The following is a 224599-nucleotide window of genomic DNA, read 5'->3' as shown; positions in this document are numbered from 1 at the left end:
GCTCGGCGTCGCGAGCTACGTCGCCCCCGCCGCCTGCAAGGGCGAGGGCTACATGCCCGACCCGCTCACCTTCGACGAGGTGTTCCGCGAGTTCGACGAGGCCGGCGCGATCTTCGGCGTGCCCGAGCGGTCGGCCGAGCTCGTCGCATCGCAGCGCGCGGCGCTCGACGCGATCACGCCCTCGGAGGACGGGCTCACCGCGCTCTGGTACTCGTCGGGCGACGACCAGCCCTTCGTCGGCGCCGGCATCGGCGCACCGCAGATGATCATGGAGGCCGCGGGGCTCGACAACGTCGCCGCCGACGTGCACGACACCTGGACGGCGATGTCGTGGGAGGCCGTGGTCGAGGCGAACCCCGACGTGATCGTGCTGGTGGATGCCCCGTGGAACACCGCCGAGGCGAAAATCGCCGCGCTCTCGTCGAACCCCGCGACCGCCGCACTGCCCGCGGTGCAGGGCGAGCGCTACGTGATCGTCGACTTCCCGTCGACCGAGGCGGGCGTGCGCAACGTCGACGCCGTCGCCTCGATCGTCGAGCAGCTGGGCGCGCTGGAGGGCTGATGACCGGTCGAGGAGCGAGCGACACCGGCCCCGCCCCGGCCGGTCGAGTGGCGAGCGACGGCGTGCGTATCGAGACCTCTCCCGAGGGGTCGCTGCGCTCCGCCGTCGCCACTCGATCGCCGGGCGCGGCGCGCACCCTGCTCTGGGGCATCGGCCTCGCCGCGCTGCTCCTCGTCTCGATCGTGGTCGCCGTCACGATCGGCCCGGCCGCCCTCTCCCCCGCCGACGTGCTCGCGAGCGTCGCCGCTCACCTCGGGTTCGGCGAGGCGACGCTCTCGCCGCTCCGCGACGGCATCGTCTGGCAGCTGCGCATGCCACGGGTGCTCACCGCCGCCGCGGTCGGCGCGGGCCTCGCGCTCTGCGGTGCGGTGCTGCAGGCCGTCACCCGCAACCCGCTCGCCGACCCGTACCTGCTCGGCCTCTCGTCGGGCGCCTCGGTCGGGGCCGTCGTCGTGCTCGTGCTCGGATGGTCGCTCGTGCTGCCGCTCGCCGCCTTCACCGGGGCGATCGTCGCGCTGCTCGCCACCCTCGGGCTGGCGCTCGGCGCGGGCCGTGCGGGCGGCGCCGCGGGCGCGACCGGTGCCCGCCTCTCGCCGACGGCGACCGTGCTCGCCGGCATCGCCGTGTCGAGCGTGTTCGGCGCGATCACGAGCCTCGTCATCTTCTGGAGCGCGACGAACGACAGCTACCGGGAGATCCTGAACTGGCTGCTCGGCTCGCTCTCGGGCACCGACTGGGTTTCGGTCGCGATCGTGGGCGGCGCGTTCCTGGTCATCGGGATGCCGCTGCTCGCGAGCGCCCGCACCCTCGACGCCTTTGCGGTCGGCGAATCGGGGGCCGCGGCGCTCGGCGTGAACGTCGCCCGCAGTCGCGTGCTCCTGCTCGGCGGCACCGCGCTGCTCACCGGCGCACTCGTGTCGGTGAGCGGCTCGATCGGATTCGTCGGGCTCGTGCTGCCGCACGCCGTGCGTCTCGTGACGGGGCCCGGCCACCGGGCGCTGCTGCCGCTGTCGGCGCTCGCGGGCGCGATCTTCCTCGTCTGGGCCGACACGGGCGCCCGCACGCTGTTCGACCCGCGCGAGCTCCCCGTCGGCATCCTCACCGCCCTCATCGGCGGCCCGGTGTTCGCCTGGCTGCTGCTGCGCCGAAGGAGCCTCGCATGAGCCTCGATCTCTCGCGGGTGCGGTTCGACCGCGCCGGACGCACGATCATCGACGGAGTCGACGCGACCATGCCGGGCGGCGCCCTCACGGCGCTCGTCGGGCCGAACGGCGCCGGCAAGTCGACGCTGTTGCACCTGATCGCCGCGATCGAGCGGGCCGATGCGGGCGAGCTCGACCTCGACGGCCGCCCGATCGCGCGCATGCGGCGGCGGGATCGCGCCCGCCTCGTCGCCCTCGCCGAGCAGCAGGCCGAGGTCGACCCGCAGCTCAGCGTGCTCGCCGCGGTGCTCATCGGGCGCACCCCGCACCTCGGAGCGTTCGCCGCCGCCGGCGACCACGATCACGCGGTGGCCGAACGCTCGCTCGCCGCGGTCGGCGCACTCGAATTCGCACCGCGGCCCATCGGGTCGCTCTCGGGCGGCGAGCGCCAGCGGGTCACCCTCGCACGTGCCCTCGCGCAGGAGCCCGAGCTACTGCTCGTCGACGAACCCACGAACCACCTCGACCTCGCGGCCCAGCTGACCGCGCTCGAGCTGCTCGCCGGGCTCGCGCGCGAGGGCCTCACCGTCGTCGCCGCCCTGCACGACCTCTCGCACGCGGCGGCGTACGCCGACCACGTGATCGTGCTCGCGGGCGGCCGGGTCGTCGCCGCGGGCGACCCCCGCGAGGTGCTCACGGCGTCGCTCGTCGAGCAGGTCTACGGAGTGCGCGCCGAGGTGATCCCGCACCCGCTGACGGGCCGTCCGCTCATCGCGGTCGCAGCCCCGGCGGCCTCCACGCCCAGGCCGGCCCTCGCCGCCGAATCGGATCGGATCCCCGCCGGCCGACCCTGAGCATGGCCGTCGCGCGTCCATCGCGCCTGCCCCGGTTCCTCCGGGCTGGAATCCGGGTGGACACGCCGGCCGAGGAGGCCGGGAACGGCGAGTCACGACGAACATCAGCCCGGACCGACACGGCTCACGACGACCCAGCCCGGGCGTAGCCTCGAAGCATGAGTCCGATCCAGACCGGGCCGCAGCCGACGATCGAGTGGGTGGCCGAGGAGTTCCTGCACAACGCCCGCCGCGGGCGGCGTCTCGTGGCCGTCGACGGCGGCGACCCCGTGGCATCCGCTCGTGTCGCCGATGAGCTGGCGGCCGCGATCGCCGCGCGCACCGACGGGGCACCGGTGGTGCGTCCCAGCCTGGGGGCGATCGACGAGGCGCGCCTGCGCGCCGAACTCGTCGACCCGGTGCGGGCGGGCGCATTCGCCGGCGCGGAGGACCCCGACGCCGTGCTCGTCGTCGACGGGCAGCACCTGCTCGACGACGCCGTGCGCGGCGTCTGGCACCTCTCGGTGTGGGCCGTCGCGGGCGACGAGCTGCCCCACTCCGGGGCATCCGTGATCGTCGACGTGACCGACCCGGCGGCACCCACGCGCTACTACTACGACTTCTGCGCGATCCCGCCGAGCGTGAACCGGCCCGGCCTGCGCTGACCGCGCCGGCACAAGGGGTTGCCGCTCGCCTGCACCGGGTCTACGTTGAGCCCCAACGTGCGAATGTCACCACTTCGGGGGGTCTTCATGGTCAACGTCGATCGCGGCCGCTTCACCGTCGGCCGCAGCATCATCGCCATCGCCGCAGCCGTCTCGCTCGCGGCGTTCGCCGCTCCGGCGGCGTCGGCCGTCACCGTGACCGGGCGACCCGCGCCGCCGGCTCCGCCCACCTCGACCGGCTTCGGCGGGGCGGTCTCATCGGTGGATGCCTCGGCGAGCGCCGTCGGTCTCGAGGTGCTGCGCGACGGCGGGAACGCGGTCGACGCCGCGGTCGCCACCGCCGCGGCGCTCGGCGTGACCGAGCCGTACAGCGCCGGCATCGGCGGCGGCGGATACCTCGTGTACTTCGACGCCGGCACCGGCGAGGTGTCGACCATCGACGGCCGCGAGACCGCGCCCGCCGCGATGCCGAGCGACGCCTTCATCAACCCGGCGACCGGTGCGCCCTACGCGTTCGCGGACGCGGTGTCGTCGGGCCTGTCGGTCGGCACACCGGGCACCCTCGCGACGTGGGAGGCCGCGCTCGACGAGTTCGGCACCACGTCGCTGCGCGACGCACTGCAGCCGGCGATCCTGCTCGCGACGAAGGGATTCGTCGTCGACCAGACGTTCCGCGACCAGACGCTCGCGAACCAGGCGCGATTCGCTGCCTTCCCCGACACCGCCGAGCTCTTCCTGCCCGACGGCGACGCCCCGAAAGTGGGCACGGTCTTCAAGAACCTCGACCTCGCCCGCACCATGCGGAAGATCGCGCTCGGCGGCACCGACGTGTTCTACGAAGGCGAGCTCGCTGACGAGATCGCCGCGGTCGCGCAAGCGCCGATCGTCGATGCCGATGCGACGCTGCCGGCCTACCCCGGCCACCTCACCGCCGACGATCTCGCCGACTACGAGGTGCTCGACCAGGCGCCGACGCACGTCGAGTACCGAGGCCTCGACGTCTACGGCATGGCCCCGTCGTCATCGGGCGGCACGACCGTCGGCGAGTCGCTCAACATCCTCGAGAACTTCGACCTCGCCGGCGCAGACCCCGTGCAGGCACTGCACCTCTACCTCGAGGCCACCGCGCACGCCTTCGCCGACCGCAACGCCTACGTCGGCGACCCGGCGTTCGTCGACGTGCCGACCGCGACGCTGCTCAGCCAGGAGTTCGCCGACGCGCGCGCCTGCGTGATCGACCCGGACACCGCATCGGTGAAGCCCGTTCCGCCCGCACCGCTCTCCGCGTCCGGTTGCGAGACCGCCGCGCTCGACGAGCCCGCCGACACCGAGAACATCTCGACGACGCACCTCTCGGTCGTCGATCGGTGGGGCAACGCGGTGGCGTACACGCTCACGATCGAGCAGACCGGCGGCTCGGGCATGACGGTGCCGGGGCGCGGGTTCCTGCTCAACAACGAGCTCACCGACTTCAGCTTCGTGCCGAACCCGGCCGATCCGAACATCGTCGAACCCGGCAAGCGCCCGCGCTCGTCGATGTCGCCGACGATCGTGCTCGACGACGGCGCGGTGCGATTCGTGGTCGGCTCCCCCGGCGGCTCGATGATCATCACGACGGTGACGCAGGTCCTCGTGAACCGCATCGACCTGGGAATGACCCTGCCCGAGGCCGTCGCGGCTCCCCGCGCTTCGCAGCGCAACACCGCGGCGGTCGCGGCTGAGCCGGCGTTCCGGGCTGCGTACGAGAGCCCGCTCGCCGCATACGGGCACGCGTTCTCGACGTCGGCCGAGATCGGTGCCGTCGCCGCGATCGAGGTCGGCGCCGACGGGCTGATGACCGCGGTGGCCGAGCCGGTCCGCCGCGGCGGGGGGACCGGGCTGGTGGTCGAGCCGGCGGGGTAGCGCGCCCTACTCCGCGAGCGCACGCCGCCGCGAAGCGCCGCTGGGAGCGCCGCCGCACCTGACCGCCGGTCGGGGATGACCGGCATCCGACTCGACACGCCGATACGAGTCGCCTCGAGACGGCGTGTCGCGCCGGATGTCAGCCCAGAACGACGCGGGTCAGCCGCGCGCCCGCAGCCGCGGCGCCAGGTCGCGCTCGAACAGCTCGAGGAACCGGCGCTGGTCGTGGCCCGGTGCGTGGAACACGAGGTGGTTGAAGCCCCAGTCCATGTACTGCCCGATCTGCTCGACGACCGCGTCGGGGTCGGTGCCGACGATCCAGCGCTTCGCGATCTGCTCGATCGGCAGGGCGTCGGCGGCGCGCTCCATCTCGACGGGGTCGGTGATGTCGTGCTTCTGCTCCTTCGAGAGCGAGAGCGGCGACCAGAACCGGGTGTTGTCGAGCGCGGTGTCGAGGTCCTCCTCGTACGAGAGCTTGATCTCGATCATGCGGTCGTACTCGTCGAAGGTGCGGCCGTCTTCACGGGCGGCGAGCCCCTCCTTGACGGCCGGCATGAGCTGGTCGGCGTAGAGCTCGGCGCCCTTGCCCGAGGTGCAGATGAAGCCGTCGCCGGCACGGCCGGCGTACTTGGCCACCTGCGGGCCGCCGGCTGCGATGTAGACCGGCACCGCGACATGCGGGCGGTCGTAGATCGAGGCGTCGTGGGTCGAGTAGTACTCGCCGTCGAAGCTGACCTGGCCCTCGTCCTTCCAGAGGGCGCGCATGAGCCGCACCGACTCGCGCAGCCGCGCGTAGCGCTCGCGGAACTCGGGCCACTCCTGCTCGCCCGCGCCCTGGAAGCCCGTCGCGATCTCGTTGAGTGCCTCGCCCGAGCCGAAGCCGGCGATGATGCGCTCGGGGTAGAGCACGCCGAGCGAGGCGAACGCCTGCGCGAGCACCGCGGGGTTGTAGCGGAACGTCGGCGTCATCACGCTCGTGCCGATCTTCACGGTCGAGGTCCGCTCGCCGACCGCGGCCATCCAGGCGAGCGAGAACGGCGCGTGCCCGCCCGTGTGGCGCCAGGGCTGGAAGTGGTCGCTCGTGAACACCGACTGCATGCCGTGGCCTTCGGCGGTGACGGCGATCTCGACGAGCTCGCGCGGGTCGAACTGCTCGGCGCTGGCCTTGTATCCGAGGGTGAGGGTCATGCGTGGCTCCTTCTGTGGGGGTCGGTGGAATGAGTCGTGTCGGGCGTCGGGCCTGGCGCGATGTGCGGCAGCGCACCGTCGGCGAGAGCGGCGACGACTTCAGCGGTGTGCGGTCCGACACCGAGCCGCAGCGCGTGCTCGAGCGCTTCGACGGTGTCGACGTCGCGCCGGAGGGTCGCGAACGGGGCGCTACCGGCCAGGTCGGCGAAGCCGGCCTCGCGGTGCCGCGACGCCGACTGCTCACCGAAGGCGGGGCGCATGGTCGCACCTGCGCTCGCGGTCGCGAGGGTCGTGCCGGTGCCGTCGGCATCGGCGATGAAGGCGAGCGGATGCCGCGACGCGGCCTCGAGCGCGAACTCGAGCTCGCTCGTACGGAGCGAGGGCAGGTCGCCGAGCAGCACCGCGACGGGCACGAGATCCCCGGCGCGGGCGGCGCGGATGCCGTCGTCGATCGCGGCGGTGAGCCCGTTGGGAGCGCCACCGCCGACGGCCCCCGCGGCAACGCCGGCCTCCCGCACGAGCTCGACGCCCGCCGGAAGCGGCGACCCGAGATCGACCTCGCCGGTGACGACGATCACGCGCTCGACCCCGCGCGCGGCGCGTGCCGCGGTGATCGTGTCGAGGGCGAACGCGCGGGCGAGTGCGGCCCGCGCCTCAGCGGGCACGGCCGGCCCGAGGCGGGTCTTCGCCGCCGAGAACGCCTTCACCGGCACGACGAGCGTCCAGCCGGCGGGCACCGCGCCGGCCGTCATGCGCGCAGCCCCGGCAGCACCTCACGGCCGAAGACCTCGATCCACTCGGCCTGGTTGCGGCCGACGTTGTGGAGGTAGATGCGGTCGAAGCCGAGGTCGAGGTGCCGCTGGATCTCGGCGCGATGCCGGTCGGGGTCGGCCGAGACGACCATGCGCCCCTCGAAGTCCTCGGGTCGCACGGTGCGCGCGAGCTGCTCGAACTCGAACGGCGAGCGGATGTCGCTGCGCCCGAACCGCATGCCGGCGATGGGCCACTCGGTGAGCGCGTTGCGCATGGCCTCTTCGTCGGTCGCCGCCCACGAGAGGTGCAGCTGCAGGATCTTGGGCATGCGCCGCACGTCGCGGCCGCCGTCGCGAGCCCCGTCGGCGAAGCGGGCGAGCAGTGCGTCGAGGCGCTCGGCGGGCCCGCTCGTCGTGATGAGCCCGTCGGCGACCCGTCCGGCGCGGCGTGCGGTAACGGGGCCGGCGGTGGCGACGTAGACCTCGGGGGCGACGGGCGGCATCGTCCAGAGGCGGGTGGTCTCGAGCTTGAAGCTCGGGCCCGAATGGCGCACATCGCGCCCGGCGATCGAGGCGGCGAAGAGCTTCTTGATGAGTTCGACGGCCTCGAACATGCGGTTGATGCGGTCGGGCGCCTCGGGCCAGTACTGCCCGACGATGTGCTCGTTGACCGCTTCGCCCGAGCCGATGCCGAGCCAGTGGCGCCCGGGGTGCATCGACGCGAGCGTCGCGCTCGCCTGCGCGACGACGGCGGGGTGCGTGCGGAAGGTCGGCGTCGTCACGCCCGGGCCGAAGTCGCCGCGGGTGCGTTCGGCGAGGGCGCCGAGCACGCTCCAGACGTGCGAGGCCTGCCCCATGCGAGGCGTCCACGGCTGGAAGTGGTCGGTCGCCATGACCCCGGTGAAGCCGTGCTGTTCGGCGAGCGCGGCGAGCGCCACCGCCTCGGCGGGCGGGAACTGCTCGAGCATCGCGGCGTAACCGATGTGCACTGACACTCCTCCATCCTCCCTGCTCGGCGGGGCGCCGTCACCTCGACGTGGTCGAGCCTCGGTCGCGCCCGTTCATTATTTCGGATACTGGATCCAGAACGCAAGCGCCGCGCGAAGCCACAGGTCCCACGCCCGGATGCCGCGCGCCTCAGCCGCGCGAGGCCGACACCGTCGGCGCGCCCGCCTCGCCCTCGACGAGCAGCTCGAGCACCGCGTCGCGCACCCGCTCGAGGTGCGAGCGCAGCACGCCGCTCGCGTGCTCGACGTCGCCGCCCTCGACGGCGGCGACGAGCGCCTCGTGCGAGTGGCCGTGCTCGGCCCCGCCCACGAGACGCCAGCCCAGCACGTAGCGTCCGACCTTGAGGCGCAGCTGCTCGATCATCTCCCACAGCACCGGACGGTGGGTCGCGTCGTACAGCTCGGCGTAGAACTCGGTGCGGGCGTCGACGAAGTCGGCCCCCTCCTCCTCGATGTCGGCCGTGCGACCGAGTTCGCGGAGGCGGGCGATGCGCTCGGGGTTCATCTCGGCCATCGAGAGCCGCAGCGCCTCGACCTCGAGGAGCGTGCGGATGTCGTAGACCTCGCGGGCCTGGTCGGCCGAGAGCGACTTCACGACGGCGCCGCGACGCTCGTGGAACTCGACGAGCCCGTCGGCCTCGAGCTGGATGAGCGCCGAACGCACGGGTAGCCTCGAGACGCCGATCGACTCGGCGAGGGTCTCCTGGCGCAGCTTCTGCCCCGGCGGCAGCGTGCCGGTGAGGATGGCGTCCTTCAGGATGTCGTAGACCATCACGCCGACCGACCGGTACCCGGTCTGGTGCTTGCCCGCCAGCTGCTGCAGTGCGTCGGAGTTCAACCCGGATCCGACGGATGCACGGCGCGCGCCCTCGGCGATCTGTTCGCTCATGGCACCCGAATGTACCGGCAAACCCCGCTCAGGGCACGCATTCTGGATCCAAAAATCGGAGCGACTACTCGAAGTCGGGCGTCGCGCGCAGCGGGCCCTCGGCCTGCGCCTCGTCGAATCCGGCGCGGTACCCCTCGTCGTACGCCTCGTCGGCGCCCTGACGGAACAGGTCGCGCTCGCTCGGCCGCTGGATCGACCGCGCACCCGGCAGGTCGAGGTCGCCGACGTAGCGTCCGAGCCCGCGCACGATCGCGAGCGGCACCCCCGACGACTTGCCCTTCACGAGCTCGCCCGCCCCGGCGATCTCGTCGGCCACGCACGGCATCGTCACCGAGAGGGGCTTGCCCGAGGCATCCACCCCGCCGCGCAGGTCGTCGAAGACGTGCACGCCGGCGGCGCCGATCGCGATGTCGGTCTGCCCCTCGCGCCACGGGCGCCCGAGCGTGTCGGAGAGGATGACGCCGACCCGCGCACCGGTCAGGGCGCGCAGCCCCGTCGCGAGGTCGCGCGCCGAGGCGTCGGGGTCGACGGGCAGCAGCAGCACGGTGCCGTCTGGCGTGTTCGAGGCATCCACCCCGGCCGCCGCCCCGACGATGCCCTGCCGGTTCTCGACGATGCGGGTGACCCCGCCCTCGTACTCGCGCGTCGCGATGACGCGCACGGTCTCGTCGGTGATCGCCTGTTCGCGGTCGGCGGCCTGCACGACGCGCCCCTCGGCCTTCGAGACGATCTTCGAGGTCACGACGAGGATGTCGCCGTCGGCGAACTCCGCGGCGCCCGCGATGATCGCGGCGAGATCGTCTCCGGTCGAGATCTCGGGCAGGCCCTCGACGCCTTCGACACTGAATGCTGCGGCCATGATGCTCCCCTGTTGAACACGACGGGCTCCATTCTGACAGCAACGACGGTGCGCGGAGGGTGCGCACCGGGTGCGCGGCCGGTTCGCAAGCCCCCGAGGCGGCGCAGCGCCCGGCGGTACGATCGCGTATGGGCACCGACTCCGCCTCGCAGGCCGCGACCGCCGACGACGAAGACCGCGACGACCGCCGCGACGGCCGCGACGAGACCCGCGTCGAACGGCTCGACCGCAACTGGGGCGACATCCTGCAGGAGCTGCGCGCGGTGCAGACCGGCACGCAGATCATCACCGGGTTCCTGCTCGCCGCGGCGTTCCAGCCCCGCTTCGCCGAGCTCGACGACTACGAACTGACGCTCTACCTCGTGCTCGTCGCCCTCGCGGGCCTCGCGACCGTGCTCGGCTTCGCGCCGGTGATCCTGCACCGGCAGCTGTTCGGGCGGCAGCAGAAGGACCGCCTGGTGCGTGTCGGGAACCGCATGCTGTTCGGGCTGCTCGCCGTCGTCTCCCTGCTCTCCGCGGGAGTGACGAGCCTCATCTTCGACGTCGCCGTCGGCCGCGTCGCCGGCTACATCGCGCTCGGGGCGGCCATCGCGGTCGTCGTCGTCGTGTGGGTCGTCGTGCCCGCGATCGCGCGGCGCCGCCGCTGACGGCATCGATGGCGGATGCCTCGTGGGCGACCACGGGGCATCCGACCTCGCCGTGCTCGGGGTGTCGCCCGGCTGACCTACGCTGGAACCCATGCGCATCGCCACCTGGAACGTCAATTCGATCCGCACCCGCGTCGGCCGCGTCGTCGACTGGATGGTGCGCGAGGACGTCGACGTGCTGGCCATGCAGGAGATCAAGTGCAAGCCCGAGCAGTTCCCGCACGAGGCCTTCGAGGAGGCCGGGTACGAACTGGCGATCCACGGCCTGAACCAGTGGAACGGCGTGGCGATCGCGAGCCGGGCGCCGATCACCGACGTCGAGACCGAGTTCCCCGGCATGCCGGGGTTCCTGAAGGGGCATGACGGCCCCGACCTCCCGAAGGAGGCGCGCGCGATCGGCGCGACCGTCGACGGCGTGCGCGTGTGGAGCCTCTACGTGCCGAACGGCCGCTCCCTCGGCGACCCTCACCTCCACTACAAGCTCGACTTCTACGCCGCACTCACCGACTACGCGCGCGCCGAGACGACCGCCCACCTCGAGCGCCCGTTCGCGCTCATGGGCGACTTCAACGTCGCGCCGCTCGACATCGACAACGGCGACCCGACCGTGGTGGTCGGGCAGACGACCCACGTCTCCCCCGAAGAGCGCGCCGCCTTCTTCGCCCTCGAGAACGCGGGCGTCACCGACGTCGTTCGCGCGCGGGTGCCCGAGGGGCTGTACACCTACTGGGACTACAAGCAGCTGCGGTTCCCCCGCAACGAGGGCCTGCGCATCGACTTCATCCTCGGCTCGGCGACGTTCGCCGAAGCGGTGACCTCGGCGTCGATCCACCGCGACGAGCGCAAGGGCGACGCCCCGAGCGACCACGTACCGGTGCTCGTCGACCTCGCGCTCGGCGACGACGACGACGATCGGCCGATGATCTTCTGATTCCTGGCGACGACGCAACCCCCGGGTCGGTCCCAGCCCGGCGGACTACCCTCGGAGGGGTGACGAGCATCTCCGATCGCGACCGAACCGAGCCCACCACGGGCCGGATCTTCGGCGGCCGCTACCGCCTCGACGCGCTCATCGGGCGCGGCGGCATGGCGAGCGTGTATCGCGGCTTCGACCTGTCGCTCGGACGGCCGGTCGCGGTGAAGGTCTTCAGCGAGGCCGCCGAGGGCATCGACGACGCGGGCCGGCGAGCCTCCGAGATCGCCCTGCTCGCGAGCGTCGAGCATCGGGCGCTCGTACGCCTCTACGACGCGGCGCATGATGAGGGCAGCTCGCGCGAGTACCTCGTGATGGAGCTCGTGGAGGGGCACGACCTTCGTGCCGCGCTGCAACAGGGCCCGCTCGACGCCGCCGACGAGGCCGGCGTCCTCGCCGACCTCGGCGAGGCGCTCCACGTCATCCACTCGCGCGGCATCGTGCACCGCGACGTGAAGCCCGCGAACGTGCTGCTCGAACCCGCGCACCTGCCGAGCCGTCGGTGGAACGCGAAGCTCGCCGACTTCGGCATCGCCCGGCTCATCGACGATGCCCGCATCACCCGCACCGGCCTCCTCGTCGGCACGCCCGGCTACCTGAGCCCCGAGCAGGTGAGCGGCGTCGCCCCCGGAAGCGCTGCCGACGTCTACTCGCTCGGTCTGCTCGTGCTCGAGGCGCGCACCGGGCGACGCGCGTTCCCCGGCCCCGCGGCCGAGGCTGCGAGCGCCAGGCTGGTGCGCGACCCCGAGGTGCCGGGCGAGCTCGGCTCCGACTGGGTCGATCTGCTCACCCGTATGACGGCCCGCGAACCGGCCGCACGGCCTACTGCGCTCGAGGTCGCGGTCGCCGCGACGGCGCTCGCGCCGACGAGCCCGGGCCGTGCGTCGCAACCGGCCGACATCGAGTCGGAGTCGGAGACGTCCTCGCTCGCGCCGACGGTCGTGCTCGGCGCGACGGCACCCGCCGGCGCGCCGCAGACGGCCGAGCGCGGACCCGAGCCCGAGCCCGAGCCGACGGGGCCGACCCGAGTGCTCCCGGCGCAGCCGGGCGCACCGACCGTCCCGAGCGATCTCCACTCCCCCGCCGGCTCTGCCGGCGCGCGCACGGGCGGAGCCGGACGCCCGGCACGCACAAAGCCCTCCCGGCGTCGCCCGGTGCTCATCGTCGTCGTGCTCGCGATCGCGACGGTCGCGATCGTGCTGGCCGTCCACGCCGCGATCACGGCGGCGACCGGCGGCGGCCAGTCCGAGCCCACGCCCCTGCCGCCGATCCCGGCCGAGCTCGATCCGCTCGGCGAGCATCTGCAGCAACTCGACGAGGCGGTGCGAGGATGACCCGGCGCTCCGGACGGCGCCGCCTGCGGGCGGCGGCACTCGCCGCCACCGTCGCGATCGGGCTCGGACTTGCCGGCTGCGCGAGCGAGGCCGATGCCGGCGACGCCCTGCACGCGTCGGTCGTGCGCGTCGCCGAGCGTTCGGCCGACGAGGACTTCGCGGGGGCGCTCGCAGCGCTCCTCCTGCTCGAGCGGGATGTCGACGAGGCGGTCGCCGCCGACGAGGTCCCCGCTGCGCAGGAGGCCGAGATCCGCGAGGCGATCGAGCTCGTACGCGCCGATCTCGAGGCCGCCGAGGAGCGCGCCCGCCAGGCGTCAGAGCCGTCCCCGACACCCACGCCGACCGATGCCGACGACGACGATGACGACAACAGCGGCCCCGGCAACAGCGGGGGCAACCGCAAGGACGACAAGAAGGACAAGGGCAAGGACGAGGACTGACGGGCGTCGGAGCGACCGACGGTCATCGAGCCGGTCCCGGAGTGCGTAGTCTCGTGACGTGCCGCACCTCGACCTGCCCGGAGCCGAGCTCTCCTACGAGACGACCGGCCGCGCCTCGGCGCCGGCCCTGCTGCTGATCCCCGCGGGCATCGCGACCCTCCGCATGTGGGACGAGCACGTCGAGGCGCTCGCCGACGAGCATCTCGTCGTGCGCTACGACCCGCGCGCCTTCGGCGGCACGCGCCACGACGAGGCGGAGCCGTTCTGGAACCACCGCGACGCGATCTCGCTGCTCGACCACCTCGGCATCGCCCAGGCGACCGTCATCGGGGCGAGTCGCGGGGGTGCGATCGCGATCGATGTCGCGCTCCACGCGCCGGATCGCGTCGCCGGGCTCGTCGCCGTCTGCGCGCGCATCGGCGGCCACCCCGAGGTGCCGCTCGACGCGGCCACGCAGGCGCGGTTCGACGAGGTCGAGGCGATCGACCCCGCCGTCGATGCCGCGCGGATGCTGCGCCTCGAGACCGAGCTGTTCGCCACCGGCGTGGGGCGCGGCGCCGACGAGCTCGACCCGGCGTTCCTCGCCCGCGCGCACGAGCTCGCGGTGCCGAACATCGCGCACGCCCTCGACGACGGCGACATGCGGGCGCTCGAGCCCGCCGCGGCCGGGCGGCTCGACACGATCGCGGTGCCGTCGCTCGTGATGGTCGGCGAACACGACCTCGCACCGTTCCTCGCCCAGTTCGAGACCCTCGAAGCGACGCTGCCAGACGCGACCGCGCACCGGCTGCCCGGCACGGCGCACCTGCCGAGCGTCGAGCGGCCCGAGGAGTTCTCGCGGCTCCTGCTCGCGTGGCTCGACGAGCACGGGCTCTGAGGAACGCGCGCCGGGCCCGAGGCATCCCTTCGACGTTCGGGGCGCGCACTCAGGCTCCGGGGCTACGGTCGTCGCATGACCACGGAAATCTGGCTCTCGGCGCTCTGCTTCGCGGGCGTCGTCGGCCCCATCGCCCTCGGCCTGCTGGCGCAGCGTCGCCGGGCTCTGCAGCCCGTGCGAGTTCAGCGCCGCCCGGTGAACCGCTCCATCGAGCGGTAGACGCCGAAGCCGTCGCCGACGACGCGGTCGAACACGCGCGTCGGAAGCAGGGCGCGCAACACCCGCGACAGTCGGACGCTGCCGGGCAGCTCGACGAGCGGTCGCCCCGCGAGCATCGCTTCCCAGACACGGTCGACGACGAACGCGGCCTCGAGCACGGGCGCCAGCGCCGGGCCGCGGGCGCCCGCGAACATGCCCGTGGCGATGTAGCTCGGCGTGACGGTGGTCACCGTGACGTTGCGGTGGCCGGCCTGCTCGAGCTCGAGACGCAGCGAGTCGCTCCAGGCGATGAGCGCCGCCTTGGATGCCGCGTACACGGCCATGCGCGGATTGCCGATCGTGCCCGCCGCCGAGGAGAGGTTCACGATTCGCGCCGGGCGGAACGCGTTCGCGATCATGCCCGGGAGGAACTCGCGCGCGACGTACATCGGGGCGAGCGCGTTGACCTGCATGGTCGGCCGGGTGTCGTCGCCGTTGTCGGTCTGCCAGAAGTAGCCGTTGCCGCGGACGATGCCCGCGTTGTTGACGAGCACGTCGGGGTTGCCGAGTTCGCGCCGTACGCGCTGTGCGGTCTTCGCGATGGCGCCGAGGTCTCCGAGGTCGACGACGAACGACTGCACCCTGGTGCGACCGCGGGAGACGGCGCCGAGCTCGTCGACCGCCCGGGCGAGCGCGGCGGCGTCGACGTCCCAGAGGATCACCGAGGCGGCGCCCTCGGCGACCGCACGATCGGCGAACATGCGCCCCAGGCCGCCGGCCGCTCCTGTGATGAGCACCTTCGCGCCGCGCACCGTTCTCGTCATCGTCCAATCCTCCCCCACCGCGAGGGGCGCGGCCGCCTCACCGGGCGAGGCGGCTCACCGGAGGCCTGTGCCGAGGTTTACCAGGGTTCGTCGGCGGCGGGCAGGAGCGTGCGCACCTGCTCGACCGCCCCCGGGAAGCAGGAGTCGAGCACCTCGGTCGCCGAGACCTCGTCGCCGTAGTCGCCGGTGAGGCGCAGCCCGACCACGGCGTTGATGAGCATGCCGGTCGCGAAGAACTCGCGGGCGGTCTCCGGCGTGAAGCCGGCCTCCTCGCGGAGGAAGCGCCAGATGTCGCTGAACCCGCGGCGGGCCACCCGCCCGATCTCGGGTTCGCCGCCGAGCGACGTGGAGTGGGCGATGACGGGCAGCATGCCCCGCTCCGCGAGGAGGTCGGTGTACGCGGCGCCCATCCGGTCGATCCGAGTCTCGTCGGGACCCGGCATCACGCGTCGGAACTCGTCGATCACCCGGGCGTAGGCCCGCTCGACCACCGCGATGAAGAGCTTCTCCTTGGTGCCGAAGAGGCGCACGACGTACGGCTGGCTGACGCCGGCGGCCCGCGCGACCTCGTCGGTCGTGGTGCCGACGTAGCTCTTCGCACCGAACACGGCCGTCGCCGCGGCGAGGATGAGCTCGCGGCGATCGGCAGCCTTCATGCGAGGTGCGGTCGCGGGTGCGGGAATCTCTTCGGCCGACATGCTTGACATGTTATCAGTCGATTACTACATTACGAAGTAATCATCCGATTACAACCTCTGGAGTTCGCCATGTCGACCACACTCGCCGCATCGGGCGCTCCCGGCGCCACCGCGCGCCGACCGCGCCGCGTCCCGCCGCTCTGGCTCGTGCTCCTCGCGACCGCACTGCCGATGTTCATGGCCACCCTCGACAACCTCGTGATGACGAACGCGCTGCCGGTGCTGCACACGGAGTTCGGGGCATCCGTCGAAGAGCTGCAGTGGTTCATGAACGCCTACACCCTCGCCTTCGCGAGCACGATCCTGATGGCGGTCGCCCTCGGCGATCGCTTCGGCCGCCGCACCGTGTTCCTCGTCGGCATCGCCGTGTTCACCGCGAGCTCGGCCCTCGCCGCACTCGCGAGCGACCCGGGCCAGCTGATCGCCGCACGTGCCGCCCAGGGATTCGGCGCCGCCGCCATCATGCCGCTCTCGCTCACGCTGCTCGCGGGCGCCGTGCCCATCGCACGCCGCCCGCTGGCCATCGGCATCTGGGGCGGCGTCGCCGGGCTCGGCGTCGCAACCGGACCGCTCGTCGGCGGCGCGGTCATCGAGGGCTGGGCATGGCAGGCGATCTTCTGGATCAACATCCCGGTCGGCCTCGCGTCGATCGCGCTCGCGCTGGCCGTCCTCCGCAACGGCTTCGGGGCGCGCCTGCGCGCCGACGTCATCGGCCTGCTGCTCTCGGGCTTCGGCCTGCTGGCCCTCGTGTACGGGATCGTGCGCGGCAACGACGCCGGCTGGTCGAGCACCGAGGTGCTCGCCGGGCTCATCGGCGGCGGCGTGCTGCTCGTCGCCTTCGTCGTCTGGGAGTCGCGCACGAGCGCACCGCTGCTGCCGCTGCGGCTCTTCCGAGATCGCAGCTTCTCGATCGCGAACGTCGTCGGCTTCAGCTTCAGCTTCGGCGCCTTCGGCTCGATCTTCATCCTGATCCAGTTCCTGCAGCTGGTGCAGGGCGCGTCGCCCCTCGAGGCGGCGGTCCAGACGTCGCCGTGGACCCTCGCGCCGATGATCGTGGCGCCGCTCGCCGGCCTCCTCGCACCGCGCGTCGGCACTCGGGCGCTCATCGTCGCGGGGCTCCTCGCCCTCGGTTCGGCGCTCTTCTGGCTGACGCCCCTGCTCGACGCGGGCACCGAGTACTCGGCCTACCTCGCCCCGTTCATCCTCGCCGGAGTCGGCATGGGGCTCGTGTTCGCACCCTCCTCGACCGCGGTGCTCGCCCGTATGGCGCCCGACGACCACGCCAAGGCGAGCGGCACGAACTCGATGCTCCGCGAGGTCGGCGTCGCGCTCGGCATCGCCGTGTCGACCGCCGTCTTCACTGGCGCGGGCGGCACGCTCACGCCGACCGGCTACGTCGAGGGCGCGCAGCCGGCGGTGCTCGTCGGTGCGGCCGTGCTGATCGGGTCGGCGCTCGTCGCACTGCTGCTGCCCGCCGGTCGCGCCCCGCACGCCGTCGAGGCACCGCAGCCCGCCGAGGCACCGCAGCACGCCGAGGCACCGCAGCCTGCCGAGGCACGCGGATGACCCGCACCCTCGTGATCGTCGGGCATCCGCACCGCGGCAGCTTCACGCACGCGCTCGCCGAACGGTACGTCGCCGGGCTCCGGTCCGCGGGCGATTCCGCGGGCGACGCCGCGGCCGGCTCAGCGGGCAGCTCGTCCGACGGCACCGAGGTGCGGGTGATCGACCTCGCGGAACGCGAGTTCACGCTGATCCCCGACGATCGATCCGCGCTCCGCGCCCCGGGCGGCGACACCGGCCATCTCGAACCGAGCATCCGCGGCTTCGTCGACGACGTCGCCTGGGCCGAGCACCTCGTGTTCCTCTTCCCGCAGTGGTGGGGCACCTACCCGGCCGTGCTGAAGGCGTTCCTCGACCGGGTCATGCTCTCGGGCACGGCGTTCGCGTACGGTCGCGGTCATGTCTCGACGCGCCTGCTGAGCGGTCGCACCGCGCGCATCGTGATGACGATGGACTCGCCGCTCGCCTGGAACCGGCTCGTCTACCGCAACGCCGCCGAGACCTCGCTCGCGCGGGCGACGCTCGCGTACTGCGGGATCCGCACGATCGGCATCTCGCGGTTCACGCCGGTGCGGTTCTCGTCGGCCGAGCAGCGGGCCGCGTGGCTCGCCACGGCGCATCGCGTCGGCGAACGCGACGCCTCGCGACGCCCCCGCGGCCGACGGCCCGAGACGGCACGAGCGGCGGGCGGCGGCGGGCGCGCTCAGCGCATCGCGCGGTAGCGCGCCCGATCGGCCGGGTCGAAGTGCTCGGTCGCGTAGCTCAGCATGGTGCGCGGCATCCGCCCCGCGTGCTCGTCGAGGAACCCGGTGAGCACCGAGCGATCGACCCGCTTGCCGACCTCCCGCAGCATCCAGCCGACGGCCTTGTGCAGCAGCGGCTCGGGGTCGTCGAGCAGTTGCTCGGCCAGCGCGAGCGTCGGGCGCTGGTCGCCCGCCTTGATGGCGGCGAAGGTCGAGATGACCGCGACACGGCGCGGCCAGATCGAGTCGGATGCCACGAGCCCGGCCACGACCGGCGGTACGACCTCGGCGACCGGCGCCGCGGGGAACACCACCTCGCCGAGCAGGTACTCGGCCGTGGCGTCGACGAGATCCCAGTTGTCGACGTGCCCCGCGCGCACGGCGTCGAGGTAGCGCTCGTGCTCGGCCGCGCGCACGGCGTCATCGCGGGTGCGCACACGGCCGGCGCGGCGGATTCGCTCGACCATGACGAGCAGGCCCGCGAGCCGCTCCTCATGGATCGGGCTCGCGACGAGCTCGGCGACGTCGGCCGACGGGAGCACCGACGATCTCCGCACGATCGCGCGCGTCGCCGGCACCGTGACGCCGAGGAACACGTCGCGCTCGGCGTAGCCGCCCGGTCCGGTCTTGAAGAAGGCGGCCGCGCCGCTCGCCCTCGCCGGGTCGGACGCCGCGGCGAGCGCGGCCCGCACCGCGGCGGCGGTCTGCAGTTCGGGGTCGCCCATGGCGGCGAGACTACCCCGTCGGCGGTGGGCTGCGGGCACGCCGACCGGCATCAGGAATCGCCCGTGCGCCGGGGCGGGACATCCGCCAACATGGAGGGATGACCGACGACACCGCGACCGCGGAGACCGCGCGCGCCGACGAGCTCGCCTTCGTCCCGATCACAGGCGACGACCTCGTGATGTGGCTGCCTGAGTCGATGGCGTACTACCAGGCGTCGAGGCTGCGCGCCGGCGACACCCCCGAGCAGGCCGAGGCCGCCGTCGAGGCCTCGCGGCAGCGCTTCTTCACCGACGGGCAGCTGCACCCCGAGCACGTGCTGCTCGCGATCGTCGTCGACGGCGAGGACGCGGGGTGGCTGTGGCTCGGCCCCTGGGCCGAGGGCGGCGACGCGTGGTGGGTGTGGGACGTGCATGTGCGCGAACCGTTCCGCCGCCGGGGCCTCGGCCGGGCGGCGATGCGGCACGCCGAGCAGGTCGCCCGCGAACACGGCTCGCCGACGCTCGGCCTCAACGTGTTCGCCTACAACGTGCCGGCGATCGAGCTCTACGAGAGCCTCGGCTTCGAGGCGGCGTCGCTGCACATGGCGAAGTCTCTCTGAATCGTCGCGTCCGTCGGGTTCGGGCGCGCAGATCGAGAGCGGGGCCCGCCGGTCGGCGTGACCCCGCTCTCGCGTGGTGATCATCGGTTGCGCGGTGAGATCGGTCGGGGCTCGGGCGTCGGCGTGGGGACGCCGTCGTCCTGCGACTGGCCGAACTGCTCGGCGTACTCGGCGAGACGCTGGCCCTGCACCTCGGCGGCCGACTGGTCGACGGCCTCCGCCTGCTTGGTGGCGCGCACGGTCTCCTGGACCTGTGCCGAGTTCGAGCGAGCGGCGCGCTGCGCCGACTGCTCGGCCTGCTTGACGGCTCGCATCTGCTCCTGCGCCTTCGCAGAGCGTGCGGCCGACTCGACGCGCTCGGTGCGCTCGGCCTCGCGCAGGATGTCCTGCAGGGTGGTGCCCTGCGGCGCGAACTCCTGTGCGTGAGCCCGGCTGCGTTCCAGCGCGGCCTCACGACGGGCCGAGTCCTGCTGCGACTGCAGCGAGGTCACGCTCTGCGATCCGGATCCGCTCTCGAGCTGGGACTGCACACCGGCGCAGCCGCTGATCGTGACGAGGAGTACGACGGCACCGATCACTGCGGCGCCGGTCCTGTTGGTGTTCATGGCCCTCTCCTGTTCATGTGGGGGTTCGCGGGGATGTGAACAATCCTCAAGTTAGGGTCGGGCGAGACGCCCGTCATCGGGACCGCCCCCGGTGTTCTCCTCGGTGCCCGCGTCGCGTCGAGGCCGGGCAGGCGTGGAGCGGCATCCGGGTGAACGCTGAGGTGTTCTCGACTTCGATGCGAATCGCGGGCGTGCGCGGCATGCGCGATCTCCGGCGCCGTTTCGAAGGCGAACGCAAGATTCCCGCGTTGCAGTGCAATCAATCGCGAGCGGATGCCTCGTAGCCTTGAGCTGTACGGCGATTCCCGCCGCGCGCGGCACTGCCGAGACCCAGCATCTGACCCCTCACTGAGGAACGGAGGTTCACATGTCGAACATCACGATCGACCCCATCGTCGGCGAACCCGAGGTCCTCGAGGACGTCACGCCCGAGCAGATCGCCCTCGCCGACGGCGTCGAGACCGACCCCGCCTGGCTCCGCCTCAAGGAGTCGGCGACGAAGCTCCAGTCGCTCCAGGTGAAGGACGGCTCCGTCCCCGTCGAGGGTGACAAGGCCGAGGCATCCGCCCTCGTCGATGCCATCGTCGAGTCGGTCGCCGCCCTCGCGCCGCGCTTCCCGCACGAGGCCGCGTACCTCACCGCGCTGCAGGCCGACTTCCGCAAGTGGCAGGCCGCAGGCCTCGAGGTCCCCGACTTCCTCGACTCGCTCGTCGAGTTCCAGCCGCAGCGTCACCGCATCGACGGCATCCGCCACCTCGTCGTGTTCCCGATGTACACGCAGAACGGCTCGCTCGACCGCCACGTCGAGGCGCTCGTCGTCGAAACCATCTGGCCCGAGTTCATCGCCGCCCTCGAGGCCGGCGACTACGGCAACAAGCTCTTCGTGTCGCTCCGCCTCGTCGACTTCACGCCCGGCTACGACACGAACTCGGCCGTGCTCTTCCCCGAGACCGTCGCGATGCGCGAGATCCCGACGTTCACGTGGGGCGCGATCTTCCAGGACCGCGAGGCGGCCCGCTACCGCAAGGTGGTGCGCGCGGCGAGCGACATCACGAAGCTCGTGCTGCCCGACGACGCCGCCGAGATGCTCACCGACCAGGAGCTCACCGAGCGCACCTTCGTCATGTGGGACATCATCCACGACCGCACGCACATGCGCGGCGACCTGCCGTTCGACCCGTTCATGATCAAGCAGCGCATGCCGTTCTTCCTCTACTCGCTGGAGGAGCTGCGCTGCGACCTGACCGCATTCCGCGAGTCGGTCAAGATCCAGCGCGCGCTCGACGCCCGCCTCGCGAAGGGCGAAGAGCTCACCGACGTCGAGGAGCAGATGCGCTCGACCGGCAAGCTCGTGCAGTACGCCGTCATCTTCGACCGCATCTTCCGCTTCTCGATCACCGGCTCGCGCGTGCGCAACTACGACGGCCTCGGCGGCCAGCTGCTCTTCGCGTGGCTCCACAAGAAGCACGTGCTCGAGTGGCGCGACGTCGAGCTGAGCTTCGACTGGGACAAGGTGGCCGACGCGGTCGTCGAGCTCGGCGACGCGATCGACCTGCTCTACTGGGAGTCGATCGACCGCCCGAAGACGGTGCACTGGCTCAAGGCCTACGAGCTCGTCTCCTCGGTCGTCACGCCGAACCCCGCGTCGGTGTGGGCCGAGGGCCTGCCGCGCGAGGTGCTCGCGGGCCCGCCCAAGGGCTACACCGACCTCGTGATGGACGACGAGTTCCCGCTCTCGATGTTCTTCGAGGCGCTCGACAAGAAGATGAAGCCCGTCATCGAGTCGACGGTCGGCATCACCGGGCACACCGAGGTCTGACCCACCGTTTCAGGAAGACGTACGCTGCTCAGGACGGAATCGGCGATTTCGTCCTGGGCAGCTTTCGTTCTCCTGAATGACCGCCTGCTTCCACGAAGCTCGAAGAGGAGCCCACCATGACCGACCACCCCACCGGCGCCGCGGGGCGCACCGTGCTCATCGCGGGCGCGACGAGCGCCTCGGGCCGGGCCGTCGCCCGAGCCCTGCTCGAGGCGGGCGCCCGCGTCATCGCGGTGGGCAGCGACCGCGGCCGACTCGTCGAGCTCGCAGCCGAGCTGCCGGGCGTCATCGTCGAGCAGGCCGACCTCACCGACCAGATGCAGGTGTGGCCCCTCGCGATGCGCGTGCACGGCCGGGTCGGCGATGTCGACGGCATCATCCACCTCGTCGGCGGCTGGCGCGGCGGCGGCGGCATCCCCGGTCAGACCGAGGAGGACTATCGCGTGCTCGAACGCTCGTTCTCGGCACTGCGCCACGTCAGCCGCGCCCTCTGGGACGACCTCGTCGCCTCCCCCGCGGGCCGCATCGCGATCGTCTCCTCGACGGCGGTCGAGCGCCCGCTCGCGGGCGGTGCGAACTACGCCGCCGTGAAGGCCGCGAGCGAGGCGTGGATGCAGTCGCTCGCCAACGGCCTCGGCAAGGAGGGCGAGACCGGCGCCGCCGTCACCTTCCGCGTGAAGTCGCTCGCGGGCCTCGAGGAACGACTCGCGAACGAGGTCGTCGCGCTCTGGTCGACGGATGCCTCGGAGCTGAACGGGCGCGTCGAGACGCTCTCGGACTGAGCCGACGCGGCGGGATGCCGGGGCGTTCAGTCGTTCGCGCCGGCTGAACCCTCTGCGTCGGGGGCGATGGCGCCGGGCGCGAGGACTTCGGGTGTGGCCCCCTCGGTCGCGTCCTCGGGGCGCTGCACACCCCCGTCGCCGGGCGCCGGGGGCGCCGGCGGCTCGGGCGACGCCGAGGGCGGCGGAGCCGACTCCTCGCGGTCCTCTTCGGCGGCCTTGCCGAGACATCCCGTGCCGTCGAGACCGGGCCCCTCGAGCGCCGCATGCCATGCGGCCTGCTCGTCGGTGCCGAGCCCTTCGGGCATCGCCGGCGCGGTCGAGTTCGGGTTGCGCGGCTCGGTCGTCCACCACTCCCACTGCCGGTACTCGTACCCGGCGTCGGTCATGCACTCGCGCACCGCCTGCTGGAACGCGAGCCACGCCGCCTGCTCGGCAGCAGTGGGGATCGGATCGGCCGGGGGTGTCGACGGCGACGGCTCGGGCGTCGCGGGCGTCGGGGCGTCGCTCGGCGACGGAGCGACCGGCACCGGCGACGGCGACGGCGTGGGCTGCGGCACCGCATCGTCGCCGTCGTCGGCCCCGTCGGAGGTGCCGGGCGGCGTGGTCGATGCTCCCGCCTCGGCATCGAGTCGATCGTCGGCGGTGCTCGCGGGATGCGGCGAGCGCGCGTCGTAGAAGACCGGGGCGCCCGTGAGGGCCGCGGCGACGCCCAACGACAGCGAGCCGAGGAAGAGGACCGTCGCGGCGGCGACCAGGAGGAGGATCTTGCGCACGCGGCTCCTCCTCGTCTCCCGAGGGGGTCGCTCGGGCGTTCGTCGTGCGGGCGTCCGGCAATGCTACGTGACCCCCGAAGAGGGGGCAACCCCGTGAGCCGGTTGCACCCCGCCGGCGTTCTGACGCCGCGCCGCCCGCGCCGCCGCTCAATCGATCGGCGGCACCCCGTGGGCGTCGTCCGACTCCCGGCTCTCGTCGGCGACGCCCGTCGCCACGTCGGCCGGCGAGTGCTGCCGCCGGCTCAGCCAGAGGAACGGCACCGCGAGCACCTGGAACCCACTGCTCACGACGAGCGAACCCGGATACCCCCAGATGTCGGCCGATCGCCCGAGCACCGGCTGGATCACCGCACCGCCCGTGCTGCCCAGCAAGGAGTCGAACGAGAGCACCGTCGCCCGCTGCGCCGACGGGATCATGTCGTTGAGGTAGGCCTGCTGCACGGGGCCCGCCGCCGCGTCGACGAGGCCCCACAGCACGAGCAGCACGAGCGCGAGCCAGAAGCTGCGGTTGAACCCCAGGGCCAGGAGCACCGCGCTGCTCACCACGAGGCTGAGCAGGATCGTCGTCGTGCGGCGGCGGAACCGGCGGCGCACCCACGGCGCGCAGAGGCCGCCGACGACCTGCGAGCCCGAGAGGATCGCGGCGGCGAGCCCGGCGATCGAGTAGGCCTCGGCGTCGCCCCAGAGTTCGACGAGGTAGGGCTGCAGCGCGTAGAAGACGTAGAACCCGACGCCCGAGGTGAAGAACGACGCGAACATCACGTAGCGCACCGATGGTCGCCCCAGCCCGTACCGCAGCGACGCCTGGAACACCTGCTTCGTCGCCTGCAGGGGGTGCGCGCGTCCGGCGGGCGTGAAGCCGAGGTCGCGCATCAGCACCGCGGCGACGACGAACATGACGATGAGGATCGCAGCACGGACGAGGAACGGTACCCCAAGGTCGCTCGCCTGCGCGATCACGCCGCCCGCGATCGAGCCGATGAACATCGCGGCGCCCGAGAGCGCGAGCCCGCGCCCGAACACGCGCTCGAGGCTGCCCGTGTACCCGGTCGCCGTGAGCGCGTCGACGAGCCACGCCTCGGTCGCCCCCGAGAAGAAGGTGAAGCCGAGCCCGAGCAGCACCGAGACGACCGCCCACCCCCAGAACGGCGCCTCGATCACCCAGAGCCAGTAGTAGAGCAGCGTCGTGACGGCGAGCGTGACCGTGCCGAGGAGGTACGACATGCGGCGGCCGAGGGTGTCGGCGACGACGCCCGTCGGCACCTCGAAGATCACCATGCCCACGGAGAAGAAGGCGTTCGCGGCGAACGCCTCGAGATTCGAGAGCCCGGCGTCGAGCAGGAACAGCGTGTTCACGCCCCAGATGAACGATGCAGCGAGGGTGTTGCCGATGAGCAGCGTGAAGTACACGGACTGCACCCGTCGCGCCGCGTGATTCACCGTCGTCGGCTCGCTCACCCGCCCATCATCCTCCCGACCGGCTGCCGACGGAAGCGCTACGCTCACGCCATGGTGCGCTTCCTCATCCGTCTCGGCGTCTCCCTCGTGCTCGCCGCCCTCGCCCTCGCCGTCGCCGCGCTGCTCGTTCCGGGCATGCACCTGCACTGGTCGGGGTTCATCGTCGCGATCATCGTCTTCGCCGCCGTGCAGGCCCTCATCGAGTGGCTGGTCGAGACCCTGTTCCACCGCGGCGCTCCCGCCGTCGCCGGGGTCGCCGGCCTCATCTCGACCGCGGTCGCCCTGTTCGTCGCCTCGCTCGGCGACGGCATCACCTTCGACGGCATCGCGCCGTGGGTGCTCGCGGCCGTCATCGTCTGGATCATCACCGCCCTGGCCGCTTGGCTCTCGGGCAAGTACCTGCTGCCGCGCATCGCCCCCGAGAAGAAGGGCTGAGCGAACGGATGCCCCGGGGCCGACGCCGGCCCCGGGGCATCCGTCATGCGAGCACGACGTACCAGTTCAGGCAGCTCAGGCCGATCGCGGGGATCGAGAGCAGGACCGCCGTCACCGCACCCCGGCCCGCGTCGCCTCATCGGTCATGTCCGGCCTCCGCGCCGGTCCTCGCCATCGCCGCGGCATGAAGGACGATCACCGCATGTTGTCGCGGCCGGTGACGTGCGTCGCGTAGCCCGAGCACCCGGCGTCCTCCCAGCGGTACGCCGAGCCCGTGCCGGCGTCGCCGCCGAGCGCGAGGGTCCACTCCGCCTCCTGCTCGGGGGTCAGGTCATCGGGCATCGCGTCCTGCGGGTCGACGTCGAAGGGGTCGGGGGTGACGTAGTCGGGATTCCAGAACTCTGAATAGAGGTACTCGAGCCGCTTGTCGCCCATGCACTGACGGATGACGTCGTCGTAGGCGAGCCACTTCTCGCGCGGCGTCGGCAGGTCGGGGTCGTCGGGCGCGACCGACGCCGACAGCGGTGCGCCCGCGGCACGGGCCGCCTCGGCCGCGGTCCGGGCTTCCGTCGCGCACCCGCCTTCGAAGCTGTAGGGGTGGTCCTCGCCGAGCAACGCCTGCCCCCACAGGATCGAGGTCTCGAAGTCCTGGCCGACCGGCTGGGAATCCTCCTCCAGCCACCAGCGGGCGACCAGGTAGTCGAATCCGCGGTCGGCCATGCACCGACGCACGAGCTCCTGCTCGCCCAGGTACTCCGAGCGTTCCTCGGGCGACACGTACTCGGGGTCGCTCGGCTCGAGGTACGGATTGTAGCTCGCCGCCATCACCCCGGTGCCCGGCTTCGGCGGCCCCTTCGGCGGGGGCGCGGTCGGCACTCCGGGTTCCACCTCGGGCAGCGAGGCGAGATACGACGCCATCTCGTCCTCCGACTCACCGCCCTCCGTTCCGCTCGCCGGCTCGGCGATCGGCTCGGGCCCCGGCTGGCTCGCCGCGTACGCGGCGGCGCCCAGGGCGACGACCGACGCACCGCCGAGCACGGCGCCCGAGATCACGACGACCGCCGCGATGCGCTGCAGGTTCATGCGGTCACCTCCACGGCGGGCGCGACGTCGACGGGAGGGTCACTTCGTCGACGGCGCGCCCACAGCCCGCCCGTGGTCGGCACCCACCAGGCGGCCATCGCCACGAAGAACAGCACGCCCGCTGCGGCCATGACCCGGTTCACGAGCATCGCCTGCTCGATCGCCGAGGCGTAGAACGCGCCCAGCGTGGTGCTCGACGCGATGAGCGTGTACATGCCGAACCGGATGAGCAGGTAGCTCGCCGCGGCGAGCCAGAGGGCGCCGAGCCAGCGGAACCGCGGCACGGTCGTCAGCACGGCTCCGAACACCGCCATCGCCAGGCCGAAGACGCCCGCGGCCACGAGATCCCAGGCGCCCGACCAGGAACCGTCCGCCATCCCCGCGACGGTGCGCCACACGACGATCACGCCCCACGCGAGCAGCAGCGCGGTCACGAGGTGGGCGAGCGCGGGCATCGCGAGCGGGAAGGTGCCGCGCGGCGCGGTCAGGGCGAGCCGGCGCAGCTGAGCGCGCCGCCAGCTGAGATCGGCCGGCATGCCTCGGACGAGGCGCCCCACGAACGACCGGGATGCCACGGACTCGCCGAGCTCGGCCGCGAGCTCGCGCTGCTCGTACAGGTCGGAGACGAGCTCGGCCCGTCGAGCCGTCGCGACGGGCTCGGAGAGGTCGCGGGTGTACCAGCGGCACCAGCCGAGCACCAGGGCATCGACTCGGTCGGCGCCGGTTCGGCGTTCGACCACGTGCTCGACGAAGCCCTCGTCGAACGCGTCGTCGAGAGCGTGGCGCTCGAGCACGGGCGAGTCGGCCTCGGCTTGAGGCATCCCCTCGCCGCTCATGCGAACGCCGCCTTCGGCCGGGTCACGGGCGCGGGTTCGCGGGCGGCGAGCTCGGCGCGGTAGGCGAGCTCGCCGGCGCCGGTCACGCGGTAGAGGCGACGGCGTGGGCGGCCGACGGTCTCGGCGAGCGCGGCGTCCTCCCACTCCGACTCGAGCAGTCCCGCCTCGCTCATCCGCGCGAGCGCCTTGTAGAGCGTGCCGTACGCGGTGAGCGCCACCGCCTCGTTGCGCTCGGCGATCCGCTTCGCGAGGGCGAAGCCGTAGAAATCGCCGTCGACCCGCTGCAGCTCCATGCCCGCTGCGAGGATGTCGACCTCGAGGTCGAACAGTCGTCCTTCACGTCTCCGTGCCATGCGGGAAACAATAGGAACATATCTTCCTTTAAGCAAGGGCCATCCCGAAACCGAGTCGGATTCGGCGTCGGCGGGCGGCCGGGTTAGCATGCTCGCACCCCGAACCGGCGCGCGAGTCTCCCCCGGCTGGCCGCCCCCGCGCCCGAGCGAACCCGAGCTCGAGGCATCCGACCCGAAGGCCCCACCCATGCGCAAGCGCACCGTCGCGCTCATCGTCATCGCCGCCGTCCTCCTCGCCGTCGTCGGCGGGCTGTACTGGGCCGGCCGGCACCTCTTCTACGAGCCCACCGCGAAGGGGGTCGACTCGGTCGTCGGCGAGCTCGGCGGCACCCGCGTGCTCGGCGTGTTCGCCCACCCCGACGACGAGCAGACCGTCAACGGGCTGTTCTGGCACGCGCACGAGGACGGCGCCTACACGGCGATGATCACCGCCACGCAGGGCGAGGCCGGGCACCAGACCCCGGTCGTCGCCCGGCAGGAGGACCTCGGAGAGGTCCGCAGGGCCGAGGCGCTGAAGAACAGCTTCAACCTCGGCGTCGATCGCCACGTCGTCTGGGACTACCCCGACGGCGGCGTGCCCGACGCCGACGAGGACGAGCTCGTCGACCGCGTCGTCGACGAGCTGCAGCGCGTGAAGCCCGACGTCGTCGTCGCGTTCTGGCCCGAGTCGGGCGCGACCGGCCACAAGGACCACATGCAGATGGGCCGCGTGACCGAGCTCGCGATCGCGAAGCTCGAGGAGGAGGGCGGCGCCTACGCCGGGCCGAAGCACCTCGTCTACACGATCAGCCCGTCCGGCGCGCTCGCGGCGTTCGGCGGCGACACCGGCGCGTTCGTCGTCGCGAACCAGCCCAAGCCCGAGGTCGCGATGGATGCCGCGGTGCAGAAGAAGCACGAGGGATGGACGATCCACGCGTCGCAGGCGAACTTCATGCAGGAGTCGTACATCCTGCCGACGTGGCTCATCTACCTGCTCTGGGACCAGGAGTTCTACCACGTGCGCGACCTCGAGGCCGAGCCGCTGGCGTAGTCCGGCCGGTCGGGAACGAGCCGCGCGGCGACCGTGGCGGAACCGCGTGTAGCCTCCCCTGATGACCACCACCATCTCCGCCGCCGCGATCCTGCTCGACATGGACGGCACGCTCGTCGACTCGTCGGCCGTCGTCGAACGGGTGTGGACCGACTGGGCCGCGGAGCACGGGCTCGATCCGGCCGAGGTCATGCAGGTGATCCACGGCCGCCAGGGGCACGCGAGCATGGCGATCCTGCTGCCGGGGCGGCCCGTCGAGGAGAACCTCGCCGACAATCGCGCGATGCTCGAGCGCGAGACCGCCGAGACCGAGGGGGTCGTCGCCATCGCCGGCGCGGCCGAACTGCTGCGCTCGCTCGCCGGGGTGCCGCACGCGCTCGTGACCTCGGCGAGCCGCCCGCTCGCGAGCGCCCGCATGACCGCGGCGGGGCTGACGATGCCCCCGGTCGCAGTGACCGCCGAGAGCGTGTCGGCCAGCAAGCCCGACCCCGAGGGATTCCTCGCCGCCGCCGAGGCGCTCGGCGTCCCGTACGGCGACTGCGTGGTCTTCGAGGACTCCGAGGCCGGCATCACGGCGGCCCGCCGGGCCGGCATGCGCGTCGTCGGCGTCGGGCCGCTCGCCGAGCCGTTCCGTCCGGATCATCTGGTCCGCGACCTGTCGAGCGTGCGGGTCGCGGTCGACGGCACCGCCATGACGATCACGCTGGAGCCTAGGCTGACTGGCGGGCCCGAGCAGACTGGGGATGGCGCATGACCGAACCGAGACTCGCCGAGGTGCAGGCCGAGCTCGCCGCACTCGACGAACCGAAGACGCGCGAGGCCAACGAGCGGCGGGGCGACACGCACGGCGTGAACCTCGCGCAGGTGCGCGCCCTCGCGAAGCGGGTGAAGACGGACCACGAGCTCGCACTCGGGCTCTGGGCCACCGGCGACACCGCCTCGAGGCTGCTCGCGATCCTGATCTGCAAGCCGAAGGCGTTCAGCGCCGAGCAGCTCGATGCGATGGTCCGCGAGGAGCCGACGCCCAAGGGCCACGACTGGCTCGTCAACTACGTGGTGAAGAAGAGCCCCCATGCCGAGGAGCTGCGGCTCGCGTGGCTCGACGACGCCGACCCGCTCGCGGCGAGTGCCGCCTGGGCGCTCAACGCCGAACGGGTCTCGAAGCAGCCCGAGCGGCTCGCACCCGACGAGCTCCCCCGCATGCTCGACACGATCGAGGCCGAGATGCGGGGCGCCCCTGCCAAGGTGCAATGGGAGATGAACACCTCGCTCGCGATGATCGGCATCAACCACCCGGCCTTCCGCGCCCGCGCGATCGACATCGGCGAGCGCCTCGAGGTGCTGAAGGACTACCCGACGCCCCCGAACTGCACCTCGCCGTTCGCCCCCATCTGGATCGGCGAGATGGTGCGCCGGCAGGGCGCGAAGTAGCCGGCGCGATCTCAGCCACGCGGCGGATCCCCGCACCGCGCCCGGTCGCTAGCGTGGAGGGATGTCCGAGAACGTGACCACCGCCCCGCCCGTGCTGCCGGGCGTCGAGTGGGTCAGGCCGCGCCCCGGCCGCCGGGGGTACCGCAACGACCTCGTGCTCGCCCTCGTGCTCGCGGTCGGCACCGCCGCGAGCGTGGTGCTGTACCGCGCGACCGGGTGGGGCGAGGGCACCCCCTGGTGGGGCGCCGCGCTCTGGACGGCCGGGATGACCCTGCCCCTCGCCGCGCGGCGTCGCTGGCCCGAGGTCGTGGCGCTCGTGGCATCCGCCGTCTTCATCGTCGGCGCCGTCGTCGGCGTCGGCGAGGCGCTCTTCTCGAACATCGCGCTCTTCGTCGCGATCTACACCGTCGGCGCGTGGGGGCGCAGCCGCCGCGTCGCGACCATCGTGCGCGCCGCCATCGTGATCGTGATGTTCGGGTGGCTGTTCTGGGGGCTCATCTTCTTCTCGACGGTGCAGGATCACCTGCCCGAGCTCTCCCGCGAGGGCCTGCTCTCGCCGTACCTCGCGTACGGATTCATCAACGTGCTCACAAACCTGCTGTACTTCGGCGGTGCCTGGTACTTCGGCGACACCGCCTACCGGTCGGCGCGCGCCCGGGCCGAGCTCGAGCAGCGCACGGCCGAGCTCGCCGCCGAGCGCGAGCGCACGCGGGTGCAGGCGGTCGCGCTCGAGCGGCTGCGCATCGCGCGCGAGCTCCACGACGTCGTCGCCCACCACGTCTCGGTGATCGGGGTGCAGGCGGGTGCCGCGCGGCGAGTGCTCGCCAAGGACCCTGCGGCGGCGACCGCGTCGCTCTCGACGATCGAGTCGAGCGCGCGCGAGGCGGTCGACGAACTGCACGGGCTGCTCGGCACCCTCCGCGGCGACGCCGACACCGGACCGCTCGTGCTCGACGACGCCCCGGCGCCCGCCGCGGTGGAGGCGACCACGAGCACCTCGACCCGCGGGATCGCCCGGCTCGACGAACTCGTTCGCGAGTCGGCCGACGGCGGACTGCCCGTGACCCTCGCGATCGTCGGCGAGCCTCGGCCGGTCTCGCCCGTCGTCGACCTCAGCGCGTACCGCATCACCCAGGAGGCCCTCACGAACGTGCGGAAGCACGCCGGCGCGGCCGCGACCGCCGAGGTGCGCGTGCGGTGGACCGACACGGCCCTCGAGGTCGAGATCACCAACTCGGGCACCGCGACCTCGGTCGCGGGCACGGCGCGACGATCGGATGCCACGGGCGGGGGCCTCGGCCAGCTCGGCATGCGCGAGCGGGTCGCTGCGGCGGGCGGCACGATCGAGCTCCGCCCGCGCGCGAGGGGCGGCTACCTCGTGCGGGCGAGCTTCCCGCTCCGTCGGGAGGTGGACGCGTGAGCATCCGCGTGCTCGTCGTCGACGACCAGAGTCTCGTGCGTGCCGGCTTCCGCACCATCCTCGACTCGGAGGACGGGATCGAGGTCGTCGGCGAGGCGGCCGACGGCCAGGCGGCGATCGACCAGGTCGCGGCCCTCGCCCCCGACGTGGTCTGCATGGACGTGCAGATGCCCGGCATGGACGGGCTCGAGGCCACCCGCCGCATCACGGGCGACGCCGCGACGCAGGCCGCCGTGCTCGTGCTCACGACCTTCAATCGCGAGGACTACCTGTTCGCGGCGCTCGACGCCGGGGCGAGCGGGTTCCTGCTGAAGAACTCGAGCCCAGAACAGCTCATCGAGGCGGTGCAGGTGGTCGCCCGCGGCGACGCCCTGCTCTCACCGGATGTCACGCGCCGCGTCATCGAGGCCGTGGCGGGTCGCTCGGTGTCGAGCGCCGCCGGCGGGCACGGGGCATCCGTCGCCGCGACCGGACCGGCGGGGCCCCCGCCGCCCGCCGAACTCGCGACGCTCACCGAGCGCGAGCGCGAGGTGCTCGAACTGCTCGCGCTCGGCATCTCGAACGCCGAGATCGCCGTGCGGCTCTGGGTCGGCGAGGCCACGGTGAAGACGCACGTGTCGAAGGTGCTCATGAAGCTCGGCCTGCGCGACCGGGTGCACGCGGTCGTCTACGCGTACGAGCACGGGGTCGTGCGGCCGCGCGGCTGACGCCGCCCGTCTCCCCCACCCTGCCCCGCGCTCGTGACGAGTCGTCGGCATGCTCGTCCGACACGCCGTTTCTCTGCCCCGCGCGTGCGGCGTGCTTCCCGCCGACGCTGACGACTCGTCTGCTCCCGACCGTCCGAGCAGGGGGTTGACGCATCCCGGGACGCGACTTATGGTTAAGCAATTCATTAATTAAGGAGTTGCTTAATTTGGGTGGAGCGCAGGACGAGCTCAGCGCGGTGTTCCATGCGCTCGCCGATCCGACCCGCCGCGCGATGCTCTCGCGCCTTCGGGTCGGACCAGCGACCGTCGGCGAACTCGCCGAGCCCTTCGCCATGAGCCGCCCCGCGATCTCGCAGCACCTCGGGGTGCTCGAGCGGGCCGGACTCATCGAGCGCACGGCGACGGCGCAGTGGCGCACCTGCACGCTGCGCACCGAACCCCTCGACGAGGCATCCGCCTGGGTCGAGCTCCACCGCGGCGAGTGGAACGAACGCTTCGACCTGCTCGCCGAGCACCTCCGCACCATGAAGGAGGGTCCGAAATGACCGAGCACCAGACGGCATCGGCCGCGGGAACCGCCGCGGCGAGCCGAGCACCGCAGTTCACCATCACCCGCATCTTCGACGCCCCGCGCGAACTCGTCTGGCGGGCGTGGACCGAGCAGGCCGACGCCGCCGCATGGTGGCATCCGCGCGACATCGTGATCAAGCCCGGCAGCGTCGACCTCGACACGCGCGAGGGCGGGCGCTACCGCTACACGATGGTGGCGCCCGACGACACGGAGTACCCGACCGAGGGCACCTTCCGCGAGCTCCGCGAACCCGAGCGCCTCGTCATGACGTGGGGTTCGCCCGGCGACCCCGACGACCGCGTGCCGGTCATCACCATCACCCTCCGCGAACTCGACGGCGGGCGCACCGAGATGCTGTTCCACCTGCTCGGCGTCGACGGCGCCCCCGGCGACGAGGACGTCTACGACGGCTGGAACTCGGCGTTCGACATGCTCGACGAGCACCTGGCGGCGGCCGGCGCACCCGGCACGCGAGGCGAGACGCGCTGATGGGCCGGCTGATCGTCGAGCAGGTGGTCACCGCCGACGGCTACGCCGCCGACCCCGAGGGCGGCATCGACTTCTTCGAGGCGCTCGTGCGCCCCGACGAGCACGGCGTGGTCGACTTCAACGACGCCGAACAGCTCGACTACGTCTCGCAGGCCGACGCGATCCTGTTCGGCGCGACGACGTACCGGATGTTCGCCGACTACTGGCCGGGCGTCGACCCCGCGGTCGAGCACGTCGCCGAGCTCATCGACCGGGTGCCGAAGTTCGTGGTGTCGAACACGCTGACGGATGCCCCGTGGGGCGACCGGCACATCGAGATCCTCCGCGGCGACGGGGCCGAACATGCGGCCGCGCTGAAGGAGCGGTTCGGCACCGTCATCGTCTGGGGCAGCCTCGTGCTCACCGACGCGTTGTTCACGGCAGGACTCGTCGACGAGCTGCACCTGCGGATGGTGCCGACGCTGCTCGGCGACGGCCGCTCGTTCACCCCCGCACAGCTCGGCGAGGTCGGGCTCGAGCTCGACCGGGTCTCGGCGACGCCCGGCGGGGTCGTGAGCCTGCGGTACCGGGTGGGCTGATCGGCGCCGAGTCGCCCGGCCCCGACCGAGCGCCGATCGACACGGCCGGTCACCGCCGGAAGGTCACGTGGACGACGCCGCTCTCGGCCGTCTCGGTCGAGACCGCGTACTGCTGCTCCAGGCCGCGCAGCTCGTGCCAGAGGGGTTCACCGCGCCCGAGCAGGATCGGCGCGATCGCGACGTGGAGCCGGTCGACCAGCCCCGCCGCGAGGAACGACCGCACCGTGCGAACGCCACCGCCGATGCGCACGTCGGCGCCGCCCGCGGCGACCGTCGCCTCGGCGAGCGCCTCCTCGGGTGAGGCGTCGCGGAAGTGGAAGGTCGTTCCGCCGGCCATCTCGATCGACGGCCGAGGCGCGTGCGTGAGCACGAAGACCGGCACGTGGAACGGCGGCTCGTCGCCCCACCAGCCGCGCCAGTCGGGGTCGTCGGCGTTCTGGTGCAGCCCGAACATGCCGGCACCCATGATCTCGGCGCCGATGTTCTCGAAGTACGCCCGCGCATACGCGTCGTCGACGCCGATCGTGCCGGATCCCGAAGTGTCACCGAACACCCGCTCGCGGAACGTGCGCGTGGCCGAGTAGGAGCCGGTGAGGCGGAACCAGTCCTCGCCCATCGGGTTCTCGGCCGTCTGGTCGGTGGTCGAGGCGTAGCCGTCGAGGGAGATGTTGAGGTCGGCGCGAACGGCCACGGGCGGAGTCCTTCCGGTCATCGATCGCGACCCGCTCGGGCCGCGACGCCCACTCTTCCCGTGCTGGGGTCGACACCGAAGGGTTTCGACGGAGATCGAAACATCGGAGCTTCACGCTCAGTCGGTCGGCCGGCCGCCCTGCCCGCTCGACGCCGATTCGGCCACGGCGTCGTCAGCAGCATCGGGCCCGACGGACCCATCGCTCGCCGCAGGCACACCCTCCCGGAACTCGGTGGAGAGCATCCGGTACGAACGGGTCGTGAAGGCGGCGAGCGCGAGCGCCACCATGATGAGGCCGGAGAACAGGAACACGAGCGCGATGCCGCGCGCCACGCCGTCGCCGAGCGCCCAGCCCCACGTCGCCTGCCCGTCGGCCGACTCCATGTAGGGGATGATCCAGAACTCGGCGAGCGGCGCGATGAGGAACGCGGTGATCGGGGCCGCTGCCGCCTCGAACGCCTGCGCGAAGCCGAAGACGCGGCCCTGCGTCCGGAACGGCACGACCTTCTGGATCACCGTCTGCTCGGCCGCCTCGACGACGGGGATGAGGCACATGTACGCCCAGATGCCGAGCGCGTAGAGCAGCCACCAGTCGCGGATCGTGAAGAGCGCCCCGAGCAGGCCCATGACGATCACGACGAGCAGCATCGTGCGGATGGGGTTCTCGCCGAGGCCCCACTTGGCGATCACGAGACCGCCGATGATGAAGCCCGTCGCGGTGACGCCGAGCACGATGCCCCAGATCTCGACGGGGAACAGCTCGAGGCCGTACGGGTCCATGAGTGCCATGTACACGCCGCCGATGAGGTTGTTGAACGTCGAGAACAGGATGAGTGCGAAGAGCCCGGGGGCGGCGCGCACCGCCGCGACGCTGCCGCGGAGGTCGATCATCGGCGGCCGGTCGGCGTCGACGACGGGCTTCTCCTCGGGGATCTGCACGAAGAGCAGGTGCACGAGCGCGACGAGCGTCAGCACGATCGCGATGACCAGCGTCCACCCCATGCCGACGATCCCGATCGCGAGGCCGCTGAACACGCTCGTGACCATGAAGGCGAGGCCCTGCACCGTGCCGACCATGCCGTTGGCGTTGGCGTGGCGCTCGACGGGCACGAGCAGCGTGACCGTCGTCGAGAGGGCGATGTTGCGCATGTTCTCGACCACGGCACCGAAGAGGATGACGCCCGAGAACACCCAGAACCAGGGGCCGCCGAGATCGACGAGCGCCGCCTCGGGCTGCAGCAGGTAGAGCACCCCCGCGATGCTGAACGCCACCAGGGTCACGATGCTCGACAGCACCATCACCCGGTGCTTTCGGTGCCGGTCGACGAGGGTGCCGAACACCATGCCGAACAGGGCGATGAGCAGCATGTACGCCCCGCCGATGATGCCCGTCGCGAGCACCGAACGGGTCTCGAGGTACACCCAGAACGTGAGCGCGAACCACAGGAAGCTGGTGGTGACGTTCGCGATCATCGTGTTGACGAGCACATGGAGGAAGGTGCGCATGCCGTTCTCAGGGGGCACGACCGAGCCCGCCTGCGGCGCGTTCGCTTCCGCTGCCCCCGGCCCCGTCCGGTCGAGCCCCTCGCTCATGCTGCGAGGGTAACCGCGACCGCCGAGATCCATAACCCCCTTGGCGCAACCCGGCGCACCTCCCCCGCGAGGCGGAGCCGCGATCCCCGTCGCGAGGCGGATGACGCCCGCCGCGGGGCATCCGTACCGTGGGAGCATGCTCGAACTCAACGACGTGACCAAGCGCTACGGCGATCGTCTCGCACTCGACGCGGTCTCCTTCTCGGTCGGCGACGGCCGCCTCACCGGCTTCGTGGGCGGCAACGGCGCCGGCAAGACGACGACGATGCGCATCATCCTCGGCGTGCTCGCGGCCGACGGCGGCCGCGTCGCGCTCGACGGATCGCCCCTCACCGCCGCCGACCGCCGCCGCTTCGGCTACATGCCCGAGGAGCGCGGGCTCTACCCGAAGATGAAGGTGCTCGAGCAGGCGGTCTACCTCGCCCGCCTGCACGGCTGGGCCCCCGCCGCGGCGCGCCGCAACGCGAGCGAGCTGCTCGAGCGCCTCGGCCTCGGCGAGCGCCTCGACGACACCATCGAGTCGCTCTCGCTCGGCAACCAGCAGCGGGCGCAGATCGCCGCGGCGCTCGTCCATCACCCCGAGGTGCTCGTGCTCGACGAGCCGTTCTCCGGCCTCGACCCGATCGCGGTCGAGACCGTGCAAGGCGTGCTCGCCGACGCCGCAGCCGGCGGGGTGCCCGTGCTCTTCTCCTCGCACCAGCTCGACATCGTCGAACGCCTCTGCGACGACCTCGTCATCATCGCGGGCGGCCGCATCGCCGCCTCCGGCGCTCGCGACGCCCTCCGCGCCGAGCACGGCTCGGAGCGCTGGGAACTGCTGACCGACGGCGACACCGGCTGGCTGCGCGATCGCAAGGGCATCACGGTCGCCGAGTTCGACGGCGGCTGGGCGGTCTTCGAAGCCGAATCGGATGCCGCGCGGCAGGCGGTGCTCGCCGAGGCCGTCACCCGCGGCGAGGTCGTCAGCTTCACCCGCGAGCACACCACGCTCGCCCAGATCTTCAAGGAGGTCGTGCGATGAGCACGCAGTCCCAGCAGCGACCGGTCACGGCGACCCGACCGGGCGAGCCGAGCTTCGTCGACAGCGTCTCGCTCATCGCGGGTCGCGAGATCACGATGCGGCTGCGCAGCAAGGCCTTCCTCATCTCCACCGGCATCCTCATGCTCGCCGTGCTCGCCTCGGTCGTGCTCGGCAGCCTCTTCGGCGGCCAGTCCGACCCGGCGAAGGTCGCCGTCGTCGGGTCGGCTGCGACCGCCGTCGAGGGCAATCCGGCGCTCGACCCGGCGCCCGTCGACGACGAGGCCGCCGGCGAGCAGCTGCTGCGCGACGGCGAGGTCGAGGCGATCATCAGCCCCGCGCCATCCGACCCCCTCGGCATCACCGTCACCGGCCTCGACCAGACGCCGTCGGGCGTCGTGTCGGCGCTCGCGGTCCGCCCGACGGTCGAGCTGCTCGAGCCGGCGGCGGTCGACCCCGGCCTCGCGTACCTCGTCGCCTTCGGCTTCGGCATCGTGTTCTTCATGTCGGCCATCACCTTCGGCTCGACGATCGCGCAGTCGGTCGTCGAGGAGAAGCAGACCCGCGTCGTCGAGATCCTGCTCTCGACGGTGTCGGCCCGGGCGCTGCTCACGGGCAAGGTGATCGGCAACAGCGTGCTCGCGTTCGGGCAGATCCTCGCGATCGCGGTGCTCGCGATCGCCGGGCTGCTCGTCACCGGGCAGAAGGTGCTGCTCGGCGGGCTCGGCAGCTCGGTGATCTGGTTCGTCGTGTTCTTCGCGATCGGCTTCGTGATGCTCGCCGCGCTCTTCGCCGCGAGCGCCGCGATGGTGTCGCGCGCCGAGGACATGGGCTCGGTCACGACGCCCGTGACGATGCTCGTGATGATCCCGTACTTCCTCGTGATCTTCTTCTTCGACGACCCGACCGTGCTCGGCATCATGAGCTACGTGCCGTTCTCGGCCCCGGTCGGAATGCCGGTGCGCATCTTCCTCGGCCAGGCCGAGTGGTGGGAGCCGATCCTCTCGCTCGTGATCCTCATCGCGACGACGGCGCTCGCGGTCGTGATCGGCGAGCGGATCTACCGCAACACCCTCCTCAAGACGGGGTCGCGGGTGCCCCTCGCCGAGGCGCTGCGCGGATAGCGGCCTCGGGCGAGTCGAGCTGCGGGCGGATGCCACGGGGTGGGGGCCCCGGCATCCGCCCGCTTCGCGCGTCAGAACTGCGTGCGCGGCGCGAATACGGCGATTCCGTGCGCCCGCCGTCACGATGCCCGCCCGCCCGCGGATGCGAGGATGGTTCGGTGAACTCTCCGCTCCACGACACGACCTTCCGCGGCTTCGCCTCCGACAACTACTCGGGCGTGCACCCCGACGTGCTCGCCGCCATCGCGACCGCCAACGACGGCCACCAGGTCGCCTACGGCGAAGACGTCTACACCGAGCGCCTGCAGCAGGTGTTCGCCCACCACTTCGGCGAGGGCGTCGAGGCGTTCCCCGTGTTCAACGGCACCGGCGCGAACGTGACCGGCCTGCAGTCGATGCTGCCGCGCTGGGGTGCGGTCGTCTCGGCGAAGACGGCGCACATCAACTCCGACGAGGGCGGGGCGCCCGAGCGCGTCGGCGGCATCAAGCTGCTCACCGTCGCCGCGCCCGACGGCAAGCTCACCCCCGAGCTCATCGACGAGGAGGCGTGGGGCTGGGGCGACGAGCACCGTGCGCAGCCGCTCGTCGTGTCGATCACGCAGACGAGCGAGCTCGGCACCGCGTACACCGTCGACGAGGTGCGCGCGATCGCCGATCACGCCCACTCGCTCGGCATGAAGCTGCACATGGACGGCGCGCGCCTCTCGAACGCGGGCGCCTCGCTCGGCGTGCCGCTCCGCGCGTTCACCCGTGACGCGGGCGTCGATGTGCTGAGCGTCGGCGGCACCAAGAACGGATGCCTCGGCGCCGAGGCGATCGTGGTGCTGAACCCCGAGGCATCCGAGGGCCTGAAGTACCTGCGCAAGCTCAACATGCAGCTCGCCTCGAAGATGCGCTTCGTCTCGGCGCAGCTCATCGCGCTCTACGAGGGCGACCTGTGGCTCCGCAACGCGACGCACGCGAACGCGATGGCCTCGCGCCTGCGCGGCGCGCTCGACGCGGGCATCGCGGCGGGCGAGCTGCCGGGTCTCGGCTTCTCGCAGGAGACGCAGTCGAACGGCGTCTTCGCGACCCTGCCGCAGGGCGTCGCCGACAAGCTGCGCGACCGCGGCTTCCGCTTCTACGACTGGGACGCCGCCCGCGGCGAGGTCCGCTGGATGTGCGGATTCGACACGAGCGAAGCCGACATCGACGCGTTCGTCGCCGGCATCCGCGAGGAGCTCGCGGCGGCGTAAGCGGCCGGACACGATGAGGGTGCGGCATCCGTTCGGATGCCGCACCTTCGTCGTTTCTCAGCGACCGGCTCAGCGGGAATCGGCGAGGCTCTGAATCGGGATCGAGGCGCCGAGGATGCGCTCGGCCGCGCGGTGCCCCGAGAGGAGCGCCCCGTTCACGGTCGCCGGGCAGTCGCCCCAGGTCGCCTCGCCGGCGAGGTGCAGTACTCCGCCGACCGGCGTGGCGATCAGGTCGTGGTCGTCGTACGAGGCGCCGCGGGCGACGAAGGAGTACGAGCCGAGGGCGAACGGGTCGGAGCCCCAGCGGGTGATCCAGTGGCCGGTCGGCTCGGGCACGGCGTCGCCGTAGAGACGCTGAAGCCCTTCGAGCACCGAGGCGACGATCTCCTCGTCGGCCATCTGCTCGATCCGCCGCGCCCACTCGCCGCCCGCGAAGGTCAGCAGCATCGGGGTGCCGCTCACGGCCGACACGTCGTACCACGAGTGCCAGGGCACGCTGTCGGCGCCGAGCTGGCGGATCGCGTAGGCGCCGTCCTGCCAGAAGCGCTCGGGGAACTGCAGGAAGACCTTGTCGAACGTGCCCATGCCGACGCGGTCGATCGCCCCGGCCACCGACTCGGGCAGCGCGGGCTCGAAGTCGATCGACCCCGCCTTGAGCACGCCGAGCGGCACCGTGACCACCACCTCGCGGGCCTCGAACGCCTCCGATCCGGTCGTGACGCGCACGCCGGCGTCACCGTCAGACCCCGACCGCTCGACCGCGGTGACGACGTGCCCGAGACGCACGTCCACGCCCTCGGCGAGCGCCGTCGCGAGCGCGTCGTAGCCGCCCGGGAAGACGACCTCGTCGCCATCGATCGCGTCTTCGTCGAGCCCGTGGGCGTCGACGTCGGCGCTGTCGGCACCGCACTGCTCCTCGGTGCGGTGACGGTGGAACGCTCGTGCGCGAGCCGCGCGCTCCCCGCTCCAGCCGAGCTCCGCGATCACGTGCTCGACGACGTCGGCGTAGCTTTCGTCGGGCTCCGATGCGTCTGCCGCTGCCACGAGACGAGCGCCGACCGCCTCGGCATCGGCGAGCCACGCCTCGGTCTCCGCGGCGTCGAGTTCGCGGTGCGCCTCGTCGTAGTTCGCGATCGGGCGCCCGCCCGCTTGGAAGCTGCCGACGGTGAACTCGATGGTCGGCATGCCGAAGGCCTCGACGAGCTCGGTGAGGGGGTTGCCCTCGAGCCCGTGGATCCACGAGGCGCCCCGGTCGACGCTGAAGCCCGAGGAGCGGTCGGTCCAGGTCCGACCCCCGATGCGATCGCGGGCTTCGAGCACGACGACGCTGCGGCCGGCGGCCTGCAACAGACGGGCCGCGGTCAACCCGGCGACGCCGGCTCCGACGATGACGGTGTCGAACATGGGCTTCTCATCCATTCATTCGGGAAGGAGTTCAGGAGGGAGGGTGACGAGACGAGATGCCTCGAGGCATCCGTCATGGCTCATTCGGGCGCGAGCACCTCGGTGTCGCGGTTCAGCGAGCGCTTCTGGAAGTAGTCGCGCGAGCCCGGGAACAGCGCCCACACGAACATGAGCACGACGCCGAGCAGCAGCGAGCCGATGCCCACGATGAAGGCGCCGCCGACCCCCGCGAGCTGCGAGTAGCCGTAGTCGGGATTCAGCATGTCGATCGCCGACTGCACGAACGCCCACGTCATGAACAGCCCGCCGAGCAGCGGGAAGACGAGACGGTAGAACACGTTCCGGCGGCTGGCGAAGAGCGTCCGGCGGAAGTACCAGACGCACGCGAAGCTCGCGATGGCGTAGAAGAAGGCGATGGCGAGACCCATCGAGAGCAGCGAATCGGCGAGCACGTCGGTCGAGACGAGGTTCATTCCCGCGTAGTAGACGATCGCGATGACGCCGACGAGGGTCGTCGAGAAGGTCGGCGTCTTCGACGCCTCGTGCACCTTGGCGAAGCGGGCGGGCAGGGCCTGGTAGACGCCCATGGCGAAGGTGCCGCGCGCGGTCGGGAGGATGGTGGTCTGCGAGGAGGAGAGCGCCGAGATCGCGACGGCGATCACGAGGAACCAGCCCATCGGGCCCATCGCCATGCCGGCGAGCACCGAGAACACGTCGTCGGCGTTCGTCTCGTTCGCGAGGCCCGTGCCGGTGTCGCCGAGGCCGGCGAACATCATGGCGACGACGGTGATGCCGACGTAGGTGATCAGCAGGATGACGGTGGTGAGCGTGGCGGCGCGACCGGGAGTGCGACGCGGGTCCTTCGTCTCCTCGGTGAGGGCGAGGCAGGTGTCCCAGCCCCAGTAGATGAACAGCGCGAGCAGGATCGCCTGCACCATGCCGGTGCCGTCGGCGAGGAACGGGTTGAACCAGTCGAGTGAGACGGGCGTCGCGTCGGGGGCGTTGCCCGAGAAGTAGCCGACGAGGCATCCGATCACGAAGGCCGCCATCGCGAGGTACTGGATCGCGAGCAGCACCTGCTGCATGCGCTCGCCGATCTCGACGCCGCGCAGCGACACCCAGGTCATGGCGGCGATGATGAGGCATCCGAACGCAGTGACGAGCGCGCGGTCCTCGGCCAGCGAGCCGTCGCCGATGAGGCTGAGCAGGTAGACCGAGGCGATCTCGGCGAGGTTCGCCATGACGAGCACGCCCGCCACGGCGATGCTCCAGCCGGCCATCCAGCCGGTGCGCGGACCGAACGCCTTCGCCGCCCACGTGAACACCGTGCCGCAGTCGGGCACGTCGTTGTTGAGCTCGCGGTAGGCGAAGGCGGTGAACAGCATCGGCACGAACGCGAGGATGAACGCGACGGGCGCCTGCGCGCCGACGGCGATGATCACGTAGCCGAGCGTCGCGGCGAGCGAGAACAGCGGCGCGGTCGAGGCGATGCCGATGACGGTCGAGCCCCAGAGCCCGAGCTTGCCGATGGCGAGGCCCTTGGTGGGCGTTTCCGACCGGGATGCGGAGGTGGAGGGGGAAGCGGGGCTTGCCGCGCGGGTGGTGCTCACGGTACCTGCTCGTCGTCGAGGGGTGGGGGGACGTGAACAGCATACGTCACCGACCGACTAGTCGGTCTGTCTCCGGGGAGAGGCCCGCTCAGGCCCGCGCTCGGGGCGCCTGCATCGCCTCGAGCGTCGCGACGAGCTCCTCGACGATCGCCGGCGCGAGCACCTCGTCGCCCTCGGGCGGGCTCATCAGCGCGTTGTGGTTCATGCCATCGCCGGCGAAGAGGACCATCCGCGCGAGCGCCTCGTCGCCCGTCGCCGCGACGAGCGCCTCGAGCCAGTCGTCGCGGCAGGCTCGCAACGCCTCGATCGCCGCCTCGTCGCCCGTCTGCGCGACCCGGTACCCGGCGTCGATGAGCCGCTCGAGCTCGCTGTCGCGGTCGAGCGAGGACACGAGGTAGTACCGCACCGCCGCTTCGGGCGCGGAGCGCATCTCGTCGGCGTCGCGCGCGGCCTGCGCCCGCATCTCGACGAAGAGCGCGGCGCGCAACGCCCCCACCGACCCGAAGTGGTGCAGGGCGCCCGACTTCGACAGCCCCGCCCGGCTCGCGACCGCCTCGAGCGTCGCGCCGCGGATGCCCCTCTCGACCAGCAGGTCGGTGTACGCGGCGAGGACTCGGGCGGCCTGCCCATCGACGGTGATCATCTGCACATCGTACGAGGACGACGGCGAGACATCCGCTCATCGGACGACGAAGGGCGCGGCACCCGTTCGGTGAGAACGGATGCCGCGCCCGATGCCGCGCGTGCGCCGTCACCGGCGCCCGGCGTCGATCAGCGGCCGATGGCCGCCAGCGCGTTCACGATGCCCGAGCCGTAGAAGCCGTTGCTCTTCTTCGCGCTCTCGCACGTGTGGGTCGCCGTCGCGGTCGCCCCGCTCGGCAGGTGACGGGTGTACGTGAAGTCGGCCGGGACCGGGCACGCCTCGTCGACCGCCGTCTTCAGCAGCTTGCTCTCGACCGCGTTCGGGTTCATGCGCAGGCCGCCCTTCAGCGGGTCCTTCGCGCCGTACTGGCTCACGATGAGCGCCGCGACGCCCGCAGCGTGCGGCGAGGCCATCGAGGTGCCCTGGATGAACTGGTAGTACCCGCAGGTGCCCTCGTCGTCGCAGCTCTTCACGATGTTCGAGACGAGCGGGTCGCCGTTCTCGTCGATCTCGCCGTTCGCGATCGCGAGCGACTCGGGGTAGGCCGCGAGGATCGTCTTCGTGACGTCGCGCGTGCCGGCCGGGGTGTCGTACGAGTCGCCGCCGGGTGCCGCCACGTCGATGTACCCGTTGCCGTAGCTCGAGTAGTACGCCTTGCGCTCCGAGATGCCCGTGCTCGAGACCGAGATCACGCCGTCGCCTTCGGCCGGCATCGACACGCACGAGGCGGGGTCGAGCAGGTCGCGCACGTACGCGGCCTCACCGGGCACGCTCGCGAAGTCGGGGCTGCCCGCGTCGGTGACCGCCTTGGTGTAGTCGATCGCCTCGTTGCCGGCTGCGGCGACGAGCGTCACGCCGTGGCCGCGGGCGTAGTCGAGCGCGCGCTGCATCGCCTCGATGATGACGGCCTGCTCGGCCTGGTCCTCGGGCGAGTCGGCCGGGTGGCTCGTGCAGTTGAACAGCCACGGGTCGACGTAGTAGCTCATGTTGACGACGTCGATGCCGTTGTCGCCCGCGTAGGTGAGGGCGTCGATCGACGGCTGGAGGAAGAAGTAGCCCGAGTCCTGACCGGCGCGGAGGTTCACGAGGGTCACGTTCGGCGCGACGCCGGCCATGCCGAGACCGTTGATCGGCGAACCGATCGTCGAGGCGACGTGGGTGCCGTGGCCGTTCTCGTCGACGTCGGCCGCGTCCTCGCAGGAGCCGTCGGGGTCATCGGCGCACGCGCCGTCGACCTCGGCGCCGTTCGCGTCGACGGGGACGTCGACGGTGAAGTTGCGGCTCAGCGCCGCGTCGAAGTTCGGTGCGATGTCGAGGTGGCTGCCGTCGACGCCGGTGTCGATGATGCCGACGCGAACGCCTTTCGAGCCCTGCTGGCGGGCGTACGAGCCGTCGACGGTGGCGTCGATCTGCTCCATGTCCCACTGGAGCCCGGCGAGCGGCTCGGCAACGGGCGTGCCCGGCCGGTGCTTCTTGCCCTTGTCGGCCTTCGCGGCGCCCTTCGCGCTGCGCGGCCCATCGGCCAGCCCCGCCTCGCGGGTCTCCTGCTCGACGGCGTCGGCCTTGCGGGCCTCGCCGTTCGCGGCGCGCGACTCGGGCACGTCGCCGATCACCCGGTTCTCGGCGGTGCCCTCGATGGCCGCCTGCGCGTCGGCCGCGGCGGCGAAGCCGGCCCCGGCGGTGACGGTGGCGACGCCGACGGCCGTGTTCTCGGCGACGACGGTGCCGCCGGCGGCCTCGACCGCGGCGAGCGCATCGGCGCTCGAGACGCCCTCGGCGAAGAGCACGACGTACTCGTGGTCGCCGCTCGAATCCGCGCCGGTGACGGCGCCCGCGGGTGACGCGGCGAGCGCGGTCAACCCGAGCGCGAACACGGAAGCTGCTGCGATGGATCGCATCTTCAGCATGTAGTTTCCTTCCTCGTTGATGGAACTTGCCCGGCAATGCTGTCACAGCTGCTGCCCCTCGAACAGGGGGCGCGCTGAGCGCGCTCGCCGGCGAGTGAACGCGTTCAGCTCGCGCTCGGGGAATGCGGCGTAGCATCCATGCGTTTGCATTTTTCGGGACGACGGCGACCCGGCATATCACTCGATCCAGGAAGCACTGCTCATGACCCTCGTCACCGACCTCACCTCCCGCAAGGCCGACACCGCCGCTCCGCTCATCGACCCGCTCGCCGACCGCTGGAGCCCCCGCGCGTTCGACCCCGCGGCCGTCATCGAGACCGAGACCCTCCGCACGATCCTCGAGGCCGCCCGCTGGGCGCCGTCGGCGAACAACTCGCAGCCGTGGCGCTTCATCGTCGCCCGCCGCGGCACCGCCGCCTTCACGAAGCTGCACGACGCGATGGCCGGGTTCAACCAGGCCTGGGCCGACTCGGCCGCCGTGCTCATCGCGAACGTCGCCGAGACGGTCGACGCCGAGGGCCGCGAGCGCCCGTGGGCGCGCTACGACCTCGGCCAGGCCGTCGCGCACCTCACCGTGCAGGCGCAGCACGAGGGCCTGCACACCCACCAGATGGGCGGCTTCGACGCGAAGGCCATCCACCAGGCCTTCGGCCTCGACGACGCCCTCGAGGTCGTCTCGATCACCACGATCGGCGCGCTCGGCGACGTCGACCGTCTGCCCGAGGTGCTCCGCGAGCGCGAGGTCGCACCGCGTCAGCGCAAGACCCTCGACGAGTTCGTCACCGTCGGCGAGTAGTCGCCGGCTTCAGCACGACACGGATGCCCCGGGGTTCGCCCCGGGGCATCCGTGCATGTCCGCGCTATGCGCGCACGAGGTCGACCGGGGTGGTCGGCGGCTCCTCGCGCACGTTCGCGGGCTCGACCGGTGCGGCCGACTCGTCGACGGCGACCGCGACGGGCTCGCGCTCGAGCGCCTTCTTGATGCGCCACGCGGCGAACACGGCGAGCGCGCTCACGGCGACGTGCATGCCGAGGAAGACGTCGGTGAGTCCCGCGCCGAGCAGCACGCCCGCGACGAGCGGGCCGGCCGCCGAGAACGCCGTCTGCAGCGCGGCGATCGTGCCGAGCGTCTGGCCGACCATGCCCTTCGGCGCGAGCTGCGCGGTGAGGGGGTTCAGCACGGGGCTGTAGATCGTCTCGCCGACGGCGAAGATGCCGTAGGTCGTGACGAACAGCGCCGTGGCGATGCCGGGCGAGAACTGCGCTGCCGAGAGGATGAGCCAGGAGACCACCCAGATCGAGCCGACCGCCATGAGCAGGGCGGGGGCGCTGCGCTTCGCGGTGAGCTTCACCACGATGACCTGCAGCGCCACGATGACGAGGCAGTTGATCGCGGCGGCGAGGCCGATCGCCGAGGGGTCGACGTCGAGCACGGTGATGCCGTAGGCGGGCAGGCCCGACTCGAACTGGGCGTAGAAGCCGAGCGCGAGCGCGATCGTCACGACCGCCGTCCACCGCATGGCGGGCTGGGCGAAGATCACCCGGAGCGCGCCGCGCGAGCGTGCGGCGCCGTCGGCGTGCCCGTCGCCGTCGAGGTCGACCGCGGCGATCGCCCCGGTGGCCGCGTCGATCGCGCCGAACGAGCCGGTCGCGGTCGAGACGGAGGCAGGGCCGCCGACGGCAGCGGCGCGCGCACCGCCCGCGAGCCGGCCGGCGAAGCTCAGCCGCCCGGCGAGTGCGATGATCGCCGACGACAGCACGAAGCCGCCCGCAGCCATCATGAACCCGACATCGAGCCCGTCGGCCCGGTCGAGGTCGACGACGAGTCCCGCGAGGAATGCGCCCGCAGCCATGCCGAGCGCCTCGCCCGTGAACTTGTACGCGAACACCTTGCGGCGGTCGTCGCTCGACGACCAGTTGAGCGCGAGCACCTGCTTCGCCGGCACCGCGGCCGAGAGGCCGAGCCCGAAGACGAGCATGCCCGCGAGGAAGACGGCCGGCACATCGGCGAAGACGAGCGAGGCGACGCCCGCCGCGCCGAGCAGCTGGGCGATGACGGCGACGCGCACGGGGTCGAAGCGGTCGGCGAGACGGCCGGCGAGCGGCGCGGCGACGAGGGCCCCGATCGAGAACAGCGACGAAGCGCCCGCGGCGACGAGGGCACCCCAGTCACGGGTGTCGGCGGCGTAGGCGTACTGGTAGGGCAGCACCGCCCCCCAACCGAGCGAACCGATGGCACTGGCCAGGATGAGCAGTCGTGCGCGCATGATGGTGTCCTCCTCCCGAGGTCTCGACGAGCAGAGGGATGCCTCGCGGCCGGCGTCGGCCCCGAGGCATCCCTCACCCTTCGAATACGAAGTCTTCGATATCGAAATATTAGCAACCGAAAGATGCATGCGAGAATTCCCGTATGGCACAACGCACCCCGAGCGCCCAGGAGCTGCACCGGCGCGCCGTCGCGACCTACGTCAAGGCGGGCGGCGAGGAGTCGGTGCAGCGGGTCATCACCGCGGTGCAGAGCCTCACGAAGAAGCTCGACCAGTGGTACGCGCGCCAGCTCGTCGACCTCGAGGTCACGGCCGGCGAATGGGCCGTCGTCACCTCGCTCGCGAAGGCCGGCGAGGCGCTCACCCCGAGCCAGCTCGCCGAGCTCACGAACGTCGCCCCCTCGTCGATGACGCACCGCCTCGACAAGCTCGCCGAGCGCGGGCTCATCGAGCGCACGCCCGACGCCGAGAACCGCACGCGCATCTACGTGAGCCTCACCGACGCCGGGTGGCAGCTGTTCAGCGTCGCGATCCGCGGGTCCGACGTCGTCGAGTCCGACGTGCTGCAGGACTTGAGCGACGACGAGCGCGGCGAGCTCGCGCGTCTGCTCGAGGTCGTCATCGCGCGCCTCGACGACATCGACGCGTAGGCCGGGTCAGCGCGGGGTGATGACCACGTCGATCGTGTCGGGGTCGATCTCGAACGTGAGCACGCGCGTCGCGGCATCCCACTCGACGACCTCGCCGCCGGCGACCTCGCCGCCATTCGGGAACGCGCCCGACGGCAGGTACGCCTCGCTAACGCGTGCCGCGCCGGAGGAACCGGCTGCGTCGGCGGCGCGGGGCACGACCTCGATCGCGAGGCGCTCGGGCTCCGAGTCCCAGCCCACGAGGGTGCCTGCGATCGCACGCGGGTACGGCCGGTCGAGCGCCCCGATCAGGTTGCGCGGAGTGCCGTCGGCCTCGTACGGCCCCCAGCTGCCCGGGTCGCGCGACCAGTACGCCACGCCCATGCCCGAGGCGTCCGCCGTCTCGTAGACGAGATCGACGTAGTCGAGCGCGCCCGGGAGCGTGGTGTCGAGGCCGAACTCGCCGAGGATGATCGGCACCCCGCCGAGCTTCTCCGCCGTCCGCAGCACGTTCGACCGCCAGGCCGCGACGGTACCCTCGACCAGCTCGCGCGACGTGCCGCTGAAGCCGTCGCCGAGATCCATCGGGAGCGGGTAGAGGTGCGGGCAGAACGCGACGCGCGGGTCGCCCTCGCGCGGGTCGTCGACCGTGCCGAGCCCGCTCGGCAGCCCCCAGTTGAAGCCCATCGCCTGCGGCTCCAGGCAGACCCAGGTGTTCTCGTCGACCTCGCGGATCTCCTTCGTGACCTCCTGGTAGAGCGTCGTCAGCGGGCCAGCCTCGAAGGCGGGCCCCTGCAGGGTGCCGCCATACGGCTCGTTCATGAGGTCGTAGGCGACGACGGTCGGGTCGTCGGCGAAGCGCTCGGCGACGACGCGCCAGGCGCCGGCGTAGTGCTCGGCCAGTTCGGGGTGGGCGCCGGTCGTGTTCCAGAAGTTGTCGAAGGCGCGGATGACGCCGGGCTCGAGGTAGTAGAGCTCCCACATGTCGTGGTCGGCGACCGGCAGACCGTCCATGTACGTGGCCCACGCCGGTGCACCGTTGCCGCTCATGCCCGAGGGGGTGATCGCCGAACCCCACAGGTCTTGATGCATGTCGAGCATGACGTGGTAGCCGCGCTCGGCATACCAGTCGACGCGCTCCTGCACGCCGTCGAGGTACTCCTCGTCGTACACGCCCGGTTCGGGTTCGACCGCGCGCCACGAGATGAGGAACCGCACGAAGTCGGTGCCCATGTCGGAGTACTCGACCTCGAGCTCGTCCTCGGTGAACACCGGGAACCCGTCGGGCGTGGATTTCGCGCTCGACGCCGTCGAGAAGCCGTGCTGCACGAGCGCGCGCCCGTCGTCGTCGGTCATGAAGCCCGCGGCCGTCGCCGGCCCCGGCGTGCGCAGTGCGGCACCGACGCCGCCGGCGATCAGGACGAGGCCGAGTGCGGCCGCGAGACCGGTGCGGGCGGAGATCTTCATGGTCCTCCTTGACTCATGTGGTCGAGAGGCTAGCATCGATCCCATGTCGACTAGGACAGTTGACCCACTTTCGTTCCGACGGGTCCCCCTCACCGTGTTCGTGCTCCTCGTGCTCGCCGCCGTGCTCGCCGGAATCTGGCCGATCGCGGGTCTCCTGGCGACGTGGGTGCCCGCGCTCATCGTCCCCGAGGCCGCGGGGCTGCCCTCCCTCATCCCGCCGCTCCGGCTCTGGCCGCTCGGCGGGACCACGTGGGCGTTCTGGCTCTCCGACACCGTCGGCGCCCTGGTCATGCTCGCGATCGCGGCGGTGCAGCTGCGGGCCGCGACGACCAAGCGGCCCGACCCCGGCCCGGGTCGGGCGTTCGGCACCGCCGTCGGTGCCACAACCCTGGCGATCATCGGCGGCAACCTCGTACGCAGCGTCTTCCTCAGCTTCGCCGTGAACGCCGATCTCGGCACCTACCTCGGGCAGGTCGTCGCGGGCGTCGCGGTGTCGGCGCTCACGGGTGCACTGCTCGGATGCCTCGTCGGCGCCGTCGCGGCGGTCGTCGCCGCGGTGCGGCGCTCACCGGCGGCCGACGCGGCACCCGACGCGGCGCCGGCTCCGGCCGCCGTCCCTGTGATCGAGTAGCGACCTACCAGGCCCGAACGCGCTCCACCTCGACGCGCACCGGCACCGAGTACTCGGCGATGTAGCGCTCGGCCGTGTAGCCGATGCGCACGATCGCTGCGGCGTACTTCTCTGCGTACTGGGCCCACTCGGGCGCATCGCCGATCTCGCCGATGCGCGCGGAGCCCGTGAACACCGCGACGTCGTCGCCCTCGGCGTCGGTGTTGAAGTGCAGCGCGGTGCGCGGGTTGCGCGCGAGGTTCGCGAGCTTGGGGGTGTCGGGCTTCGAGAGCAGCATGAGCTCGCCGTCGTTCCACACGAACCAGACGGGGGTCGGCACGGGCGTGCCGTGCCGGTTCACCGTGGTGAGCCAGATGGTCTCCTCGGTCGCGAGCCGTTCGCGCACACGGTCGCTGAGCTGCAGTTCGATCGTCACGGATGCCTCTCCGATTCCCTCGTCCCGCCCTACGGGCGCAGCAGCACCTTGATCGCCCGGCGTTCGTCCATCGCCGCGTAGGCCTCCGCGGCCTCGGAGAGCGGGAGCTCGAGGTCGAACACGAGCCCCGGCTCGATCGCGCCAGAGAGCACGTCGGGCAGCAGCTCCTCGATGTAGCCGCGCACGGGCGCGACGCCGCCGTTCACGCCGACGTTCGTGTTGAAGAGCTGGCGCACGGGCAGTTCGGGGCCGCCGTTCGGCACGCCGACATAGCCGACCATGCCGCCGGGGCGGGCCGAGCGGATCGCCTGGTCCATCGACTCCTTTGTGCCGACGCACTCGAGCACCCGGTCGGCGCCGATGCCGCCGGTGAGCTCCCGCACCCGCGCGATGCCGTCGGGGCCGCGTTCGGCGACGACCTCGGTCGCCCCGAACCGGCGGGCGAGCGCCTGGCGCTCGGGGTGGCGGCTCATCGCGATGATCGTGCCGGCGCCGAGCCGCTTCGCGGCGATGATCGCGCAGAGGCCCACCGCCCCGTCGCCCACGACGGCGACGGTGTCGCCCGGGCCGACCCCGGCCGAGACGGCGGCGTGGTGGCCGGTGCCCATGACGTCGGAGAGCGTGAGGAGCCCGGGGACCTGCTCGTCGCGCACCGGCCCGGGCACGACGGCGAGCGTGCCGTCGGCGAGCGGCACGCGCACGCGCTCGCCCTGACCGGCATCGGCGAAGGCCCCCTTGCGGTCATCGCCGCCCCACCAGCCGCCGTTCAGGCACGAGGTCGAGACGCCGTTGCGGCAGTTCACGCAGGTGTTGTCGCACACGTAGAAGGGGGCGATCACGAAGTCGCCGACCTGCACCGAGACGACCTCGTCGCCGACGGCTTCGACGACGCCGATGAACTCGTGGCCGATGCGGTGCGGCTCGTGCGTCGGCGTGACGCCGCGGTACGGCCACAGGTCGGAGCCGCACACGCACGCGGCGACGACCTTCACGATGGCGTCGTCGCCCGTCGTGATGACGGGGTCGGGCACGGTCTCGACGCGGATGTCGCGGGCGGCGTGGATCACGGTGGCGAGCATGCCCCGAGCCTATTCCCCGTCGGCGTCGGGCCGGGCGGTGCCGGCCCCTTCCGGAGCTCCGCGCCCGCCGCGCTCCCCTCGCTCGAACAGGCGCGAGACCAGGGCGTGCAGCGGCGAGACGAGCACGAGCAGGAACATGGCCCAGTAGCCGATCACCGGCACGGTGATCGAGATGAGCAGGGCGAGCGAGAACAGCACGACCGAGATCGCATCGGCGAGGATGCCCCGGCGCAGGCGCACCGGCGACTCGCCGTGCAGCCCGGGGTGCCTGAGCAGGTACCAGCGGATCGCGAGCGAGACGAGGCTCGTCACGATGAGGCTGCCGACGTAGACGGCCTTCTGGGCGTCGTCCTCCTCCATCGAACCGAGCATCGCGGTGGGCACGGGCAACCAGACGATCGTGAACATCCACGCGACGCTGAGCCAGAGCAGCGCCGGCGTGGTGCGCTCGAGCCGTGCGAAGACGCGGTGGTTGGTCAGCCAGAACATCGCGATCAGCACGAAGCTGAGCGTGAAGCTCATGAGCTGCCCGCCGTGCCGGTCGAACCATTCGGCGACGCCGCCGCCCTCGCCGCCGAGGTCGGTCACGCTCTCCATGAGCGGCAGCACGAGCACGGTCATGGCGATCGCGACGACGGCGTCGGTGAAGGCCTTGAGTCGCTCGGCCGACGCCCTGACGGGAGCGCGTCCGTCGTCGGGCGCGGGTGCCGTCGAGGGGTGCGAGGTGGACATGCGTGGAAGGCTAGCGAATCGGCCGCCGGGGCCGCGAGGCTCTGAGCCGGCTCGACTCACACGTGCGGCACGAAGCGCTGCCACGCGATCCGGCGATCGCCGCGCGGGTCGGCCTCGATGCGGTCGCGGCCGTCGAGGATCAGGGTGAGCCGCCGCTCCTCGTCGTAGCGGGGCCAGGCGAGGCATCCGGCCGCCTCGGTGCGCGGTTCACCGTGCACGGCGAACCCGGCCCAGTGCGCCTGCATGCGACGCCCGACCGCACGGAACATCCGCCGCCCGCCGAGCACCGTGAGCCCGGCGCCGACCGGGGTGTCGAACTTCTCGAAGAGGGCGAAGAGCTCGAGGCCGTGGGTCGCGTCGAGGCCGAGCAGCCTCGCCATGCGGGGCGCCGCGTCGAAGCGGTAGCACCACGTCGGCGCGAACCGCGAGTGCCGTTCGGCGAGCTTCACGCTCGGGTACCAGAAGGTGAAGTCGCCGGCGAAGTCGGCCGCCGGCCGCCGCTCGGGCAGGCCCGGGTACTGCCGCTTGATCGCCTTGCGCGCGGGCTTGCGCGTGTTCGCGAAGATGGCGCGGATGCGCGGCTTCGTCGTCGGGAGGATGTCGATGCGCCCCTCGAAGAGCGAGCCCTCGCGGTCGTTCGTGCCGATGACGAGCGGCACCCGATGGGCCCGGCCCGCCTTGAACGCGTCGAGCGGCCGCTCGGGCAGGAACTCGCCGTCGATGACGGGGGCGAGGCTGATCGTGCCGGGGTTCTCGTCGGGCGTCCGCACCGCGAGCTCGGTGGTCGCCCTGGCGAGCAGCTCCGGGTCGGCCGTGCGCAGCATGACGGCGGCGTCCTGCGGCGCTTCGCTGTCGAGGTCGTCGTCGTCGACGATGCGGCTGAGCAGCCGCACGTACTCCCCCGCCCACGCCTGCGCCGTCTCGACCGAGTAGACCGCGTTCGCGGGCGACGACTGCGCGATCGCCCGGGCGAACAGCCCCTCGGCCGCGGGCACGGTGAGCAGCGTCGTCACCGAGTTGGCGCCCGCCGACTCGCCGAAGAGGGTCACCCGGTCGGGGTCGCCGCCGAAGGCGCGGATGTTGCGGCGCACCCACTCGAGCGCGGCGAGCTGGTCGTGCAGGCCGAGGTTCGATTCGATGGGATGCCCCGCGCTCGCGTAGCGGCGCAGGTCGAGCCAGCCGAGCGCGCCGAGCCGGTAGTTGCAGCTGACGTAGACCACCCCGTGCCGGCGCACGAGCCGCTCGCCCTGGCGCGGGTACTCGCCAGACGAGCCGACGCTGTAGGCGCCCCCGTGCAGGAACACCATGACGGGGCGCCCCGGCCCCGTGGCATCCGAGTCGTCGGGCGCGATGACGTTGAGGCTCAGGCAGTCCTCGCTGCGCGGCAGGTGCGGGGCCGCCCCGATGAACTGGCCGCGCCGCAGCTGCGGCGCGACGGGGCCGAAGTGTGCGGCGTCGCGGATCCCGTCCCAGCCGGGCGCGGGGCGCGGAGCGCGGAACCGGCCGGCGCCCGCGGTCGAGTCGGCGAACGGGATGCCCCGCCAACGGCGCACCCCGCTGCGGCGGACCCCGCGGACGGCACCGGTGTCGGTCGTGACGACGAGGTCGTCACGGAGGGCGGGCGTCGCACGCAACGTCATGCGCGCATCGTACGACCACCGGGTGAACGCCGCCGATGCTTGACGCCCACCCGCGCCCGGGCTACTCTGGCCGCAGCCATTGTGACAGCGCTGTCATTCCGAGAACCCCAATACGTGACTCCTGTCGATCCGCACGTGGCACCCCGAAGGCCCGCTGAATCCAGGAGACACCATGGCCCCCTCCGGCCCCACCACCGCTCGCTGCGCGAGCTCACCCCGACGGCGCCGCACCATCGCCCTCGCCATCGCGGCGGCCCTCGCCGCGCCGCTCGCCGGCCTCGCGCCGGCCGCCCTCGCACCCGCAGCCCAGGCATCCGCCGCCCCGTTCGCGAAGGCCGTCGCCTTCGGCGCTCCCGACGAGATCGCGGCCGACTACTACGCCGCCCTGCTGCGCCACACGCGCTGGGTGAACACGGTCTGGGATCCGGCGATCAACGCCTACCAGTTCAAGGACTTCAACTTCGCGGTCGTGCTCGGCAACGCCGTGATCGTCACGCACGGCGACTACGACCCCGAGGTCACCGGCATCTCGAAGGACCAGCTCACCCAGCGCACGATCGACACGATCCGCTACTACGCGGCGAAGAACCGCTTCGTCGACCCGAACGGCACCTGGGGCAAGAAGATGTTCTGGGACTCCACGTTCCAGTCGTATTTCCTCGACGCGGGGCGGGTGCTGTGGGATCAGCTCGACGCCACGACGCAGCAGAACCTCGAGACGATTGCCGTCGGGCAGTCGACCTACTCGTCCGACCTCGACCACGGCGACGACCCGCTCTCGGGCTCGTGGACGGCCGACTGGCCGACCGGCAAGCACGAGGGCGACACCGCGCAGGAGGAGGCCGGCGTGTACACGCAGGCGCTCGCGCCGGGTCTCGCCTGGGCACCCGACCACGCGGATGCCTCACGCTGGAACGAGCAGCTCGGCGACTGGGCGCGCAACGCCGCCGGACAGCCCACCGCCGACCTCAACAACCCGGCCGTCGTCGCCGGGAAGCCCGTGTCGACGAACACGCTGCAGACGATCTACGACACCTACCTCGTCGAGAACCACGGATCGTTCGGCCCGCACTACCAGTCCGACATCTGGCGCTCGGGCGGGCGCAACGCGATCCAGTTCATCCTGAACGACCAGCCGGTCCCCGAGTACCTGAAGCACCAGCCGAACTCGGCCGAACTCTGGCGCTCGATCGAGATGGTGATGTCGAACCAGGGCGAGCCGTTCATGCCGATGGTCAACGACCGCGAGTACCTCTACGGCCGCGACGTGATCCCGATGGCGTTCCTCGGGCAGGTGCTGCGCGACCCCGACGCCGTGCGCGCCGAGGCGAACATGGCCGCCTCGCTCGAGGCGTACCAGGCGTACAAGCCGGTCGACCGGCTCGCAAAGTTCTCGGGCGAGCCCAAGTACGAACCCGAGGCGCGCGCCGAGATCGCGATCTCCTACCTGCTGCACGTCGAGGCCGCCGAGTCGGCCGAAGGCGTCGTGCAGCCCACGCCGCAGGACGAGTTCTTCGCCGGGCTCGCGGGTGTGCGCGACTTCGGCGCCGGCCCCGGCCTCACGGTCCAGCAGTCCGCGAATGCGTGGGCGGCGGCATCCAGCAAGAAGGGCTTCCTGAAGTTCCCCTGGGCCCCGGGCCACGACTCGTGGCTGTTCGCACTCTCGGGCGCGACGCCCTACCTGTACCCGAACTCGGCGGCGACCGTCGACGAGCGACGCACGAGCACCTACACCGGGCCGCGCGACGGCTTCGAGGGCACGGCATCCGTCTTCCGCATCGGCGACGGCTACGCGGGCCAGGTGACGCTGCCGAGCGGTGCGGCCCTGTACGCCTCGACCGGCGCCGGCTGGCAGGACGGCACCGTCTCGGTGCGCAACCTCGACCTCGGCGGCTACAACGGCCTCGACGGTTCGCGCACCTACTCCACGGCCGAGGGGTCGGCCACCGACACCCTGCCCGTCGTGACGCCGCCGAACCCGGCCGACGCGAACGCCGCCCGCATCGACGACCTGTCGTTCGACCCGGTGTCGGCGCGTTTCGTACGCATCCAGGGCCAGCAGGGCAACGCCCGCTACGGCTACTCCCTGTACTCGCTGCACGCCTACGGGACGGATGCCGAGGCCACGACCGACCTCGCCGCCGGACGACCCGCGACCGCGTCGAGCGAAGACCCGGCCCGTCGGGCCTCGACGGTCACCGATGCCAATCCCGCCTCCCGCTGGGCCGTGGCCGTCGCCGAGCGCACGCGTGCGGACTCGTGGATCCAGGTCGACCTGGGCGCGGAGCGGACCGTCGGTTCGGTGCGTCTGGCCTGGGAGGCGAGCGCCGGGGAGCGCTATCTCGTGCAGACCTCGTCCGACGGTCAGACCTGGACCACACAGACCGCCTACACGGGCAGCGCCGACGCCAACGTCGCACGCCTCGACACCGTCGACCTGACCCCGGCGGGCTCAACCGACCCGGCTCCGGTCGAGGCGAGGTTCGTGCGCATGCAGGGCGTGCAGGGCGACCCCGCCTACGGCTACTCGCTCTACTCGATGCGCGCGCTGACGGCGACCGGTGTCGACGCCGCGGCGGGCAAGCCTGCGACGGCATCGAGCTCGGACTCGGGACGCGCCCCGTCGAGCGTGACCGACAGCGATCCCGCCTCGCGCTGGGCCGTGTCGCGCGCCGACCGCACCCGGGCCGACTCGTGGATCCAGGTCGACCTCGGCGCCCCCACCGCGATCGCGCAGGTGCAGTTGGGCTGGGAGGTCTCGGCTGGTCGCGAGTACCGCATCCAGGTCTCGGCCGACGGTGAGGCCTGGCAGGATGCCGCGAGCTTCCGCTACACGGGCGACCAGGTCACCACGACCGAGGGGTCGTGGATCAACGTCGAGGGCACGGCCGGCTACGTCGTGCGCGGGGGACAGGCCCCGATCACCGTGTCGAGCGAGAAGGAGGGGATCAACACCGTGCGCCTTGGCGGCGGAGACGACCCGATGCTCGTCGAGATGGTGCCTGGCGATGCCGACGCGACGGCCGCGCAGGACGCCGCGCCGCAGCCGAGCGCCGACGGACTGCTCGTGAGCTCGCTCGACGGCTACCTCACCGCCTTCAACCTCACCGGCGCCGACGTCACGACCGACGTCACGGTCCCCTACGTCGGCGACACCGTGGCGCTGTTCGCCGGCGACCAGGTGCTCGGATCGGATGCCTCGAACCTCACCGTCACGGTGCCCGCGGGCGACGCCGTCGTGCTCGCTCCCCGCGCCACGGTGCCGACCGTGGCCGCCGCCCGGGCGGCCGGCGTCTCGGTGTCGGTGCTCGACGGCCGCACGGTGCGCGTCGTGAGGCCGGACGGCGGGGACGCGGCAGCCGTCCCGCCGACGCTCGACGTGACGAACGTCGAGACCGGCGAGACACGGACGCTGCCCGTGCGAAAGCCGAAGGTCGCGGCCGCGACGTCCTTCTCGGGCGCCACCCCGTTCCCGGTGCCCGACCTGGCGCTGAGCACGCTCACGTTCCCGGCATCCGTGCTGCCCGAGGGCATGACCTCGCCGCAGGCCGCCGTCGACGGCGACACCCGCACCGCGTGGACCCCGGGGGCGGACGGCCGCATGGTCTCGGACCTCGGCTCGGCGCAGCCGATCGGCACCGTCACCACGCAGTGGGACGACGGGGGCGCCCCGGCGGCGACCGTATCGGTGAGCGACGACGGCATCACGTTCCGCGAGGTCGGATCGATCAAGGCCGGTGCGCCGCGCGGGTCAGCGGTCGTCGATGCGACGGCGCGGTACGTGGCGATCACCACCGGGTGGGCCGAGGGCGACCCTGGTCTGATCGCGCTGCGCGTGCTCCCCCCGGGGGTCGACCCGGGTCGCGGCAACCAGTCGGCTCAGTGAGCCGCCGGCGGCGGCGATCCGTCCGGGTGAGAACCTGGGCGGACCGTCACCGCTCGGGCGTCTCGCCCAGCATCGCGCGGAGGTGCTCGACGACGAGTTCGTGGTCGTCGAGCTGCGGGAGCCCCGAGACGCCGACCGCGCCGATCAGCGCGCCCGAGACGAGCCGCAGCGGCACGACCCCGCCGTGCGCGGCGTACTGCTGCGGATCGAGCCGCGCGTGGGTGTCGAAGTCCTCGCCCTTCGCGCGGAACTCCTCGCCGACCCGCAACGACGAGGTGCCGTAGCGCTCGACGACGTGGTGCTTGCGGTCGAGCCAGCCGTCGTTGTCGGCGCTCGCGCCGGGCAGCGCCGCGTGGAAGACGCGCTGCCGGCCGAACCAGATGGCGATCGCGATCGGCAGGCCGCGCTCCGCGGCGGTCGCACGCAGCCGGGTGCCGAGCACCCAGGCGTCGTCGAGGGTGAACGCGGCGAACCGCAACTCGTCGTCTTCGGCCTCGAGGCGGCCGAGCAGTGCGCTCATGCTCGAAGCGTACCGCCGCCCCGGTCCGCCGATGTCGGTGGTTTCCGCCAAGATGTCTGAGTGACCGGCATGAAGACGTTCTGGGCCGCCCTGCCGACCGAGGGGCGCTGGCTGCTGTCGACCGTCGCCATCCAGACGCTCGGGCGCGGTCTCACGCTGCCGTTCACGATCATCTACCTGCACGAGGTGCGTGGCTTCGAGCTCGGGCTGTCGGGCGCGCTCATGAGCCTGATCGCGATCACCGGGCTCGTCGTGACGGGCCCGGGCGGCACCCTCATCGATCGCTTCGGCGCCCGGATCGTGCTGCTCGTCGGCCTCACCGCGATGATCGTGGGCTGCGCGCTCCTCGCCTTCGCGACGACCCCCGCCGTCGCCGCCGTCGCGCTCGTGCTCATCGGCATCAACTTCGGCGTCTCGTGGCCGGGCTTCAACGCGCTCATCGCCTCGATCGTCGAGGGCGAGCTGCGCCAGCAGTACTTCGGCATCAACTTCGCCCTCGTCAACCTGGGCATCGGGGTCGGCGGCATCGTCGGCGGCTTCTTCATCGACGTCGACGACCCGGGCACGTTCACGACCATCTTCCTGGTCGACGCAGCCACGAGCCTCATCCCGATGGCGCTGCTCCTCGGCCCGCTGCGCCACGTGCGCACGCACGCCGAGCACGACGCAGACGCCCCGCCCGTCGGCGGCTACCGCGAGATCATCCGGCAGCCGGTCGTGCTGTGGCTGACGCTGCTCACCTTCATCGCGGTCTTCATCGGCTACGGCCAGATGGAGGCGGGATTCCCGGCCTTCGCGCGCCAGGTCGCCGAAGTCTCCACGCAGGTCATCGGCTTCGCGTTCGCCATCAACACCGCCGTCATCGTGCTGCTGCAGTTCGCCGTGCTGAAACTCATCAGCGGGCACCGCCGCACCCGCGTCATGCAGGTCATGGCGCTCGTGTGGGCCGTCTCCTGGCTGCTGCTCGGCGGCGCGGGCCTCCTGCCCGACACGCTCGCCGCCGCGATCGGCGTGCTCGCCTTCATGGGCGTCTTCGCCTTCGGCGAGACCATGCTGCAGCCGACGGTGCCGGCGGTCTACAACGACCTCGCCTCCGACCGCAATCGCGGGCGCTACAACGCGATCAACTCGGCGGCCTTCCAGGGAGGCGCGATCGCCGGGCCGGTCGCCGCGGGCGTGCTGCTCGAGCACGGCCTCGACGCCTGGTACATCGCGGTGATGGTGATCGGCTGCGTCGGCATCATGCTGCTCGCCCTCGCCGTCGAACGACGGATCCCCGCAGCGGCGAACGGCGTGCCCGAGGCTCAGGCGACGCCCGCGCCGCCCGAGCCCGTCTCCGACTGAGCGGCCGCTACGACGTCTTCGGCAGCGGCGGCACGAGTACGCGGATCGACCAGCCGAACAACAGGAACAGCACCCCGGCACCGGCGGCGAACAGCGCCACGCCGAACGCGACCACCGAGGTGAACAGCGAGGCACGCAGGAACGAGGCGTCCATGACCGTCGCCCGGACCGGGTCGTCCATGTCGAGCTCGGCGTACGTCTGGCCGTCGGCCATCTCGAGGGCGTGCGTGTTGATGACCTCCGCCTGCACGTAGGCGTCGATCGGCCCGTCGACGACCTTGCCGGCGAAGATCGGGGCGTCGTCGGAGATCACGATGTTCTCGGCCCGCAACTGCGCCGACACCGCGAACCAAGCGACGACCGCGACGACGACCAACAAGATGCCGCCGATGATGCCGGCGAGCCCCGTGAGTCGCACCACATTGACCTGGGTGCGGTTGAGCACCGCTCCACCCGTTTCGAACTGCTCCGACATGACTCCCCCTTCGAACCGTCGTTCAGGGCCAAACCTAGCGATTCGGGCGCCGCAGCGACACGGCCACGCGGCATCCGATGCAAAAACGGATGCCGCGTGGCCGCTCGGCGCGAACGCTCAGCCGCTGGTCGTCGCCAGCGAGGCGAGCGTGCCCTTCGCCTGCCGCAGCTGCTGCGGGGTCGAGGCGGGGTTCGTGCGCACCGTCTCGACGTCCAGCATCGCGTCGCCCCATGTCGTCGTCACGCCGCCGACCTTGACCGGCGTCGCGAGGTCGACCGAGCCGTTCGCGAAGTTCAGCCAGGCCGCCAGCAGGAACTGGTCGAACTGCTCGGCCGCGTCGTTCTTCGGCGGCGAGTGGAAGATCGCCACGGCGTCGTCGCGGTCGAGCGGGGTGTCGAACACGGTGCTGAAGAACACCGCGATGTCGAGGTAGCACTCGAGCTCGGCGGTCGTGAAGTCGTTGCCGTTCTTCACGCGCATCTGGTTCAGCCACCACCCGTGCTGCTTCGACTTCGTGCCGTCGCCGACGACCACGATCGCCGCCTCGTCGGCCGCCGAGCCGCCGTCGTCGTCGGTCACCTCGGTGACGAGGTCGTAGAGGCAGGCCTCGATGTAGACGTGATCGGCCGAGAGCTCGACGTCGCGCGGCTGCACGGTCGGCGACTTCGGCGGATCGAGCGCCGGCGGGTTCACGAGCGAGGTCTCGTCGCTCGTGGTGCCGTCGTCCCAGTCCCAGACGACGGTGAGGTCGTCGCTGCCCGGGTCGGTCGCCGTCACCGGGATCGTGACGCTGCCGCCCGCATCGAGCACGAACGCCTCGACCCCGTCGTAGCTCTGCGTGCCAGAGGTGTCGATCGTGATCGACGGGTCGACGTTGGCGACCGCGACGACGACCGACTCGCACACGGTGACGTCGTCGTCCGAGCCGCAGACCTCGACGTCGAACGCCCCGTCGTCACCGTAGTCGTGGCTCGTCTCGAAGGCGAGCGACGCGTCGGGCCGGGCGTTCTCCTCGACCCCCGTCAGCGGCTGCGGGCCGGCGCCGTCGTCGAAGTCGATCGTCGCCGACAGGTCGTCGAGCCAGCCGGGGTCGGTGATCAGGCCCGTGATCGTCGCGGTGCGCGTCGCCTCGTCGAGCGGCGCGACCGGGTCGATCGCCACGGTCGGCTCGACGTTCGCCACGTCGACCTCGGCCGTGTCGGTCGAGGTGTTGCCGTACAGGTCGGTGACCCGCAGCCCGATCGTGAACGTGCCGTCCTGCCCGACCCGGTCGAACGAGGGGTTGAAGCCGAAGGCGTCGTCGTACTGCCCGTCGCCGTCGAAGTCCCACTCCCACGCCGAGATCGCGCCGGCGCTCGGGTCGCTGCCCGCGCTCGAGCCGGAGCCCGACACGGCGACGTCCGTGCCCTCGTCGGTGGCATAGGGGCCACCCGCGTCGGCGGTCGGTGCGCAAGCGGCGGGCAGGGTGTTGTCGTTCACCTGCGCGGCATGGCCGTTCGTGCCCGCTGCGACCGCGCCCTCACCGAGTCCCCGCTGCGCGAACGCCGACCAGATGGCGCAGACGTTGTCGCCGCCGTTGGTCGCGATGTCGGCCGCGAGCAGGCCGTTGCGCGCGTCGACGAAGGTGGGCTTCGCGCCGCCCGCGGTGTTCTTCATGCCGTCGATGACGAGCTGCTCGGTGACGGGCACGCCGAGGAATGCGCGCACGGCGTAGACCATGGTCGCCCAGATCGTGCCGTTGCCGTGCGGCGAGGTGTTCGGCCCCGGCACGTACGCGTTGTAGTCCGAGTAGACGAGCGGCGAGGTGTCGTAGGCGACGTTGCGCACGCCGGTGGTCGCGTCGCCGGTGACGTACTCACCGACCACGGCGTCGTTCCACTTCAGGTACGAGACCACGTCGCTCCAGCCCTCGCCGAGGGCGCCGGTCTGGTCGTCGCCGTAGTCGAAGCTGCCGCCGCCGACGAGCCTCGTGGAGACGCCGTGACCGAACTCGTGCGCGATGACGTCGCCGTCGAGCGAGCCGTCGCGGAACGGCAGCGACCACATGTACATCTGCATGCGCGGGCTCGAGCCGTCACCCGGTGTGCCGAAGTTCGCGTTGTTCATGCAGCGGATCGGGTTCGACGCGTTGTCGACGCAGCCGAAGTCCCAGCCGTCCTGCGCCTCGGCGAGCACGGGGTCGCCGTCGCTGCCGCCGTTGCCGAAGTTGTCGACCTGGAAGTTGCGCCACGCCTCGGTGAAGCCGAGCTCGTAGGTGTAGTCGTGCATCACGTTCGTGTAGTAGAAGAGCTGCGTGATGATCGCGTCGAGGTCGGCGTCGAGACTCGCCTGGCTCGAGTCGGAATTCACCGCCCAGGCGTCGGTGAACGGGTAGTCGAAGACCTGGTAGCCGGGGTCGCCCGAGGCCGGGGTGTCCGGCTGGTACTCGTCGTTCGCGTCGTTGTCGTCGAGGTCGCGATACGCGTTCACGTTGTTGCCGCTCGTGGTCGTGTCGTCGACCCACGTGCCGTTGATGCCCGTGAACGGGTGCAGTTCGCGCGAGGCGCCCGCAGCCTCGGGATGCTCCTCGTCGAAGACGTCGCCCTCGGGGCCGACCTCGGCGTAGCGGCTCGATTCGGCGAGGACCTCGCCGGTGGCGGCGTCGACGACCGACTCGACCCACACCTCGCCCGAGACCTCGACGTCGGTGACCCAGGCGAGCCGCAGGCTGCGCCCGTCGTCGTCCATGTACCAGCGCTGCTCGGCCTTCAACGGCGTCGGATCGACGAGTCCCTCGACGGCGATCGAGTTCGGCACCTCGACGCTGTCGCGTTCGGTCGTCTGCGCGGCGTCCGGCAGGTCCTCGGCGACGACCTCGGCACCGGATGCCACGACCGCGGCCTCGGCGATCGCCTCCGCCGCGGTCACCTCGGCTGCAGCGGGAGTCGCCGGCGCGACGTCGGCGGTGGTGCCGCCGAGATGCACGAGCCTCCCGTCGACGTCGACGCTCGCGGTGATGACGGCCTGGTGCACCGGGATCCCGTCGACGGCCTGCCGCAGCTGCACGTAGCTGACGCCGTTCGGGTCGGTGATGACCTCGTCGACGGTGAGCGATTCGAGCCCGGCGCCGTCGAGCCCGAAGGCGTCGCGATGCTCGGCGAGATAGCCGAGCGCGATGTCCTCGGCGGCCGCGTCCGAGGGTTCGGTGAGCGGCCCGGTCGGGTTCAGCACCGAGCGCACGTCGCCGGCGCCGTCGTACGCCACGAGCGCGGTGCCGAACTCCTCGGCTGGATCGGGTGGCGCTTCCGCGCCGGGTGCCGCGAACGCGGCGACGGGCTGGGCGACGATGAGCGCGGATGCGGCGAGTGCGGCAACCACGGCAGATGAACGGGTCACGACGACCTCCGGAGGGACGCCGGGGATCCGCGGGACGTTCCCCCCGATCGCCCCGCGGCGCGGCCCTCGGACGAGCCGGCCGTCACGTTACCCACGGGGGACATCGACCACGCGGATCGGGGGACGTATGGCGCCCCACTCCCCCGGACTGGGGGCAACCCATCCGCCCGGACACGACGACGGGGCATCCGCCGCCATGCGATCGGATGCCCCGGAGCGAACTCAGTCGTCGAGCAGCTCGGCCTCGACGATCTCGTCGTCGAAGCCCGCGCCGTCGCCGTTCGCGTCGGCCGCCTCGTCCGCGCGAGTCACCGTGAGCGACTCCCCGTCGTCGGCGAGCCCGACCACGACCGTGTCGCCGTCGCGGATGCTGCCGTCGAGCAGCGCCCGGGCGAGCCGGTCGTCGATCTCGCGCTGCATGAGCCGACGCAGCGGCCGTGCCCCGTACAGCGGGTCGTAGCCGCGCTCGGCGAGCCAGGCGCGCGCGTCGGGGGTGACGCCGAGCGCGAGTCGCCGGTCGCGCAGCCGGGCGGTGAGCCGGTCGATGTAGAGGTTCACGATCTCGGCGAGGTCCTGCTCGCTGAGGGCCGAGAACACGACGAGGTCGTCGAGGCGGTTCACGAACTCGGGCTTGAACGACTGCCTGACCGTCTGCATGACGGCCTGCTCCTTCTCGCTCCAACTCAGCGAGGGGTCGATGAGGTAGTGCGAGCCGAGGTTCGAGGTGAGGATGAGGATCGTGTTGCGGAAGTCGACCGTGCGGCCCTGCCCGTCGGTGAGCCGGCCGTCGTCGAGCACCTGCAGCAGCACGTCGAACACCTCGGGGTGCGCCTTCTCGACCTCGTCGAAGAGGATCACCGAGTACGGACGCCGGCGCACGGCCTCGGTGAGCTGCCCGCCCTGGTCGTAGCCGACGTACCCCGGAGGGGCGCCGACGAGTCGCGAGACCGAGTGCTTCTCGCCGTACTCCGACATGTCGATGCGCACCATGGCGCGCTCGTCGTCGAAGAGGAACTCGGCGAGCGCCTTCGCGAGCTCGGTCTTGCCGACGCCGGTCGGGCCGAGGAAGAGGAAGGAGCCGGTCGGCCGGTTGGGGTCGTTGATGCCCGCGCGCGAGCGGCGCACCGCGTCGGCGACGGCCGCCACGGCCCGCTTCTGGCCGATGAGGCGCTTGCCGAGCTCGGCCTCGAGGTGCAGCAGCTTCTCGGTCTCGCCCTGCATGAGCCGCCCGACGGGGATGCCCGTCCATGCGGCGATCACGGCGGCGATGTCCTCATCGGTGACCTGCTCGTTGACCATGCGCGGCTCGCCCCCGGCGTTGCCTGCGGCATCGGCCTGCTCGGCGGCCTCGAGGTCGCGCTGCAGGTTCTTGATGGTCTCGTACTCGAGCTTCGACGCCTTCTGGTAGTCGCCGGCGCGCAGCGCGAGGTCGCGCTGGGTGACCGCCTCGTCGATGCGCTTCTTGAGCTCGCCGACGCGGTTGAGGCCCTGGCGCTCGCGCGCCCAGCGGGCTTCGAGCCCTGCGAGCTCGCGCTCCTGCTCGACGAGCGTCTCGCGCAGCTTCGCGAGGCGCTCCTTGGAGGCGTCGTCCTTCTCCTTCTTGAGGGCGAGCTCCTCGAGCTTCATGCGGTCGACCTGGCGCTTGAGCTGGTCGATCTCGACGGGCGACGAGTCGATCTCCATCTTGAGCCGCGACATGGCCTCGTCGATGAGGTCGATGGCCTTGTCGGGCAGCTGGCGCGCGGTGATGTACCGGTTCGACAGGGATGCCGCGGCCACGAGCGCGGCGTCGGAGATCGTCACCCCGTGGTGGGCCTCGTAGCGGCCCTTGAGACCGCGGAGGATCGCGATCGTGTCCTCGACGCTCGGCTCGCCGACGTACACCTGCTGGAAGCGTCGTTCGAGCGCGGCATCCTTCTCGATGTACTCGCGGTACTCGTCGAGCGTGGTGGCACCGATGAGGTGCAGCTCGCCGCGGGCGAGCATGGGCTTCAGCATGTTGGAGGCCGCGACCGAGCCTTCGCCGCCGCCCGCACCCATCAGCAGGTGGAGCTCGTCGACGAAGGTGATGATGCCGCCCTCGGCCTCGTTGATCTCCTTCAGCACGGCCTTCAGCCGCTCCTCGAACTGGCCACGGTACATCGCGCCCGCGACGAGGGCCGAGATGTCGAGCGAGACGAGCTGCTTGTGCTTCAGTGACTCGGCGACGTCGCCCGCGACGATGCGCTGGGCGAGGCCTTCGACGACGGCGGTCTTGCCGACGCCGGGCTCGCCGATGAGCACGGGGTTGTTCTTCGTGCGGCGCGTCAGCACCTGGCTCACACGCCGGATCTCGGCGTCACGGCCGATCACCGGGTCGAGCTTGCCGGCCTTCGCGAGGTCGGTCAGGTTGACGCCGAACTGTTCGAGCGCCGACTTCTGCTCTTCCTGCGTGTTCGGCGCGCCCTGCATGTTTGCCACTCATTGCTCCCTTCGTTCAAAACTTGAGTCTACTGAACTCAACTTTGCGAAGTGGGCCGGTATTCCGGATTCCGCCCGGAATCTCCCCCGCCTTCACGGTAGACGGATGCCACGGGGCGCGCCAGCGTCGTCGGCGTGGCGCCGGCGCCTCCACATCCCGCGATTCCGCCGCTCACCTGCCATATCTTCGGCATCTCACCTATGCTGACGTCATGGGGGGCAGACGAACGCGCGCTCGAACGACGGCCGGCATCGCCATCATCGCCGGAGCCCTGCTGTGCGGCGCCGCCGCCGGTGCGGTGCCCGCCTTCGCCGCCGCGTCCGGGCCGATCGTCGTCGACGAGGACTTCCGCGGGGCGACGACGATCGACGGCTTCCAGGCGTACGGCTCGGCCTGTCTGACGGGCGCGCCGACCGTGCTCGCGACCCCCGTCGGGCTGCACCCGGTGCTCGGCTGCCCGGCACCGGGCCCCGCGGCCCCGCCGAACGACGCCGCACCCGACGGCTTCCTCCGATTGACCGACCGCTTGAACGACCAAGCCGGCGCGGTGCTCTACGACGTGCCGATCCCCGCGACGCAGGGCGTCGAGATCACCTTCGAGCAATGGCAGTACGGGTCGAACACGATCGCCGCCGCCGACGGGATCGCCTTCTTCCTCGTCGACGGCGAGACCACGCTCGACGCCCCCGGCGCATTCGGCGGCAGCCTCGGCTACGCCCAGAAGGAACCCGGCTTCGAACCGAACCCGCCGTTCCTGCCCGGCGTCGAGGGCGGCTACCTCGGCATCGGCCTCGACGTGCTCGGCAACTTCTTCGGCGACTGGGAGCGGCGCGGCGACGGCTGCGAGGTGCGCTCCCCCTCCGGCGAGGCGTTCTACAACCCGGCGCCCGGCGAGAACATGGTGACCGTGCGCGGCCCGGGCGACGGCACCCAGGGCTACTGCTTCCTGACGGCGACCGCCGACCAGTTCACGACGACGGGTCCGTGGACCTCGACCCTCCCGGGCGAACTCCACGGACCGGCCCCCGACCTCACCGGGGCGACCCCGGCCGAGGCGGCGGCGCTCCTCGAGCCGACCCGCCGAACGGTGACGGTGCACATCTCGCCGGCTCCCGATCCGCAGGTCACCGTGTCGATCGACTTCAACGACGGCGCCGGCTCCGTCCAAGTCCTCGAGTTCGCCGCCCCGCAACCCGCGCCCGCGAGCTACAAGTTCGGCTTCAGCGCCTCGACCGGGCTGTTCAACGACGTGCACCTCATCCGGAACGTCGTCGTGCAGGCGGTCGATCCGCTCGTGCAGCTGCAGCTCACCAAGACGGTCGACGACTCGCGGAGCTACACCCCGGGCGAGGTCGCCGACTACACCTACGACGTCGCCAACCTCTCGACGATCCCGGTCGCCGACCTCGTCATCGACGACGACCGCATCTCCGGGATCGTCTGCGACGCACAGGAGCTCGCCCCGGCCGGAGAACCCGGCGACACCACCGTGTGCCGGGGCAGCTACACCGTCACCGAGGCCGACGCCGATGCCGGTTCGGTCACGAACGTCGCCACCGCGACCGCCCAGGCGCCCGGCGGACCGGTGATCTCCCCACCCGCGACCGCGACGATCACGGTGATCCCGGGCTCGACCCCGACCCCCACGCCGACACCGACTCCCACCTCGCCCGCCACGGTTCCGCCCGCACCTCCGGGCCCCGCGGGCCTTCCGGCCACGGGTCTCCCACTCGCTCCCGCACTCGCAGGCGGAATCGCCCTGCTCGTGATCGGGGCCGGCCTGCGACGCCGCCGGTCGCGAGCCTGAGGCGAGTCCCACGCGTCGACCGCCCGACCGCGCGTCGGCCGAGGCATCCATGCGTAGGAATAGACGTGCGCGGCACGGCGTTCCGGTTTCACGTGGAACGCTTCGGAACGCTCTCATTCGGACACTACGGACCCCTCGGCGGCGGGCGCGAGCTCTCCGCGGCCGACTCGATGCTGCAGGCGATCGACCTCGCCCAGGGCATGGATGAGCTGGGCGTCAACGGCGTCTACTTCCGCGTGCACCACTTCGCGCGCCAGCAGGCCTCGCCGATGCCGCTGCTCGCAGCGATCGCCGCACGCACCGAGCGCATCGAGATGGGCACCGGCGTCGTCGACATGCGGTACGAGAACCCGCTGCACCTCGCCGAGGACGCCGCGGCCGTCGACCTCATCTCGGGCGGGCGACTCGCCCTCGGCGTGAGCCGGGGATCACCCGAGTCGGTCGTGCGCGGCTACGAGGCATTCGGCTACACGGGCTCGCAGGACCCGCGCGGCGCCGACCTCGCGCGCGAGCACTTCGCCCGGTTCCTCGAGGCGATCGAGGGCAAGGGCATGGCCGAGCTGGATGCCTCCTCGCCGTTCGGCGGCCGCGGCATGCAGCGCATCGAGCCCTACTCGCCCGGCCTGCGCTCACGCATCTGGTGGGGCGCCGGCAACCGCGATTCGGCCGAGTGGGCCGGGCGCGCGGGCGTCAACCTCATGTCGTCGACGCTGCTCACCGAAGACCGGGGGTTGCCGTTCGACGAGCTGCAGGCGCAGCAGATCAGGGCCTTCCGCGACGCGTGGCGCGAGGCGGGGCATCCCGGCGAACCGCGCACCTCGGTGAGCCGTTCGATCTTCCCGATCACGACCGCCGAGGACGAGCTCTACTTCGGCGGACGGCAGGACGGCGATGGCGTCGGCATGATCGACGGCATCCGCTCGACGTTCGGCAAGACCTACGCCGGCACGCCCGACAAGCTCGTCGAGCAGCTGCTGCGCGACGCCGCGATCCGCGAGGCCGACACGCTCATGCTGACCATCCCGAGCCAGCTCGGCGTCGAGTTCAACCTGCGGCTCGTCGCCGCGTTCGCCGAGCACGTCGCGCCGAGCCTCGGTTGGCGGCCGACGGCTTCCATGCCGGTCGAGTAGGGGGCGGAGCGACCGTATCGAGACCCCGCACCCGGCCTCGCAATGCTCCGCTATCCGCCGGGCCGCGGCATGACCTCGATCGCGACGACGGTCGTGCGCACGACCCCTGACGGCATCGGGATCTCGTAGCGGACGGGCATGCCCGGGTGTGCGAGCGCGAACCAGAACCGAGAGACGTTCTGCCGGTTCTCCCCGTGCTCGACCTCGTACCGCACGCACTCGACGCGGCCGATCGGCAGTTCGAGCACCTCGGCGCCGCGCGTCGTGTGCTCGGCGGGGAACGCCGCGTGCTCCTGCAGCTCGAGCCACGTCACCCGCTCGCTCGTCACCGGCCCGTCGACGGCGCCGTCGCCGTCGAGGCGCCACTGCGACAGCGTGGCGCCTTCGTCGTCGAGCTCGGTGAAGCGGTTCACGCGCTCGAAGCGATCGCCGTCGGGAAGCTCGACCTCGAGGCGGATGGTCTTGCCCGAGCCGCTCGCCGCGTGGATCTCCGCGGCGGTGAAGGGCGTCGGCAGCAGGCCAGGCCCGAGAACGTGCGGATCGGGGCCGGGCGGATCGGACTCCCCCGTGGCGTCGCGCACGGACCCCGCCCCCGAAGCTTCATCGCTCATGGCGCCAGTCTGCGCCATCCGCCGTCATCTGTGAACCTTCGTCGGCGATTCAATGCGTTCTCATACGTTCGTGCGCCATGCTCGAACTCCGACGACCCCACGCCCCGAGCAGGAGCCGCATGCAGAAGCGCACGAAGATCATCACCGCCTCGATTCTCGCGGGGGCGCTCGCCCTCGGTGCGACCGCGGCGATCGCGGGCCCGATCATCTATCGCGACGTCATCGTCGGCGAGGCCGACGCCGCCCCGAGCGTCACCGTCTCCCCCACCGACTCGAGCGCGGCGGATGCCTCGGGCGCGACCGGCGACCTCAGCGGCGCCTGGGTCGTGGCCGACGGCTCCTTCGCGGGGTACCGCGTCGACGAGGTGCTGAACGGCACCGACGTGACGGTGACCGGCCGCACCGAGGAGGTCACTGGCGAGCTCACGGTGGACGGGCTCACGCTCACCGACGCCTCGTTCACCGTCGACGTGGCCTCGATCGCGACCGACTCGGGCAACCGCGACGACTACTTCCGTTCGACCGCGATGCGCGCCGACGAGTTCCCGACGGCGGGCTTCGTGCTCACCGAACCGATCACGGTGGCGACGGCCCCGACCGCCGGCGAGGTGCAGCAGGTCACGGCGACGGGCGAGCTCACCCTCGCGGGCGTGACGCGGGCCGTCACCGTGGTGCTCGAGGCGGTGCTGAACGGCGCCGGCGGCCAGGTGGCCGGGAGCATCCCGATCACCTTCGCCGATTTCGGGGTCGAGGCGCCCGACCTCGGCTTCGTCTCGGTCGAACCCGACGGGTTCGTCGAGTTCTCGCTCGAGCTCGAGCACGGCTGACCGGGCCGACGCCCGGTGAACGACGGATGCCTCCCCGCGGGTTCGCGGGGAGGCATCCGTCGTCGTTCGACGAGACTCAGCCGACGCCCTCGAGCGCGTCGGTCTCGGTGTTGCCGATCGCCGCGATGACCGCGGGGCGGTGCTTCGCGAGGTGCAGGTACCAGGCGAGCGCCGCGACCATCGTGATGAGGAACAGGTACGGGATGACGTTCAGCGGCCACGCCGGCACCGGCCAGACGTTCGCGAAGAACACGTAGGCCATCGCGCCGACCGACACGACCGCGCAGAACCAGACGAGGCCGTTGCGCATCTTCTCGCGGCGCGTGTAGGCGACGCAGGCGATCGCGACGAGCGCGTACGCGACCATGTAGCCGTAGGTGCCGTAGGTGTCGACCCACACGACGATGTCCATCGGGTTCACGCCGATGCCGAGGAGCACGAGGTCGAGCGCGATCGCGGCGGGGCCGGCGACGAGCAGCACGCGGTGCGGCGTGAGGTGACGATCGTGGGTGCGGCCGAAGCGCTCGGGCACGACGCCCTCCTTGCCCATCACGTAGACGATGCGGCCGACGACGTTGAGGGGGGCCACGACGACGGCGAAGAACGAGGCGCCGACGCCGAAGGTGAGGACGGGCGCGAACCAGGCCGGCATGCCGATCTGCGTCGCGATCGCCTCGAGCGGGCTCGCGACGGTCGCGAGGTCCTCGCCGAGGATCGCGATCTGCGTGTACGCGGAGAACACGTAGAGGATGCCGACCGTGACCGCGCTCCACATGATCGCTCGCGGGATCGCGGTGTACGGGTTCTTCGCCTCGCGGCCGAGCGCATCGGCCGAGGAGAAGCCGACGAAACCGAGGATGCCGAGCACCATTCCCGCGGCGACCCCCTGGAACGGCACGCCCTCGAGCGAGAACTGCGCCGGGTCCCATGCAGCCGGGCCGGCCCAGACGAGGGCGAGCACGAGCAGCACGAGGATGATCGTGACCGAGACGAGCTCGAGCACGAGCGAGACGCGCGCCGAGAGCCGGATGCCCCGGATGGTGAACAGCGTCGCGAGGCCGCCGAGCACCACGGCGAGCGCCATCGACCAGCCGACGCCCTCGGCCGGGATGCCGATGAGCACGAGGAACTGGTTCATGTACGAGACGGCGCCGCCGAGCGAGCCGGCCGCGATGCCCCAGCAGCCGACGAGCAGGGCGATGCCCGCGAGGTACGCGCCGAACGGGCCGAGGCCCTTCGCGACGTAGGTGTACAGCGAGCCCGCCGAGGCGTGGCGCTTCGCGAACACCGCGACGCAGTAGCCGACGGCGAGGATCACGAGGGTCGCGAGCACGAACGAGAGCATCGTGCCGTTGCCGGCGCCGAGGTAGATGCCGGCGGCCGTGAACGCGATGACGGCGCTCGGCGCGATGTTCGCGATGGCTTGCGCGGCCAGCTCGGGGCCGCTCATGACGCCGCGGCGCAGGCCCGCGTCGACGGGGGCCTGCGCGGGGGCGCCGGCCTGGGTGGGGACGGTCATGTCGAACTCTCCAATGAGTCGGTGGGTCGGTCGGGTGTGCCGGGGGCGGCGGGGATGGCGGGCTACGGGATGAGCAGCGTTCGCAGTGCTTCGCCCGATTCGAGGTCTTCGAACGCCTCGGCAGCCTCGGCGAGGGGCCGGCGGGCGGAGATGAGCGGGTCGAGCTTCAGCTGGCCGTCCATGTAGCGGTCGACGAGCGCGGGGATGTCGATCGAGGGGCGGACCGAACCGTAGTTCGAGCCGAGGATGCGCTGGTCGGCCTCGGCGAGCACGAGCGGCTCGAAGGAGGCCTTCGCACCGGTCGGCGGCAGCCCGACGATCACGGCGGCGCCGCCGAGGCCGAGCATGCGGATCGCCTGCTCGGTCGTCACGGTGCGGCCGATCGCGTCGAAGGCGTAGTCGACGCCGTCGGGGATGAGTTCGAACAGCTGCTCGACCGCGTCGCCCTGCGAGGCGTCGATGCGGTCGGTGGCGCCGAACTGGAGCGCGAGCTTCGTCTTCTCGGGCAGCACGTCGATCGCGACGATGCGCTCGGCGCCCGCGAGCTTGGCGCCCTGCACGACGTTCAGGCCGACACCGCCGCACCCGATCACGACGACCGTCGAACCCGGCTCGACGGCGGCGGTGTTGAGCACCGCGCCGACACCGGTGGCGACGGCGCAGCCGACGACCGCGATCACGTCGAGGGGGGCGTCGTCGCGCACCTTGACCGCGCCCGACGCGGGCACGACGACCTCTTCGGCGAACGACGAGACGCCGAGGTAGTGGTGCACCGGCTCGCCGTCCTGCTCGAGGCGCGAGGTGCCGTCGAAGAGCACGCCCTTCGGCGCGACGACCGTGGCGACCTTCTGGCAACGGGCCTCGTGGCCCGAGAGGCAGTAGCGGCACTCGCCGCACGGCGGCACCCAGCTGAGCACGACGTGGTCGCCGACGGCGAGCGACGTGACGCCCTCGCCGAGCTCGACGACCACGCCCGAGCCCTCATGACCCATGACGAGCGGTGCCGGGGCGTCCCACTCCCCTCGCTTCACGTGCAGGTCGGAGTGGCAGACGCCGGCCGCGGCGATCTTGACGCGCACTTCGCCGGCCTTGGGGGCGGCGAGGTCGACGTCGGCGACCTCGATCGGCGTCTCCGGCTGCCGGAAGACGATGGCTTTCATTGATGCTCCCTTGGATCTGTTGCTGGGCATGCCGATGCTAGGCAGACCGACGGCGGTTCGGCACTGCGAGAAAGTGTGGGTCGGGCCCTCATCCTTCGACATCTCTTACACTCGATTCATGGCCCGTCGACTCGATTCCCTGGCCTCGACGCTCGGCGCCGCGGTGCTGCCGGGTCGCGTCGAACCGTCGAGGCCCGTCGATTCGGTGGTGGCGCTCGACGACTTCTCGGTCGCGGTCCACCCGTCCTTCGCCACCCTCGTCATCGGCGAGCGCGACGAGCTGCTCGAGGCGCTCGCCGCCGGAGACGCCCGAGCCGAGGCCCTCGCAGATGCCGTGCTCGTGACCAGGGCCGACGACCCCGCGCTCCGCACCGCGCTGGCCGGCGCCGGCGTCACCGCCCTCGTCGGCGCGCCCGACCGCGGGTCCGCGATCCTCCCGACGCTCGTCGCCCTCCTCGCGGCCGATCAGGCCGCCGAGGACCGCCTCGTGACGAACGGCACGAAGGTGCTCACGCAGGTCGCCCGCCGCGGCGGCGCGAAGGCGGTCATCGCCGAACTCGCCCACCGCATCGACGGCTGGGCGGTGCTGCTCGACGCGTACGGCCAGGTCATCACGACCGCGGGCGCCGGCGGGCTGCACGTGCAGGACGCGGTCGCCGTCGCGTTCAACCGTCCGGTGCGCGTGCGGCACCCCGGACTTCAGGTGCATCCGGTCGGCCCCGGCGAAGACCTCACCGCCATCCTCGTGATCGCCTCGCGCGAGAGCTCGACGAGCCGGGCGCGCGACCTCGCCTCGCAGGCGGCCGCGCTCCTCGACCTCGTGCTGCGCACGCACGACCACACCGGCACCGAGCGCCTCGGCCGCGCGGTCATGGTCGACACCCTGCTCGCGGGCGGCGCCGAGGCATCCGCCCTGCTTCGCCGGTGGGGCGTGCGCGAACGCAGCCTCACCGCCTTCGCCCTTTCGAGCCGTTCGAAGGGCGTCGACCTCGAACGACTCGTCACGCGCTGGCTCGACGAGCTCGGCGCGGTGCACGTCGTGACCGAGGCGCACGACCGCGTGCTGGGGTTCCTGCGCGACGACCAGGTCGACGCCTTCGCGCGCAAGGCCATGGAGTTCGCGCTCGACGGGAGCGCGGTGCTCCGCCTCGGGCTGGGCTCCTCGGCGCCCGGCGACGCCCTCGCGCGCAGTGCGTCCGAGGCGCGTCAGGCGCACGAGTCCGCCGTCGCCGACGCCAGGACGGTCGTGCGGTACCGGGCGCTGCCGACGGTCGCCCTCGTGCTCGAACGGCTCGACGCCGACGCCACGGCGGGCATCGCCGATCTGCTCGACCCGCTGCGCGGCGCCGACGGCGCGCACGGCGAGCTCCTGCAGACCCTGCGCGTCTACCTCGTCGAGCACGGGGCGCTCGGCGCCACCGCGTCGGCCCTCGGCGTGCACCGGCAGACGCTCGCCTCGCGCCTCCACCGCGTCGAGGAGCTCACCGGACTCTCGATGTCGGACCCCGACGACCGCACCGCCGCGTGGCTCGCGCTCCGCGCGCTCGAACGCTGAGGCGCCGCCTTACCCCCACACGGTGAACACCACGTGCTGCCGCTCGGCCGCGGCCGACGCGAAGAACCCGCGCAGCCCGGCGAGCATCGCGAGCGCGTACGCCTCCTCGTCGTCGCCGAACTCGGGGTTGCGCAGCTCGGGCGGCATCCGCCGGTAGGCGTCGGCGAAGGCGCCGTCGTCGAGCGTCGCGAGGTACCCGGCGACCTCGGCGCACTCCGCCGGGTCGAGGTGCGTGACCCAGCACTCCTCGTCGTCCTCCTGCAGCGCACGGGCGCCGCCGATCACGCCGCGGGCCGGCCACTCGCCATCGTCGCCCTCGGGCGCGAGCGCGCACGCGATGGGATCCCAGGCCTTGTCCGTCTCGCACGCCCGCGCCCAGACCTCGTCGACGGCCTCGAGCTCTCCGATGACCTCGTGCAGCCGTTCGTCCTCGCCCGCCGCGTCGAGCACCCGCCGCGCCTCGTCGTCAGTCAGCCTGAAGTGCACTCCGAGTTCCATGGCCCCCTCGATCGTCGTCGCGATGCGCCGCAACGCACGTCGAACGATATCGCCGATGCGCGACCTGCCGGCGCGCACCGGCCGCTCACCGCCCATCCAGCACCTGTTCCACGAACTCCCGGGCCGCCGGCGGGTCGTCGAGCCACGGCAGGTGGCCGCCGTCGACCATCAGCAGCTCGGAGCCCGCGATCAGCGAGGTCAGCCGTCGGGCCGAACGCTCGCCCCCGAAGGTGTCGCCTCGGCCCCAGAAGAAGTGCATCGGGACGTCGGCGGAGGAGAGCTGCGCCGGGCGCAGCGCATCGCGGGGGCGGATGCGTGCGAACAGGCCCTGATCGTTCGCCCGGGTCGGCGTGAGCGTCATGAGCGCCGTGTACCAGCGGAGGAACGAGGCGAGCGCCGGACGGGACATCGCCTCGCGGTCGTGACCCATCACGGTGAAATTGCGCAGGCTCGAGTCCGCCGTCCACGTGCCGAGCCTGCGGAGCAGCGAGTTCACCCCGGGGATCATGGACGGCACGAACGCGGACGGCACCCGCGACCCGGGCGAGGGCGCCGGGCACCCGAAGTGCAGGTAGCGCGCCACGACACCGGGATGCGCGAGCTCGTGGGCGAGCGAGAGGTAGGAGCCGAACGAGCTCGCCACGACCGCGACCGGCGGTTCGGGCAGGGCGGCGAGCACCTCGGCGAGCAGCGCCGCCCCGTGCTCCCGCACGCCCAGGCGGCCCCGTGCAGGCTCGCTGAGCCCGCAGCCGGGCCGCTCGATCAGGACGCAGCGGAACCCGGGGAGCCGGCCGACGAGCGGCGCCCAGCACGACGCGCTGGTCGGACCGCCGTGCAGGAACAGCAGCGTCGGCCCCTCGCCGAGCTCGAGCAGTCGCACCCGGGTTCGGAGCGTCGGCAGCTCGACCCACCGCGTCTCGGGCTCGCGCCCTGCGTGATCGAGCCAGAGGCGGCGTTCGGCCTCGAGGTAGCGCGCGCGCGCCTGCTGCGCAGATGTCGCCGAGGTGGTCACGTCCACTCCGTTCCGATGCACTCAGCCCGATCCCGTGCGCTCAGGGTACTGCGCGCACGATGCCCGCCATCGCTTTTCCGATGACCTGCGCGGATGCCCCAGGGCGAGACTCGTGGGCGTCGAAAGGAACCCCATGCCCCGCATCCTCATGATCGTCACCGCCGCCGACTCGATCGAGCTCTCCGACGGCACCGTCCACCCCACCGGCTTCTGGGCGGAGGAGCTCGTCGTCGCGCACCGCGCGCTCTCGGCCGCCGGCGCCGAGATCACGCTCGCGACGCCGGGCGGCGCGCCGGCACCGGTCGACCCGGGCTCACTGTCGAGCGACGTCGTCGGCGACGCCGCGAGGGTCGACGAGTTCCGCGCCTACCTCGAGACACTCGCGACCGAGCTCGCCGCCCCGGCCGCGATCGCCGAGGTCGACGCGACGGGCTACGACGCGATCGTGCTCCCCGGCGGCCACGGGCCGATGGTCGACCTCGCGCAGGACCCCTCGGTCGGCGCCGCGCTCGTCGCGGCCGACGCCGCCGGCGTGCTCATCGCGCCGTTCTGCCACGGCCCCGCCGCCCTGCTCAGCGCCACCCGAGCCGATGGCGGGTTCGCGTTCGCCGGCCGCTCCCTGACGGTGTTCACCGACGAGGAGGAGCGTACGGGCGGGCTCGGCGCCGGCACGCCGTGGTTCGTGGCGGCGACGCTCGCCGAGCGCGGCGCCCGGGTCGAGGGCGGCCCTGCGTGGTCGAGCCACGTCGTGCGCGACGGCAACCTCATCACCGGCCAGAACCCGCAGTCGAGCGAGGCGGTTGCCGCAGCCCTGCTCGACGCGCTCGACGAGCGCGCAGCCTGAGCCGGCGGCGGCCGTCAGCGCGCGACGATCCCATGGAGCGCGGCGACGACCCGCCGCAGCGCCTCGCGGCGCTCGAGCTCGCCCGTGCGCGTCACGACGTAGAGCGTGTTGAGCGGCGCGACCTCGGGCTCGTGCAGCACGACGAGCTCGCCCGTCGCGAGCTCGCGCGACACGAGGTAGCCCGGCAGCACCGACATGCCCGCACCGCCGACGAGCGCCGCCCGGATCGCGCGCAGGTCGGGGAGCACGGCGCGCACCTCGAGCGCATCGGGGCGGCGCCCGAAGACCGTCCGCCAGTACCGGCGGACGATCGGCAGCTCGTCGCCGTACGCGAGCAGCGGGATCGCGGTGAGCGCGGACTCGTCGAGCGCCCGCTCGGCGGGGCGGAAGCCCGGCGCCGCCACGAGCACGAACTCCTCGTCGACGAGGGGGGCGGCACTGAGCCCGCGCCGGGTGGGCCGCAGCGAACTCACGACGATGTCGAGTCCGCCCGCGCGCAGTTCGTCGAGCAGCGGCTCGGCCAGGCCGAACCGCATCCGGACGCGAACCGCAGGATCGTACGTCAGGCGATCGATCCCCGGGGCGACCACCTCGCCGAGGAACTCGGCCGCACCGCCGAGCTCGATCGTCACGGTGTCACCTGTGGTCGGCGGCGCGAGCGCGTCGTCGAGCGCATCGAGATGACTCGCGATGGTCCGGCCGAGCGCGACCGCCCGCGGCGTGGCGACCACGCCGGCCGGGGTGCGTTCGAAGAGCGTCGCGCCGAGCTGCCGTTCGAGGGCCTGCACGTGCGCGCTCGCGCTCGCCTGCGACATGCCCAGCAGGCGCGCGCCTTCGCTCACCGACCCCGCCCGCAGCACGGTGAGGAAGGTGCGGAGATGCTCGAGATCGTGCGCCGCCATCGGCGCGATTCTGCCACACGGGAAGAACCCGGGCCCTCGTCGGGTTGAGGTGGACAGACGACCGTGAAGGAGACCACATGCCGCTCGAGGGCGAGTACGCACCCAGCACCTCCGACTGGGCCCGCAAGCAGGCCGAGAAGTACGAGGCATCCGACGGCGCCGCGGCGAACACGCTGCGCGGCCGCCCGATCATCGTGCTCACGACGCGGGGCGCGAAGAGCGGCAAGCTCCGCAAGACCGCGCTCATGCGGGTCGAGCACGGCGGCGAGTATGCGGTCGTCGCCTCGAAGGGCGGTTCGCCCGAGCAGCCCAAGTGGTACTGGAACCTCAAGGCGCACCCCGCGGTCGAGCTGCAGGACGGCGACGAGCGGCACGACTACGTCGCCCGCGAGGTCGACGGCGAGGAGCGCGAGGCGTGGTGGGCGCGGGCCAACGAGACCTGGCCCGACTACGCGAACTACCAGACGAAGACCGAGCGTCAGATCCCCGTCTTCGTGCTCACGCGCGTCGTGCTCTGAGGCCGGGCCTCACAGCCCGCGCATCGTGAACACCCCGGCGAGCATCGCTCGCATCGGGGGCACCGCGAGCAGGCGCACGGCGGCGTTCCGCAGGGCGAGGCGGATGCCGCGTGCCGGAGCCCCCATCGCCATGTTGAACCGCGCCCGGCGACAGGCCCGGATCGCCGCTCGGCGCCGCTGCCGCTCGTAGCGCGCCAGCGGCGCGGCGAGGTCTCCCCCGGCCGATGACGCGAGCGCGCCCGGCAACGCCTCGGCGAGCGCGAGCGCGTCGAGGAACCCCAGCGTCATGCCCTGCCCGCCGATCGGGCTCACCTCGTGGGCGGCGTCGCCGGCGAGTACGACCCGGCCGGCGACCAGGCGCCCGGCGACGTGCTGGCTCGCGAGGAACTCGCTCGGTTCGGGCACGCCTGCGAGGCGCACCCCGACCCGCTCGGCCACGATCGCGGTGAACCCGGCGGCGTCGAGCGCCTCGCCGGGGTCCCGGTCGGCGAGGTGCACCACCCAGCGCCGCCCATCGGGGAGGGGCAGCGCCTCGACCACCCCGCCCGCCTCGAAGTGCAGCCGGGCGATGCCGTCGCCCGGCCCGGTGAGATCGGCCATCGCGTATCGGGCGACCCCGGGCCGACGCCGCCACGCGATGCCGAGCCGCGTGCGCAGCCGGCTTCGGACACCGTCGGCGACGATCGCCGTGCGCGCGACGAGCTCACCGCCGTCGGCGAACCGCAGCCGCACCCCGTCGGGTCCCTGCGCGAGGTCGACGACCTCGATCCCGCGGCGGAGGGCCGTCGGCGCGAGCTCGCCGAGGCGTCGCTCGAGCGCGGCCTCGACCAGGTGCTGCGGCACCGACAGCACAGCGGACGCCTCGGCGAACCGCAACCGGCCGAGTCGGCGCCCCGCGACGCCGACCTCGCCGCCGGTGATGCGCGTGCCGGCCCGTTCGAGCTCGGCGAGCACCCCGGCCTCTCGAAGCGCCATCACGCCAGGCGCGTGCACGCCGATCGCCTTCGGCCGCGTCGACCGCTCGCGGCGGCGTTCGAGCACGACGACATCGACGCCGCCGTCGGCGAGGAGCACCGCGGAGAGGAGTCCGACCGGCCCGCCGCCGACCACGACGACCTCGTGCGTCACCCGCGGGCCCGCCCCGCGGCATCCGCCTGCCAGACCACTTCGAGCCGTGACGGCGCAGCCCGCCGCACGCGCCAGCCGGGCGGCAGCGCCGCCTCGAGCTCGGGCGCGGTGTGGCTGCGCCGGATCGACGCGAGCCCGTCGGCCCGGATGAACGACCCGGAGAGCAGGTTCGCCGCGAACGGCCAGGTGCCGGCCGCGAAGGCCGCGTAGGCGAGGCGGCTGCGCTCGATGTCGCCGTGCACCACCGTGCCGCCGAGTTCGGCGAGCCGTTCGGAGTCGGCGAGCAGCGCGCCGAACTCGCGGCCGTCGAGATGGTGCAGCACATGGTTCGACATGACGAGGTCGAAGTGACGATCGGCACGGGCCAGCTCGGAGGTCGTCGCGGCCGACAGCTCGAGCCCCGGGACCGGGTCGCGTTCGAGGGCGGCGCTCGCGGCGGTGAGCGCGCGGGGGTCGGGATCGATCGCCGTGACCTCGAGCCGCAGCCCCTCGGCGGCGGCGCGACGTAGCCATCGCCGCGGCAGGTCGGCCCCGCCCGTTCCGACGTCGAGCAGCCGGGTCGTCCACACCGGCGAGAGCCGCGGGCGGATCCACCGCCGGTACACCGAGCCCGCACCCGAGACGACGCCGTTGACCAGCCGGAACTGCTCGTAGGTGCGCGCGAGCGTCGCGGTGTCGCATGCGGGGTCGTCCATGAGCTCGCGCAGCGAGGCGTCGCGCGTGCCGAGCGAGCGCCAGACCCCCACGGATCAGCCCATCACCGTGAGCAGCGCCGACTCGACGGTGAGGCCCGGCCCGAACGCCATCGCCGCGACCCGATCGCCCGGCGCGGCGCTCCCGTCGAGGATCCGGCGCAGCACGAACAGCACGGTCGCGCTCGACATGTTGCCGTAGTCGCGCAGGGTGTCGCGGGCCGGCACGAGCTGCGCCTCGCTGAGGGCGAGGCGGGTCTCCACCTTGTCGAGGATGCTCCGCCCGCCCGGGTGGATCGCCCAGTGCTCGACGGCCCCGCTCGAGGCATCGGTGGCGAGCGCCTCGGCGAGGGCCGGGTCGTGGGCGAAGAGCGGTTCGAGCGCGCCGGTGATGTGCTCGTCGATGATCGCGGGCACCGCGTTCGACAGCACCATCTCGAAGCCGTGGTCGCCGATCTTCCACGCCATGTCGCCCTCGCCGGTCGGCGTGATGCGGGTGGCGAAGCGGTCGAGCGCGAACGCGCGCTCGCCGGGCTCGGGTGCGCGCGCGGTCACGACGGCGGCCCCGGCCCCGTCGGCGAAGAGCGACGACGCGACGATCGTGTCGGGGTCGTTCGACGAGCGGAGGTGCAGCGTGCACAGCTCGACCGAGACGACGAGCACGACCGCCGAGGCATCCGCCTCGCAGAGCTGGGCGGCCAGCCGCAGCGCGGGGATCGAGGCATAGCACCCCATGAAGCCGAGGTGGTAGCGCTGCACCCCCTCGTCGAGGCCGAGTTCGCGGGCGATCATGAAGTCGGGGCCCGGCGCGTAGAAGCCGGTGCAGCTCACGGTGATCACGTGCGTGACGTCGGCGGCCTCGATCCCGGGCGTCGCGGCGACCGCGGCGCGCCCCGCCTCGACGTAGAGTCCGGTCGCGTGCTCGGCGTAGAGCTCGTTGCGGGCCTTCGTGCCCGGCAGCAGCAACTCGCCGGAATCGATGTCGAAGAACACCGGGTCGTCGGGGTGGGCGTCGCGACTCAGCTCGTCGAGCACGGTGTACCGGGTCTCGATGCCCGAGACGTCGAAGCTCGTCTGGATGATGCGCTGGCCGAGCCGGCTCAGGCCGGGCTGGGACGCGAAGACGTCGCGCACCTCGGGCTGGACGAGCACGGTCGGCGGAACGACGGTCGAAAGTCCCCTGAGCGCGACGGTCATGCCCCATCGTAGGGTCGCGGGCGGCATCCGGGGCAAGGGGTTTCGTCGCGTTCCGCGCCGGCAGCGGCGATTGCGGCGCCCCACGCAGGGTCTACCCCGCCGGAGCCCGCAGCCGTATCATGCAGTCAGATTCGTCGCGGTCACCGAGGAGGCTGACGTGCTGATCCAGGAATTCGATCTCCCGTCCGATCCGCGGCTGCTGCCGAGGAAGGGCCGCGAGGAGCTCGGGAAGTCGGCCCGCTCGGCCAGGCCGCTCGAGGACCACGCCGCGCTCGGCCCGGGCGCGCGCGACCCGATCGACACACTCGAGCGTCAGGCGCTCTCACGGGTGCCGGGGCTCGTCGGCCTCCGCTACGCGCGCATGGCCGCCTCGCCCTTCGCCTTCTACCGCGGTGCGGCCGCGATCATGGCCGACGACCTGCGCGAACTGCCCGACTCCGGCGTGCAGACCCAGCTCTGCGGCGACGCGCACCTCTCGAACGTCGGCTTCTACGCCTCACCCGAACGCGCCCTGGTCGTCGACCTCAACGACTTCGACGAGACCGCCCCCGGCCCGTTCGAGTGGGACGTGAAGCGCATGGCCGCGAGCTTCGAGATCGCCGCTCGCGCCCGCGGCTTCGACGACCGCGAACGCATCGCGATCGTCGAGCGGGTCGGCCGCGCCTATGCCGCCGCGATGGACACGGCGGCGCGAACCCCCACGCTCGAGCTGTTCACCGCGCGACTCGACATCGACGCCGTCATGGCCGACATCGGCAGCGAGCTGCCCGAGAAGGTGTCCGAGCGCGCCGAGGAGGCCGTCACGAAGACCTACCGTCGCGACAGCCGCCAGGCTGCCGAGAAGCTCGCGGTGCGCGACGACGACGGAGTCCTGCGGTTCCGGTCCGATCCGCCGCTGCTCACCCCGCTCCGGGACCTGGCCGAGCGCGGCGGGTTGTCCTACGAAGCGGCACAGGCGCGGCTGTTCGGCGTCCTCGAGCAGTACCGCGCGTCGCTCGCGCCCGAGCGGCGACGCCTGCTCGAGCGCTACCGCATGGTCGACGCGGCGATGAAGGTGGTGGGCGTCGGCAGCGTCGGCACCCGGGCCTGGGTCGTGCTCCTCCAGGGCGACGCCAAGCGCGACGTCCTCGTGCTGCAGGCGAAGGAGGCGCAGCGCTCGGTCGTCGAGCCGCCCGATCGTCCGAGCGAGTACGAGCACCAGGGGCAGCGGGTGGTGCACGGCCAGCGCGTGATGCAGACGCTCAGCGACATCCTCCTCGGCTGGACGAGCGGCGAGGGTCTGGACGGCATCACGAGAGACGTGTACCTGCGCCAGTTCCGCGACTGGAAGGGCTCGGCCGAGCCCGAGCGCATGGAGCCCTCGACGATGCGCCTGTACGCGCAGTACTGCGGCATCGTGCTCGCCCGGGCGCACGCGCGGGGCGGCGACCCTGCGACGATCTCGGGATACCTCGGCGGCGGCAAGACCTTCGCCCGGGCACTCGTCGGGTTCGCGACCGCCTACGCCGATCGGACCGAGGCCGACCATGCCGCGCTCCTCGCGGCGATCGCGAGCGGCCGCCTGGAGGCCGCGACCCTGTGACCGCGGCGGTCGCGGCAGCCACGCGCCGCGGTCGCGCCGGCCGAGAACGACGGATGCCTCGGGCGAGAGCCGCCCGAGGCATCCGTGCTGTGCGTTTCGCGTGTCAGGCGAGCAGCTTGGCCTTCGCGGCCGCGAACTCCTCGGCCGAGAGGATGCCCTGCTGCTGCAGCGCCGCGAGCTTCTGCAGCTCGGCGACCACATCGACGCCGGCTGCCGGCGCAGCGGCCGGCTGGGCGGCCGCCTGCTGGGCCGCAGCCTGCTGGGCGAAGGCCTGCTGCTGCTCGTACTGCTGCTGCTGCTCGTACGCCTGCGCGTCGTACTTCTGCTGCGCGCGCTCGTTCTGACGACGAGCGACGTTGCCGGAGACCGCGGTCGCGGTGCCCGCGACGACGGCCGTGCGTGCGGCCATTCCGATGAGGCCGGGACGACCCATACGACCCAGAGGCATGATCAGTTCTCCTCACCGCTCGCGTCGGCGAGCAACTGGTTCACGACCGGCGCCGGAATGCGCTCGGTCGACAGCACCACACCGCCGCCGGCGGCGAAGCGCGATGCGAGCTTCTTGGCCCACAGCAGCTCGAAGGCCGCGAGCGCGGCCGAGGTGCCCGGCGGGATGAGCTCGGCGAAGTCGTCGACGTCCTCGGCGCCGACGAGCCCCGACTGCTCGAGTTCGAGCACGCCGAAGCCGTACGACTCACCCTCGTCCTCGATCTCGACGATGCGGACGGCACCGTCGGGCTCGCGCGACACGATCACGAGGTCGAGCAGGCGAACCTCGCCGCCCTCGACCAGTTCTTCGAGCGCCTCGACAGTGCCCGGGTCGAGCCGATCCCCCTCGAATCCCACCAGATACAGCTCCACCGGGCCGTATTCGAATTCCGCCATGATTCCCCTTGGCTCGAACGATGCCGATCGGCGGTCGCCGACCACACATCCGAAGACTAACCCCGCCCGTCCGTGCCGCGCCAGAGAGCGTCGCTCCGCTGCCCGCGAACTGGGGTCGCGTCGACAATCCCGGCCACGTGATCCTTCCGCCGTGGCCCTCGTCCCGATAGCGTCGGATGGGTGCGGGATGCACCGCAGCAGAGCACGAGGGGAAGCTCCACATGTCCAAGGAATTCACGGGGACGGTCAAGCTCGACGTCCGCGACTCGGTCGCCGACTGGGCGCCGTACGAGACACCGAAGGCGCCCGAGGGCGCACCCAACATCCTGGTGATCCTCTACGACGACACCGGCCAGGCCTCGTGGTCGCCCTACGGCGGCCGCATCGACATGCCGACGATGGACCGCCTCGCGCAGAACGGCCTCACCTACACGCAGTGGCACACGACCGCGCTGTGCTCGCCGACGCGCTCGACGTTCCTCACGGGGCGCAACCACCACGCGAACGGCATGGGCAACATCATGGAGGGCACGAACGGCTTCCCGGGTCTCTCGGGGCACATCCCCGCCGAGTGCGCCACGATCGGGCAGGTGCTGCAGCAGAACGGCTACTCGACGTTCTGGGTCGGCAAGAACCACAACGTCCCCGAAGAGGACGTCTCGGCGGGCGGCTCGAAGTCGCAGTGGCCGCTCGCGATGGGCTTCGACCGCTTCTACGGCTTCCTCGGCGGCGAGACGAACAACTGGTACCCCGACCTCACCGAGGACAACCGCTTCATCGAGCAGCCGTACTCGCCGGAGGAGGGCTACCACCTCTCGAAGGACCTCGCCGACCAGGCGATCCGCATGATCCGCGACCAGAAGGCGTCGAACCCCTCCAAGCCCTGGTACACCTGGTTCTGCCCGGGCGCGAACCACGCGCCGCACCACGCCCCGGCGGAGTACATCGCCAAGTACAAGGGCAAGTTCGACGACGGCTACGACGCCTACCGCACGTGGGTGCTCGAGCGCATGATCGAGCGCGGGGTGCTGCCGGCCGACACCGACCTCACGCCGTTCAACCCGCTGCCCGAGGACCAGGCGAACGCGGCCGACTACGTCAAGCCGTGGGACTCGCTCGCCGACGATGAAAAGCGTCTGTTCAGCCGCATGGCCGAGGTCTTCGCCGGCTTCAGCGAGTACACCGACGCCCAGATCGGTCGCATCGTCGACTACCTCGAGGCCTCGGGCCAGCTCGAGAACACGCTCATCTTCTACTGCGCCGACAACGGCGCATCGGGCGAGGGCTCGCCCGACGGCTCGGTCAACGAGAACAAGTTCTTCAACGGGTTCCCCGACGACCTCGCCGAGAACCTCGCGAAGATCGACGTGCTCGGCGGCCCCGAGACGTACAACCACTACCCCACCGGGTGGGCGGCCGCGTTCTCGACCCCGTACCAGATGTTCAAGCGCTACTCGCAGTTCGCCGGCGGCACCTGCGACCCGATGGTCATCCACTGGCCCGCAGGCATCTCGGCCAAGGGCGAGATCCGCAACCAGTACCACCACTCGACCGACATCGTCGCGACGATCCTCGACGTCATCGGCATCGAGTTCCCCGACGAGTTCCGGGGGGTGAAGCAGCGGCCCCTCGACGGCGTGTCGATGAGGTACTCCTTCGACGCCGCGCCCGACGGCCCGACCGAGAAGCAGGTGCAGTACTACGCGATGCTCGGTACGCGCGGCATCTGGAAGGACGGCTGGAAGGCCGCTGCCATCCACGCCCCGCTCACCGGCCACGGCCGCTTCGACGAGGACCGCTGGGAGCTCTACCACGTCGAGGTCGACCGTTCGGAGTCGAAGGACCTCGCGGCCGAGCACCCCGAGAAGCTCAAGGAGCTCGTCGACGCCTGGTTCGACGAGGCGGAGAAGAACAACGTGCTGCCGCTCGACGACCGCTCGGCCCGCGACCAGCTCACGATCGAGCGCCCGCAGTCGGAGCCGCCGCGCACCCGCTACGTGTACTACCCCGACACGGGCGCGGTGGCCGAGTCGGTCGCCGTCAACGTGCGCGGCCGCTCGTTCAAGATCATCGCCGACGTCGTGCTCGAGGAGGGCGCGCAGGGCGTCCTGTTCGCGCACGGCTCCCGCTTCGGCGGCCACTCGCTGTTCATCAAGGACGGCAGACTCAACTACGTCTACAACTTCCTCGGCATCCCGCCCGAGCAGTCGTACGCGTCGGAGGCGCTCACGCCCGGCAAGCACGCACTCGGCATGGAGTTCATCCGCGATGGCGCCGGCGAGCACGGCGAGTCGGTCGGCACCTGCAGGCTTTACGTCGACGACCAGATCGTCGCCGAGGGCCCGATGCGGGCGCAGATCGGCAAGTTCACCCTGTGCGGCGACGGCCTCTGCGTCGGCTACGACAGCGGCGACGCCGTGAGCAGCCAGTACGCCGACTCGTTCCCGTTCTCGGGCGGCAAGCTCCTGGGCGTCGCGGTCGACGTGAGCGAGGAGCAGTACCTCGACCTCGAGCTCGAGGCCCTCGCGGCGCTGGCACGCGAGTAGCGGTCGACTGCCGCGAACACGGATGCCCCGGTGGGAACCTCCCACCGGGGCATCCGCCGTCTCGGGCCGGTCAGTCGAGCTGGGTTGCGAGCTTGAGCCGCCTCGGACCGTTCACTCGCCGGTCGGTTCGTCGTCGGCGCGGGTTGCGGCCGGCGCGTGCTTCTTCTCCTCGCGGCGCTGCATGCGCACGAGCTTCGCCTCGGCGTCGAGTTGGGTCATCTCGCGCTTCGCGTCGTCGACCTCGCCGAGCGCCGGAAGCACCCACGCGACCGAGGGGTTGGAGTCGACGAGCAGCATGCGCACGAGCAGCGTGAGCGGCACGGCGAGGATCGCCCCCATCGGCCCGAGCACGACGGCCCACACGAGCACCGAGACGAAGGTGAGCGACTGGCTGAGCGAGACCGCGTTGCCGACGATCCTCGGCTGGATGATCGACTGGATCACGGCGTTGATGAGGCCGTAGACGACGATGACGGCGACGACCGTCGGCCAGCCGCCGACGAGCGCACCGAAGACGAGCGGCGGGATGAGCGCGATGAAGTACCCGATGTTCGGGATGAAGCTGCAGAGGAACGAGAGCATGCCCCAGAGGGCGGCGCCGGGGATGCCGAGCAGCGCGAGCGCGAACCAGTTGATGAGGCCCTGGGCGATTCCGAGTCCCGTCGTCGCCACCATGTAACGGCGCACACCGTCGGCGAACCGCAGGAGCCCCGTCGCGACCTCGGGGCGCTTGCGCCCGATCCCCACGACCACCGTGGGCACGTACGACGAGTCGAACGTGATCAGGATGAGCATCGTCAGGAGGATCACGGCGAAGGAGATGAAGCCCGCGGCGCCGCCCAGCAGGCTCGACACCACGCTGCCGATCGCCCCGACGATCTTGCCCGGGTCGAACGAGCTCATGAGCGCGTTGACCTGCTCCTGGCCGACGCCGAGGCTCTCGAGCCACTGCGCGGCAGTCGCCGCCCACGTCTCGAACTCCGGCGCGTACTCGGGCAGCAGGGTCGCGAACTGCGCGAACGAGATGACCAGGGCGAACACGAAGCCGCCGAGCAGCAGCACGACCGTGAGCAGCACGATGAGCGTGGAGATCCCGCGGGGCACGCCGCGCCGCTCGAGTCCGCGCCGCACGGGGTGCACGCAGATGACGAGCACGAGCGCCAGGAACGTCGACGAGAAGACGTCGCGCATCGCCGCGATGCCGAACAACGAGACCACCAGGCCGGCGAGCCCGAGCAGCAGGAAGGCGTTCCGGTGCGGGATCACCGCGCTCCGGGCCGGGTGCTCGGGCTTCGCCGGAGGCGGCGCATCGTCATGCTTCTTCTTCCACCACATCGCGGACCTCCCCGGTTGGGCTTCCAGTATCGGGGACCGGGTGGCCCCCGTCATCCTTCTTCTCGCGTGAATCGCGCGCCGGCAGGCTGCCCTCGCTCTCGCCGGTGAGGCGTCTGAGCGCGACCGCGCCCGGGTCGGGCTCGAGCAGCAGGGCTCGCACGAGCAGCGAGAGCGGCACCGACAGGATGGCGCCGATCGGCCCGATCACGAACGTCCAGAAGACGACGGAGAAGAAGGTGAGCGTGAGGCTCAGTCCGACCGCGTCGCTCACGAACTTGGGCTGCACGAGCACCTGGAGCACGACGTTGATGACGCAGTAGATCGCGATCACGGCGAGCATGAGCGGCCATCCGCCGACCACGAGCGCCAGGATCGCCGGCGGGATGAGCCCGATGATGAAGCCGATGTTCGGGATGAAGTTGGTGACGAACGCGAGGATGGCCCACACGATCGGGATCGGCACGCCGACGGCCCAGAGCAGCAGGCCGTCGAGCACGGCGACGATCGCGCCGAAGGTCGCGTTCACGACGTAGTAGCGACGCACCCCGGTGAAGTACCGGCGCGCGATGCCGTCGGCCGCCGGGCTGCCGAAGATCCGGGCGGATGCCCCGCCCGCGGCCGCGCGGAAGCGGGCGCCGTCGACCGTCATGAAGATCACGTAGGTGAGCACGAAGAAGAACGCGGTCGCGAAGCCGAGCACCTGGTCGGCGATGCCGAGCGCCGCCGATCCGATCGTCGCCGGGTCGAGCCATCCGGCCGCCGTCTCGGCCGAGGGCGCGGTGAAGCCGAGGCCCTGCAACCAGCCGATCACCCCGTCGGCCGTCGACCCCAGCTCCTCCGCGAGCTCGGGCAGCATGGCGACGAACTGGCCGACCGCGTAGACGAGGAGGAACGCGAGCACCGCGAGGATGAGGTAGGCGACCACGATCACGGCGGTCGAGGAGAGCCAGACGGGCCATCCCCGACGTTCGAGGGGGAACCGCACCGGGTACGCGATGATCACGACGACGGCGGCGAGCGCGGCCGTCGCGAGCAGGTCGCGGGCCAGCCACACGCCGCCGAAGAACACCACCGCCGCGGCGAGCGCGACGAGCATCCGACTGCCGTGCCGGTATGCCCGCCCCGACCCCTCGCGGTTCGCCGACGTGCCCTGTTCACTCAACTCAGAAGCTCCCGATCCCCTTGCCGACCATGACGACGCCGATCACGAGGAGCAGCACGGCCATCACGGTCGCGTTGTTGTGCACGAGCCAGCCGCGCAGCGATTCGAGCGGCGCCGCCATCCGCTTCGATGCGAGCAGGTAGCCGATCACGGGGATCGCGACGGAGCATCCGGCGATGACCGTGAACACCACGACGGCGACGGTGGTCTCGCCGGCGCTCAGCCCGGCCGTGCCGATCACCACGCCCGCGCCGGCCGCCATCAGCAGGTTCTTCGGGTTCACCGCGGAGAGCAGGAAGCCGAGCCCGGCCCCCTTGACCGCGTTCAACTGGTCGATCGCCGACATCCACTTCGGCAGCTCGGGCTCCTCGCCGGGCGCGGGCCGCGAACGCCACTGCTTCAGGGCGAGCAGCAGCAGCAGCGCGCCGAGGATGATCTTCACGGTGCCCGCGATCGGCTTGGACGCCTCGGGGTCCGCCGCGGGGATGATCGACGCGAGCAGCACGAACACGACGACCGCGACGACGATGCCGAGGAGCCAGCCGAGCAGGAAGCCGAGGCTCGTGCCCTTCGCCTTCGGCGAGAGCAGCATGAGGATGGCTGAGATGATCGGGATCGGGCTGATCGCGACCCCGAGTGCGAGGGGGAGGATGTCTCCGATGACGGGACCCATGCGCCCTCCCTATGCCTTCACGAGTTCGGGCAGCCGCCAGCTGCCGTCGAACCAGGGCTCGAGCGGGCCGTAGAGGCGCAGCATCGGGAACCAGCTCTTGCCGGGGATGGTGGGGATCCAGTTGGACTCCCGGCCTGCGGGCGCCTCGGGCGAGAACCACAGCACGTACGACCCGTCGGCCTCGGGCTGGACGGTGCCGGTGAGGCTCGAGAGCGCGGGGTAGGCCGTCGACTGCAGCAGCGAGCGGGTCTGGGTGTCGTAGACGTCGATCGACCAGAAGTTCTTCGCCGGCGGGTCGGCCGGGATCGTGAGCGAGTAGGTCGCCGCCCCGTCCAGCACCTCGCCCGAGGCATCCTCGGCGGTGTAGGCGTAGGCCGAGCCGGCCCCGATCTGCGCGTGCGCCATCGCGGGCGTGATCACGGTCGCGAAATAGTGGAACTGGGTGCGCGCATCGAGCAGGCGGGCCCCGTTCCTGAGGAACTCGTAGCTGCCGCCGATGAACGCGTTCTTCCACGAGACGCCCTCCCAGAAGAAGGCGCCGGGATCCCTCGGCTTGTAGACGAGCGCCCGCGAGATGACGGCGCCGAGCTTCGCGCCCTCGTCGAGCAGCCGCCTGCGACGCTCGTCGGGTTCGAAGGGTGCGCCGTGCACGATGCCGAGTGCGGCGAGCTGCCCGGCGCGCTCGACGTCGAGCGCCTCGACCGGCTCCTCCTGGACGAGTTCGTCGATCTCGTGGAAGAACGCGAGGTCGTTCGAGTGGACGGTGTTGATTCGGGCGTCCGCGATGTTGACGAACGTGTTCTCGCGCGGCGAGTCGGCCTCACTGAGGGGGTAGATGCGCGTCTGCTTCATCGCCGGCACGCCACCGAGCGCTCGCAGCACGACCCAGTTCGCGAAGGTCGGGCTCTCGTAGGTGAAGTAGCCCTCGGGCCGCTCGCCCTCGTAGCCCGGCGGCAGGAAGAGGTACTTCCCGCCCGCACCCTTGTCGGGACCGGCGATGCCCATGTCGGCGACGTAGCGGAACCAGAAGTCGTCGACGACGCACAGCGACTGCGGCGGCGCCTCGATGACCGTCGGGCCCCAGGCCTTGAGGTCGAGGAACGTGGTGCCGTAGGTCGTCTCCGTGTTCGGCGTCAGGAAGATCCCGCCCGAGTTCGCGCGCGGGTCGGTGAAGCCGATCACGTCGGGACTGCTCACCCCCGCGGCACGCAGGCCGTTGCGCATCGCGACCAGCGACGCACCCGGCATCGAGTTCAGGAACGCCTCGGCCGCCCGCATCAGGTCGAGCCCGTCGTAGATCGTCGGCACGCTCGCCTCGCGCGGCACCCCGTCGACGAGCTCGAGACGGCCGAACGGCGTCTCGACGACGTCGGGCGTCGAGATGCGGGCGATCTCCGCGGCGAGCTCCTCCGGGCTCAGGCCCCCGGTGGCGGGCGCGACCCCGGCCGTTCCCGTCCTCGATTCGGTCATGCGTCCCCCTTCACGAGTGCGGCGATCGCCGCACGATTGGTCTCGAACGTGGCATGTGCGCCCAGCAGCCCGAGCGCGATGAGCCGCTCGCGGGCATCGGGCCGCACCCGGCTGAACGAGAGGTCGATCTTCTCTCGCTCGAGCCAGACGAGCAACGCCTCGAACGCCTCGGCGCCGGTCACGTCGATGTCGGTGACCGCCTCCATGTCGATCACGAGCTGGCGCACCGGTCCGTTGCCCGCCTCGCTCGCGCGCCGCACCGCCTTCTTCACGGCGTCGGCGAACACCGAGCCGTTGGCGAAGAACAGCGGTGCCGCCAGGCGGATGACGATGACGCCGGGAGCGGTCACGTCTCCCTTCGGCGCACCCTCCAGCAGCGAATCGCCCGGCTCGCCGCTCGCCTCGAGCACGTCGATCGCCGGGTTCGCCGCCCGCTTCGCGAGGTTGATGAGGGCGAGCACGAACGCGACCACGATGCCGGGGATCGACCCGACGAACAGGGTCACGAGGAAGCACACCGCACCGACGGCGAACTCGAAGCGGTCGACCTTCCAGAGCGCCGCGAAGTCCTTGATGCCGAGCAGCGGCAGGATCGCGACGCCGACGATCGCGCCGATCGCCGGGGAGGGGATGTCGGCGAGGAGCGCCGTCCCGAAGAGGAGCAGGAGGAGGGTTCCGGCCGCGAGCACGAGGGAGGGCAGCTGGGTGCGCGAGCCCGCCTGGTCCATGGCGGCGGTGCGCGAGGTCGACGAACCGACGGCGAAGCTGCCGGAGGCGCCCGCGGCGATGTTGCCGAGGCCGAAGGCGAAGAGGTCGCGGTTGGGGCTCGTGGGGTACCCGTGCTTCTCGCCGTACGAACGGGAGACGAGCAGACCCTCGGCCGTGGTCACGAGGGTGAGCGCGATCGCCGACGGGATGAGCGCGAGCCACATGGTCCAGTCGATGACCGGCCAGGTGAGCGCGGGCGGGCCCGCCGGCACCTCGCCGAGCACGTCGACCCCGGCGTCGGCGAGCTGCGCCACGACGACGAGGACCGTCGCGGCCACGAGCACGACGAGCGCCCACGGAACCTGCCCGAGGAACCGCTTGCCGAGGAGCAGCACGGCGACCGAGCCGGCCGAGATGGCGATCGACCAGAGGTTCGCGGTGCCGAGTCCGGTCACGAGCCCGACGACCTTGTCGACGAACTCGCCGCCCGAGTCGATCTTCACTCCGAGCATCTTCGCGATCTGGCTGACGAGGATGTCGAGGGCGAGGCCGCCGACGAAGCCGACGAGGATCGGCTTCGAGAGGAAGTTCGCGAGGAAGCCCAGCTTGAACACCGCGAGCAGCAGGAACATGACGCCGCAGATGATCGCCTGCGCGAGCGCGAGCGTCGCGTAGTCGGCGCTGCCCGCCGCCGCGAGCCCGCCGATCGAGCTCGCGACGAGCGCGGCTGCGGCCGCGTCGGGCGAGGCGACGAGCTGCCGACTCGAGACGGCGAGCGCGTAGACGATCGTCGGCACGATGAGCGCGTAGAGGCCCGCGGTCGGCGGCAGCCCGGCGATCTGCGCGTACCCGATGTTCAGCGGGATCGCGATCGCGAGCAGCGTCACGCCCGCGGTGAGTTCGCGGACGAGGTTCTTGCGGGTCAGCCCGGCGAGCGGCTTCTGCATCTGCTTCCTTCGCGTCCTCGGTCGATCGCTCGGCGTCACGGCCGCGCCGGCCCGGACGGGGAGGCGGGCGCGGTGGGCTCGGCGGGTTCGGGGGCGGCGATCTCGAGCGCCGGGGCCCTGGTCACCATCAGCCAGATCGGCAGGATCACGACGCACATGACGGGCAGCACGAGGGGGTCGCCGACGACGATCGCGGCGACGAAGAGGGCGATCCACCCGTCGCGCGTGGAGACGAGCACGGTGCCGAGCACACCGCAGGCGACCGCCAGCGAGATCGGCATGCCCGGGATCACGGCGTACCCGACGAGTCCGATCGCGACGCCGATGAACACCATCGGGAAGATGCGGCCACCGCGGAACCCGGCGCTCGCGGCGACGAGCAGGGCGATGAGCTTGATCCCGGCGAACGCCGCGAGCTGCAGCGCCGTGTACTCGTCGGGGTCGGCGAGGAGCTCGCCCGTCTCCTCCAGGCCCTTGAACATCGTGATCGGCCCCCCGATCGCGCCGAGGATGCCGAGCACCAGGCCGCCGAGCGTGGTGAAGATGAGCGGATTCTTCATCGAGTGGAATGCGCGGTGCACGTAGGGGAACGCCCACGCGATCGCGATCGCGGCGAGCGCCGCGACTCCGGCGACGAGCGCGCCCGTGAGGAGGTCGATGCCACCGACCTCCGTCATCGGCTCGACCGAGAACGAGATCGTGGGTGCGCCGAGGAGGTGCATGGTGATCGCGCCCGCCCCCGCGGAGGCGAGCGGCAGGAACATGCGGTCCCAGAGCGAGCCGCCGCCCTTGATCGCGGCGAGCGTGCCGGTGAAGGCCAGGGCGGCGCCCACCGGGGTGCCGAAGAGCGCGCCGAGCGTGCCCGAGGCCGCGAGCAGCACGGCGAGGTTCGGCGGCACCGCCTTCGACATGCGGGCGAAGAGGGCGACCGTGAGTGCGCCGTTGATCGCCATGATCGGGTTCTCGGGGCCGAGGCTCACACCGCCGGCGAGGCCGAGCACGACCGCGATGAGGAGGCTCGGCAGCGCGACCAGCGGCGGCGGCGGGCCCTCGAGCCCCCCGACGGCCGAGTCGTTGCCGGCGTGCCCGGGCATGAGCCAGACGACGAGCCCGACGGCGGCGCCGATGACCGTCATCGTGAGGATGATCCACCATGGCGTCGAGCTCGTCGCGCCGACGAGGCCCGGGAGGGTCGTCCAGAGCTGGTCCTGCAGCCAGCCCGCCCCGACGTCGAGCAGCCACAGCACGAGCGCGGAGCCTGCTCCGACCGCGACGGCGGGGATCGAGAGGACGACGAGTTGCTTCACGGTGGGCCCGTCGGCGGTCAGAGGCATCCTGGTTCCTTCCTCAGAGTTCCAGCGCCGGTGTCAGCGGTGCGGACGGGAGGTCGCTCGTGACGACCGCCGCGATCCCGCGGGCGGCGAGCGTCGCCGACACCGCGTCGACGACCGCATCGGTCACGGCGATGCCGTGCATCGGGTGGTGCCAGAAGCGCACCCGGTAGACCGCGCGGTCGGCGGCGAGCGTGATCGGACGGAGTTGCACCGTCTCGCGACGGTGCACGCCCTCGGCGCCGTTCACGGCCTCGACGACGAGCGCCCGGACCGCGTCCTCACCGTCGCCTGTTCCGCCTGCCGCGACCCGCACCTCGACCTCGCTGCGCCGGGCGCCGTGGGTCGAGTTGTTGACGAGCCGCTCCTGCAGGAGCTGGGAGTTCGGGACGTGCACCGTGCGCCCGTCGACCGTGCGGATGACGACGGCCCGGCCGTTGAGCTCGGTGACGACCCCCACGAAGTCGCCGGATTCGATCTCGTCGCCGAGCGAGATGGGATGCCGCGTCTGCAGCACCACGCTCGCGGCGAAGTTGTCGGCGATGCCGCGGAGCACGAGCACGAGCACGACCGCGACGATGAGCGCGATCGCGAGCACCGGTTGCACGGAGGCGCCGAGGAAGCTCAGGGAGATGCCGATGCCGAGCAGCCAGATCGAGTAGACCGCGATGCGCTCGGCCAGCCGCTGCACGCCGACGGTGAGGTTCGGCAGGCGCGAGAGCCCGGCTCGCACGCCTTTGCGGGCGAGCGTGGCCAGCAGCCAGCTCGCGAGCAGCGTGACGACGATCCCCGCGATGCTCCAGCCGTTGATCTGCAACGACGCCCACAGCTCCGCCATGCGCACCTCCCCGTCGCGAGGCTATCGCGCCGCGGGGTGCGGGCGCCTGACCCGCACCGGGCGATTTCCGCGTCGTTCGCCGGATCGGTGCACGGAATGCCGCCGAATGGGCGCGCTCTCACGCTAGTGTCGTGCTCAGGACCGTCTTCGGTCGGGGGGCACGGGGAGACACACACAGTTCTCGCGACTCCTCAGCAGGGGGCGTCTCGGTGCAGCACTCCTGCGGCGCCCCCTCGTATCGAAGAAAGGCTCGTAATGAGTTTCTGGGAGAGTTTCTGGGACCTGATCTGGTGGTTCCTCTGGGCGTTCGCGTTCATCGCCTACCTCTTCGCCCTGTTCGCGATCATCGGCGACCTGTTCCGCGACCAGAAGCTGAACGGCTGGTGGAAGGCGGTGTGGATCATCTTCCTGATCTTCGTGCCGTTCCTCACCGCGCTGGTCTACCTGATCGCCCGCGGCAAGGGCATGGCCGAGCGCTCGGCCCGTGACGCCAAGGCAGCGCAGGCCGCGACCGACGCGTACATCCGTCAGACGGCCGGCGCTGCGGCGAGCCCGTCCGACGAGATCGCGAAGGCCAAGGCACTCCTCGACTCCGGCTCGATCAACCAGCAGGAGTACGAGGCGCTGAAGGCGAAGGCGCTCGCGCACAGCGCCTGATCCCCGCTTCACACGAAGGGCCGGATGCCAGTGGCATCCGGCCCTTCGTCGTCGGTGGGCTATTCGGCGTCGGGAGCCGACCGCTCGACCGCGACGGCGTCCGCCTCGGTCACCCCGGAGGCGCTCGCCGTCCGGAGGAACACGATGATCCAGCTGAAGATGAGGCACGCGGCGACGAGCTCGACCGCGGTGAGGTTGTAGTAGCCGGTGGCGAAGAAGATCGCCACCACGATGATCACCACGACGTACAGGTAGCCGAGGCCGACGAACACCTTCGGCACGCTGCGGATGAACCAGGGCAGCCCGATCACGATCACGGCGAAGCAGACGGCCATGCCGGTCGCGACGGTGTTGTGCACGGCGAAGAACTCGTCGACCGGGAAGATGCCGACGCAGGCGAGGAAGATGCCGATCAGCACGAGGCCGATGCGCACGATGTCGCGCCCGCGCCGATCGGGCGGGGTGCCGACCGGCAGGGTCGCCGTCGCGTAGCGCGCGACGATCGTGACGATCGCGCCGGCGACGATCAGTGTGACGTTGAAGGCCATCGCCGAGATGTCGTTCGTCATGCCGAGCGCCGAGAGGTTCTCCTTCCACCAGTGCGGATCGCTCGCCGAGAGCATGCTCGTGAGCGCGCCGACCACAAGGAAGACCGCGAGCACCAGCGAGAGCAGCATCGGAGTCATCCGCGCCGAGGAGAGGAAGGCGACGTAGCCGGTGAGCGCGATCGCGACGCCCGCAAGGGCGGTCGCGGGCAACGTGAACACGACGGCGTCGCGGAAGCTCTGCTCGAGCACCGTCGACAGCGCCACCCAGCCGAGGAGGGCGATGACGGCGTGCGCGATGGCGAGCGCGGCGACGTCGAACCAGTGCAGCCGCGCACCCGGCACCGAGAGGCCCTGGCCGATCTCGCGTCGCAGCGCCGCGTTCTCGGTGCGCCGAGCGAGCACGCGGCCGAGCACGAAGGCGAGCAAGGCCGTCACGGCCGAGGCGATGGCGACGAACTCGCCGAGCGACCCCTGGCCAGAGATGGGCAGATCGCGTCCCCAGAACGCGATGCCGCTCACGAGGCCGCCGACCACGAAGAACGCGGCGCCGACGAGCAGCGCCGCCGACTCGAGCGATTCGACGTTCTCGGCGGGGTGCCGCAGCGCTGCACCGACGGTGGTGGTGCGCGGTTCGGCGGCTGCGGGCGGCTGGGCCTCGGTACGGGTCTGCGTCACGGTGGCACTCCGATCTCTCTCTCGGGCACCACTCTAGGGGCGTGGTTCACCCATCGGTGGGATCGAGCACCTCGAGCATCGAGCCCTGCACGAACCCCGCCCATTCATAGGCGGCGCGGAGATAGTCGTCGCGGGTCTCGGCGTCGACGTCGGGCTCGTCGTCGACGTCCTCGACGCCGACCCGTTCGGCGAGGATGAGCCTGAGGTCGGTGAGGAAGGTGAGCCAGCCCCAGGCCTCGGACTGGTCGAGCTCGATCTCGACGAGCCCGCTGTCGGACCGCGCGGCAGTCGCGTCGCGCACCCGCTGGGCCGCCTGCCGCTTGCCGTCGACGAGGCTCTCGCGGGTGTAGCGGGCGTACTCGGCGGAGGCCTCGGCGTCGTCGGGATACGCGCTCGGGAGCAACCGCCCGAGCGCGGGATCGTCGGGTTCGCCGAGCAGCAGCACCGAATCGACCTGGTCGGCGAGTTCCGAGAGGAGCATCGCCTCCTCGGTCTCGAGCACGAGGCGCACCCCCTCGCCTCCACCGCCGCGGCCCGCGACGATCACGCCTCGCCCCTCACGACCGTCGCCTGCAGTCCGTACCCGTGCATCGCCTGCACGTGCCGCTCCATCGCCTCGCGGTGGCCCGAGGCGACGACCGCCCGCCCCTCGTTGTGGACGAGCAGCATGAGCCGTTCGGCCTCGTCCCGCGGGTACCCGAAGTAGCTGCGGAAGACGTAGCTGACATAGCTCATCAGGTTGACCGGGTCGTCCCACACGATCGCCTCCCACGGCACCTCGACCGCGGCGCGCAGGGCGTCGTCGGTGTCGGGTCGTTCGAGGGTCGTCGTCATTCCTCCAGCCTGACACGATGTCCGCCCGCCCGCATCCCGCGGGCCCGCATCCCGCTCACGCCGCGCGACGCGACGCCGTGACCGTGAACTTCGCGTTCCGCGCGATCTGCCGGGTCGACCCCACGACGCGCTCGAGGAGCGGCCGGTAGCGGAGGTGCGAGTTCCACACGCACCACAACTCGCCGCCGGGTGCGAGCACGCGCGCGGCGTCGGCGAACAGGTGGGCGGCGATGCCGGTCGAGATCGCCGCGTCGCTGTGGAACGGCGGGTTGAGGACGATCAGCCGTTCGCTCGCGTCGGCGAGCTCCTCCAGTCCGTCGGCTCGGGTCACGTGCACCCGGTCGGCGACGCCGTTCGCCTCGGCGGTCAGCCGGGCGGATGCCGCGGCCGCCGCCGAGCGGTCGGTCGCCGTCACCCGCACTCCGGGCCGCGCCCGGGCGAGCCACGAGGCCACGACGCCCGAGCCGCACGCGAGGTCGACGGCGGTCGCAGCATCGGGGACGGCGTCGGCGAGCTGGGCGAGCAGGAACCGGGTGCCGATGTCGACCCCCGTGCCGGCGAACACGCCGCCGTGCGCGACGACCGTGAGCGACAGCTCCCCGTGGTGCGCGCGGCGGGGCCAGTCGGCGTCGGCCGCGGTCGCGGACGCCGCGCCGCGCGGCTCGCGCGCGATGAGCACGCGGGACTTCTGCCGTGCGTGGCTCACGTCGAGGCGGGCGAAGCGACGGCCGAGCACCTCGTTCATCGCGTGCGACATGTGCTTGATGCGGCCCCCGCCGACGACGACGACCTCGGTATGCGCATGCGCGGCGACGAGCCCGGCCACCTCGTCGAGCCGGTCGAGCGAGCGAGGGAGGCGCAGCAGCACGAGTCGGGCGCCCGCGAAGAGCTCGGGTGCGAGCGGTACGGAGGCGACAGCGTCGGCGAGTCCGAGTCGTGCCGCGTTCCCGGCGAGCGCCCGCTCGCCCGTGACGAGGTCCTGATGCGCTCGGATGCCGCGCGCCCCGGCGTCGGCCGCGGCGAGCGCGAGCGCCCCGTAGGTGTCGTCGACGACCACGAGCTCGCCCGGCGCGGCCGCGTCGATGAGGGCCGCGGCTTCGTCGAGGATCAGCCGGTCCGCGGCATCCGATGCCTCGAGCCCCGGCCCCTCGACGTCGGGGCTGCGCCGCAGGGCGCCGAAGTCGAAGGGCATTCACCCAGCGTACGACGCGTCGTACAGATGTCGACGGCCTCTCCCGCTCGCGGCATCCTCCCGGCTAGCCTGTCGAATGTCGACACGACTTCTGGGGGTTATCAGTGACCATCGAAGCTCAGCACAGCACCGACGACGTCCACGGCGTCGAATGGTGGGCCCTCGCCCCCGATGACGTGATCGCGGAGGCGAAGACCGAGGCGACGCGCGGACTCACCGCGGCCGAGGCCGAACGGCGACTCGCCGAGGCCGGGCCGAACGCCCTGCAGAGCGCCCCGCCGCCGAGCGTGTGGCGCATCGCGCTGAGCCAGGTGCTCGAGCTCATGACCCTGATGCTCATCGCGGTGACAATCGTGTCGCTCCTCATCGGGCAGGTCACGACGGCGATCATCGTGGCGATCCTGGTGCTCTTCAACGTCATCACGGGCACGCAGCAGGAAGTGAAGGCCCGTCGCAGCGTCGACGCGCTCGCCAAGCTGCAGACGCCCAAGGCACGGGTGATCCGCGATGGGACGCTGCTCCAGATCGAGGCGACCGGGCTCGTCCCCGGTGACATCGTCGAGCTGGAGTCGGGCGACCTCGTGCCCGCCGACGGACGGATCCTCCGCTCGGCGAACCTCGAGACGCAGGAGGCCTCGCTCACCGGCGAGTCGCTGCCGATCCCGAAGGGCCCTGCCGAGAACTCGGCGGACACGGCGCTCGCCGACCGCACGTCGATGGTGTTCCAGAACACCTCCGTCACCCGCGGCACCGCCCGCATCGCCGTCGTCGAGACCGGCATGCGCACGCAGATGGGCCGGATCGCCTCGCTGCTCACGCAGGTCGGCGACAAGAAGTCCCCGCTGCAGCTCGAACTCGACGGACTGACGAAGGTGCTCGGCATCATCGCCTGGAGCGCCGTGCTCGTCATCGTCATCATCGGCTTCGTGCGCGGCCAGAGCCTCGACGAGCTGCTGTTCCTCGCCACGGCCGTCGCGATCTCCGCGATCCCGACGGGCCTGCCCGTGTTCGTGCAGAGCCTCCTCGCCTGGGGTGCGTCGAAGCTCGCGAAGGAACGCGCGATCGTCGCGTCGCTGAACGACGTCGAGACGCTCGGCGCGACGAGCGCCATCTGCTCGGACAAGACGGGCACGCTCACCCTCAACAAAATGACGGTGCGCACCGCCTGGTTCGGCGGCAACACCTACCGCGTCACCGGCGAGGGCTACTCGTTCGACGGCAAGGTGCTCGGCACCTCCGACGAGCCGCTCGACGCTCCGACGCTCGGGCTCGCGGTCAGCCTCCCGAACGACGCGACCGTCACAGCCGAGGGCGAGGTGGTGGGCGACCCGACGGAGGCCGCGCTCGTGGTGCTCGGTGCGCGGCTCGGCATCGACGCCGACCAGGCCCGCAAGGACTACCCGCGCCTCGCGGAGGTGCCCTTCGACTCCGACTACAAGTTCATGGCCACCCTGCAGCGGGTTCCGGTGCGCGGCGAGCAGCGGCTCGTGCTCCTCGTGAAGGGCGCGCCCGACGTCGTGCTCGGGCGATGCGCGACGATGCTCGGCGAGTCGAGGGACGTGGAGCCCCTCGCCGCCGGTTCGGCGACCGCCGAGCTCGAGCGCATGTCGGCCACCGGCCTCCGCACGCTCGCGATCGCCGCCAGATTCCTCGACGACGGCGACGAGGGATCGGTGGCCGCGGACCCGATGTCGTGGGTCTCCGAGCTCGTGCTCATCGGCATCGTCGGCATCGTCGACCCGCTGCGCCCCGAGGCGAAGGCCGCGGTCGACATCGCCCACCGCGCCGGCATCGACGTGCGCATGATCACCGGCGACCACGCCGTCACCGCGGGGGCCATCGGCGCCGAGCTCGGGCTGGGCTCGGGGGCCGTGAGCGGAGCCGACCTCAAGCAGATGAACGACGAGGAGCTCCTGCGGCGACTGCCCGACCTGCACGTGTTCGGCCGGGTCACCCCCGACGACAAGCTCCGACTCGTCGGGCTCCTGCAGTCGGAGGGCGCCATCGTGGCCATGACCGGCGATGCCGTCAACGACGCCGCGGCGATCAAGCAGGCGAACATCGGCGTCGCGATGGGCTCGGGCTCCGAGGTGACGAAGCAGGCGGCGAAGCTGGTGCTCACCGACGACAACTTCGCCACGCTCGTGCACGCCGTGGAGCTCGGCCGCATCGTCTACTCGAAGATCACCGCCTACCTGCGCTTCCAGATGACGCAGCTGCTCAGCCTCATCATGCTGTTCCTCGCCGCGAGCGCGTTCTCGATCGCCGAGGGCGTCGCGCTCTTCCCGGCGCAGGTGCTCTTCATCAACTTCTTCGTGGCGCTGTTCGCGGTGATCGCGATCGCCGCCGACGCGAACCCGCCCGGAATCATGAACCACCCGCCGCGCGATCCGAAGGTCGGCGTCGTCAACCGCGTCTCGCTCGTCGAGTGGCTCGTCTACGGCGCGGTCATCTTCCTCATCGCCCTCGTGCCGCTCGTGTGGGGGCCCGATGAGCCGAGCCCGGTGGAGCCGACGGCGTCGATGACCATGGCGTACGTCGTGCTCGGACTCGCCACCGTGCTGAGCGCCCTGCTCATGCGGCGCACGCCCGAGTCGGGCCTGCTGCCCCCCATCGCCGCAGTCGCGAAGATCCTGGTCTGGCCCGTCGTGCTCATCGTGGCGTCGACCGAGCTCGGGCTGTTCCAGCGGATGCTCGGCACGGTGTCGCTGACGGGCTGGCAGTGGCTGCAGTGCATCGGGCTGACCCTGATCCTCCTGGTCGTCGTCGAGGGCGACAAGTGGCTGCGCCGACGCCGGATCGCAAGCCGTCCGGCCGCGGCCCCGGTGGCCGCCGCCGGCGTCCGCTGAGTCCCGACCGCACGCGCGATTCGCCGACCACCGAGCTCGCTGGGTGCGGCTCCCGGCCGCGTTTGCTACCCTCGGTGCCGCATGCAGGACGCACGAACCGGGGGATGGCGGGCGGCGCGGCAGAAGGTCGCGACGCCCGTGACGCGTCCCCAGCGTGACGCGGCGACCCGATCGCGCATGCCCCGGCGATCGCTCAGCGCGGCCGCCGTGGTCTCCGTCTTCGGGCTCCTCGCCGGCCTCGCGCTGGCACCGCTGCCGCAGCCGGGCGGCTCGCTGCCGACCGCCGCGGCGGATGCCGCCCTGCAGGGGGACGGGCAGGCGGTACGGGTCGGTGCCGAGGTCGCGGCTCCGGCCGTCTCGCGCGAGTCCTACGTCGCCACGACCGGCTCGCAGACGCTCGTCGCCGGCGGCACGAACGTCGATTGGGCCAAGCTCGTGCTCGTCGAGGGCGGCTGGCCGCTCAGCGACGAGAACGTGACGTTCATGATGCGGTGGATGCGGCAGGAGAACGGCGCCGACAACTGGTGGAACCGCAACAACCCCCTGAACAACGGACAGGGATCCGGTGGCGGTTCGGGCCTCGGCAGCTACCCCACCCTCGTCGAGGCGGCCTACTTCGCGGCGGAGAACCTGCAGTCGGGTCGCTACCCCGAGGTCGACGCGGCGCTCGCACGCGGCGATTCGGCCGATGCGACCGCGCAGGCGATCTGGGCATCGGCCTGGGCGTCGAGCCACTACGGCTACGGCACCCACTGGAGCTCGCGACCCTACGAGGTCATCGAGGCGCCGCCCTCGGCCTGGGGCCGCTGAGTCGGGCTACCCGCGCTCGAGCGGCCGCCACACGACGACCGCGTTCTCGCGGCGCACCCGCGTGCCGGCCTTGAGGCTGATGACCTCGCCCGCCGAGCCCGCCGCGAAGACGCGGCGACCGGGCCGGTTCAGCATCTCGTCGGCGAGCGCACCCTCGAGTTCGCGCACGCGGGCGCGGAGGATCGCCACCTCTTCTTCGAGGCCGAGCACCCGCCGGATGCCCTCGAGGCTCACCCCCTCGCTCGAGAGCTGGGCGATCTCGCGCAGCTGCGCGACGTCGTGCATCGAGTAGCGACGCGACTTGCCCGCGGTGCGCGTCGGCGAGACCAGCCCGAGCCGGTCGTACTGGCGCAGCGTCTGGGGGTGCATCCCCGCGAGCTCGGCCGCGACGGAGATCACGAAGAGCGGGCTCCGCTCGTGCACCTCCATCACCTAGCCCTTCGCCTTCGCAAGCAGCTCGTCGCGCGGGTTCTCGTCGGGCAGCGCTGCGGCGAGGGCCTCGACGGCGGCCTGCGCGTCCTTCGAGAGGTGCGAGGGCACCGCGATCTGGACCACCGCGAGCAGGTCGCCGGTGCCCTTCTTCGTCTCGACGCCGCGACCCTTCACGCGCAGCACGCGACCGCTCGGCGTGCCGGGGGCGACGCGGAGCTTCACGGGATCGCCGCCGAGGGTGGGCACCTGGATGGTCGCCCCGAGCGCCGCCTCCGCGAAGGTCACCGGCACGGTGACGCGGAGGTTCAGGCCGTCGCGCTCGAAGACGGGGTGTTTGCGAACGTTGACGGTGAGGATGAGATCGCCGGCCTCGCCGCCGTCGGGCGAGGGATGGCCCTTGCCGCGCAGGCGGATCTTCTGGCCGTCCGAGACCCCGGCGGGGATGCGCACCGTGAGCGGCTTGCCCTCGGCCGTCTGCAGGGTGACCTGGTCGCCCTTGGTCGCGGTGATGAAGTCGAGGGTCGTCGTCGCGGTGACGTCGCGGCCGGGGGTCGGCCCGCCGTAGCCGCGGTAGCCGCCCGAGGGCTGGCCGAAGCGGCCCCCGCCGAAGAGCCCGCCGAGCAGGTCGTCGTAGTCGCCGCCCTGCTGGAAGGTGTACGACTGGCTGCGCCCGCCGCCCTGGCCGAACATGCCGCCGAAGACGTCGTCGAATCCGCCGTTGGCGCCGCCGGCGCCCGGCGCGGTGAATCGCGCACCGCCGCCCATCGCGCGGATCGCGTCGTACTCCTTGCGCTGCTCGGGATCGGAGAGCACCGAGTTCGCCTCGCTGATCTCCTTGAACTTCGTCTCGGCTGCGGCGTCGCCCGGGTTCTGGTCGGGGTGGTACTTGCGTGCGAGTTTGCGGTAGACCTTCTTGATCTCCGCGTCGCTCGCGTCTTTGGAGACGCCGAGCACCTGGTAGAAGTCCTTGTCGAACCAGTCCTGACTGGCCATCGGCACCTCCTTCCTCTGAGTCTGTCCGAATGTGGAACGCCGGTCGAGTAGCGGAGCGCATCGAGACCGCTGACGGGTCTCGATCCGCTCCGTCGTCGCTACTCGACCGGCGGTGGGTGACGGCTACGCCGCCGGTGTCTTGACGACGACCTTCGCGACGCGCAGCTGCACGCCGCCGAGGGTGTAGCCGGTCTCGACGACGTCGGCGACGGTGTCGATCTCGACCTCGTCGCTCGGCTGCTGGAAGATCGCCTCGTGGCGCTGCGGGTCGAACGGCTCGCCGACCTCGCCGAACGCGGCGAGCCCGAGCTTCTCGACGGCGCCGCGGAGCTTCGCGGCGATCGTCGCGAACGCGGTGTCGCCCTCGAGGTCGCCGTGCTTCTCGGCCCGGTCGAGGTCGTCGAGCACGGGCAGCAGCACGGCGACGGCCGCGCCGACCGCGCGCTCCCGCTCGACCTCGCGGTTCGCCTCGGTGCGCTTGCGGTAGTTCGCGTACTCGGCGGTGACCCGCTTGAGGTCGGCGAGGTGCTCGTCGCTCGGCTCCTGCACCTCGGCGTTGGCCGCGTTCAGGATGTCGTCGACCGTGAGCTCGGCCTCGTCGTCGAACGAGTCGGATGCCTCGGCCCCCGAGCCGTTCGAACCGCCCGCCTCGGGGGCGCCCTCTTCGGGCGCCCCGTCGGCTGCCGGCTGCCGAACCGCACCGGTCTCGGGGTCGATGCGACGCTTGTCGCGGATCACCGGCTCCTCGTGGTTCTGGTTCTGCTCGTCGGTCATGATTACTTCTTCTCGTCCTCGTCGTCCACGACCTCGGCGTCGACCACGTCCTCGTCCGACGCGGCGTCACCGGCCTGGCCGGTCGCCGAGGCGTCCTCGCCGGCCGCGGCGGAGGCATCCGCCTGCGACTGGGCGTAGATCGCCTCGCCGAGCTTGGTCTGCGACTGCGACAGCTTCTCGAACGCGGTCTTGACCGCGTCGTCGTCGTCGCCCGCGAGGGCCGACTTCAGCGCGTCGACGTCGCCCTGCACCTCGGACTTGACGTCGTCGGGGAGCTTGTCGTCGTTGTCCTTGATGAGCTTCTCGACCGAGTAGGCGAGCTGCTCGGCGGAGTTGCGGGTCTCGGCCGACTCGCGACGCGCCTTGTCTTCCGCGGCGTGCTCCTCGGCTTCGCGGACCATGCGGTCGATGTCGTCCTTCGGGAGGCTCGAGCCGCCCGAGATCGTCATCGACTGCTCCTTGCCGGTGCCCTTGTCCTTCGCGGACACGTGCACGATGCCGTTGGCGTCGATGTCGAAGGTGACCTCGATCTGCGGGATGCCGCGGGGCGCGGGCGCGATGCCGGTCAGCTCGAAGGTGCCGAGCGCCTTGTTGTCGCGCGTGAAGTCGCGCTCGCCCTGGAAGACCTGGATCGCGACCGACGGCTGGTTGTCGTCGGCGGTCGTGAAGGTCTCGCTGCGCTTGGTCGGGATGGCCGTGTTGCGCTCGATGAGCTTCGTCATGATGCCGCCCTTGGTCTCGATGCCGAGGCTGAGGGGGGTGACGTCGATGAGCAGCACGTCCTTGCGCTCGCCCTTGAGGACGCCCGCCTGGAGGGCCGCGCCGACGGCGACGACCTCATCGGGGTTGACGCCCTTGTTGGGCTCCTGGCCGGTCTCCTTCTTGACGAGCTCGGACACCGCGGGCATGCGGGTCGATCCGCCGACGAGCACGACGTGCGCGACGTCGCTCAGCTTGATGCCGGCCTCGCGGATCACGTCTTCGAAGGGCTTCTTCGTGCGGTCGAGCAGGTCGCTCGTCATGTTCTCGAACTCGGCGCGCGTGAGCGTCTCGTCGAGGTTCGCGGGGCCGTTCTCGGTGAGCGAGAGGTAGGGCAGCTGGATGGAGGTCTTTAGGTTCGAGGACAGCTCCTTCTTGGCCTGCTCCGCCGCCTCCTTCAGTCGCTGCTTCGCGATCTTGTCGTTCGCGACGTCGACGCCGGTCGAGTCCTTGAACTTCTTGATGAGCCAGTCGACGATGCGCTGGTCCCAGTCGTCGCCGCCGAGGCGGTTGTCGCCCGAGGTCGCACGGACCTGGATGGTCGAGAAGTCGTCGTCCTTGCCCACTTCGAGGAGCGAGACGTCGAAGGTGCCGCCACCGAGGTCGAAGACGAGGATGAGCTCGTCCTCCTTGCCCTTGTCGAGGCCGTACGCGAGTGCGGCGGCGGTGGGCTCGTTGATGATGCGGAGGACGTTGAGGCCCGCGATCTCGCCGGCCTCCTTCGTGGCCTGGCGCTCGGCGTCGTTGAAGTACGCGGGCACGGTGATGACCGCGTCGGTGACCGTGTCGCCGAGGTACTGCTCGGCGTCGCGCTTGAGCTTCTGCAGGATGCGGGCCGAGATCTCCTGCGGCGTGTACTTCTTGCCGTCGATCTCGTCGGTCTTCCAGTCGGTGCCCATGTGGCGCTTGACCGAGGCGATGGTGCGGTCGACGTTGGTGACGGCCTGGCGCTTCGCGGTCTCACCGACGAGCACCTCGCCGTCCTTGGTGAATGCGACCACCGACGGGGTGGTGCGGAAACCCTCGGCGTTCGCGATGACGACGGGCTCGCCGCCCTCGAGGACCGAGACGACCGAGTTGGTGGTACCGAGGTCGATTCCTACTGCACGTGACATGTGTTTCTCTCCTTCTCCCCTCCCGCAGGCCGAGTGGGCGCGCAGCGCCGCCTCGAGACCCTTGCGAGGGATACCGGTTCGGCCTTCCTGGCCCGCAACCGAAGTCAGATGCGTCAAGACTTGAGCCTTGACGACTCAAGCCTCCCAGCGCCGAATGAACGTGTCAAGTCGAGGCCGTGAAACTTGAGTGTACTTGACTCAACTCACGGCGGACGCTCAGTATTCCACTAACCTGCCGGTGTGGACGCACGCGACCAGGACGAACGACTCGTCGCCGCCGAACTCGGCAGGTACGACCGCGAGCTGCGGCGATACCGCAAGCTGCGCAGCCGCATCGAGGCCGACTTCGCGCGGCGAATCGAGGCCGCCGGGTTCCGCTACTTCCAGGTGACGGCGAGGGTGAAGTCCCGCGAGTCGTTCGAGCGCAAGGTGCGCCGCGCGCCCGATCGCGAAGTGCGCGACATCCTCGGCGTGCGCATCATCGCCCACTTCGAGGGCGACCTGTCCGGCATGGAGCAGGTGGTGCGCGAAGCCCTCATCGTCGACGACGATTCCTGGGTCGACAAGTCGGCGCTGCTGCCGCTCGACGCCTTCGGCTACCGCTCGGTGCAGTTCGTGGGCCTCCTGCCCGACGCCGAGCAGGAGGCGGGCGAGGGCGCCGAACCGACCGGGACCCAGCTCGAGGTGCAGTTGCGCACCGCGCTCTCCGACACGTGGTCCGAGCTCGAGCACGACTTCCGCTACAAGTCGGCTCGCCAGCTCCCGCGCGAGGTCGACCGGCTGTTCGCCATCTCGGCGGCGCTGCTCGAGCAGGCCGACGACAACCTCGAGCTCATCCGCCGCCAGGTCGACGAGGCGCGCACCGCCGCCCCCGCGGCCGACGGCGGAGGCGAGCGCGGCTACATCGGCCGGTTCATCCAGTACGACGGCGACTCGCGCTCCCTCGACCAGATCGTCACCGCGGCGCTCGACGTCCCCTTCGGCGCGGTGACCGGCTCGGGTCGCGAGCTCCGCAGCGTCGTGAGGGCCGCGGGCTGGCTGCAGTACGACGCCCTCACCGACGGCTTCGCCGAGTACTCCGAGCTCGGCCGGCGCCTCGCGATCGCGTGCGCGAGCAGCAGCCACGACATCCTGCTCACCGACGCAGAGCCCCACCGCCCGGCGCGCTCGTTCCGCGGCATCGGCGTGTACTGGACGGCGATGGGCGCGGCTCTGGTCGCCGGTGCCTCGCTGCGCGAGAGCCGGGTGCCCGACGGCAGGCTGGCCGAATACCGGGCCGTCGCGACCTACCTGTTCGAGCATCCGGAGGCCTCGGCCCTCGCGACTCGCAGCCGCTACGAGCAGGTCGCGGCGCCGGTCGGCACCCTCGACGACACGGAGTTCCGGCCGATCGACCTCGGCTGAGCCGCCTCCGCCCGCCCCCTTCCCGGCGTCGGGTGAAGCGAGGAGAATCGAGGCATGGACGAGACCGAAGAGGGCCGCATGCCGACACGATCGCTCACCGAGGCGGACTGCTGGGAGCGACTCTCACGCGCACCGTACGGTCGCATCGCGACCGCCGCGGGCGGCGAGGTCGACATCTTCCCGGTGAACCACGTCGTCGACCCGAGCGGCGCGAACGGGCCCGTCATCGTGTTCCGCACCTCCGCCGGCACGAAGCTGCTGGAACTCACCATCCGGCACGGCGTCGCCTTCCAGATCGACGGGTTCAGCGACACTCAGGCGTTCAGCGTCGTCGTGAAGGGCACTGCCGAGGAGTTCGACCGCGAGAGCGAGATCGAAGCCGCCGAGGCCCTCGGCATCACCCCGTGGGCGCCAGAGGCGAAGGACCGCTGGGTGCGCATCGTCCCGACCGAGGTGCACGGCCGCGAATTCGACCGCGCGGCGACCGGCGGCTGACCGGCCGTACCTCCGTCAGGGATACCCCTGACCCAGGGCGGCTCGCACGGCAGTAGTGTGCCGAGAATGACCCTACGAATCCTGCCGCGCGCGCTGACCGCCGCGACCGGCCTCGCGCTGCTGCTGCTGAGCGGATGCGCCGCCACCCCCGCCGAACCGACCGCGAACGAGTCCTCGCCGAGCGCCGAGGCCGAACCGTCCGCCGAGGCCACGCCGGCGGCGACCGACGCCGGTGCCGAGCCGAGCTGCGACACGGTCTTCACCGAGGAGGAGAACGCCGAGCTCGCGGCCGACGGGCTGACGCTGAACACCGAGTCCCCCTTCCCGCTCGGCCAGGTCATGGTCGACCTCACCGCCGACGGCGCCCTCGACTGCCAGTGGTCGAAGGGTCAGAGCGACGTGGCCGTCTGGTTCTCGCGCCTCGCCGAGGACGACGCCGCGTGGGCCGCCCGCAGCGCCGAGATCGGATCCGCCGGCTGGACGGTCTCGGACGACCCGATCACCGGGACGATGCTCGCGCCGGCCGACTACGACGCGAACTACCAGCCGTCGATCGTGCACGTCGACGGCGTCACGTACTTCGTGAGCTACGCCGACCTGCTCGACTCGGTCGCCGAACTGCAGTAGCACCGGGCGGGCGGCGGGCTCCGATCCGCCGCCGCGCCCGCGGCGCGACAGACCGTCCTCCCCTGCGCTTCATCCCGGACGCCCGGCGCGGAGTACGAGGCATCCGGACTGATTGAATCGTGGGATGCGCCGACTCGCTGTGACCGCCCGATGAGCCCGCTCGAGTTCGCCGCCCTGCTGCTCGGCGGCATCGTCGCCGGCGGCATCAACTCGGTGGTCGGTTCGGGGTCGCTCGTGACCTTCCCGATCCTGCTGGCGTTCGGATACCCGCCAGTGCTCGCGAACGTCACGAACAACGTGGGCGTGCTGCCCGCCTCGCTCGTCGCCACCTTCGCGGGGCGTTCCGAGTTCCGCGGCGAGTGGCGTCGCCTCGGCGTGTTCCTCTGCTTCTCGGCGGCGGGCGGCGCGACCGGAGCGCTCCTGCTGCTGCAGCTGCCGACCGAGGCGTTCGACATGATCGTGCCGGCGCTCATCGTGCTGGCGCTGCTGCTCGTGGTCTTCGGCCCGCAGATCAAGCGGTGGACGACCCGGCTGCACCGTCAGGCCGAGCACCACGACCACCCGATCGCGACGATGGCGGTCGCCGGGCTCACGGCCGTCTACGGCGGCTACTTCGGGGCGGCGCAGGGAGTGCTGCTGCTGGCCCTGCTCTCGATCACCATGGCGGGCTCGCTCGTTCGGGCGAACGCGTACAAGAACGCGATGGCCGCCACCGCGAACCTCGTCGCGGCGCTCGTGTTCGTCGCGGTCACCGAGATCGCCTGGCTCGCCGCGCTCGCGATCGCGATCGGGGCGTTCATCGGCGGGGCGCTGGGCGGGCGCTACGGCCGGCACATCCCGCAGACGGCGTACCGGGCCGTGATCGTCGTGATCGGGCTCGCGGCGCTCGTCTACTTCATGGTGCGGTAGCCGGAGCGTCGGGGCCCTCGGCGGCCGCCGCGACGAGCGCCGCCATCGCGACCGGGATGCGCGCGGCCTCGAGCGCGCCGACGAGGATGGGCGCGAACTGCGCCTTGCGGCCGGCGTGGGTGCCCATGAAACGGCGGAGCTGCGCGTCGAGCGCGCGCCCCCGCTGGAACGGCTGCCGCTGGAAGGTGCGGAACCGCGCCAGTTCGCCCTGGTCGGCGAGCAGCTCCTCGACGCGGCCGGGGCCGAGCGCGCGGATCAGCTCGCCCTCGAGGTCGGGCTCGCACGAGTAGAACCCGAGCTCGTCGAGCGGGGCGCCGACGCCTCCGAGGCCGGCGTCGTCGACGGCGCGGCGCACGTACGCGGTCTCGGCCGCGTCGAAGAGGCCGAGCACGCGGCGGCGCGGACGACCTGGGGCCGCAGCCTCCGCCGCGAGCGCGCTGAGGTGGTGGTGCAGGTTGGTCACGCCGTCCATCGGGACGACGACGGCGTCGGCCGCCGCGAGGTCGGCGCCGAGGCGCACGGCGAGCGCCTCGAGGGCCAGCCGGTCGCTCTCGCCCTCGACGAGCACGACGGTGGATGCCTCGGCGATGACCACGTCCCGCATGGTGCGACCCTACTCCGGCCCCCTGGCGTGACCCGTGCGCGGGTCTACCGGCCACGCGCCCGCGCGTCTAGAGTTCAGCACATATGCGGGCCGGACGATGAGGGAGAACTCGTGGACAGGATGCGGGCACGACTGCTCGGCGGTGCGACCGTCGCGGCACTGGCGATCGGGAGTCTGGGCGCGATCGGCGCCGCCGCCGCCCCGAAGGGGCCCGGGCCCCGGTACACGGCCGGCGCCGCGGGGGCGGGCGACGCGTACTTCCCGTTCTCGGGCAACGGCGGCTACGACGTGCAGCACTACGACCTCGACCTCGACTACACCCCGCCCGCCGCTGCGCCGGCGCCCCTCGAGGGAGAGCTCCACGGCATCGCGACGATCGATCTCGTCGCGACCCAGGACCTCGACCGGTTCAACCTCGACCTCCGCGGCATGGAGGTCGAGTCCCTCTCGGTGAACGGCAAGCGCACGACCGCCGTCTCGCCTCCGGCACCCGGAGCCGTCGTCGACGGGTCCGCGTACTGGCACGTGCAGGACGACGGGGCCCGCGTCTGGGAGCTCACGGTGCAGCCCCGACCGAAGCTCAAGGCGGGTCAGCGCGCGCAGGTGGTGATCGAGTACGGCGGCGTCACGACGCGTCCCGAGGACATCGAGGAGGCGCTGTACGGCTGGGTGACGACCCGCGACGGCGCGATCGTCGCCAGTGAGCCCGACGGATCGATGACCTGGTACCCCGTCAGCGACCACCAGACCGACAAGGCGAGCTACAGCTTCGCGATCACGGTGCCCGAGGGCAAGGTGGCCGTCGCGAACGGAACCCAGCCGAAACCCGCAGTGACGGCCGACGGCCTGACCACCTGGTACTGGGATGCGCCCGACCAGCAGGCGAGCTACCTCACGACCGCCTCGGTCGGCGACTTCGAGCTCAGGGCGGCGACCTCCTCGGCGAGCGGCGTGCCGATCATCGACGCGGTCGACCGCGACCTCTCGCCCTCGCGGCTCGCCACCACGAACGCGAGCCTGGCCCGCCAGGCGGCGATGATCGACTTCTTCGAGAGCCGGTTCGGGCCGTACCCGTTCGTCGCGTTCGGCTCGATCGTCGACGACGACTCCGTCGGCTACGCCCTCGAGACGCAGACCCGACCGGTGTACTCGAGCCAGGCGAGTCAGGGAACCGTGGCGCACGAGCTGGCCCACCAGTGGTTCGGCGACGCCGTGAGCCCCGAGCGCTGGCAGGACATCTGGCTCAACGAGGGCTGGGCGACCTACGCGACCTGGATGTGGACCGAGGAGAACGGCGGCGCCACCGCGCAGCAGAGCTACAACGCTTGGTACGCCCCCGCTCGGACACCCGCGTACTGGCAGCTGCAGATCGGCGATCCGGGGCCGCTCGGGCTGTTCGCCACGCAGGTCTACAACCGCGGCGCGGGCACCCTGCACGCGCTCCGGGTCGAGGTGGGCGACGACGCGTTCTTCGAGGGCGCCCGGCTCTGGCTCGAGCGCTACGACGATTCCGCGGCGACCGCCGACGACTTCCAGGCGGTCTACGAGGAGGTCTCCGGCGAGGACCTCGACGAGTTCTTCGAGATCTGGCTCACCGACCAGGTGAAGCCGCCGGCGGACTGGGTCCAGCCGTAGTCATCCCGTCCGTCGGCTCGAGGGGCGTCCGCTCGGCGCCCCTCGAGCCGACGCCGGTCCTACGATGACGGGATGACCCGCGCCTCCGCGCCCGAGCCCGGCAGCGCCGCCGATGTCGTGCGCTCGTGGGACGCCCGCGCCGACCACTACCTCGAGCTCTTCCGCGACGAGCTCGAGGGCAAGCCCCACGACCTCGCGCTGTTCGCCGGGTTCGCCCGCCGCCTCGGCCCGGGCGCGCGCGCGCTCGACGTGGGGTGCGGCCCGTGCGGGCACGTCGCCGCCGTGCTCGCCGCGCACGGGCTCGAGGTCACCGGCATCGACCTCTCGCCGCGGTGCATCGCGCTCGCGCGCCGCGAGCGACCGGGGCTGAGATTCGAACTCGGCGACCAGCGCGCGCTCGACCTCGACCCGCTCGGCGGGCGGTTCGACGGGATCGTCTCGAACTACTCGCTGCACGACCAGCCGAAGTCGCTGCTGCCCGGCACGTTCGCCGCCTGGGCCTCGGCGCTCAAGCCGGGCGGCCACCTGCTCGTCGTGGCGAAGGCGGGCGATGCCGACGGCGTGGTCACCGACCCGCTCGGCTCGGGCATCGACGTCTACTGGGCCGAGTTCACTGCGGCCGAGCTCGCCTCCGCGGCCGAGGCGGCGGGCTTCACGGTCGAGCGGCTCGCCGATCGCGCACCCTACGAGCAGGAGATCGCGTCGCAGCGGCTGTACCTCGAGGCATCCATGCCCGGGGAATCGGGTCTGGACGCGGCTCGCCGCACACCCTAGACTGCCCAAGCTGCGTGCATCACGCGGATTCGGGCCCGGAGCATCCGGCTGGAGGAGAGGAGACGACCATGGCTGTCCTTGTCATGACCCTCGACATCCCTTCATCCTGCGAGGCCCTCAGCCGCTGATCGCGGCCCGGTGGCCTCCGCAACCTTCGGAGAAACCACCTTGCATCTCATCTCGTCTCTCGACGAATCCGCCGTCGTGCGCTCGATCATCACCGGCCGCGACGCATCCACGCCCCTCACGACCCCGCGCTTCGACGCGGGCGACCTCGCCTTCCTCGACGCGGAACCCGGCGAGGGCCAACGCTGGTCGACCTGGCCGGCGACCACCCCCTCCGAGCGCGGCCCGGCGCCGCGCCCCGACTGGCTCGTCACCTCCGCCGCGGCGATCGACACCGAACTCGGCGTCGTGAAGACCGGCAAGGAGGCCGACCTGTCGCTCATCGAACGCGCCGTGCCGGTTGCCGACCCGCTGGTCGCGGGCAACTCCGTGCTGCTCGCCGCGAAGCGGTACCGCAGCACCGAGCACAGCGACTTCCACCGTTCGACGGTCTACACCGAGGGCCGCGGCACACGCCGCAGCCGCGACGCGCGCGCCCTCGCGAAGGGCACGACCTTCGGCCGCGAGGTCGCGCGCGTGCAGTGGGCGTACGCCGAGTTCGAAGCGCTCTCGCGGCTCACCGAGCTGGGCGCGGCGGTGCCCTACCCGGTACAGGTCGCCGGCACCGAGGTGCTCATGGAGTTCATCGGCGACGGCCGCGTCGCGGCACCGCGACTCGCGCAGGTGCGGGCGACGCCCGATGAGCTGCGCGAGCTCTTCCACCAGGTCGTCGACTTCATGCACACGCTCGCCGCCGGCGGGCTCGCCCACGGCGACCTCTCCCCGTACAACCTGCTCGTGCACGAGGGGCGGGTGGTCGCGATCGACCTGCCCCAGGTCGTCGACCTCATCTCGAACCCGCAGGGCTTCGACCTGCTGCACCGCGACTGCGTCAACGTGTGCTCCTGGTTCACGAGGCAGCGGCTCGAATGCGACCCCGAAGAGCTGTTCGGCGAGCTCGTCGGCGTGGTCGCGATGTGAACACCGGGGGGCACGCGGGCGGTCGAGGCAGCGACATGGATGCCTCGCCGCCCCGCCGCGCGGTAGTGTGCAACTCGATCGACGCGGATCGGCCCCCGGCCCGCGCGGTCACCACCCGTTCACCGGCTGCCGGGAGACTGCCCCCATGACCGACCCGACCGAGCACGGCGCCACCCCCGCGTCGCCCTCCACCCGACCCTCCGGCGACGCCGAGGTGCCCGTGCCGCCCGCAACCGCTCAGAGCGGCGCCATCCGCGTGATGGGACTGCAGCGGCAGGAGGGGCGCGAGATCCCGCGGCGCCAGGTCGCCTCGTGGGCGCTGTGGGACTGGGCCACCCAGCCGTTCAACTCGGTCATCCTCACCTTCGTGTTCACGGCGCTCTACCTCACGAGCGACACCTTCCTCGACCCTGCGGTCGCGGCGCTCGGCGAGGGCGACCCGACCTACGAGCGCGGGATCGCCGAGCTCGCCGCGGGCCTCGGTTGGGCGATCACGATCGCCGGCATCCTGATCGCCGTGCTCGCACCCGTGCTCGGCCAGCGAGCCGACGTCGCGGGCCGTCGCAAGGTCTGGCTCGGCGGCGCCACCGCCGCGCTCGTCGCGTGCATGGTGGGGCTGTTCTTCGTGCAGGGCTCGCCCGCCTACTTCCTGCTCGGCATCTCGCTGGTCGCCGCCGGCACCGTGTTCAGCGAGATCGCGGGCGTCAACTACAACGCGATGCTCGTGCAGGTGTCGACGCCGAAGACGGTGGGCAAGGTCTCGGGCCTCGGCTGGGGCCTCGGCTACATCGGCGGCATCATCGCGCTCGTGCTCGTCGTCGTCGCGACGAGCTTCGGCTGGTGGGGCATGCCGACCGACAACGGCCTCGCGTACCGGGTGATCGCGCTCGGCTGCGCCGTGTGGACCCTGCTCTTCGCCTGGCCCGTGCTCGTGTACGTGCCCGAGGCACCGCCCGCGCCGCGCGGGGAGCGGGTGTCGTTCTGGCGCAGTTACGTCGTGCTCGTGAAGGACATCAAGGCGCTGTGGCGCGACTCGCGGCCCACCTTCTGGTTCCTGCTGGCGAGCGCGGTCTTCCGCGACGGCCTCGCCGGGGTGTTCGCCTTCGGCGCGATCATCGCTGCGGTGGCGTTCCACTTCTCGCGTGACGAGGTGCTGATCTTCGGCATCGCGGCGAACCTGCTCGCGGGCGTCTCGACCATCGTCGCCGGGCGGTTCGACGACCGCTTCGGCCCCCGCGCCGTCATCCTCACCGCGCTCGCCGGCATCATCGTCGCCGGATCCCTCGTCTTCTTCATGCACGATGTGGGCAAGGTGATCTTCTGGATCTTCGGCCTCGCGCTCACGCTCTTCGTCGGTCCGGCGCAGGCGGCGTCGCGGTCGTTCCTCGCACGGGTGACCCCGGCTGGGCGCGAGAGCGAGATCTTCGGCCTCTACGCGACGACCGGTCGCGCTGCGAGCTTCCTCTCGCCGATGCTCTGGTCGCTGTTCATCGGGCTGTTCGGCGCCACGTACTGGGGCATCCTCGGCATCATCCTCGTGGTCGCGGCCGGCTTCGTGCTGATGCTGTACGTGAAGGTGCCGGAAGCGCAGCGCTGAGCGGTGTCTCGCCCGGCTGATGCCAGCCTGATCAGTCGCGCGGCCAGGCCGCCACGAAGCGGGTGAGCAGTCGGGCGAACTCGGCCGACTCGTCGGGGGTGAAGCCGGCGAGCGCGGTCTCGACGGCGCCGCGGCGGGTGTCGCGAGCGCCCGCGAGCACGCGCCGGCCGGCGGCGGTGAGCACGATCGCGCTGCGGCGCGCGTCGGCCGCGTCGACCTCGCGACGGGCGTGCCCGGCCTCGACGGCGGCTTGCACGAGCCGGCTCGCGCGGGGCTGATCGACGCCGATCGCCTCGGCGAGCTGCCCGACCGACGGCGGCTGCGGCGCCGCCTCGAGCGCGTCGAGCAGCCGGAAGCGCGCCGCCTGCGCGAGCCCCGGGCCGCCTCGGCCTCGGCGCTGAGGCCGGCCGGCGGCATCCGATTCGTGCTCGTGGTCGTGGTCGTGGTGACCGTGGTGGTCGCCGTGCGGCCCGTGCCCGTGGTGCGGCCCGCCGTGCTCGCTGCGGCGTTGCAGCCGTCGCCGACCCTGGTCGCGTCGCATCGCGACGAGCGCCGCCTCGACGGCGGCGACCGGGTCGGATGCCCCGGCGTCGCCCGCAGCTGGGTGTTCGCCGGGAGGGACTTGACGACCGTCGTTCATGTATGTCATTGTACATATACATGTCATGCGACATGCAATTGAGAAGGCCCCGACCGCCCGCTCCATCGGTGCGGAGGGGCTCGCAGCAACGGCACGCCTCCAGTGCGGCCGACCTCGACGCGCATCGCGTCACGAAAGGAACCACCATGAACTCCCCGGAGACCACCCAGAACCACACCCCCGCCCAGCGCCCCATCGGCTACTGGCTCCGCGTCGTCGACCGCAAGCTCGACGACGCCATGCTCGAGCTCTTCGCCGACGAGGGCATCACCCGTCGCGACTGGCGACGGCTCAACGTCATCGCCGGCACGGTCGACGACACGCGGCTCCGCAGCAAGCTCGCCGCCCACCCCGAGCGCCTCGCCCCGCTGGTCGAGCGCGGCTGGGTCACCGACGAGCCCGGCGCACCGCGCCTCACCGAGGAGGGCGAGTCGTCGTACTCCGCGCTCCTCGAGCGCGTCACCGCACTGCGCTCGCGCGTCGCGGGCGCCGTGACGCCCGAGGCCTTCCGGACCACTCTCGACTCGCTCGAGGCGATCGCCCGCGAGCTCGGGTGGTCCGAAGGCGAGCGGATGCCCCGGCGCCACCGCCGCGTCGAAGGCCGCCACGGCGGCCACGGCCACCGCGAGCACCACGAGCACGGGCACCGCGGGTACGGTCGCCGCGAGTTCCACGGCCACCCGCACGAGCACCACGAGCGCAACGAGCACCCGCGGCACGAGCACCACCGCCCTGCCCGCGGCGACTTCGGCCACGGCACCCCCGGCGCCCACCCCGAGCGCGTCGCCGACCACGGGCTCCCGTGCCGGTGATCCGATCGCGACCACGTTCGGGCAGCCGCCGCGAAAACCCGTTGGCGCACGGTCCGGCGCAGGATAGTATCGCCTGACCCCCTACCCCCAGGACGCAATGATGCCCGAAGCATTCGTCACCTGCACGCCGACGCCCGCCCCCCGTCCGGCAGCGGCACGACGCCGGATCGGCCCCGCACCGCAGCGCGGTGCGCGAGGTCGCCGGTCGTGAGCGCCGACGACGGGCGGCGCCGCGATCGATCGCAACGGCGACAGCGACGGCGCCGGGTGTGGGTAGTCGCCGCCGCGTCGCTCGTGATGGTGCTGCTCGGCGGCGGCGTCGCGACCGCGGTCGTGCTCACCGGCCAGGGCGGTGCGGTCGGTTCGACGCCGACCGCCTCGACCACGGCGGAGCCCGGCATCTTTCCCTCCGACCATCCGTCGGCGCACGACGGAAAGAAGCCGTGCATCGCGCTCAACGTGCTCTCGTCGTACGAGAACGCCGAACTGGTGACGCGCCTCGTCGACGGCTACAACGCGCAGCCGCGCAGCGTCGAGGGTCGCTGTGTCGACGCCGTCGCGACGAAGGCGGTCTCGGGCACGGCCGCGACCGACGCGGCGGCCGGCTTCGCCGGCGTCGCCGCCGACGACAAGCCGACCGTCTGGCTGCCCGACGCGAGCTCCTGGCTCGCCGTCGCGCAGGACGCCGGCGGGGCGGAGAACGTGCCCACCGAAGGGACGAGCATCGGATCCTCGGCGATCGTCCTCGCGATGCCCCAATCACTCGCCGACGCGATCGGCTGGATCGAGACGCGCCCGAGCTGGAGCGACGTGTTCAACGCCGCACGCGACGAGGCCACCTGGAGCTGGATGGACCACCCCGAGTGGGGCACCTTCAAGCTCGGCAAGACGAGCCCGCTCATGGCGAGCTCGGGCCAGGCCGCCATGCTCGCCGAATTCGGCAGCGAGGCGGGGGCGCTGGCCGAGCTCACCACGAGCCAGATCCGCAACACCGAGGTGATGAAGGCCGTCCGGCAGGACGAGCTCGCCACCAGCCACTACATGGCCACGCCCGAACGCTTCCTCGCACAGGCTCGCGCGTCCGAGAAGCAGGGTTCGATCGCCGACTTCCTCTCGGCGGTCATCGTCGACGAGAAGACGGTCTGGGACTACAACCGCGGCATCACGAGCTCCGACGGCGTGAGCCGCGCCGAGTCGACCCCGCCCGGCGAGAAGCTCGTGCCGATCTACCCGAGCGACGGGTATTACGTCGCCGACAACCCGCTCACCGTGCTCGACGGCCCGTGGGTCGACGCCGCCGAGAAGGAGGCCGCCCGCGACCTCCTGCAGTTCGCGGGCACGAAGCAGGGCCAGCAGATCGTGCGCGCTTCGGGCCACCACGACCTGAACGGCGCGCTCGATCCCATCGTCACCGAGGTCGGGGGCCTGCCCGCGCGCCCGTCGGGCGCACTCGCCTTTCCGGGCCGCGAGGTGCTCGCCGCGATCGACAGCACCTTCCCGGCCGTGCGCAAGCGCGCCCAGGTGCTGTTCCTCGTCGACGTCTCGGGCTCCATGGAGGAGAGGATCCCGACCGGCGAGACCAAGCTCGCCGCGGCCAAGCAGGCGATAGAGAAGGCGCTCGGCCACTTCTCGAAGGGCGACAACGTCGGCCTCGCCGCGTTCAGCGCCGTCGACGACGGGCCGGTCACCCCTGGGCTCGTGAGCCCGGTCGCCGACGCACGAACCGATCGCACCAAGTTCCTCGACGCGCTCGGCGCGCTCGAACCGGTCGAGTTCACGCCCCTGTACACGGCGATCGACACGTTCGCGAAGCAGCGCGGCGACGACTGGGACCCCGAGCGCATCAACGCGATCGTGCTCCTGAGCGACGGCACGAACGAGACGCTCGGCCCGAGCCCGACTTCGAAGAAGCAGATGCTCGCGGGTCTCGAGCGCCTGCACGACGACACCCCCGTGCTCGTCTTCACCCTCGCGTACGGCGCAAACGCCGACACCAAGACCCTCCGGGAGATCTCGACGGCCACGGGCGCGCAGTACTACGACGCGACCGACCCGACGAAGCTCACGGCCGTGCTGGGCGACCTCGTCACGAGCTTCTGACCGAGGAGCGGGTCGAACCCGCTGCCGGAGTTCGCCGAGAGGGTAGCCAGCTGTAGTGACCGTCCGTTCCGGGGCGGCGAGACTGGTGACATGACGAGCGACGAGAGCACCACGACGGCACGGTACCGAGAGGTCGGGCCCAGTCTGCGCTACCTGCTGATCGGCCTTCCCAGCGCGATGGTCACGATCGTCCTCGCCATGCTCGGAGTCGTCGCGGCGGTGACGATCGCGGTCTTCGGGCTCGGACTCGTGCTGCTTCCGTGGGCGAACGCCGGACTCAACCGGTGGGCGGCCCTGCATCAGGCGGCCGCCGCCCGGTTGCTCGGCACGAGTGCCGCCCCGCTCCCGCCCGCATCGACCCGCATCGGTCCGAGCGCGACCCTGGCGCTGCTGCGCGCACCGGCGACCCGCCGGGTCGCTGGGTGGCTGCTGTTCCACTTTGCCGCGGGCACGCTGTTCGGCCTCGTCGCGTTCGTGTGCGCCGGACTGGCCGTCATGGTCGTGCTGCTGCCGTTCTGGTGGCTCGTACCCGGCCCGCCGCTCCAGGTGGCGGGGTTCCAGGCCACGGATTGGGGCTCCGCCGGACTCCTGATGGCGGTGTGCACCGTCATCTCGCTCACCCTCGCCCGCTGGGTGGTACCGGCGCTGGCCCGAGCGCACGCTCGTCGCACCCTCTCGGCGCTCGCCCCGTCGAGAACCGAGGCGCTCGAGGGCCGGGTCGAGGCCCTCACGGCAACACGCAGTGACGTGGTCGGCGCCCACGGCGCCGAACTGCGCCGGATCGAGCGCGACCTGCACGACAGCACGCAGGCCAGTCTCGTCACGATCGCGATGAAGCTCGGCATGGCCCGCGAGGCCGGAGACGTCGACCCGGCCGTGGCGAAACTGCTCGACGAAGCCCATGCCGGCACCGAGCAGGCGATGACCGAGCTGCGCAGCGTCATCCGCACGATCTACCCGCCGATCCTCGCCGACCGAGGCCTCGCCGGTGCCCTCGACGCGCTCGGCGGCCGCTCGGGGATCCCCGTCTCGATCGACAGCGGCGACCTCGGCCGGGTGCCGGTCGCGGTCGAGACCGCCGTCTACCACGCGATCAACGAGGCGATCACGAACGCGATGAAGCACAGCGGTGCCAGCTCCATCGAGGTCCGCCTCCGCCGGGAGGTCGACCGGCTGCGGGTCGACGTCGTCGACGACGGCGTCGGCGGCGTCGACGAGCGCCGGGGCACGGGCGTCCGCGGAATCCGCTCACGGATCGCCGCACTCGACGGCGACGTCTCGATCACCAGTCCCGCGGGCGGCCCGACGGCGATCGCGATCGGCATCACGTGCGGGTAGTCCTCGCCGAAGACCACGTGCTCCTCGCGGCCGGGCTCGAGCTGCTGCTCGACGGCGCGGGCTTCGAGGTGGTGGCGGTCGCGGACGACGGCCCCTCCTTCATCGCGGCGGTGGAGGCGAACGCCCCCGACCTCGTCATCGCCGACGTGCGGCTGCCGCCGACGTTCCGCGACGAGGGCGTGCTGGCGGCGCTCGAACTGCGCCGGAGGCATCCCCACCTGCCCGTGCTCGTGCTCTCGCAGTACGTCGAGCGCCAGTACGCCGCCGAGCTGCTGTCGGACGAGCGTGGACACGTCGGCTACCTGCTGAAGGATCGGATCAGCCGGGTGCGCGAGTTCATCGACGCCCTGCACCGGATCATCGCGGGTGGTACCGTCATCGACCCCGAGGTGGTGGCGCAGCTGCTGGGGCCGCGGCCCCACGATCCGCTCGAACGGCTCACGCCGCGCGAGACCGAGGTGCTCCAGGCGATGGCCGAGGGCGACGACAACGCCCAGCTCGCCGCGCGGTTCGTGATCACCGAGAACGCCGTGCACAAGCACATCGGCAACATCTTCGCGAAGCTCGACCTGCCCGCGAACGCGAGCGGCCACCGGCGCGTGCACGCGGTGCTCGCCTACCTCGCCGAGCGCTGACGCTGCGGCCTGCCGGTAGGCGAGGCATCCGACGACGGATGCCTCAGCGCCGCTGCTCCTCCCCCGAGAGCCGCTGCGCGATGTAGATCGGGATGATCGACACCAGCACGAGCACGACCGCGATCACCGACACGATCGGCGCCTGGTTGGGCCGGAACATGTTGTTCAGGATGAAGATGGGCAGGGTCGTCACGCCCGAGCCCGCCGTGAAGGTCGTCACGATGATCTCGTCGAAACTCAGTGCGAAGGCGAGCAGGCCGCCCGCGAGGAGCGCGGAGCGCAGCTGGGGGAAGGTGACGAGCCGGAACGTCGTCCAGACGCCGGCACCGAGGTCGGCCGAGGCCTCCTCGAGGTTGAGGCCGAGGCGGCGGAGTCGCGCGATCACGTTGTTGAACACCGTCACGATGCAGAAGGTCGCGTGCGCGATCACGACCGTCCAGATCGAGAGCGGCACCCCCATGATCGTGCGGAAGAAGTTGTTGAGCGCGATACCGGTGATGATGCCGGGCAGTGCGATCGGCAGGATCACGAGCAGGCTGATCGCCTCGCGCCCGAAGAATGCGAACCGCTGGAGCGCGAGCGAGATGAGGGTGCCGAGCACGAGCGAGACGGCGGTGGCGACGAGCGCGACGACGACGCTCGTGCCGACCGCGTCGAGCGCGCCGGCGCTCTGGAACGCCTTGCCCCACCATTCGAGCGTGAACCCCGGCGGGGGCCAGGTGAGCGACGTCGACGTCGAGAACGAGTTCACGAGCACGACGAACAGGGGCACGTAGACGACGATCAGGATCGCCGTGGTGATGACGCCGAGGGAGATGCGGAAAGGCCGCGACAGTCGCATTCGTTCGCCCCTTAGAGGTTGTCGAGGGCGCCGGTGCGACGCACGAGGAACAGGTAGCCGAAGATGATCACGATCGGGATGAGCGCGATCGCGGCGGCGAGCGGGAGGTTGTTCGCCGCACCCACGTTCGTGTAGACGAGGTTTCCGAGCATCTGGCTCGCCCCGCCCACGATGTTGACCGTGATGTAGTCGCCCAGCGAGAGCGCGAAGCTGAAGATCGTGCCGGCGATGATCGCCGGCAGCACGAGCGGGAAGACGACCAGGCGGATCGTCGGCCACGTCCGTCCGCCGAGGTCGGAGGAGGCTTCGAGCAGCGAGTCGGGCACGCGCTCGAGCCCCGCGTAGATGGGCAGGATCACGTACGGCAGCCACAGGTACGACAGCGTGATGATCGTGGCCGGCAGCCCGTAGCCGATCGTCTCCCCGCCGAACGGTTCGACGAGCCACTGGAGGATGCCGTCCTGCGAGAGCACGGAACGCCACGCGTACGCCTTGACGAGGTAGCTGGCCCACAGCGGGGTCAGCACCATGATGAGCAGCACGCGTCGCATCCGCGGCGTCGCGACCTTCGCCATGAAGAACGCGATCGGCAGCGCGAGCGCCACGTCGATGAGCGTGACGGCGAGCGCGACGCCCACGGTGCGCACCGTGACGGTCTGGTACAGCGACCCCGTCAGGACCTCGATGATGTTGTCGAGCGTGAACTCGGTCGTGATCTCGCCCGTGAAGCTGTCGACCGACCAGAACGCGGTGACGAGCAGCAGCACGAGCGCCACGATGTAGACGACGCCGAGCCAGAACAGCGGTGCGCTGAGCAGCAGGGCGAGCCTGGTTCGCGGGTGGGTGCTGAGGAAGACGGATGCCGCGCGCGCGGGGGTGCTCCGCGGGCGCGGAACCGAGGGGCGCGCCGGTGCGGGCGCGGGAGCCCGGGTGTTCGTCGTCATGCGTGTCCTGTCGTGTCGAGCGGAGTGGGGCGGCCCGGCCGGCGGGCCGCCCCGATGGTCGGGCTGGGTCAGCCCTTGATCTCCTGCCAGGCCTCGGTCCATGCCGAGTAGTCGGTGCACGTCACATCGGTGCGACCGTCCACGCAGTCCTCGATCGGCGTGGTCCAGTACCAGATGTTCTCCGCGTACGAGGCGTCACCGGCGTGGTAGGCCTCGCAGTCCTCGCGGTACTCGCACGCCTCGTCGCTCGACGGCGCCTCACCGAAGTACGAGGTCGCCTGGCCGTTCGCCTCGGGGCTCGCGATGTAGTCGAGCCACGCGTACGAGCAGTTCGGGTTCTCGGTGCCCGACGAGATCATCCACGTGTCCGACCAGCCGGTCACGCCCTCTTCGGGAACCGTGACGTCGGTCGGTGCACCCTCGGCCGCGGCCACGTTCTGGATGACCTGCCACGTCGTGCCGACGACGCTGTCGCCGGTCGTGAACGCCTGGATCTCCTTGAGGTAGTCGGACCAGTACTCGCCGATGTTCTCCCGCTGCGTCTTCAGCAGGTCGACCGCCGCCGCCAGCTGCTCCTCGTCGAGCGCGTAGGGGTTCTCGATGCCGAGGTCGGGCTGGGTGGCCATGAGGTACATGGCCGCGTCGGCGATGTAGATCGGCGAGTCGTAGGCCGTGACCTTGCCGGCGTACGCGTCGGACTCGTCGAAGACGACGCTCCAGCTCGCGGGCGCCTCGCTGAAGACGTCCGTGCTGTACATGAGCAGGTTCGCGCCGTAGCCGTGCGGCATGCCGTAGTTCTCGCCGTCGACCGTGTTCCACGCCTTGTCCTTGAGGAAGTCGTAGACGTTCTCGTAGTTCGGCGTCAGCTCCATGTTCACGGGCTGGACGTCATCGGCGGCGACGAGCCGCAGCGATGCGTCGCCGGAGGCCGACACAACGTCGTAGTCACCGGTCTTCATGAGGTTGACGGCCTCGTCGGAGGTGTTGAACGTCTTGACCGTGACCTCGCAGCCGGTGTCCTCCTCGAAGGGGGTGACCCAGTCGACGGCGGGGTCGTTCGTGCCGTCCTCGGCGTAGCCCGGCCACGCGAGCACCGACAGCTGGCCCTCCATGTCGCCGAGCTCGGTCGCCGCCTCCGTGTCGCCGCCGCCTCCGCCGCCCGAGGTGCCGCAGGCGGTGAGCAGCGCGACCGAGGCGATCGCGAGTCCGACGGTCGCGCCTCGTCGCGCGTTCCGCATTCGCATCATGGTTCTCTCCTGTTTCTCTTGGTGGTGCAGTTGGGGGCGGGGGGATGACTCAGCCGGCGGTGCCGGGAAGCATCGCGCCGATCGACGCGGTCGGGGTCGGGTTCTGCGGTCCGACGGCCGCGCCGTCGATCGCGACGACGTCGCCGTCGTGCCACGAGACGACGACCCGGTCGCCGTGCTCGTCGTCGTGCACGCGGCCGCGCACGTTCTGCTCGAGCACGCTCACGCGAGGGCCGGCGTCGAGGTCGACGACGAGCCGGACGCCGCTGCCGAGGTAGATCGCCTCGACGACGGTGCCGGCGGCGTTCCGCACGCCTTCGCCGCGCTGGCCGTCGGCGCTGACGGTCATCTTCTCCGGGCGCAGCGAGTGGTGGCCCTCGCGTTCGAGCAGCGCGAGCGAGTGCTCGGGGCCGAAGAGGTTCGAGGTGCCGACGAAGTCGGCGACGAAGCGCGAGACGGGCCGCTCGTAGAGTTCGGCTGGGGTGCCGAGCTGCTCGATCCGGCCGGCGTTGAAGACCGCGATGCGGTCGGAGAGCGTGAGGGCCTCCTCCTGGTCGTGGGTGACGAAGATGAAGGTGATGCCGAGTTCGCGCTGGATCTGCTTGAGCTCGACCTGCATCTGCTCGCGGAGCTTCAGGTCGAGGGCGCCGAGCGGCTCGTCGAGCAGCAGCACCTTCGGCTCGACGACGGTGGCGCGTGCGAGGGCGACGCGCTGGCGTTGGCCGCCCGAGAGCTGCGAGGGCTTGCGGTCGGCCATCTGCTCGAGCCGCACGCTCGCGAGTGCGCGGCGCGCGCGCTCATTGCGCTCCTTCTTGCCGAGCCCGCGCACGCGCAGGCCGTAGGCCACGTTGTCGAGCACGCTCATGTGCGGGAAGAGCGCGTAGTCCTGGAACACCGTGTTCACGTCGCGGTCGAACGGGGCGCGCTTCGTGACATCCTCGCCGAAGAGCTCGATCGTGCCGTCCGTCGGCTGCTCGAAACCGGCGATGAGTCGCAGCACCGTGGTCTTGCCCGAGCCCGAGGGGCCGAGCATCGAGAAGAACTCGCCCGCGGCGATCTCGAGGTCGACGTGGTCGACGGCGGTGACGGCGCCGAACTCCTTCGTGAGTCCGGTGAGTCGGATCGCCGGCTGCGCTTGGGTCATGACATCTCCTTCGATGCTGACGAATTCAAACATCTGGTTCCAGATGTTCGTCAGTTCCAAATCATATGACTCCAGATGTAAAAGTCCAGACCCTCGTGTTACGGTCATGTCACAGATCCGCAGCGACACGAGCACAGGAGGTCGGATGCCGCAGGCGACCAGCCGTGCCGACGCCACCCACGCCGTCGTGTTCTCACCGCTCGACGGCGCCGGCCGCGCCGAGCTGGTCGAGCAGCGGATCACCGACGCGATCGTCGCCGGCGTGCTCCGCGACGGCGAGCGGTTGCCGAGCGAATCCGAGCTCGCCAAGCGCCTCGGCGTCGCCGTCGTCACCGCGCGTGAGGCGCTCGTCGCGCTGCGCGACAAGGGGCTCGTGCTCACCCGCCGCGGCCGCGACGGCGGCAGCTTCGTGACGCACGACCGCGATGCCGCGGCGCGCATGCTCGACGAACGGGTGCGCGCGCTCAGCCGGATCGAGCTGCGCGATCTCTCACTGCACTACGCCGCCATCGCCGGCATGGCGGCCGAGGTGGCCGCCGACCGGGCCAGCGACGACGACCTCGCGAGCCTCGCCGACATCGACGCCCGAGCCGACCTCCTGTCGGCGGGCGGCGCGCGGCGCGCGATCGGGCGGTTCCAGCTCGAGATCGCCGCGGTCAGCCAGTCGCCCCGCCTCGTGCACGAGGAGCTGCGGCTGCAGGCCGAAGCCGGGCCGTTGCTCTGGCTGTGCATGCGCGAACAGGCGTATCGTGACCGCAGCAGGAAGGCGAGGCTCGAGGTGATCCAGGCGATCCGCGCAGTCGACCCCGACGAAGCACGCCGGGCGACGACCGTCCACATCGAATCGGCGGTCGAATGGCTCATCGACGAGAAGATCCGCCTCGAGACACCGGCGCCGCTGCCCTAGCGGCGCCGACGGCGACCGAACAGCACAGCGTTCCACACCCCCTTCCCGACGCTCGCCGTCCCCTCATCCCCCTCATCCCCGTCCCCACCCCTCCCCCGCACAGAAAGGACCGAGGCCATGACCGTCACCGTCGACGTCTCCGCGCTGCAGATCGCTACGCGCATCGCCTCGACCATCGACCCCGTCTTCGCGATGATCGACCGTTGGCGCGACCGCATCGAGTCCGAGCTCCTCTCGGTCTCGATGCCGAGCGCCGCACGGCTCGACCCCCGCATCGCCGAGCTCGTGGGCCCCGCGCTCGACGCGCCGGGCAGCCTCATCACCGGTGCCGGGTTCGTCGCCGCACCGGGCTACCTCGCCGACGCGCCCTGGCATCTCGCCTGGTGGCTGAGCGGCGCGAACACCTTCGGTTCGGCCGAGCAGCAGGGCCTGCGCCGCCTCGAAGCGGTGAGCGACCCCGACGCCGAGCAGTTCCGCGACTACACGGTGCTCGAGTGGTGGCGCGTTCCCGCCCGCACCGGCACCCGGCACCTCACCGGCCCCTACGTCGACTACCTCTGCACCGACGACTACACGGTGACCGTCACGACGCCCGTGCGCGCGGCGGGCGAGATGGCCGGCGTCGTCGGCACCGACCTGTACGTCGCCAGCCTCGAACGGGTGCTGCTGCCGGTCGTACGCGAGTCGGGTCATCCGTGCACCCTCGTGAACGCCTCGGGCCGCATCGTCACCTCGACCGATTCGCACCGCGCGACCGGGGCGCTGCTCCGCCTCGACGGGCTCGTCGCGGCGCTGGCCCCCCTTCGCGAGCGCGAAGGGGGCGCACCGGCGGATGCCACGTCGCTGCCCGGCGGCGCGGCGCTCGTGCCGTGCGGCGACACCTCGCTGGCGCTCGTGCTCGAGAGCGCGCGCGACTGACGGCTCGGGGCCGTCGCGATCAGCGACCCGCCGTGACCGCCTGCTCGATCAACCGCGCGGTGGCCGCCGCGCCGTCGGCGCCGCGGTAGGCCTCGCGCACCTCGTCGGCCGCGGTGCGGATCGCGGGGTCGTCGAGCACCCGCCGCACCGCCGCGGTGAACTCGGGCTTCGCGACGTGCTTCGGCGGGACCGCGATCGCGTTGCCGCGTCGCTCGCAGGCGCGCACGTGCCAGGTCTGCTCGGGCTGGAGCCCCATGCCCACGAACGGCACGCCGGTCGCGCACGCCGTCTGCACGGTGCCCTGGCCGCCGTGCAGCACGGCGGCGTCGATGAGCCCGCCCAGCTCGTGCGCCGGCAGCAGCGGCGTCACGTGCACGTTCGCCGGGACCCGATCGCCCGGCTCGAGGTAGTGGCCGATCGGCGCGACCACGTTGATCGGCAGGCCGCCGAGCGCCTCGGCCGCGGCGAGCGCGAGCGCGCGATCGGCCGACGACCCGAGTCCGAGATAGACGAGCGGCTCGGGCGCGGCGGCGAGCTCGCCGACGATCGCGGGCATCGGGGCGTCGAGGTGCGCGAAGATCGGCCCGACGAGCTCGAAGCCGTCGGGCAGTTCGAAGCCGTCCATCTCCCACGGCATCTCGGTGATGAGGTTGCGGTCGGCGGTGAGCAATGAGGAGACGGTGCGCAGCGGCGGCACGCCGTTCGCCTTCGCGATGCTCGTGAACGCCTTCGGGGCGAGGGGCGCCGAGTTGTAGATCCACCGGAACGCGGTCGTCACGACCCGGTCGGCGGCTCGCGCCAGCAGCCCGGTCCCGGTCACGAAGCCCATCCGCTTCGTCTGCGCGACCTGCGGGCGGGTGAGCGGGAACGGCACCGGGTAGAACAGCGGCACGCCCTCGGCCCGCGCCGAGATGAACGACGTGAGATTCGACCCGGTCACGACCGCGGATGCCCCGAGGTCGCGGATCGTGCGGCGCTCGAGCTCCACCCGCGCGGCGACGAGCTCGCGCGTGAACGGGCTCCGGAAGGAGTGCCCCTGGTCGAAGGCGATCGCCTGGTCGCGTTCGGCGCGACCCCAGGCCGGTTCGCCGACGAGGTACTCGAACCCCGCCTCGCGGATGAGGTCGACGAAGTCGGTCTCGTACCCCTGGAACACCACCCGGTGGGCCGGGTCGAGCGCCCGCGCGACCTGGATCATGCGGGTGGTCTCGGCGAGGTTGAAGGTCACCGGGCAGAACAGGATCGTCGCCATGCCGATGTGCGAGCGCGCTGCCGCGCTCACCCCTCCGTCGGCGCGGATGCGCCGGCCGCGGTCATCGTCGCCGTCATGATGTCGAGCCGATGCCCTCGGGCGTCGTGAGACCGGGCACCGCGTCCTTCCTGCCGACGCGCCCGCGCACGAGGAAGACGGCGACGATCGCGAGCAGGAGGTAGAGGTACGTCGACGTCCCCGCGAGGGTCGCGAGCTGGTCGACCGAGCCGTGCGTCTCGTCGAGGCCGCCCACGGCGAGCATCGTCGAGGGGTCGGTGATCGCGTGCAGCAGCATCGGCCAGATCAGGCTGCCGGTGACCCGCAGCGTGAGGTACATCGCGACGCCGAACACGAAGGTGAAGCCCATCGTGGCGAGCACGGTCAACGGCGGCTGCCCGGTCAGCAGGTTCACCGAGTGCAGGAGCGAGAAGATGAGCGACGACAGCAGCATCACCACGCGCTCCGAGTACCCGCCCTTGCGGAGCAGGTTCACCGCGAGGCCACGGGTGAGCAGCTCCTCGGCGAATCCGATGCAGAGCCCTGTGAGGTAGATCGCGAGCACCACGCCGACCGAGTAGCGGCTGTAGTCCGTTCCGAAGATGCGCAGCAGGGCTGCGGCCAGCACGATGGCCGGCGCGATCCACATCCACCAGCGCCCGCCGATCGGCTGGCGTCCGAACAGCTCGCGGAGCCACCCGAGCGAACCGGCGAACAGCAGCAGCAGGACGGAACCGACGATGATCGCCAGCGCGGTGCCGAAGAAGATGGTCGGCACATCGGCGAGGGGGTTCTCGTCGTCGATCTGCGGGCCGAAGATCAGCCCGACCAGTTGACCGGTCGCGAGGTAGAGCGCGAGGTACACGACGGCGAGGAGGACGGCCCGCCACCACCCGCCGCGCTCCCAGAACCGCTTCCAGCCCGACGCGGCGGCCACCTGTTCAGTCATCGACACTCCCCCATGGCAACGGATACGAGAGAACGGTATCGAGAGGGAGCCTTCTCGACCCCGCAACAGGCCGGACGATGCGGCGAATCCGTGCCGGGTCGTCCGGTCATGAATCGGCGTCGATACCGCCCGGCGACCGTGATGTTTGCGACGATAGTGCGATGACGGCACTCGCTCCCGCACTGGTCGGCATCTCGCACGGCACGTCCTCGGCCGAGGGCCGACGGGCGGTGCGCGCGCTGCACGAGGCGGTGGCCGCGGCGCTCGCGACGAGGCATCCGGATGTCACGCCGGCCACCCGGCTCGGGCACGTCGACGTCGAGCAGCCCGACGTGCCGGCGACGCTCGCCTCGCTCGCACCCGGCGAGCCCGCGATCGTGGTGCCGCTGCTGCTCTCGGCCGGCTACCACGTGCACGTCGACCTCACTGAAGCCGTCAGGGCGACCGTCGACCGGCGGGTCGAGCTCGCGGACGCCCTCGGCCCCGACGACCGGCTCGCGGCCGTGCTCGCGCGCCGGCTCGCCGAGGCGGGGGTGCGTGACGACGACACCGTCGTGCTCTCGGTCGCCGGATCGAGCGACGCACGCGCCGTTCGCGATTGCCACGACATGCGCGAGCGCCTCGCCGCCGCGACCGGGCGCGACATCCGACTCGGATTCCTCTCGGCGGCCGAGCCCCTGCTGCCCGAGGCGGTGTCGCAGGCGAGGGCGGATGCGCCCGGCTCCCCCGTGGTCGTCGCGAGCTACCTGCTCGCACCCGGCTACTTCCAGGACCTCGCCGAGGCGGCCGGGGCCGACGTCGTCACCGAGCCGCTGCTCGTGGCCGACGCGGCGACGCCGCCCGAGCTCGTCGAGATCGTGCTCGACCGCTACGACGCGGCGGCGGCGACCCTCGGGTAGCGGCAGATCAGACGTACGTCATGCCGAGGCACGGGCCGAGCACGACGATCCACGCCGCGGCCGCGACGATGAGCACGCCGATCGCGATGCCGCGCGTCTTCGCGAAGAACAGCATCACGATCGCCGCGATCGCGACGACCAGGAACGGCCAGATGAGGCCGATCACGGTCGAGCCGAACATGCCGCCGAGCATGAGCGTCCCGAGCATCAGCAGGATCGCGACGACGTGCGCGCCGCAGCCGATGCCCACCCCGATACCGATTCCCGCGCCGGTGCCGAGTCCCGGTTTCGCGGCAGCCGCGGCCGTCGCCTCCGGTGATCCGTAGGGCGGCGGCGGCGTCGCCGGGCCGTACGGCGAGGTCGCGGGAGGCAGCGAGGGTGGGGGCGGGGGCGGCGGCACCGCCAGGGTGGCCGCCGGCTCGGGCGACGCCCCCGGCTCGCCGAGCGGTGGCTCGACCGGCGCGACCGTGGGCTCCTCGGGCGTGGGCTCCTCGGGTATCCGCTCTTCGGGCTTCGACCCTTCGGGTGTGGGCTCTCCGGGCGTGGGCTCTTCAGGATCGGGCACCATCGACGGCCATCCTCTCTCGGTTCGCAGTCAGCCGGCCGCGCGACGCCTTCCAGGCGAGGCGGCCGAGCACCAGCGGGATCGTGACCAGCAGGAACAACTGGGGGCGGGTCAGCCCCATCCACGCGACCTCGTTGCCGCGCACGAACTCCACGAAGAAGCGGAAGATCGCGTACGCGGCGATGTAGATCGTGAGCGTCTCGCCCGCGGCGATCGGGCGATGCCGCAGCCAGAACCACAGGACGATGAACGCGGCCGCCTGGAAGACGATCTCGTAGACGAAGCTCGGGTGCAGCGGCACCCCGGCGGGCCCGCCGACCCGCGCGGCGGCCGCCTCGTCGAGCACGATGCCCCAGCCCGCCCCCGTCGGGGTTCCGGGCAGCTCGGTGAAGAGGCATCCGAACCGGCCGATGGCCATGGCGAGCGCCACCGCCGGCGCGAAGAGGTCGCCCGTGCGCAGCGGGTACTTCACGATGCGCTTCGCGACGTGCACACCGAGCCACGCGCCGACGAGGGCGCTCAGCACCGAGGCGTTGCCGCGGGTGAGCTGCGTGACGAGGTCGAGGTTCTGCGACGGGTCGAGGTGCTGCGCCCAGGTGCCGAGGCGCGAGAACAGCGCGGCGCCGGCGAGCGCGCCGAGCACGAGCGCCGCGACCCGCGCGTCGGTCTGGCCGCGGCGACGCGACTCGACGACGAAGACGAGCCCGGCCGCGAGCATCGCGAGCGCGACGAACGCCGAGTGCGTGTCGATCGGCGGCCCCCAGCCGAGGAGATCGGGCAGCGTCGGGTACACGGCATCAGCTCCAGACGCCGGCCCAGAGCATCACCCAGAACGGCACCGCGGCGAGCGCGAGCACCTCGAGCACGATGAGGTACGCGAGCACGTTGCGGGTGTCGCCGAGCTTGCACTTCGACCGCAGCAGGCCCGCCCGCCGCGCCTTCGCGTACCCGGCGATCGCGATGCCCGCGAACACGGCGAGCGCGATCGGGCCGATGACGCAGGTGATGAGGGCGATCGTCGCGAAGACGCACAGCCGCAGCGGGTCGTACGGCGCCGGGGTCGGAGGCGCGCCGACCGTCTCGTCGAAGCGGTTCAGCCCCGAGGCATCCCACGTGGCGAACTCGTCACCCGCGCTGCTCATGCGTCCCTCCCCCGCTCGTCGTGCCGTCGGCTACGCCACCGTCACGGGCAGCTGCCGACGACCGCCCGCCGCACCGGCCGCGCCGACACCTGTCGAGCCGGCCGTCGCGGCCGCCCCGCCAGTGGCCGTCGAGGTGCCCGTCGCTGTTGATATGCGCTGCCGCCCGAGCGGCGCCCACGCCTGCACCGCGCAGAACGGCGCGCACTGGTGCGCTGCGGTCTGCTCGTTGACCGTCGCCACGTGCACGCAGCACTGCGTGAGGCGCTCCTCGATCATCGTGTTGATGTCCATGAAGGGCTTCACCGTGATGCGCTTGACGCGTTCGCCGAGGAACCGCCGCAACCGATTGTGCTGCCCCGGCAGCGCCGAGGTCGCGAGCTGGGTGAGCGTGCCGATGCCGAGGTCGCAGCCGGTGCAGATGTCCTTCCACAGCGACCCGATCGACGGGTGCGACAGCGACGACTGCTCGCTCAGGAGATCGAGCAGCGACTGCTTCACGCTGTCTTTCAAGGCCTGGTTGATGTTGCTGTCGGCGATGCGGTTCGCGATGAGGTCGGGGTTGAGATCGAGGAACTCCTTAAGGCGGTCGTGGCCGACGAGCGCCGTGAGCGAGTTCCATGTGCCCGAGTCGTCCTTGAGCAGGTAGCCGACCGAGCAGCAGTGCGGGTGGCTGCAGGGCAGCGCGGTCAGGTCGCGCCAGGTGACCTCACCATCGGTCTGCGCCTCGAGCCGCGCGAGCACGCCCGTGTGCGTCAGCCGGTCGTTCGGGTCGATGCCGGCCGAGCGGCCCGAGCCGAACACGGGCTGGATGGTCACGCCGCCGACGTACGGCGTCGTCATCGCCCGCCGGATCACCGCCCCGATCTCGCCGTCGTTGACACCGAGCGCGGCCGTCATCGTGAGGGTCGTGAAGACGCCCGCCTCCGACAGGCGCTCGAGCGCGCGGTCCTTGAAGCGGCGGATGTCGGCGCCCCGGTGGTAGGCGGACGCCTCGGCGCTCTCGCCGTCGAACTGCAGGTACACCTCGACGCGCTCGCGGTGCTTCTTCAGCGTCTCGACGAGGGCGTCGTCCTGCGCGATGCGCAGACCGTTCGAGTTGAGCAGGATGCGCACCACCGGCCGCGCGACGAGGTGGTCGAGCAGCTGCTCGAGCCACGGGTAGAGCGTCGGCTCGCCGCCCGAGAGCATGAGCACGTCGATGCGGCCGTTCTCGCGCGCGAGCTTCGCGTCGACCGAGGCGAGCACCTCGGCGAGCGGCGCGACCGCGGTCGCCGCCGGGCCCGACTCGGCGAAGCACGTCGGGCAGCGCAGGTTGCAGTGGTCGGTGAGGTCCTCGAGCAGGATGCAGGTGTGCTGCGTCTGCATCTCGGGCAGGCCGTCCTCGTACGCCGACGGCACCGGCTTGAAGTTGCCCGCGAGGTCGGGCACGTGCGCCTTCGTCGGCGCCGTCCACTGCTCGAGGTAGCTCAGGATCTCGGGCGACTCGTCGTACATCGTGCTCACGAGCCCATGCGTGGGGCATCCGCGCTCGAGCCAGACGCGATCGTCGCGGATCGCCAGCCAGCCCGAGAGCCGGGCGACGTCGGCGAGCGGCCGCTCGGGATCCTCCTCGTGGCACCGCGGGCAGAACGCGTTGACGTAACGGTGGATGCGGGAGTCCCGCAGGGGCATTCCGGTACCAGCGGCGGTCGGCATGCGCTCACGATAGCGGGCCGCCCACCGGCGGTCGAGTGGTGATCCGAGCGTCGGGCCGAGGAGGCGCGCTCGCGGCACGTCGCGAGTCGCTACTACTCGCCGACGACGCAGACGCTCTCGCCGTCGAGGGCGACCTGACCCGGGATGATCGTCATCTCCATCCCCTCCACGGGACCGCCACGCCCGGTGAGCCAGATCAGCGTGTCGCCCGGCTTCGAGCGATCATCGACGTCGGTGACGAGCCCCGCCGATTCCCAGTGGGCGCGCACCTGGTCGACGAGCTCCGCCGGGTCGGGGTCGGTCTCGCCGGACCAGTACCGGGCGTCGACGAAGTTGACGCCCGGTTCGTCGTTCGAGAGGTTGCAGGGGTCCGGCTCGAGCTCGTACTCAGCGTCCCAGCCGGCCTCGTCGAGGCCCACGACCGCCCGCGTCGAGGCCATGAGATCGACGAGTGCCTGTCTGGAATGCTCTTGAGTCATCGTCTGCTCGCCATCGGGCGTTCGCTGGGCGCATCCGGCAGTCAGCGCCACGATCAGAAGTGCGACCGAACAGGTTGCGATCGCGGCTGGAATCGTGCGGTTCATCGGGGGCCATCCTGTCCGAGGTCGGTCCATCCGTATCCGGGGCCGGGAGTGAGATATCCGCGTTTCGTCATGGTCAGCCCCGGTGTCACGTACTCGCTGATGTCCGCCTCGCGGCCCGTGGTCACGAGGGCGACGTTCCTGAGCGATTCCGTGCGATCGTCAGGAGAGCAGTTCCTTCTCGATCGAGACGTCGCTCATCCGCCCCCCCCCTCCGGCGTGCACGGAATCCGAGCGTATCCGATCTGCACGGTCCAGCCCGCTGGTTCTCAACAGGGGAAGCGGTGCGGCGCTACCCGACCGACGGGCTCGGATCAACACTGTGACGCAATGCGGCGCCGTGCGACCGCCGGTGACGCACCGTGACGGGCGCGTTCGTCACGAACGTGCCGCACGAGCATCCCTCGCCTAGCGTCGGCTCAGCGACGGGGCCTCCGTCGCGATTCCGACCATCGGGAGGCAGCCGTGACGCTGAGCGAGACGACCCGCGCGCCGCGGGCCGAGGGCCGCGCCGAGCGCCCCGCACGCCCCGAGGGACGCCCCGCACGCCCGGGCGCGAACCGCCCCAACGGGCAGTGGAAGGTCGACGGCACCGAGCCCCTCAACGCCAACGAGCAGTGGAAGCAGGACGACGGCGGCCTCAGCGTGCGCGAGCGCATCGAGACGATCTACGCCAAGGGCGGGTTCGCGTCGATCGACGGCACCGACCTGCACGGCCGCTTCCGCTGGTGGGGCCTCTACACGCAGCGCAAGCCCGGCATCGACGGCGGCAAGACCGCGACCCTCGAGCCCCACGAGCTCGAGGACGAGTTCTTCATGCTGCGGGTGCGCATCGACGGCGGCCAGCTCACGACCGAGCAGTTGCGCGTCATCGGCGAGATCTCGACCGAGTTCGCGCGCGATACGGCCGACCTCACCGACCGCCAGAACATCCAGCTGCACTGGATCCGCGTCGAGGACGTGCCCGAGATCTGGCGCCGACTCGAGGCCGTCGAGCTCTCCACCACCGAGGCGTGCGGCGACGTGCCCCGCGTCATCCTCGGCTCGCCCGTCGCCGGCATCGCGGCCGACGAGCTCATCGACCCGACCCCGCAGATCTTCGAGATCCAGCAGAAGTACATCGGCGATCCCGAGCTCGCGAACCTGCCGCGCAAGTTCAAGTCGGCGATCACCGGCCACCCCAGCCAGGACATCGTGCACGAGATCAACGACGTCGCGTTCGTCGGCGTCGAGCACCCCGAGCTCGGCATCGGCTATGACGTCTGGGTCGGCGGCGGCCTCTCGACGAACGCGCACCTCGCGGTGCGGCTCGGCGCGTGGGTGGCGCCCGAGCGCGTCGCCGACGTCTGGTACGGCGTCACCGCGATCTTCCGCGACTACGGCTACCGGCGCCTCCGCAACCGGGCGCGCCTGAAGTTCCTGGTCGCCGACTGGGGCGCCGAGAAGTTCCGTCTGGTGCTCGAGACCGAGTACCTGGATGCCCCGCTGCCCGACGGCCCCGCCGCGCCCAAGCCGCTCACGCAGGGCGACCACGTCGGCGTGCACCGCCAGCACGACGGACGCTTCTACATCGGCGTGACGCCCTTCGTCGGCCGCATCTCGGGCACGACGCTCACCCGCCTGGCCGAGCTGCTCGAACGCGTCGGATCGGGCCGCCTGCGCACGACGCCGCACCAGAAGCTCGTGCTGCTCGACATCGAGGAGGCGCACGTCGAGCAGGTCGTCGCCGAGCTCGACGAGCTCGGCCTGCAGGCCCGCCCGAGCCTCTTCCGCCGCGGCACGATCGCCTGCACCGGCATCGAGTTCTGCAAGCTCGCGATCGTCGAGACGAAGCAGACCGCGACCGCGGCCGTGATCGCCCTCGAGGAGCGGCTCGCCGGCATCGAGCTGCCGCACCCGATCAGCCTGCACGTCAACGGCTGCCCCAACTCGTGCGCCCGCATCCAGACCGCCGACATCGGCCTGAAGGGACAGCTGCTGCCCGACGGCGACGGCGGCCAGACGCCCGGGTTCCAGGTGCACCTCGGCGGCGGCCTCGCCTCGGCCACGCGCGAGGAGGCCGGCACCGGCCGCACCGTGCGCGGCCTCAAGGTCACCGCCGACGGCCTCGCCGACTACGTCGAGACCGTCGTGCGCCGCTTCATCGCGCAGCGGGATGTCTCGGTCGACGAGACCTTCGCCGAGTGGGCGCACCGCGCCGACGAGGAGGAGCTGCGATGAGCGCCCGCAACCTCGGCACCACGACGTCGAGCTCGTCGCGGGGCGCGAAGCGCTCGACCGACGAGCTGCGCGCCCTCGCCGAGGCCGGCAACGCGGAGCTCCGGAGCCTGGCCGACGGCGAGGCATCCGCCCACGAGGTCGTCGCCTGGGTGGCGCGCAACTTCTCGGTGGATGCCGCGGCCGTCGCCTGCTCGATGGCCGACGCCGTGCTGCCGCACGTGGTCGCGCAATCGCTGCCGGGCGTCGACGTGCTCTTCCTCGACACGGGCTACCACTTCGCGAAGACGGTCGAGACGCGCGACCGCGTCGCCGCCTCGCTCGACGTGCGCATCGTCGACGTGCTGCCCGAGCTCACCGTCGCCGAACAGGATGCGAAGTACGGCAAGGACCTCTTCGCCCGCGACGCCGGTTCGTGCTGCGCGATGCGGAAGGTCGAGCCCCTGCAGCGATCGCTGTCCGGATACGAACTCTGGTTCACGGGCGTGCGCCGCGACGAGGCCCCCACCCGCACGACCACGCCGCTCGTCGCGTGGGACGAGCGCAACGGCCTCGTGAAGGTCAACCCGCTCGCCGCGTGGAGCTTCGACGACCTCATCGACTACGCCGGCGCGTTCGGCGTGACGGTGAACCCGCTGCTCACCGAGGGCTATCCCTCGATCGGCTGCGAACCGTGCACGAAGCCCGTCGCCGCGGGCGAAGACCCCCGATCCGGCCGCTGGTCGGGCCTCGACAAGACGGAATGCGGGTTGCACCTATGACCGACCTCCTCACCGCCCCGGCGCGCTCCCTCGACACGCTCGACCTGCTCGAGGCCGAGGCGATCCACATCATCCGCGAGGTCGTCGCCGAGTTCGAGCGGCCCGTGCTGCTGTTCTCCGGCGGCAAGGACTCGGTCGTCGTGCTGCACCTCGCCGCGAAGGCGTTCTGGCCCGGCCGCGTGCCGTTCCCGGTGCTGCACGTCGACACCGGCCACAACTTCCCCGAGGTGCTCGCGTTCCGCGATGCGACGGTCGAGCGGCTCGGCCTGCGACTCGAGGTCGCCGAGGTGCAGCGCTACCTCGACGACGGCCGCCTGCAGGAGCGCGCCGACGGCACCCGCAACCCGCTGCAGACGCAACCGCTGCTCGACGCGATCGCCGCGGGCCGGCACGACGCCGTCTTCGGCGGCGCCCGCCGCGACGAGGACAAGGCGCGCGCCAAGGAGCGCATCATCTCGCTGCGCGACGAGTTCGGCCAGTGGGACCCGCGCAACCAGCGCCCCGAGCTCTGGAGCCTCTACAACGGCCGGCACACGCCCGGCCAGCACGTGCGCGCCTTCCCGATCTCGAACTGGACCGAGCTCGACGTGTGGAGCTACATCGAGCGCGAGGGCATCGAGCTGCCGCCGCTCTACTACGCGCACGAGCGCGAGGTGTTCCGCCGCGACGGCATGTGGCGCGCGGTCGGCGAGGTCTCGCAGCCTCGGCCCGACGAGCACGTCGAGCTGCGCACCGTGCGCTACCGCACGGTGGGCGACATGAGCTGCACCGGCGCGGTCGAATCGGATGCCGCGGACGTGACGGCCGTCGTGCGCGAGGTCGCGCAGTCGACTCTGACCGAGCGCGGCGCGACCCGCGCCGACGACCGCATCTCGGAGGCCGCCATGGAGGACCGCAAGAAGGACGGGTACTTCTGATGAGCGAGACGACCACCGCCCCCAGCACCCTCTTCCGCTTCGCGACCGCGGGCTCCGTCGACGACGGCAAGTCGACGCTCGTCGGGCGCCTGCTGCACGATTCGAAGGCGATCCTCGCCGACCAGCTCGAGGCCGTCGCGCGTACTTCGGCCGAACGCGGCTTCGGCGCCGGCACGGGCTTCGACTTCGCACTCCTCACCGACGGCCTCCGCGCCGAGCGCGAGCAGGGCATCACGATCGACGTCGCCTACCGCTACTTCTCGACCGGCGCGCGCAGCTTCATCCTCGCCGACTGCCCGGGCCACGTGCAGTACACCCGCAACATGGTCACCGGCGCGACGACCGCCGACGCCGTGGTCGTGCTCATCGACGCCCGAAAGGGCGTGCTCGAGCAGACCCGGCGCCACCTGTCGGTCGTCGCGCTGCTGCGCGTGCCGCACGTCATCGTCGCGGTCAACAAGATCGACCTGCTCGGCTACGACCGCGGCGCGTTCGAGGAGGTCGCGGCCGAGGTGCGTCGCGTCACGGGCGAGCTCGGGCTCGACGAGGTGCACGTGCTGCCCGTCTCGGCCCTCGAGGGCGACAACATCGTCGATCGCTCGCCGAACACGCCCTGGTACGACGGGCCGGCCCTGCTCGAACTGCTCGAGTCGCTGCCCTCGCACGACGAGCTCGACACCGAATACGACCCGTTCCGCCTGCCCGTGCAGCTCGTGCTGCGCCCGCAGGGCGGCTTCGCGCCCGACGTCGCCGACGACCCCGAGCGGGCCGAGGCATTCCGCGACTACCGGGCCTTCGCCGGCCGCATCGGCTCGGGCCGGGTGCGGGTCGGCGACCGGGTCACCGTCTTCCCCGCGGGCATCGAGACCACCGTCACGGGCATCGACCAGGCCGGAGCATCCCTCGACGAGGCCGTCGCCCCGCAGTCGGTGGCGCTGCGCCTCGCCGAGGAGATCGACGCCGCCCGCGGCGCGGTCATCGCGGCGGCGGGCACCCTGCCCGAGGCCCGGCGAGAGTTCGCGGCCGAGCTGTTCCAGCTCGACCCCCGCCCCCTCGCCCCCGGCACCCGCGTGCTCGTGAAGCACGGCACTACGACCGTCCAGGGGCTCGTGGCCTCCATCGACGCGAAGCGCGACCTCGACACCCTCGAGCACGTGCCCGCGACCTCGCTCGAGGTGAACGACATCGGCCGGGCGACGCTCCGCGTCGCCGCCGACCTCCCCCTCGAGCCCTACGGCGAGAACCGGCACGCCGGGTCCTTCCTCGTCATCCATCCGTCCGACGGCCGCACCCTGGCCGCCGGCATCACCGAACAGTAGGCACCAACGATCCGTAAGGAGGCGACAACCGTGAACAGCACCACCCGCACCATCCGCAAGACCCTGACGATCACCGCACTTGGAGTGGCGGCGATGATGCTCGCCGGTTGCTCCGCCGCCGCGGGAGCATCACCGAACGACGACGCGGAGGCGAGCACCTCGCCCGCTGCCGAGCTGCGTCTCGGCTATTTCGCGAACGTCACCCACGCGCCCGCCATCGTCGGCCTCGAGGAGGGCCTGCTGCAGGACGCGCTCGGCGAGACCGAGCTCACCACCTCGGTGTTCAACGCCGGCCCGGCCGCGATCGAGGCCCTCTCGGCCGGTGCGATCGACGCGACCTACATCGGCCCGAACCCGTCGATCAACACCTTCATCCAGTCGGGCGGGCAGTCGGCGCACATCGTCGCGGGTGCCGCGACGGGCGGCGCCGCACTCGTCGTGCGCGACGGCATCGACTCGGTCGACGACCTCGAGGGCACCACCCTCGCGACGCCGCAGCTCGGCAACACGCAGGACGTGGCGCTGCGCGCCTGGCTCGCCGACGAGGGCTTCGAGACCGACACGCAGGGCGGCGGCGACGTGCACATCACGCCGACCGAGAACGCGCAGACGCTCACCCTGTTCCAGCAGGGCGAGCTCGACGGCGCGTGGCTGCCCGAGCCGTGGGTGTCGCGGCTCATCGTCGACGCGGGCGCGCACGTGCTCGTCGACGAGGCCGAGCTGTGGGACGACGGGGCCTTCCCGACGACGGTGCTGCTCGTGCGGGCCGAGTTCCTCGAAGAGCACCCCGAGACGGTGAAGGCGCTCCTCGAGGGGCACGAGGCATCCGTCGCCTGGCTCGCCGACAACGCCGACGAGGCCGCCGGCGTGATCAACGCGGGCATCGAGGCCGAGACGGGCAAGCCGCTCGCCGACGAGGTCATCGACCGCGCGCTCGAGCACGTCGTCTTCTCGGTCGACCCGCACGCCGAGACTTTCGAGGCCCTCGTCGCGAACGGCCTCGAGGCCGGCACCCAGAAGGAGGGCTCGATCGACGGGCTCTTCGACCTCCGCATCCTGAACGAGCTGCGCGAGGAGGCCGGCGAGGAGCCCGTCTCCGCGGGCGGCCTCGGCGAGGAGTAGTCGCATGAGCGGGCAGACGGCCATCCGCATCGAGCACCTCGGCAAGCGCTTCGGCGCAGGCCCGGTCGTGCTCGACGACGTGAACCTCGACGTCGCGGCGGGTGAGTTCGTCTGCCTGCTCGGCGCCTCGGGCTGCGGCAAGTCGACGCTGCTGAACCTCATCGCCGGACTCGACCGGCCGACCACCGGCAGCATCACGACGCCGCCCGAGGGCGCCGCCGTCATGTTCCAGGAGTCGGCGCTCATGCCCTGGCTCACCGCGGCGCAGAACGTGGAGCTCGCGCTGCGGCTCCGCGGGGTCGCGCGCACCGAGCGCAAGGCGCAGGCGCTCGAGCTGCTCGCGACCGTGAATCTCGCGGATGCCTCGGCGAAGCGCCCCCACGAGCTCTCGGGCGGCATGCGCCAGCGCGTCGCCCTCGCCCGGGCGCTCGCGCAGGACCGCCCCGTGCTGCTCATGGACGAGCCCTTCGCGGCACTCGACGCGATCACGCGCGACCTGCTGCACGAGGAGCTCGAACGCGTGTGGCGCCTGACCGGCCGCACCATCGTCTTCGTCACGCACAACGTGCGTGAGGCGGCGCGACTCGGGCAGCGCATCGTGCTGCTGTCGAGCCGGCCCGGCCGGGTCGCCGGCGAATGGCGCATCGACGCCGTCGAGGGACGGCGCATCGAGTCGCCCGAAGTGGCGGCGCTCTCCGTCGAGATCACCGCCGAGCTGCGGAAGGAGATCCGCCGAAATGCCGCATGACACCTCCCTGCTCGATCCGCCCGAGGCGCCCGGAGCGCCCGCTGGAGTTCCCGCCGAGCACGACGAGCTCCGCGCGCTCGAAGCGGGCCTCGACCGCCTCCAGACCGACGCCGACGCGCGCCCCGGCCCCTGGAAGGTCTTCACGCGCAGCGTGCTGCCGCCCATCCTCTTCGTCGTCGTGCTCATCGTCGCCTGGCAGCTCTACGTCGTGATCGCCCAGCCGCGACCCGACATCGTGCCGGGTCCGCTCGACGTCGCCGCGGCGCTCGGCGATGCCTGGGAGTCGGGCCGCCTGCAGCTCGCCGTCGCGACGAGCCTCGAGCGCGGCGTCTTCGGCTTCGTCATCGCCGTCATCGTCGGCACGCCGCTCGGCCTCCTGCTCGCCGAGGTGAAGCCGCTGCGCCGCGCCGTGGGCCCGATCATCTCGGGGCTGCAGGTGCTGCCCTCGGTCGCGTGGGTGCCCGCCGCCATCCTCTGGTTCGGGCTCAGCGACGCGACCGTCTACTTCGTGGTCCTGATGGGCGCCGTGCCGTCGATCGTGAACGGCCTGATCTCGGGCGTCGAGCAGGTGCCGCCGCAACTGCGGCGGGTCGGCACGGTGCTCGGCGCAGGACCGGGACGCCTCGCGACGCTCGTCGTGCTGCCCGCCGCGCTCCCCGGCTACGTCGCCGGCCTCAAGCAGGGCTGGGCGTTCTCGTGGCGCTCGCTGATGGCCGCCGAGATCATCGCGATGGGCGGCACGATCGGCTTCGGGCTCGGGTCGATGCTCGACCAGAGCCGCGAGCTCGCCGACATCTCCGCGGTGCTCGCGACGATCCTCGTGATCCTCGCCATCGGCATCCTCATCGAACTCGTGTTCTTCGCCCCACTCGAGCGCCGGATGCTCCGCCGCCGGGGCCTGCTGCAGGGAGCGTCGCGATGAGCGCCGGGACCGTCACGCTCGTCGGCGCCGGGCCGGGCGACGCCGGGCTCCTCACGATCCGCGGCCTGCGCGCGCTCGAGGCGGCCGACGTGATCGTCGCCGACCGACTCGGCGCCCGCGGCGTGCTCGACGGCCTGGCGGCCGAGGGCGTCGAGTTGCGGGCCGAAGTCGTCGACGTCGGCAAGCTTCCCGGGCATCACGCCGTTCCCCAGGATGCGATCAACGCCCTGCTCGTGACCCTCGCCCGCGACGGCAAGCGGGTCGTGCGGCTGAAGGGCGGCGACCCGTTCATCTTCGGCCGCGGCGGCGAGGAGCTCGCCTTCTGCCGCGACGCGGGCGTCGCCGTCGAGGTCGTGCCGGGCATCACGAGCGCGATCTCGGTGCCGGCGATCGCGGGCATCCCCCTCACCCATCGCGGCCTCGCGACGACGTTCACGGTCGTCACCGGGCACGAGCAGATCCAGTCGCTCGGCGGCGGGCGCGACCACACCGTCGTGCTCCTCATGGGCATCGGCACCCTCGCGAACTCGGCGATCACCCTCGCCCGCGGCGAGCGCGGGGGCGAATGCCCAGTCGCGATCGTCGAAGATGGATACGGCGAGCACCAGCGCGTCACCATCGGCACGCTCGACTCGATCGCGCTGCAGGCGGCGCACCGGGGCGTCCGGTCGCCCGCGGTCGTCGTGGTCGGCGACGTGGTGACCCTGAGCCCGTACACGCCAGAAGCGCTCTCCCCCAGCACAACTCGAAAGGCATCGCAGCAATGACCCGTTCCCTCCGCGTCGCGATCGTGGGCGCCGGCCCCGCCGGCATCTACGCCGGCAATATCCTCCGCCGCCAGGTCGCCGAGCAGGGCGGCGAGGTCGCGATCGACCTGTTCGAGTCGCTGCCGGCGCCCTACGGCCTGATCCGGTACGGCGTCGCCCCCGACCACCCCCGCATCAAGGGCATCGTCAACTCGTTGCACGAGATGCTCGACGCGGGCGACATCCGCCTCATCGGCAACGTCGAGGTGGGTCGCGACGTCGAGGTCGGCGAACTCGCCGAGCGCTACGACGCGGTCATCTTCGCGACCGGCGCGCTGCGCGACGCCCCCCTCGACATCCCCGGCATCGAGCTGCCCGGCTCCTACGGCGCCGCCGACTTCGTCGCCTGGTACGACGGCCACCCCGACGTGCCGCGCACCTGGCCGCTCGAGGCGCAGTCGATCGCGGTCATCGGCAACGGCAACGTCGCGCTCGATGTCGCACGCGTGCTCGCGAAGCACCCGAAGGACCTGCTCTCGACTGACGTCCCGGCGAACGTCGTGGCCGGCCTCGAGGCCTCGCCCGTGACCGACGTGCACGTCTTCGGCCGTCGCGGCCCGGGGCACGTGAAGTTCACCCCGATCGAGCTGCGCGAGCTCGGCGAGGTGCCCGACGTCGACATCGTGGTCTACGACGCCGACTTCGAGCGCGCCGAGGGCGACGCCCACGCCGAGGCCCTGCACGCCTCGAACAACCAGGTCAAGGTCATGACCCGCACCCTGAACGGCTGGCGCACCTCGGCGGGTTCGACCGGCACCGGCACGGCGTCGCGGCGCCTGCACCTGCACTTCCTGCACGCGCCCGTCGAGGTCACCGGCGACGGACGCGTCGAGGGCCTCCGCTTCGAGCTCACCCGCCCCGTCGGCGACGGATCGGTCGAGGGCACCGGCGAGTTCGTCGACTACCCCGTGCAGGCGGTCTATCGCGCCGTCGGCTACGCGAGCTCGCCGATCCGCGACGTGCCCTTCGACGAGAAGGCGGCGGTCATCCCCAACGAGGGCGGCCGGGTGCTGGATGCCTCGGGCACACCCGTTCCCGGAATCTACGCGACCGGCTGGATCAAGCGCGGCCCCGTCGGCCTCATCGGCCACACCAAGGGCGACGCGCTCGAGACGATCACGAACCTCGTCGCCGACGCGAACGAGGGCGTGCTCGCCGCGCCGGCGGTCGACGCCGCCGACGGCGAGGAGATCTTCGAACTGCTCGCCTCGCGCGGGGTCGAGTACACGACCTGGCAGGGATGGCTCGGGCTCGACGCGCACGAGCGCGGCCTGGGCGAGTCGTTCGAGGCACCCGAGCAGTACGCCGGCGTCGTGCGCGAGCGCGTCAAGGTCGTGCCCCGCGAGGAGCAGGTGTCGATCTCGCGCGACGGCGCGCTCGCACTGTCGTGACGTACGTCATCGCGCTGCCGTGCGTCGATGTGAAGGACCGCGCCTGCATCGACGAGTGCCCGGTCGACTGCATCTACGAGGGTGAGCGGTCGCTCTACATCCATCCCGACGAGTGCGTCGACTGCGGTGCGTGCGAGCCGGTGTGCCCGGTCGAGGCGATCTACTACGAGGACGACCTGCCCGACGAGTGGGCCGACTACTACAAGGCCAACGTCGAGTTCTTCGAGGTGACCCCCGGCGGCGTGCCGCCGCTCGGCTCGCCCGGCGGCGCGGCGAAGACGGGCGCGCTCGCGTACGACCACCCGCTCGTGGCGGCGCTCGCGCCGCAGGGCGCGTAGTCGGAATCGCGCTTCCGCGCGTTTCAGGACGAGAGCGTCGATGGGCCCGACACGGGCGGTATCGATGCTCTCGTCCTGAATACCGCGGTGCGTGGAGCTCGTTGACGCACCGAATCGTGCGACCACAGCCTCGCGCGTCGCGTCAGGCGAGCACTCGGTCGTCGACCTCGGCGAGCCGTTCCAGCACGGCGGGGTCGGCGCCGGCCGCGGCGAGCCGGGCGACGAGTGCCCGCCGCGCGAAGACGTACGGTTCGCTCGATCCGCTCATGACCGAGCGGGTGTTGGCCGCGTCGAGCAGTGCGGTGGCCTCGAAGGCGAACTGGGCGGGGTCGCCCTCGAGCTCGCCCTGCGCGACGGCGTAGCCGTACGACGCCCCGAGGTAGCCGCTCCAGCTCGCGAGCGCTCGTGCGAGGGCGTCGCGCACCGGCCCCGGCTTGGCGTCGAACTCGGCCGCGGCGGCGGCGAAGAAGCATCCGCCCGGGAAGACGCGGTCGCGCGAATAGGCGATCCAGCGGTCGACCAGGGCGACGATGCGCCGCACGCCCCTCGGCTCGACGCGCGCGGGCTCGATGACGACGCGGGTGAATCGCTCGACCGCGGCATCGACCGCGGCGAGCTGGAGGCGCTCCTTGCTGCCGAACAGCGTCGCGACCCCGCTCTTCGACACCTCGGCCGCCTCGGCGAGCCGCCCGATCGAGAGCCCGTCGAGCCCCTCGACCGAGGCGAGGTCGACGGCGCGCTCGAGCACGAGGCGTCGCGAGGCGTCGCCCCGTGCGCGTCGGCCGTCGTGCTGTTCCATGTCTTGTATTTTACGCACGATCGTTCGTATAGTGTGAGTACGATCGTTCGTATTGTTTGAGGAGTCGAGATGTCCGCCGCAACCGCCATCGCCGCAGGAGTCCGCCTGACCGGGTCGGTCTCGCCGACCGCAGGCGGCGCGCTCGCCTACCCGCTCTTCATGCGCGTCGGCCCCCGCACCCCCGTCGCGCCGGCCGACCGCGCCACCCACGACTCGGCGCGGCGCAGCACCGTGCGCATCCCCGGCCTGCATCGCCGCGGTGTCGACGTGGTGAGCTACGAGTGGGGCACCGGCGACGAGACCGTGCTGCTCGCCCACGGCTGGCAGTCGCGAGCGAGCGTCTTCGCCCCGCTCATCCGCGAGCTGCGCAGTGAAGGCTTCCGCATCGTCGCGTTCGACGGCCCCGCCAACGGCGACTCGCCTGGCCGCGGCACGTACCTCATCGACCACCTCGACGCGATGGAGCAGCTGCAGCGCCGCCACGGCCGCTTCCACGCGGTCGTCGGCCACTCCTTCGGCGCACTGGCAGCGCTCATGGCCGCGCACGACGGCCTCGACGCCCACCGGGTGGTCGGCATCGCCGGCGCGGCCGATCCGCGCACGTTCATCGAGGGATTCGGCGAGATGCTCCGCCTCGACCGGCCCACCCGCGACGCGCTCGCGGCGCGATTCTCCGCGAAGCTCTTCCCGGGCGGCGGCGACCCCTTCGATCGGTACTCGGCAGCGAGGCATCCCCTTCGACCCGAGACCGCACTGCTGCTCGTGCACGACCGCGGCGACCGCCGCGTTCCCTACGCCGAGTCCGAGCGGCTGCTCGCCGTGAACCCCGGCGCCCGCCTGGTGCCGACGGAGGGTCTCGGCCACAACCGGGTGCTCCGCGCCGACGTGACGCTCGACGCCGTCGTCGACTTCCTCACCGCGTCGGACGCGGCGCTCGCGGCGCCGGCGGCCGCGGGCGACACGGTCGGCGCCGACGCCGCCGAGTCCGAACTCACAACCCGAACCGGCCGATCGGCCTGATCGACGCGGCGGGCATCAGCCGGATCGCGCGCCGTCAGCGCACGCGGCCGTTGCCAGGACCGTTCCCGCCCGAATGACGCGCGAGAGGCTCGCCGGTCGGTCGATCGGCGACCGGTCGGTCGGTGCTCGCTCCGTCCGCGCTCGAGCGTTCGCCGCTCGCGGTCGTGGTCGCATCGGCGTCGCGGTCGCGGTCCGCATCGACGTCGACATCGGGGTCGACGCGGTCGGCCTTCCTGAGGTGGTCGTCCGCCTCGGCGCGGAGCTCCTCGGCGGCGGACTGCCGCTCGGCGCTCTCCCGATCCAGCCGATCGGCTTCGAGACGGGCCTCGGCCGCTGCCGCCTGCGCCTGCTTCGCGTCGGCCGCCGCCCGGGCGGCGTCGGCGTCGCGCTGGCGCGCGGCCGCATCCGTCTCGGCTGCGCTCTGCCGCAATTCGGCGGCCTTGCGCCGACCGGCTTCGGCCTGTGCCTCCTGGCGCCGCCGATTGGTGGCCATCACGATGATGACCACGATCGCGATGACCACGACGATTCCGACGACGATCCAGATGATGGTGCTGGTGTCCACGGTGATCGGCCTCCTCAGCTCGATCACCCCATCGAACCGCGGCTCGACGACAGCGGCAATGCCTTGCGGATCGCGCTGATGTGCGGGATGATCCGGCGGCGCGGGGGCCGGCGCGACCGCCCGTCGGTCGCTACTCGCCCTTCGCGCCGGCGTCGGTGACGCTCACGTCGGAGCGGTGGAAGTTGTGGAACGAGCGCGAGGCCGTCGGCCCCCGCTGGCCCTGGTAGCGGCTCGAGTAGTCGGCCGAGCCGTACGGCTTCTCGGCGGGCGACGACAGGCGGAAGAAGCACATCTGCCCGATCTTCATGCCGGGCCAGAGCTTGATCGGCAGCGTCGCCACGTTGCTGAGCTCGAGCGTGACGTGCCCCGTGAAGCCCGGGTCGATGAAGCCGGCGGTCGAATGCGTGAGCAGGCCGAGACGACCGAGCGAGCTCTTGCCCTCCAGGCGCGCGGCGACGTCGTCGGGCAGGGTGACGGCCTCGAACGTCGAGGCGAGCACGAACTCGCCCGGGTGCAGGATGAACGCCTCGTCGGGCTTCACCTCGATGAGGTGGGTCAGCTCGGGCTGATCTTCAGCAGGGTCGATGAAGGGGTACTTGTGGTTGTCGAACAGCCGGAAGTACCGGTCGAGCCGCACGTCGACGCTCGACGGCTGCAGCATCGACGCGTCGGAGGGTTCGAGCTTGATGCGCTGCAGGTCGAGTTCGGCCCTGATGTCACGATCCGAGAGAAGCACCCGCCCAGCCTACCGAGCGGGCGACGGCGCGCGACGCGGGCGTACCGCTTCGCCGATCGCGACGAGACCGAGCAGCGAGAGTCCGATCGCGAGCGCCGCCATGGGCGGCACGATCGCGATGAGCGGTATGGATGCCGCGATCACGACGATTCCCGCGATGCGCCGGCCACTCGTCCCCGCCTCGAAGAGCCGACCGATGAGGACGGTGGATCCGATGTAGAGCGCGAGCCCGCCGCCGAGCGCGGAGGCGCCGAACCATCCGAGCGCCTCGGTCTCGTGGATGTGCGCCATCGCGTCCTCGACACCGAGCGCGGCGAGGATGACCCCGGCGATGAGCGGTAGGTGCGCGTAGGTGTGCCCACGCATCGCGAGGTCGACCCTGGCGGCATCGGCCCGACGCTCCAGCGCCGCCTCCGCGGCGGCCGGGATCCTCGCGAAGTAGGACCACCACAGCATGATGGAGATGCCGACCGCGAGGACCGTTCCTGCCGTGATCGCCGCGTCGATCGGCTCCTGAGCGACGCCGACGCCGACCGCCACGATCGACTCGCCGAGCGCGAGGATCACGACGAGACTGTGCCGCTCGACCCAGTGCTCGAGCGAGTGGATGCGCCAGGCACCGCCGCCGCGGGAGCTCAGCCACGTCGCGGTCGAGTCCCAGACGACCGCGACGAGCCAGATCCAGGTCTGGGCCTCGCCGCCGACGAGCGCACCGACGATCAGTGCCGTGCAGGCGGGCACGAGCCCTACGGCCTGCGTGCGCAGCACCTGCAGCCGGAGTTCGCGATCATCACCCGCGATGACGACGTAGACGGTGGCGTGGATCAGCCGGACCACCGTGTACGCGAGGGCGAGCACGAGCGGTCCGCTGAACCCGCCCGGCAGGTCGTGGTACGCCTCGGGGATGGCGAGTGCGGCGATGAACATCGTCACCATCGCGAGCGACAACGCGACCTGCACCGGGCCCCGATCGGCCGCGGCCTGGTTGCCGAGCCACGCATAGGCGCACCACGTCCACCACAGCAGCGCGAGCACGATGAGCGCCTGCAGAATGCCCAGCGCGCTGTGCGTCTCGGCCATGAGCCGGCTCACCTGGGTGAACGCGAAGACGAAGACCAGGTCGAAGAACAGCTCGAAGGTCGTGACCCGGGTGGAGGTCGCGCGTGTCGGGTGCGAGGCATCCTGTCGCATGCGACCATCTTGGCGAACGTCGGGCCGCAGCGGAACGGGCCCGATGCGGTGAATCCGGTCGACGTTGTTAGGATGAGTCCCACGTCGCCGAGCGACGTACGCCGATGTAGTTCAATGGTAGAACTTCTGCTTCCCAAGCAGACAGCGCGGGTTCGATTCCCGTCATCGGCTCCGAAACGCCTCCGAGTCCGCACCACCCTCTGTGGTTGGCCAATGAAGTTGGCGTTAACTGGACATTGAATCTGGCGTTAATTGGACGTCAAGTTGGCGTCGACGTAAATCCCCTGATTGATAGCGATTTTCATCCGAGGATCTCGGATGCCATTCGCCTACAACTTGGCCAAGATGTTTTGATGTTGGCCACATGATCACAGAGCCACTCGGGACTGCACTTGGGACGCACTCAAGGACACCCCCAGTGGCAACCCGCGACGCAGGGCCGCGGCTGAATCGCGTTCGCCGCTAGTCTTTCCGCATGTCCCGTACGCCGCGCCCGCAACCAGCCGAGCTCGCGCCTGGCTGGCCGGACGCACCAACGGCGGACCCGGCCGGCGAGGCCGCCCGCCAGTTCGCGACCCGGCTTCGAGTGGCAATGGGCGAACGCAGCATTCGCGCCACTGCCCGCGAGGCGGGGCTCAGCCACGGAGTACTGCTCGGCTACCTGAACGGCACTTCATGGCCGGACTTGTATGCGATGGCGCGGCTTGAGGCCTCGCTTGACGTGCCGCTCTTGGGGCCTTCCTCGGACTGAGTCGCTCCGAATGCGCCAAGTTGAGCGAGACACCTTGACAGCGTCCGCCAGATTGACGCTTCTTGGTATTTTGCGATCGGAGCTGTTCAAGGTTCTGACCAGCAGGTCATCGATGTGGATAGTCGCTTCGATGGGATGCGTCATTGTTGGGCTCGGCTATGCGAGATCGCTGACGAGCTCACCAAGTGAGGTGGGCGGCACCATATCGGAAGCGACCGAGGTGGCGGCTGTCTATGCAATCTCCGGAGGCGTAGCCGTTGCCCAGCTACTTGCCGCCACGCTTGGAGTCCTTGTGAGCGCTTCGGAGTACTCCAGCAGGACCATTGGTTTCACCTTCGCTGCCGCACCCCGACGCAACTCCGTTCTCCTGGCAAAGGCGCTCGTCGTGGCGGGCCTGACCGCCCTAACCGGTGCGGTCGCGCTAGGTCTTGGCGTCGTGGTGTCCTCGCCAGCACTGATTGCGCATGGGTTTACGTCCGAGGGAATCCAGGCTGTGGCACTCGGAGTAGCGTCGCGAAGCACGTTCGTTCTGATGCTCACAGCCATACTCGGAGTCGCAGTCGGCACAATTGTGCGCAGCCCTATCGCAGGGATCGCTTCAGTCGTCGCGCTGTTCGCTGCGATGCCCGCGGCGTTCAACGCCATATCCAGCTATTCCGCGGGGACGCCAGTTGTGGCGGTAGGAAACATAGGTCGTTTCCTACCGGAGAGCAGCGCGCGCTTCTATACAGAAGTTCCCTGGGTGGCCGCACTCGACCTTCAACAATTCGCAGCTGACGGCACGCTGAACGTGAGCGGGGCCCAAGGGCTCCTGATTCTTGTGGCCTGGACTATTGGAGCGACGCTGCTATCGCTGTTGCTGTTGAATCGACGTGATGTCGGCAGCTAGTCCGACGGAGCCATTCTGCACGGCGACGGCTCACTTCATTGGCCAGCGATCAACCATGCTGTGGTGACCGCGATGATGACGGCGTTGACGACCATCAGCACGATTGGGCCAATCCGGAGTCCGTAGCGCGAGACTGCCTGAACCTGACGAAGCAGGCTGAACACAGCAAGAGCGAGCACGAGGTACGCCCACATCGGCGCCAAAGCTCCAGCGAGAAGGAATGCGACGACTCCACCGGCCAAGACCGCAAGGAGAAATGGTCCCAGGCTCGTTCGCGAGGATGATTCGTTCGATCTTTCCACTGATCTGAACCCTTCCGTCCGGGGGCCGAGGCCGAACCTCGACCCCCAAACGTTATCAATCTAGAACCCGCAAACCCCGTCGCCGTAGGTGGTCGAGGACGTGTGGATGGTGCGGGCGCAGTAGTCCGGTCGCTGGAACTCGACCCCTCCGAGCACCAGCTTGAACGTGTACTTGCCGTACACCTTGCCGGTTCCGCTCGTCAGGTTCTTGGCCGTCGTCTTACCGACGTAGCTCCACCCCACCCCGCTCGTCCGTCCCCCGCCGTCGACATAAGCGACGCTGATCACTACACCGCCTGACCGACACCCTTGACCAGTCGTCCAGAACTCGCCCAGCTTGTCGCCGAGGTTGTTCACGAAGGAGCCGCGCTGCGTGAAGTTGAACCTGCCGCTTCCAGCAGCGCTGAAGATCCCCGACCCGAACGGCAGTCAGGCCGCCGTCATCACCCCACGACGGTGAACGTCGCGCGCAGCAGCCGCTCCTCGCGTGAGCACGGACCGACGCGCAGCTCGAAATCGCCCGGCTCGACCAGGCGCTCACCGCGGGCGTTGACGATCGAGCACTCCGCGACCGGGAGTTCGATCGCGACCGTCGCCGTGGCTCCGGGCTCGAGGTCGACCTGCTGGAACGCCTTCAGCTCCTTGTCGGCCCAGCTCACCGAGGTGACGGTGTCGCTCACGTAGACCTGCACCGTCTCGCGGCTCGGCCGTGAGCCCATGTTGCGCAGCGTGAGGGTGGCGCGCACGACGTCGTCCGCACCGAGCTCGGTCGACTCGAGCGCCAGCCCCGAGTACTCGACCTCGGTGTACGAGCGCCCCTCGCCGAACGCCCACGCGGGCGATTGCGTGAGGTCGGCGTAGCGGGTGCCGTGCTGGCCGCGGATCTGGTTGTAGTACGTCGGCTGCTGGCCGACGTGGCGGGCGAACGAGATCGGCAGGCGCCCGCTCGGCTCGATGAGGCCGAGCGCGAGCTCGGCGATCGCCCGCCCGCCCTCCATGCCCGGCGACGCCGCCCAGACGACGGCCGAGGCGCGGTGCGCCGAGGGCGGCAGCACGAGCGGCTTCGAGGCGAGCAGCACCACCACAAACGGCGTGCCGGTCTCGGCGATCGCGTCGAGCAGCGCGATCTGGCCTCCGATGAGGTCGAGCGTCGCGGTCGAGCGCCCCTCGCCGACGAGCTCGATCACGTCGCCGACGACGACGACGGCCGCCTCGGCTGCGCTCGCCTGCGCGACCGCCTCGGCGATCATCGCCTCGTCGGGCGCCGACGGCACCACGATCTGCGGCCGGGGCTGCCCGTCGGGGAAGGTCGCGCCGGCCGGGTCCTGCTCGAGGGTGAGCACGTCGGCGCCGCGGGCGTGCGTGATCGTCCAGCCCTCCGGCGCGAAGCGGCGGAACCCGTCGAGCACCGTCGTGATCATGTCGCGCGGCTGGCCGTCGAGCCATCCGGCCTGACCCGAGCTGCCCGCCCAGTCGCCGAGCTGTGTCTGCGCGTCGTCGGCGAGGGGGCCAACGACGGCGATCGTCCGAGCCGCGGCCCTCGGGCCGGCGAGCGCCCGCCCCGTGGCATCCGCCTCGAAGCCGCCGGCCAGCGGAAGCAGCCCGTCGTTCTCGAGCAGCACGAGCGAACGGCGGGTGAGCTCGAGGTTGAGCGCACGGTGGTCGGGCGTCGCGATCTCGGTCGCGATGCGCTCGCGGTCGGGGTGCCGCGGGTCCTCGAAGAGGCCGAGCTCGAACTTGAGGGTGAGGATGCGGGCGACCGCCGCGTCGAGCTCCGACTCGGCGAGGAGGCCCTGCTCGATCGCGTCGAGCGCGCCGCGGTAGAACCCGGGGGTGGTCATGACCATGTCGTTGCCGGCCTTGACGGTCGCGGCCGAGGCGTGCGCGTAGTCGGGCTGGATCTGCTGCTCCCACACCATGCGGCCCACGTTGTCCCAGTCGGTGATGAGGGTGCCCGTGTAACCCCACTCCCCGCGCAGCACATCGGTGAGCAGCCACTCGTTGAGGGTGATCGGCACGCCGTCGGTGGTCTGGTAGCCGAGCATGAAGGTGCGGCAGCCCTCGCGGGCCACGCGCTCGAACGGCGGCAGGAACCACGAGCGCAGCTTGCGCGGCGAGAGGTCGGCCTCGCTCGCGTCGCGTCCGCCCTGCGTCTCGGAGTAGCCGGCGAAGTGCTTCGCCGTCGCGAGGATGGCCCGGCGGTCGTCGAGCCCGTCGCCCTGGTAGCCGCGCACCATCGCCGAGGCGAGCTCGCCGATGAGGTGGGGGTCCTCCCCGAAGGTCTCGTCGACGCGGCCCCAGCGCAGGTCGCGGCTGATGCAGAGCACGGGCGAGAAGGTCCAGTGGATGCCGGTGGCGGCGACCTCGACGGCCGTCACCCTGGCGGCGCGCTCGACGAGCTCGGCGTTCCAGCTGCCGGCCATGCCGAGCTGGGTCGGGAAGATCGTGGCGCCCTCCCAGAACGAGTGGCCGTGGATGCAGTCCTCGCCGACGAGCAGCGGGATGCCGAGGCGCGTCTGCGCGACGAGCTCGTGCGCGCGGTCGAGCCGCTCGGGCGAGGTGTGCAGGATCGAGCCGACGTGCTTGCCGAGCACGAGGTCGTCGAGGTCGTCCCGGGCGTCGAGCTGCAGCATCTGCCCGACCTTCTCCTCGACGGTCATGCGGGCGACGAGGTCGGCGACCCGATCGGCGATGGGCAGGGCGGGGTCGCGGAAGGCCGGGGCCCGGTCCTCGAGCGGCAGGGCGGTCACGGTGGTGCTCCTCGGTCGTGCGTCGATGTCGGTCATGAGGTGGTCGCCTTCGCGGCATCCGTCGTCGTGGCGGCGGGTGCGCGCACCGCGGTCACCGCGCTCGTGGCGCTCAGCCCCTGCTTGCGCAGCGCGCGGGCGCGCTCGCCCGCCGAGCGCAGGCGCGGGTTGACGTACTCGTCGATGCCGAAGTTGATGAGCGCGAGGGCCGTGCCGAGCAGCGCGATGCAGAGGCCGGCGGGCACGTACCACCACCAGTAGTCGGGGAAGGCGCCGTTCTGCTGCGCCCAGAACAGGATGGTGCCCCAGTTGAGGTTCGTGATCGGGATGACGCCGATGAACGCGAGCGTCGTGAGGCCGAGCACCGCCGCGGTGACCGTGCCGACGAAGCTCGAGGCGATGATCGCCATGAGGTTCGGCAGCATCTCGACCGCGATCACCCGCCACAACGGCTCGCCGTTGGCCCGGGCCGCTTGCACGAAGTCGCGGCTGCGCAGCGACATCGTCTGCGCGCGGAGCACGCGACCGCCCCACGCCCAGCCGGTGATCGCGAGCACCGCCGAGATGAGCAGCAGGCTCGGGTTCTCGTACTGCGAGGCGATGATGATCATGAGCGGCAGGCCGGGGATGACGAGGAACACGTTCGTCAGCATCGACAGCGACTCGCTGCGCCAGCCGCCGAGCATGCCCGAGGTCACGCCCACGATGATCGCGATGAGCGTCGCGATGACGCCGGCCAGGAACCCGACGACGAGCACGCCGCGGGTGCCGTAGATGATCTGGCTCAGCACGTCCTCGCCCATGTGCGTCGTGCCCAGCCAGTGCGCCGGCGAGGGCGGCTGCTTGAGGGCCGAGTAGTCCTTCTCGAGCGGACCGTACGGGGCGATCAGGTCGCCGAACACGGCGAGCACGGTGAAGAAGCCGAGGATCGCGAGGCCGGTGAGCGACTTGCCGTTCCGGAACATCGAGAACGAGGCGCCCATGCGCTTCCACATGTTGGGGCCCGGGCGCGAGCCCTTTGGGGCGGACTCGCGCAGGGCGGTCGTCGTCGGGATCGTCATGTCAGGCCTCCAGCTGGCGGGCGCGCGGGTCGAGGATCGCGTAGGCGATGTCGGCGAGGATGTTCGCCGCGAGCACCGCGAGCGTGATCACCAGGAACAGGCCCTGCATGAGCGGGTAGTCCTTGGCGTTCGTGGCGTCGAGCAGCAGCTTGCCCACGCCGGGGTAGGAGAAGACGAGCTCCATCACGAGGGTGCCGCCGACGATGAAGCCGAGCGAGAGGGCGAAGCTCGAGAGCTGCGGCAGCATCGCGTTGCGGGCGGCGTAGCCGGTGACGACCTCGCGCTCGGGCAGGCCCTTCGCCTGCGCGACCGTGATGTAGTCCTCGTCGAGCACCGTGATCATCATGTTGCGCATGCCGAGGATCCAGCCGCCGAGCGACGCCACGACGATCGTGAGCGCCGGCAGGGTGCCGTGGTAGATGACGCTGCCGATGAACTCCGCGTTGAAGCCGGGGGTCACGCCCTTGTCGTACGCGTGCGAGGCGGGGAACCAGCCGAGCGTCGTCGAGAAGACGGCGATCGCGATGAGACCCATCCAGAAGTACGGCACGGTCGAGAAGAACGTCGCGATGGGCAGCGCCGCGTCGGCCTTGCTGCCCCGTCGCCAGCCGATGAACGCGCCGGCCGCGGTGCCCAGCAGGAACGAGATGATCGTCGCGAGGCCGACGAGGCCGATCGTCCACGGCAGCGCCACGGCGATGACGTCGGTCACGGGCGACAGGCCGTGCGAGAACGAACGGCCGAGGTCGCCGCTCAGCAGCAGCCGCCAGTAGTCGAGGTACTGCTGCCAGAGCGGGGTCTCGTGGTCGAGGCCGAACAGGGTGCGCAGGGCGTCGGCCGCCTCGGGGCTGATCTTGCCCTGGTTCTTCGCGAGGAAGGCCGACACCGGGTCGCCCTTCATCATGCGCGGCAGGAAGAAGTTGATCGTGATCGCCGCCCACAGGGTGACGAGGTAGAACACGACGCGTCGGACGATGAACCTCACGCGCGGGCTCCTTCGGCGCTCGGGGCCGCGAAATGGCGGTCGGGGTCGGGGGATGCATCGCGCAGCGCGCGGGTGTACTCCTGCGTCGGGCGCAGGATGACGTCGTCGGCGGGGCCCTGCTCGACCACCCGGCCGTGGTGGAGCACCATGATCTCGTCGCTGAAGTGGCGGGCGGTCGCGAGGTCGTGCGTGATGTAGAGCACGCCGAGCTGCGACTCGCGCTGGAGCTCGGCGAGCAGGTTCAGCACGCCGAGGCGGATCGACACGTCGAGCATCGACACCGGCTCGTCGGCGACCAGGAGGCTCGGCCGCGAGGCGAGGGCGCGGGCGATCGCGACCCGCTGGCGCTGGCCGCCCGACAGCTCGTGGGGGCGACGGTCGATGACGCGGGCGGCGTCGAGCCGCACCCGCTCGAGGAGGCGGTGCACCTCGGCGTCGACCTGATCGCGGGGCACCACCTTGTCGAGCCGCAGCGGCCGCTCGAGGTGATGGCGGATCGTGTGGTACGGGTTCAGCGAGGCGAACGGGTCCTGGAAGACCATGCGCACCTGCGCGCGGTACCGGCGCAGCGCGCCGCCCGAGCGCGGGATCGGGCGCTCGTCGAGCAGCACCTGCCCCTCGCTCGGCCGCTCGAGCTGGGTGATGATCTTCGCGATCGTCGACTTGCCGCTGCCCGACTGGCCGACGAGGGCGAGGGTCTGGCCGCTGCGCAGCGTGAAGTCGACGTCGTCGAGGGCGAGCATCTGGCCGGCGCCGCGCACCCGGTAGCGCTTCGTGACGTTGCGGAATTCGAGGACGGTCATGCCGAGAGCTCCTGGGCGACGGTGGAGGTGGTGAGCGGGGCGATCGCCGCGGCGCGCACGAAGTCGCCGCGGTCGCCGGTCAGGCTCGGGAACGAGCTCAGCAGCGTCCGCGTGTACTCGTGCTGCGGGTGCCGGTAGAGGTGTTCGGCGGTGTCGAGCTCGACGATGCGGCCCTCGCGCATGACCGCGATGCGGTCGGAGATCTCGAGGAGCAGCGGCAGGTCGTGCGTGATGAAGACGACCGAGAAGCCGAACTCGTGGCGCAGCTCCGAGATCTTGCGCAGGATGTCCCGTTGCACGAGCACGTCGAGGGCCGTCGTCGGCTCGTCCATGATCATGAGCTGCGGCCGCAGGGCGAGCGCCATCGCGATCATGACGCGCTGGCGCATGCCGCCCGAGAGCTCGTGGGCGAACGACTTCAGCCGTTCGCGGCCGACGCCGACGATCTCGAGCAGCTCGCCGCACTCGCGGGTGCGCTCGGCGCGGCTCATGCCGGGTCGGTGCGTCGTGAACACGTCGGCGAGCTGGCGGCCGATCGGCAGCACCGGGTTGAGCGCGTTCATCGCGCCCTGGAAGACCATCGACGCCTTGTTCCAGCGGAAGCGGCGCATCTCGTCGTCGGTCAGCCCGCCGATCGAGACGTCCTCGCCGGATGCGTCGTGGAAGACGACCTCGCCGCCCGTGATCACGGCCGGCGGCTTCAGCAACCGCTGCACGCCGTAGGCGAGGGTGGTCTTGCCGCACCCGGACTCGCCGGCGAGCCCGAGGATCTCGCCCCGGCGGAGTTCGAGGGTGACCTCGCGCACCGCCTCGACGGGCGGATCGCTCTCGTAGGTGACGCTGAAGTCGGTGATGCTGAGGAGGGCGTCGTCGCTCATGTGTCGTGTCTCTCACGTGGTGCGGGAGCCGGGCCGCCGCCGGCCCGGCTCCCGCTGGGGGTGGATCAGTCGGCCGGCTGCAGCTTGGTCAGGATGTAGACCGAGGTCGGCTGCGTCGGGTCGGCGGGGACGTAGGGGTCGTCCTCGCCGGGCCAGCCCACGTAGTTGCGGGTGTTGTACTGGCCGATGAAGGGGCGCGTGCCGACGGGGATCGTCGGGACCTCGTCGACGAAGATCTTCTGCACGGTCTCGAGGGCGGCGGCGCGGGTGGCGTCGTCGGTCGCGGTCGCGTACTCGGTGAGTGCGGCCGTGACCTCGGGGCTGTCGAAGCGACCGAAGTTGAAGTCGGCGGCCTCGCCGATCGGCTTCAGGAAGCGGCCGTCCATCTGGTCGCTGTAGAGGTCGTACGGCGTGGCGCCCGAGTCCGTCCAGTGCAGGATCGCCTGGAAGTCGCCTTCGCTCTTGGCCGCCCACCAACTGTCGGCGTCGGGGGTGTCGACGGCGGCCTCGACGCCGAGCTCCTTGACGGAGTCGGAGATGAGGCTGATGCCGGTCACGTAGTCGTTCCAGCCCTGCGGCACGGTGAGGGTGAAGGTCACCGGCTCGCCGTCGGGGTCGACGAGCGCCTCGCCGTCCCACGTGTAGCCGGCGTCGGAGAGCACCTTCTTGGCGGCGTCGACGTCGACCGAGTACTCCTCGCCCGTGAACTCGTCGGCGATGTAGGCGTCACCGGCGGGGGTGGGGAGGCCCGTGACGCTCGTGAGCTCGGGCACGCCGCCTTCGCGGGCGATCTCCTGGTGCTTCTGGCGGTCGACCACGAGGTTGACGGCCTTGCGGAAGGCGACGTCGTCGAACGGCTTTGTCGTGGTGTTCACGAACATCGAGTCGGTGCCGAGGCCCGCGGCCGCCCAGTAGACGTTGTGCTCCGGGTCCTTGTCGAGGTAGGCCGACTGCACGTTCGGGATGAACGCCTGCGCCCAGTCGGCATCGCCGTTCGCGAGCGCGGTCGTGAGGGCCGTGTTGTCGGCGTACGAGACGTAGTACAGCGTCGGCACGGCGAGCTCGCCGCCCCAGTAGTCGTCGCGCGAGGTGAGCTCGACGGCCTGGCTGTCGAACTTGCTGAGCACGTAGGGGCCGGTGCCGACCGGCTCCTCGTTGACGAAGGTGGTGGGGTCCTCGACGTCCGCCCAGACGTGCTCGGGCAGGATCAGCGTGTGCAGCACCTTGTCCTGCTTGACGAACATCGGCGTCGCGAAGGTGATCGTCGCGACGTTGCCGTCGACCGCGACATCGGAGATGCCGAGGGCCTTGGTGTCGAGCGCCGGGTTGCCCTTGATCAGCTCGAAGGTGAAGGCGATGTCGTCGGCGGTGAAGTCCTCGCCGTCGTTCCACTTCACGCCGTCGCGCGCGGTCAGCTGGACGGAGGTGTAGTCGTCGGACCACACGATCTCCGAAGCGAGCCACGGCACGACGTCGGCGCTCGGGTCGACGAGGTTCACGATGCCGAGCGGCTCGAAGATCGCGTTCGCGTAGCCGAGGCGCATCGCCGACGAGTCGTTGATCCAGGGGTTGTTGCCCTCGGTCGTGATCGGGCCGTCGGGCTTGGCGATGGTCAGGGCGGCCCCGGCCTCGGGGCTGCCTTCGTTCGAGTTACCGCTCGTGCATCCGGTGAGCACGAGCGCGGCCGCGATACTCGCGGCCACCAATGCGGGCTTCAGCCTCACTGCTGTCTCCTCAGGGGTTCGTCGTCCGGCTCGGCCGGATCGGATGTGATCGTCACTGCGCGGCGCGTACCCCTGGTGCCCTTCGGGCGGAGCGGACGGCGCTGTCGCAGCATGGTTGGTGCTCGCGATTTACCTTACTGACAAGTCAGCAAATTGCAAGCGGCTCCCTCGAAACCCTGCCGCGCCGCCTCTCCCGCGCCCCCGACCGGCATAGACTTACCGGTCGGAAGGTCGTCGAGAGGGGCAGGATGTCGGACAGCGTCAAGCGACCCCGCTCGCGCCCGGAAACGCTTGCGAAGCGCCGCGAGATCCTGCAGGCGGCGACGGAGGTCTTCGGCAACAAGGGTTTCACGAACGGCACGCTCGTCGAGATCGCCGAACACGTCGGAATGACGCACGCGGGAATCCTGCACCACTTCGGCTCGAAGGACCAACTGCTGATGGAGGTCCTCACGTATCGCGATCAGAGCGACGTCGCCGACCTCGAGGAGCAGCACATCCCCGGCGGGCTCGAGCTGTTCCGCCACCTCGTGCGCACCGCGTTCGCCAACGCGCAGCGGGCGGGCATCGTGCAGGCGTTCGTCGTGCTCTCGGGCGAGTCGGTGACCGACGCCCACCCCGCGCAGGCCTACTTCTCCGAGCGCTACCGGGTGCTCCGGGGCCAGGTCGTCGAGGCGTTCGACGTCGTCTGCACCGAGCGCGGCGTCACCGACACCGCGAGCGTCGCGCACGCGGCGAGCGCGATCATCGCCGTCATGGACGGCCTGCAGGTGCAGTGGCTGCACGCACCCGAGGAGGTCGAGCTCGCCGAGGCGACCGAGTTCGCGATCGGGGCGATCGTCTCCGCCGTCCTCGACCCCAGGCCCTCGCCGCTCGCCGACGACTGAGCGGCGGCGCGACCGGCGCGTCATGATCCAGGCCGTCCAGCGTCTCCTCTCGGGGAGGCAGCATGATTTCACGGATCCGATCGGCACTGAGCCGCACTCGTGCGGAGCAGGACGAGGTACGGGCGGCGCCACAGCCGAGCGCCCGTGACCTCGAGTTCTGGAGCATCGTTCACGGCGGCCCGCCCCAACCGGGGCCGCCCCGACACGAGCGGGCGCCCGAGTAGGGACGAGCCGGACGCTCAGTCGCCCGTCGCCCTGAGCGCCGCCTCGATCCCGGCCGCGAGGTCGTCGTAGGCCTCGAGCCGCAGCATCTCGTCATCCACGAAGAAGGTCGGCGTCGACTGCACGCCGAGCGAGATGCCGTCGATGAGGTCCGACTCGACCCGTTCGAGCGTGGCGGGATCGGCGACGGCCGCGTCGTACGCGTCGAGGTCGAGCCCGAGCTCGCCGGCGAACTCGCGGAAGAGCGGCGCCCGCGACTCGCGCTGCTCGCCCCACTCGGCCTGCGTCTCGAAGAGCTTCGCGTACATCGGCTCGAACGCGCCCTGCTGGGCGGCCGCCTCGGCGGCGACGGCGGCGTTGCGCGAGTTCAGGTGGCCGTCGAGGGGAAAGTAGCGCGTGACGAACGTCACCTCGCCCGCGTAGTCCTCGCGCAGCTGCTCGACGAGCGGGTGGAACGCCCCGCACGCCTCGCACTCGAAATCGAGGAACTCGACGACCGTCACCCCGCTCGTCCCGGGTTCGCCGAGCACGTGACTGTCGGCGCGCACGGTCGGGGCCGCGGCATCCGACGACGACGGGCCGCCGGTCTCGGGCGGTGCCGTCTGCGGCCTGAGCAGGGCGAAGGCGAGCGCGACGACGGCGATGAACGCCGCCACGAGGGCGACGTTCACCCAGACGATCCGCTTGCGGCGGGATGCCTCGGCTGCGCTCCCGTTCGTCGGGCGCTTCGGGTCGGTCGGGGTCATGGGTGGTTCTCCAGTTCGATGGGGTCGGGGTCGAGTAGTGTTCCGCGGCGCGCCGCCGCCGGGGTTCCCGGGGCGGCGGCGCGGCGCGAGAGGGTGCGGTGCGGCGGTCCGCTACCCGCGCGGGGTCTCGCCGAGCAGCTCCTGCATCAACGCGATCTCGTCGGACTGGGTGGCGACGATCCGTTCGGCCATCGCGACCGCGTCGGGGTGCTCGCCGTCGGCGAGCTCGGCCTCGGCCATCGCGACGGCGCCCTCGTGGTGCACGATCATCTGCTCGAGGTAGAGCCGTTCGGCCTCGGCGCCCGTCGCGGCCTCGAGCGCGGCGAGGTCATCGCCGGACATCATGCCGTCGCCGTGATCCATGCCGTCCATGTCGGCCTCGTCCTGGCCCCACTCGGCGAGCCACTCGCGCAGCTGGTCGATCTCGGGCTGCTGGGCGGCCATGACGCCCTCGGCGAGCGAGCGCACCGGCGCGCCGAGTTCGGGCTCGGCGAGCAGCAGCTCGCTCATCTCGACGGCCTGCTCGTGGTGCGGGATCATCATCGTCGCGAAGGCGACGTCGGCGCCGTTCGGGCCGGCCGCCGAGGCGGCCGAGTCGGTCGCGGGGACCCCGGCCCCGTCGCCGTGGTCCATGCCGGACATGGAGGTGTCCGCGCAGCCGGCGAGGGCGAGGGCAGTGGCCACCGCGGCGGCCGTGATCAGGAGCTTTCGTGCAGTTCGCATCAGTGTTCTTCCGTTCGTCGGAGTCGATCGAGTGACTCCCTGCGGGCATGGCGGAGCCACGCCCGCAGGGCGGACGCCCGGTTCGGCCTAGGTCCGACTGATCGAGAGAACGGTGAGGTCGGGTCGATGCAGATGCAACGGGATGACCCGGAGGAACGCCGAGAGGCGCACTGCGCCGCGGTCGAGCAGCCGACGGAACACGGCCGGCCCGCCCGCGACGAGCACGAGGGCGACGAGCACGAGCAGCATCGCGCAGCCCATCACCATGAGGGCGCAGTCGCCCAGCGCGCTCATGCACGCCTCATCGCAGGCGACGGCGGCGCGGTCCGAGGCGACGAGGGTCGAGACGGCAGGATGCTCCGCCGGCGAGCCCGGGGCGCCCCCCGGAGTCGCGTGGCCGCCGGCGCCGGCGCCGGGCTCGAGCGATGCGTGCGAGCCGTGCGAGCCCGCCGCGGCAGCGCTGTGCTCGGCGCCCGATCCCGCGGTGTGCATCGCGAGCAGGCCCACGAGCACGGCGGCCACCCCGAGCAGTGCGACGACGACGCGGCGCACGGCGCCGATGCCGGAACGGCCGGATGCGCGGACCGCGCTCGACGACATCGCACCTCCCGGCCGGATCACTCGCAGGTCACCGCGGCGGCACCGCGGACGAATACCCCCCGAGCGTACTCCACGGCCTGGTGCACGGGGCTGGGAATCCACCTGAGGCGCCGCGCTGCGGCGCGGGCTACTCCGCGTTCGCGAGGAACGGTTCGTGCCGGTACTGCCCCTGCTCGAGGATCGCGACCGTCGCCTCGGGCACCTCGACGAAGGCTCCCGGCAGATCGCTGAGCGGCTCCGAGACGATGACCCGTGCGTGCCGGCCGAACCCCCGCAGCCGCTCCTCCTCGGGATACATCTCCTGCAGCGTCGCCATGGCGATCGAGTGGAAGAGGGTGCGCGTCCGCCCCTGCGAGGAGTATCGGAACGCCCACACGATCCCGCCGTCGGAGACCGCGACCGTGCCCTGCATCGGGAACTCGACCCCGTGCTCGTGGCCGATCTCCTCGACCTTGCGGATCGCCGCGGCCATCCCCGCGACGGGGTCGTCGCGGAGGCCGAGGGTGAGCGCGAGGTAGAAGAGCACCTCGGAGTCGGTGGTGCCGCGGATGAGCGGGTAGAACTCGGGCGCGACCGCGAGGGCGAGGTCGCGTCGGACGAGGCTCATGCCGGCGAGGCTGCCGTTGTGCATGAACAGCCAGTTGTCGTGCCGGAACGGGTGGCAGTTGGTCTGCTGGATCGGGGGACCGGCGGCCGCGCGCACGTGCGCGAAGAACAGCGGACTCTCGATCGCGTGGGTGATCTCGCGCAGGTTCTCGTCGTGCCAGGCGGGTTCGATGCTGTGGAAGAACGTGGGAGCGGTGCCGATCTCGGCATCCTTCGGATACCAGCCGACGCCGAAACCGTCACCGTTGACCGTCTCGGCGCCGAGCGGGGAGTTCAACGACTGCGCGACGAGCGAGTTCTGCGTATCGAGGATGAGTTTGGAGAGTTGGATCGGCTCACCCGAGTACGCCAGCCAGCGACACATGATGCTTCCTCCCCAGGGGGTTACGGATGCCTCTGGGTCGAGAGTACGCCGATTCGCCCCCGCGCGGCAGACCCGGCCGTCGGACTGCGGGTTCGCTAGCCTGTCGCCATGGCCGACGGCGACGCTCCCGAGTACTTCCAGCCCGAGTCCCGCGAGGAGTGGCGCGCGTGGCTGCTCGAACACCAGGGGCGCGCCGAGGGCGTCTGGTTCGTCTCGTGGCGCACCACCACCGGACGGGGGCGCATCCCCTACGAGGACGCCGTGATGGAGGCGCTCGCGGTCGGCTGGATCGACGGGCAGGCGAAGACCCTCGACGACGAGCGGCACGGGCAGTGGTTCGCCCCGCGCAAGCCGCGCAGCCCCTGGGCGGCGACCAACAAGGCGCGCGTCGAGCGCATCGAGGCCGAGGGCTACATGCAGCCCGGCGGTCGCGCCGCGATCGAGGCGGCGAAGGCGAACGGCATGTGGACCGTGTTCGACGACGCCGACCGGCTCATCGAGCCCGCGGAACTGTCGGCCCTCCTCGACGCGGACGCTGGCACCCGCGCCAACTGGGAGTCGTTCCCGGCGTCGGTGCGGCGCTGGGCGCTCTCGCAGATCGCCCTCGCGCAGCGGCCGGAGACGAAGGCCAAGCGCATCGCGGAGATCGCCCGCAAGACGGCCGCCGGCGAGCGCCCCGGCCCGCCCTGAGCTCTTCCCGAGCTATCCCTCGGCGGGCTCCTCGCCCGCGGCCTCAGCGGCCTCGGGCGCGGTCGGACAGAGTGCGAGCTCCTGCATCTTCGTCGTCGACTGCTCGAGCGACCACGGCAGCTCCACGAGCGGCTGCTCGCGACCGTCGATCGCGGCCGCCTTCGACCCGATCGAGGCGAGGGCGAACGCCGTCTCGCGCACGAAGGCGGCGCCCGAGGTCGAGTTGTTGAGCGCGATGACGACCGTCAGTCCGGTCGTCGGGTCGGTGAACGCGGCGGTCAGCGAACCGGCCGACTCGCCCGCGGTGCCGCGCAGCGGCCCGTACTGCGCGCCGCCGAGGCCGAACTCCTCCCAGACCGGGGCGTCGCCGCCGAGATGCTCCGTCGTCCAGAGCTCGCGGGCACTGTGCTCGCCCACGAGCACGCCCGTCGCGAAGGCCTCGCTCAGCTTCCGCGTGTCATCGAGGTCGGATACCGCGCCCGCCGCAGCGGCGCCGATCGAACTCGACTGGGCGGAGTCGTCGTGGATCACCGCGCAATCGGCCTTGCCGTCGCCGCCGATGCCCGCCGCATACGCGCCGAGCGTGCCCTGGTGGCCCGTGTCGTCGGGCGCCGGGATCCCGGTGTCGTCGAGGCCCAGCGGCTCGAGCACGTACTCCTCGGCGAGCTGGTCCCAGTCCCGGCCGGTCGCCTCCTCGAGGGCGCGCGCGAGCAGCAGCACACCCGTGCGCGAGTACGACCAGGCCTCGCCGGGCTGTCCCGTGCGCTTCGTCGCGAGACCCCCGGCGAGGAGCTCGTTCGGCGACCAGATGCGCTCGGGGTTCGCGACGACGTGCGCCTCGAGTCCCGGGTAGTAGTCGGCGAGACCGGAGGTGTGACGGCACAGCTGCTCGAGGGTGATCCCGTCGAGTCCTGGAATCCGGTCGACGTACTCGGCGACGGGGTCGTCGAGCGAGACCGTGCCCGCATCGACGAGCCGGAGGAGGATGAGGCACGTGATCTCGGAGGTCACCGTCGTGAGGTGGAAGTCCGTCTCCTCGGTCACCGGTCGCGACTTCTCGCGGAAGTCGACGGTGCCGGACGCCCCGGTCCACCCGCCGGCCCACGGCGCCCACACGCCGGCGACGCCGCCGCTCGATCCGCTGAGCGCCACGGCCTGTTCGAGCACCTGGTCGAGCTGCTCCGCCACCTCGTCCGCATAGGCGGCGTCGACGGGTTCGAAGCGCCCCGCCGGGTCGACGGATCCACCGGTGCATCCGGCGTGCGCGAGTACGGCGATGATCGCCGCGAGTGCCGAAGCCGCTCGCCGCCTGCCCCCAGTACGGTCAGCCACCGTGCCCCCTCAGCCGTGTGTCCGCTGAAATTGTAACCCGCGATGCGGGAATCGCCCGGCGGGCGAGCGGCGAGGGGGCGGCGGAGCATCCCTCTCAGAGGGTTATGTCCGGACGAGCACGGATGGTTCCCGATTCGACGCTCCGCGTCGGCCTCCTCCGGAGACGCCCGTCGGCGCACCCGGGCTCAGGGGGCTGCGGTGCCGATCTCGCGGGCCGCGCCCGCCATGAAACGCTCGACGTTGCGGTCCACGATGATGTCGCTCGGGCGCAGCGGCCGCTGCAGGTAGAGCCCGTCGAGCGAGGTGAGCCGGCTCAGCGCGACGTACGTCTGCCCGGGGCTGAACACGCGCGGCCCGAGGTCGACGATCGCCGTGTCGTAGCTCGCGCCCTGCGACTTGTGGATCGTCACCGCCCAGGCCAGCCGCAACGGGAACTGGGTGAACTCGGCGACGATCTCCTTCTCGAGCTTCTTGCGCGTCGGATCCCAGGTGTAGCGGTACTTCTCCCAGGTGACGGGCTCGATCTCGTGCTCCTCGCCGTCGATCTCGACGCGCACCTCGCGCTTCAGCGAGGTGATCGTGCCGATCGTGCCGTTCACCCATCGCTGCCCCTCGGGCCCGACCGCCGTGTCGTTGCGGAGGAACATCACCTGCGCCCCGACCTTCAGCTCGAGTCGCTCGTCGGCCGGGAACGCCCGCCCGCCGAAGTCGCCGTTCACCTCGGCCGCGTTCGCCTTCGAGGTGCCGGGCAGGCGCTTCAGCGCGGTCGCGTTGATGCGGTTCACCGTGCTGTTCGTCGTCGCCAGGGTGATCGCCCCCTGCTCGGGCAGCGGGCGCCGGGCACCCACCCCGTTCAGCACGCCGGCCATCTCGGCCGTCACCCGCCCGTGCCGCACCGCGTTCAGCAGCTGCTTGAACTGATCGTCGTGCTGCCGGTGGATCTCGCCGAGCTCGAAGATCTTCAGGTCGGCCTCGTGCCACACCTTCGCGTCGAAGAACCACATCGAGTCGTAGGTGTCGGCGAAGTAGGCGCGCTCGTCGGCATCGCCCGGCACGGGCGCGAGCTGGTACGGGTCGCCGAAGAGCACCACCTGGGCACCGCCGAACGGCTCGAGCGGGCGCTGCCTCGCCTGCCGGAGCGACCGGTCCATCGCGTCCATCAGGTCGGCGTTCACCATCGAGACCTCATCGACGACGAGGGTGTCCATCGCGTTCAGGATCTTGCGGACGGCGTCGTTCTGGTCGATGTCGTGGTCGGCGATGACGCCGATCGGCAGGCGGAAGAGCGAGTGGATCGTCTGCCCGCCGACGTTCAGCGCCGCGACGCCGGTCGGCGCGCAGATCACGATCTGCTTCTTCGTCTGCCAGTTCAGGTGGTTCAGCAGGGTCGACTTGCCGGTGCCGGCGCGGCCCGTCACGAAGACGTGCTCGCGGGTGCTCTCGATCGCCTGGAACACCGCGGCCTGTTCGCGGGAGAGGGTCACGTTCTGCACGGCGGTCTTTCGAAGGGGCGGATGTCTCGGGCCGACGCCGAGCCGGGTGGGGCCCGCGCGGCGGCGCTCCCACTGTAACCGCGGACGGGGGCGGCCCGGGGCCGCGGCGCCGACTCCGTGGCATCCGCGACCTTCGCGCCCGGCTGTGGAGACGCTCAGCTTCCCGGCATCGCGAAACATAGACTGTGCGGGTGGGGAACGCAGGCGAGGTGAAGGGCCGGGTCTCGCTGCTGGCCGTCGCCGGGTGGGCCGGGCTCGCCGCCCTCCTCATCGCCGCCTTCCTCGCCGCGCTCGGCGGGCTGAACCAGTCGATCTACGGCGCCTCGAACTTCGTGAAGGGCTACCTCGAGGCCATCGCCGACGACGACATCGCGACCGCGTCGACGACCCCCGGCGTGGCACTCGACGACGCCACCCTCGAGGATCTCGGCCTGCCGACCGACATCTCGAAGGCGATGCTGCGCTCCGGGGTCGTCCAGTCCGCCCCCGAAGACATCAGCATCGTCGACGACGTCACGCACTCCGACGGCAGCCACTCGGTGACCGCGAGCTACCGCCTCGGCACCGAGATCGCCGAATCGACCTTCGAGGTGCGCCCCATCGACGCCCTCTACGGCGTGCTCGCCCGATGGGAGTTCTCCGACAGCCCCCTCGCGGTGATCGACGTGACCGCGGCTCACAACCCGCTCTTCACCGTCGGCACGCTGACGCTCGACACCCGCGCGACGAAGACCGGCGACGAGCTGACCGCGTTCACGCAGGTCGCCCAGTACCTCGCGATCGCCCCTGCGGTGTACGAGTTCTCGTACGACTCGCCGCTGCTCGCGGCCCCGCACGTCACCGTGCCGGCGAGCGCCGGCGAGCAGGTCGCCGTCACCGTCGACGCCCAGCCGACCCCGGCGTTCGTCGAACGCGTGCAGACGAAGGTCGACGAGTACCTCGCCGCGTGCGCCGCCCAGCCCGTGCTGCAGCCGGCCGACTGCCCCTTCGGCATCGAGATCGACGACCGGGTCACGAGCGAACCGGCGTGGAGCATCATCACGACCCCCCAGGTGACGCTGACCGCGGGCGAGGACTCGTTCGACATGCCGCCGACCGAAGGCGTCGCGCACATCTCCGTCGAGGTGCAGGACCTCTTCGACGGCCACTACTACACCCTCGAAGAAGACCGCTCGTTCACGCTGGCGCTCGCGGCGACGATCCGCCCCGACGGGTCGATCGCGATCCAGCTCGAGTAGCGCCCGGCGCCGCCGAGCTCAGCCGGCGGAGCTCTTGTCGTGCTCGGCGATCGCGGCGAGCCGGGCGTTGTACTCCTCGAGCTCGGCGTCGCCCGTGCGGTCGGCGTGCCGATCGCGGCGCTTCGACTCCTTCTCGTCGCTGCGCGACCACTGGAACGCGACCGTGATCGCGAGCGCCACGGTCGGGATCTCGCCGATCGACCACGCGATGCCGCCGCCGAGCTGCTGGTCGGCGAGCGCATCGGTGCCCCAGCCCATCGCGCCGTACCAGTCGGCGAGCAGCAGCCCCGTGCCGGTCATGATCGCGAGGCCGAAGAAGGCGTGGAACGCCATCGTGCCGAGCAGGAGGAGCAGCCGGAACGGGTACGGCAGCCGGTACGGCACCGGGTCGATGCCGATGAGCGACTGCACGAAGAGGTACCCCGTGATGAGGAAGTGCACGATCATCCACTCGTGGCCGATGTGGTCGAACATCGTCCAGCGGAAGAGCGGCGAGTAGTAGAACACCCAGAGCGATCCGGCGAAGAGCACCGCGGCGACGATCGGGTTCGCGATGATCCCGGCGAACTTCGAGTGCACCGCGAGCATGATCCACTCGCGGCCGCCGCGCGAGCCGTCCTTGCGGGGCTTGATCGCGCGCGCCGCGAGCGTGACGGGCGCACCCGGCACGAGCAGCACGGGCACCGCCATGGTCAGCACCATGTGCGCGAGCATGTGCGCGGAGAACAGGTACTGCTCGTAGACGTTCACGCCGCCGTTGGTGACGTAGGCGAGCAGCAGCAGGCCCGAGACCCAGAGCACGGTGCGGTAGACGGGCCACTTGTCGCCGCGCTTGCGCAGCCGACGGGCACCGGCGAGGTAGAAGAAGATGCCGAAGCCGCACGCGAGCAGCCAGATCAGGTCGGGGTTCCACTCGGTGAAGTAGCGGAACGTCTCGGGCCACGGCGGCAGGGGTTCACCCGTGAGGATCTCGGCGGGCGTGCGCGCGAGCTCGCCGGCCTCCTCGGAGACCGGGGTGGCGGTACGCGCGAGCGCCGCTGCGACACCCGAGGCGAGACCCATGAACGCGAGCTCGGCGACGACGAGCCACCAGAACGCGCCCGAGCCCGAACCCGAGCCCCGAGTCATCCGCCCGATCAGGAACCGCCGCTGCGCCGCGCCGAACAGCCCGAGCGCGATCAGCGCCGCGACCTTCACGACGACGAGCGCGCCGTACGGCGTCGCGAGCTGGTCGAGGGTGCCGATGCGCAGCGCCGCGCTCGCGTACCCCGATACCGCGACGACGATGAAGCAGATGAGCGCGACCGTCGAATAGCGCGCGAGCACGACCGGCAGGCGCTTCGCCCCGAGCTCGCGCTGCAGCAGCACGATCGTGACGAGTCCGCCGAGCCAGACGGCCGCGAAGACGAGGTGCAGGCCGAGGCCGGTGACGGCGGCCGCGTGGCCCGCGGCGCCAGCGGCGTGACCCTGCTGCGCCATCGGCACGAGCGAGGCGACCGCGAGCACCGTCACGAACGCGAGCGCCGTGTGGTTGCGCACCGCGAAGCAGAGCACCGTCACGGCGGCCGCGACGAGCGTCGTGATGAGCCACGACTGGCCGAGCTCGATCGTCGTGACGAACTGCCCGAGCTTCTGCCCGAACGCGTCGCTGAAGTCGAACGGCACCGCCGTGACGAGGATGAAGGTGAACAGCCCCGTCGCGGCGCTCGCGACGGTCATCACCGCGGCCGAGGCGGCGGCGACGTCGAGTGCGAGGTCGAACTCGCGGCGCTTCGGGCTCAGCGCCCAGACGGCGAGCACGAGTGCGCCGATCATGCCGGCCGCGCCGAGGTTCACGAAGAGCTTCGCGACGGGCACGCCGTAGCGGGCGAGCGGCCCCGGGTCCTGGATGAGCTGTTCGGCGGCGCCTCCGCCGAACGAGAGTGCGGCGAAGGTCGCCGCGAGGGCGACGGCGGTGAGCACGGCAGGACCGAGCACTCGGACGGAGCGGGGCACCGAACCAGCCTAGACGTCAGAGGCTGGATGCCTCGTGGGCGCCCTCGCACCCGGCGCTCCCCCGTGGCATCCCCATTCGCGGTTCAGGCACTCGCGAGCCCTCACGGAAACGGCGAAGGGGCGCACGGCTCACGCCGCACGCCCCTTCGGAAGGCTCTGGTTACTTGGCAGCAGCCTTGAGCTTCGAACCGGCCGAGACCTTGACCGAGTAGCCGGCCGGGATCTCGATGGTGGCACCCGTCTGCGGGTTGCGGCCGGTGCGCGCAGCGCGGTGCGTGCGCTCGACGGCGAGCCAGCCCGGGATGGAGACCTTGGTGCCCGAGCCCACGGACTCGGCGAGCGCCTCGAACAGACCGCCGAGCACGGCGTCGACGGTGGCCTGGCTCTGGCCGGTCGACGCAGCGATCTTCGCGACGAGCTCGGTCTTGTTCAGCGACTTGTCAGCCATTGAATGTCCTCCTCGGACGTTCGCTGTATGTACAGCACTTTGTTGAAGATTCGGGAACGAGCTTGCGCCGCCCCCGTGGCCGTTGAGGCCGCCTCGAATGTAACAGAGATCCGCGGAATCTCGCGGATTTCCGGGCTTCTTGGGCGATTTCCCACGGCGTGTCGGATGCTCCGGAGGGGGTTTGCGCCCCTCCGGAGCCTCCCGGCTACTTCAAGAACTTGAACTTCGCCGTACGGACGACCCCGTCGTCGAGCCCGAGCTCGAAGGTGCCGCACTTCCCCGCCCAGCTCTTGTCGGTCTTCCAGACGTAGACGTACTGGCCGGCGGTCGCGTCGTAGCTCAGGCTGCTGCCGCCGGCGGTCAGGGTCGATTCGACGGCATCGACCGGGGCGTTCGCGTCGCACGAGGAGAAGGTCACCTTCGGGTATCCGGCCGCGACGATGTCGAGACCCTCATCGCCGCCCAGGCTGAACTTCATCGGCACGGCACTGCCCGCCTTGACCCTGTTCACGACGCCGTTCATGTCGACAGGACGGAAGAACCCGGCGAAGTCGTAGATCACCGAGTACTCGCACGACACCTCGGCCGACTCGTTCCCGGCATTGTCGACCGCAGTGCCCACAGGGGCGGTCGCGGTGTGCGCGCCGACGCTCGAGGTGTCGAGCACGATCGAGCCGCTCGCGGCGGTCGCGAGACCCGAACCGCCGTCCTCGTCGCTCGCCGTCCACGTCGCCTCGGCGACCGAGTCGAGCAGGACCGGTCCGGCCGGGCAGATGAGCGCGACCTCCGGTGGTGTCACGTCCACGACGGTGAAGCTGCAGGAGGCCTCGGCCGAGGCGTTGCCCTCGTTGTCGACGGCGGTGCCAGCCGCCGCCGTCGCCGTGTGCTCGCCGAGCGTCGACGTGTCGAGCGGGATGGTCCCGCTCTCGTACCCCTCGGCGACTCCCGAACCGCCGTCTTCATCGGTCGCGCTCCAGGTGGCGTAGGCCTCCTCCCCGCGCGGGATGGGGTCGGAGGGGCAGACGAGCGTCACGACCGGTCCCGTCTCGTCGACCGGATCGACGACGACGCCGCAGTTCTCGACGCTCCAGCTCACGCTGACCGAGGCGGTGCGGAGCTTGCTGTCGCCGTTGACCACCGTGCCGCTCGCCTGGTAACCGGCGCTGCCCCCGAAGGTGCCGTTGACCTCCCCCGCGGCGACCGTGATGGTCGAGGTGGTCTTCGCACTGTCGACGGTCGAATTCTGGTCGAGCGTGGCCCAGTCGCCCGGGAGCGTGATGGTCGGGGGGCTCGGCTGCGTCGCCGAGACGTTCGTCTGCGAGGTCCGTGAGAAGGTCACGGTGGAGCCGCTCTTGAAGATGGTCGCCGGCCCGTTGCCGCCCCGATCGAGGTTCAGCTTCACCACCACGTCGCGGCTCGTGCCGCAGTCGAGTACCCCGAGATCGACGACCGGTGTCACGACGACGAGATCGTCGACCGTGACCGTCGTCTCGAGGTCGTCGGCGTACGCGATCGCACCACCGCCCAGCACGAGTGCGGCGGCCGCGGCCGCCCCCAGGATCGATCTGCTCCAGCGCTTCATCGCGTTCCTCTCCGTTGACCGGCGCATTCCCATGCGTGCGCATCCACCCGCACGGGTGGGTCAACGGTAGGTGAACCGGTTCGTCCGGCAGCAGGCCCCCGTGGTAGTGCCACCACAACGGGGAGTCCCCCGAAACGACGAAGAAGAGGGGCGCCCCGGATTCCTCCGGGGCGCCCCTCTTCGTGAAGCGTGAAGCTACTGCTTACCAGCTCGACTTGGTGATGCCGGGCAGCTCGCCACGGTGCGCCATGTCGCGGAAGCGGACACGCGAGACACCGAACTTGGTGAGCACGCCACGGGGGCGGCCGTCGATGGCGTCACGCGAACGCACGCGGATGGGCGACGCGTTGCGGGGAAGCTTCTGCAGGCCCACGCGAGCGGCCTCGCGGCTCTCGTCGGTGCCGTTCGGGTCGACGAGCGCCTTCTTCAGCTCGAGACGCTTCTCGGCGTAGCGGTCGACGATCACCTTGCGCTGCTCGTTGCGAGCGATCTTGCTCTTCTTCGCCATGATTTAGCGCTCCTCTCGGAAGTCGACGTGCTTGCGGATCACCGGGTCGTACTTCTTGAGCACGAGACGGTCGGGGTTGTTGCGACGGTTCTTGCGGGTCACGTAGGTGAACCCGGTGCCGGCCGTCGAACGGAGCTTGATGATGGGACGGACGTCCTGCTGCTTCGCCATTAGAACTTCACCCCACGAGCCTGCATGTCACGAACGACCGCCTCGATGCCGCGAGCATCGATGACCTTGATGCCCTTGGCGGACACGTTGATCGTGATGTTGCGACGGAGCGACGGAACGAAGTACGTCTTCTTCTGCACGTTCGGGTCGAAGCGGCGCTTCGTCCGGCGGTGCGAGTGCGAGATGTTGTGTCCGAAGCCGGGAACGGCTCCGGTCACCTGGCACACTGCTGCCATTGGTTTCCTCCAATACCGAGGGGCGGATGCCCCTCCCAAGGTCTCTTGTCTGCTGACGTTCCCACGCCGAATCCCGCGATTTCTCGCGGAGCACGAAGGGGATTGTCGCGGTCTGGGCAGTGGATGTACCCAGCCAACGAGCCAGTTTAGCAGAGTGCCCGGTCGCGGCCGAATCGAGCACGGATGCCCCGGGGCCGACGCCCCTCCCCGACGCGACTCAGGCGGGCGGTGCGGCGTCGCCGTCGATCGCCCGCCGCGACAGCAGCGCCGCCACGAGGAAGCAGAGCGCGCCGATCAACGTGCCGAGATTCGCCCAGAACATGCTCACGAGCGTGCCGCTCTCGGGGTCGACGTAGGCGCCGACGGCCGACACGGCGAACGCGATCGACCCGAGCATGTTGAGCCAGGTGCCATGCCACGAGCGGGCGTCGCGATCCCAGAGCTCGCCGCGATCCCGCGTCGCCACGATCGCGAAGGCGCTCGCGACGAGGAACGCGACCGATCCGTACGCGTCGGGGCGCCACCCGGCCCCGAGGCGCGTCGGATCGGCGACCGCGGCCGCCAGCGCCACCGCCGTGCTCACGTTGAAGCAGAGCGTGCCGGCGAACTGCACGGCGGCGGCCCACCAGTCCCAGAAGTCGGCCCGATTGGTTCCCCGCCTCGGCACCCGTCGCCCGCTGAGGCTCAACTGGATGAACGCGGCGAGCGTGAAGAAGATCGAGCCGACGAAGAAGGTGACGCCGACTCCGACGGCGCCGACCCGTTCCGCGTAGAAGGGAATGGCGCCGGCGAGGAAGCAGAGGGAGCCGATTGCGAAGCCCCACGCCTCGCGGCGCAGGCGGAGCCGGCGCCGCGGTTCGGCCGCCGTCGCCGCGCCGTCGGACGGACTCACGTCGCGTCCCCGCCGGGCGACGGCACCGATCCGCTCGCAGCGCTCGGTGCGACGCCCTCGTCCTCCTCATGCGTGCCGCGCCTGGCCTTGTCGGCGTCGCTGCGCCGATCCCACCCGGGCCGCCGCGCAGCATAGAAGATGAGCGGCGGCACGCCGAGCACGACGATGACCGCGCCCACGATCCACGGGTAGGCCGCCGCCGGGAACGCCGTGAACCCGTCGGGCGGGATGAACGCCAGCAGGAAGGCGGCGAGACAGGCGAGGAACCCGATGCCCGCGATGAGGTTCATGGCGGGCACCCGGTAGGCGCGCTTCACGTCGGGGGCCGTGCGCCTGAGCACGATCGCCGAGGCGAACATCAGCATGTACATGATGAGGTAGAGCGCGGCGGCCATGTCGATCAGTGCGACGAAGGCGGCGCTCACGTCGGGCACGACGATGAAGATCGCGGCGAGCAGCGTGACGATCGAGCCCTGCAGCACGAGGATGCCGGTCTGCACGCCCTCGCGGTTGCGCTTCTGCAGCGCGGGCGGCAGCAGCCCGGTCTCGGCCGCGGCGAGCAGCCCCTTCGACGGGCCCGCGATCCAGGCGACGACCGAGGCGAGCGCGCCGGCCGCGATGAGCGCCGACACGACCGCGGTCGCCCACTCGCCGACGCCCCAGTGCCCGAAGTACTCCTGGAAGGCGAGCATGATGCCGTTCGTCAGGCCGAGCTCCTTCTGCGGCACCGCCACCGCGATCGCGATGGTCGGCAGGATGAACACGAGCAGGATGAGGATCGCCGCGAGGAACACCGAGCGCGGGTAGCCCCGGCCGGGGTCCTTCATCTGGTTCACGTGCACCGCGTTCACCTCCATGCCCGCGTAGGCGAGCACGTTCGAGACGATGAGCACGATCGAGGCCAATCCGGTGAACGGCGGGATGACCGCCGAGGCCTCGAGCGGCACCTCGCTCTTCTCCCCGCCGAACACCCAGATCGCGCCGAACACGACGAGCAGGGCCGCCGGCAGCAGCGTTCCGAGGATGCCGCCCCAGGAGCCGAGCTTCGCGAAGAGGTTGCCGCCGCGCAGCGTGACGAGCGTCGAGCCCCAGTAGAGCACGAGGATCACGATCGCCGTGAAGAAGCCCGAGTTCGAGAGTTTCGGATCGAGGAACACGAACGCGAGCGCCGCCGCGATGAACGAGAGCTGCGTCGGGTACCAGACGACGTTCTGGATCCACTGCAGCCAGACCGCAGTGAACCCCCAGCGGTTGCCGAGCGCCTCGCGGACCCACACGTACACGCCGCCCTTCCACCCGGTGGCGAGCTCGGCCGCCACGAGGGCGGTCGGCACGAGGAAGAAGATCGCCGGGATCAGGTACAGGGTGATGCTGCCGAGGCCGAACACCGCCATCGCGGGCAGCGAGCGCAGGCTCGCCACGACGACGAGCGTGAGCAGGGCGAGCTGGCCCACGCCGAGGAAGTTCGTGACGGCGCTGCGCGGGGCGAGCGGATGGTTCGAGGCGGCCCGCCCCGACGCATCCGTGGAGGCGGTCGCATCTGCGGACATGCCGGCCGCCTCAGTGGTGGAAGCCGGGTCGCTGCCCCTCGACCGGCATCGGCGACTCGAGCGCGTCGAGATACGCGGTCTCGGTCTCGATGTCACGGAGCAGTTCGGCGGCGAGGTCCATGCTGAGGCCGTTGCGCACGACGATGCGCTGCACGGTGCGATCGCTCAGGTCGTCGGGCAGGGGGTACGCGGGCACGAGCCATCCCTTCTGCCGAAGGCGGTCCTGCAGGTGATAGAGGTTCCAGTTGTCGGTGTGGCCGGCCTTCAACCGCCACGCGAACACCGGGATGTCACTGCCGTCGCTGATGAGCTCGAACGCGTCGATCTTGCCGATCCCCTTCGAGAGGTACAGCGCCACGTCCTGCGAGGCCTGCTGCACGGCGGTGTACCCCGTCACGCCGAGACGCAGGAAGAGGAAGTACTGGAGCAGCACCTGCGCGCCCGGTCGCGAGAAGTTGAGCGCGAGCGTCGGCATCTCGCCGCCGAGGTAGCTGACCCGGAAGATGAGGTCGTCGGGCAGCACGTCGGCGGTGCGCCAGACGACCCATCCGAGACCCGGGTAGACGAGACCGTACTTGTGCCCGGAGGTATTGATCGAGTGCACCCGCGGCAGCCGGAAGTCCCACTCCAGATCGTGCTGCAGGAACGGGGCGATCATCGCACCGGAGGCGCCGTCGACGTGGATCGGCACGTCGAGCCCGGTCTTGGCCTGCAGCGCGTCGAGCGCCTCGGAGATCTCCTTGACCGGCTCGTACGCACCCGTGTAGGTGACGCCCATGATCACGACGACGCCGATCGTGTTCTCGTCGATGTACGGTTCGAGCTGCGAACCGTCGAGCATCGGGTGCTCGTCGCTCACCGGCACATAGCGCGGCTCGACGTCGAAGTAGTTGCAGAACTTCTCCCAGCAGACCTGGACGGCACTCGACATCACCATGTTGGGCTTGGAGGCGTCCTTCCCGGCGGCGCGGCGCGCCTGCTGCCAGCGGCGCTTCATCGCGAGGCCGCCGAGCATGGCCGCCTCCGACGAACCGATCGTGGACGTGCCGATCGTGCCTTCGGGGTCGGGCGAGTTCCAGAGGGCGGCCAGCATGCGCCAGCACTTCTCCTCGATCGCCGCGGTCTGCGGGTACTCGTCCTTGTCGATCATGTTCTTGTCGAAGGCCTCGGTGTAGAGCGCCTTGGCCTCGTCGTCCATCCACGTGGTGACGAAGGTCGCGAGGTTCAGCCGAGCGTTGCCGTCGAGCATGACCTCGTCGCGGATGATCTGGTAGGCCGTCTGCGGCAGCGACTCCCCCGGTGGAATCCGATGCCGGTCGATGATCGTCGCCTCACCGGGTCGTGCGAACCTCGGCGTGTACTGGTTGTCGTCCTGCTCGGCCATCGTCATCCCTCCCGGGCGTGGGTGCTCGCGGCACCGAGTCGACGGCACCGCGGACGCGCGACGGGCGGATCCGTTCCCCCCGGAAATCCGCATCCGTTTGCGATCGTAGTCCGCGACCCCGCTCCGGCGATATGGAGATCGCGTGAATCCGCGCCCACGCACGGCGGAACGACGACGGGCGAGGGGATGCTCCGTGGCATCCCCTCGCCCGTTCTGCGCCGTCAGCGCGTGCGGCTCACTCCGTCAGCGAGTCGACGTACTCCCGGTTCTCGTCGATCCACGCCTCGACGACGGGGCCGTAATCGTTGGCGTCGCCCTCGTTGAACATGGCGTTCTCGAGCGAGAACAGCAGCTCGGAGTCCATCTCGAAGTCGGCGAGCCACATCGCGAGCGTCGGGTAGCGCTCGACGAAGGTCTTGCCGCCGAAGGCGTGGATGCCCTCGGCGTCGCCCAGTGCGCCCTCGGGGTCGGCGAGGTCCTTGAGCGGGAACGCGTCGTACGCCCAGTGCGGGCGCCACAGCGTGACGGCGATGTTCTCGCCGGCCTTCGTGGCGGCCGTGAGCTCGGAGAGCATCGCGGGCGTCGAGCTCGTGAGGTACTCCATCTTCTCGAGGCCGTAGCTCGGGATCACCTCATCCTCGGTCACCCGGTTGAGGCCCGACCCGGGCTCGATGCCGACGAGGCGGTTGCCGAAGGCGTCGGCGTTCGCGGCCAGCTCCTCGAGCGAGTCGACCGGGGCGTCGGCGTTCACGGCGATCGTGAGCTTCGCGTCCTCGTTCCAGGCGCCGAGGTCGACGAGCTCGTCGCCGTACTGGTCGATGTAGTCGGCGTGCGTGGTCGGCAGCCAGGTGTCGAGCGTGACGTCGTAGTCGTCGGTGGTGAGGCCCGAGTAGACCGGGGCGGGATCGGCGTACTCGAGGGTGACGTCGTAGCCCTGCTCGGTGAGCACGGCCTTCCAGAGCTCGCTTGCGGCGATGCCCTCGTCCCAGCCGTTGAACACGGCGATGGTGACGTCCTTCTGGTCGCCGTTCTCGAGCGTCTCGGCGTCGGCGCCGGCGGCGCAGCCGCCAAGGGCGAGCACGGAGACCGTGCCGAGCGCGAGTGCTCCGGTGAGTGTGCGCTTCTTCATGTGTTCCTTTCCTCCCGTGTGCTGTGGCACGGGTGTTGGGGAGCGCCGCGCGATTCCGCGCAGCGAGTCGGGTGCCCTGCTCGTACGGTCAGGGGGCGATGGATGCCGCGGGGCTCGCGCCGCTCGCGGCGGGTTCCGGCACGGAAGCGGGCGCCTGCGGGTCGCGCGCCGAGGCATCCGATCGCCTGACCCGCTTCGCTCGGCGGCCGCGCAGGCCGCCGAGCGCGCCGGTGAGGCGGTCGAGGATGATCGCGAGGATCACGACCGAGAGTCCCGCCTCGAAGCCGAGGCCGACGTCGATCCGGGTGAGCGACTGCACGACCTGGCCGCCGAGCCCGCCGGCACCGACCATGCCCGCGATGACGACCATCGAGAGCGAGAGCATGATGACCTGGTTGACCCCGGCCATGATGCTGGGCATCGCGAGCGGCAGCTGGATCTGGCGGAGGATGCGCCACGGCGAGGAGCCGAAGGCGTGGCCGGCCTCGACCACCTCCTTGTCGACGCCGCGGATGCCGAGCTCGGTCAGCCGCACCCCGGGCGCCATGGCGAACACGATCGTCGCGACGATGCCGGGCACGACGCCGACCCGGAACAGGATGAGCGCCGGGATCAGGTAGACGAAGGCGGGCATGGTCTGCATGAAGTCGAGGATCGGGCGGATGATCTTCGACGCCGTGTCGGAGCGTGCGGCGAGGATGCCGATCGGAACGGCGATCGCGATGGCGATCGCGCTGGCCACGAGCACCAGCGCGAGCGTGTCCATGGCGTTCTCCCACTGGTCCACGCCCACGATGACGAGCAGGCCGACGACGGTGCCGACGGCGAGCTTCCACCCGCGAAGGAGGAAGGCCAGGGCCGCGAACACGGCGATGATCGCGCCGAACGGCGGCGCCGAGAGCAGGAGGTCGACGGTGTCGTAGAGGCCCGCGAAGATCGCGCGCACGACGGCGAAGAAGCCGGCGAACACGTCGGTCACGAGGTCGATGACGGATTCGGCGAGTTCGCCGAGGGGAAGGCGGAAGTCGTTCATGCCGGGCTCCTCTCCCCCGCGGCGGGGGCGGGCGGGGCGGACGCGGGCGGGGCGTCGGCCGCCGCGGCTTCGGCCGCCGCCGTGCGGTGCAGCGTCGCCGTGATGACGTCGACCGGGATGGTCGCCGGGGTCGCGATGATCGCCTGCTCGGCGGTGTCGGTCGTCACGTTGCCGAGCGCGGCGAGCAGGGTGACCCTCGGCACGGCGCCGAGGAGCCGGCCCTGGTCGTCGACGACGGCGAGCGGGAGCTGGCTCTCGACGGCGCTCCCGAAGAGCTCGGAGAGGTGCTCGTCGACGCCGACGACGGGGTGGTCGTCGCTGATGACGCCCGCGAGATCGCGCTCCCCCCGCTGTACGAGCCGCAGCACATCGCGGTCGTGGGCGACGCCGAGGAGGCGCCGGCCGTTGCCGACGACGAACACCATGGACGTCTGCAGGTCGCGCATGGACCGCAGCGCGGCGCGCGGACCCGCCGAAGCGGTCACCACGGCGCGCGGCGCCTCCATGACGTTGCCCGCGGTGAGCACCCGCGCACGGTCGACGTCCTGCACGAACTGGGCGACGTAGTCGTCGGCGGGGTCGGTGAGGATCTCCTCGGCGGTGCCGAGCTGCACGATGCGGCCGTCGCGCATGACGGCGATGCGATCACCGAGGAACATGGCCTCGTTGAGGTCGTGGGTGATGAAGACGATCGTCTTGCCGAGCTCCTGCTGCAGCTCGACGAGCTGCTCCTGCATCTCTCGGCGGATCAGGGGGTCGAGGGCCGAGAAGGCCTCGTCCATGAGCAGGATGTCGGTGTCCGAGGCGAGGGCGCGGGCGAGGCCGACGCGCTGCTGCATGCCACCCGAGAGCTCGTCGGGCATCTTGTCGCCCCATCCCCCGAGCCCGACCCGGTCGAGGATCCGGTCGGCGCGGGCTCGCCGCTCGGCGAGCGGGACGCCCTGGATCTCGAGCCCGTAGGCGGCGTTCTCGCGGACGGTCCGGTGCGGCAGCAGCGCGAAGTGCTGGAACACCATGGACACCCGCCGGCGACGGACGGCGCGCAGGCGCTTGGGTGCGACGTCGGAGATCTGCTCCCCCATCACCGTGACGGTGCCGTCGGTCGGCTCGACGAGTCCGTTCAGCATCCGGATCAGCGTCGACTTTCCGGAGCCCGAGAGGCCCATGACGACGAAGATCTCGCCTCGACGAACGTCGAAGTCGGCGTCGATGACGGCGGCGGTGCCGAGCGCCGCGACCTCGTCGCGGCCGGCGCCCTGCTTGAGGCGCTCGAGCGCCTCGCGCGGCTTCCGTCCGAAGAACTTGGTGAGGTGGCGCACCTCGAGTGCAGTGGTCTCCGGCAGCGGTGAGCCGGTGTTCGGGTTGTCTGGCATGGATCGGGCTCCCTGAGGGCGCGCCGAACACCGCGCAGGCAAGGGTTGCGCGGTCGGATCGGTGGTGCGCCGAACTCGTGGGTCACGGCCGGGTTGGCGGTGAATCGGACGCTCTGGACTCAAGCCCGGCGCGAAGTGCGATCGTCGGGCGAAACAGGGCGTCGTCGCGTCCGGCCATCGGGGCCGGATGCCTCACCGCCGAACCATACGCTCCGAGGATTCCCGTTCGGGAATATCGGACCGCGGACTGGGCGATCGGTCTTGCAGGACCGTCGTCCACGCTATCGATGAAACGCGGAAGAACCCAATCGAGCCGCGCTATTCGACGCTGATCGGGGTTTTCGCCTTAGACCTGCTCCCCCGGGCCGGAGACGCCGGGCTCACGGGCGGCGAGCTTCGTGCAGTTCGCGCAGAGCCCGAAGACGTCGACCACGTGGGCCGCCTGGGTGAAGCCGTGCTCGGCCGCGATGCCCTTCGCCCACGCCTCGACCTCGTCGGCCGCGATCTCGACCGTCAGCCCGCAGTTGCGGCAGATGAGGTGGTGGTGGTGACCGGTCGTCGAACACGCCCGGTACAGCGCCTCGCCCTCGGGCGACTGCAGCGAATCGGCCTCCCCGCTCGTCGCGAGGTCGCCGAGCGCCCGGTAGACCGTCGCGAGGCCGATCGGCGAGCCGCTCGCGTGCAGCGCGGAGTGCAGCGCCTGCGCGCTGATGAAGCCCTCGGTCGAATCGAGCGCCTCGCGAACGGCCTCGCGCTGCCAGGTGTTGCGTTTCATGCGATTCGTGCGCCCTCCGCGGTCTCGACGGGGATGTCGGTCCGCCTCCACGCTAGCCCTCGAAGCTTGGAGAGTCCCAGCGCGAGCAGGAAGAAGGCGGTCGCGGCGAGGGCGATCGACGGGCCGGCGGCGATCGCGAAGGCGCGGGAGGCGAGCACGCCGAGCACGCCCGAGGCCGCGCCGATCAGGGGGGCGACGACGAGCACACCCCGGAACGAACCGACCACGAGGCGGGCCGCCGCAGCCGGCGCCGCGATCAGGGCGATCGCGAGGATCGCGCCGACCGCCGGGAGCGAGCTGACGACCGAGGCCGCGGTGAGCCCGAGCACGAGCAGTTCGATCGGCCACTCCCGATAGCCCATCGCCCGGAAGCCCGCGGGATCGAAGGTCGAGAGCGCGATCTCCTTGCCGAACAGCACGACCAGCACCACCGCCACCAGCGCGACGCATGCCGCGAGGAGAATGTCTTCGTCATTGACCGTGAGGATCGAGCCGACCAGCAGGCTCTCGGCCCGCACGGGCAGCCCGGGGATGAGGGCCTGCAGGAGCGCGCCCGCGGCGAAGCCGCCGGTGAGCACGATGCCCGCGGCGACCTGCGCGCCCTGCCGCCGCACCCGCGCGATGCCGGCCATGATCACGACGAGCACGACCGACGCGGCCGCGGCGCCCGCCGGCACGCTCACGCCGAGCGCCGCCGCGGCTACCGCGCCCGGGTACGTGCCGTGGGTGAGCGCCTGTGCGAAGAAGGTGCGCTTGCGCAGCACCACGAGCGCGCCGACGAACCCGGCGCCGACGCCGATCACGATGGCGGCGAACAGGGCGCGTTCGAAGTAGCCCATCAGTGCCCCTCCCCCGCCGCCGCGGTTCCGGTCGCTCGCACGCCTTCCGAAGCCGGCGCACCGGCATCCGGCCGAGCTGCCGCAGTACGCCCGCGCGCCCAGCGCACGAGCCCGAACGCTCCGAGCACCAGTGCGTACCCGAGCACGAACACCGCGACGATCGTCGCACCGGCCGGGACGTCGATCCCCGCCCCCACCGAGATCGCGAAGCCGGCCGACAGCCCGATCCAGGCACTCAGCGCGGCGAACACCGCGGCTGCGGGGAAGAGCCACCACAGCCGTCGCGTCACGAGCCGCGCGACGGCGCCCGGCACGATCAGCAGCGCGAGCACGAGCAGCGTGCCCACCGTGGCCGCCGCCGCGACCACGACGAGCGCGATCGCGGCGTTCAGCACCAGGTCGAGCACGAGCGCCGAGTCGCCGGCCGCACGGCTGCCGCGCGCGTCGAAGGCGCGGAACAACTGCTGCTTGAGCGTGAGCACGACGGCGAGCAGGGCGACGAGGCTCACGACGACCAGTGGCACGACCTGATCGGGCGGAATGGTCAGCACCCGCCCGAAGAGCAGCGCCTCGAGTTCGCCCGCGTAGTCGTCGCTCTTCGACACCACGATGACGCCGACGCTGAAGGTCGCGGTGAGCACGATCGCGATCGCCGCGTCCGAGGTGATGCCGGCCCGGTCGAGCCAGGTCAGCGCGAGCGCGCCGGCGAGGGCCGCGATCGCGGCACCGGGCAGGAGCCCGCTCGTGCCGCCGACGGCGAGGCCGATCGCCAGTCCGGGAAACACGGCGTGCGTGAGCCCGTCGCTGATGAACTCGAGTCCGCGCAGGTTCACAAGTACGCCGACGATACCGGCGACCACCGCGAGGACGAGCATCACGATGAGGGCGCGCGCCATGAACGGAATCGAGAACGCGGTGAAGAGCGCGTCGGTCAGCGACATCCTCGGCCCCTCCCCCGCGATCGGCGACGACTATATGCGTCGTTCGGCATTCAGTGGCCCTCGTGCCCGGGAACAACGAGGGTGTGCTCGTCGATCTCGACCTCGACACCCTCGAAGCACTCCTGCACGTTGCCGAGCGTGAGCACGTCGTCGACCGGGCCGAACGCCAGCTGCGTGCCGTTGACGAGCACGACCGCGTCGCAGACGAGTCGCGCGAGCTCGAGGTCGTGCGTCGAGACCAGCACGGCGACCCCGCGGGTCTTCAGCTCTCGCAGCGTGGCGACGAGCGCGTCGCGGTTGGGCTGGTCGAGGCCGTTGAACGGCTCGTCGAGCAGCAGGAGTGCGGGGTCGGAGGCGAGGGCGCGGGCGAGCAGCCCGCGCTGGCGCTGCCCGCCCGAGAGCTCGCCGAACTGGCGCTTCGCGAGGTCGCCGAGGCCGACCGTCTCGAGGGCCCGAGCGACGGCCGCGCGATCGCCGCGGCCCGGCCACCGGAACAGGCCGAGGCCGCGATAGCGGCCCTGCATGACGACCTGCTCGAGGCTGATCGGGAAGTCGGGGTCGAGGTCTGCCGACTGGGGGAGGAACGCGACCATACCGCTCGCGGCATGTGACGCGCGGCCCGCACCGAGCAGCGCACCGCCGAGTTCGACCTGCCCGGCTGTGCGCGGCACGAGCCCGAGCACGCCCTTCAGCAGCGTCGACTTGCCGGCGCCGTTCGGGCCGATGAGCGCGACCGCCTCACCGGGTGCGATCTCGAGGTCGAGCCCCGAGACGCCCGATCCGCCCGGGTGCGTGAAGGCCGCACCGGAGAGGCGGAGTACGGGGGAGTCGCTCATGCGAGTCATCCTTGCAGGGCGGCGGGGAGCGCGGTAGGCACGACGCCCCACGATTCGAGGATCAGCCGCGCGTTGTGCAGCTGGCTGCCGAGGTACGTCTCGCCCTCGCTGCCTGCCTCGCCCAGCGAGTCGCCGTAGAGCGCATCGGGCCCCGAGTAGACCGCGACGCCCGATTCGGCGGCGATCGTCTCCGCGGCCTTCGGCGACAGGGATGCCTCGGAGAACACCGCGGCGACGCCCGTCGACTCGATCTTCGCGACGAGCTCGTCGATCTCGGCCGCGCTCGGCTCGGCGTTGTCGTCGAAGCTCGGGATGATGCTGCCGACGAAGGTCACGTCGTAGGCGTCGACGAAGTAGGTGAAGGCGTCGTGGTTCGTCACGAGCAGCCGCTCGGTCGCCGGCACCTGCTCGACGTTCTCGGCGATCCAGTCGTCGAGCGCCTCGAGCTTCGCGAGGTAGGCGGTCTCGTTCGCCTCGAGGTTCGCGGCGTCGAGGCCGTCGACCGTCGCGAGGCCGTCGGCGATGTTCTCGACCATGTCCTCGGCGAGCTCGGGGTCCGTCCAGATGTGGGGGTTGCCGTCGCCGTGGTCGTGGCCCTCGTGGTCGTCGGCGTCGGCGTGGTCGTCGGCGTCGGCCGCGTCCGTACCGGCGGCGTCGTCGTCGTCGTGGTCGTGCGCGGCCTCCGAGGCATCCGAGTCGTCGTGGTCGTCGGTGCCGAACAGTTCGATGCCGTTGCTCGCGTCGATGAGCACGCCGTCGAAGCCCGACGCCTCGATGGCGTCGTCGAGCCAGCTCTCGAGGCCCCCGCCGTTGACGACGAGCGCGTCGGCGTTCGTGAGGGCGAGCAGCTGCGCCGCCGAGGGGTCGAAGCCGTGCGCGCTCTGGCCGGGGGAGAGGAGCTGGGTGAGCTCGGCGTCACCGCCGAGGAGTTCGCGGGTGAAGTCACCCACCTGGGTCGTCGTCGCGACGATCTGCGGACCGTCGGCACCGGCGGATGCCCCGGGGCTCGCGCAGCCCGCGAGGGCGATGATCCCGGCCGCCATCACGCCGCCCGCCCCGATCAGGGTCACGGGGCGACGGCTGGAGGTCCGGGTGCACGTTTCCATGCTTCGAACCTACGCTTATTGATAATGATTGTCAAAACCATCTGGGCCGCTCGCGGACTGCGCGAGCCGCCACTCGACGCAACCCGAAGAGTTCACCGGGCATTCCACGTCATCCTGTGAACAACACTTGGCGCCTGTCAGCGGGGCATGCGAGAGTGAAGTACGTGGATACGACGACGGCCCCGATCACGCTGCACCGATTCACCGTCGCCGACGCCGAGCGCGTGCTGTCCGGCGCGGTCGATCCTCACGACGGGTGGGAGGGCGCCTACGCCTTCACCGACGAGCCCGAGCTCCTCGCCGAGTACGTGCGCGCGGTGCGCCTGAACGGCGACCCCATGCCGTTCGGGCCCTACCTGGTGCGCCGCGGCGAAGACGGTCCCGCCATCGGGGGAGTGAACCTGTTCGGCCCTCCTGACGCCGACGGCGCCGTCGAGTTCGACTTCGGCCTCGTCCCGGCGGTGCGCGGCCAGGGGCTCGCGTTCCACACCGTGCTGGCCGCCGTCGAGCTCGCGCGGTCGACCGGTCTCGCCCGCGTCGTGCGCGCCTCGGCCGAGGTCGCGAACCTGCCCGCGCGCCGCACGCTCGAGCGCGTCGGCTTCGTCGAGGCCAGCCGCACGCCCGACACGATCATTTCCGAGTACCGCCTCTAGGCGGAGCCGCCGCTCACCCGAAGGCCGCTCTGCGCCATCAGCAGGCCTTCCGCTCCAGTTGAACGGGCGCAGAGGGCATGGAAGTGGCGCAGCGAGCGTGAGGGCCTGACCGGTGGCGCACGGCTACGCGGCACTGGGGAGAGAGCGCTACTCGAGCAGCAGCGCCGGCTCCTCGATGATGGAGGCGACGTCGGCGACGAAGCGCGAGACGACGTCGCCGTCGACGACGCGGTGGTCGAACGAGCCGCCGATCGTCGTCACGAAGCGCGGACGCACCTCGCCGTCGACGACCCACGGCTTCTGCTTGATCGTGCCGAGCGCGACGATGCCGACCTCGCCGGGGTTGAGGATCGGGGTGCCGGTGTCCATGCCGAAGACGCCGATGTTCGTGATGGTGATCGTGCCGCCCTGCATCTCGGCGGGCTGCGTCTTGCCCTCGCGGGCCGTGAGCGTCAGCTGCTCGAGCGCGGCCGCGAGCTCGACCATCGACATGTCCTGCGCGTTCTTCACGTTCGGCACGATGAGCCCGCGGGGCGTCGCCGCGGCGATGCCGAGGTTCACGTAGTGCTTGACGATGATCTCGTCATCAGTCCACTGCGCGTTGACGGTCGGGTTGCGGCGCACGGCCCAGAGCATCGCCTTCGCCATGATGAGCAGCGGCGAGATCTTGATGCCGGCGTAGTCGGGCGAGGCCTTGAGTCGCTTGAGGTACTCCATCGTGCGCGTGGCGTCGACGTCGACGAACACCGACACATGCGGCGCCGAGTATGCGCTTTGCACCATGGCGTTCGCGATCGCCTTGCGCACGCCCTTCACTGGGATGCGGGTCTCGCGGTCGGCCGGCGCCTCGGGCGTCTGGATGTTGCGGAAGACGCTCGCCTGGCTCGCCTCGCGGATGACATCGTCGCGCGTGACGTCGCCGATCGGGCCCGTCGGGGCGACCCGGGAGAGGTCGACGCCGAGGTCCTTCGCGAGCTTGCGGATCGGCGGCTTCGCGATCACGGGCACGCGCGACTCGGCGCGGGGAGCGGCGGCGGGCGCGACGGCCCCGGCTGCTGCGGATGCCACGACAGGTGCTGCGGGAGGCGCCGGGGGAGCGGCGACCGGGGGAGCGGGCGGGGCGGCGAGCTTCTCGTGCGCACCGCCGGGCGAAGGGTGCCGACGGCGACGCGTCGCCACGGGACCCGAGGAGCCGTGTCCCACGAGCACGGCGCCGCCGCGCTCCTCGGCGACGGCGGGTGCGGTCGCAGCGGCCGGCGCAGGCGCAGGCGCGGCTGCCGCGGCGGACGCCGCGACTCCCGCCGCGTCACCGCTCGGCTCGGCGGCCGGCGCCGCCCCCGCGGCATCCGTCTGGATCACGAGGATGGGCGTGCCGACGTCGACCGTCCGGCCCTCCTCGACGAGCAGTTCGGAGACGACGCCCTCGAACGCGCTCGGCAGCTCGACGAGCGACTTCGCGGTCTCGATCTCGACGAAGACCTGGTCGAGCGCGATGCGATCGCCGGGCGCGACGCGCCACTGCACGATCTCGGCCTCGGTGAGGCCCTCGCCGACATCGGGAAGTGGGAATCGGATCTCGCTCATCTGTCTTACCCTCGCAGTCGAGACATGCCATCAGCGACATGTCTGAGTCGTGTCGTGTCAGTAGGCCAGCGCGCGGTCCACGGCTTCGAGCACCCGGTCGGGGCTCGGCAGGTACTCGGTCTCGAGCGAGGCGGGCGGGAACGGGGTGTCGAAGCCCGACACGCGCAGCACCGGCGCCTCGAGGGAGTAGAACGCCCGCTCGGCGACGGTCGCGGCGATCTCGGAGCCGACCGAGACGTTGCCGTACGCCTCCTGGGCGACGACGAGCCGGCCGGTGCGGTGCACCGACTCGAGCAGCGGGCCGTAGTCGATGGGGGAGAGGGAGCGCAGGTCGACGACCTCGATGCTCGTGCCCTCCTCGGCGGCGACGTCGGCGGCCTGGAGCAGCGTCGACACCATCGCGCCGTGGCCGACGACCGTGACGTCGGTGCCCTGCCGCACCACGCGGCTCGCGTGCAGCGGCAGCCCGGCGTGGTCGAGGTCGACCGGCCCCTTCGGCCAGTAGCGGCTCTTCGGCTCGAAGAACAACACCGGGTCGCGCGACTCGATCGCCTCGCGGATCATCCAGTACGCGTCGTGCGGATTCGACGGGCTGACCACACGCAGGCCCGGGGTGTGCGCGAAGTACGCCTCGGGGCTCTCCTGGTGGTGCTCGATCGAGCCGATATGCCCGCCGTAGGGCACGCGGATGACGATCGGCATCGCCACCGTGCCCTCGTGGCGCAGCGCCTGCCGCGCGAGCTGGGTCGTGATCTGGTCGAAGGCGGGGAAGATGAAGCCGTCGAACTGGATCTCGCACACCGGCCGGTAGCCGCGCATCGCGAGGCCGATGGCCGTGCCGATGATGCCCGACTCGGCGAGCGGCGTGTCGAGCACGCGCTTCTCGCCGAACTCGGCCGAGAGCCCCTCGGTGACGCGGAACACGCCGCCGAGCGGCCCGATGTCCTCGCCCATCAGCAGCACCTTCTCGTCGGCGCGCATGGCGTCGCGGAGGCCCGCGGTGATGGCCTTCGCCATCGACAGGGTCTGCACGCCGCGCACGTCGCCGGCGGGCTCCTCATGGGTGGGTGCAGGGGCAGTGGCGGATGCCTCGGGTGCGTCGGTCACGCGAACCTCCTCGTCGATCCGGCCGGTCATGCCACGTCTCCGTCGAACGAGTTCTCGAACTCGTCGAGCCACGCGTGCTGCTCGACCATGAGCGGGTGCGGCTCGCTGTAGACGTGCTCGAAGATCGCGGCGCGGCTCGGGCCGGTCAGCTCGAGCGCGCGGCGGCGCACATCGGCGGCGACGTCGGATGCCTCCTGGTCGACCTCGTCGAAGAACGCGGCCGAGGCGCCGCGGCCCTCGAGCCAGGTGCGGTAGCGGGCGATCGGGTCGCGCTCGGCCCAGTACGCGACCTCGTCATCGGTGCGGTACTTCGTCGGGTCGTCGGCCGTCGTGTGGGCACCCATGCGGTACGTGAGCGCCTCGATGAGGCTCGGGCCCTGGCCCGCGCGGGCCTCCTCGAGCGACTGCCGGGTGACGGCGTAGCTCGCGAGCACGTCGTTGCCGTCGACGCGCACGCCCGGCATGCCGAAGCCGCCGCCGCGCAGCGCGAGCGGGCTGCGCGACTGCCGCGAGACCGGCACCGAGATCGCCCACTGGTTGTTCTGGATGAAGAAGACCTGCGGCGTCTCGTAGCTCGAGGCGAAGACGAGCGCCTCGCTGGCATCGCCCTGCGAGGTCGAGCCGTCGCCGTAGTAGACGAGCACCGCGGCATCCGTCTCGGGATCGCCCGTCGCGGTCGCGCCGTCGAACTGCAGGCCCATCGCGTAGCCCGTGGCGTGCAGCGTCTGCGAGGCGAGCACGAGCGTGTAGAGGTGGAAGTTGCCGTTCTCCTCGGGGTTCCAGCCGCCCTGGGTGATGCCGCGCAGCAGCGCGAGGATGCGCACGGGGTCGAGGCCGCGGATCATGCCGACGATGTGCTCGCGGTACGAGGGGAACAGGTGGTCCTGCGGGCGGGCGGCGTGCGCGGAGCCGACCTGCGCCGCCTCCTGGCCGGAGCTCGGCACCCACAGCGCCAGCTGACCCTGCCGCTGCAGGTTCGCGCCGGCGACGTCGAGCCGGCGCGAGACCGTCATGTCGCGGTAGAAGCGCTGCAGTGTCGCGTCGTCGAGTGCTTCGACGAGCGGCAGGTACGCCTCGGCTTCGGGGGTCGGGCGCAACTGGCCCTCGGGGGTCAGGAGCTGAACCGTCGGCGCGGTGAAGTCTCTCTCGCGGGCTGCCACCGTTCCACGCTACCCGCTACTCGGGACGCCCTACTTGTGAAGCCGGTACAAGCTCACCGAGAATCCGGAGGAGGATATCGACAGCCTCCTCCTCGCCGATCGACACGCGGATGCCCACAGGCGGGAACGCCCGCGTCACGAGACCGGCGTCGAAGAGCCGCTCGGCGACCTCGGCCGTGGCCTCGTCTGCGGGCAACCAGATGAAGTTGCCCTGCGCGACCGGAATGGGCCATCCCTGCGTGAGCAGCGCCGCGCGCACGCGGTCGCGGCGCTCGGCGATGACCCCGACGCGCTCGAGCAGTTCGGCCTCGGCTGCCGGCTCGAGCGAGGCGAATGCTGCCGCGGTCGAAGCGGCGGTCACGCTGAGCGGGGTGATCGTCGCCCGGGCCGCGTCGAGGATCTCCACGGGGCCGATCGCGTACCCGACCCGGAGGCCGGCGAGGCCGTAGGCCTTCGAGAAGGTGCGGAGCACGACGAGGTTCGGGTACCGGCCGAGCAGGGTCGCCCCGTCGACGGACGCGTCGTCGCGGACGAACTCGATGTAGGCCTCGTCGAGCAGCACGAGCAGGTCGGCGGGGACCTTCGCCATGAACGCCTCGAACTCGGCGGCCGTGACGATGACGCCGGTCGGGTTGTTCGGCGAGCAGACGATGACGACACGGGTGCTGTCGGTGACGGCTGCGGCCATCGCGTCGAGGTCGTGCCCGTGGTCGGCCCGGTTCGGCACCTGCACGCTCGTCGCGCCCGACACGGTCACGAGGCCGGGGTAGGCCTCGAACGAGCGCCACGAGTAGACGACCTCGTCGCCCGGGGCGGCCGCCGCCTGGATGAGTGCGGCCAGCAGCGCCACCGAGCCGGCCCCGACGAGCACCTCGTCGGCGGTGACTCCGTAGCGCCCGGCGAGCCGCTCGCGCAGCGAGAGCGCCGTGGCATCGGGGTAGCGATTGATCGTCGAGGCCGCCGCGGCGACCGCCTCGACGACCGACGGCAGCGGATCGAACGGGTTCTCGTTGCTCGAGAGCTTGAACCCGTCGGCGGGAGCGGGGCGGCCCTGGCGATACGGCGGGAGTGCGGCGATCTCGGGGCGCAGGCGAACGCCTGCCCCTCGCGGTTCCGGTGCGTTCACGCGATCCACCGTACCCCTTCGCCTCCGATGCCCCGTCTGACAGAGTGGAGGCATGCGGTTCATCCTCAAGGTCATCGTCGTCGCCCTCGCACTCTGGCTGACGACGCTCATCGTCTCGGGTGTCAGCGTGGTGCCGTACGACGACACCGAGCTCGCGACCGTGCTCACGTACCTCCTGGTCGCCGCCATCTTCGGCCTGGTGAACGCCATCGTCGGCACCTTCATCAGGATCGTCGCCTTCCCGATCTACGTGCTCACGCTCGGCCTCATCTCGTTCATCGTCAACGGCCTCCTGCTGCTGCTCGTCGACTGGATCAGCGGCCTCATGGGCTTCGGCCTCGTCGTCGAGAGCTTCTGGTGGGGCGTGCTCGGAGCCCTCGTGCTCGGGCTGATCAGCTGGCTCATCGGCCTCGTGGTGCGTCCGTCGAGCGACTGAGCGACGCGGCTCCGGCCGCCTGCACGGGCGCCGGCTCGGGCGACAGCTCAGGTGCGCCCGCCTGGTCGCGCGCGGCGATCCATTCGCTGACCGCGCCGGTGCCGCCGCCCGTGAAGGCGAGCAGCTCGCGGAGCTCGACGAGCTGCGGCGCCTCCGAGGCGTCGATGAGCGCCGCCGTGTCGCGGTAGCTCTCGAGCGAGTGGGCCGGCAGCGTGCCCTCATACGTGTGCCCATCGCCGAGGACGCTGCGCGTGACGGTCGTGCGCTCGGGCGACGGCGCGCCCGACCCGCCGACCGCCGGAACGAGGTCCTCGTCGTGGGCGACGTCGAGCACCGGCACCCCGTCGCGCGTCGGGGCGGAGTCGCCCGGGCCCCCGAGGTTCACCCCGCCGATCGCGTTGATCCCCGGGTCTCTCGCGAGCTCGTGCACGATGATGCCGCCGCCCGAATGACCCGCGAAGTACACGGGGTCGCCCGGCGCCATTCCGGCGGCCTCCATCGCCGCGCGGACGGCCCGCTCACCCGCTCCCGACTCGGCCCCCGCGCCGCGGAGCGCGTCGAGCGGCGAGTCGTCGGCGATGCCGTGGAGGTTCGAGACCATGTCGAAGGGCTGCTCGCCCGCGACGAGCGCGGGATCGACCGTGCCGCTGACGTAGACCACCCAGCGCGGATCTCCGGCTTCGCCGTAGCGTTCGATGCGGATCTGGGGGCCTTCGCCGCCGGGGATGCGCGAGGCGAGCTCGGCGAAACCGCGCGGCGCCCGCACACCGCGCTCGGGCCCGGCGCTCGGGTGCCCGGCCGGCGCGCGGCCGTCGCCCGCACGATCGCCGCCCTCGGCCCGGCGCACCGAGACCGGCCCGTCGACCAGGGCCCTCGAGCCGACGAGTGCCGCGACGCCCAGGAGCATCGATGCGCTCTCGGGTGCGTTCACGAGGTCGCCGAAGACCGCGGCCAGCCCGCTGCCGCCGGGCAGGTGCGCGGCACCGACCGCGAACTCGTCGACCGAGTCGACCGCGGCGCGGACGGCCCGGACGAAGAGCGGATCGGAGAGCAGCTCCCGGTTCGCGGCGAGCAAGTCGCGCAGCGGCGTGCCGCCCCACGCGTTCGCCGCAACCGAGTCGACCCCGGCCGTCAGCGCGATGCCCCCTGCGAAGAGCAGCCCGGCCGGCGTCGTGAGCGCCGAGCCGAGCAGGTGCGCGACGATGCCGCCGCCGAACTGCCAGAGTCCGTCGACGGCGCGCTCCGTCCACCCGTATCGCTCGGCGCTCGCGACGAGCGCGTTGCGGAGCTCCTCGCCATCCGCCTCGCAGCGGCGCAGCTCGACCTCGAGTTCGCGCAGCAGGGCGGCCGGCCGAGGCTCGGCCCAGCCGCCGCCCAGGTCGGCCCCGATCGCGTCGAGCTCGGCTCCGAGCGCCCCGGTCTGCGCCCGCGCCGCGGCCACGGCGGTCGCGGCACCCCCGAGGCGTGCGGCGTCGGTGAGGAGCTCGTCGGTCGCGACGACGGTCGAGCCGCCGCCGGAGACGGTGATGGTGTCGCTCATCGTCGGGCCCCCGATGCGTCGGTGCGCTCCGCCGCACGGCGCGCGAGCCGCGCCTCCTCGACGAGTGCGGCCTCCCGATCGGCCCGAGCACGCTCGTGCGCGTCGCGCTCGGCCTGCTCGTAGGCGGCGAGCTCCGCCTCCATGCGGCGGATGCGCTCGTCGAGCTCGGCGGCGGCGGCATCGAGCCGCTCCACGCCGCCGAGCACCCGCGACCGCAGCTCGCGCAGCCGTTCGGCGTAGCGATCGGCCGCGTCGGAGCGCCAACGCCCGCCGTCGGGCGGCAACATCGCCGCGGCCTGGCCGAGGTCGGTGCGCAGTGCGACGAGGCGCGTGCGCACGGCGACGGCGGAGTCGATGCGCTGCGCGGTGGCGGTGCCGCCCGTCAGGGTGGCGATCAGGGCGTCCGGGGCATCCATTCGGCCAGACTGCCGACCGCGACGGCGGGCGCCGCCGGAGCATGAGCGAGCCGTACGTAGACGAAGCCGGACGCTCGTTGTGGAGGAGCGATCCGCGAGCCGACGTCAGTCGACGAGCACCTGCTCGAGCGCGTTGCGGCCGAGCCGTGCGATCGGACCCGAGCCGTCGAGCGCGTCGACGACCGCGCTGCCCCAGACGACCGCCCACCCGCGGGCGCGACGCCAGGTCACGGCATCGACGGGCCTGCGCCGCTCGAGCTCGCGCACGAAGGCGGCGCGGCCGGTGGCGTCGAAGGTCAGCCACGCCGTCGCGAGGTCGGTCGCGGGGTCGCCGGCGGTGAGGTCGCCGAAGTCGATCACGGCCGCGAGGGCGCCGGATGCCTCGAGCACGAGGTTGCCCGGATGCAGGTCGCCGTGCAGCCAGGTCGGCGCGCCCGTCCAGACCGGTGCGGCGAGGGCGTCCTCCCAGAGCGCGCGAAGGCGCACGGTGCGTGGGCCGAGCACGGCGTCGAGGCGCCCACGGGCGAATCGCTCGCGCACCGAGTCGTCTCGCGCGGCGAGCGGGACGCCGCGGTAGGGGTTGTGCGGCGCGTCCGCGGGGGCCGGCGAGTGCAGGGCGTCGACGAAGGCGGCGAGAACCGGGCCGAGTTTGGCGCGTTCAGCGGGGGAGCGGCTCGCCGCGTTCACCCCGTCGAACCAGGGCACGATGCTCCACGGGGCGTCGTAGCCGAGCTCGGGCGCGGGGCGCCCCGCCCGGATCGGCGCCGGCACCGCGACGGGCAGCCGCTCGGCCAGCACGGGCAGCCAGCGCTGTTCGTGCTCGACGAGCGGCGAGGCGATCCGCCGTCGCGGCAGGCGCACGGCGTACATGGCACCCCCGACCTCGAGGCGGTACATCGCGTTGTCCCAGCCGTTCGCGACGAACTCCAGGGGCCCGGCGAACTCGGGGTGCTGCGTCTCGATCAGCCGCGCGACGAGCTCGACGTCGACGTGCAGCTCGGGCGCAGGAGCATCCGTCATCTCATCGCCTCTCGCTTTCGGGGCGCAACCCGTTCCTGAAAGAGGCATTCTCCTCCACAATGGATGCCATGACGCGAGCGGAACCCGCGGGGGACGCCGCGCAGCCCTTCCGAGTCTCGTTCGTGTGCACCGGCAACATCTGCCGGTCTCCGATGGCGGAGGTGGTGCTGCGCTCCCTCGCCGAGCAGGCGGGCCTCGGCGGCGCGCTGGCGATCGAGTCTGCTGCGACGGGCGACTGGCACGTCGGCGAGCCCGCCGACCAGCGCACGGTCGAGGCGCTCGCGAGGGCCGGCTACGACGGCACCCACCATCGCGCCCGTCAGTTCGATGCCGGCGACTTCCCCGAGCTCGACCTCGTCGTCGCGTTCGACCGCGGCCAGGCGCGGATCCTGCGCAACTGGGCGACCGGTTCGGCCGAGCAGCACAAGGTGCGCCTGCTCCTCGAATTCGAGCCCGAGCTCGCGACCCTGCAGGACGTTCCCGACCCCTATTACTCCGATGCGGGAATGTTCGATCGAGTCCTTGAGATGATTGAACGGTCGACCCAGGCGCTCTTCCGCCAACTCGCACCCGCTCTCAGACAAGGAATCCGATGACTTCGCTGCCTCCCCAGCCGCTCAGCCCCCTCGACGGCCGGTACCGTTCGGCGGTCGGCGAGCTCGGCGAGCACCTCTCCGAGGCGGGCCTCAACCGGGCGCGCGTGCACGTCGAGGTCGAGTGGCTCATCGCCCAGACCGACCGCGGCTTCTTCGGCGCCGCCCCGCTCTCGGAGCACCAGAAGGCGAGCCTGCGCCAGGTCGTCGCCGACTTCGGCCAGGCAGACATCGACGAGCTCGCGACCCTCGAGGCGACGACCCGCCACGACGTGAAGGCCGTCGAGTACTACGTGCGCCGCCGCCTCTCCGACCTCGGCCTCGACGCGATCGCCGAGCTCACGCACTTCGCCTGCACCAGTGAAGACATCAACAACCTCTCGTACGCGGTCACCGTGCGCGACGCCGTGCAGCAGGTCTGGCTGCCGAAGTACCGCGCGGTCATCGCGACCCTGCAGGCGCTCGCGATCGAGCACCGGGATGCCTCGATGCTCAGCCGCACGCACGGCCAGCCCGCGACCCCCTCGACCATGGGCAAGGAGCTCGCGGTCTTCGTGCACCGACTGGGCCGCATCGCGGCGCAGGTCGAGGCGACCGAGTACCTCGGCAAGTTCTCGGGCGCGACGGGCACGTTCTCCGCCCACGTCGTCGCCGCGCCGGATGTCTCGTGGCCGACCGTGTCGCAGGAGTTCGTCGAGTCGCTCGGCCTCACCTGGAACCCGCTCACCACGCAGATCGAGTCGCACGACTGGCAGGCCGAGCTCTACGGCAGGATCTCGCACGCGAACCGCGTGCTGCACAACCTCGCGACCGACATCTGGACCTACATCTCGCTGGGCTACTTCCGGCAGATCCCCGCAGCAGGCGCGACGGGCTCGTCGACGATGCCGCACAAGGTCAACCCGATCCGCTTCGAGAACGCCGAGGCGAACCTCGAGCTCTCGAGCGCCGTGCTCGACTCGCTCGCCGCGACGCTCGTGACCTCGCGCCTCCAGCGCGACCTCACCGACTCGTCGGCGCAGCGCAACATCGGTGTCGGCTTCGGCCACTCGATGCTCGCGCTCGACAACATCCAGCGCGGCCTCGGCGAGATCGACCTCGACCGCGCGCTGCTGCTCGCCGACCTCGACGGCAACTGGGAGGTGCTCGGCGAGGCGATCCAGACCGTGATCCGCGCCGAGGTCGTGGCCGGCCGCTCGACGATCGCCGACCCGTACGCGCTGCTCAAGGAGCTCACGCGCGGCAAGCGCGTCGGCGCCGAGGACCTCGCCGCGTTCGTGTCGGGGCTCGAGATCGGCGACGAGGCCAAAGCGCGCCTGCTCGCACTCACCCCGGCGTCGTACGTCGGCATCGCCGACGAGCTCGTCGACCGGTTGCCGTAGGGACTGCGCGGCCGGCGCGGCGCCACCGGGCGGTCGGCGTCGGCCGTCCAGCGTCGCGCGTCGGGCGCGCCACTTTCACACCCTCTGCGCCAGTTGAAGTGGTGCGGAGGGCTGCGAGCTGGCGCAGAGCGTGGCCCAGTGACAGCGCGGGTCAGTGCCGGGTCGGCCCCTGCGGCGCGGGCGGCTCGCCCGGCCCGGCCTCGCCCTCGGCCTCGCCCTCGGCCTCGCCGAGTTCGGCGCGTTCGTCGGCGTTCGGCTTGATCGCCATCTGCAGGAGCGCGAGCACGACGAGCACGACGATGAACACGCCGCCGGCGCCGATGAGCGTGATCGTCCAGTCGCGCGTCGCGACGAGGCAGATCACGCCGACGAAGACCGCGGCGATCGCGGCGCCGCCCACGTACTCGGCCGGGCGGAGCCTGTCCTGCCGGCTCGGCTGGTACTCACCGGGGGACTGGGTCACGACTGCTGCTCCGCTCCTGCCGCGGCGGGGCCGTCGGCGGTCTGGTTCGCGGCCCACTTCAACGAGAGGCCGCCGATCACGAGGAACACCCCGAGGATCACGAGATAGCCGCCGAGCAGGCCGACCGCGGTGACGGCGTCGGGCGGGAGGAGGAGGAACACGACCGCGAGGATCGCGGTGAAGGCGCCGACGGCGATCCAGTCGCGGGCCGCGGCGGTGCGGCCGCGCGAGCGCAGGCCGGCGTACAGCTCGACGAAGCCGGTGACGGCCGCCCAGACGCTCACGAGGTAGAGCAGGAACGGCAGCCCGCCCGGTACCGAGAGCGCGAGGAGGCCGGCGACGACGGTGACGACGGCGTTGATCGCGAAGAGCGACCGGATGCCGCGACCGACCAGCAGACGCAGGCTCAGCGCTCCGACGACGAGGCCGGAGACGACCGCCCAGATGCCGAACACGAGCAGCCCGAGTTCGGGCGAGTGGTTCGGCGAGAAGGTGATGACCACGGCGGGGACGACCGCGAGGAGTCCGCGGACGACCGGGACGACCCAGTACTGCGGGCGCTCCGGGGATGCATCGCGGGCGGTGGCCACGGCGACCTCTTTCACGTCGGAGGGGGTTACCGATCCATCCTACGCGGGAGCGAACTGAGCGGATGCCGCGTGCGGGTCGCGCACGAGGCATCCGCTCGTGGACTCACAGCACCCGCAGCAGGTCCTCCACGCGCTGCTTCGCGTCGCCGAAGAGCATCTGCGCGTTGTCGCGGGTGAACAGCGGGTTCGCGACACCGGCGTAGCCGGAGGCCATCGAGCGCTTGAAGACGACGACGTTCTTCGCCTCCCACACCTTCAGCACCGGCATGCCGGCGATAGGGCTGCCCGGGTCCTCGGCGGCGGCGGGGTTCACGGTGTCGTTCGCGCCGATCACGAGCACGACCGTCGTCTCGGGGAAGTCGTCGTTGATCTCGTCCATCTCCTCGACGATGTCGTACGGCACCTTCGCCTCCGCGAGCAGCACGTTCATGTGTCCGGGCAGGCGGCCCGCGACGGGGTGGATGCCGAATCGCACCTGCACCCCGCGCTCGCGCAGGCGGCTCGTGAGCTCGGCGACCGGGTACTGCGCCTGCGCCACCGCCATGCCGTAGCCGGGAGTGATGATGACCGACGAGGCGTCGCGGAGCAGCTCCGCGGCATCCTCGACCGTGATCTCGCGCGATTCGCCCTCGACCTCGCCCGACGAGGTGGGCGCGGCGATGCCGAAGCCGCCCGCGATCACCGAGATGAACGAGCGGTTCATCGCCTTGCACATGATGTACGAGAGGTACGCACCCGAGGAGCCGACGAGCGCACCGGTGACGATGAGCAGGTCGTTGTTCAGCAGGAAGCCCGCAGCCGCGGCCGCCCAGCCCGAGTAGCTGTTCAGCATCGAGATGACGACCGGCATGTCGCCGCCGCCGATGGATGCCACGAGGTGCCAGCCGAGCGCCAGTGCGAGCGCCGTGACGACGACGAGCAGCCAGAGCTCGGGGGTGATGACGTACCAGACGGTGAGCACGACGAAGGCGATGAGGGCGCCGAGGTTGAGGGCGTTCTTGCCCGGCAGCATCAGCGGTGCCGACTTCATGCGCGCCGAGAGCTTGAGGAACGCGACGATCGAGCCGGTGAAGGTGACGGCGCCGATGAAGACGCCGATGAAGACCTCGGCGTGGTGGATGTCGAGGAGGGCACCGGTCATGCCGGTTTCCTCGAGGGCGCCGTTCCAGCCGACGAGCACGGCGGCGAGGCCGACGAAGCTGTGCAGCAGCGCGATGAGCTCGGGCATGCCGGTCATGGCGACGATCCGGGCCCGCCAGAGGCCGATCGCGCCGCCGATGAGCACGGCGACGACGAGCAGGATCAGCCCCGTCGTGACGTGCGGCTCACCCCAGGCGCCGGCGAAGGTGGCGTAGACCGTCGCGACGAGCGCGATCACCATTCCGGCGATGCCGTAGCTGACACCGGCCTTGGCGGTTTCGTGCTTGCTGAGCCCGGCGAGGCTCATGATGAACAGCAGGGCCGCGACGATGTAGGCGGCTCCGGCGATCGACGCCGGGGTCAGCAGGGTCGTGGTCTCAGGCACGGTCGGCTCCAGTCTTGGCGGCGGTCGCGGCGGCGCTCGACGTGGCGCCCTTCGGGGCGGCGCCCGCCGAGAACATCGCGAGCATGCGTCGGGTCACGGCGAAGCCGCCGAAGATGTTGATGCTGGCCAGCAGCACGGCGATCGCCGCGAGGATCTGCACGACGAGCACGTCGCTCGTGATCTGCACCATCGCGCCGACCACGATGATGCCCGAGATCGCGTTGGTCACGCTCATGAGCGGCGTGTGCAGCGCGTGCGCCACCTTGCCGATCACGTAGAAGCCGACGACGACCGCGAGCACCAGCACCGTGAAGTGCTGGGGCAGGGGCGGCGGTGCGATCGCGTTCACGGCGAAGAGTGCCGCGATGCCCGCGGCGACGAGCACCACCTTCTTCACGGGCGACATGGGCCGCTTCGGCTCGGGGGCGGGCGCGGCATCCTGCGCGGGGTTCGCAGCGGATGCCGCGGCCGCGGGTGCGGCGGAGACCTGCACCGGCGGCGGCGGCCAGGTGACCGCGCCGTCGCGGGTGACGGTCACCGAGCGCTGCACGATGTCGTCGAAGTCGAGCACGAGCTCGCCGTCCTTGCCGGGCGTGAGCAGCTTCACGAGGTTCACGACGTTCGTGCCGTAGAGCTGCGAAGCCTGCGTGGGCAGGCGCGAGGCGAGGTCGGTGTACCCGAGGATCGTGACGCCGTTCGGCGTGACGATCTTCTCGCCCGCGACCGATCCCTCGACGTTGCCGCCCATGCCTGCGGCCATGTCGACGATGACGCTGCCCGACTTCATGCTCGCGACGTCGGCCGCGGTGATGAGCTTCGGCGCCGGGCGCCCCGGGATCAGCGCGGTCGTGATGATGATGTCGACATCGGCGGCCTGCTCGGAGTAGATCTCGGCGGCGCGGCGGTCGTACGCCTCGCTCGTCGCCTTCGCGTAGCCGTCGGTCGACTGCTCGACCTCCACCTCGACCTTGAGGTACTCGCCGCCGATCGACTTCACCTGGTCGGCGACCTCGGGGCGCGGGTCGGTCGCGCGCACGATGGCGCCGAGGCTCGAGGCCGCTCCGATCGCGGCGAGACCGGCGACGCCGGCGCCCGCGACGAGCACCTTCGCGGGCGGCACCTTGCCCGCGGCCGTGACCTGTCCGGTGAAGAAGCGGCCGAACGAGTGCGCCGCCTCGACGACCGCACGATATCCCGCGATGTTCGTCATCGAGCTCAGCACGTCCATCGACTGGGCCCGCGAGATGCGGGGGACGGCATCCATGGCGAGGGCCGTGACGCCGCGCGCGGCGAGCGCCTCGAGCAGCTCGGGCTTGAACGCGGGAGCGAGGAGGCCCACGACCGTGGCCCCGGGCTCGAGCCCGGCGATCTCGGCCTCGGTGGGGGCGTTGACCTTCAGCACGAGTCCGCTCGCGAGCGCCTCGGCGCCCTCGACGATCGTCGCCCCCGCCTCGCGGTACGCGTCGTCGGCGAACGCCGACGCATGGCCGGCACCGGCCTCGACGACGACCTCGTACCCCAGGGCGATCAACTGCTTCACCGTCGCGGGGGTCGCAGCGACCCTGGTCTCGGGCGGCTGCTCGGTGACGACACCGATGCGCGTCATGCGGCTCTCCTTCTTCGTCGAAGCGTCCGCGTCGGGTGCGCGGACCAGCGTGCAGCACCGTCATCGCGGTGCCGGCTGAGCCGCTGCGGCGACGGTGCTGCATGTCGGCACCACATCGGGGTGGTGCTGGCCTCAGCGTAGAGCGCTCCGGCGAACGTCGGCACGAATATCTCGCCGAATCGCCGCGAAGGAATCGCGGATCTTTCGCCGCGCGGAACTTCGCCGCGGCGGCGATGCGGGGCATCCGGTCGTCGACGACCACCGGATGCCCCGCCCGGCTCACTCGATCGCGTCGTCGGCGCGCTCCCGCACCACGGTGCCACCGTGCTCGGGGATGAGCTTGAAATCGGTCAGCAGCTCGCCGACCTGGGTGCCGTCGAGCCGCGTGAACAGCCGCTCGCGCAGGAACTTCGGCCCGGGCAGTCCGACCTCCGCGCCGTCCCGCAGCCGGCTCGTCGCCTTGAGCAGGTGCCGCACGTCGTAGGTCGAGCCGAACACCTCTGGCACCCCGCGATCGATGCCGAGCAGCCGGTAGGCGGCCTCCATGCCCGTGCGCACCGAGTACTCGGTCGTGAAGATGCAGTCGCGGGTGGTCTCGGCGAACTGGCCGATGAACGCGAAGTTCTGCGCCCCGGTGGGCACCACGTCGGGGCGGTCGCCCGCCTTGCGCGGCATGAAGAAGCTCGTGACGTACGGCATCATCACGGGCACCGCCGTCGCCGCGTTCGCGGCCAGCTCGTCGATCTGGTCGACGGGCACGCCGAGGTGGTAGAGCCATTCGCGGGTGATCTCCTCGCCCGTCGACTCCTGCAGCGTCTTGCCCGTGTAGTCGCCGGGCACGTCGACGAAGAGCCCGTACACCCACACCACGATCTGGTCGGCGGGTTGCTGCTTGAAGTGCGGCTGGCGGTTCACCGTCCAGCTCATCAGCCACGACGAATCACGTGCGGTGACGATGCCGCCCGTGACGACCTTGCCGCTGAACGGGTCGCGCTGCGCGATCTTCTCGATGTACGCGGGGATGCGGGCGTCGAGCGTCGTCACCGTGGCCGACTCCCACTTGGTCTTCTCGATGTCGCCGCAGAAGACCTCGGGCCGGCCGAACGAGGGATGCTTCGCCGCGATGCGCTGCCAGAGCGCCCAGCCCGCCGCGGGCGACTCGTCGAGCTTCGCCGGGGTGTGCTGGTCGCCCTCGTCGGAGTTCTCGGTGAGCCCGCCGATGGTCGCGAGCACGAGGTCGTCGGTTCCGAGATCGACTCCGCCCTCGACCCCGCCCTGCACCCAGTGGATGCGCGTCGCCCGCTTCGTGACATCCGAACCCTGCCCGTTGGCGGCCTCGAACGCGAAGTCGATGTCGATGACCTGCGTGTCGAAGTGGAAGGTCACGCCCTGGTCGAGCAGCCACTTGTACAACGGCAGCACGAGCGACTCGTACTGGTTGTACTTCGTGAACTTGAGTGCCGACAGGTCGGGCAGGCCGCCGATGTGGTGCACGAAGCGGTGGATGTAGAGCTTCATCTCGAGGGCGGAATGCCACTCCTCGAAGGCGAACATCGTGCGCCAGTAGAGCCAGAAGTTGCTCCCGAGGAAGTCCTTCGAGAACACCTCGTCGATGCGCTTGTCCTCCATCTCCTCGCGCGTCGCGAGGAACACCCGCACGATGTCCTTCTGCGCGGCGTCGTTGAGGCCGAACAGATTGTTCGTGTGCGCGTCCTGCCCCTGTTCTTCGGTGACGCGGCAGAGCGAGAAGTTCGGGTCGTCCTTGTTGAGCCAGTAGAACTCGTCGAGCACGCTCGCGCCCTCGATCTCGAGCGAGGGCACGGTGCGGAAGGCGTCCCACAGGCATTCCATGTGGTCCTCCATCTCGCGACCGCCGCGGATGACGAAGCCCTTCTCGGGGCGCTTGATGCCGTCGAGCGCGCCGCCCGGCAGCGGCAACCGCTCGAGGATCGTGATGCGGTCGCCCGGCAACTGCCCGTCGCGGATCATGAAGAGCGCGGACGACATCGACGCGAGCCCCGCGCCGACGAACCACGCCGACTTGCCGTCGACCCCCTCGGGCTTGCGCGGACGCGCGAACGCCTCGTAGTTGCCACTGCTGTAGTACATGCTTCCCCCTTCGTCGCGCTGCGACGATGCGCAGCGCACCGCTTTCGACGCTACCTGCGGATGCCTCGAATGCACCCGCACGGATGTGCAGGACGGGGGAACACGGGCCTTCAGCCGCCCCGGCTCGCTGCATCCCGCCTCCACGGTCCGCACCGCCGTCGTCCGATGATCGAGCGGGGCGTTCTAGTATCGGACGCATGGCGGCAGACACGACGGCGCAGGCGGGCTCGCAGACACTGAGCCGCGGCATCCGCATTCTCGAGATCGTCGCCGACGCCGACCGCGCGCTCTCGATCGACGAGGTCGCCGCGGAACTGGGCGTGCACCGGTCGGTCGCCTATCGACTGCTCCGCACCCTCGAGCACCACGGCCTCGCCTCGCGCGACGCCGCCGGACGGATCGGGCTCGGCGCCGGCCTCGCTGCCCTCGCCGCGGGCGTGCAGCGCGACCTGCAGCAGCTCGCGCTCCCCGAGCTCGCCGAGGTCGCCGAAGAGCTCGGCATGACCTGCCTGCTCGCGGTGCTGCTCGACGGCGACGAGGCCGTGACGCTCGTGAGCGCCTCGCCCCGGCGCACCGCCGCGGTGTCGTACCGGCCCGGCCACCGGCATCCGATCACCCGCGGAGGACCGGGCAAGGCGATCCTCATGGGGCTGCCCGAGTCGCGCTGGCCCGACGACGTCCCCGAGGCGCTGCGCGCCGAGATCACCGAGAGCCGGGCCCGCGGGTACACCGTGAGCCACGACGAGGTCGTGCCCTCGCTGCGGTCGGTCGCCGTGCCCCTCAACCTGCCCGGCCAGCCGCCCGCCGCGATCGCGGTGATCCACGTGTCGTTCCCGAAGCCCGAGGCCGAGCTCGCCGAGCGGCTGCAGCTCGCGGCGTCGAACCTGGGGCGCGCCTCGGGCGCCTGAGCCCGCACCGCCCGGTCAGCGCGCGAGCATCTGCCCCGCGAAGAAGTCGGCGAGCTCGCCGGTCGCCGTGAGCGGCAGCACGTGCGCGACGTACCCGTCGGGGCGCACGACCACGACCGCGCCGTCGCGCGAGATGCCCCGCTCCTCGAAGATGTCGGTGCGGCACCAGTAGCTCGGCCCCGCCGCGAAGACCTTCTCCCAGTCCATCAGCGCGAGCGGCCCGGTCTTCGGCCGGAACACCTCGGGTGCGCGGGTGATGTCGAGCTCCTCGTGACCCTGCTGGAAGATCACCTTGATGTCGAACACGGCGTCGACGTCGGCGCGCGAGGGCGTGTACCGCTCGATCGGCGAGTCGGGCGACGTCGAGATCCACTCGGCCCAGTCGGTCAGGGCGGATGCCTCGCCCGCCGCGGGGGCGTCGGCGAAGGCGTAGACGCGCCAGCGACCATCGGCCTTGGCGTGGTGTCCGAGGTGCACGACGTTGCCGTCGCACACGAACGACACCTCCGCCGACTTGAACCGCTTGCCGATCGGGAATCCGGTGGCGAGTTCCTGGTGCTCCGCCGAACCCGTGATCATCGAGGGGGCGTACTGCGTCATGAAGCCCGACGGGAACTCGGCGGTGCCGAGGTAGAAGGTCGCGAGCTCCTGCGGGTCCGAGATCTCCTCGGGCTTGCGGGCCATGAGCGACGACCACTCGCGGTCGAAGTCGATGAGCTGCTGGGCGACCGGCTGCCGTTCGGCCGAGTAGGTCGAGAGCAGCGACTCGGGTGCGAGGCCCGAGACCACCGAGCCGAGCTTCCAGCCGAGGTTGAAGCCGTCCTGCATCGAGACGTTCATTCCCTGCCCGGCCTTCGCGCTGTGCGTGTGACACGCGTCGCCCGTGAGGAACACGCGGGGCGAGGCATCCGCGCCCTCTTCGCGGTCGTCGAAGTGGTCGGTGACCCGGTGGCCGACCTCGTAGACGCTGAACCAGGCGACGTCGCGCACGTCGAGCGTGTACGGGTGCAGGATGTCGTTGGCCTTCGCGATGATCGCCTCGATGGGCGTCTTGCGCACCTCGTGGTCGTCATCCTCGGCCACTGCACCCAGGTCGATGTACATGCGGCTGAGGTACCCGCCCTCGCGCGGGATGTGCAGGATGTTGCCCGCCTCCGAGTTGATCGCGCACTTCGTGCGCCAGTCGGGGAAGTCGGTGTTCACGACGACGTCCATGACGCCCCAGGCGTGCGCCGAGATGCCGCCGAGGTGCTTGCGGCCGATCGCCTCGCGCACGCCGCTGCGTGCGCCGTCGCAGCCGGCGACGTACTTGGCGCGGACGGTGCGCTCCTCGCCGGCGCGCTCGCCCGCGGTGTACCGCACCCGCACCTCGACCGGGTACTCGCCGGCCTCGGCCGAGCCGTCCTCGTGCACGGTGAGTCCCGTGAACTCGATGCCGTAGTCGGGCGCGATGCGGCCCGGGCCGTGCGCGGCCGCCTCGGCGAAGTAGTCGAGCACGCGCGCCTGGTTCACGATGAGGTGCGGGAACTCGCTGATCTTGTACCCGTAGTCCTCGGTCCGCGAGGTGCGGATGATGTTCTGCGGCTCGGCGGGGTCGGGGCCCCAGAAGTTCATGTAGCCGATGTTGTACGCCTCGGCGATGATGCGCTCGGCGAAGCCGAACGCCTGGAAGGTCTCGACGCTGCGCGGCTGGATGCCGTCGGCCTGGCCCAGCACGAGCCGGCCGTCGCGGCGCTCGATGACCCGGGTGACGACGTCGGGGTACTGCGAGAGCTGCGCCGAGAGCAGCATGCCCGCGGGGCCCGAGCCCACGATGAGCACGTCGACCTCGTCGGGCAGCTCCTCGGGGCGGTCGAGGCCGACGCCTGCTGCGGGCTGCACCCGCGGGTCGCCGGACACGTAGCCGTGGTGGTGGAACTGCACGGGAGGGCTCCTCACATCGTCGTGACGAGGCATCCATCGGTTCCGGATGTCTCGCAATATTCGATAATCGAACGTGCTATTCGTTTATCGCGCGAGCCAATGGTAAATCGCGGCGCGACGCAGCACAAGCCGGGTGGCGACCAGTGCCGGCCGACCGGTGCAGTCGGGTGGGCGTGGGTCGTCACCTCGCTGGAGGAGCGTGGTCGGGCGGGCGGTATCTCGGGCTGGTCGCGCCGGTGTCAGCGGGAGCGGGTGAACCGGCTCGCGCCGATGATCATCGCCAGGCCGGCGCCGATCGCCGACACGAGCGGCACCGCGACCACCGCGAGCGCGATCGCGTTGGGGCGGAATCGCAATCCATCGGGTCCGCCGATGTACGCCCCGATCGGCACGGCGTAGCCGCCGCCACCACCGCCGCTGCCTTCGCCCCGACCGCCCGGGTTCTTTTCGGTCTCCGGCATGTCGCCGGAGCCCTCACCCCCGCCGAACCCGAAGGCCACGAGCGCGACCGGAACGAACTCGCGCCCGTCGATCGTCGACTTCTCGCCGTACGCCACCTTCGCGCCCCACCTGGGCACCGAATCCGCCAGGTTCTCGATGAGCTTCGTCATGCGCTCGACGGTACGCTCGTTGCCCGCCCGCGGCTATACCCATCGCGGGGGCCGGAACGCGCGCTGGTCAGCGGCGCTCGACGTTCGACGCGAGGTCGGGGTCATCCTGATCGTCCTCGGCGGGCCGTTGGACCGGCACGGATCCGGTCACGACCGCATCGACGGTCATCGAGCCGTCGACAGGCCCGATCACCGCGATCGGCGTCGTCGGCGTGGGGGCGAGCGGTTCGACCGGCAGCCGCCCGAGGCGACGATGCTCGCGGACGTAGGCGGGCACGAGCAGCGCGACCGAGCCCAGCCAGGCGAGCGGGTTGCTCAGCACGACGCCGACGAAGCCGAACATCGAACCCAGCACGACCGCAGCCGCGACGCGCATCGCGAGCTCGATCACGCCCGTCACCGTCGGCACGACGGTGTAGCCGAGGCCCTGCAGCACGCCGCGGAGCACGAACAGCACGCCGAGCAACGAGTACGTGAAGCCGTCGATGGAGAGCATGAGCGCGGCGGCGTCGACCACGTCGTTCGACCCCTCGCCGACGAAGAGCCGCACGAGCTGCTCGCCGAACATGATGAGCAGTGCGCCGACCGCGACGGCCGCCCCGATCGCCATCCAGGTCGCCTGCACGACGCCACGACGGACGCGGTCGGGTCGCTTGCCCCCGAGGTTCTGCGCGGCGTACATCGACGCGGCCAGCCCGATCGACGAGAGCAACGCGACCGCGATCGACTCGACCCGCGAACCCAGCGTGAAGGCGGCGACCGCGTCGGCGCCGAGCTCGTTGAGCGCCACCTGCACGGTGAGGGTTCCGATCGCGATGATCGAGGTCTGCACGCCCATGGCCATGCCGATGCGCAGGTGCTCGCGCAGCTCGCCGCGCGACACCCGCCAGTCGGCGCGGCGGAGGTGCAGCACGGGCAGGCGGCGGCGCACGTACACGAGGCACAGTGCGACCGAGACGCCCTGCGCGACGACCGTCGCCCACGCCGCGCCCGCCACGCCCCAGCCGAGCGGGCCGACCATGAGCACGACGAGCCCGACGTTCAGCACGCACGCGATCGTCAGGAAGACGAGCGGCGTTCGCGAGTCGCCGAGCGCCCGGATCACCGCCGAGAGGTAGTTGAAGAACATCACGGCTGATGCCCCGAGGAAGCTGACCTGCGTGAACACGGTCGCCTCGACGAGCAGCTCCTCGGGGGTCTGCAGCAGGCGAAGGGTCGGCTCGGCGAGGAACGGGGCGCCGATCGTGAGGCACGCGCTCATCGCGGCGGTGAGCATCGTGCCCGTCGCCACCGAGCGGCGCACGGCGGCGGCGTCGCCCGCGCCGAAGGCCTGCGCCGTCGGGATGGCGAATCCCGAGGTCACGCCCCACGCGAATCCGAGCAGCAGGAACAGCAGCGACCCGGTCGCACCCACCGCGGCCAGCGAGTCGATGCCGAGGTACCGCCCGACCACGATCGCGTCGGCGACCTGGTAGAGCTGCTGCACGATGTTGCCGATGAGCAACGGGGTCGCGAAGACGAGGATGACGCGCCAAGGGGCGCCGGTCGTGAGGGAGGTGGTCATGTGAACTCTCGGCGGGTCTCTGCGGGGGCTTCAGATGTTTGCGTTGCCAAGAAGCCTATCGAACCGATTCGACACGACGAGCCCGAATTTCGTCCGAATCGCCCGTCGATCACCCCGGGATCGGGACCGGCGCGCGGCGAGGCACCCAGCACCGCACCGCCGCCCGGTACCGGCGGAACTCGTCGCCGAAGCGCGTCTCGAGTTCAGCCTCCTCGAGCGGGCGCACCACGAAGTTCCAGAACAGCCCACCAGCGATCGCATAGACGACGACCAGCCACGAGCCGAGCATGAATCCCACCGCGACCCCCTGTGCGATGCCGGCCACCGCCATCGGGTTGCGCACGAATCGATACGGCCCGGCGATCACCAGGAGGTTCGCCGTCGCCGCGGGCAGCGGGGTGCCGGCGCCCCTGGTCGACATCGCGACCGCCGACCAGATGCCGAGGGCGCTCGCGAGCACGAACACGACGGCACCGAACGGCAGCAGCCAGTCGGGGGCGTCGACCTCCAGCCCCCATCGCCGTTCGAGCCAGGCGATCACGACCGGCACGACCCCGAGCAGGAGTCCCCAGAAGACGACGATCTGCGCCGCGGTCGCCGCGAGATGCGCGCCCGGCTTCGCCGTCGCGACCGCGCGACGGAACCGGAACGGTCCGACGAGCATCCACTCGGTCGGCACACGTCCCAGCACCATCAGGCTGAGCGCCACCACAGATGCCACGGACGCCGCCCCCATCAGCAGCACGCCCCATCCGGCCTCGCCGGCGACGGTCGCGTACACCGCCAGGGCGCCGGTGACGATGAGCGTCCACCCCGTCGCGACGAACGCCGCCGCACGCGCGCCGCAGGCCGCGACGGCCGAGGCGCCGACGAAGAGCGGGATGTCGAGCACGGCGACGACCACCGGATCGAGTCCGCCGAGCGTGGCCTCCCGCACGAACGGAATCGTGAACACCGCAAGCCACCATGCCAGGCCGGCGACGGTCTGCACCGCGAAGTACGCCCGACCGAGCCGTTCAGTCATCGAACACGTGCCAGCAGATGGGGCTCCGACGCAGCTGGTCTTCCAGCACGAGCTCGCGGATCACGGGCGGCAGCTGCGCGCGCTGCCAGTCGCGCTCCGCGAGCCGGGCATGCTCCGCGGCATCCGCACCGCCCTGCTCGACGGTCGCGGCGACCGCCGCCCTGATCGCATAGGCCGCCGACCCGAGCTCGTGCTCGGCGACATGCGCGACCGCCACGGCCTGCCCCACCGACAGCGCGGCGAACTTCACCGACGCCGGCTGGTCGCGACCGGCGGCGTTCGCGTGGAACGCCGCCTGGTGCGCCTCGCGCATCGGCACCTCACCGCGTACCCAGGCGCGGGCGACCTCGAGCACCTCGCGCGGGCGCGGGTCGTCGGGCCGGGCGCGCTCGAAGAGCGGCAGCACATGCTCTGAGCAGGCGATCGCCCACTCGGCGAGCCGACGGTGGTCGTCGTCGCTCAGGGTTCCGCCGCGGCGGATCGTGATGAGCCGCGGATCGCGCTCTTTCGGAAGGATCGGCACCCTGCCATTCCTACCACCGGGCGGATCGCAGCCTCAGGCGCCGCGCAAGTCGGCGATCAGCTTCTCGACGCGGCGCACGCGGGTGTCGGCGCCCTTCGCCTGCTCGATCACGCGCACGTGCTGGCGCCGCTGGCTCAGGGTCAGCGCGTCGAACGCCGCGCGCGCCGCCGGGTCGGCCCCGAGGGCCTCGCTGAGCTCGGTCGGCTCGTCGACCGTGATCGGCTCGGTGTCGAGTTCGAGCCCGATCTCGACCTCGTCGCCGACCTGTGCACCGGTCGCGGCCCGGTTCGCGTTGCTGAAGCCGATGAGGTCGCGCCCGCGCATGATCGCGATGCGGGTGCGCCACGAGTGGTCGCCGATCGTGACGACGACGCGCGGGCGCTTGCCGCCGCCGAGCGCCTCCACGACCTCGGGCGGCACCTCGAGGCCGCGCATCTTCTCGTGCGGTTCGACGATCGCGGTGAACTGCGCTGCCATGGGCCCATCCTGCCGCAGGCGATCCCTCGCGGCATCCGACCCACCCTCGTAGGCTCGACCACGTGAGCGAAGACGTACGCAATCTCAAGACCGCCCTCGCGTCGATCGCCGAGCCCTGGCAGCCGCACCGGCTGGTGAGCGTCGACGAGACCGACGTCAAGGTGGTGAAGCTCCACGGCGAGTTCGTCTGGCACACCCACCCCGACGCCGACGAGCTGTTCCTGGTGCTGAGCGGCGAGCTCACCATCCAGCTGCGCGACCGCGACGTCGTGCTCGGCCCCGACGACGTCTTCGTGGTGCCCAAGGGCGTCGAGCACTGCCCGCGCGCCGACGCCGAGGTGCACGCCGTGCTCATCGAGCGCCGCGGCACCGTCAACACCGGCGATGCCGGGGGCGAGCGCACCTCGCCGCTGCGCGAGCTCGACTGACCGATCTCACCGGTGAAACGACGACGCCGCCCGCACCCCGTGAGGGGCCGGGCGGCGTTCGTGGTGGAGCACCGAGCACGGCGTCAGCTCATCTTGCGCTTGTAGATCGCGATCGCCCAGACGTACGCGACGACGAGGATGCCGACGAGCCAGGCCAGTGCGACCCAGATGTCGCTGCCCACGGGCTGGCCCGCGAACAGGGCCCGGATCGAGTTCACGATCGAGGTGACCGGCTGGTTCTCGGCGAACCAGGCGACCGGGGCGGGCATCGAGTCGGTCGGCACGAAGGCCGAACTGATGAACGGGAGGAAGATCAGCGGGTAGCTGAACGCGCTCGCGCCGTCGACGGTCTTCGCCGAGAGGCCGGCGATCACGGCGAGCCAGGTCAGGGCGAGGGTGAAGAGCACGAGGATGCCCGCCACCGCCAGCCAGACCGCCACGGATGCCCCGGTGCGGAACCCCATGAGCAGTGCGACGCCGATGACGATCGCGACCGAGATCAGGTTCGAGACGAGCGAGGTGAGCACGTGCGCCCACAGCACGCTCGACCGGGCGATCGGCATCGACTGGAACCGCTCGAAGATGCCGCCCTGCATGTCGAGGAACAGCCGGTACGCGGTGTACGCGATGCCCGACGCGATCGTGATGAGCAGGATGCCGGGGAGCATGTAGTCGATGTACGACTCGTCGGACCCCGTGTTGATCGCCCCGCCCAGCACGTAGGTGAAGAGCAGCATCAGCGCGATCGGCGTGACCGCGGTGGTGATGATCGTGTCGGGGCTGCGGAGGATGTGGGTCAGCGAGCGACCCGTGAGAACTCGGGTGTCGCTCAGGACGTGGGTGGTCATCATGAATCCTTTCCGTTGTCGTTGCCGGCGTCGGCGCCGGCGCCGACGAGCGTGAGGAAGACCTCTTCGAGCGTCGGCTGCTTCTCGACGTACTCGACCGTGGCGGCCGGGAGGAGCTGCTTGAGTTCGGCGAGGGTGCCGTTCTGGATGATTCTGCCTTCGTGCAGGATCGCGATGCGGTCGGCGAGCTGCTCGGCCTCGTCGAGGTACTGCGTGGTGAGCAGCACCGTGGTGCCGCGGTCGGCGAGCTCCTTGACGGTCTGCCACACCTCGATGCGCGCCTGCGGGTCGAGGCCGGTGGTCGGCTCGTCGAGGAAGATGATCGGCGGGTTGCCGATCAGGCTCATCGCGATGTCGAGGCGGCGGCGCATGCCGCCCGAGTACGTGGCGGCCTTGCGGCCGCCCGCGTCGGTGAGCGAGAACCGGTCGAGCAGTTCGTCGGCGATCGCACCCGGGTTCTTGAGGTGTCGCAGCTTCGCGATGAGCACGAGGTTCTCACGGCCGCTGAGCACCTCGTCGACCGCGGCGAACTGCCCGGTCAGGCTGATCGACTCGCGCACGTCGCCGGGTGCCCCGGCGACGTCGAAGCCGTGCACGGTCGCGGTGCCGGCGTCGGACTTCAGGAGCGTCGACAGGATGCGCACGAGCGTGGTCTTGCCGGCGCCGTTCGAGCCGAGGAGGGCGAAGATGCTGCCCCGCGCGACCTCGAAGTCGACGCCCTTCAGCACCTGGAGGTCCTTGAAGGCCTTCTCGATGCCCTGGACCCGGATGGCGGGTTCGGTGACGGTGGTCATGACTGCTCCTTCTTCGCCTCGTCGATCGCCGAGTTCAGGCGAGCGCGCTCCTTGTCGATCCACTGCTTGCCGCCGTACGCCTGGGTGAACTCCTCGGCGAAGGCGACGGGGTCGTCGCCGACGATCTCGCTGACGGGCGTGCCGTCGATCGCCGCGCGCTCCCACAGGTCGGCGAAGTCCTCGAGCATCTTCACCATGGTCTCGCCGTCGGTGATGCCGCCGGCGTACATGAAGTACCGGTCGAGCGCCTTGGCGCTGCCGCGGTAGGGCTCGGGGAGGGCCTCGATGCGCGCCTTGTACTGCTTGTACTGCTTCTTCTGCTCGAGCGATCCGGTGAGCGCTTCGATCCACTTCGCGGCCATGATCAGTTCTCCAATTCGTCGGTGTCGTGGAGCTGTTCGATACGTTCTGCGAGGAAGCTCCATGTCCTCCAGAACTCTGCGAGTTCGCCTCGGCCCTGCTCGTTGAGCGTGAAGACCTTGCGCGGCGGGCCCTTCTCGGAAGGCACCTTCTCGACGTCGACGAGACCGCGCTGCTCGACCCGGACCAGGAGGGCGTAGATCGTGCCCTCGGCGATGTCGGTGAACCCGCGCTCTCGCAGCCTCGCCGTGATGTCGTAGCCGTAGGCCGGCTGCTCGGCGAGGATCGCGAGGACGATGCCCTCGAGCGTGCCCTTGAGCATCTCGGTCATCTGCTTGCCCATGGAACGCTCCTTTCACTTTCACTACTTAGTGGTGCTGGTAATCAGTGTTGCTGAGTACCACTAGAAAGTAACACTGAGTACCGGTACTTAGCAATACCGAATAGCAAGATTCTCGAAATCCATCGAGGATGCCTCCGCGGAAGCGGCGAACGGCGACGCGGCGCTCGCGATCGGCATCGATCGCAGTCGCGGGTCGCGGGTCGCGGGTCGCGGGTCGCGACCAAGGCGATCAGGATTCGAGAAGCACCCGCCGGCGAAGCTCCGTAGCGTGGTGTTCACACCGCACGACACACACGAGAAGGAGCAGATCATGGCCACCAAGACCGACGGACTCTCGACCGAGGAACGCGCCGCCGTCAAGCAGCGCGCCGCTGAACTGCGGGCGCAGGCGAAGGCCGGCAAGAACCGCGAAGCCGGCGAGAAGGCGATCCGCGAGGCCATCGCCGAGATGCCCGACGAGGACCGGGAGCTCGCCGAGGGCATCGACCGCATCGTCAAGGAGGTCGCGCCGCACCTCATGCCGAAAACCTGGTACGGGTTCCCGGCCTACACCGACGCTGACGGCAAGGTGGTCGTCTTCTTCAAGGCCGCGTCGAAGTTCACCACGCGGTACGCGACGCTCGGGTTCGAGGAGGCCGCGAACCTCGACGACGGCGACCTCTGGGCCACTTCGTTCGCGCTCCTGAAGTGGACCCCCGAGGTCGAGGCGCGTATCGCCGAGGTCATTCGGAAGGCCGGCTCGGACCGCTGATCGCCTCGGCGGGGCCGGCGCCCCCCCCGGGCGGCGGCGCAGTATGTCGGCGGCCCATGCGACGATCCTCCCGTTGATCGAGGCCGCGATCGGGGCGCGATCGCGCCCCGGCTCCCAGTGATCGGTCGACGTACGAACGGCGGATCGAGCGACGGGAGACGCCATGCGAGGCGAGGCGACCGTGCTGCACGCCGACCTCGACGCGTTCTACGCCTCGGTCGAACAACGCGACGCGCCCGCCCTGCGCGGCCGCCCCGTCATCGTCGGCGGCGGCGTCGTACTGGCCGCGAGCTACGAGGCGAAGGCACGGGGGGTGCGCACCGCGATGGGCGGGCGGCAGGCGCGCGAGCTCTGCCCCGACGCCATCGTGGTGCCGCCCCGCATGGACGCGTACTCGGCGGCGAGCAAGGAGGTCTTCGCGATCTTCCGCGATACGACCCCGCTCGTCGAAGGCATCTCGATCGACGAGGCCTTCCTCGAGGTCGGCGGACTGCGCCGGCTCTCGGGGACGCCCGAGGAGATCGCCGTGCGGCTCCGGGCTCGCGTCCGCGCCGAGGCGGGGCTCGCGATCTCGGTCGGCGTCGCGCGCACCAAGTTCCTCGCGAAGGTCGCGAGCGCCGTGAGCAAGCCCGACGGGCTGCTCATCGTCGAGCCCGAGCGCGAGCAGGAGTTCCTGCTGCCGCTCCCGGTCGAACGTCTCTGGGGCGTGGGTGCCGTCACGGCCGAGAAGCTTCACCGCCTCGGCATCCGAACCGTCGGCGAACTCGCCGAGCTGGAGGCCGCGACGGCCGAGCGGCTGCTGGGTCGCGCGGTCGGCGCGCACCTCCATGCGCTCGCCCGCCTGCGCGACCCCCGACCCGTCGACACGACCCGGCGCCGCGGATCCATCGGGTCGCAACGAGCGCTCGGCTCGCATCCGCGGTCGCCCGAGGAGCTCGACCTCATCCTCACGCAGATCATCGACCGGCTCGCGCGCCGGTTGCGGGACCGAGACCGCGCCTGCCGGTCCGTCGTCCTCCGCCTCCGCTTCGGCGACTTCACGAGGGCGACGCGCTCGCGCAGCCTGCGCACGCCGACCGACCGCACCTCGGTGCTGCTGGGCCTCGCCCGCGGTCTCCTCGACGCTGCGCAGCCGCAGATCGACGCCCGCGGCATCACCCTGATCGGCGTGTCCTTCTCACAGCTGTCCCGCTCCGACGAGATGCCCCCTGAACTCCCGATCGACTGGGGCGACGGGCACCGCCTCGACACCGTACTCGACAGCGTGCGCGACCGCTTCGGTGCGACATCGGTCTCCCGCGCCGCCCAGCTCGGCCGCAACCCCGGCATCGAGGCGCCGCTGCTGCCCGAGCACGAGTAGCGCGCCCTTCATCCCGGGTGGCGGGGCACGCGACCTCGGGCCGACACGGGGACGCTCGAGGGGCCGAGCTGCAGCGCTGCCGCGACGGGAGTGCCTCGCGGCGGTCGTGCGGGGCTGCGGAATCCCGCGGCCCCGCACGGGCGGATCACTCGGCGACGGCCTCGAGGCGGTCGGTGAGCAGCTGCGCCGTCTCGGCGGGGATCTGGCCGGCGGCCATCGTGAGCACGGTCGCGAGCGGCATCGCCTTGATCATCCCGAGCATCGGGTGGGTGGCGAGGTCGGGCACGGTCTGCTCGATCACGGTCCGGGTCACGGGGTGGTCGAGCAGGTCGCCGAGCGTGCTCGCCGCGTTCGGCACCGGGCCGGCCGCGGCATCCCGCCCCGCGTCTGCCTGGGCCGCCGGGACCGCCGGGACCGCCGGGACCGCCGGGACGACCGTGCGCGGCACGAAGTCGCTGCGGATCCCGAAGGCGACGTCATCGGGCCCGGCAATACGCAGCCCCGTCGCCGAGCTCGTGATCTCGACCGGCAGGGCGTCGCCGAGGGCGTCGACACCGGTGCCGAGCCGCACGGCGTAGCCGCCGGGTTCGACCGCCCAATCGTGCGACTCGACCGACCAGTGCGCGAACGCCCGCGGCTCGAGGTCGATGGAGATCTCCGTCACCGTGCCGGGCTCGGCGCGGACGACGGCGTAGCCGGCGAGCCAGAGCTCGGGCCGGTCGACCTCCGTCGCGCCCGTCCGCGACAGGTAGGCCTGCACGACCTGCTTGCCCGCGCGGGCCCCGGTGTTCGCGACCTCAGCGGTGACGCGTGCGCCGCCGTCGGCGAGCGCCTCCGCGCTCGCGTTCCCGGTCGTCCAAGTCGTGTAGCCCAGGCCGGAGCCGAAGGCGAGCAGCGGCGCCGGATGTCCCGGGCGGGTCCACGCCCGGTAGCCGATGTCGCCGCGCTCGGCGTACTCGAGCACGCCCTCGGCGGGGTCGACCGTCCACACCGGGACGTCGGCCTCGGCCCGCGGCCAGGTGGTCGGCATCCGGCCGCCGGGCTCGCGGTCGCCGCGGAGGACGTCGGCGAGGGCGTTGCCGAACTCCTGCCCGGGGAACCAGGAGAGCACCACGGCCGCGACCTCGTCGAACCACGGCATGAGCACGGGGGCGCCGGCGTTGACGACGACGATCGTGCGGTCGTTGACGGCGGCGACCCGGCGGACGAGCTCGTCGTGCCCCTCGGGCAGGGCGAGCGTGGCGCGGTCGTAGCCCTCCGACTCGATCACCTCGGTGGTGCCGACGACGACGATCGCGACGTCGGCCTCCCGTGCGGCGGCCACGGCGCGCTCCAGCTCGACCTCGGGCGCGTCGAAGATCTGCTCCTCGCCCAGGGTGAGGGCGGCGAACGGGATTCCGTTCGGGAGGTAGGGGGTCAGCAGTACCTCGAGCTGCACCTGCTGGCCCTCGGCGAACGTGAACTCGACGCGCTGCACCGGCGGGTGCAGCACCGACTCGACCAGGTCGGCGCCGTCGACGGGGTGGACCGTGCCGGAGAAGACGACGTTCCCGTCGATCTTCCACTCCACGCCGCCGAGACCCGAGACGCCCATCCGTCGCGGGCCGTCGGCCGGGGCGACGTAGGTGGTCCGCATGCGGATCTGCGCGGCCCTGGCGAGGTTCGGGTCGGCGAACCAGGCGAACCGGCCGCTCGGGAAGACCTCCGAGGCGAAGACCGATCCGTCGGCGCCGAGGTAGGAGACCTCGACGCCGGGCTCGCCGGCGTGGCGCAGCGCGGTGCCGGGCAGGCGCGTGAGGTCGCTCGCGGGCGGCACGCCGACGGTCGACGTCACGTTCGCGTACGCGGCCCGGATGCCGTCGAGCGGGCTGACCTGGTAGGGCGGGAACACGCCCGCGGACCCGCCGCCCTGCCCCCGGCCGGCGAGCGCATGGTGCCCGATGACGGCGATGCGCTGCCCCTCGTCGGCGAGCGGGAGCAGGCCGGTGTTGCGGGCGAGGACCATGCCGTCGGCGGCCGCTTCGCGGAGGATGCTCGCGACGTCCTCGTCCACCCACGGCAGCGGGGTCTTCGTGTGCGGTGCGGAGTCGAGGGCTCCGACGCGTTCGGCGAGCCTGAGGAGGCGGACCACCTTGTGGTCGATGGTCCGCTCGTCGACCTCGCCGGCGCGGACCGCGGCGAGCAGGGCGTCGCCCCACGGCCCGTCGGGGCCCGGCATCACGAGGTCCTGTCCGGAGGAGGCCGAGGGGACCGTGTCGGTCACCGCGCCCCAATCGGAGATCACGATGCCGTCGAAGCCCCACTCGTCCTTCAGCGGCGAGGCGAGCAGCTCATTGGCCGTGGCGGGAGCACCGTTGACCTGGTTGTAGGAGGACATGATCATCCAGGCGCCCGATGCCACGGCGCGTTCGAACGGGGCGAGGTAGAGCTCGCGCAGGGTGCGCTCGTCGACGCGGACGTCGACGGTGTGCCGGTCGGTCTCGCTGTCGTTCGCGACGTAATGCTTCGGCGTCGTGCCGACGCCCTCGGCCTGCACGGCTTCCACGTACGCCGACGCGAAGGTGCCGGTGAGCCACGGGTCCTCGCTGAACGCCTCGAAGTGGCGGCCGCCGCGCGGGCTGCGGTGCAGGTTGATCGTCGGCCCGAGCACCACGTCGACGCCCTTCGAGCGCGCCTCGGCGGCGATGAGCCGGCCGAGGGTGCGCAGACGCTCGAGGTCCCAGCTGGCCGCGATGCAGCTCGCCGAGGGCAGGCTCGCCGAGGGGTCACGGTCGTCGAGGGCCTGCCCGCGTACGCCCGTCGGCCCGTCGGAGACCACGATGCTCCGCAGGCCGACGGCCCGTTCTTCGTGGAGCGACCACGCGGAGGCGCCGGTCAGCAGCCGCACCTTCTGCTCGAGGGTGAGGCGTGCGACGGTGCCCGCGTGGCGGGAGGCGCTGCCGTCGACCGGTGACCCCGGCGCGAACGACGCGGCACCGGCGGGGATGTCCGCCGCGTTCGTCCGGGCGACCTCGCCGAGCCAGGCGAGGCTGGGCTTCGGCCGACGCTCGAAGGTCTCGCGGTCGACGGCGATGAGCCCGAAGGTGGGCGTCCAGTGCCCCCACTCGTAGTTGTCGAGGGCCGACCAGTGCAGGTACCCCCGCACGTCGATCCCGTCCTCGACCGCGGCGGCGAGGTGGCGCAGGGCCTCGCGGGTGTACTCGATGCGGCGGGCGTCGTCGGCGGTCGCGATGCCGTTCTCGGTGACGAGCAGCGGCTTGCCGGTCACCTCGTGGGCGTGGCGCAGGGCGATGCCGAGGGCGTCGGGGCGGTACGCCCACCCCATGATCGTGTTGTCGGGGTGCGGCGGGTGCGGAACCGGGCCGTCGGCGCCGACCGGCTGGGTCGTGTACGACTGCACGCCGACGAAGTCGTCGTCGCGGGATGCCTCGAGGAACAGATCCTCCCAGGCCCAGTTGACCTTCTCGAACATCGCCTCGTTGCCCACGGTGGGGGTGAAGGCCTGCTGGGCGATCGTCCAGCCGACCTTCGCGGCGGTGCGCTCGCGGAGGATCCGGGTCGCGGCGCGATGCGCCTCGACGAGCCGCTCGCCGAGCGCGGTGTCGGGCATGAGCGGACCGTCCTGGGCGAAGGTGATGCCGCCCGTCAGCGCATCGGCTTCGGCGCCGAGGAACATCTGCATCAGCGCGACCATGTTCGGCTCGTTGATGGTGCAGACCCACTCCACGTCGCCGAGGATCGCCGACACCTTCTCGATGTAGAGGGCCCAGCGCTCGAGCGCGTCGTCGCCCATCCAGCCTCCGGCCTCGGCGAACCAGTACGGCGAGGTGAAGTGGTGCAGGGTCACGACGGGCTCGAGGCCCTTGGCGCGCGCCGTGTCGATCATGCGGCGGTAGTGCGCGAGCTGCGCGTTCGACCAGCGGCCCTTCTCGGGTTCGATCCGTGCCCATTCGATGCCGAAGCGGTAGGCGTTCAGGCCCGCGTCAGCGAGCAGCCGCATGTCCTCGGGGTAGCGGTGGTAGCTGTCGTCCGCGTCGCCCGAGTACTCGGCCATGATCGGCCCGCTTCCCTCCATCCGCCAGATGTCGCTCGAGACGTTGTTGCCCTCGACCTGGTGAGCCGAGGTGGAGGCACCCCAGAGGAAGCCGTCGGGGACGCGTGACATGGAGTTCTCCTTCTGCGAGTGTTCGCCTCGCCAATCGATGGACGGGGCGTGGTGGAACGGGAGGCCCTCGCGTCGCCAGGCCGGCGCCTGCGCGCCGAGGCGCTCGCGAAGGTCCGACCAGTCGCGCGCGGGCCCGGGTGCCCAGGCCCGCTGCGCGAGCCCGGGGAGTCGCGGGAGCAGCAGGAAGCTGAGGTCGTCGAAGCTCTGCACGGTCTCGCACCAGATGGCCGCCTCGAAGCCGACGACGTCGAGCTCGGTGGGCTCGTCGATGCCCGGGATCGGGGCGGTGGCCGACCCCTCGATCGTGACCGCCGGATACCCCGGCATGCCGACGCGGGAGCGTCGGGCCTCGCCATCCTCGTCGGTCGAGGGCTCGGCGTACGGGGCATCGAGGTAGGCGAGCCCGGTGCGCGACATGATCACGCGGGCCCGCTTCTCGACGATCCGCTCGGGGTCGGCGGCGGAGTCGGCGAAGGCGGCGACGATGAGTTCCGCGAGCTGGGGCGGAAGTGCGGCGAGGAACGGGTTCTCCCCCTCGATGGCGGCGTCACCGTCGATCCAGAGCTGGACGAGCTCACCCGGTGCCGAGTCGGCCCGGATGGCCTCCTGCCACCCGACGGGCTCCTTCCCGTGGCCTCGGACGATCTCGCGGGCGCGCTGCACGAACGCGACATGCTCCTCGTGAGGCATCCCGAAGGGCTCGTCGCCGCCGATGTGCAGGAAGCGGCCGGGGGTGAGCGCGGCGACGGCGGAGACGACGTCGTCGACGAAGGCCCACGCCTCCTCCTTCTCGGGGGCGAGGTACTGCGGTCGGTGTTCGCCCGAGGCCAGCAGGGCGATGGCCTCCATCGGGTCGCTCGGGAACGCCCACGCCGTTCCCGACCGCGTCATCTCGGGGTACGCCATGAGCGCCGCCGACGAGTGCCCGGGCAGGTCGATCTCCGGCACGACGGTGATGAACCGCTCCTGCGCGAACTCGACGATCTCGCGGAACTCCGCCTGCGTGAAGTGCGCGCTGCCGGGCGGGGTCAGCTCGGGCCGCGAGGGGATCTCGATCCGCCAGCCCTGGTCGTCGGTGAGGTGCAGGTGCAGCACATTCATGCGGTACCGGTCGAGCAGCTCGATGACGCGCAGGACCTCCTGCTTCGTGAAGGTCGCGCGCACGACGTCGAACGAGAGGCCGCGCCAGGCCAGGTTCGGGCCGTCGGCGATCACTGCCGCGGGCAGCGCCAGCCCCTCGGCATCCCGCTCGCCCTGCTCGGCGAGCGCGACCAGGGTGGTCGCCGCGCGATGGACGCCAGCGGGCGAGGCGCCCGCGACCCGGATGCCGTCGACGGCGAGGATGAGCGAGGAGCGCTCGTCGCCGAGGTCGGCGCCATCTGCCGTGACGCCGGTGGCCGGCGGCACGGCCGCGACGAGCTCGTCGGCCGGGTCGACGGCGAGATGGATGCCGCCGGGTACCTGGTCGCTGACGACCGGCGGAGCCACGGCGACGCCCGCCCAGGCCTCCAGCCGTTCGGCGAGCAGCCGCGCCGACGGAAGCAGCTCGGCGGCGGCGACGGTGAGCGCGGCGCCGGGCCGGATGCGGGCGAGGCCCGGGCATTCCTCGACGGAGCGGGGCACGGGGAGAATGCGCTGGAGCGCGGTGGTGGAGGTCATCTCGTCCTTTCGGTGGGTGCGACGGTTGTGTCGACGGGTACGACGGTGAGCCGGGTGGGTGCGCGGATGCCTCGGCGTCAGCGCACGGAGCGGATCGGCAGCACGGCGAGGGCGCCGAGGACACCGATCCCGCCGACGATCAGGAACAGCGGCGGGTAGCCGACGGCGACGACGATGGCGCTCGCTGCGACCGGTGCGACGGTGCCGGGCAGGGTCGCCGCGAGGTTCAGCACACCGAGGTCCTTACCGAAGTCCTCGGGGTTGGGGAGCACGGAGGCCATGAGCGCCTGGTCGACGGCGGCGAAGGCGCCGAATCCGATCGTCACGACGATCGTCTGAAGCGCGAGGCCGAGCACTGAGGGCAGGACGAAGGGGATGGCCGCGCCGACCGCGATCAACAGGCCGGAGATGAGGACGAGGGGCTTCCGCCGCCCGAGCCGGTCGGAGAGCGGCCCGGCCACAGCGGTCGCGATGATGAGACCGGGGAGCCCCACGAGGCCGAGCAGCGGCACGATCGACGTCGCTTCCTCGAGGCTGAGGCCGACGTAGTCCTGCGCGATGTAGAGGCTGAAGTTGCTGATCATGTAGAACCCGCCGAACAGCAGCAGCCGCCCGGTGAACCCCCAGAAGAAGTCGGGGTGGCGGATCGGGTTCACCCAGAACGCTGAGAGGAACGTCGTGAGAGAGAACGGCTTGCGAGGTTCGCCGCGGTTGTCTGTGCCGGGCACGACCGCGATGAAGAGCAGGATGAGCAGGATCACTACGCCGGCGAGCGACACGTACCCGAGCGGGATGCGCTGCGCGAATGGTGATGCGAGGATCGGCCCGAGGACCGCGCCCAGCAGCGTTCCGAGCCCGACGCCGGTCGAGTAGCGCCCGCGGAACCGCTCGGGAACACGGTCGGGGAGCAGGGCGGAGAACGGCCCTTGCCAGGCGTTGTAGCCGAACTGGACGAGCATGACGCAGACCGTCAGCATCGCCATGTTCGTCGCGAACCCGGCCGAGACCAGAGCGACCGTGCCGATGGCGGTGCCGATGAGCATCCACGGGTGGCGCGCGCCCCAGCGAGAGCGGGTGCGATCGGAGAGCACGCCGAAGATCGGCTGCGCGAGCATCGCGGCGACGGCCGAGAGCGTGTTGATCAGTGCGAGGTTCTCGACCTTGGTCTCTGCGTCGAACAGCTGCACCTGGATCGCCATGAAGAAGGCGGTGATGGCGTAGGCGAGCGGCGCGGCCGAGGCGGCGAGAGGCGCGACGAAGAACAGTCGTCGCAGCGAGCTGGGGAGCTTCGTCCCGGTCGGATCGGGTTGCACGAGCGTGTCGGCGGCGTGGTCAGACATCGGTGTCTCCAAGCGGATGGGGGTTGTAGACTGACCACCATAGCGGTAACACTTCACGTGACCAAGCGATTCGAGATACTGGTGGGCATGACGAGCAGGCGCGGGACGTATCGGACGGGACGGGATCGGATCGAGTCGATCATCGACGCCGCGCACGTGCTGTTCGTCCGCAACGGCTACCGCGCGACATCCTTGCGCGACATCGCCGCCGAGGCCGGGATCTCACACCCGGCAGTGCTGCGCTACTTCGCGACCCGCGGCGAGATCCTCACCGCGCTGATCACCCGGCTCGACGCGCAGTCGGAGCGCATCTGGGGTCAGGGCGAATGGTCCGATCGGGTCGTCCCGAGCGCGGCTGCGGTCGCCCGGGGCAGCGAGGCCGTCCCAGGCTGGATCGAGCTGTTCACCGCGCTGCTCGGCGAGGCGACGAGCCCTGGCCACCCGGGCCACCCGATGATGCTGGAGCGCCGTCAGGAGGCGCAGCGCCGGGGCCGCGCCTTCTTCGAAATGCACGGACTCTCGGCCGTCGAGGCCGACCTGGCCATGACGGAAGTGGTGGCGGGCTGGGAGGGGCTGCAGATCCTCGCGCTGTACTTCCCGGGCCGGATCGACATCCCGGCGCAGCTCGAGGCGTTCGAACGGCGGGTCCCGCACCTCGTGGCGGCATCCGCCCGTCCGCGAACGGCTGCTGCGCATTCCGACCCGGTCCTCCCGCCCTCGCTCGCCGGTGACGACGCCCGAGCCCGGATCGTCTCGGCAGCCGCGCAGCTCTACGCCGCGCACGGCTACTACGAGACGTCGATGCAGGCGGTCGCCGACAAGGCGGGCATGACCCGCGCGGCGGTGATCCACGTCGCACCCACGAAGCAGGCGCTGCTCGAGCTGGTTGTGGCCGCGCTCTACAGTCGCGTCGTCGACGACCCCTGGGTGCTCCGCCTCGACCGCCTGCCTCGTTGGGTGACCGCCGCCGAGATCGTGCTGCTCTGCGAGGCGACGGTGCCGGCCCATCCGTTGCACGACCGGTCCGCCGAACAACTGGAGTCGACTCGCCGGGAGCTCGCAGCGCTGCTCGAGGCGCAGGGAGTCGCCGGAGCCGACGCCGAGGCCGGCGCCGACTGGCAGGTCGCGGTCGGCCTGGGCTGCATGATCGCATGGTTGTACGAGCCCGACCGGATCGACCCCGACGCAGTGCTCGACGCCGTCAAGGCGCGCATCCTGGGGGAAGCGGCCGCGTCGGATCGGGTGGCCCCGGCGATCGCGCCGGGCGAATAGGTGCGACCCGGCTGGTCCGAAACGATTACTGTCGCGCCGACGCGGAACTTGCCGATGCGAGCTACATCGGCGCCATGTCGGCGAACTTGGAGAAGTGGCCCTGGAACGCGACGGTGATCGTTCGAGTCGGACCGTTGCGGTGCTTCGCCACGATGAGGTCGGCCTCGCCGGCGCGAGGGCTGTCACGCTCGTACGCGGCCTCGCGGTGCAGCAGGATCACCATGTCGGCGTCCTGCTCGATCGAGCCCGACTCGCGGAGGTCGCTGATCGCGGGCATCTTGTCGGCGCGCTGCTCGGGGCCACGGTTCAGCTGCGAGAGGGCGATGACGGGCACCTGGAGCTCTTTCGCGAGCAGCTTCAGCGCACGCGAGAACTCCGAGACCTCCTGCTGACGGCTCTCGACGCGCTTGCCGCTCGTCATGAGCTGGAGGTAGTCGATGACCACCATCTTCAGCCCGACCTTCTGCTTGAGGCGGCGGCACTTCGCGCGGATCTCGACAAGGGTCATGTTGGGGGAGTCGTCGATGTAGAGCGGCGAGTCGTTGATGCGGCCGCGGGTCGAGGCGATCGTCGTCCAGTCGCGGGAGTCGACGGTGCCCTTGCGCATGTTCTGAAGCGGCACGTTCGACTCGGCCGAGAGCAGGCGCATGGCGATCTCGCTCTTGCCCATCTCGAGCGAGAAGAAGACCGAGGGCAGTCCGTTCGTGATCGACGCCGCGCGAGCGAAGTCGAGCGCGAGCGTCGACTTTCCCATGGCGGGGCGGGCGGCGACGATGATCATCTGCCCGGGGTGGAACCCGTTCGTCAGGTCGTCGAGGTCGGCGAAGCCGGTCGGGACGCCCGTGAACTTGCCGTCGGTGTGCTTGGCCGCCTCGATCTCGTCGATGGCGACGGTGACCGCTTCGGAGAGCGGCACGTAGTCTTCGGTCTCGACCGAACCGGTGACCGAGTAGATCTCGGCCTGGGCGTTGTTGACGAGGTCGACGACCTCGCCCTCGCCGGCGTAGCCCATCTGCACGATGCGCGTTCCCGCCTCGACGAGACGGCGCAGCAGTGCGCGCTCGGCGACGATCGAGGCGTAGAAGCCGGCGTTCGCAGCGGTCGGCACGAGGCTCGTGAGGGTGTGCAGGTACTCGACCCCGCCCGCGCGCTGCAGGTCGCCGGTCTTCGTCAGCTCATCGGTGACGGCGATGACGTCGGTCGGTTCGCCGTGCGAGTAGAGCGTGAGCACGGCGTTGAAGACGACCTCGTGCTTGGGCACGTAGAAGTCGATGCCGCGGATCGTCTCGATGACGTCGGCCACGGCGTCCTTCGAGAGCATCATGCCGCCGAGGGCGCTCTGCTCGGCGAGCAGGTCGTGGGGAGGAACTCGTTCGCCTCGTCGGGCGTCGGTCTCATCGACCGGTTCGGCGAGCCCGATGTGCGCGATCGACAACTCCATGACCTCCGTTTTCGAGCTCGTGCGGGCGAGCTACCCGCGCCCGCACTCCAGTGTCATCGGAGCCACCGACACCGGCTCATCGACGCGAGGAGATCCACTGTTCGTGGGACGCTGCTTCACGATATGAGCGGCTCGTCCACAGCACAAGCCAGCCTGTGGATAACTCTGGGGATAATCTGGGCGAAACGCCGTTCAACATGTGTACTCCACCTGTGGAGAACTGTGGAAATCGTGTGAATTACACGAGTTGAATTCAGTGCTGATCAGGCATAAATACTTTACACACCTGTGGGGAAAAACTTCTTCAGGAACATTCCCCAGCTGGTTCTCCACCTGTGTACAACAGTCACAGGGAACCCGGATGTGGACTTGCGCGCGTACCCTGCGCGGGTGTAGGTGCTGCGTGGGATTCCACGCACCGGCAGCACCCGTCCGGGGGACCCGCTCGAGCGCGCCGGGCGGCCCGGAACGACGAAGCGGCGGCCGGGAGCCGAAGCTCCCGACCGCCGCTCGCGATCTCTCGGGCGATTACTTCGCCGCGACCACCTGAAGGATGATCGTCGCGGTGAGCTCGTCGTGCAGACGAACCGTCGCCTCGTGGTCGCCGACCGACTTGATC

212 protein-coding genes and 1 tRNA gene (2 of these 213 only partly in view) are annotated in these 224599 nt (G+C 71.3%); 84 read left to right on the top strand and 129 right to left on the bottom strand.

Annotation, left to right across the window (positions count from 1 at the left end):
* From ACFVTR_RS14455 to ggt, 5 genes are all read left to right on the top strand, one after another.
* Positions 1–562: the 3' portion of a putative F420-0 ABC transporter substrate-binding protein gene (locus ACFVTR_RS14455; RefSeq protein ID WP_387038332.1), read on the top strand. Its footprint begins 461 nt before the window's first position; only the last 562 of its 1023 coding nucleotides appear in the window; its start codon lies off the left edge, out of view; its stop codon occupies positions 560–562.
* The gene (locus tag ACFVTR_RS14450; RefSeq protein ID WP_387038330.1) at positions 562–1725 is read left to right on the top strand and encodes a putative F420-0 ABC transporter permease subunit; all 1164 of its coding nucleotides are present in this window, start codon (positions 562–564) and stop codon (positions 1723–1725) included. The genes ACFVTR_RS14455 and ACFVTR_RS14450 overlap by 1 nt, the downstream gene beginning before the upstream one ends.
* Positions 1722–2558: an ABC transporter ATP-binding protein gene (locus ACFVTR_RS14445; protein ID WP_387038328.1), complete on the top strand. Its 837-nt coding sequence runs from the start codon at positions 1722–1724 to the stop codon at positions 2556–2558. The genes ACFVTR_RS14450 and ACFVTR_RS14445 overlap by 4 nt, the downstream gene beginning before the upstream one ends.
* 158 nt (positions 2559–2716) lie before the next feature.
* A complete protein-coding gene (locus tag ACFVTR_RS14440; protein WP_387038327.1) occupies positions 2717–3202 on the top strand; it encodes a hypothetical protein in 486 nt (161 codons plus the stop codon).
* An 87-nt stretch (positions 3203–3289) separates the two neighbouring features.
* On the top strand, positions 3290–5104 hold the full coding sequence (ggt, locus tag ACFVTR_RS14435) for a gamma-glutamyltransferase (protein WP_387038326.1): 1815 nt from the start codon (positions 3290–3292) through the stop codon (positions 5102–5104).
* Positions 5105–5263: 159 nt separating this feature from the next.
* Here ggt and fgd read toward each other — a convergent pair whose 3' ends face one another.
* The 5 genes from fgd to cofE form a co-directional block, all read right to left on the bottom strand.
* The gene (gene fgd / locus ACFVTR_RS14430) at positions 5264–6292 is read right to left on the bottom strand and encodes a glucose-6-phosphate dehydrogenase (coenzyme-F420) (RefSeq protein WP_387038324.1); all 1029 of its coding nucleotides are present in this window, start codon (positions 6290–6292) and stop codon (positions 5264–5266) included.
* A complete protein-coding gene (gene cofC / locus ACFVTR_RS14425; RefSeq protein WP_387038322.1) occupies positions 6289–7044 on the bottom strand; it encodes a 2-phospho-L-lactate guanylyltransferase in 756 nt (251 codons plus the stop codon). The genes fgd and cofC overlap by 4 nt, the downstream gene beginning before the upstream one ends.
* Entirely contained in the window at positions 7041–8039 is a 999-nt protein-coding gene (locus ACFVTR_RS14420; RefSeq protein ID WP_387038321.1) for a TIGR03557 family F420-dependent LLM class oxidoreductase, read from the bottom strand. Before ACFVTR_RS14420 ends, cofC begins: the two co-directional genes overlap by 4 nt.
* Before the next feature lie 142 nt (positions 8040–8181).
* Entirely contained in the window at positions 8182–8940 is a 759-nt protein-coding gene (locus ACFVTR_RS14415; RefSeq protein ID WP_387038319.1) for a GntR family transcriptional regulator, read from the bottom strand.
* A 64-nt stretch (positions 8941–9004) separates the two neighbouring features.
* Complete coding sequence (gene cofE, locus ACFVTR_RS14410) at positions 9005–9799, bottom strand: coenzyme F420-0:L-glutamate ligase (protein ID WP_387038317.1); 795 nt, start codon at positions 9797–9799, stop codon at positions 9005–9007.
* A 128-nt stretch (positions 9800–9927) separates the two neighbouring features.
* Between cofE and ACFVTR_RS14405 the strand changes: the two genes are divergently transcribed.
* The 6 genes from ACFVTR_RS14405 (at position 9928) to ACFVTR_RS14380 (ending at position 14289) form a co-directional block, all read left to right on the top strand.
* Positions 9928–10446: a DUF6328 family protein gene (locus ACFVTR_RS14405; protein ID WP_387038315.1), complete on the top strand. Its 519-nt coding sequence runs from the start codon at positions 9928–9930 to the stop codon at positions 10444–10446.
* A 91-nt stretch (positions 10447–10537) separates the two neighbouring features.
* A complete protein-coding gene (locus ACFVTR_RS14400) occupies positions 10538–11377 on the top strand; it encodes an exodeoxyribonuclease III (RefSeq protein WP_387038313.1) in 840 nt (279 codons plus the stop codon).
* A gap of 59 nt (positions 11378–11436) precedes the next feature.
* On the top strand, positions 11437–12753 hold the full coding sequence (locus ACFVTR_RS14395) for a protein kinase (RefSeq protein ID WP_387038310.1): 1317 nt from the start codon (positions 11437–11439) through the stop codon (positions 12751–12753).
* On the top strand, positions 12750–13193 hold the full coding sequence (locus tag ACFVTR_RS14390; RefSeq protein WP_387038308.1) for a hypothetical protein: 444 nt from the start codon (positions 12750–12752) through the stop codon (positions 13191–13193). The genes ACFVTR_RS14395 and ACFVTR_RS14390 overlap by 4 nt, the downstream gene beginning before the upstream one ends.
* A gap of 58 nt (positions 13194–13251) precedes the next feature.
* The gene (locus ACFVTR_RS14385) at positions 13252–14070 is read left to right on the top strand and encodes an alpha/beta fold hydrolase (protein ID WP_387038306.1); all 819 of its coding nucleotides are present in this window, start codon (positions 13252–13254) and stop codon (positions 14068–14070) included.
* Positions 14071–14145: 75 nt separating this feature from the next.
* Positions 14146–14289, top strand: a complete 144-nt coding sequence (locus ACFVTR_RS14380) for a hypothetical protein (RefSeq protein WP_387038304.1) — start codon at positions 14146–14148, stop codon at positions 14287–14289.
* Here ACFVTR_RS14380 and ACFVTR_RS14375 read toward each other — a convergent pair.
* Together ACFVTR_RS14375 and ACFVTR_RS14370 are read right to left on the bottom strand one after the other, a co-directional pair.
* Positions 14253–15092: an SDR family NAD(P)-dependent oxidoreductase gene (locus tag ACFVTR_RS14375; protein WP_387038301.1), complete on the bottom strand. Its 840-nt coding sequence runs from the start codon at positions 15090–15092 to the stop codon at positions 14253–14255. The two genes, ACFVTR_RS14380 and ACFVTR_RS14375, sit on opposite strands and share 37 nt — an antisense overlap.
* A gap of 77 nt (positions 15093–15169) precedes the next feature.
* Positions 15170–15790 (bottom strand): TetR/AcrR family transcriptional regulator, encoded by a 621-nt coding sequence (locus ACFVTR_RS14370; protein ID WP_387038300.1) that lies wholly within the window; start codon positions 15788–15790, stop codon positions 15170–15172.
* Between the two features lie 69 nt (positions 15791–15859).
* Here ACFVTR_RS14370 and ACFVTR_RS14365 point away from each other — a divergent pair, with 69 nt between their 5' ends.
* Both ACFVTR_RS14365 and ACFVTR_RS14360 read left to right on the top strand, forming a co-directional pair.
* The gene (locus tag ACFVTR_RS14365; RefSeq protein WP_387038299.1) at positions 15860–17356 is read left to right on the top strand and encodes a DHA2 family efflux MFS transporter permease subunit; all 1497 of its coding nucleotides are present in this window, start codon (positions 15860–15862) and stop codon (positions 17354–17356) included.
* The gene (locus ACFVTR_RS14360; RefSeq protein ID WP_387038297.1) at positions 17353–18075 is read left to right on the top strand and encodes an NAD(P)H-dependent oxidoreductase; all 723 of its coding nucleotides are present in this window, start codon (positions 17353–17355) and stop codon (positions 18073–18075) included. Before ACFVTR_RS14365 ends, ACFVTR_RS14360 begins: the two co-directional genes overlap by 4 nt.
* Here ACFVTR_RS14360 and ACFVTR_RS14355 read toward each other — a convergent pair.
* Positions 18057–18821, bottom strand: a complete 765-nt coding sequence (locus ACFVTR_RS14355; protein WP_387038296.1) for a DNA alkylation repair protein — start codon at positions 18819–18821, stop codon at positions 18057–18059. The two genes, ACFVTR_RS14360 and ACFVTR_RS14355, sit on opposite strands and share 19 nt — an antisense overlap.
* A gap of 98 nt (positions 18822–18919) precedes the next feature.
* Between ACFVTR_RS14355 and ACFVTR_RS14350 the strand changes: the two genes are divergently transcribed.
* Positions 18920–19420, top strand: coding sequence for a GNAT family N-acetyltransferase (locus ACFVTR_RS14350; RefSeq protein WP_376943065.1), 501 nt, complete (start codon positions 18920–18922; stop codon positions 19418–19420).
* 80 nt (positions 19421–19500) lie between these two features.
* Here ACFVTR_RS14350 and ACFVTR_RS14345 read toward each other — a convergent pair whose 3' ends face one another.
* Complete coding sequence (locus tag ACFVTR_RS14345) at positions 19501–20025, bottom strand: hypothetical protein (RefSeq protein ID WP_387038295.1); 525 nt, start codon at positions 20023–20025, stop codon at positions 19501–19503.
* Between the two features lie 367 nt (positions 20026–20392).
* On the opposite strand from ACFVTR_RS14345, the gene ACFVTR_RS14340 reads away from it, so the two are divergent.
* Entirely contained in the window at positions 20393–21844 is a 1452-nt protein-coding gene (locus ACFVTR_RS14340; protein WP_387038293.1) for a DUF6421 family protein, read from the top strand.
* A gap of 116 nt (positions 21845–21960) precedes the next feature.
* Positions 21961–22626: an SDR family NAD(P)-dependent oxidoreductase gene (locus ACFVTR_RS14335; protein WP_387038291.1), complete on the top strand. Its 666-nt coding sequence runs from the start codon at positions 21961–21963 to the stop codon at positions 22624–22626.
* A gap of 26 nt (positions 22627–22652) precedes the next feature.
* Here ACFVTR_RS14335 and ACFVTR_RS14330 read toward each other — a convergent pair whose 3' ends face one another.
* Together ACFVTR_RS14330 and ACFVTR_RS14325 are read right to left on the bottom strand one after the other, a co-directional pair.
* Positions 22653–23399 (bottom strand): hypothetical protein, encoded by a 747-nt coding sequence (locus ACFVTR_RS14330; RefSeq protein WP_387038289.1) that lies wholly within the window; start codon positions 23397–23399, stop codon positions 22653–22655.
* A 147-nt stretch (positions 23400–23546) separates the two neighbouring features.
* Positions 23547–24839, bottom strand: coding sequence for an MFS transporter (locus tag ACFVTR_RS14325; protein WP_387038502.1), 1293 nt, complete (start codon positions 24837–24839; stop codon positions 23547–23549).
* Positions 24840–24908: 69 nt separating this feature from the next.
* Between ACFVTR_RS14325 and ACFVTR_RS14320 the strand changes: the two genes are divergently transcribed.
* A complete protein-coding gene (locus tag ACFVTR_RS14320; RefSeq protein ID WP_387038287.1) occupies positions 24909–25292 on the top strand; it encodes a phage holin family protein in 384 nt (127 codons plus the stop codon).
* Between the two features lie 195 nt (positions 25293–25487).
* Here the strand turns inward: ACFVTR_RS14320 and ACFVTR_RS14315 are convergent, their stop codons facing one another.
* Genes ACFVTR_RS14315 through ACFVTR_RS14305 form a run of 3 tightly spaced genes read right to left on the bottom strand, consistent with a single transcriptional unit; the run spans position 25488 to position 27564 of the window.
* Complete coding sequence (locus ACFVTR_RS14315; protein ID WP_387038285.1) at positions 25488–26375, bottom strand: hypothetical protein; 888 nt, start codon at positions 26373–26375, stop codon at positions 25488–25490.
* Positions 26372–27211: a hypothetical protein gene (locus ACFVTR_RS14310; RefSeq protein ID WP_387038283.1), complete on the bottom strand. Its 840-nt coding sequence runs from the start codon at positions 27209–27211 to the stop codon at positions 26372–26374. Before ACFVTR_RS14310 ends, ACFVTR_RS14315 begins: the two co-directional genes overlap by 4 nt.
* Positions 27208–27564, bottom strand: coding sequence for a PadR family transcriptional regulator (locus ACFVTR_RS14305; RefSeq protein WP_387038281.1), 357 nt, complete (start codon positions 27562–27564; stop codon positions 27208–27210). The genes ACFVTR_RS14310 and ACFVTR_RS14305 overlap by 4 nt, the downstream gene beginning before the upstream one ends.
* 88 nt (positions 27565–27652) lie before the next feature.
* Between ACFVTR_RS14305 and ACFVTR_RS14300 the strand changes: the two genes are divergently transcribed.
* The 8 genes from ACFVTR_RS14300 (at position 27653) to ACFVTR_RS14265 (ending at position 33790) form a co-directional block, all read left to right on the top strand.
* On the top strand, positions 27653–28594 hold the full coding sequence (locus ACFVTR_RS14300; protein WP_387038279.1) for a PIG-L deacetylase family protein: 942 nt from the start codon (positions 27653–27655) through the stop codon (positions 28592–28594).
* A 61-nt stretch (positions 28595–28655) separates the two neighbouring features.
* The gene (locus ACFVTR_RS14295; RefSeq protein ID WP_387038277.1) at positions 28656–29348 is read left to right on the top strand and encodes an HAD-IA family hydrolase; all 693 of its coding nucleotides are present in this window, start codon (positions 28656–28658) and stop codon (positions 29346–29348) included.
* Positions 29345–30025, top strand: coding sequence for a DNA alkylation repair protein (locus ACFVTR_RS14290; RefSeq protein WP_387038275.1), 681 nt, complete (start codon positions 29345–29347; stop codon positions 30023–30025). Before ACFVTR_RS14295 ends, ACFVTR_RS14290 begins: the two co-directional genes overlap by 4 nt.
* A gap of 61 nt (positions 30026–30086) precedes the next feature.
* Positions 30087–31445, top strand: coding sequence for a sensor histidine kinase (locus ACFVTR_RS14285; protein WP_387038273.1), 1359 nt, complete (start codon positions 30087–30089; stop codon positions 31443–31445).
* Complete coding sequence (locus ACFVTR_RS14280; protein ID WP_387038272.1) at positions 31442–32152, top strand: response regulator; 711 nt, start codon at positions 31442–31444, stop codon at positions 32150–32152. The genes ACFVTR_RS14285 and ACFVTR_RS14280 overlap by 4 nt, the downstream gene beginning before the upstream one ends.
* 206 nt (positions 32153–32358) lie before the next feature.
* On the top strand, positions 32359–32697 hold the full coding sequence (locus ACFVTR_RS14275) for an ArsR/SmtB family transcription factor (protein WP_387038271.1): 339 nt from the start codon (positions 32359–32361) through the stop codon (positions 32695–32697).
* A complete protein-coding gene (locus tag ACFVTR_RS14270; protein ID WP_387038269.1) occupies positions 32694–33212 on the top strand; it encodes an SRPBCC domain-containing protein in 519 nt (172 codons plus the stop codon). The genes ACFVTR_RS14275 and ACFVTR_RS14270 overlap by 4 nt, the downstream gene beginning before the upstream one ends.
* Positions 33212–33790 carry a dihydrofolate reductase family protein gene (locus ACFVTR_RS14265; protein WP_387038267.1) on the top strand — a complete coding sequence of 193 codons (579 nt, stop codon included), beginning with the start codon at positions 33212–33214 and terminating at the stop codon, positions 33788–33790. The genes ACFVTR_RS14270 and ACFVTR_RS14265 overlap by 1 nt, the downstream gene beginning before the upstream one ends.
* A 49-nt stretch (positions 33791–33839) precedes the next feature.
* On the opposite strand, the gene ACFVTR_RS14260 is transcribed toward ACFVTR_RS14265, so the two are convergent.
* Both ACFVTR_RS14260 and ACFVTR_RS14255 read right to left on the bottom strand, forming a co-directional pair.
* A complete protein-coding gene (locus ACFVTR_RS14260) occupies positions 33840–34502 on the bottom strand; it encodes a dihydrofolate reductase family protein (RefSeq protein WP_387038266.1) in 663 nt (220 codons plus the stop codon).
* A 96-nt stretch (positions 34503–34598) separates the two neighbouring features.
* Positions 34599–35987, bottom strand: a complete 1389-nt coding sequence (locus ACFVTR_RS14255; protein WP_387038500.1) for an MFS transporter — start codon at positions 35985–35987, stop codon at positions 34599–34601.
* A 223-nt stretch (positions 35988–36210) separates the two neighbouring features.
* On the opposite strand from ACFVTR_RS14255, the gene ACFVTR_RS14250 reads away from it, so the two are divergent.
* The 3 genes from ACFVTR_RS14250 to ACFVTR_RS14240 all read left to right on the top strand — a co-directional run bounded on the left by ACFVTR_RS14250 (position 36211) and on the right by ACFVTR_RS14240 (position 39451).
* On the top strand, positions 36211–37095 hold the full coding sequence (locus ACFVTR_RS14250) for an ABC transporter ATP-binding protein (protein ID WP_387038264.1): 885 nt from the start codon (positions 36211–36213) through the stop codon (positions 37093–37095).
* Complete coding sequence (locus tag ACFVTR_RS14245) at positions 37092–38216, top strand: ABC transporter permease (RefSeq protein WP_387038263.1); 1125 nt, start codon at positions 37092–37094, stop codon at positions 38214–38216. The genes ACFVTR_RS14250 and ACFVTR_RS14245 overlap by 4 nt, the downstream gene beginning before the upstream one ends.
* Positions 38217–38374: 158 nt before the next feature.
* Positions 38375–39451 carry a threonine aldolase family protein gene (locus tag ACFVTR_RS14240; protein WP_387038262.1) on the top strand — a complete coding sequence of 359 codons (1077 nt, stop codon included), beginning with the start codon at positions 38375–38377 and terminating at the stop codon, positions 39449–39451.
* Positions 39452–39520: 69 nt separating this feature from the next.
* On the opposite strand, the gene ACFVTR_RS14235 is transcribed toward ACFVTR_RS14240, so the two are convergent.
* The 4 genes from ACFVTR_RS14235 to ACFVTR_RS14220 form a co-directional block, all read right to left on the bottom strand.
* Positions 39521–40855, bottom strand: coding sequence for a flavin monoamine oxidase family protein (locus tag ACFVTR_RS14235; protein ID WP_387038261.1), 1335 nt, complete (start codon positions 40853–40855; stop codon positions 39521–39523).
* Positions 40856–40935: 80 nt separating this feature from the next.
* Positions 40936–42384, bottom strand: a complete 1449-nt coding sequence (locus ACFVTR_RS14230) for an APC family permease (RefSeq protein WP_387038498.1) — start codon at positions 42382–42384, stop codon at positions 40936–40938.
* 169 nt (positions 42385–42553) lie between these two features.
* Positions 42554–43108: a TetR/AcrR family transcriptional regulator gene (locus ACFVTR_RS14225; RefSeq protein WP_387038259.1), complete on the bottom strand. Its 555-nt coding sequence runs from the start codon at positions 43106–43108 to the stop codon at positions 42554–42556.
* Positions 43109–43236: 128 nt separating this feature from the next.
* Complete coding sequence (locus ACFVTR_RS14220) at positions 43237–45015, bottom strand: S8 family serine peptidase (RefSeq protein WP_387038256.1); 1779 nt, start codon at positions 45013–45015, stop codon at positions 43237–43239.
* Between the two features lie 202 nt (positions 45016–45217).
* Here ACFVTR_RS14220 and ACFVTR_RS14215 point away from each other — a divergent pair, with 202 nt between their 5' ends.
* A complete protein-coding gene (locus ACFVTR_RS14215; RefSeq protein WP_387038255.1) occupies positions 45218–45811 on the top strand; it encodes a nitroreductase family protein in 594 nt (197 codons plus the stop codon).
* 64 nt (positions 45812–45875) lie between these two features.
* Here ACFVTR_RS14215 and ACFVTR_RS14210 read toward each other — a convergent pair whose 3' ends face one another.
* Entirely contained in the window at positions 45876–47282 is a 1407-nt protein-coding gene (locus ACFVTR_RS14210; RefSeq protein WP_387038254.1) for an MFS transporter, read from the bottom strand.
* A gap of 143 nt (positions 47283–47425) precedes the next feature.
* Between ACFVTR_RS14210 and ACFVTR_RS14205 the strand changes: the two genes are divergently transcribed.
* Positions 47426–47932, top strand: a complete 507-nt coding sequence (locus tag ACFVTR_RS14205; protein ID WP_387038252.1) for a MarR family winged helix-turn-helix transcriptional regulator — start codon at positions 47426–47428, stop codon at positions 47930–47932.
* 6 nt (positions 47933–47938) lie between these two features.
* Here the strand turns inward: ACFVTR_RS14205 and ACFVTR_RS14200 are convergent, their stop codons facing one another.
* A complete protein-coding gene (locus ACFVTR_RS14200) occupies positions 47939–49378 on the bottom strand; it encodes a cellulase family glycosylhydrolase (RefSeq protein ID WP_387038250.1) in 1440 nt (479 codons plus the stop codon).
* 43 nt (positions 49379–49421) lie between these two features.
* On the opposite strand from ACFVTR_RS14200, the gene ACFVTR_RS14195 reads away from it, so the two are divergent.
* Positions 49422–50009, top strand: a complete 588-nt coding sequence (locus tag ACFVTR_RS14195) for a hypothetical protein (protein WP_387038249.1) — start codon at positions 49422–49424, stop codon at positions 50007–50009.
* A gap of 4 nt (positions 50010–50013) precedes the next feature.
* Here the strand turns inward: ACFVTR_RS14195 and ACFVTR_RS14190 are convergent, their stop codons facing one another.
* From ACFVTR_RS14190 to ACFVTR_RS14175, 4 genes are read right to left on the bottom strand one after another with little or no spacing between them, the layout of a single operon-like run.
* Positions 50014–50424 carry a TIGR03667 family PPOX class F420-dependent oxidoreductase gene (locus tag ACFVTR_RS14190; RefSeq protein WP_387038247.1) on the bottom strand — a complete coding sequence of 137 codons (411 nt, stop codon included), beginning with the start codon at positions 50422–50424 and terminating at the stop codon, positions 50014–50016.
* Positions 50425–50453: 29 nt separating this feature from the next.
* Positions 50454–51503 carry a zinc-dependent alcohol dehydrogenase family protein gene (locus tag ACFVTR_RS14185; RefSeq protein ID WP_387038245.1) on the bottom strand — a complete coding sequence of 350 codons (1050 nt, stop codon included), beginning with the start codon at positions 51501–51503 and terminating at the stop codon, positions 50454–50456.
* Between the two features lie 9 nt (positions 51504–51512).
* A complete protein-coding gene (locus ACFVTR_RS14180; RefSeq protein ID WP_387038243.1) occupies positions 51513–52235 on the bottom strand; it encodes a TMEM175 family protein in 723 nt (240 codons plus the stop codon).
* Positions 52236–52291: 56 nt separating this feature from the next.
* Positions 52292–53875: a carboxylesterase/lipase family protein gene (locus tag ACFVTR_RS14175; protein ID WP_387038241.1), complete on the bottom strand. Its 1584-nt coding sequence runs from the start codon at positions 53873–53875 to the stop codon at positions 52292–52294.
* A 172-nt stretch (positions 53876–54047) separates the two neighbouring features.
* Here ACFVTR_RS14175 and ACFVTR_RS14170 point away from each other — a divergent pair, with 172 nt between their 5' ends.
* Complete coding sequence (locus ACFVTR_RS14170) at positions 54048–57761, top strand: discoidin domain-containing protein (protein ID WP_387038239.1); 3714 nt, start codon at positions 54048–54050, stop codon at positions 57759–57761.
* Positions 57762–57807: 46 nt separating this feature from the next.
* Here ACFVTR_RS14170 and ACFVTR_RS14165 read toward each other — a convergent pair whose 3' ends face one another.
* Positions 57808–58281: a heme-degrading domain-containing protein gene (locus ACFVTR_RS14165; RefSeq protein ID WP_387038236.1), complete on the bottom strand. Its 474-nt coding sequence runs from the start codon at positions 58279–58281 to the stop codon at positions 57808–57810.
* A gap of 69 nt (positions 58282–58350) precedes the next feature.
* On the opposite strand from ACFVTR_RS14165, the gene ACFVTR_RS14160 reads away from it, so the two are divergent.
* Positions 58351–59625 (top strand): MFS transporter, encoded by a 1275-nt coding sequence (locus ACFVTR_RS14160; protein WP_387038497.1) that lies wholly within the window; start codon positions 58351–58353, stop codon positions 59623–59625.
* A gap of 7 nt (positions 59626–59632) precedes the next feature.
* Here ACFVTR_RS14160 and ACFVTR_RS14155 read toward each other — a convergent pair whose 3' ends face one another.
* From ACFVTR_RS14155 to ACFVTR_RS14145, 3 genes are all read right to left on the bottom strand, one after another.
* Positions 59633–60100 (bottom strand): aromatic ring-opening dioxygenase LigA, encoded by a 468-nt coding sequence (locus ACFVTR_RS14155; protein ID WP_376942992.1) that lies wholly within the window; start codon positions 60098–60100, stop codon positions 59633–59635.
* Between the two features lie 117 nt (positions 60101–60217).
* Positions 60218–63475, bottom strand: a complete 3258-nt coding sequence (locus ACFVTR_RS14150) for a M36 family metallopeptidase (RefSeq protein ID WP_387038233.1) — start codon at positions 63473–63475, stop codon at positions 60218–60220.
* Between the two features lie 222 nt (positions 63476–63697).
* A complete protein-coding gene (locus ACFVTR_RS14145; protein WP_387038495.1) occupies positions 63698–65926 on the bottom strand; it encodes an ATP-dependent Clp protease ATP-binding subunit in 2229 nt (742 codons plus the stop codon).
* A 221-nt stretch (positions 65927–66147) separates the two neighbouring features.
* Between ACFVTR_RS14145 and ACFVTR_RS14140 the strand changes: the two genes are divergently transcribed.
* Both ACFVTR_RS14140 and ACFVTR_RS14135 read left to right on the top strand, forming a co-directional pair.
* Positions 66148–67743, top strand: a complete 1596-nt coding sequence (locus tag ACFVTR_RS14140; protein WP_387038231.1) for a hypothetical protein — start codon at positions 66148–66150, stop codon at positions 67741–67743.
* Positions 67744–67835: 92 nt separating this feature from the next.
* A complete protein-coding gene (locus ACFVTR_RS14135) occupies positions 67836–68873 on the top strand; it encodes an LLM class flavin-dependent oxidoreductase (RefSeq protein ID WP_387038229.1) in 1038 nt (345 codons plus the stop codon).
* 50 nt (positions 68874–68923) lie between these two features.
* Here the strand turns inward: ACFVTR_RS14135 and ACFVTR_RS14130 are convergent, their stop codons facing one another.
* Entirely contained in the window at positions 68924–69484 is a 561-nt protein-coding gene (locus tag ACFVTR_RS14130) for a hypothetical protein (RefSeq protein WP_387038227.1), read from the bottom strand.
* 119 nt (positions 69485–69603) lie between these two features.
* On the opposite strand from ACFVTR_RS14130, the gene ACFVTR_RS14125 reads away from it, so the two are divergent.
* Positions 69604–70311: a YceI family protein gene (locus ACFVTR_RS14125; protein ID WP_387038225.1), complete on the top strand. Its 708-nt coding sequence runs from the start codon at positions 69604–69606 to the stop codon at positions 70309–70311.
* 76 nt (positions 70312–70387) lie between these two features.
* On the opposite strand, the gene ACFVTR_RS14120 is transcribed toward ACFVTR_RS14125, so the two are convergent.
* Both ACFVTR_RS14120 and ACFVTR_RS14115 read right to left on the bottom strand, forming a co-directional pair.
* Positions 70388–71761 carry an APC family permease gene (locus ACFVTR_RS14120; RefSeq protein WP_376944607.1) on the bottom strand — a complete coding sequence of 458 codons (1374 nt, stop codon included), beginning with the start codon at positions 71759–71761 and terminating at the stop codon, positions 70388–70390.
* A 131-nt stretch (positions 71762–71892) separates the two neighbouring features.
* The gene (locus tag ACFVTR_RS14115; RefSeq protein ID WP_387038223.1) at positions 71893–72990 is read right to left on the bottom strand and encodes an alcohol dehydrogenase catalytic domain-containing protein; all 1098 of its coding nucleotides are present in this window, start codon (positions 72988–72990) and stop codon (positions 71893–71895) included.
* A gap of 118 nt (positions 72991–73108) precedes the next feature.
* On the opposite strand from ACFVTR_RS14115, the gene ACFVTR_RS14110 reads away from it, so the two are divergent.
* Positions 73109–74545 (top strand): PucR family transcriptional regulator, encoded by a 1437-nt coding sequence (locus tag ACFVTR_RS14110; protein WP_387038221.1) that lies wholly within the window; start codon positions 73109–73111, stop codon positions 74543–74545.
* 9 nt (positions 74546–74554) lie between these two features.
* On the opposite strand, the gene ACFVTR_RS14105 is transcribed toward ACFVTR_RS14110, so the two are convergent.
* Together ACFVTR_RS14105 and ACFVTR_RS14100 are read right to left on the bottom strand one after the other, a co-directional pair.
* Positions 74555–75043: a DUF1877 family protein gene (locus tag ACFVTR_RS14105; RefSeq protein ID WP_387038219.1), complete on the bottom strand. Its 489-nt coding sequence runs from the start codon at positions 75041–75043 to the stop codon at positions 74555–74557.
* 85 nt (positions 75044–75128) lie between these two features.
* On the bottom strand, positions 75129–76055 hold the full coding sequence (locus ACFVTR_RS14100) for an alpha/beta fold hydrolase (RefSeq protein ID WP_387038217.1): 927 nt from the start codon (positions 76053–76055) through the stop codon (positions 75129–75131).
* 133 nt (positions 76056–76188) lie between these two features.
* Here ACFVTR_RS14100 and ACFVTR_RS14095 point away from each other — a divergent pair, with 133 nt between their 5' ends.
* The gene (locus ACFVTR_RS14095) at positions 76189–76899 is read left to right on the top strand and encodes a type 1 glutamine amidotransferase domain-containing protein (RefSeq protein WP_387038215.1); all 711 of its coding nucleotides are present in this window, start codon (positions 76189–76191) and stop codon (positions 76897–76899) included.
* A gap of 14 nt (positions 76900–76913) precedes the next feature.
* On the opposite strand, the gene ACFVTR_RS14090 is transcribed toward ACFVTR_RS14095, so the two are convergent.
* The gene (locus ACFVTR_RS14090) at positions 76914–77801 is read right to left on the bottom strand and encodes a LysR family transcriptional regulator (RefSeq protein WP_387038214.1); all 888 of its coding nucleotides are present in this window, start codon (positions 77799–77801) and stop codon (positions 76914–76916) included.
* 77 nt (positions 77802–77878) lie between these two features.
* On the opposite strand from ACFVTR_RS14090, the gene ACFVTR_RS14085 reads away from it, so the two are divergent.
* Complete coding sequence (locus ACFVTR_RS14085; protein ID WP_387038212.1) at positions 77879–78319, top strand: nitroreductase family deazaflavin-dependent oxidoreductase; 441 nt, start codon at positions 77879–77881, stop codon at positions 78317–78319.
* Positions 78320–78328: 9 nt separating this feature from the next.
* Here the strand turns inward: ACFVTR_RS14085 and ACFVTR_RS14080 are convergent, their stop codons facing one another.
* The 3 genes from ACFVTR_RS14080 to ACFVTR_RS14070 are packed head-to-tail and all read right to left on the bottom strand — an operon-like array spanning position 78329 to position 81336.
* Positions 78329–79447, bottom strand: a complete 1119-nt coding sequence (locus ACFVTR_RS14080; RefSeq protein ID WP_387038210.1) for an FAD-dependent oxidoreductase — start codon at positions 79445–79447, stop codon at positions 78329–78331.
* On the bottom strand, positions 79444–80193 hold the full coding sequence (locus ACFVTR_RS14075; RefSeq protein WP_387038208.1) for a methyltransferase domain-containing protein: 750 nt from the start codon (positions 80191–80193) through the stop codon (positions 79444–79446). The genes ACFVTR_RS14080 and ACFVTR_RS14075 overlap by 4 nt, the downstream gene beginning before the upstream one ends.
* A gap of 3 nt (positions 80194–80196) precedes the next feature.
* Positions 80197–81336, bottom strand: a complete 1140-nt coding sequence (locus ACFVTR_RS14070; RefSeq protein ID WP_387038207.1) for a type III polyketide synthase — start codon at positions 81334–81336, stop codon at positions 80197–80199.
* 157 nt (positions 81337–81493) lie between these two features.
* Between ACFVTR_RS14070 and ACFVTR_RS14065 the strand changes: the two genes are divergently transcribed.
* Positions 81494–82918: a DUF2252 domain-containing protein gene (locus ACFVTR_RS14065; RefSeq protein ID WP_387038205.1), complete on the top strand. Its 1425-nt coding sequence runs from the start codon at positions 81494–81496 to the stop codon at positions 82916–82918.
* A gap of 103 nt (positions 82919–83021) precedes the next feature.
* Here ACFVTR_RS14065 and ACFVTR_RS14060 read toward each other — a convergent pair whose 3' ends face one another.
* The gene (locus ACFVTR_RS14060; protein ID WP_387038203.1) at positions 83022–83366 is read right to left on the bottom strand and encodes an SHOCT domain-containing protein; all 345 of its coding nucleotides are present in this window, start codon (positions 83364–83366) and stop codon (positions 83022–83024) included.
* Positions 83367–83368: 2 nt separating this feature from the next.
* On the bottom strand, positions 83369–83803 hold the full coding sequence (locus tag ACFVTR_RS14055; protein ID WP_387038201.1) for a DUF6325 family protein: 435 nt from the start codon (positions 83801–83803) through the stop codon (positions 83369–83371).
* 221 nt (positions 83804–84024) lie between these two features.
* Between ACFVTR_RS14055 and ACFVTR_RS14050 the strand changes: the two genes are divergently transcribed.
* A complete protein-coding gene (locus ACFVTR_RS14050; protein ID WP_387038199.1) occupies positions 84025–86349 on the top strand; it encodes an arylsulfatase in 2325 nt (774 codons plus the stop codon).
* Between the two features lie 111 nt (positions 86350–86460).
* Here the strand turns inward: ACFVTR_RS14050 and ACFVTR_RS14045 are convergent, their stop codons facing one another.
* The 7 genes from ACFVTR_RS14045 to ACFVTR_RS14015 are packed head-to-tail and all read right to left on the bottom strand — an operon-like array spanning position 86461 to position 94813.
* Positions 86461–87684 (bottom strand): AI-2E family transporter, encoded by a 1224-nt coding sequence (locus ACFVTR_RS14045; RefSeq protein WP_387038198.1) that lies wholly within the window; start codon positions 87682–87684, stop codon positions 86461–86463.
* Complete coding sequence (locus ACFVTR_RS14040; protein WP_387038196.1) at positions 87662–88846, bottom strand: AI-2E family transporter; 1185 nt, start codon at positions 88844–88846, stop codon at positions 87662–87664. Before ACFVTR_RS14040 ends, ACFVTR_RS14045 begins: the two co-directional genes overlap by 23 nt.
* Position 88847: 1 nt before the next feature.
* Complete coding sequence (locus ACFVTR_RS14035; protein ID WP_387038193.1) at positions 88848–89519, bottom strand: GAP family protein; 672 nt, start codon at positions 89517–89519, stop codon at positions 88848–88850.
* 9 nt (positions 89520–89528) lie between these two features.
* Positions 89529–90989 (bottom strand): DUF1254 domain-containing protein, encoded by a 1461-nt coding sequence (locus ACFVTR_RS14030; protein WP_387038191.1) that lies wholly within the window; start codon positions 90987–90989, stop codon positions 89529–89531.
* Positions 90986–92644 (bottom strand): SulP family inorganic anion transporter, encoded by a 1659-nt coding sequence (locus ACFVTR_RS14025; RefSeq protein ID WP_387038189.1) that lies wholly within the window; start codon positions 92642–92644, stop codon positions 90986–90988. The genes ACFVTR_RS14030 and ACFVTR_RS14025 overlap by 4 nt, the downstream gene beginning before the upstream one ends.
* 35 nt (positions 92645–92679) lie before the next feature.
* On the bottom strand, positions 92680–93978 hold the full coding sequence (locus tag ACFVTR_RS14020) for an ion channel protein (RefSeq protein ID WP_387038187.1): 1299 nt from the start codon (positions 93976–93978) through the stop codon (positions 92680–92682).
* A gap of 13 nt (positions 93979–93991) precedes the next feature.
* The gene (locus ACFVTR_RS14015; RefSeq protein WP_387038185.1) at positions 93992–94813 is read right to left on the bottom strand and encodes a mechanosensitive ion channel family protein; all 822 of its coding nucleotides are present in this window, start codon (positions 94811–94813) and stop codon (positions 93992–93994) included.
* Positions 94814–95068: 255 nt separating this feature from the next.
* Here ACFVTR_RS14015 and ACFVTR_RS14010 point away from each other — a divergent pair, with 255 nt between their 5' ends.
* The gene (locus tag ACFVTR_RS14010) at positions 95069–95470 is read left to right on the top strand and encodes an SHOCT domain-containing protein (RefSeq protein WP_387038183.1); all 402 of its coding nucleotides are present in this window, start codon (positions 95069–95071) and stop codon (positions 95468–95470) included.
* 59 nt (positions 95471–95529) lie between these two features.
* On the opposite strand, the gene ACFVTR_RS14005 is transcribed toward ACFVTR_RS14010, so the two are convergent.
* The 4 genes from ACFVTR_RS14005 to ACFVTR_RS13990 are packed head-to-tail and all read right to left on the bottom strand — an operon-like array spanning position 95530 to position 98719.
* Entirely contained in the window at positions 95530–96693 is a 1164-nt protein-coding gene (locus ACFVTR_RS14005) for a DUF998 domain-containing protein (RefSeq protein ID WP_387038181.1), read from the bottom strand.
* Positions 96694–96739: 46 nt separating this feature from the next.
* Complete coding sequence (locus ACFVTR_RS14000) at positions 96740–97240, bottom strand: DUF2017 family protein (RefSeq protein WP_387038180.1); 501 nt, start codon at positions 97238–97240, stop codon at positions 96740–96742.
* Positions 97237–97527 (bottom strand): ATP-dependent Clp protease adapter ClpS, encoded by a 291-nt coding sequence (clpS, locus tag ACFVTR_RS13995; RefSeq protein ID WP_387038178.1) that lies wholly within the window; start codon positions 97525–97527, stop codon positions 97237–97239. Before clpS ends, ACFVTR_RS14000 begins: the two co-directional genes overlap by 4 nt.
* Positions 97528–97582: 55 nt before the next feature.
* Entirely contained in the window at positions 97583–98719 is a 1137-nt protein-coding gene (locus ACFVTR_RS13990) for a class I SAM-dependent methyltransferase (RefSeq protein WP_387038176.1), read from the bottom strand.
* A gap of 104 nt (positions 98720–98823) precedes the next feature.
* Here ACFVTR_RS13990 and ACFVTR_RS13985 point away from each other — a divergent pair, with 104 nt between their 5' ends.
* Both ACFVTR_RS13985 and ACFVTR_RS13980 read left to right on the top strand, forming a co-directional pair.
* Positions 98824–101568, top strand: coding sequence for a cation-translocating P-type ATPase (locus ACFVTR_RS13985; RefSeq protein WP_387038173.1), 2745 nt, complete (start codon positions 98824–98826; stop codon positions 101566–101568).
* Between the two features lie 81 nt (positions 101569–101649).
* Complete coding sequence (locus tag ACFVTR_RS13980; RefSeq protein WP_387038171.1) at positions 101650–102378, top strand: hypothetical protein; 729 nt, start codon at positions 101650–101652, stop codon at positions 102376–102378.
* A gap of 6 nt (positions 102379–102384) precedes the next feature.
* Here the strand turns inward: ACFVTR_RS13980 and ACFVTR_RS13975 are convergent, their stop codons facing one another.
* The 4 genes from ACFVTR_RS13975 to dnaK form a co-directional block, all read right to left on the bottom strand.
* On the bottom strand, positions 102385–102807 hold the full coding sequence (locus ACFVTR_RS13975; RefSeq protein WP_387038169.1) for a heat shock protein transcriptional repressor HspR: 423 nt from the start codon (positions 102805–102807) through the stop codon (positions 102385–102387).
* Positions 102808–102810: 3 nt separating this feature from the next.
* On the bottom strand, positions 102811–103803 hold the full coding sequence (locus ACFVTR_RS13970) for a DnaJ C-terminal domain-containing protein (protein WP_387038167.1): 993 nt from the start codon (positions 103801–103803) through the stop codon (positions 102811–102813).
* Positions 103804–103926: 123 nt separating this feature from the next.
* Entirely contained in the window at positions 103927–104577 is a 651-nt protein-coding gene (locus ACFVTR_RS13965; RefSeq protein WP_376942930.1) for a nucleotide exchange factor GrpE, read from the bottom strand.
* 2 nt (positions 104578–104579) lie between these two features.
* Positions 104580–106451, bottom strand: coding sequence for a molecular chaperone DnaK (gene dnaK / locus ACFVTR_RS13960; RefSeq protein WP_387038166.1), 1872 nt, complete (start codon positions 106449–106451; stop codon positions 104580–104582).
* Between the two features lie 240 nt (positions 106452–106691).
* On the opposite strand from dnaK, the gene ACFVTR_RS13955 reads away from it, so the two are divergent.
* The 4 genes from ACFVTR_RS13955 to ACFVTR_RS13940 all read left to right on the top strand — a co-directional run bounded on the left by ACFVTR_RS13955 (position 106692) and on the right by ACFVTR_RS13940 (position 109886).
* Complete coding sequence (locus ACFVTR_RS13955) at positions 106692–107855, top strand: GTP pyrophosphokinase family protein (protein WP_387038164.1); 1164 nt, start codon at positions 106692–106694, stop codon at positions 107853–107855.
* A 54-nt stretch (positions 107856–107909) separates the two neighbouring features.
* Entirely contained in the window at positions 107910–108350 is a 441-nt protein-coding gene (locus tag ACFVTR_RS13950) for a pyridoxamine 5'-phosphate oxidase family protein (RefSeq protein ID WP_387038163.1), read from the top strand.
* A 66-nt stretch (positions 108351–108416) separates the two neighbouring features.
* On the top strand, positions 108417–108977 hold the full coding sequence (locus ACFVTR_RS13945) for a hypothetical protein (protein WP_387038161.1): 561 nt from the start codon (positions 108417–108419) through the stop codon (positions 108975–108977).
* 150 nt (positions 108978–109127) lie between these two features.
* Positions 109128–109886, top strand: coding sequence for a sulfite exporter TauE/SafE family protein (locus ACFVTR_RS13940; RefSeq protein WP_387038160.1), 759 nt, complete (start codon positions 109128–109130; stop codon positions 109884–109886).
* Here the strand turns inward: ACFVTR_RS13940 and ACFVTR_RS13935 are convergent.
* Positions 109873–110490, bottom strand: coding sequence for a TOPRIM nucleotidyl transferase/hydrolase domain-containing protein (locus ACFVTR_RS13935; protein ID WP_387038159.1), 618 nt, complete (start codon positions 110488–110490; stop codon positions 109873–109875). The two genes, ACFVTR_RS13940 and ACFVTR_RS13935, sit on opposite strands and share 14 nt — an antisense overlap.
* Before the next feature lie 120 nt (positions 110491–110610).
* On the opposite strand from ACFVTR_RS13935, the gene ACFVTR_RS13930 reads away from it, so the two are divergent.
* From ACFVTR_RS13930 to ACFVTR_RS13915, 4 genes are all read left to right on the top strand, one after another.
* Positions 110611–112125, top strand: coding sequence for a M1 family metallopeptidase (locus tag ACFVTR_RS13930; protein WP_387038492.1), 1515 nt, complete (start codon positions 110611–110613; stop codon positions 112123–112125).
* A 72-nt stretch (positions 112126–112197) separates the two neighbouring features.
* On the top strand, positions 112198–112899 hold the full coding sequence (locus tag ACFVTR_RS13925; RefSeq protein WP_387038157.1) for a class I SAM-dependent methyltransferase: 702 nt from the start codon (positions 112198–112200) through the stop codon (positions 112897–112899).
* Between the two features lie 168 nt (positions 112900–113067).
* The gene (locus ACFVTR_RS13920) at positions 113068–113985 is read left to right on the top strand and encodes a serine protein kinase RIO (RefSeq protein WP_387038155.1); all 918 of its coding nucleotides are present in this window, start codon (positions 113068–113070) and stop codon (positions 113983–113985) included.
* 145 nt (positions 113986–114130) lie between these two features.
* Positions 114131–115582, top strand: a complete 1452-nt coding sequence (locus tag ACFVTR_RS13915; RefSeq protein WP_387038154.1) for an MFS transporter — start codon at positions 114131–114133, stop codon at positions 115580–115582.
* 31 nt (positions 115583–115613) lie between these two features.
* Here the strand turns inward: ACFVTR_RS13915 and ACFVTR_RS13910 are convergent, their stop codons facing one another.
* Positions 115614–116222, bottom strand: coding sequence for a MarR family winged helix-turn-helix transcriptional regulator (locus tag ACFVTR_RS13910; protein WP_387038152.1), 609 nt, complete (start codon positions 116220–116222; stop codon positions 115614–115616).
* 146 nt (positions 116223–116368) lie between these two features.
* Between ACFVTR_RS13910 and ACFVTR_RS13905 the strand changes: the two genes are divergently transcribed.
* From ACFVTR_RS13905 to ACFVTR_RS13890, 4 genes are all read left to right on the top strand, one after another.
* Positions 116369–117034, top strand: coding sequence for a hypothetical protein (locus tag ACFVTR_RS13905; protein WP_387038150.1), 666 nt, complete (start codon positions 116369–116371; stop codon positions 117032–117034).
* A 267-nt stretch (positions 117035–117301) separates the two neighbouring features.
* Complete coding sequence (locus ACFVTR_RS13900; RefSeq protein ID WP_387038148.1) at positions 117302–119134, top strand: VWA domain-containing protein; 1833 nt, start codon at positions 117302–117304, stop codon at positions 119132–119134.
* A 90-nt stretch (positions 119135–119224) separates the two neighbouring features.
* A complete protein-coding gene (locus ACFVTR_RS13895; RefSeq protein WP_387038146.1) occupies positions 119225–120472 on the top strand; it encodes a sensor histidine kinase in 1248 nt (415 codons plus the stop codon).
* A complete protein-coding gene (locus tag ACFVTR_RS13890; RefSeq protein ID WP_387038144.1) occupies positions 120463–121107 on the top strand; it encodes a response regulator in 645 nt (214 codons plus the stop codon). Before ACFVTR_RS13895 ends, ACFVTR_RS13890 begins: the two co-directional genes overlap by 10 nt.
* A 43-nt stretch (positions 121108–121150) precedes the next feature.
* Here ACFVTR_RS13890 and ACFVTR_RS13885 read toward each other — a convergent pair whose 3' ends face one another.
* From ACFVTR_RS13885 to ACFVTR_RS13870, 4 genes are all read right to left on the bottom strand, one after another.
* Complete coding sequence (locus ACFVTR_RS13885) at positions 121151–121948, bottom strand: ABC transporter permease (protein WP_387038143.1); 798 nt, start codon at positions 121946–121948, stop codon at positions 121151–121153.
* An 11-nt stretch (positions 121949–121959) separates the two neighbouring features.
* A complete protein-coding gene (locus ACFVTR_RS13880; RefSeq protein ID WP_376942887.1) occupies positions 121960–122892 on the bottom strand; it encodes an ABC transporter permease in 933 nt (310 codons plus the stop codon).
* Between the two features lie 68 nt (positions 122893–122960).
* A complete protein-coding gene (locus ACFVTR_RS13875; RefSeq protein ID WP_387038141.1) occupies positions 122961–124139 on the bottom strand; it encodes an ABC transporter substrate-binding protein in 1179 nt (392 codons plus the stop codon).
* Positions 124140–124188: 49 nt separating this feature from the next.
* On the bottom strand, positions 124189–125283 hold the full coding sequence (locus tag ACFVTR_RS13870; RefSeq protein WP_387038139.1) for an ABC transporter ATP-binding protein: 1095 nt from the start codon (positions 125281–125283) through the stop codon (positions 124189–124191).
* 145 nt (positions 125284–125428) lie between these two features.
* On the opposite strand from ACFVTR_RS13870, the gene ACFVTR_RS13865 reads away from it, so the two are divergent.
* Positions 125429–126190: a FadR/GntR family transcriptional regulator gene (locus ACFVTR_RS13865; RefSeq protein ID WP_387038138.1), complete on the top strand. Its 762-nt coding sequence runs from the start codon at positions 125429–125431 to the stop codon at positions 126188–126190.
* 117 nt (positions 126191–126307) lie between these two features.
* A complete protein-coding gene (locus ACFVTR_RS13860; RefSeq protein WP_387038136.1) occupies positions 126308–127108 on the top strand; it encodes a hypothetical protein in 801 nt (266 codons plus the stop codon).
* A gap of 19 nt (positions 127109–127127) precedes the next feature.
* Here ACFVTR_RS13860 and ACFVTR_RS13855 read toward each other — a convergent pair whose 3' ends face one another.
* Positions 127128–128390 (bottom strand): glycosyltransferase, encoded by a 1263-nt coding sequence (locus ACFVTR_RS13855; protein ID WP_387038133.1) that lies wholly within the window; start codon positions 128388–128390, stop codon positions 127128–127130.
* A gap of 43 nt (positions 128391–128433) precedes the next feature.
* Positions 128434–129306, bottom strand: a complete 873-nt coding sequence (locus tag ACFVTR_RS13850; protein WP_387038131.1) for a type II CAAX prenyl endopeptidase Rce1 family protein — start codon at positions 129304–129306, stop codon at positions 128434–128436.
* A 161-nt stretch (positions 129307–129467) separates the two neighbouring features.
* Here ACFVTR_RS13850 and ACFVTR_RS13845 point away from each other — a divergent pair, with 161 nt between their 5' ends.
* Complete coding sequence (locus ACFVTR_RS13845; RefSeq protein WP_387038128.1) at positions 129468–130205, top strand: sirohydrochlorin chelatase; 738 nt, start codon at positions 129468–129470, stop codon at positions 130203–130205.
* Between the two features lie 7 nt (positions 130206–130212).
* Here the strand turns inward: ACFVTR_RS13845 and ACFVTR_RS13840 are convergent, their stop codons facing one another.
* From ACFVTR_RS13840 to ACFVTR_RS13820, 5 genes are all read right to left on the bottom strand, one after another.
* Positions 130213–130773, bottom strand: coding sequence for a hypothetical protein (locus ACFVTR_RS13840; protein WP_387038126.1), 561 nt, complete (start codon positions 130771–130773; stop codon positions 130213–130215).
* Positions 130757–131563 carry a prolipoprotein diacylglyceryl transferase gene (locus tag ACFVTR_RS13835; RefSeq protein WP_387038123.1) on the bottom strand — a complete coding sequence of 269 codons (807 nt, stop codon included), beginning with the start codon at positions 131561–131563 and terminating at the stop codon, positions 130757–130759. The genes ACFVTR_RS13840 and ACFVTR_RS13835 overlap by 17 nt, the downstream gene beginning before the upstream one ends.
* A 4-nt stretch (positions 131564–131567) precedes the next feature.
* Positions 131568–131912, bottom strand: a complete 345-nt coding sequence (locus ACFVTR_RS13830; protein ID WP_387038121.1) for a hypothetical protein — start codon at positions 131910–131912, stop codon at positions 131568–131570.
* A 30-nt stretch (positions 131913–131942) separates the two neighbouring features.
* On the bottom strand, positions 131943–133607 hold the full coding sequence (locus ACFVTR_RS13825) for a radical SAM protein (RefSeq protein ID WP_387038119.1): 1665 nt from the start codon (positions 133605–133607) through the stop codon (positions 131943–131945).
* Positions 133608–133699: 92 nt separating this feature from the next.
* Positions 133700–134047, bottom strand: a complete 348-nt coding sequence (locus ACFVTR_RS13820) for a hypothetical protein (protein WP_387038117.1) — start codon at positions 134045–134047, stop codon at positions 133700–133702.
* A gap of 612 nt (positions 134048–134659) precedes the next feature.
* On the opposite strand from ACFVTR_RS13820, the gene ACFVTR_RS13815 reads away from it, so the two are divergent.
* The 10 genes from ACFVTR_RS13815 to fdxA are packed head-to-tail and all read left to right on the top strand — an operon-like array spanning position 134660 to position 144729.
* The gene (locus ACFVTR_RS13815; RefSeq protein WP_387038490.1) at positions 134660–136408 is read left to right on the top strand and encodes a nitrite/sulfite reductase; all 1749 of its coding nucleotides are present in this window, start codon (positions 134660–134662) and stop codon (positions 136406–136408) included.
* On the top strand, positions 136405–137166 hold the full coding sequence (locus tag ACFVTR_RS13810) for a phosphoadenylyl-sulfate reductase (RefSeq protein ID WP_387038114.1): 762 nt from the start codon (positions 136405–136407) through the stop codon (positions 137164–137166). The genes ACFVTR_RS13815 and ACFVTR_RS13810 overlap by 4 nt, the downstream gene beginning before the upstream one ends.
* Positions 137163–138083 (top strand): sulfate adenylyltransferase subunit CysD, encoded by a 921-nt coding sequence (cysD, locus tag ACFVTR_RS13805; protein WP_387038112.1) that lies wholly within the window; start codon positions 137163–137165, stop codon positions 138081–138083. The genes ACFVTR_RS13810 and cysD overlap by 4 nt, the downstream gene beginning before the upstream one ends.
* Positions 138083–139402 (top strand): sulfate adenylyltransferase subunit 1, encoded by a 1320-nt coding sequence (locus ACFVTR_RS13800; RefSeq protein WP_387038109.1) that lies wholly within the window; start codon positions 138083–138085, stop codon positions 139400–139402. Before cysD ends, ACFVTR_RS13800 begins: the two co-directional genes overlap by 1 nt.
* A 30-nt stretch (positions 139403–139432) precedes the next feature.
* On the top strand, positions 139433–140524 hold the full coding sequence (locus ACFVTR_RS13795) for an ABC transporter substrate-binding protein (RefSeq protein ID WP_387038107.1): 1092 nt from the start codon (positions 139433–139435) through the stop codon (positions 140522–140524).
* Between the two features lie 4 nt (positions 140525–140528).
* Positions 140529–141272, top strand: coding sequence for an ABC transporter ATP-binding protein (locus ACFVTR_RS13790; protein ID WP_376942855.1), 744 nt, complete (start codon positions 140529–140531; stop codon positions 141270–141272).
* Positions 141262–142194: an ABC transporter permease gene (locus ACFVTR_RS13785; protein WP_387038105.1), complete on the top strand. Its 933-nt coding sequence runs from the start codon at positions 141262–141264 to the stop codon at positions 142192–142194. Before ACFVTR_RS13790 ends, ACFVTR_RS13785 begins: the two co-directional genes overlap by 11 nt.
* Positions 142191–142961 (top strand): uroporphyrinogen-III C-methyltransferase, encoded by a 771-nt coding sequence (gene cobA / locus ACFVTR_RS13780; RefSeq protein WP_387038104.1) that lies wholly within the window; start codon positions 142191–142193, stop codon positions 142959–142961. The genes ACFVTR_RS13785 and cobA overlap by 4 nt, the downstream gene beginning before the upstream one ends.
* Entirely contained in the window at positions 142958–144391 is a 1434-nt protein-coding gene (locus tag ACFVTR_RS13775; protein ID WP_387038102.1) for an FAD-dependent oxidoreductase, read from the top strand. The genes cobA and ACFVTR_RS13775 overlap by 4 nt, the downstream gene beginning before the upstream one ends.
* Positions 144388–144729 (top strand): ferredoxin, encoded by a 342-nt coding sequence (gene fdxA / locus ACFVTR_RS13770; RefSeq protein ID WP_387038100.1) that lies wholly within the window; start codon positions 144388–144390, stop codon positions 144727–144729. The genes ACFVTR_RS13775 and fdxA overlap by 4 nt, the downstream gene beginning before the upstream one ends.
* Positions 144730–144871: 142 nt before the next feature.
* On the opposite strand, the gene ACFVTR_RS13765 is transcribed toward fdxA, so the two are convergent.
* The gene (locus ACFVTR_RS13765) at positions 144872–145528 is read right to left on the bottom strand and encodes a TetR/AcrR family transcriptional regulator (protein ID WP_387038098.1); all 657 of its coding nucleotides are present in this window, start codon (positions 145526–145528) and stop codon (positions 144872–144874) included.
* Between the two features lie 69 nt (positions 145529–145597).
* Between ACFVTR_RS13765 and ACFVTR_RS13760 the strand changes: the two genes are divergently transcribed.
* A complete protein-coding gene (locus tag ACFVTR_RS13760; protein ID WP_387038096.1) occupies positions 145598–146548 on the top strand; it encodes an alpha/beta fold hydrolase in 951 nt (316 codons plus the stop codon).
* A gap of 34 nt (positions 146549–146582) precedes the next feature.
* Here ACFVTR_RS13760 and ACFVTR_RS13755 read toward each other — a convergent pair whose 3' ends face one another.
* From ACFVTR_RS13755 to ACFVTR_RS13745, 3 genes are all read right to left on the bottom strand, one after another.
* On the bottom strand, positions 146583–147113 hold the full coding sequence (locus tag ACFVTR_RS13755) for a hypothetical protein (protein ID WP_387038094.1): 531 nt from the start codon (positions 147111–147113) through the stop codon (positions 146583–146585).
* 130 nt (positions 147114–147243) lie between these two features.
* A complete protein-coding gene (dcd, locus tag ACFVTR_RS13750; protein ID WP_376942845.1) occupies positions 147244–147849 on the bottom strand; it encodes a dCTP deaminase in 606 nt (201 codons plus the stop codon).
* A 9-nt stretch (positions 147850–147858) separates the two neighbouring features.
* Positions 147859–149040, bottom strand: coding sequence for a low temperature requirement protein A (locus ACFVTR_RS13745; RefSeq protein WP_387038092.1), 1182 nt, complete (start codon positions 149038–149040; stop codon positions 147859–147861).
* Positions 149041–149140: 100 nt separating this feature from the next.
* Here ACFVTR_RS13745 and ACFVTR_RS13740 point away from each other — a divergent pair.
* Positions 149141–149211 (top strand) — tRNA-Gly (locus ACFVTR_RS13740).
* A gap of 518 nt (positions 149212–149729) precedes the next feature.
* Entirely contained in the window at positions 149730–150680 is a 951-nt protein-coding gene (locus tag ACFVTR_RS13735; RefSeq protein ID WP_387038090.1) for an ABC transporter permease subunit, read from the top strand.
* Between the two features lie 362 nt (positions 150681–151042).
* Here the strand turns inward: ACFVTR_RS13735 and ACFVTR_RS13730 are convergent, their stop codons facing one another.
* The 7 genes from ACFVTR_RS13730 to ACFVTR_RS13700 all read right to left on the bottom strand — a co-directional run bounded on the left by ACFVTR_RS13730 (position 151043) and on the right by ACFVTR_RS13700 (position 159180).
* Positions 151043–151270 (bottom strand): hypothetical protein, encoded by a 228-nt coding sequence (locus ACFVTR_RS13730; protein WP_387038088.1) that lies wholly within the window; start codon positions 151268–151270, stop codon positions 151043–151045.
* Positions 151271–151425: 155 nt separating this feature from the next.
* Positions 151426–153768: a glycoside hydrolase family 3 N-terminal domain-containing protein gene (locus ACFVTR_RS13725; RefSeq protein WP_387038087.1), complete on the bottom strand. Its 2343-nt coding sequence runs from the start codon at positions 153766–153768 to the stop codon at positions 151426–151428.
* Positions 153765–154790: an ABC transporter permease gene (locus tag ACFVTR_RS13720; protein ID WP_387038085.1), complete on the bottom strand. Its 1026-nt coding sequence runs from the start codon at positions 154788–154790 to the stop codon at positions 153765–153767. The genes ACFVTR_RS13725 and ACFVTR_RS13720 overlap by 4 nt, the downstream gene beginning before the upstream one ends.
* Position 154791: 1 nt before the next feature.
* Positions 154792–155775 (bottom strand): ABC transporter permease, encoded by a 984-nt coding sequence (locus ACFVTR_RS13715; RefSeq protein ID WP_387038084.1) that lies wholly within the window; start codon positions 155773–155775, stop codon positions 154792–154794.
* Positions 155772–156578, bottom strand: coding sequence for an ABC transporter ATP-binding protein (locus tag ACFVTR_RS13710; RefSeq protein WP_387038082.1), 807 nt, complete (start codon positions 156576–156578; stop codon positions 155772–155774). The genes ACFVTR_RS13715 and ACFVTR_RS13710 overlap by 4 nt, the downstream gene beginning before the upstream one ends.
* Positions 156575–157456 carry an ABC transporter ATP-binding protein gene (locus tag ACFVTR_RS13705; RefSeq protein WP_387038081.1) on the bottom strand — a complete coding sequence of 294 codons (882 nt, stop codon included), beginning with the start codon at positions 157454–157456 and terminating at the stop codon, positions 156575–156577. The genes ACFVTR_RS13710 and ACFVTR_RS13705 overlap by 4 nt, the downstream gene beginning before the upstream one ends.
* Before the next feature lie 65 nt (positions 157457–157521).
* The gene (locus ACFVTR_RS13700) at positions 157522–159180 is read right to left on the bottom strand and encodes an ABC transporter substrate-binding protein (RefSeq protein WP_387038079.1); all 1659 of its coding nucleotides are present in this window, start codon (positions 159178–159180) and stop codon (positions 157522–157524) included.
* A gap of 248 nt (positions 159181–159428) precedes the next feature.
* Between ACFVTR_RS13700 and ACFVTR_RS13695 the strand changes: the two genes are divergently transcribed.
* Complete coding sequence (locus ACFVTR_RS13695) at positions 159429–160067, top strand: TetR/AcrR family transcriptional regulator (RefSeq protein WP_387038077.1); 639 nt, start codon at positions 159429–159431, stop codon at positions 160065–160067.
* A 239-nt stretch (positions 160068–160306) separates the two neighbouring features.
* Here ACFVTR_RS13695 and ACFVTR_RS13690 read toward each other — a convergent pair whose 3' ends face one another.
* The 4 genes from ACFVTR_RS13690 to ACFVTR_RS13675 form a co-directional block, all read right to left on the bottom strand.
* Positions 160307–161035 carry a DsbA family protein gene (locus ACFVTR_RS13690; protein WP_387038075.1) on the bottom strand — a complete coding sequence of 243 codons (729 nt, stop codon included), beginning with the start codon at positions 161033–161035 and terminating at the stop codon, positions 160307–160309.
* Between the two features lie 111 nt (positions 161036–161146).
* Positions 161147–161758, bottom strand: a complete 612-nt coding sequence (locus tag ACFVTR_RS13685) for a DUF305 domain-containing protein (RefSeq protein ID WP_387038073.1) — start codon at positions 161756–161758, stop codon at positions 161147–161149.
* Positions 161759–161845: 87 nt separating this feature from the next.
* Complete coding sequence (locus tag ACFVTR_RS13680) at positions 161846–162358, bottom strand: hypothetical protein (RefSeq protein ID WP_387038072.1); 513 nt, start codon at positions 162356–162358, stop codon at positions 161846–161848.
* Between the two features lie 127 nt (positions 162359–162485).
* A complete protein-coding gene (locus tag ACFVTR_RS13675) occupies positions 162486–163328 on the bottom strand; it encodes a class II glutamine amidotransferase (protein ID WP_376942822.1) in 843 nt (280 codons plus the stop codon).
* 108 nt (positions 163329–163436) lie between these two features.
* Here ACFVTR_RS13675 and ACFVTR_RS13670 point away from each other — a divergent pair, with 108 nt between their 5' ends.
* A complete protein-coding gene (locus ACFVTR_RS13670) occupies positions 163437–164018 on the top strand; it encodes a YdeI family protein (protein WP_387038071.1) in 582 nt (193 codons plus the stop codon).
* A 12-nt stretch (positions 164019–164030) separates the two neighbouring features.
* Here ACFVTR_RS13670 and ACFVTR_RS13665 read toward each other — a convergent pair whose 3' ends face one another.
* Positions 164031–165350, bottom strand: a complete 1320-nt coding sequence (locus tag ACFVTR_RS13665) for a serine hydrolase domain-containing protein (protein WP_387038069.1) — start codon at positions 165348–165350, stop codon at positions 164031–164033.
* 185 nt (positions 165351–165535) lie between these two features.
* Positions 165536–166843: an ATP-dependent RecD-like DNA helicase gene (locus ACFVTR_RS13660; RefSeq protein ID WP_387038068.1), complete on the bottom strand. Its 1308-nt coding sequence runs from the start codon at positions 166841–166843 to the stop codon at positions 165536–165538.
* Between the two features lie 191 nt (positions 166844–167034).
* On the opposite strand from ACFVTR_RS13660, the gene ACFVTR_RS13655 reads away from it, so the two are divergent.
* Complete coding sequence (locus tag ACFVTR_RS13655; protein WP_387038066.1) at positions 167035–168081, top strand: hypothetical protein; 1047 nt, start codon at positions 167035–167037, stop codon at positions 168079–168081.
* Positions 168082–168099: 18 nt separating this feature from the next.
* On the opposite strand, the gene ACFVTR_RS13650 is transcribed toward ACFVTR_RS13655, so the two are convergent.
* The 17 genes from ACFVTR_RS13650 to ACFVTR_RS13570 all read right to left on the bottom strand — a co-directional run bounded on the left by ACFVTR_RS13650 (position 168100) and on the right by ACFVTR_RS13570 (position 184879).
* Positions 168100–170076 carry a cytochrome c oxidase assembly protein gene (locus ACFVTR_RS13650; protein ID WP_387038064.1) on the bottom strand — a complete coding sequence of 659 codons (1977 nt, stop codon included), beginning with the start codon at positions 170074–170076 and terminating at the stop codon, positions 168100–168102.
* Positions 170077–170236: 160 nt separating this feature from the next.
* The gene (locus ACFVTR_RS13645; RefSeq protein ID WP_022889039.1) at positions 170237–170524 is read right to left on the bottom strand and encodes an HU family DNA-binding protein; all 288 of its coding nucleotides are present in this window, start codon (positions 170522–170524) and stop codon (positions 170237–170239) included.
* Positions 170525–170729: 205 nt separating this feature from the next.
* A complete protein-coding gene (locus ACFVTR_RS13640; protein ID WP_387038063.1) occupies positions 170730–172106 on the bottom strand; it encodes a PxKF domain-containing protein in 1377 nt (458 codons plus the stop codon).
* Positions 172107–172308: 202 nt separating this feature from the next.
* Positions 172309–172614 (bottom strand): 30S ribosomal protein S14, encoded by a 306-nt coding sequence (gene rpsN / locus ACFVTR_RS13635; protein WP_022889040.1) that lies wholly within the window; start codon positions 172612–172614, stop codon positions 172309–172311.
* A gap of 3 nt (positions 172615–172617) precedes the next feature.
* Entirely contained in the window at positions 172618–172785 is a 168-nt protein-coding gene (gene rpmG, locus ACFVTR_RS13630; protein WP_157423719.1) for a 50S ribosomal protein L33, read from the bottom strand.
* Complete coding sequence (rpmB, locus tag ACFVTR_RS13625) at positions 172785–173021, bottom strand: 50S ribosomal protein L28 (protein WP_157423720.1); 237 nt, start codon at positions 173019–173021, stop codon at positions 172785–172787. The genes rpmG and rpmB overlap by 1 nt, the downstream gene beginning before the upstream one ends.
* A gap of 217 nt (positions 173022–173238) precedes the next feature.
* Positions 173239–173913, bottom strand: a complete 675-nt coding sequence (locus ACFVTR_RS13620; protein ID WP_387038061.1) for a hypothetical protein — start codon at positions 173911–173913, stop codon at positions 173239–173241.
* Positions 173910–175463: an amino acid permease gene (locus ACFVTR_RS13615; protein WP_387038059.1), complete on the bottom strand. Its 1554-nt coding sequence runs from the start codon at positions 175461–175463 to the stop codon at positions 173910–173912. The genes ACFVTR_RS13620 and ACFVTR_RS13615 overlap by 4 nt, the downstream gene beginning before the upstream one ends.
* Positions 175464–175473: 10 nt before the next feature.
* Entirely contained in the window at positions 175474–176847 is a 1374-nt protein-coding gene (locus tag ACFVTR_RS13610; protein ID WP_387038058.1) for a glutamate decarboxylase, read from the bottom strand.
* A 235-nt stretch (positions 176848–177082) separates the two neighbouring features.
* Complete coding sequence (locus ACFVTR_RS13605; protein ID WP_387038056.1) at positions 177083–177976, bottom strand: glycine betaine ABC transporter substrate-binding protein; 894 nt, start codon at positions 177974–177976, stop codon at positions 177083–177085.
* Positions 177977–178064: 88 nt separating this feature from the next.
* On the bottom strand, positions 178065–179009 hold the full coding sequence (locus ACFVTR_RS13600) for an ABC transporter permease (RefSeq protein ID WP_387038054.1): 945 nt from the start codon (positions 179007–179009) through the stop codon (positions 178065–178067).
* Entirely contained in the window at positions 179006–180382 is a 1377-nt protein-coding gene (locus ACFVTR_RS13595; protein ID WP_387038052.1) for a glycine betaine/L-proline ABC transporter ATP-binding protein, read from the bottom strand. The genes ACFVTR_RS13600 and ACFVTR_RS13595 overlap by 4 nt, the downstream gene beginning before the upstream one ends.
* A gap of 346 nt (positions 180383–180728) precedes the next feature.
* Positions 180729–181157: a Fur family transcriptional regulator gene (locus ACFVTR_RS13590; RefSeq protein ID WP_387038051.1), complete on the bottom strand. Its 429-nt coding sequence runs from the start codon at positions 181155–181157 to the stop codon at positions 180729–180731.
* A complete protein-coding gene (locus ACFVTR_RS13585; protein WP_387038050.1) occupies positions 181154–181996 on the bottom strand; it encodes a metal ABC transporter permease in 843 nt (280 codons plus the stop codon). Before ACFVTR_RS13585 ends, ACFVTR_RS13590 begins: the two co-directional genes overlap by 4 nt.
* On the bottom strand, positions 181996–182937 hold the full coding sequence (locus ACFVTR_RS13580; protein WP_387038049.1) for a metal ABC transporter permease: 942 nt from the start codon (positions 182935–182937) through the stop codon (positions 181996–181998). Before ACFVTR_RS13580 ends, ACFVTR_RS13585 begins: the two co-directional genes overlap by 1 nt.
* A 50-nt stretch (positions 182938–182987) precedes the next feature.
* Positions 182988–183773, bottom strand: a complete 786-nt coding sequence (locus tag ACFVTR_RS13575; protein WP_387038047.1) for a metal ABC transporter ATP-binding protein — start codon at positions 183771–183773, stop codon at positions 182988–182990.
* A 5-nt stretch (positions 183774–183778) separates the two neighbouring features.
* Positions 183779–184879: a metal ABC transporter substrate-binding protein gene (locus ACFVTR_RS13570; RefSeq protein ID WP_387038045.1), complete on the bottom strand. Its 1101-nt coding sequence runs from the start codon at positions 184877–184879 to the stop codon at positions 183779–183781.
* Between the two features lie 164 nt (positions 184880–185043).
* On the opposite strand from ACFVTR_RS13570, the gene ACFVTR_RS13565 reads away from it, so the two are divergent.
* Positions 185044–185532, top strand: a complete 489-nt coding sequence (locus ACFVTR_RS13565; RefSeq protein ID WP_387038043.1) for a GNAT family N-acetyltransferase — start codon at positions 185044–185046, stop codon at positions 185530–185532.
* Positions 185533–185679: 147 nt separating this feature from the next.
* Here ACFVTR_RS13565 and ACFVTR_RS13560 read toward each other — a convergent pair whose 3' ends face one another.
* The 4 genes from ACFVTR_RS13560 to ACFVTR_RS13545 all read right to left on the bottom strand — a co-directional run bounded on the left by ACFVTR_RS13560 (position 185680) and on the right by ACFVTR_RS13545 (position 190509).
* Complete coding sequence (locus ACFVTR_RS13560; protein WP_387038042.1) at positions 185680–187116, bottom strand: dihydrolipoamide acetyltransferase family protein; 1437 nt, start codon at positions 187114–187116, stop codon at positions 185680–185682.
* 57 nt (positions 187117–187173) lie between these two features.
* Positions 187174–188133 (bottom strand): alpha-ketoacid dehydrogenase subunit beta, encoded by a 960-nt coding sequence (locus ACFVTR_RS13555; RefSeq protein ID WP_387038487.1) that lies wholly within the window; start codon positions 188131–188133, stop codon positions 187174–187176.
* Between the two features lie 116 nt (positions 188134–188249).
* Positions 188250–189383, bottom strand: coding sequence for a thiamine pyrophosphate-dependent dehydrogenase E1 component subunit alpha (locus ACFVTR_RS13550; RefSeq protein ID WP_387038040.1), 1134 nt, complete (start codon positions 189381–189383; stop codon positions 188250–188252).
* Between the two features lie 16 nt (positions 189384–189399).
* The gene (locus ACFVTR_RS13545; RefSeq protein WP_387038039.1) at positions 189400–190509 is read right to left on the bottom strand and encodes a histidinol-phosphate transaminase; all 1110 of its coding nucleotides are present in this window, start codon (positions 190507–190509) and stop codon (positions 189400–189402) included.
* A gap of 52 nt (positions 190510–190561) precedes the next feature.
* On the opposite strand from ACFVTR_RS13545, the gene ACFVTR_RS13540 reads away from it, so the two are divergent.
* Positions 190562–190945 (top strand): phage holin family protein, encoded by a 384-nt coding sequence (locus ACFVTR_RS13540; protein ID WP_376942778.1) that lies wholly within the window; start codon positions 190562–190564, stop codon positions 190943–190945.
* Here the strand turns inward: ACFVTR_RS13540 and ACFVTR_RS13535 are convergent.
* From ACFVTR_RS13535 to ACFVTR_RS13525, 3 genes are all read right to left on the bottom strand, one after another.
* Complete coding sequence (locus ACFVTR_RS13535) at positions 190911–192485, bottom strand: hypothetical protein (protein WP_387038036.1); 1575 nt, start codon at positions 192483–192485, stop codon at positions 190911–190913. The genes ACFVTR_RS13540 and ACFVTR_RS13535 overlap by 35 nt on opposite strands.
* Positions 192482–192901 (bottom strand): hypothetical protein, encoded by a 420-nt coding sequence (locus ACFVTR_RS13530; protein ID WP_387038035.1) that lies wholly within the window; start codon positions 192899–192901, stop codon positions 192482–192484. The genes ACFVTR_RS13535 and ACFVTR_RS13530 overlap by 4 nt, the downstream gene beginning before the upstream one ends.
* A 105-nt stretch (positions 192902–193006) precedes the next feature.
* The gene (locus ACFVTR_RS13525) at positions 193007–193921 is read right to left on the bottom strand and encodes an aminoglycoside phosphotransferase family protein (RefSeq protein ID WP_387038033.1); all 915 of its coding nucleotides are present in this window, start codon (positions 193919–193921) and stop codon (positions 193007–193009) included.
* 68 nt (positions 193922–193989) lie between these two features.
* Between ACFVTR_RS13525 and ACFVTR_RS13520 the strand changes: the two genes are divergently transcribed.
* Both ACFVTR_RS13520 and purB read left to right on the top strand, forming a co-directional pair.
* The gene (locus tag ACFVTR_RS13520) at positions 193990–194517 is read left to right on the top strand and encodes a low molecular weight protein-tyrosine-phosphatase (RefSeq protein WP_387038031.1); all 528 of its coding nucleotides are present in this window, start codon (positions 193990–193992) and stop codon (positions 194515–194517) included.
* Positions 194514–195896 carry an adenylosuccinate lyase gene (gene purB, locus ACFVTR_RS13515; protein ID WP_387038029.1) on the top strand — a complete coding sequence of 461 codons (1383 nt, stop codon included), beginning with the start codon at positions 194514–194516 and terminating at the stop codon, positions 195894–195896. Before ACFVTR_RS13520 ends, purB begins: the two co-directional genes overlap by 4 nt.
* A gap of 151 nt (positions 195897–196047) precedes the next feature.
* Here purB and ACFVTR_RS13510 read toward each other — a convergent pair whose 3' ends face one another.
* From ACFVTR_RS13510 to ACFVTR_RS13490, 5 genes are all read right to left on the bottom strand, one after another.
* Positions 196048–196359: a hypothetical protein gene (locus ACFVTR_RS13510; protein WP_387038027.1), complete on the bottom strand. Its 312-nt coding sequence runs from the start codon at positions 196357–196359 to the stop codon at positions 196048–196050.
* Positions 196356–196949 (bottom strand): HdeD family acid-resistance protein, encoded by a 594-nt coding sequence (locus ACFVTR_RS13505; RefSeq protein ID WP_387038025.1) that lies wholly within the window; start codon positions 196947–196949, stop codon positions 196356–196358. Before ACFVTR_RS13505 ends, ACFVTR_RS13510 begins: the two co-directional genes overlap by 4 nt.
* Positions 196950–197052: 103 nt before the next feature.
* Positions 197053–198474: a Re/Si-specific NAD(P)(+) transhydrogenase subunit beta gene (gene pntB, locus ACFVTR_RS13500; RefSeq protein ID WP_376942760.1), complete on the bottom strand. Its 1422-nt coding sequence runs from the start codon at positions 198472–198474 to the stop codon at positions 197053–197055.
* Entirely contained in the window at positions 198467–200080 is a 1614-nt protein-coding gene (locus tag ACFVTR_RS13495; protein WP_387038023.1) for a Re/Si-specific NAD(P)(+) transhydrogenase subunit alpha, read from the bottom strand. The genes pntB and ACFVTR_RS13495 overlap by 8 nt, the downstream gene beginning before the upstream one ends.
* 279 nt (positions 200081–200359) lie before the next feature.
* Entirely contained in the window at positions 200360–202189 is a 1830-nt protein-coding gene (locus ACFVTR_RS13490; protein WP_387038021.1) for an oleate hydratase, read from the bottom strand.
* A 197-nt stretch (positions 202190–202386) separates the two neighbouring features.
* Here ACFVTR_RS13490 and ACFVTR_RS13485 point away from each other — a divergent pair, with 197 nt between their 5' ends.
* The gene (locus ACFVTR_RS13485; protein WP_387038019.1) at positions 202387–203097 is read left to right on the top strand and encodes an IclR family transcriptional regulator; all 711 of its coding nucleotides are present in this window, start codon (positions 202387–202389) and stop codon (positions 203095–203097) included.
* Between the two features lie 15 nt (positions 203098–203112).
* Here ACFVTR_RS13485 and ACFVTR_RS13480 read toward each other — a convergent pair whose 3' ends face one another.
* The 6 genes from ACFVTR_RS13480 to ACFVTR_RS13455 all read right to left on the bottom strand — a co-directional run bounded on the left by ACFVTR_RS13480 (position 203113) and on the right by ACFVTR_RS13455 (position 209219).
* On the bottom strand, positions 203113–205020 hold the full coding sequence (locus tag ACFVTR_RS13480; RefSeq protein WP_387038018.1) for an FAD-binding monooxygenase: 1908 nt from the start codon (positions 205018–205020) through the stop codon (positions 203113–203115).
* Between the two features lie 239 nt (positions 205021–205259).
* A complete protein-coding gene (locus ACFVTR_RS13475) occupies positions 205260–205631 on the bottom strand; it encodes a hypothetical protein (protein ID WP_387038015.1) in 372 nt (123 codons plus the stop codon).
* A 67-nt stretch (positions 205632–205698) separates the two neighbouring features.
* The gene (locus ACFVTR_RS13470; protein ID WP_387038013.1) at positions 205699–207195 is read right to left on the bottom strand and encodes an MATE family efflux transporter; all 1497 of its coding nucleotides are present in this window, start codon (positions 207193–207195) and stop codon (positions 205699–205701) included.
* Between the two features lie 109 nt (positions 207196–207304).
* Positions 207305–208219, bottom strand: a complete 915-nt coding sequence (locus tag ACFVTR_RS13465; RefSeq protein ID WP_387038011.1) for a methyltransferase family protein — start codon at positions 208217–208219, stop codon at positions 207305–207307.
* Complete coding sequence (locus ACFVTR_RS13460; RefSeq protein ID WP_387038009.1) at positions 208212–208742, bottom strand: putative immunity protein; 531 nt, start codon at positions 208740–208742, stop codon at positions 208212–208214. The genes ACFVTR_RS13465 and ACFVTR_RS13460 overlap by 8 nt, the downstream gene beginning before the upstream one ends.
* 33 nt (positions 208743–208775) lie before the next feature.
* Positions 208776–209219, bottom strand: a complete 444-nt coding sequence (locus tag ACFVTR_RS13455) for a YdeI/OmpD-associated family protein (protein ID WP_387038007.1) — start codon at positions 209217–209219, stop codon at positions 208776–208778.
* A 62-nt stretch (positions 209220–209281) separates the two neighbouring features.
* On the opposite strand from ACFVTR_RS13455, the gene ACFVTR_RS13450 reads away from it, so the two are divergent.
* Positions 209282–209647 carry a cupin domain-containing protein gene (locus ACFVTR_RS13450; protein WP_387038005.1) on the top strand — a complete coding sequence of 122 codons (366 nt, stop codon included), beginning with the start codon at positions 209282–209284 and terminating at the stop codon, positions 209645–209647.
* An 83-nt stretch (positions 209648–209730) separates the two neighbouring features.
* Here the strand turns inward: ACFVTR_RS13450 and ACFVTR_RS13445 are convergent, their stop codons facing one another.
* From ACFVTR_RS13445 to ACFVTR_RS13430, 4 genes are read right to left on the bottom strand one after another with little or no spacing between them, the layout of a single operon-like run.
* Positions 209731–210495, bottom strand: coding sequence for an ABC transporter permease (locus tag ACFVTR_RS13445; RefSeq protein ID WP_386899709.1), 765 nt, complete (start codon positions 210493–210495; stop codon positions 209731–209733).
* Complete coding sequence (locus tag ACFVTR_RS13440; RefSeq protein ID WP_387038003.1) at positions 210495–211289, bottom strand: ABC transporter ATP-binding protein; 795 nt, start codon at positions 211287–211289, stop codon at positions 210495–210497. The genes ACFVTR_RS13445 and ACFVTR_RS13440 overlap by 1 nt, the downstream gene beginning before the upstream one ends.
* Entirely contained in the window at positions 211286–211651 is a 366-nt protein-coding gene (locus ACFVTR_RS13435; RefSeq protein ID WP_387038001.1) for a DUF1048 domain-containing protein, read from the bottom strand. Before ACFVTR_RS13435 ends, ACFVTR_RS13440 begins: the two co-directional genes overlap by 4 nt.
* A gap of 2 nt (positions 211652–211653) precedes the next feature.
* On the bottom strand, positions 211654–211992 hold the full coding sequence (locus ACFVTR_RS13430) for a PadR family transcriptional regulator (RefSeq protein ID WP_387037999.1): 339 nt from the start codon (positions 211990–211992) through the stop codon (positions 211654–211656).
* 310 nt (positions 211993–212302) lie between these two features.
* Between ACFVTR_RS13430 and ACFVTR_RS13425 the strand changes: the two genes are divergently transcribed.
* On the top strand, positions 212303–212743 hold the full coding sequence (locus ACFVTR_RS13425) for an iron chaperone (protein WP_387037997.1): 441 nt from the start codon (positions 212303–212305) through the stop codon (positions 212741–212743).
* A gap of 163 nt (positions 212744–212906) precedes the next feature.
* A complete protein-coding gene (gene dinB, locus ACFVTR_RS13420; protein WP_387037995.1) occupies positions 212907–214103 on the top strand; it encodes a DNA polymerase IV in 1197 nt (398 codons plus the stop codon).
* Between the two features lie 145 nt (positions 214104–214248).
* Here the strand turns inward: dinB and ACFVTR_RS13415 are convergent, their stop codons facing one another.
* Positions 214249–219927, bottom strand: a complete 5679-nt coding sequence (locus ACFVTR_RS13415) for a family 1 glycosylhydrolase (RefSeq protein ID WP_387037993.1) — start codon at positions 219925–219927, stop codon at positions 214249–214251.
* 77 nt (positions 219928–220004) lie between these two features.
* Positions 220005–221267, bottom strand: coding sequence for an MFS transporter (locus ACFVTR_RS13410; RefSeq protein ID WP_387037992.1), 1263 nt, complete (start codon positions 221265–221267; stop codon positions 220005–220007).
* Between ACFVTR_RS13410 and ACFVTR_RS13405 the strand changes: the two genes are divergently transcribed.
* Complete coding sequence (locus tag ACFVTR_RS13405; protein ID WP_387037990.1) at positions 221235–222539, top strand: TetR/AcrR family transcriptional regulator; 1305 nt, start codon at positions 221235–221237, stop codon at positions 222537–222539. The genes ACFVTR_RS13410 and ACFVTR_RS13405 overlap by 33 nt on opposite strands.
* Positions 222540–222600: 61 nt before the next feature.
* Here ACFVTR_RS13405 and dnaB read toward each other — a convergent pair whose 3' ends face one another.
* Together dnaB and rplI are read right to left on the bottom strand one after the other, a co-directional pair.
* Positions 222601–223974, bottom strand: a complete 1374-nt coding sequence (gene dnaB, locus ACFVTR_RS13400; protein WP_157423764.1) for a replicative DNA helicase — start codon at positions 223972–223974, stop codon at positions 222601–222603.
* Positions 223975–224508: 534 nt separating this feature from the next.
* Positions 224509–224599, bottom strand: partial view of a 50S ribosomal protein L9 gene (gene rplI, locus ACFVTR_RS13395; RefSeq protein WP_376942724.1) — the 3' end only. 362 nt of this gene lie beyond the right edge of the window; only the last 91 of its 453 coding nucleotides appear in the window; its start codon lies beyond the right edge, outside the window; its stop codon occupies positions 224509–224511.

The sequence above is a fragment of the Agromyces sp. NPDC058126 genome (genome assembly GCF_042884595.1).
GTDB lineage: Bacteria > Actinomycetota > Actinomycetes > Actinomycetales > Microbacteriaceae > Agromyces.
Note: the sequence above shows the minus strand (reverse complement) of the source record. Positions and strands in the feature narration are given on the sequence as shown.

Coding starts and splice junctions, on each gene's coding strand:
- ACFVTR_RS14450 (WP_387038330.1), top strand. CDS start 562: ATGACCGGTCGAGGAGCGAGCGACACCGGCCCCGCCCCGGCCGGTCGA.
- ACFVTR_RS14445 (WP_387038328.1), top strand. CDS start 1,722: ATGAGCCTCGATCTCTCGCGGGTGCGGTTCGACCGCGCCGGACGCACG.
- ACFVTR_RS14440 (WP_387038327.1), top strand. CDS start 2,717: ATGAGTCCGATCCAGACCGGGCCGCAGCCGACGATCGAGTGGGTGGCC.
- ggt (WP_387038326.1), top strand. CDS start 3,290: ATGGTCAACGTCGATCGCGGCCGCTTCACCGTCGGCCGCAGCATCATC.
- fgd (WP_387038324.1), bottom strand. CDS start 6,292: ATGACCCTCACCCTCGGATACAAGGCCAGCGCCGAGCAGTTCGACCCG.
- cofC (WP_387038322.1), bottom strand. CDS start 7,044: ATGACGGCCGGCGCGGTGCCCGCCGGCTGGACGCTCGTCGTGCCGGTG.
- ACFVTR_RS14415 (WP_387038319.1), bottom strand. CDS start 8,940: ATGAGCGAACAGATCGCCGAGGGCGCGCGCCGTGCATCCGTCGGATCC.
- cofE (WP_387038317.1), bottom strand. CDS start 9,799: ATGGCCGCAGCATTCAGTGTCGAAGGCGTCGAGGGCCTGCCCGAGATC.
- ACFVTR_RS14405 (WP_387038315.1), top strand. CDS start 9,928: ATGGGCACCGACTCCGCCTCGCAGGCCGCGACCGCCGACGACGAAGAC.
- ACFVTR_RS14400 (WP_387038313.1), top strand. CDS start 10,538: ATGCGCATCGCCACCTGGAACGTCAATTCGATCCGCACCCGCGTCGGC.
- ACFVTR_RS14390 (WP_387038308.1), top strand. CDS start 12,750: ATGACCCGGCGCTCCGGACGGCGCCGCCTGCGGGCGGCGGCACTCGCC.
- ACFVTR_RS14380 (WP_387038304.1), top strand. CDS start 14,146: ATGACCACGGAAATCTGGCTCTCGGCGCTCTGCTTCGCGGGCGTCGTC.
- ACFVTR_RS14375 (WP_387038301.1), bottom strand. CDS start 15,092: ATGACGAGAACGGTGCGCGGCGCGAAGGTGCTCATCACAGGAGCGGCC.
- ACFVTR_RS14370 (WP_387038300.1), bottom strand. CDS start 15,790: ATGTCGGCCGAAGAGATTCCCGCACCCGCGACCGCACCTCGCATGAAG.
- ACFVTR_RS14365 (WP_387038299.1), top strand. CDS start 15,860: ATGTCGACCACACTCGCCGCATCGGGCGCTCCCGGCGCCACCGCGCGC.
- ACFVTR_RS14360 (WP_387038297.1), top strand. CDS start 17,353: ATGACCCGCACCCTCGTGATCGTCGGGCATCCGCACCGCGGCAGCTTC.
- ACFVTR_RS14355 (WP_387038296.1), bottom strand. CDS start 18,821: ATGGGCGACCCCGAACTGCAGACCGCCGCCGCGGTGCGGGCCGCGCTC.
- ACFVTR_RS14350 (WP_376943065.1), top strand. CDS start 18,920: ATGACCGACGACACCGCGACCGCGGAGACCGCGCGCGCCGACGAGCTC.
- ACFVTR_RS14345 (WP_387038295.1), bottom strand. CDS start 20,025: ATGAACACCAACAGGACCGGCGCCGCAGTGATCGGTGCCGTCGTACTC.
- ACFVTR_RS14340 (WP_387038293.1), top strand. CDS start 20,393: ATGTCGAACATCACGATCGACCCCATCGTCGGCGAACCCGAGGTCCTC.
- ACFVTR_RS14335 (WP_387038291.1), top strand. CDS start 21,961: ATGACCGACCACCCCACCGGCGCCGCGGGGCGCACCGTGCTCATCGCG.
- ACFVTR_RS14320 (WP_387038287.1), top strand. CDS start 24,909: ATGGTGCGCTTCCTCATCCGTCTCGGCGTCTCCCTCGTGCTCGCCGCC.
- ACFVTR_RS14315 (WP_387038285.1), bottom strand. CDS start 26,375: ATGAACCTGCAGCGCATCGCGGCGGTCGTCGTGATCTCGGGCGCCGTG.
- ACFVTR_RS14310 (WP_387038283.1), bottom strand. CDS start 27,211: ATGAGCGGCGAGGGGATGCCTCAAGCCGAGGCCGACTCGCCCGTGCTC.
- ACFVTR_RS14305 (WP_387038281.1), bottom strand. CDS start 27,564: ATGGCACGGAGACGTGAAGGACGACTGTTCGACCTCGAGGTCGACATC.
- ACFVTR_RS14300 (WP_387038279.1), top strand. CDS start 27,653: ATGCTCGCACCCCGAACCGGCGCGCGAGTCTCCCCCGGCTGGCCGCCC.
- ACFVTR_RS14295 (WP_387038277.1), top strand. CDS start 28,656: ATGACCACCACCATCTCCGCCGCCGCGATCCTGCTCGACATGGACGGC.
- ACFVTR_RS14290 (WP_387038275.1), top strand. CDS start 29,345: ATGACCGAACCGAGACTCGCCGAGGTGCAGGCCGAGCTCGCCGCACTC.
- ACFVTR_RS14285 (WP_387038273.1), top strand. CDS start 30,087: ATGTCCGAGAACGTGACCACCGCCCCGCCCGTGCTGCCGGGCGTCGAG.
- ACFVTR_RS14270 (WP_387038269.1), top strand. CDS start 32,694: ATGACCGAGCACCAGACGGCATCGGCCGCGGGAACCGCCGCGGCGAGC.
- ACFVTR_RS14265 (WP_387038267.1), top strand. CDS start 33,212: ATGGGCCGGCTGATCGTCGAGCAGGTGGTCACCGCCGACGGCTACGCC.
- ACFVTR_RS14260 (WP_387038266.1), bottom strand. CDS start 34,502: ATGACCGGAAGGACTCCGCCCGTGGCCGTTCGCGCCGACCTCAACATC.
- ACFVTR_RS14255 (WP_387038500.1), bottom strand. CDS start 35,987: ATGCGCACCTTCCTCCATGTGCTCGTCAACACGATGATCGCGAACGTC.
- ACFVTR_RS14250 (WP_387038264.1), top strand. CDS start 36,211: ATGCTCGAACTCAACGACGTGACCAAGCGCTACGGCGATCGTCTCGCA.
- ACFVTR_RS14245 (WP_387038263.1), top strand. CDS start 37,092: ATGAGCACGCAGTCCCAGCAGCGACCGGTCACGGCGACCCGACCGGGC.
- ACFVTR_RS14235 (WP_387038261.1), bottom strand. CDS start 40,855: ATGTTCGACACCGTCATCGTCGGAGCCGGCGTCGCCGGGTTGACCGCG.
- ACFVTR_RS14225 (WP_387038259.1), bottom strand. CDS start 43,108: ATGATCACCGTCGATGGGCAGGCCGCCCGAGTCCTCGCCGCGTACACC.
- ACFVTR_RS14220 (WP_387038256.1), bottom strand. CDS start 45,015: ATGCTGAAGATGCGATCCATCGCAGCAGCTTCCGTGTTCGCGCTCGGG.
- ACFVTR_RS14215 (WP_387038255.1), top strand. CDS start 45,218: ATGACCCTCGTCACCGACCTCACCTCCCGCAAGGCCGACACCGCCGCT.
- ACFVTR_RS14210 (WP_387038254.1), bottom strand. CDS start 47,282: ATGCGCGCACGACTGCTCATCCTGGCCAGTGCCATCGGTTCGCTCGGT.
- ACFVTR_RS14205 (WP_387038252.1), top strand. CDS start 47,426: ATGGCACAACGCACCCCGAGCGCCCAGGAGCTGCACCGGCGCGCCGTC.
- ACFVTR_RS14200 (WP_387038250.1), bottom strand. CDS start 49,378: ATGAAGATCTCCGCCCGCACCGGTCTCGCGGCCGCACTCGGCCTCGTC.
- ACFVTR_RS14195 (WP_387038249.1), top strand. CDS start 49,422: ATGTCGACTAGGACAGTTGACCCACTTTCGTTCCGACGGGTCCCCCTC.
- ACFVTR_RS14185 (WP_387038245.1), bottom strand. CDS start 51,503: ATGCTCGCCACCGTGATCCACGCCGCCCGCGACATCCGCGTCGAGACC.
- ACFVTR_RS14180 (WP_387038243.1), bottom strand. CDS start 52,235: ATGTCCACCTCGCACCCCTCGACGGCACCCGCGCCCGACGACGGACGC.
- ACFVTR_RS14175 (WP_387038241.1), bottom strand. CDS start 53,875: ATGACGTTGCGTGCGACGCCCGCCCTCCGTGACGACCTCGTCGTCACG.
- ACFVTR_RS14170 (WP_387038239.1), top strand. CDS start 54,048: ATGGCCCCCTCCGGCCCCACCACCGCTCGCTGCGCGAGCTCACCCCGA.
- ACFVTR_RS14165 (WP_387038236.1), bottom strand. CDS start 58,281: ATGAGCGCACTGCTCGGCCGCCTCGAGGCCGAAGACGACGAGTTGCGG.
- ACFVTR_RS14160 (WP_387038497.1), top strand. CDS start 58,351: ATGAAGACGTTCTGGGCCGCCCTGCCGACCGAGGGGCGCTGGCTGCTG.
- ACFVTR_RS14155 (WP_376942992.1), bottom strand. CDS start 60,100: ATGTCGGAGCAGTTCGAAACGGGTGGAGCGGTGCTCAACCGCACCCAG.
- ACFVTR_RS14145 (WP_387038495.1), bottom strand. CDS start 65,926: ATGCAGGGCGCGCCGAACACGCAGGAAGAGCAGAAGTCGGCGCTCGAA.
- ACFVTR_RS14140 (WP_387038231.1), top strand. CDS start 66,148: ATGGGGGGCAGACGAACGCGCGCTCGAACGACGGCCGGCATCGCCATC.
- ACFVTR_RS14130 (WP_387038227.1), bottom strand. CDS start 69,484: ATGAGCGATGAAGCTTCGGGGGCGGGGTCCGTGCGCGACGCCACGGGG.
- ACFVTR_RS14125 (WP_387038225.1), top strand. CDS start 69,604: ATGCAGAAGCGCACGAAGATCATCACCGCCTCGATTCTCGCGGGGGCG.
- ACFVTR_RS14120 (WP_376944607.1), bottom strand. CDS start 71,761: ATGAGCGGCCCCGAGCTGGCCGCGCAAGCCATCGCGAACATCGCGCCG.
- ACFVTR_RS14115 (WP_387038223.1), bottom strand. CDS start 72,990: ATGAAAGCCATCGTCTTCCGGCAGCCGGAGACGCCGATCGAGGTCGCC.
- ACFVTR_RS14110 (WP_387038221.1), top strand. CDS start 73,109: ATGGCCCGTCGACTCGATTCCCTGGCCTCGACGCTCGGCGCCGCGGTG.
- ACFVTR_RS14105 (WP_387038219.1), bottom strand. CDS start 75,043: ATGGAACTCGGAGTGCACTTCAGGCTGACTGACGACGAGGCGCGGCGG.
- ACFVTR_RS14095 (WP_387038215.1), top strand. CDS start 76,189: ATGCCCCGCATCCTCATGATCGTCACCGCCGCCGACTCGATCGAGCTC.
- ACFVTR_RS14090 (WP_387038214.1), bottom strand. CDS start 77,801: ATGGCGGCGCACGATCTCGAGCATCTCCGCACCTTCCTCACCGTGCTG.
- ACFVTR_RS14085 (WP_387038212.1), top strand. CDS start 77,879: ATGCCGCTCGAGGGCGAGTACGCACCCAGCACCTCCGACTGGGCCCGC.
- ACFVTR_RS14070 (WP_387038207.1), bottom strand. CDS start 81,336: ATGACCGTCGCGCTCAGGGGACTTTCGACCGTCGTTCCGCCGACCGTG.
- ACFVTR_RS14060 (WP_387038203.1), bottom strand. CDS start 83,366: ATGCCTCTGGGTCGTATGGGTCGTCCCGGCCTCATCGGAATGGCCGCA.
- ACFVTR_RS14055 (WP_387038201.1), bottom strand. CDS start 83,803: ATGGCGGAATTCGAATACGGCCCGGTGGAGCTGTATCTGGTGGGATTC.
- ACFVTR_RS14050 (WP_387038199.1), top strand. CDS start 84,025: ATGTCCAAGGAATTCACGGGGACGGTCAAGCTCGACGTCCGCGACTCG.
- ACFVTR_RS14045 (WP_387038198.1), bottom strand. CDS start 87,684: ATGTGGTGGAAGAAGAAGCATGACGATGCGCCGCCTCCGGCGAAGCCC.
- ACFVTR_RS14035 (WP_387038193.1), bottom strand. CDS start 89,519: ATGGGTCCCGTCATCGGAGACATCCTCCCCCTCGCACTCGGGGTCGCG.
- ACFVTR_RS14030 (WP_387038191.1), bottom strand. CDS start 90,989: ATGACCGAATCGAGGACGGGAACGGCCGGGGTCGCGCCCGCCACCGGG.
- ACFVTR_RS14025 (WP_387038189.1), bottom strand. CDS start 92,644: ATGCAGAAGCCGCTCGCCGGGCTGACCCGCAAGAACCTCGTCCGCGAA.
- ACFVTR_RS14020 (WP_387038187.1), bottom strand. CDS start 93,978: ATGCCTCTGACCGCCGACGGGCCCACCGTGAAGCAACTCGTCGTCCTC.
- ACFVTR_RS14015 (WP_387038185.1), bottom strand. CDS start 94,813: ATGGCGGAGCTGTGGGCGTCGTTGCAGATCAACGGCTGGAGCATCGCG.
- ACFVTR_RS14010 (WP_387038183.1), top strand. CDS start 95,069: ATGAGTTTCTGGGAGAGTTTCTGGGACCTGATCTGGTGGTTCCTCTGG.
- clpS (WP_387038178.1), bottom strand. CDS start 97,527: ATGACGACGACCCTCGAACGACCCGACACCGACGACGCCCTGCGCGCC.
- ACFVTR_RS13990 (WP_387038176.1), bottom strand. CDS start 98,719: ATGCCCTTCGACTTCGGCGCCCTGCGGCGCAGCCCCGACGTCGAGGGG.
- ACFVTR_RS13980 (WP_387038171.1), top strand. CDS start 101,650: ATGCAGGACGCACGAACCGGGGGATGGCGGGCGGCGCGGCAGAAGGTC.
- ACFVTR_RS13975 (WP_387038169.1), bottom strand. CDS start 102,807: ATGGAGGTGCACGAGCGGAGCCCGCTCTTCGTGATCTCCGTCGCGGCC.
- ACFVTR_RS13970 (WP_387038167.1), bottom strand. CDS start 103,803: ATGGCCAGTCAGGACTGGTTCGACAAGGACTTCTACCAGGTGCTCGGC.
- ACFVTR_RS13965 (WP_376942930.1), bottom strand. CDS start 104,577: ATGACCGACGAGCAGAACCAGAACCACGAGGAGCCGGTGATCCGCGAC.
- dnaK (WP_387038166.1), bottom strand. CDS start 106,451: ATGTCACGTGCAGTAGGAATCGACCTCGGTACCACCAACTCGGTCGTC.
- ACFVTR_RS13950 (WP_387038163.1), top strand. CDS start 107,910: ATGGACGAGACCGAAGAGGGCCGCATGCCGACACGATCGCTCACCGAG.
- ACFVTR_RS13945 (WP_387038161.1), top strand. CDS start 108,417: ATGACCCTACGAATCCTGCCGCGCGCGCTGACCGCCGCGACCGGCCTC.
- ACFVTR_RS13940 (WP_387038160.1), top strand. CDS start 109,128: ATGAGCCCGCTCGAGTTCGCCGCCCTGCTGCTCGGCGGCATCGTCGCC.
- ACFVTR_RS13935 (WP_387038159.1), bottom strand. CDS start 110,490: ATGCGGGACGTGGTCATCGCCGAGGCATCCACCGTCGTGCTCGTCGAG.
- ACFVTR_RS13930 (WP_387038492.1), top strand. CDS start 110,611: ATGCGGGCACGACTGCTCGGCGGTGCGACCGTCGCGGCACTGGCGATC.
- ACFVTR_RS13925 (WP_387038157.1), top strand. CDS start 112,198: ATGACCCGCGCCTCCGCGCCCGAGCCCGGCAGCGCCGCCGATGTCGTG.
- ACFVTR_RS13915 (WP_387038154.1), top strand. CDS start 114,131: ATGACCGACCCGACCGAGCACGGCGCCACCCCCGCGTCGCCCTCCACC.
- ACFVTR_RS13910 (WP_387038152.1), bottom strand. CDS start 116,222: ATGAACGACGGTCGTCAAGTCCCTCCCGGCGAACACCCAGCTGCGGGC.
- ACFVTR_RS13905 (WP_387038150.1), top strand. CDS start 116,369: ATGAACTCCCCGGAGACCACCCAGAACCACACCCCCGCCCAGCGCCCC.
- ACFVTR_RS13895 (WP_387038146.1), top strand. CDS start 119,225: ATGACGAGCGACGAGAGCACCACGACGGCACGGTACCGAGAGGTCGGG.
- ACFVTR_RS13885 (WP_387038143.1), bottom strand. CDS start 121,948: ATGCGACTGTCGCGGCCTTTCCGCATCTCCCTCGGCGTCATCACCACG.
- ACFVTR_RS13880 (WP_376942887.1), bottom strand. CDS start 122,892: ATGACGACGAACACCCGGGCTCCCGCGCCCGCACCGGCGCGCCCCTCG.
- ACFVTR_RS13875 (WP_387038141.1), bottom strand. CDS start 124,139: ATGATGCGAATGCGGAACGCGCGACGAGGCGCGACCGTCGGACTCGCG.
- ACFVTR_RS13870 (WP_387038139.1), bottom strand. CDS start 125,283: ATGACCCAAGCGCAGCCGGCGATCCGACTCACCGGACTCACGAAGGAG.
- ACFVTR_RS13865 (WP_387038138.1), top strand. CDS start 125,429: ATGCCGCAGGCGACCAGCCGTGCCGACGCCACCCACGCCGTCGTGTTC.
- ACFVTR_RS13860 (WP_387038136.1), top strand. CDS start 126,308: ATGACCGTCACCGTCGACGTCTCCGCGCTGCAGATCGCTACGCGCATC.
- ACFVTR_RS13850 (WP_387038131.1), bottom strand. CDS start 129,306: ATGACTGAACAGGTGGCCGCCGCGTCGGGCTGGAAGCGGTTCTGGGAG.
- ACFVTR_RS13845 (WP_387038128.1), top strand. CDS start 129,468: ATGACGGCACTCGCTCCCGCACTGGTCGGCATCTCGCACGGCACGTCC.
- ACFVTR_RS13840 (WP_387038126.1), bottom strand. CDS start 130,773: ATGGTGCCCGATCCTGAAGAGCCCACGCCCGGAGAGCCCACACCCGAA.
- ACFVTR_RS13830 (WP_387038121.1), bottom strand. CDS start 131,912: ATGAGCAGCGCGGGTGACGAGTTCGCCACGTGGGATGCCTCGGGGCTG.
- ACFVTR_RS13825 (WP_387038119.1), bottom strand. CDS start 133,607: ATGCCGACCGCCGCTGGTACCGGAATGCCCCTGCGGGACTCCCGCATC.
- ACFVTR_RS13820 (WP_387038117.1), bottom strand. CDS start 134,047: ATGGCCTCGACGCGGGCGGTCGTGGGCCTCGACGAGGCCGGCTGGGAC.
- ACFVTR_RS13810 (WP_387038114.1), top strand. CDS start 136,405: ATGAGCGCCCGCAACCTCGGCACCACGACGTCGAGCTCGTCGCGGGGC.
- cysD (WP_387038112.1), top strand. CDS start 137,163: ATGACCGACCTCCTCACCGCCCCGGCGCGCTCCCTCGACACGCTCGAC.
- ACFVTR_RS13800 (WP_387038109.1), top strand. CDS start 138,083: ATGAGCGAGACGACCACCGCCCCCAGCACCCTCTTCCGCTTCGCGACC.
- ACFVTR_RS13790 (WP_376942855.1), top strand. CDS start 140,529: ATGAGCGGGCAGACGGCCATCCGCATCGAGCACCTCGGCAAGCGCTTC.
- ACFVTR_RS13785 (WP_387038105.1), top strand. CDS start 141,262: ATGCCGCATGACACCTCCCTGCTCGATCCGCCCGAGGCGCCCGGAGCG.
- cobA (WP_387038104.1), top strand. CDS start 142,191: ATGAGCGCCGGGACCGTCACGCTCGTCGGCGCCGGGCCGGGCGACGCC.
- ACFVTR_RS13775 (WP_387038102.1), top strand. CDS start 142,958: ATGACCCGTTCCCTCCGCGTCGCGATCGTGGGCGCCGGCCCCGCCGGC.
- ACFVTR_RS13765 (WP_387038098.1), bottom strand. CDS start 145,528: ATGGAACAGCACGACGGCCGACGCGCACGGGGCGACGCCTCGCGACGC.
- ACFVTR_RS13760 (WP_387038096.1), top strand. CDS start 145,598: ATGTCCGCCGCAACCGCCATCGCCGCAGGAGTCCGCCTGACCGGGTCG.
- ACFVTR_RS13745 (WP_387038092.1), bottom strand. CDS start 149,040: ATGCGACAGGATGCCTCGCACCCGACACGCGCGACCTCCACCCGGGTC.
- ACFVTR_RS13735 (WP_387038090.1), top strand. CDS start 149,730: ATGCGATGGCGCGGCTTGAGGCCTCGCTTGACGTGCCGCTCTTGGGGC.
- ACFVTR_RS13725 (WP_387038087.1), bottom strand. CDS start 153,768: ATGACCGACATCGACGCACGACCGAGGAGCACCACCGTGACCGCCCTG.
- ACFVTR_RS13720 (WP_387038085.1), bottom strand. CDS start 154,790: ATGACGATCCCGACGACGACCGCCCTGCGCGAGTCCGCCCCAAAGGGC.
- ACFVTR_RS13710 (WP_387038082.1), bottom strand. CDS start 156,578: ATGACCGTCCTCGAATTCCGCAACGTCACGAAGCGCTACCGGGTGCGC.
- ACFVTR_RS13705 (WP_387038081.1), bottom strand. CDS start 157,456: ATGAGCGACGACGCCCTCCTCAGCATCACCGACTTCAGCGTCACCTAC.
- ACFVTR_RS13695 (WP_387038077.1), top strand. CDS start 159,429: ATGTCGGACAGCGTCAAGCGACCCCGCTCGCGCCCGGAAACGCTTGCG.
- ACFVTR_RS13690 (WP_387038075.1), bottom strand. CDS start 161,035: ATGACCCCGACCGACCCGAAGCGCCCGACGAACGGGAGCGCAGCCGAG.
- ACFVTR_RS13685 (WP_387038073.1), bottom strand. CDS start 161,758: ATGCGAACTGCACGAAAGCTCCTGATCACGGCCGCCGCGGTGGCCACT.
- ACFVTR_RS13680 (WP_387038072.1), bottom strand. CDS start 162,358: ATGTCGTCGAGCGCGGTCCGCGCATCCGGCCGTTCCGGCATCGGCGCC.
- ACFVTR_RS13675 (WP_376942822.1), bottom strand. CDS start 163,328: ATGTGTCGCTGGCTGGCGTACTCGGGTGAGCCGATCCAACTCTCCAAA.
- ACFVTR_RS13670 (WP_387038071.1), top strand. CDS start 163,437: ATGGCCGACGGCGACGCTCCCGAGTACTTCCAGCCCGAGTCCCGCGAG.
- ACFVTR_RS13645 (WP_022889039.1), bottom strand. CDS start 170,524: ATGGCTGACAAGTCGCTGAACAAGACCGAGCTCGTCGCGAAGATCGCT.
- ACFVTR_RS13640 (WP_387038063.1), bottom strand. CDS start 172,106: ATGAAGCGCTGGAGCAGATCGATCCTGGGGGCGGCCGCGGCCGCCGCA.
- rpsN (WP_022889040.1), bottom strand. CDS start 172,614: ATGGCGAAGAAGAGCAAGATCGCTCGCAACGAGCAGCGCAAGGTGATC.
- rpmG (WP_157423719.1), bottom strand. CDS start 172,785: ATGGCGAAGCAGCAGGACGTCCGTCCCATCATCAAGCTCCGTTCGACG.
- rpmB (WP_157423720.1), bottom strand. CDS start 173,021: ATGGCAGCAGTGTGCCAGGTGACCGGAGCCGTTCCCGGCTTCGGACAC.
- ACFVTR_RS13615 (WP_387038059.1), bottom strand. CDS start 175,463: ATGTCCGCAGATGCGACCGCCTCCACGGATGCGTCGGGGCGGGCCGCC.
- ACFVTR_RS13610 (WP_387038058.1), bottom strand. CDS start 176,847: ATGGCCGAGCAGGACGACAACCAGTACACGCCGAGGTTCGCACGACCC.
- ACFVTR_RS13605 (WP_387038056.1), bottom strand. CDS start 177,976: ATGAAGAAGCGCACACTCACCGGAGCACTCGCGCTCGGCACGGTCTCC.
- ACFVTR_RS13600 (WP_387038054.1), bottom strand. CDS start 179,009: ATGAACGACTTCCGCCTTCCCCTCGGCGAACTCGCCGAATCCGTCATC.
- ACFVTR_RS13595 (WP_387038052.1), bottom strand. CDS start 180,382: ATGCCAGACAACCCGAACACCGGCTCACCGCTGCCGGAGACCACTGCA.
- ACFVTR_RS13590 (WP_387038051.1), bottom strand. CDS start 181,157: ATGAAACGCAACACCTGGCAGCGCGAGGCCGTTCGCGAGGCGCTCGAT.
- ACFVTR_RS13585 (WP_387038050.1), bottom strand. CDS start 181,996: ATGGGCTACTTCGAACGCGCCCTGTTCGCCGCCATCGTGATCGGCGTC.
- ACFVTR_RS13580 (WP_387038049.1), bottom strand. CDS start 182,937: ATGTCGCTGACCGACGCGCTCTTCACCGCGTTCTCGATTCCGTTCATG.
- ACFVTR_RS13575 (WP_387038047.1), bottom strand. CDS start 183,773: ATGAGCGACTCCCCCGTACTCCGCCTCTCCGGTGCGGCCTTCACGCAC.
- ACFVTR_RS13570 (WP_387038045.1), bottom strand. CDS start 184,879: ATGGAAACGTGCACCCGGACCTCCAGCCGTCGCCCCGTGACCCTGATC.
- ACFVTR_RS13560 (WP_387038042.1), bottom strand. CDS start 187,116: ATGAGCGAGATCCGATTCCCACTTCCCGATGTCGGCGAGGGCCTCACC.
- ACFVTR_RS13555 (WP_387038487.1), bottom strand. CDS start 188,133: ATGGCGAAGGCCATCACCGCGGGCCTCCGCGACGCCATGCGCGCCGAC.
- ACFVTR_RS13540 (WP_376942778.1), top strand. CDS start 190,562: ATGCGGTTCATCCTCAAGGTCATCGTCGTCGCCCTCGCACTCTGGCTG.
- ACFVTR_RS13535 (WP_387038036.1), bottom strand. CDS start 192,485: ATGAGCGACACCATCACCGTCTCCGGCGGCGGCTCGACCGTCGTCGCG.
- ACFVTR_RS13530 (WP_387038035.1), bottom strand. CDS start 192,901: ATGGATGCCCCGGACGCCCTGATCGCCACCCTGACGGGCGGCACCGCC.
- ACFVTR_RS13525 (WP_387038033.1), bottom strand. CDS start 193,921: ATGACGGATGCTCCTGCGCCCGAGCTGCACGTCGACGTCGAGCTCGTC.
- ACFVTR_RS13520 (WP_387038031.1), top strand. CDS start 193,990: ATGACGCGAGCGGAACCCGCGGGGGACGCCGCGCAGCCCTTCCGAGTC.
- purB (WP_387038029.1), top strand. CDS start 194,514: ATGACTTCGCTGCCTCCCCAGCCGCTCAGCCCCCTCGACGGCCGGTAC.
- ACFVTR_RS13495 (WP_387038023.1), bottom strand. CDS start 200,080: ATGACGCGCATCGGTGTCGTCACCGAGCAGCCGCCCGAGACCAGGGTC.
- ACFVTR_RS13490 (WP_387038021.1), bottom strand. CDS start 202,189: ATGTACTACAGCAGTGGCAACTACGAGGCGTTCGCGCGTCCGCGCAAG.
- ACFVTR_RS13485 (WP_387038019.1), top strand. CDS start 202,387: ATGGCGGCAGACACGACGGCGCAGGCGGGCTCGCAGACACTGAGCCGC.
- ACFVTR_RS13475 (WP_387038015.1), bottom strand. CDS start 205,631: ATGACGAAGCTCATCGAGAACCTGGCGGATTCGGTGCCCAGGTGGGGC.
- ACFVTR_RS13470 (WP_387038013.1), bottom strand. CDS start 207,195: ATGACCACCTCCCTCACGACCGGCGCCCCTTGGCGCGTCATCCTCGTC.
- ACFVTR_RS13465 (WP_387038011.1), bottom strand. CDS start 208,219: ATGACTGAACGGCTCGGTCGGGCGTACTTCGCGGTGCAGACCGTCGCC.
- ACFVTR_RS13455 (WP_387038007.1), bottom strand. CDS start 209,219: ATGGCAGCGCAGTTCACCGCGATCGTCGAACCGCACGAGAAGATGCGC.
- ACFVTR_RS13445 (WP_386899709.1), bottom strand. CDS start 210,495: ATGACCACCCACGTCCTGAGCGACACCCGAGTTCTCACGGGTCGCTCG.
- ACFVTR_RS13440 (WP_387038003.1), bottom strand. CDS start 211,289: ATGACCACCGTCACCGAACCCGCCATCCGGGTCCAGGGCATCGAGAAG.
- ACFVTR_RS13435 (WP_387038001.1), bottom strand. CDS start 211,651: ATGGCCGCGAAGTGGATCGAAGCGCTCACCGGATCGCTCGAGCAGAAG.
- ACFVTR_RS13430 (WP_387037999.1), bottom strand. CDS start 211,992: ATGGGCAAGCAGATGACCGAGATGCTCAAGGGCACGCTCGAGGGCATC.
- ACFVTR_RS13425 (WP_387037997.1), top strand. CDS start 212,303: ATGGCCACCAAGACCGACGGACTCTCGACCGAGGAACGCGCCGCCGTC.
- dinB (WP_387037995.1), top strand. CDS start 212,907: ATGCGAGGCGAGGCGACCGTGCTGCACGCCGACCTCGACGCGTTCTAC.
- ACFVTR_RS13415 (WP_387037993.1), bottom strand. CDS start 219,927: ATGACCTCCACCACCGCGCTCCAGCGCATTCTCCCCGTGCCCCGCTCC.
- ACFVTR_RS13410 (WP_387037992.1), bottom strand. CDS start 221,267: ATGTCTGACCACGCCGCCGACACGCTCGTGCAACCCGATCCGACCGGG.